This is a genomic window from Endozoicomonas sp. ALD068 (genome assembly GCF_049310145.1).
GTDB lineage: Bacteria > Pseudomonadota > Gammaproteobacteria > Pseudomonadales > Endozoicomonadaceae > Endozoicomonas_A.
Map to the genome: position 1 here is coordinate 6,713,946 of NZ_JBLYNU010000004.1, position 230,686 is coordinate 6,944,631.

Sequence of the window (230,686 nt, forward strand, 5' to 3'; positions counted from 1 at the left end):
GCGAAACATCTCCGGGTCAATCTGTTGATTTTTTGCCTGTTGTTTATTCTATTCGTAGAAGCTACTGCGACTAACTTTTAGTGCTTTGCATAGCGTTACGACAGGATAGGCCTTCCTCTCCCGCTGTATGAAGGCGTATCTTACAGCTGGTCTTTCGCAAAGAAGGCCATGGCTTTTTTTAAGATTTCCTGTTCCATTTTCAGCTGTTTGTTTTCAGCTTCAAGCCCTTTGATTCTCTGCTGTTCAGTCGTCAGGGCCTGATGGCCTTTGCCGGGGAAAGCCAGCTCTTTCTTCTCTTCACTGAGTCGAACCCAACGACGGAGGTTAGTCGCACAAATTCCTAGACTTCTGGCGACTGCTGTAGGCGACTGAGCTTGTTCAGTAACCAGTTTTACAGCTTTGAGTTTGAATTCCTGAGAATAATGTTTTCGCGTTGCCATTATGAACCTCGTTACTGGTTGCACTATTGTGCTTAACGAGGTGTCCGGTGTCATTAGACCACTTCACAACCACGCTAACACGTTAGCGAAAACATGCAGACCCGCCGCAATCGGTCGTTGAGCTGAGTCTGTGCATGTCAGGCTTTTTAAATTGTTACACTAACGTTGCAGGCGTATTAAACCAGTGTTTCAGACACTCGTCTACCAGGGAAATGGTTAATAAAAGGTAATGAAATTAGGCAATAAAGTAACCGGCAGAAAGCCCCTGCATCTGCCTCCGTCTTCGGACTTGGATAATGAGGTTCAGGGGGTTCGCAAGGAAGAGACAACCCGCAAACAGATCCTGTCTCGTTCAGAATATCAACCTTTCCGATCACTGGCTGAAAGGGGAATAGAGACAGTCCCGGTTAAACCCGGCCTGTTGACCCGTGCGCTCAGTTCACTGTCGTCCAGTTTTATCTCTTTTTTCAGCTCTGCCATTTCATCGGTTACCGGTGCCACTCAGAAAGAGTTTCGCAATTTAATCAATGATGAGCTTGAGAATCAGGAGTCATTCAAGCGGGATATCGAAGACTTGGAGCACAGTCTGCAGCTTGCTGAGGAGTCACTGCAAAGGCTACGCAAAAGTATCAAGGTCCTGACGCCTGAGCAGATGGATCACTACATTATTCTGGTTAAAAAGCAACTGAGCATAAAGGCACAGCTGGTTCTCAAAAAGGCTTATTTAACAAGATCCGCTGAACAGGTGCGTTCTTATGAGCAGTCGCTGCCAGTCAGTAAAAGAAAACTTGAGCAGAGTATGAAGGTACTGGAAGAGAATATTTCAACCGGTATCCAAGCCCTTGCACTAATGAAAGATGTTTTCAAAAGAAACAGGAAGGACAAGCACCGGGGCAAGGTGTTTGAAATGCGTCTGGGTGATGTGAAAGTGACCGATCCTGACCGTTATGACTTTCAGGTGAAAAATCTGGTCCTTAATACCAGTCGTTTCTGTTTTGAGAAGGGGCTGCTGGAGCTGGAAGTACCCGAAATCTCTGCCGATTGCTTTTCCCTGGAAGAAGATAAAGCGGTTGGCCCCATCAAAATGAAGGGGAGCTGTCGTGTTTGCATTGGCGAACCCCTTGCCGAGCCATTGAACCACTTGTTGACCTGTAGAAAGACAGAGACTTTCAGCGCCTACAAAAAATGCTCTGAGGCCTTTGGAGCTCTCTATGCAGAGACATCAGGATCGGATGCAAAAAGGCATCTGGGTGATGTTATTCAATGCTCGTTTGATGGCTTGGAAACGGAAGAGAGAGGGGTGAAGTCAGACCTGTTCATGCAAGCGATGGGAGAAGCGCTCATCCGATTATTTGCTCCGATGGTGACGACCTGGAAAAAAGAGCTGGGTGCTGACAGTCTTAAAAAGTCCAGAGAGCGGGAAGATGGCTTTGCCGTAAAAGCCAATGCTACGGTCGGTCTGTATCAGTCAAGAGAAAAGACGGTAAAGATGCTCGAAGAAGATCTTCCGGGGATGAAGGAAAGCAAGGAGAAAAAGGCTTGCCAGGTCATGTTGGCCTCTTGCCGGAAAGATCTGCAACGAGCCCGGGAATTGCTTAAGCAGAGGCAAGAAGAGTTGTCGAAGCAGAAACAGCGGACTGCGGCTATGATGTATCGCGAAGCCAATGCTGGCCAATCCATCCATTCTTACCAAAATGCCCTGAAGCTCTTTCATACCTTAAGAGGACTTGCCAAAAAGCAGGCATCAGACCCTTCTACCTCTGCATCCATGGGTTTTGGTGAGCAGCGCATCGACTTTACAGACACAGCCCATGGCGAGTTATCGTCCGCCTCTCTGAAGTTTTCCGGATTCCGTCTGGGTGAGGAGGGTGTGCTTGAAATCAAAATGCCCGATGTCGTCCTGAACCTGGGGCTGGTCAACGAAGTGTCAGGTACCCGTCAAGCGTTTCCCGTCAGCCTGAAAGATGTCTCTCTGAAAGTGAATCCGCCAATGGGAGAGATTGTTCACCAATTACTGCAACTGGACTTTCCTCTTGAGTTTCGGAAACTGGAACGGCTATGGAAACAGTATCAGGCTTGTACCTCTGAAAATTACAACTCCATTGGTACCCATAATCCTCTTGGTATCGGCAGTTACCTTTCTGTCGACCTGGGCAGCGTGGCCTGTCTGGCTGCCGGAGATGTTCGTGTCGAAGCCAGAGAGCGCCCGGTTGCAGATAAGGAGTGGGTGGCCCTTGCTATCTCTGATCTGATGGGGAAGCCGCATGAGGTCAGTAAATTGGATCAGCTGTTCCAGGAAAAAATGGGTATGAATCCTCAGTCGTCCAATCAGGTCATGAACCTGCTTTGCCTGGGCTTGCTGGGTGAACTGGAACCGCTTTCTGCTCCGGACGAACAGAAAGAACTGTCGACCCATGAGATACCGTCATCCTTTCCCAAAGAGATTGAAGCGACTCCTGTAATCAATGAAAAGGCTGACATCAGCACCGGGTTGCCTTCTCAAATACCCGAAGAGATACCGGCTCCTCTATCCGAAAGTTCCGTGAGTCATAGCAATATAAAGTCAGAACCTGAATCTGAACCTGAGCCCGAACGTAAGGAGCCAGCATTCAACACGCTTCAGGAAAACCCTGAAAAAGCAGCACTGCCAGGGACAGAAATTTATTTGGGTGATCTTAGCCATTGTCCAGAGGTCAGTCAGGTGAAATTAGCGGTCAAGGGGGATACACCGCAAGTGAGTTTTGCTCTGAAAGTACCTGCCCTCAAGGTGCTTGGGAAGCTGCCTTTGCTGTTTAGCTGGCTGGTGGGATCTGACCTGGCTCTGTCTGTTCAGGCTCCCCTGAAAGAGGATATTGTTCAGTTCAGGCAACCCTTCATTAAGGTTCGTGGTGCCAGAGTACCTCTACTGGGTCCCTGGCTGGCCAATTTCTGGTTAAAACGCGCAATGGCCAGAGGCCAGTTAGCAATTAACACCCATCAGGTTGAAGGGCAGGCGGGCCTGCAGTTGCTGAGAGTTGACTCAGCCTGACGTCAGGATTTGTACCTCGACAGTGAATTCTGTCCCGACCCGGTCTACCGTTGTAGAGGCGTTAACTATAAAAACTCTGACCGGAAGGATAACTGGCTATAATGCCCTCTTGTGTTTCGGCTATAGTATGTTGGCTGGGACGGTTTAGCGCGGTTCTTTCACTGATGTTAAAACTCGAAAAAAGACAGATCTTTTTGCAGCAGGAGGCTGATAGCAAGCAGGAGGCTTTGCAGTTAGCTGGCAAAAAAATGCTGGAAACCGGTTTGGTTTCAGCCGACTACCTTCCGGGTATCCACGCCCGGGAGAGCCTTGCTTCCACATTTCTGGATAACGGTATCGCTATACCTCACGGCATGCCAGAACTTCGCCGCGCCATTAAGAAGACGGGCGTGGTTGTCATTCAGTTTCCTGAAGGTGTTGAATGGGGAGTGAATCAACCTGTTTTTCTGGCCTTTGGCATAGCTGCCCACTGCCATGAACACCTCAGGATTCTGGGCGGTCTGACCAGGGTTCTGGACAATCGTCCTCTCTGTCATTATCTGGCCCGCACCCGTGAGCCTGAAATTATTGTCGATGCACTTGAGGGCAAACCATTACCGGGGCTGGGCAGTCTCAGTGAATGGCAAAAGGCTTACTTGAACCAGAGCCAGAAGGAAACCTGTGAGAGAGGCTGGGTCAGTCGTACATGCACGAAAAGCAATGAACTGACCAGAGAGTATCTTATCCACAACATTAATGGTTTACATGCCCGGTGCGGCAGTGCCTTTATTGCTGCCCTGACGCACTATGATGCCCGTGTTTATGTCCGCAATGTCAGTAAGAATGGTGACTATGTCAATGGAAGAAGCCTGGTCAAACTGTTGGGTCTTGAGCTGGTCTGTGGTGAGACTCTGGGTATCAGACTTTCTGGTCTTCACGCATTTGATGCGTTAAAGCGTCTTGATCAGTTGTTTCAGAAGAGTTTTTTTTGATCTGGGTCTGGCGCGCTTTTGAGTTCAGTCCGAAAGGCTCCCAAAGTAAAAAGCGCCCTTGAACGGGCGCTTTTGCAAATTCTATCTGGAACTCAGGCCTCCAGGAAGTTGTTAGTTTCATCTACCTCAGTGATGAACATAAAGTATCCGGTTAATGACGGGTTTCACTGGCGGGCATTATGTTCGGGTGATCGAGCCACTCTTCAGGGCTCTCATCAATAGAGTCCACTGCTTCGGCTTCGTTCAGCTCCCCACGGGTTGCCAGCACTGCCAGATCCTTGGCAAAGCTCTGCAATAGATCGATCACTTCCTCCCTGTCAGGATCGAGGCTTTCATCAAAAGTGATATTAAAGAGAGGATTATCATGTTCATACTCCTCTCCCTTGCGCATAAGTGTCATTTGAAGTCCGGGGTTCTCATAGTCCGCGACTTCGGCCAACTTGAAGGTAACAGATTGAGCTTCCCTGAGAACAGACAGCAACTTCAGGGCTTCTGCAGCGCTGATATCGCCTGCATCCACACAGGCTTCAACATACTCTCTGGCTGATAACCCCGAGTCCAGGTAGTTGTCTACCAGATCCTGCAGTTCTTTGTACTTGTTATGGTTCATGGACCCTCCTTAACTGCGCTTTCAGTAATGCCTGTAAACGAGTGCACAATTCCAGTGTACCTGATTGCGGATCAAATGAAAGGTTAAATAAGTATTTGTACTTTTACGAATTTCGGGTGTTACCTAAAGGCATCAAGTAGATCTTCTAACAGTTGATTTAAGGTGATACATTTGGCCACCATAGCTTTCATGAAAGGTTTTCTGAAAGGTTTTTTTTATTCGTAATGTAGGGCTGTTTGGCCATACTTTTATTTTCTATCAATCCTTCTGCTGTATTTATGAACCTTTCCAGACTGAACCTGAACCTGCTGCCCGGCCTGAAAGCCCTGCTGGACACCCAGAGTGTTTCCAAAGCAGCGCAGATGATGTGTGTTACCCAGTCTGCCATGAGTCGAACTCTGGCCCAGTTGCGGGAAGCATTGAATGATCCGATTCTGGTGAGAAAAGGCAATCGGATTTTTTTGTCCGAGAAAGCTACGTCACTGCATGAAGATGTGAACAGAGTGGTCACGGAAGCGAGCAGTATTTTTGAAAACCAGCAATTTTATATTGCGACTACCCAGCGACATTTCCGGATTGCTTCGGGGCACACGGTGCTGGAGCGAATTCTGCCAGAAGTACTGCAAAAAATATGGGCGGTGGCACCCGGGCTGACCTTTGAATTGCAAGCCATCAATCCCGCTGTTGATGTTGCAGCCGGAAAGTTGGATCTGTCCATTGGTTATATGGGCGTTCGGGAAGAAGGATTATCCAGCTTTTCACTGATGAAAGATCGGATGTGCCTGATTCTCTGTGAAAACCATCCCTTGGCCCATGAGTCTTTTTCAGAAGAGGCTCTGAAGTCTTTTTCCTTTGTGGTACAACGGGACAATATCAATCTGCATCAACAGAGCGAGATCAACCATTTCCTGAGCAAGGTGCAGGTGAAAACCTGGTCACCCGGTCTTTCGATCAGTCTGGCGTTAATCAAGGGAACAGACTGTGTGCTCATGGCTCCGGCTTCACTGTCCATGTTCCTGGACGATCTGTCAGGCTATGTGATCCGTGATTGCCCAAAAATTATCCCGGAAGTCAGCTTCGATATTGTCTGGCCAGAGTATTGGGAGATGAACAGGGCGCATCGTTGGATGAGGGAGTTCATCAGTGATGCATTGCTGGAACATATCCGGAGCAAAGAGCTGTATATGTTTGCCAATGAGTCAGAAGAAAGTCGGAAAAGGCCAGGTGCACGCCTTTCCTGACCCTGTTCTCAAATGATACTTTCCCGGGCGATTGCTTCCGTTGTCGGGGGCTGGCACACCTGAAGAACATCATATAGCTTTTCTATCTGACGGGTGAGCATCTCAACAGGTCGCTCACCGGAGACATCAAGTGCAGCAGAAACCATTTTCCCACACTCGGAGCTGCTCATGGATAGGCTCTCGAGATCAAATCCCCGGTGTCTGATTACCCGCAGGAGTCTCTCCATCACCTCTGGTTTTTTATGACACTGGATGGTCAGAGAGTAGTGGGTTTTGGAATCGCTCATGCTCTTGCCTCCATCATTTCGTGGTTGGCGGCGCCGGGTGGCACCAGGGGCCAGGCGTTTTCTCGCTCATCAATACAGACATGAAGCATTCTTGGTCCCGGAGCCAGAAGCATTTCTTCCAGGGCCGGGAGCACTTCATGTCGTTCGGTAATCATTCTGCCTTCAATGCCAAATGCATTGGCCAGCGTAACAAAATCAGGATTGTCCGAAAGGTCAGTTTCACTGTAGCGCTGGTCAAAGAAGAGTTCCTGCCATTGCTTCACCATGCCCAGCCGCTGGTTGTCGAGTAAGACAATTTTGATGGGGAGCTGTTTTCTTTTGATCGAAGCCAGCTCCTGCACATTCATCATGAAAGAGCCATCTCCGGAAACCAGTATCACATCGTCTTCCGGTCTTGAAATGGCCGCGCCTATCGCTGCCGGCAGACCAAAGCCCATGGTGCCAAGCCCGGCACTGGAGAGATGGTTGTTAGGATGAGAGAAGCTCATGTGCTGGGCTACCCACATCTGGTGCTGACCCACATCACAACTGATGACAGAATTCTCGCGGGAGGCTTCAGATAACTGTTTCAGAAGCAGAGGCGCAAAGATATCCTTACCGGGTTTGTCATAAACCCACTGGCTGGCAGCGCGGCTGGCTATACAGTGCTGTAACCAGTCACCCTTTTCTAAGGCGATGGTCAGGCTTTTGAGATTCTTCTTTAAGCAACCACCGAGGCTGACATCAGCCAGGCGACGCTTACCAAATTCTGCCGGGTCAATATCGAGATGGATGACTTTCGCATCGGGTGCAAAGCTCTCAAGCCTGCCTGTGACCCGGTCATCAAAGCGGGCTCCGATGGCTATCAGCAAGTCGCATTCCTGCACTGCCAGATTGGCAGCCCGGGTCCCATGCATACCCAGCATACCAAGGTAGCCCTGATCCTCAGGACAAACCGCTCCGATACCTTTCAAAGTACAAACACTGGGAAGACAGGTTTCTGTCAGGAATGTTCTGAGTTCGTTTACCGCATCAGCCATGCCTGCTCCACCACCGATATAAGCAAGAGGCTTGTTGCTCTTGCGGAGCAATGAGAGGGCTGTATCAATCTTGTCATAACTTTCGGCAGCTCTCTCTTCTATCACGTTGAGCGGTGGTGCATAGTGAGCTTCTGCTTGCTGAATATCTTTTGGCAGGTCAACCAGAACAGGACCCGGGCGGCCAGATTGAGCCAGATCGAAAGCTTTGTTCAGGGTTTCGCAGATATCATTCGGGTCCGTCACCAGAAAGCTGTGCTTGGTGCAACCCAGTGTCATACCCAGAATATCGATTTCCTGGAAGGCATCCGTTCCCATCATGGCAACAGGCACCTGACCTGTAATGGCTACCAGAGGGATGGAGTCCAGCATGGCGTCAGATAAAGCGGTGATCAGGTTGGTTGCGCCAGGACCGGAAGTAGCAATACAGACTCCGGTTTTGCCACTGGCTCTGGCATAGCCAATAGCAGCGAAAGCGGCTCCCTGTTCATGTCTGCAAAGAAGGTGCTCAATATTGGAATCCAGAAGGGCGTCATACACTGGCATAATTGTGCCACCGGGATAACCGAAAACATGCCGGACTCCGCGTTGGGTAAGATTTCTTACCAGTACATTAGCGCCGTTCATGGGGTTGACCTCGCCCGGGATGAACTTCAGACTTGATGCGAACAGGCTTGCCAGTGTTCAACTCAAACCATTGCTGCGCAAAGAAAAATACGGCAACAGGGAGGATAATCAGCAGCAGTTCAGGAAGGCTGATGACTGCCGCAGTGGCCAGACTCAGAATAGCAAGAATCAGTTTGTTGTTTACGTTTAGCATGGTTCTATCCTCTCTGTTTGGAGTTTTTATCTTGTTTATACTTGCCGGGTTTTTAGGCCCCAAATACGAAAAAACCCCCCGAACCTTTCGGTGCGGGGGGTTCCTCGAAACTCTGATCTGTCAGCCAACAGACCCCCGCGCAGAGACGATAATCACCACGACTGGTAGCAGAATGATGTTGCTTATGGGGTTGGTTTTCATGGCTGACAAATACATATCAAGTTATTTAACGTGTTGTCAGGTATAACACACGCAGTCAGCATCTACCAGAAAAAAATAAAATCTCGGAAAGGTGGCAGAGCCAGTGAGGCAGAGTGTCCTCACTGGTAAATCCTCAGAAAGGCTGGTTAATAAATATGCGAAGCCGGTTGTCTTCTTTGCTGCTGGCGATTTCAGTTCTTACAGTGACACCTTCCACCTTAAAGCGGATACCACCGCCCACGCTGTATTTCATATCGGTGTGAAGTTCTCTCAGGTCGAAGTCGTCAGCAACGCGGCCAGCATCAACAAACAGGGTCCATTGCCACCAGGGAATATCGTACAGAGGTCCGATGACAGCTAGATTCTCAAGTGGCTGCCAGAGAGGAACTGCCCGGTACTCCAGACTATAAGACACTGCTGATCGGCCATGAAAACGCTCAGTGTTGTAACCTCTCAGCTTATCCCAGCCGCCCAGAGAGACTCCGGCAAAAGAAGGGGGGCGCTTGTACTCCTCTACGCCGTTGACATCGGTAGTGTCGTTCCAGGTAGGCGTATCAGCCAGCCAGGCGTTCAAGGCGATGACCTGCTGGTCAAGATAGTCATTGCTACCCAGGTTAAAGAACTTGCTGAACTCAAATTGCCAGGTTGTCCAGTCGGCACGGCTTTCGCTACCCCAGTCCCTGGTGTAGGTGAAGGTTGTCTGACTGCCCCGGGTCGGCAATTGACTGGCGTTACGATTGTCATAATCCAGAGTAAGCCTGATACCGGCAGCTTCGTCTGCAGAATCTGTCGAGTGGTCTTCAAGTTTCACACTTTCGTAAAAAGGCTGAATGTCGAAAGAGCTGATACCGGATATCAGAGGGTTCCAGACTTTACCCGCAGCGGCATTGCCCAGTGCATCCTGTTTCAGGCTGGACAGTGCACCGTTTCGACCTTCTGCAATAGGAAAAATGTATTTGAAACGGACTGAATAGCTTTGTTCAATACTGCCAGGGGTTATGAAGTTTTCCTTACTCGACTCATTGCTGCCGGGTTGCTCTCCGGAAAAGTCAGGGTTGCCGGGCAAATAATATCTGGACTGTGTGTAATCACCATAAAGCCCATTGACACTCACCAGCATCTGATCAAAACCGGGAATGATGAGATTATAAAGACCGGCATAGGCCATCGCGGAACCATTGCTGGAGGCAATGGCGGTTCCGAACAGAGAGGCCTGTGGTTGTCCAATGCCTTTGATAAGTCCGGCACCACCCAAGGCGGTGCCCCAGTCTTCAGAACTGAACAGGAAGGGGATTCCGGCAAAATCGAATTCTTCACTTGCAGGCGTCGCAGCAAACGCGCTTTGAAGCCCGGCAGTCAAGAGTAAAGAAGCTCCAACAAGCTTTGTTTTTTGTCCGCGTTGGGTATTGTTGCGCATTGTGTGTGCAGCAGATCCTTAAGGTAATGCGCTATTTTCTAATTGGTTCCAACGTTCTGGAATAAGAGGTTGTGCCTATTGACCTGCTGAACTTTGGATTATGCAGTCGACCCTCTCTCAGTATGATAAAAAAATCTGAGTTGACAGTTAGTTACCCTGATAATGTTCTGGCCAGCTCGTAGTTTGTTTCACACTGAAGTGTTCTGATTTACCTGAGTTCTTGTTGAGGCCGACCACCATAGCTAGCCGTGACCTTGATACGATAGACATCGCCAGCATCAACCGTTAATAAATGATCAGGGTCATAGATTTCGACCAAAGTCGGGTCTTCATCCGCATCTTTCAACCACTTAAATTGGGCAAGCTTGTCAGAGTGTTGATTACTTTTTACCTCGAAAAGCAGGATGGACGGATCTATGTCACAGTAGGGCGCCTCCTGACGGTAATAAATATTCATGATTTTTTCGTTTCCTGCAGTGGTTTGCACAGACCACGGCGAGACATGGTCAATGCATTCTCTTGGAACTCCCGTAGTCACTGTGAAAGTATCCTCGCCGCCTCCCTGTATGAATTCTATCTGTGCCTGACCAACGGAGAAGGCATTCATGGAGCAGAGCGATAACAAAACCATGATAAATGCTATCGTAACGGTTTGGTTTGCATTTTGCCTCGACATAATTAAATCTCCGGTTGCATTGCTGCAGCCTGTATTCTAGAACACCCTGACGTTTGTGCGAGCATAAATGGTTAATGTTGGAAACAGTCAAGCATAAGGTGGATAGCATCTTGTTTCTTCATAATTTACAGACTGAGCATCGTCACAAATCCTGACTTTAATATTGTCGCTAACATATTGTCGCTACCGTCAATTGATAATAATCCGTATTCATCAATACAATGCCTGAATCGAATCAGGAAAGGCTCATATGAACCTGAAAAAGCAGTTTCCCATTCTGGAACAGCATGCCCATGGCCATCCGTTGGTTTATTTGGATAATGCTGCCACTACCCAGAAACCTTTCCCGGTCATTGAAGCCATAGATCGCTTTTATCGGGAAGCCAATGCCAATGTACATCGTGCGTCACACTACCTGAGTGCTCGCTCAACCCATGCCTTTGAGGAAGCAAGGGAGGAGGTCAAGCATTTCCTGAATGCCGCCAGTTCTGACGAAATTATCTGGACGCGGGGCGCGACAGAAGCTCTCAATCTGGTCGCTCAAAGTTGGGGAAGAAGTCAGTTGCAGCCGGGCGATGAAATTCTGCTTTCGGCCATGGAGCATCATGCCAATATTGTGCCCTGGCAGCTGGTGGCCGAACAAACAGGCGCTGTGATCAAAGTCATCAGTGTCACCAGGCAGGGAGAACTTGATAGCAAGAGTTTTCGCGAACAGTTGACGGACAGAACCAGGATTCTTGTTATTACCCATGTCTCCAACGCGATTGGAACAGTGAACCCGCTTCAAACGCTTATTCCTGAAGCCAAAGCCAGGGGCGCATTGGTGTTGGTGGATGGCGCCCAGGCAGTGGCGCATTCTGCTATTGACGTACAGAAACTTAACTGTGACTTCTATGTTTTTTCCGGCCATAAAGTATTTGGCCCAACCGGTATCGGTGTTTTATACGGTCGTAAAGCCTTACTGGAAGACATGCCACCCTGGCAGGCCGGGGGAGAAATGATTCGGCGGGTCAGTTTCAGCGGCACTTCGTTCAACGACTTACCCTTCAAATTCGAAGCGGGTACTCCCAATGTGTCGGGCGTGATCGGACTCGGGGAAGCCATCCGTTTTTTGAGGTCACTGGATATGGGACAGATTGCTGAGCATGAAGACAGGCTGAGAAGAAAAACGGAAGCTGGTTTGAGAAAAATTCCCGGAGTCACTTTGGTGGGGGAAGCCAGAGAGAAAGTGTCTGTCGTCTCTTTTGTAGTCGAAGGGTTTCACAATCAGGATATTGGTCTATTGCTGGATCAACAGGGTATTGCCGTAAGGACTGGCCATCATTGCACCATGCCGTTGATGGAGCATCTGGGATTGTCAGGAACCGTCAGAGCTTCTTTTTCTCTCTATAACACACTTGCTGATGTGGATGCCTTCCTGTTAGCGCTGACCCGTATTGTGAACGGCGAGTTTGATGCTTCTCCCCTGAGCAAAGAGATTAAAGCCGATTCAGCCTTCTTCAACCAGCTTGAAGGTGAGCATGTTGCCGAGTTTACGAAAAATCAGATTTTCCAGACAATCACCAATGCCCGAAGCTGGCAGGAAAAGTACCTTCATATTATGCTGCTTGGCAAGAAACTGCCTTCTCTGCCAGAAACGATGAGAACCGAAGAGTCACGACTTCATGGCTGTGAAAGTACCGTCTGGTTGCATCATTTTTATGACGAGCAGTCCATGAAGCTGTTCTTCGCTGCGGATTCTGATGCCCGAGTGATCAGGGGGCTCATCGCTATCGTGATTTCCGTCTTTAATGGTTGTACACCAAAAGACATCAGTCGTTTTGATATCGATGGATGGTTTGCCAGTCTGGACCTGTACAACCATCTGAGCCCATCACGGGGCAATGGGCTGAGGGCGATTATAGAAGAGATCAGATCTATTGCTCACCGGTTTGAATAACGGTATCTGTCTTTGCCCACCAGGCTGCAAGAACAGAGCCTGTGATGTTATGCCAGATGCTGAAGAATGTAGCCGGCAGAGCAGCGGTAGGCATAAAGAATTTGGTAGCCAGTACAACAGCCAGACCGGAGTTCTGCATCCCGACTTCAATGGCGACGGTCTTGCAGGTTTTCCGGTCAAAGCCTGACAGGTACGCTGCCAGATAACCCAGACTCAGTCCTGTGCCATTGTGCAAAGCCACTGCCAGAATAGTAATGAGTCCAATTTCTGGCAGCTCCTGAGCATTAGACGCCACGACCACGGCAATGACCAGAAGGATGCTAGCCATGGAACAGAGTGGAAACAGAGGGCTCAGTTTTTGCACGAAACCATCGCAGAAATGGTTGATCAGAACCCCCAGAGCCACCGGTAAAACAACTATCCTGGCCAGGCTCCACATCATTGCCAGTGGTTCCACTTCAATATACTGGTGAGCAAGAAGACTGATTAACAGGGGAGTAACGAAAGCGCCTATCAGAGTTGATGCAGCGGTCATTGAAATGGACAGTGCAACATCTCCCCTGGCCAGATAACACAGCACGTTAGAAGCGGTCCCCCCGGCAACACTGCCAGCCAGAATCATGCCTATTGTCAAATCCACGGGAAGACTCAGAAGTTGTGCAATCAATAACCCGGCAAAAGGCATGATACCGAATTGCAGAATCACTCCAGCAGAGAGCGCGGGTAAACGATTTTTGATTCGGGCGAAGTCGGTCACTGATAAGGTCAGTCCCATAAACAACATGATCAGGCTGAGTCCCGGAGTAATCAGGTAACCAAGGTGGTCAAAGCCCTCTGGGAAGGAATAAGCGAGGGCCGAAAAGATAACCGCCCATAAAGGAAAAAGTCGTGTCATCGTATTCAAAAGCATGAAGGATTTTTCCACGCCAACCGTTAATCATTGGCAGCTAAAGATTTTCTTGAGTCGCTAGATAAATCTTAAACCAATGTGAACCCGGGTGACAGACCACTCAGAGCAAGTTGAGTAACAGAGGGAGCATTGAAACCGACAATCTGTTTTTGCTGCAAGCTGCTTAGTCTGGCAATGAGTAAAAACCGGATTGTCGTTGATCAGGAGTAAATCAATAACGATAAAGCAGGAGCTTAACTCCTATGGCCATCAGTTTTGAAGCTGCGTTGGGTGTTCATCCCCGGGCTCTGGCGTTTCGGGGAGTCCGTGCTGAAGTGATTGCCGGAAACCTGGCAAACATTGATACACCGGGATTTAAAGCCCGGGATGTAGAGTTTAAAACCATCTTGAATGGGCAGCTTTCCGGAGATGCCACCACCGACGGCAGGCATCTGGACATGCCACCCACTGGGCAAAACAATTCAATGTTGTATCGCATTCCATTCCATCAAACTACTGATGGCAACTCGGTAGAATTGGGCGTTGAGCAGGCATACTTCTCTCAGAATGCCATGGACTTTCAAACCAGTCTTATTTTTCTCCGTAAAAAGCTTGGCTCCCTTGAGCAGGCTATTAAGGGGGGTCGATAAATGAAACTGGACAACCTCTATGAAATATCCGGTTCGGCATTGAATGCCCAGATGGTTCGTCTGAATACCATTGCCAGTAATCTGGCTAATATCTCCAGTGCAGGCAGCACTGCTGAAGAAGCTTACCGCCCTGTTAAACCCGTTTTTTCTGCCATTTACAAGCAGGCTGTTGGAGAAAATAGAGGAGCTGCCCTGGTGCAGGTTGATGATGTTTTGGAAATGCCACCCAGTGCCAAAAATAAACGATACGAACCTGATAACCCTCTGGCTGACAAGGAGGGTTACGTTTTCTATCCCGACATCAATGTGATGCAGGAAATGGCTGACATGCTGTCGGCCACTCGCAGCTACCAGAGCAGTATGGAAGTTATGGTCAGCGCCAAGAAATTACAGCAACGACTGCTGTCGCTTGGTGAGTAAAAAGGAGAACTATGACAGGCATTAATTCGGTCTCATCAGGCAGCAGCGTTAACGCTGTGAACAATGACAGCAGAACGCTACAGGTCAACCAGGATCAGTTTATCGAACTGTTCATCGCACAATTGAACAACCAGGACCCGTTGGCGCCGATGGACACCAACCAGATGCTGACACAGCTTTCGCAAATATCCTCTGTTGAAAGTCTCAACTCTATTGATGATCGAATTGGTGGTCTGACCAGTTCACTTCAGCAGTCCCAGTCTCTGGGGGCAGCCGGACTGGTAGGGAAAGAAGTCTGGGTTGACTCCAATAGCCTGTCGATAGAAGAGGAAGGTCAATACAGCGGGAAAACCGAGTTGCAGGTTAATGCTTCGGACGTTCTTATTCGGGTTTATACGCCGGATGGTAGTCTGGTTCAGTCCAAATCACTGGGACAACAGTCGGCAGGCATTATTCCATTCACTCTGGATGATCTTGCTCCCGGGCAATACACGGTCACTGCGACCGGAGTCAATGGTAATGAAGCCTATAGCGGTAAGTTGTCTATGAAATCTACGGTCACCGGTATCAATATGACCAGTTCCGGAAGTGAATTAAGGCTTGAAGGCATGGGATCTGTACCACTGTCTTCTATCTCAACAATTGGCAAATAAGACTGTCAGGGAGGGTGGAGAATGTCGTTTAGAATCGGGTTGACCGGATTAAATGCTGCACAGCAGGATCTGGAAATAGTCAGTAATAATATTGCCAACAGTAATACCATTGGCTTTAAAGGGTCCCGTGCAGAATTTTCTGATGTTTATGCCTCTTCGATAGGTAGTGGTAATGGTCAGGTGGCAGGTGTTGAGGTGGCATCTATCAGTCAGCAGTTCTCACAGGGCAGTATCACTTCAACAGATAATGCGCTTGATATGGCGGTTAATGGTCAGGGTTTTTTTGTCGTGAATGACAATGGCCAAATGAATTACACAAGAGCCGGTTTCTTTCAGTTAGATGCCAATAATAATGTGGTCAATAATAAGGGCCTGAGGCTTCAGGGGTATTCAGCGGATGCATCAGGCAACGTACTGGCCGGTACCCAGACTGACCTGAAAATCAACCAGACCTCTATACCCGCTCAGGCAACTACCGATGTGGTGACGCTTGCCAATCTGGATGCCAGAACGGATGCCATTACGCCTGCTGTGGCAATAGACCCAACCAACCGGTCTACCTTTAATTCCACCATGGCATTTAATGTTAATGACAGTCTGGGTGGATCGCACACCGTCAGTATGTATTTTGCAAAAACTGCAGATAACGCCTGGAACATTGAATATTATTTTGATGGGCAGGGGCCGGACCTGACTCAGCCGGTCACATTTAATAACGATGGAACCCTGGCAACCCCTGTTGGCGGCGCGGTCACTCTGGGTATTCCAGCCGGGGATGCCCGGCTGTCCGGTGCTGACGCGATGAGCTTCAACATCGATTTTTCAGATTTCACTCAGTTGGGCACTGACTCATCGGTAAACCGGGTCACCCAGAATGGTTTTCCTCCGGGCTCACTCAACGGTATTCAGATTACTGCTGACGGTATTCTTCAGGCGCTTTACTCCAACGGACAAACCCAGGTTCAGGGGCAGATCGTTCTGGCCGATTTTGCTAACGACAGTGGTTTGATTCCAATAGGGGACAGCCTCTGGCAGTCAAGCTTTGCTTCAGGTAATGCTGCTTTGGGTATTCCGGGAGCGGGTGTTATGGGTTCCCTGGAGTCAGGAGCACTGGAACAATCCAATGTCGACATCTCTTTGCAACTGGTGCGTTTGATTGAGGCCCAGAGTAACTATCAGGCCAATGCCAAAACCATTGAAACCAGTAACAACCTTACTCAGGCACTGATGAATATTATCTGATGGATAAAGTTCTATATATCAGCACAGCCGGAGCCAATCTGGCCATGCAAGCCCAGCAGGTACATGCCAATAATCTGGCTAATGTCTCTACCCCCGGATTCCGCCGGGACTTTGTTAGCAGTATGGCCGTGGAAATGAAGGGTGATGGCCTTGAAGCCCGGGTGATGCCGAAAATGCGAGGACTCGGTAGTCGTTTTGCCAGCGGTGCAATGGAGACTACCGGTCGTGCAATGGATGTTGCGATCAGTGGCAGTGGCTGGTTTGCAGTCCAGGGCAGTGATGGCAATGAAGCTTATACCCGAGCCGGACAGTTAAAAATAGATGACGAAGGTAACGTACTGACCGCCCAGGGGTATGCCGTTATCGGAGATGGCGGGCCTCTTCAGTTACCGGATAATCAGTCTGTCTCCTTTGGTGTAGACGGCACGATAAGTATTGTACCTGCTGAGGGCGGCAATCCTGTTCAGGTGGGCCAGTTAAAGCTGGTGAACCCGACTATTACAGAAATTACCAAAGGCGCAGACGGGCTTTTTCGTTCGATTGAGGGTGGAGAGCTGGAGGCGGATCCGGAAGTCAGGTTACGAAGCGGTTTTCTTGAAGGCAGTAATGTTAATGCTCTGGAAGAAATGGTGTCGTTTTTAAGCCTCAGCCGACAGTTTGAGGCCCAGATGAAGCTGATGAAAACCGCTGGCGACATGGCTTCTGCAGGTGACCGTTTAGTCAGAGATCAGTAACTGACAGCAGATAACAACTTATAGCTCAGAGGATGAGTCTATGAATCCCTCATTATGGGTCAGTAAAACTGGGCTGGCTGCTCAGGAAAAGCAGATGGCCATCATTTCCAACAACCTGGCCAACGTCAATACCATCGGTTTTAAACGGGATCGGGCCAGCTTTGAAGATCTCTTTTATCACATTGGAAAACAGCCGGGGGCGCTGTCAGACCAGGACAACGAATTGCCTTCCGGCCTGCAGATAGGAACCGGCGTAAAAATTACCGGAACCCAGAAAGTGTTTACTCCCGGTAGTTATGAAACCACGAAACAGGCACTGGATGTGGCGATCATCGGGAATGGTTTTTTTCAGTTTACTCAACCTGATGGAACCGCTGCATTCTCCAGAAATGGTCAGTTTCATCTGAATGGAGATGGTCAAATAGTGAACGCCAGTGGTTTGCCCCTGGAGCCTGGCATTACCCTGCCCGCTGACGCTACCGGAATCAGTATCAGTGAAGATGGCATTGTTATGGCAACCATTCAGGGGCAGGTTGAACCGACAGAAATAGGCCAGATCACCGTTGTTAATTTTGTTAATCCGGCTGGCCTGGTGGCTCTGGGGGGGAATCTGTACCTGCAATCCAACGCCAGTGGTGATCCGGTAGAAGGCACTGCGGGTGAGGGAGGTCTGGGCTCGCTGAAACAGTTTACTCTGGAAACATCCAATGTCAGCTCAGTGGAAGAGTTGGTCAATATGATATCAGCACAACGGGCCTATGAAATGAATTCCAAGGTCATCGCAGCGGCTGATGAAATGATGCAGTTTGTTAACCAGACTCTTTAACAGGGCTGGATAGAGGGCAGGGAATGAGACTTCTGTGTTTTATAGCTATTTTTATGTTGTTGGGTTGTTCGACTGCACCCCGTCAGGGGGACACCCGATCTGCTGGTAATCAACAGCAAGTGACAGAGCGTCCTGAACCTGAAGCGGAAAAAATGGCTCTCGAAAAAGTGGCCTTTCAAAAGGGGAACTCTTACAACGAAGCTGTTTATCCCAACGGCAGTCTGTTTAATGCCAACTACGGGTATTTTATGTTCTCCGACCGTCGTGCCTATCGGTTGGGCGATATTCTTACCATCGAGCTGGAAGGTACCACGAATATCAGCATGAGTGGTTTAAGTAATGTCAACAAAAATAATGCCATCAGCATTCCTGATCCCACTCTGCTTGGTAAAAGCAGTGCATCGATTCTTGGCGGGGGCAGATCTCTGGCCTTTGAAATTCAGCCTTCCAGAACTTACGGAGGCAATACTTCCGCCAGTCGTGGTAATAGCCTGAAAGGTAATATTGCCGTGAAGGTGGTCGAGGTTTTCAACAATGGCACCCTCAGGGTCGAGGGAGAAAAATGGCTGACCATCAATTCGGGTAAAGAGCTGATCAAGATCAGCGGGCTGGTCCGGCCGGAAGATATCAAAACGGATAACAAGGTTTCGTCTGAGCGACTGGCGGAAGCAAAAATTGATTACGTGGCATTAGGCATTAACTCAGATGCCCATGAACCAGGCTGGGTGAGCAAGATGCTTAACAGTCCATGGTTTCCATTTTGACAGGGGTCATTATGTCTTCAACGCGATGGGGAATCATTTTTCTTATGCTCGTTGTGGCAGGTAATGCCAGTGCCCGTCGTTTATTGGATATGGTGGATGTTGAAGGTGTCAGAAATAATCAGCTGATTGGTTACGGTCTGGTGGTGGGGCTTGATGGCACCGGAGATAAATCAGCGTTTACCAAACAATCACTGGTGAACATGCTGAGAGAGTTTGGATTAACCATCAGCAGTTCTGATGTGAATTCAAAAAATATTGCAGCAGTCACCGTCCATGCCAGCTTGCCTCCGTTTGCCCGTCCGGGTCAGAAAATCGATGTAACCGTTTCTTCTATTGGTGATGCCAAGAGCCTCAGAGGTGGAACTCTGCTGCTGACACCGATGAAAGGTATTAATGGCGAGGTGTTTGCAGTGGCCCAGGGCAGTCTGATTGTGGGCGGAGTTTCTGCTCAGGGTTTGGCAGGAACGGCGGATGCTCCGGTCGCTGGTAGCCTTATACAGATTAACAGTACTAACGCCGGTCGCATTCCCGGAGGTGCATTGGTTGAACGTTCAGTAAAGAGCGCCTTCAACTTTGGGGAACAGCTGGTACTGAATTTAAAAGAACCCAGTTATACCAATGCTCGCAGGGTAGTGACGGCCATTAATAATCACTTTGGCCCCAAAGTCGCCAACGCCAGTAATGGTGTCTCTATTCTGGTTTCGGCTCCCAAAGACAGTAGCCAGCGGGTGGCCTTTATGTCCATGCTCGAAGGGCTGAATGTTGAAACGGCAGATCCTGCGGCACGTATTATTTTCAATTCCAGAACAGGCACTGTGGTTATGGGCGAGCATGTTCGTGTTCGTCCGGCTGCAGTCAGTCATGGCAACCTGGTCGTCAAAGTCCGGCAGGCAACTTCGGTATCACAGCCTGGTGCATTCTCTCAGGGAGGAGGCACAGAAGTCATATTAAACAGTGATGTGACAATAGAAGAGCAGAATGCCGCTATCTATATGGTTAAGGAAGGAGTCACTTTGCAGGAAGTGGTCATGGCTATTAACGGTGTCGGGGCGACACCCACAGATTTGATGTCAATTCTTGAGGCGCTCAAAGCAGCCGGGGCGTTGGAAGCCGAATTAATTGTGATTTAAATAGAATTTACGATAAGGGCGTTCGATATGGATATTGGCAGCACTCTGTCGGCTAAACATCTGGCCGGTATTTATCAGCCGGACTCCGGTCAGGGGAAAGCTCCCGAGGATTTGAAAGAAGCAGCAGAAGCCTTTGAAGCCATATTTGTTAACGAATTACTCAAGAGTATGCGCAGGGCCAATGAAGCGATGATGAGCAGCTCAGACTTGCCGACGTCGGGCAAGGATGTGCAGTTTTTTCAGTCAATGTTTGACAGCCAGATTGCCGGACATCTGGGTAAAGAAGGCGGGCTGGGTATCGCTGAGGCTTTAATAAGGCAGTTGGGTGATAAAGACGACTGGCTTGATGCTGAACCTTAATCGGGGTAGATGACATGAGTCTGACGCAGATAGGTATTTCTGGATTACAGGCCAGCCAGGCGTCGCTTAATGTCGCCAGCAATAATATTGCCAATGCCGAAACAGAAGGCTATAGCCGTCAAAGGGTTTACTGGTACCCGACTTACACTTTGCATCCGGGAATCGGTACCAAGGGAACCGGTGTTAATGCATCCAGTGTCGAGCGAATAGCCAATAGTTTTCTTACTGCCCAGATGTGGGAGAGCCAATCTCTGGCAGAAAAAACAGCCACTTTTTCAGAATACATCAATTCGCTGGACCAGTGGTTGGGCGATGACAGCACCTCTCTTACCTCAGGCCTTGAGAGTTTCTTTACGACGCTCAATGGCGCAACGGTTGATCCTTATTCCAGTGCTGCCAGGCAGGTCATACTCAGCGAAAGTAATAAACTGGCTCAGCAGTTTACGACACTGAATAACCAAATTGCGGGTCATCAGGGGCTGGTCGGGCGGCAGCTGGAGGCTGCGGTGGCAGAAGCGAATGGTTTGCTGGCAAATATTGTCGGCTTTAATGACCAGCTGAAGAAGATCAGTGCCAGTGGTGAGGCTGCTAACGAGATGTTTGACCAGCGGGATCTGGCCGTCAAAGAATTATCAAAGCTGATGGGCATCAATGTTCTGGAGCAGTCAGATGGCAGTATTAATATTTATCTGAAATCAGGGCAGCCACTGCTGGTTGGTGATCAGAGAAACAACCTGAATGTGAGCGGATCAGCCAGCAACCCTGATGGCTTTTCATTGGAGTTTGAAAGTGATTCTGCCTCTCTAAAGGTACACGGTGATCCGGGAGGCAGCATTGGTGGCATGCTGAATTACCAGAATGGCACTTTAACACAGGCTCAAAATGAGATTGGGCGCCTGGCAGTAGTCATATCATCGACGATCAATGCCCAGCTTCGACTTGGGGAAGATGTTAATGGCAACGCCGGTGTCGACCTTTTTTCTGATCTGACAAATCCTGCCAGTGGTATATTTTCCCTGGACGTTGTCTCTACCGCAGTGTCTGATATGAGAATTACGGATAGTTCCCAAGTCAAAGCCAGCGACTATGATCTGCGGGTAGATAACACCGGCAACTATGTTATTACCCGTTTGAACGACGGGGTTCAATTCAGTGGCAGCTTATCCGGTGCCGGTACCGATACCCTGAACTTTGATGGTGTTGAAATTGATATCGACGGCACCGCTACTGACCAGGCTTACCGGTTGTCACCGGTGCGTTATGGTGCCAGAGATCTTGATGCGGTTCTGACGGAACCTTTTGCTCTGGCTCTGGCAGCACCAGGTGGCGGCGTGGCCGATAATTCAAACTTGCAGACAATTATTCAGCTTCAGAATGATGCTCTGATAGAAGGGCAAAGTAGTCTGACTGAAAGCTATACCCGGTTTATTGGCGATATTGCGGTACAGACTTCTCAGGCGAAAACAGAAGCCGATGGGGGTAAAAAGCTGTTTGAGCAGGCTGAAGCGAGCCGAAATGCTTATAGCGGTGTCAATCTGGATGAAGAAGCCGCCAACCTTCTGCGCTTTCAGCAACTTTACAGTGCCAATGCTCAGGTAATTTCAGTGGCCCGGCAGACATTTGATTCATTGCTGAGAATGTTCTGATTAAAACAGGAAGCCGAAAACATGCGTATCAGCAGCATCAATTTCAATAATATTATGCTCAGGGCTATGCAGGACGGTATGGCCAGACTGGCTGTAACCACTGACCAGATGGCAAGCGGAAAGCGTATCTTGCAACCATCAGATGACTCCGTTGACACAGTAAAAATTCTTCAGATCAATAATGAATTAACGGCAATAGGACAGTATGAAGATAATATTGATTCGGCGAGGAGAATGCTGCAACAGCAAGATGTTTTGTACAGTGGAATGACTGAGCAACTGCGGCGTGCCAGAGACATTATTTTGCAGTCCAGCAACGGAACCCTGACTGATCAGGACTATGTGCCACTGGCAGAGGAGCTGGATACGGTCAGTAAGTCTCTGTTAAGCCTGGCCAATTATCAGCAGGCAGACGGGCAATATATTTTCTCCGGAACCCTGAGCACCCAGAAGCCTGTTGATGAAGTCGCTGGTGATTATTCATACTATGGCAATAATAACCTTCGCCAGGTCAATATCAGCGGCTCTGCCCAGATACCGGTTAATGAGCCGGGAGAAAATCTGTTTTTTGACCCAACCGCTACACCACCAACGGACAGTGTCTTTGATGCTCTGTCTGATGCAGTGGATGAACTGAGAAGCCCTGTGAGTTTAAACACCGTTCTTTCTGACGCATTGACATGGATTGACGACACTCTGGACAGGATAGGGATCGCCCAGACCAAGGCTGGCAGTAATCAGAGTGTGCTTGACCGGGTGGGTGAAAGCCATGCCGATATCAAACTCATGCTGGAAAAACTTCATTCATCCCTTGAAGATATTGATATGACAAAGGCTGCTACCGATCTGGCTCAGCAGCAGACCCTGCTCAATGCCAGTCAGCAGGTTTATGCCAACATCAAGCAGTTGTCTCTGTTCAATTATTTCTGACGGGCCATGGGCAAAAAAAAATCCTCATTTCAGGGGATTTTAATATTTTTTGACACCTTGCCGATTGGAGTTCTGTACCCATCACATACGAGTGGTGAAAAGGATGCCAGGAATAAATCGCACCGGGCCAAAAAAAGCGGCTAGTCCAATAGCAAGTCAGCGTGCAGTTAAGAATGATGCGAAAGCTGTCGAGCCCCCTAAAGTCAATAATGATCGTTTGCAGTTGAGCGGTGAAGCCCAGAATATTGAAGAACTGTTCCAGTCTCTGTCAGCCATAGATGAAATTGACAGTAAAAAAGTGGAAAGCATTCGGCGCGCCATTAAAAAAGGTGAGATGCCGGTCGATTATCAAGTGCTTGCCAATAAAATTCTGGAGCTTTCCGATGACTTTGATGACCACAGAAAAGAATGACAATAAAAGTGGTACCTACAACGTCTCTGCTGAAAAAAAACTGCTGGATAATATTCGAGATGCACTGGCTTTAACCCGCAAACTTGAAGCTGTTCTGAGCAAGGCCCATAACCTGATGCTGGAAAGGGATATTGCAGCTCTGGAAACTCATCTGGAAACTCAGGTCAAACTGTTGGACATGCTGCATCTGAATGCTTCCCTGCGAGAGCATTATTTGAAAGAAGCGGGGTTGTCACCGGACCCGGCAGGTATACGAACTTTTCTGCAGATTATAGCTTCTACTCCCAAGTCTGAAATCACACTGAAACAATGGCATCAACTGGAAATCACAGCAGGTCGCTGCCGCAGTTTGAATCAGGCAAACGGCAAACTGCTGAGTCGTTTGGCTGCCAGTACTAACCAGATTATTGATGTGGTTTTTTCCAGTCAGGAACCTGTGCCCTATAACCAACAGGGCATCTGCGAAAGAAAGCTGGGCTGATCAGCATGTGGTTTTCTGATGATTTGCGGCGATTTCAGAAACTGTTGATTTTTGGCCTCACGATTTTTGGCTTCTCCTTGCTGCTGCTTTCCCGATCATCAGCCAACTCAGTCAGAGAATTCCCTCAGGAACTCAGTCTCCATAAATGGGAGTTGACCACTTCCCGTTTCGAGTGTCGCATGAACAGCAAAGTGACGGGGCTGGGTAGTATCGTTTTGAATGCGGCTGCCGGAGGCATTCATTATATAACCCTGGAACCGGATTTTTTCATTAAAGAAGCCCGACATATTCGTGTTGGGGTTCAGCAATCACCCTGGCGTCATAGCCATTATCTGAACGCTCTGGGAGGTGTTGAAGCAGAGCCGGATAAACAGTTTGAAATGAGAATCAATGTTGCCCGTGTTGTGGAAGATATGCAACAGGGTCATCAGCTGGTTATTGAGATTGAGAGGGAGGCAGTTAACCCTGTTCATATTAAAATACCCGCTATGAATTTCCAAAAAACAGCAGCAACATTTTATAAATGTTATGGAGAATTGCTGGCTCTGAACTACGAACAGGCAAAAGAAACACTGTTCTATTACTCCTCTTCAGGCTCTCGTATAAGCTCTGAGCAGTTATCACATCTTGATGATCTGGCCACTTATATTCTGGTGGATAAAAGTGTAACCAATGTCGCCATTGACGCTCACACAGATTCTCGGGGTGACAGGCTGGAAAACCTTCAGCTGTCAAAAGTGCGTGCAAGCCGGATTTATAGATATTTACGATCAAAAGGTATTCCCGAACAGCGTCTTACCATGCGCTTTCATGGTGACCGCTATCCTGTCGCCACCAATGCAACTGTTGAAGGAAGAAATAAAAACCGACGGGTAAAGATTACCCTGAGCCGCCGATAAATAATTCTGACAATAAATCGTCAACTACGAAAGAGCCTGTTCTCACCAGGCACTTTTACAGAACAATATTTCACAGAACAATAGTGGATGGCGGCTCAATGGACATCAAAGGTCTTAACCCGGATTCCCTCAGTGTACTCCTGAAAAACCGACCTGCTCCGATTTTACCTTCCGCAATTGAATCTGAAGCTGTGACTACCACCGGCTTTGGCAATCTGCTGCAACAGGCCATCGAAAAGGTTAATGATCTGCAACAACATTCCAGCAGCATGATGCACAACATTGAAACCGGGGAGAGTGATGACCTCATGGGCACCATGATTGCCATGCAGAAATCCAGTATTTCCTTTCAGGCATTGATGCAGGTCCGTAATAAGGCAGTGACTGCTTACGAAGACATCATGCGTATGCAGATTTAAGGTAGAAAAATACCATGGCAGAATCAGATAAAAAGGCTGCCCCGGAGCCGACACCAGAAGAAAAAGAAGTGAAGCCTGTGTGGCGCGAAGCAGTGGACAGAGTCACCGGAGTTCTGAAAAACAATCGCAGCTATCAAGTGGTGCTGATGGTGTTGTTTGCAGTTTCTGTTGCCCTGATGTCGGTTTTCTGGCTCTGGTCACAATCTCCCGATTATCAGCCACTGTATGGCAATCAGGAACTCTATGATGTGGCCAGTGTCGTCAATGTGCTGGATCAAAACAATATTGCTTATAAGATTCACCCTGCTTCGGGTCAGGTAATGGTGGATGCCGGAAGACTCTCTGATGCCCGTATGCAGCTGGCTGTATCCGGAGTTCAGGCGAGAATGCCGGAAGGGCTGGAAACTCTGGATGGGCAGGAGATCGGTACCAGCCAGTTTGTGGAAAATGTCCGCTACCGGCGCGGTCTCGAAGGCGAGCTGGCTCAGACCATTATCAGCCTGAAACCCGTCCGCAATGCCCGAATCCATCTGGCTCTGCCCAAGCAGAGCAGCTTTATTCGCAAACAGGGAAAACCATCGGCCTCGGTGTTTGTCGATCTGTTTCCGGGGTACAGGTTGAGCAATGAGCAGATTGAAGGCATCGTGAATCTGGTGGCCGCCAGTGTCGCCAATATGAATCGCAGCGATGTTTCTGTCATTGACCAGTCCGGCAAACTGCTCTCTTCCGATATTTTACTGGGCAACAGTGCGCTCAGTGAAGCCAGTAAACAGTTGGACTTTAAGCGCCAGGTTGAGGCTCATTTTCAACAGCGCATTAGTGCCCTGCTGGAGCCACTGGTGGGTGCTGTCAACTTCAGAGCTCAAGTGAGCGCCAATGTGGATTTTGAACAGGTAGTACAGACGGTTGAGCAATATGAGCCTGGTGCTCCGGTGCTGAGAAGCGAGCAGGGAAGGGAAGTGGCAACCAGTGGGCAGGGAGCCAGAGGCATACCTGGAGCTCTCAGCAATCAGCCTCCGGAAGAAGAAGGTCAGGCTGAAGCAGAGCAAAACAATAATGTCCAGTCAGAGTTTGTCCGCAATTATGAAGTAGATAAAGTTATCAGGCAGGTGGCCAATCAGCAGGGCAGAGTACAAAAACTGAGCGTTGCAGTCGTTCTCAATGAGCAGCCTGATGAAGCTCTGGGTATTGGTAACTGGGACCAGGCAAGAATTGCCACGATTCAACAAATGATCATTGATGCAACAGGTATTGATCAGGCCCGTGGTGATCAGATCAGTATTCACACCGCACCCTTTGTGCCAGTCACTCATGTTGAACCTGTCGGGCTGGCCTGGTGGCAACAGCCGCAGGTTCTCTACTTCGTCAAATATGGTTGCGGCACTTTGTTGGGTATTTTGGTGATTATGTTTCTTTTAAGACCCATGATGAAACAGATCACCGTCAAGATGGAGGAGCCCGAAGCATTACCTCCTCCAACGCCCGAGGAAAGTGGTGCCCAGTTTGACCAGAAAGGCAGGAAAGTGATCTTTGACGACACCTTTGATCTGTTGCCACCTGAGTTAGCCGATTTTGAAACTCAGGTGACTCAGATGCGAGAGCTGTCCTCGAAGGCTCCTGCCAGGGTTGCACAGGTGATCAAGCTATGGATGAACAGTCATGAGTGATAATCCGAGAGTCTTGCCATCAAGGCAGCCGACGCCCAAAGACATAGCCATTCTGCTGCTCAGTCTTGGGGAAAAAGGTGCGGCGCAGGTATTCAAACACCTTAGCCAGCGGGAAGTTCGACAGATCAGCACGAACATGGCGACCATCTCACCATTGAAAAGAGATCAGGTTCAGGAAGTGCTGGACCTGTTTTTCCACACCTATCGCTACGATAGTGCCTTGTCCGGCTCCTCAAAAAGCTATCTCAACAAGACCTTGAAGTTGGCTCTGGGTGATAAAGAAGCAAAAGGGGTCATGGACTCTATTTTTGGTGGTGAGAGCAATAGCCTGGAAGCGATGAAATGGATGGACTCGGGAACCATTACTGAACTGATTGTTGATGAGCACCCACAACTTCAGGCAGTGGTATTGACCTATCTGGGAGCCACGCAGGCTACCGATGTATTAATGCGCCTTCCAGCCAAGAGTCATCAGGATCTATTGTCACGAGTCGCCCGACTGCAGGAATTACATCCATCCATTATTGAAGAACTTAACATTATATTTGATGCCAATGTCGGCAAAATGAGCACCAGCCAGAATACCACCGTCAGTGGTCTTCGTCAGGTGGCAGATATAATGAACCGGATGAATGATACTTCGGTGCAGAGTCTGTTGAGTTACTTTAAGGAGCAGGACAAAAAACTGGCTGAGCAAATTGAACAACAGATGTTCCTCTTTGAACACCTTATGCGTCTGGATGAAGATGCGCTGCGTAAGGTCATGGCGGAGGTCAGCCAGGATATTCTGGCTCTGGCGCTCAAGGGGGCTGCTCAGGAGATGGTTGATTCTGTGGTAGGCACCATGACCAAACGAAGCGCCAAATTCCTGCTTGAAGATATTGAAAACCTCGGCCCGGTGCGTGCCAGCCAGGTTCAGTCTGCCCGAAATGATGTGCTTCGGGCAGCGCGACAGCTGGCGGCATCCGGTGAGATAGAGCTGAGCTTTAATGATGAGGACGAGATGATCGGGTAATGCAAACCAATATCCATCACGTTTTTCATAATACTAACAACAGGTTGGTTCATGACAAACAGACAAAAAATATGGCAGCCTGAAACAGCGGCCTTCAAACGGTTTCTCTTTCCGGTTCACCAGAAGCCCGGTGAATCTCAGAATTCAGAGCGTTCAGAGGTAGATCAACAACCTGACTATAGTGTTTCCCAGTCTGTCGATACGGCTGAGAATACAGTACCGAAACCTCAGGAATCCATTGAGCCCTCTCCTGAAGTATTACAGAGTATTCTGGAGCAGGGTATTGAGAAAGGCTATGCCAAAGGTGTGGAAGAAGGCCGCCGAATGGGCTTTGAAGAAGGCAGAGAACTGGGCGTCAAAGAAGGTGGGCGTATTGCCACTGAAGAACAGAAAAAACTGGTATCCCTGCTGCGAAAAGAAATGTCTGAATTTCGCTCTGGTGGCAATTATGGTCGTGACGAAAAGATCAGCTGGCTAGGAAAAGTTATAGAAGAAACCTGTCGTCAGGTAGTGCGCCGGGAACTGATGACTTCTCCGGAACAGATAGTCTCTGTTGTCAGGGAAACTCTGAGTATCATGCCCGAGGATACTCAGTACACCATTCATGTGAATCCGGTCAATGCGGAGTTGCTCAAGACACTCAAACCTGACTTTGGTGCAGCCTGGCAGGTTGTCGAAGATCACGAATTACAAATAAACGACTGCCGTATTATGTCCAGCCAGACAGAAGCGGAAGCGCGCATGGAATCCCGGTTGGTGGAGTGTCTCGATATCATTCGTGAAAACTTGCCTGCCGCAATGGAGGATGCAGGTTAATGTCTCTTTCTGATGATCTGATTGAAAAACTGAAGACAGTACCTGTTGCCAAATTATCCGGGAAAGTATCAGCCATAAAAGGTCTTCTTCTGGAAGCCCAAGGGTTGCGATTGCCCATTGGCCAACTTTGTCATATCAATATGCGCAGTGGTCGTCAGGTAGAAGCAGAAGTGGTTGGCTTTGACGGGGCCAGTCAGTTTCTGATGCCCCTGTCAACGACAATGGAAGGCCTGGCAGCGGGAGACAAAATTATTCCCGTTTCTCACAATCACACCATGCCTGTGGGGGAAGAACTGTTAGGGCGGGTAGTGGATGCTATGGGTAAGCCGCTTGATTCCTCTGCCTTGAGCCTGTCTGACAGAATTTCAATTCATTCCTCCCCTCTTAATCCCATGACCAGAAAGCCGGTCGATGAGCCACTGGAAGTGGGAGTGAGAGTTATCGACAGTCTGCTGACCCTGGGAAAAGGACAAAGAGTAGGGTTGTTTGCCGGCAGTGGCGTTGGCAAAAGCACGCTTATGGGTATGATGACCCGAAATACCCGGGCTGATGTTACAGTTGTTGGTCTGATCGGTGAACGCAGTCGGGAAGTAAAGGAATTTGTGGACCAGATTCTGGGTATGGACGGTCGGGAAAAAGCGGTTGTGGTGGCCTCCCCCGGGGATGAGTCGCCCGTCCGAAGAATTCGTGCTGCACTCTATTGTCATCAAATTGCCGAATATTTCAGAGACCAGGGCAAAACGGTTCTGCTGCTGATGGACTCCCTCACCCGCTATGCCCAGGCTCACCGTGAAATTGCCCTGGCTGTGGGTGAAGCTCCGGCAGCGAAAGGTTTTCCTCCTTCAGTATTCAGTAAGATTCCAATACTGCTGGAGCGGGCTGGAACGGGAACCGGCGAAGGTTCGGTAACGGCCATCTATACCGTACTGGCAGAAGGTGATGATATGCAGGAGCCGGTAGTAGACACTGCCCGCTCCATCCTGGATGGGCATATTGTGCTCAGTCGTGAGTTGGCGGAAAGAGGGCATTTCCCGGCCATTGATCTGGAAGCCTCCATCAGCAGAACAATGTCTCAGTTGATAACAGAAGAACATGAAAAGTGCGCCCAGGCGTTCCGACGCTTCCATGCCCGGTATAATGAGTTCAGAGAACTTATGGCGATAGGTGCTTATAAACCCGGTGCTGATCCTGAGCTTGATAAAGCGATTGAATACCGTCCGCAGATGGAGCGTTTTCTGCAGCAGAGCCGTTATGAACAGGTTGATCTCACCGGCAGTATTGAACAGCTGATACATATCTGGCGATCTGATCAGGTTGTTACATCATGAACAAAGTCCGGCGTCTGGAAAAAGCACAGTCCGCACTGGAGAAAAAGAGCCAGCTAACTAAAAGAGAGAAACAGCATGCTGAGCAGAGTCTGGCTTCACTCAACGCCCAGAAAGAGTTGTTGAATGATGCCCGGAAATCCTGCGATAGTCGTCCTGGAGAAAAACTTTCATCACTATCCTGCTGGGGTCGCAATCAGTTTGTTGAATTGCTTGAAGATGTTTCTGTATTACTGGAAGAGAAGATAAAAGCAGAGTCTGGAAATCTCGAGCAAATTAATCAGCGGCTGGAAGAAGAACGCAGAATGACCAGCGGTGTTGAACATATAAAAAATAAAGAAACCGAACAACAGCAGCAAAAACAGCTTCGGGATGAACTTCAGGAGACAGATCGACTGCTGCAGCGCTCCCCTCGATAATTCTGGCTTGCCTGTGTTAACCTGACATTTCGTCAGGTACTTTATGCAGGGAAGCATCCATGCCGCTTTTGATACCGCATTTCAGACCGCTTTTCAGATCATCCATACTCATCGCCTCGCTATTTTCTCCTCACACCTCTTCTGATACAGACCTCGCAAAAGAGATTGAACGCATTGTTTATCAATCCGTTGAAAAAGCAGTGGCCGGTTTTATTCAATCGATTCCCGGTGCCCGCTATGAACTGAAAGTCCGCCCTCTTTCTGCCAGTAAGTCCCGAAGAACCTGCAAAGGCAACCTGTCCGTCTCTGCAGTTTCCGGAACCCGTCCGCCTGTGGGAGTGGTCAAACGAACAGTAGAATGCCCTGGGGAATGGCGAATGACAGTGATGACTGAAAGTAAGATTTTGGTGCCTGTTATTCACAGTGCTCGTGCTTTGGCCAGAGGGCAGAGGCTGACCAGCGATGCTCTTGTGTTTCGGGAAGCCGATTACAGCAGGCTGAGAGGTCAGTTTTTTACTGAAATCAATGAAATCAGGGGGAGAGTTATCAAGCGCAGTATAGGAGCACAGAAACTGATTTCAGCCAATATGCTCGAAAAAGACTATGTGATTCGCAAGGGGGAAGTCGTCCAGATTATTGCCGGCGGGAATGGGCTGGAGGTTTCTATGTCCGGGATGTCTCTGGATGATGGCGAATTACAGGAAACCATTCGGGTAAGAAACCGGTCTTCTGGCAAAATTGTGCACGCAGAAGTTATCAGCACAGGAAAGGTTCGAATTCATCATTAATTTTTTGCTGAATACAGTAATCAGCGTCTGATTAGATGTTTTATCAAAAAATTAACTAATCAGCAGATGATTTAGTCAATAACGATTAAATTAACCCTGTCAGAGAATGATTTTATGAGCCGCGACATTGTTAATGCCCTTATTCCGGGTACGTTACAGAATAAAAACTGGTATCAGGCTTACCTGGTTCTGCTGGGGCAGCTCTTTGCTTGGGCAAGGTTGTGTGAAATGGAGTTTTTGCCGGAGCGAGAGTTACCAGACAATCATTCTGAACTTGAGCAGCTGTTCAGAGAAATCGGGCAGAAAAAAGTACCGGTGACATTTGCCAATACAGATCAACGTATCTGGCAAATAGCCTGGCAACAGAGCGATGAATTACCTGGACAGATTCCGACAGATGAAATCACCCGAGCCTGCCACTCAGTGATGACTGCAAAGAGGCATAAGCTACTGAAGTACAATGAGATTCCTCTGGCCCTGCATCGTCGCTTCAGACCTCTCTCCTCGGCATTGCCCGAAGCCATTGGTGGACTGCTGGAGGCACTGTCCGAATCAGTTGGCAGTTGCTACCTGCCCAATGCAGACAGTTTTATTCTGGGAGCGGATCTTGCGCTCACCGGCGAGATTTATTCTGAGCAGCCTTCTATCAATACTCTGGATGCTTTGAGTGTTTTGATTAATCCGGATATTCATATTGCCCAGGGGCATCCGGTACTTGAACCTGCTTTTTTTAAATCGGGCCAGCTACAAAAGTTTGATCATGGGGTGGGTCTTCTGACAGCGGATCACCGTTATAAAGTGAATGAAGTTCGAGATATTTTCCAACGGCTGGATACCCAGGTCCGTAATGAAGAAATGTTGTTTATCCGGCATATGTTCTGGCGCTGTTCCGAACAGGTTGTCATTGCTGTGCCGGGGGTATTTCTTCAGAAAAATACCGAGCATCATATTGCCTTTCGCCGCTGGTTATTAAAACAGAACAGGCTGCACGCTATTATTAAACTGCCTAAAGGACTGCTTCCCGGACGAGCCACGCCACTTTATGTGCTGGTGGCAAAACGACAAGTTACTGATAATGTGCATTTGATAGACGCCAGCAGCGACTACTTCAAAGTTACCCCTGTGCGCAAAAAGGGAGCAGCTAAAATTCAGCTGAATAATGTTGATGTCATTCTTGAACAAATGAATGAAGAAACAGTAAACCCTCGTTTCTCCAAAAAGCTGGACAAAAGGCAGCTGATTCAGGGGAGCGTCATTCTTGATCCTGGACATTATTGTGCTGACACCCGACGCATTGATTTACTCGGTAAGCCTTTAGCTGCCAGTCATTTAGAGTCACAGGTCGATATCATAAGAGCTCAAGCTCTGCGTGATAATAGTCTGGAAAAACAGGTATTTCTGGAAGTAACAGCCAATGACATTAATGAGGCTGGAGAGATTGAGCACCCTGAAAAAGAAATTCATGTTGATGAAAAAGGGCTGAAGCGGGCAAAACAACAGTTATTGCGACCAGGCGATGTTCTACTGGTTATCAAGGGACAGGCAGGGCGAATTGCCATTGTACCGGATGTTTGTGGGTTAAACTGGGTGGCCAATCAGTCCTTTGTCATTCTTCGACTGAAGAAAAATACTTATCTCAATAGCTCTATTGTTTTGTTTCGATTCCTGCGTTCGCAAACCGGAAAAATGTTGCTTGATAGTATTTGTACAGAAAGTCAGGTGCCGTTTATTCATGGCAATGATTTAAAACAACTTCCTGTTCCCGAGTGGTCTTCCATTGAACAAAGGCAGGCAGAACAGTCGCACAGAGAAATTCTCAAACTCTATGCCCAGGTTCGGTTTATTCGCGATAAAGCGCGAATGATAGAAAGTGAGTTGTTAAAAGAAGCTTGATGCCAGAGTACCCATAATCATGGCCCAGCCGTCTACCAGAACAAACAGCATCAATTTGAAAGGCAGCGAAATCATCTGGGGCGACAGCATAATCATACCCATGGCCATGAGAACACTGGCCACTACCAGATCAATCACCAGAAAGGGTATGTATATAACAAAGCCAATTTGAAAAGCAGTTTTTAATTCACTGGTAACAAAAGCAGGAATGGCGATGGAGAAAGGCGTTTCAGCAACATCGATCGGTGGCGTTATATCGGCAATTTGATAAAACAATTCCAGATCCGTATCTCTGGTCTGGCGCAGCATAAAATCTTTGACAGGAACTTCTGCCTTTTTTAAAGCCTCTATCATTGTCAACTGCTCATCCAGATAAGGTTCAACCGCCTGGCTGTAAACAAGCCCAAATAATGGTTGCATTATAATCAGGGTCAGTGCCAGCGATATGCCAAGCAAAACCTGAGTTGGGGGAGTCTGTTGTAAACCCAGAGCCTGACGCAGAATGGCCAGAACAATAATAATCCGGGTAAAGGACGTCATCATCAGCAGCGCAGCAGGAATAAAACTCAGTGCTGTCATCAGAATCAGAATCTGAAGACTGGCGCTGTATTCCTGAGAATCACCATTACTGGTGACAGTCATTAATGGAAAGCCTTCCTGCCCCCAGCTGAGTGACGGAGTCAGGAGAAATGTCAGGCCGACATAGATCAGCAACCTTATAGTCATGGGTCAGGCCAGATTTTTCAGACGTTCTGATTCGCTGATGACATCCAGCAGGCGAATGCCGTACTTATCGTTGATCACCACAACTTCGGCGTAGGCGACCAGAGTACCATTGACTTTCACTTCCAAAGGCTCGGAGGCTTCTTTCTCCAGCTCTACAATTGAGCCTTTATTAAGGTGCATTAGTTCACCAATGTTAATTTCGGTGCTGCCCAGTTCCAGAGACAGTGTCACCGGAATGTCAAGTATCATGCCCAGATCACTGACTGACTGCGGCGGGTTATTGGTATCTTCCAGTAGCTCTCTGGAGGTGGTTTCTGATTCCAGACTGTCCTGAAGACTGACACCATCACCTTCAGGTTGTGACGGAGCTATTTCCTGCTCGTTTTCATTTTCTTCATTACTCATGGATGATATTTCCTCGGGCTGGTGGATCTCTACTCTTTCTGGCCTGGATACAGAGAGTTAAGAATTTTCATGGCCAGCATATTATTCACAGTGCAGACGTCAGCACGGTAGGCTGGAATGCCTGCAAACTTGACAGTGACACTGCTGGGAATATCTGCCTGAATGATCTGTCCCGTTTTCAGTCTCAGCACATCGCGAAGGCTCAGCTTCAACTCGCACAATCGGGCAGAGACTTCCAGTGGAGCCTGCATAACCCCGGCCATCATGTTGCGTTGCCAGGTGGGATCCTGTTCTGTAAATTTAAAGGCCTGCAGCTTTTCTCTGACCGGTTCCAGAGCCTGATAAGGCATGATGATATGAAATGGACTTTCTGTGGAGCCAAGGGAAATAGTGAAGCGGCTGAGGAGAATAATCTCGGTATCTGAGCGAAAGACGGTGGATATGGGGCGGTTGTGATTTTCAGCAAGGCGTATCTTGAAAGAAAGAATACTGCTCCAGGCTTCGGTCTGGTCATCCGCTGCAGATTTTAGCAGGCGTTCCATGATACGAATTTCGGCGTTGGTGAGTTCCTCTTCATGGTTTTCGTTAAACTCACCGGTACCACTGAAAAAAATGTCTACAAGAGAATATAAAAGCGGTGTCTCCAGGGCCATGAAGCCAGCACACTTCAGTGTTGTAGAGCGGTAGATATACTGCACATCAGGTATATTTTCCTGATGCAGATAATCACCGATTGCCAGGGAATCGACCGATTCAAAATGAATATCTACCGGGCGACGAAAAACAGCAGTGAGACTGTGACGAAATAATTGGGAAAAACGCCGGTAGATCAATTCAAGTGTCGGCAAAAGGTCGTGAATCTTATAATCCGGGTTAGTCAGATCATAAGTCGTCAGATCCTTGAATTTTGAAGGCGGATGAACCCGGCGAGTCTTTGTTTCACCCGACAGGCTGGATTCGGTATTGTCTGATAAAGATTTCCGTTCCATGGAAAATTCCATATAACTGGCTTATCACCAGATAATTCTTGTTATTAAAAAACATACCGCTATTAGCTGATAAAGACAATCAGCCAATCTTGCCAACCACTATGACTTCTTTATTTTCAGGAATTTCATTAAACGACAATACATGCATACCCTCGGTGCATAGACGAGCATATCTGGCCATGGCCGGGCGCAATGATGCATTGACAAGCATGACAGGCACTTTTCCTTCAGCAGCAAGGTTGGCAGAGACTTCTGGCATTTGAACTTGAAGTTGCTCCGCAATTCGGGGTTCAAGTGGCAGTGTGTCAGGGGAGAAGTCGTTACTCTGACGAGCTTGTTGGTAACTTTGCATAATGACCTGCTCCAGCTCTGAGCTCATGGTGACAACCGGTATTTCAGAGGTGTTGCCTACCAGGTTCTGGATAATGCTGCGACGCAGGGCAATTCGAACTTCAGAGGTCAATAAGTGTGGTTCTGTAATCCGTTCAGACGACTCCAGCAGGGTGCTGGCAATGGTTTGAATATCACTGACAGAGACATCTTCGGTCAGCAAATCTCTGAGTATTCGGGAAAACACACTCATGGACAGCTTCTTGGGAATAAGATCTTCAGCCAGTTTGGGGGAATAGTGAGTCAGCTTATCCAGCAGTTGCACTACTTCATCATGCCCAAGCAGCTCACTGGCGTGTTCATCAATAATTTTATTAAGGTGTGTAGCGATAACCGTAGCAGCGTCGACTACCGTGTAGCCCAGTCCGACGGCATGTTCCCGCTCTGAGGTTTCAATCCAGAGTGCTTCCAGTCCGTAAGCAGGCTCTGAAGTTGCAATACCATTTATCTCACCAAATACTTCACCGGGATTGATCGCCAATAAACGCATGGGCTCAATCTGTCCTTCGGCAACAATGACACCCTTGAGCAGTATATTGTAACTATCAGGTTTCAGGTTCAGGTTATCTTTCACATGCACGCTGGGAATGAGAAAGCCCAGCTCCCGGGATTGGGTTTTGCGAATGCCTTTTAGCTGAGTGAGTAGTTGAGCGCCCTGATTTTCATCTGCCAGAGGAATGAGTTTATAACCCAGTTCAAGCCCCAGGGTATCCACTGGCGGAATATCTCCCCAGGACCAGGGTGATGACTCACTGACATCTTCTGTATTGGCTGCAGAGTGGCTGGATTCGGGTTCATCCTTCTGATGTTTGTTGGTGGTCCACCAGGCCAGAAACGCCACGATCAGGCCCAGACTGAGAAAGGGGACATGGGGCATACCGGGAACAATGCCTATCACCATTAAAATCATGGCTGTGAGGCCCAACGCTTTCGGAGAAGAGAACATCTGTTCGGAAACCTGATGCCCTACATCCGCAGATTCAGAAACACGGGTTACCATGATAGCCGCAGAGGTGGAGAGCAGCAGCGAAGGAATCTGGGCCACCAGACCATCACCAATCGTCAGAAGAGAATAAACAGCAAAGGCTTCCCCGGCAGATAACCCCTGGCCAATGGTGCCTATCAGCATTCCACCTATGATATTGATGGCAAGAATAAGCAGGCCGGCCACAGCATCACCCCGGACAAACTTACTGGCACCATCCATTGAGCCATAGAAGTCTGCCTCCCGGCGTACACTTTCCCGGCGGTCGTGCGCTTCCTGCTGATCAATAACGCCGGCATTGAGGTCTGCATCAATGGACATCTGCTTGCCTGGCAGGGCATCGAGAGTGAAGCGGGCGGTCACCTCAGAAATACGACCAGCACCCTTGGTGACCACGACAAAGTTGATAATCACCAGAATAAAGAACACCACCAGACCAACAACGTAACTGTTGCCAATAACAACCTCACCAAAGGATTGAATCACCTTTCCGGCAGCGCCATTGCCAGTATGTCCATTCAGAAGAACCACCCGGGTTGATGCCACGTTCAGGGCAAGGCGCAACAAAGTGGAAACCAGCAGGATGGTTGGAAACACCGCAAATTCAAGAGGTCGAAGTGTGTAAATGCTAACCAACAGGATGAGCAGAGACAGTGCGATGTTGAAGGTAAAGAATACATCCAGCATAAAAGGCGGCATCGGCAGTGTAACCATACCGAGCGTCATCAGAACGATCAGCGGAATCCCGATATTCAGGTTGCCGCTTTTGGGCGACATCATGTATAGCAGACGTTGAGCTTCCTTGATCATTGTCTCTTCTTATCCCATTTTTCCCGGAAGGCGCTGGGGACTTCCGGTGTTGGTAAATCGGGTGCCTTGCTTCTGCGTCCGGCCTGAAAGTCATTCAGATGATGGACGTAAGCCAAAACCTGGGCAACGGCCAAAAACAGGTCGTCGGCAATTTCCTGATTTAACTGTGTCGTATGATAAATCACCCGGGTTAACGTGGGTGACTGTACCACCGGCTTATTGTATTCCCGTGCCACAGCGCAGATACGCAGGGCTACTCTGTCAACGCCTTTTGCTACGACATAGGGCGCTCTGGCCTTGTCCAGATCATATTTCAGAGCCACTGCAAAGTGAGTTGGGTTGGTGATAATGACATCCGCCGAAGGAACGGCCTGCATCATTCTGCGACCCGCAATTTCCTGTTGCTTCTCCCGCAGTCTTGAACGAAGCTCTGGCTGACCTTCAGACTCTTTCATTTCATCACGCATTTCCTTGTGTGTCATGCGCAGTTTTTTCATGTGGTTCCATCTTTGGAAAGGTACATCAATAAAACAGATCAACAGCAGGGCACTGACTAGAATGGTGATGGCCATGGTAAGGTGGCTGAGGCCCTCTGAAACTGCTTGAAATATCGGCAGCCGGTTGAGCCAGAGCACATCCCGAAAGAACCATTGATTAATGAGCCAGAGGGAAAAAGCCAGCAGCGAGATTTTGGCAATGGACTTTAACAACTCAATCATGGAGTTGGCAGAAAACATGCGTTTAATGCCTTTGAGAAAACTGATGCGCTCAGCCTTGGGTCGTATCTGTTTATTTGAGAATATCCAGCCTCCTAAAGCCGCTGAAGCGGCTATTGAGGCCAGAATGACAATCAGCATAAAGGGCAGCAGGCCGGAGAACCCCTGAGTAATGCTGACGATCAGGTGATCCGTCAGCCAGCTTTCCTGACGCAATACGTCTTTTTCAAACCTGAAGCTTTTGTACATAACCTGAAACAGCTGGTCGCGAATTAATCCACCACTGAGCCATAAAGCAACCAGGGTTGAAGCCAGCAAAGCAAAGGTGACCAGTTCCCGGGATCGGGGAACCTGGCCTTCGTCACGGCTCTTCTGAAGTTTTCGTTCGGAGGGTTCTTCTGAGCGTTCGCCAGTCTGTGATTCTTCTGCCATCTGAAAACTCCTAAAGAACCAGCGATCGTAGAATGTCCAGAACAGTCCGGGTAAATCGTGTGAAGACACCGTTCAGGGTGGAACTGATCAGCATCAGAATAAAAATGCCTGCCAGCATGGTCAGAGGAAAGCCCAGACTGAAAATATTGAATTGCGGCGCCGAGCGGTTCATTACACCAAAGGTAAAAGTGACAATTAATAATGCAACAATGGCGGGAAGAACCATCAGCAGTGCGCTGGCAAACATCCAGCCGCCCATGGCGGGAAGCCGGTCAATATCCAGTTGGCGAATAGAAAAAGGCGCAATGGGAATGGTATTAAAGCTCTCCACAACAATAGAAATGACGACCAGATGCCCATCAAATGCCAGAAACATCAGAAAGCTCAGCAGTTGGAATACCTGGCTGATTACCGGAATCTGGGCGCCGTTCATCGGATCAAACATGACCGCCATACCCAGACCCATCTGCAGGGAGAGCATTTGTCCGGCGGAGGTGAAAATAGCGAAATAGATTTGCAGTACCATCGCCATTAAAAGCCCGACAGCCAGCTGTTGTGCAGTGATCAGAAGGGCTTCACCCGACAGTGGCTCTACTGCGGGTACCGCAGGCAGCATGGGGGCCACAATAATAGTGATGGCCATCGCCAGAATTACCCGGATTCTGGGTGCCACTACCTGACTGCTGATAATGGGCATTGCCAGAAAGAGGGCTCCGATACGAAAAAACGGCCAGAGGTACTGACCAATCCAGCCCACCACTTCAGAGAAGGTAAAGGTTCCCATCAGGCCAGCATCTCAGGAATAAATTCATACAGCCGGAGAAACAGATCCATAAATTCCTGAATCAGCCAGGGGCCCGTCATGCCTATAGTGACCAGTGTTGCCAGCAGACGGGGCAGGAAACTGAGGGTTTGCTCATTGATTTGAGTCGCTGCCTGCAGTGTGCTGACCACCAGACCCACCAGCAGTCCGGGCATCACAATCACCGATACCATCAGAACAATGAGGGTCAGCGCATCACGAAAAAGGTCTGCCACAACTTCCGGTGTCATGGGGTTTCCTCTGAATAGTTCAGGTTGTTTCGCAACTTTGCAAAACAGACTGCAACCCGAAGAAATTAACCAAGAGCATAGTTTTCTAAAATGAATTCGCAATAGATATATAAAAACATTTTTTTACTTTAAAAACGACTTAAAAGAATGGCAAGTCTATTTAATAAATCCAGAAGCCTTCCCGAGTGGTACTTATCAACAGGCAGTACGTTGAAGTTATTAAGCGAGTAAAACCATGAATAGGAATTAGTAAAATGGCAATGACCGTAAATACCAATATCTTCTCTCAGAATGCTCAGCGTAATCTGAGTAAGACCGAGGCAGGTCTTCAGACCGCCATGCAGCGTCTGTCTTCTGGTATGCGTATTAACAGTGCTAAGGATGATGCTGCCGGTTTGCAGATTGCGAATAAAATGGCTGCACAAATTGGTGGACTTGGTGTCGCTATCCGTAATGCCAACGATGGCATCTCCATGGCCCAGACTGCTGAAGGTGCTATGAGCGAGATCACTAACTCTTTGCTGCGTATGAGGGATCTGGCTTTGCAGGCGTCAAGTGGTACCTATGAGGCTGCTGATGTTACCGCCCTGCAAGCCGAATACGATGCTCAACTGGCTGAGATTGGCCGTATTGCCGCAACGACTGAGTTTAACGGGACAACCGTTCTTGGCGCAGGTACCGTCGAAATTGCAGTTGACTATACCGATGCTACCACCAATAACATAGACCTTAACTTTACTGCCGTTGCGCTGACCGCTGTTACCTTTACCGATGCCGCTACCGCTCAAACAGCAGTGGGTGCATTGGATGTGGATATTGCTGCTTATGACGCTGTTCGAGCCAGTCTGGGTGCATCCCAAAACCGACTGAGCACTACCGTCAATAACCTTTCAAATATCCGTGAAAATCTGAGTGCTTCCAGAAGCCGTATCGTGGATACTGATTTTGCTTCAGAAACAGCGAATCTGAGTAAGTATCAGGTTATGCAACAGGCCGGTACTGCTGTGTTGGCTCAGGCTAACGCGATCCCTCAGAACATTCTGTCTCTGCTGCGTTAATCGCTGGAGAGGTAACATTCAGTCAGCTTTAATGCTGATGGTCTTTGTGGGAGCCAGTGAGCTCCCATTTTTTATAGAGCTGTCTGTTATTCGGTTATGTTTCTCAAAGCGGTGCCGACTGAATAAAAGCAGGCATTAATCAGAGGCTGATTATGTTCAGTTTAAGTGGCATCTATTCAGGGCTGGATGTTAACTCCATTGTTGACACTTTGGTGGAGGCCGAGCGTGCTCCCAGTGAAAACCGTTATGCCCGCAGAGAGGAGGCCTTTAATGTAGAACTGTCTGCCGTCGGGACGCTAAAGTCTGCACTGAATGATTTTAATACTCAGGTAGAAAGCCTGAACAGCATCAGTAAATTCAGTCCCAGAGCCGTCAGTGTCAGTAATGAGTCCGTTCTGAGCGCAACCGCTTCCAGCAGCGCCGGGGAAGGCAGTTATCAGTTTTATGTGGATCAGCTGGCGACTCGCCACCAGACTGTATCCGCAGCTATCGCTACAGATGCCACTATTGGTTCCGGAACGGTCAATCTCTCGGTTAACGGTGAAAGCTTCTCCGTTACGGTCGAACCGGGTTCAGAAAGCCTGACTAATTTACGCGATGCTATAAACAGCGCAGCCGATAACACCGGGGTTCAGGCAGCGATTATTAATGAAAACGGTCAGCAACGTCTGATGCTGACTAGTGAGAAATCCGGAGCAGCAAACACCATAACGAGTGACTTCAGTGGCCTTTCCGGTGGCTCAGCAACCCTGGGTTCCTTTACCGATTTACAGGTGGCAGTGGATGCCAGTATCCGGTTTGGTGCAGGAGCCTCTGCAATCACTATTACTTCCGAAGATAACCAACTGGAAAACCTTATTGATGGCGTCACGCTCAATCTGAAAGCCGTCAGCACAGATCCGGTTACCGTGAATATCTCCGTAGACAAAGACAGCCTGAAAGAGTCCATGCAGGAGTTTGTGGATGCCTGGAACAATGTTAAGTCTACCCTTGATACTCTCACAGATTTCAACGGTGTTTCAGCGGGGCCTCTCAATGGTGATAGCCAGACCCGGGCTATTGAGGGTCAGTTGAGAAGTGTCATTAGTTCTTTATATGGTGAAGACGGTGACACATTCAGAACACTCGGGCAATTGGGTCTGACGACTACCGAAGACGGCTCAATAACCCTGGATAACGATAGTCTGGATGACGCCCTGATTAACAACTTTGATGAATTGGCGCAGGTACTGGCTGGTGAAGATGGCTTAATGAATCAAATGGCAGCCGTTCTCACTCCCCACCTTGAAAGTAGCGGAACGCTTGACAGTCGAGAGGACAGGATTGAAGAGGGCTTGAGTGATATTGAAGATGATCGTGCGGCACTGGAGCTGAGACTGGAGCGGACCCGCAGCTATTACCAGAATCAGTTCCTGGCGATGGAAAGTATTCTGGCCTCACTGAGTGGAACCAGTGACTGGATCACCAGCAGTCTGAATAGTCTGAATAACAATAATTCCTGATCATGGAGAGGGTCATGAAGAAAAAAGGTCTGGGTGCTTATCAGCAACAGGAAAAAGCGGGTGTAGAAGCGTCTGATTCTGTTCAGCTGGTGGGTGTGTTGTTTACCAAACTGATGGACAATCTGGCTAAAGCAAGCCACCACATTGAGCGAAAGGATCTGACCAACAAGTCTGATCGCCTCTCCCTGTCTATCGAAATTCTGCTGGTGCTGGAACAGTCTCTGGATTTTGAAAGAGGTGGTGACTTGGCCGGAAATCTCCAATCGTTATATCTCTATTGCATCAGACGTTTAACTGAGGCCAATGCAAAAAATGATTTGACTGCTATCAGTGAAGTTATGGGGCTGCTAAAAGAAATACAGGAAGCCTGGGCCCATATTTCCCTTCCTCAAGCTGCGATTGCCACTATTCAGTAACGGAGCGGTTTGAATGGAAAACCAGGCTCTGCCAGTTTTTTCGTTGTTATCTCTATCGAGTTCAGCGCCATCGGTTGATGGTGCTCAACCGCAGGTCATGGCGGCTGCTGAGACAGTTACTACTTCTTCTGAGTTGACATTTGAAACTGTTCTTCAACAGTTTTCCTCAATAGAATCTGCATCCACAGAGTTAGTCTCTCCGGAGCTTCTGGCTGCAGGGTTGATACCTGTTGATGGGCAGGCAAAAACAGATTTACCCTTGGCAAACCCTGACGTTTCAGAGCTGACAAAGCATATTCCCGTCACCAGCTTACCGATACTGACCAGAGAAGCAAAACCTGAACAGTCCGCCGTAGAAATAAAAAGTACCTCTTTAACAGTAGGGGTTACTGAACGGCCTGATTTAAATCTGTCAATGCCCGGAAAATCTGAAAAACTCCGCCTGCCTGTTCGACCACAGGAATCAGAGGTCTCTCTGACTCCGGTTAATACTCAGTGGGTGTCTCAGACTCAAAAACCATTAACGGATGTTAATCTGGTAGAGGAAGTCGATCACCAGACAGGAAAATTTAAGCCGGAAATCACTCTGAAACCGGATCAGATCCAGACAGAAGCCAAAGCGCCGGAGATAAAAAATCACCATGGATCAAAAGAAATTCCAGCTCCGCTGTCTCTGTTCAATTTCGAAGTGGAACGGAAGGTTACTTTAAAAACAGCGCCTGCGCTGGTACAGCAGACCGAGTCAATACAGGCCATCGTTAATCAGACGCCTCAAACCTCCCAACAGCCTGTTTCCATTCAGATGACTGAGCCATCATCAGCAGCCCAGTCAGCCACAGTTAAGCAACCTTTCCTGCAACCTGAAGTAGCTCAGCGACCCTTCGGGCAGACAGTGGTGCAAATGATTAAGCAGGGTGAGCAGAAAATGGAGTTTCGGTTAGACCCACCGGAATTGGGTCGTGTAACGCTGACGGTTAGCGTTGACAGAGACGCTGTCAGCCTTCAGGTGATAACAGCAACACCCGCTGCCAGAGACTTGCTGCTGCTTCACGGAGATCGCCTGCGGGAAGCTCTTAATAGTGAATCACTGACTCTGGGGCAAATGTCAGTGGATGTGGGTAGCCAGAAAGACGCTGATACGTCGGAACAATCTTCAGAATATCTGCCCACCGCCGATGGTTGTCTTGAATCAAATGGTTATCAGAGCGCCCAGGAACAATTCAGGCTTCATGGCGGCAGATTATTGGATCATTTCGTTTAACAGATCATCGGAAAAGGAGTTTCTGGACTCATGGCAGATGAAAAAGAAGGCAGTGACTCTGAAAACAAAAATTCAGGCCACGGCAAGTTATTAATCATCATCATTATTCTTCTGGTGCTGTTGCTGGCGGGTGGTGGCGCTTTTGTGGCAATGACAATGATGAATCCGCCGCAGCAACAGGAACAGCAACAGCAACAGCAGCCGCAACCGCAAGCTGCAGCATTGGGACCACCCAGTTTTATGGTGCTTGAGCCATTTATTATCACTCTCAAAAGTGATGCCCGACCTCGATATATGCAGATAAAACAGTCATTGATGGTACGGGATGAAACCGTGATCGCAACACTGGAAGCCTACCGGCCTCTTATTCGTAATGAAGTCATCAACTATCTGGGCTCACTCTCGTTTGAAGAGGTTAAAGCCGGGGGAGTTACAGAGATTATCCGTGCTGAAACGCTGGCAAGAGTCAATGCCCTGCTCGAGAAAGAGAGGGTGGGAGCAAGGGTGGATGACTGTCTGATTACGGATCTTGTGATCCAGTAGCAACTTAGTGGCTGAGATGCAGCAAAAAGGACTTGACGCTTATCGCCAACAGGCAGGAAATCAGCGGGATGTTCTGGTTAAACAGCACTTGTCTCTGGTCAAAAAGATTGTGCTGCATCTGGCCAGTAGTCTGGGTAGTAACATTTCCCGGGATGATCTCTTGCAAGCCGGGATGATGGGGCTTCTGGATGCTGCCAGTCGTTACGATCCGGGCCGCAAAGTCCCCTTTGAACAGTTTGCCAAAACCCGGATTCGAGGCGCAGTGATTGATGAGTTACGACAGTGGGACTGGCGCAGCAGAACAGATCGGGAACACGGACAGAAGATCAGGAAGGCAATTCAGACGCTTAATACAAAGCTGGGACGGGCTCCGTCCGAGTCAGAAATTGCAAAAGAGCTTGGTGTCAGCCTTGAGCGATACCACCGCATGTTGCAGAGCAGTAATTCCGACAATCTGCTGAGTCTGGATGGGCTGATGCAGGGTGAGGCTGACAGCAAAATCATAGAGGTTAATCAGGATGACTCTATAGAAGTGGTTGCCATGGGAGGGGAGCGCAGCAGGGCCCTGGCAAATGCTTTAAAGGAGTTACCGGAACGAGAGCAACATTTGATGAATCTCTATTATGTTCATGAACTGAATATGAAAGAAATTGGAGAAGCTCTGGATCTGACGGAGGCCCGTATTTGTCAGTTACACCGTCAGGCTGTTCTAAGACTGCGCTCGCTGCTGGAAGAATGGAACAGGGAATAGTGTTATGAAAATCTTGGGGCTGCTTATCCAGCTAGGCTGCATCTTTGGTGGCTTTATGGCTGCGGGTGGTGAAATGAGGGCTATCTGGCAGCCAGCAGAAATAGTGATGATTGGTGGTGGCGCCTTGGGGGCGTTTATGATTGCCAACCCAACGAATGTTGTCAAAGCGGCCGGGCGACATTTGGTTTATACCGTCAATAATTCAGGTTTTAATCGTGAATATTTTGATGAGCTGCTCTCTCTTTTGTATACGTTGTTCAATATGGCGAAAAAAAAGGGAGGGACCAAGGCGCTTGAAGAGCATATAGAAAACCCTGAAAACAGCGATGTTTTTTCCAAATACCCTCTGATAATGAAGACCCCTCATATCTATAACTTCATTACTGAAAACCTCAGGTTGTCACTGGTAGACGGCATTGAGCCCCACGAATACGAAACCATTATTGAGGAAGAAATTGAATCCATGGAGTCAGAAATGATGCGTCCGGCGGATGCTCTGCAGCTGATTTCTGATGCATTGCCGGGTTTCGGTATTCTCGCGGCAGTACTGGGTATCGTTATTACTATGGGTGCGATAGATGGCCCAATGGATCAACTGGGCCGATTGATTGCTGCGGCTCTGACAGGTACTTTTCTTGGCATATTTATGGCCTACGGATTAGTAGGACCCTGTGCAACGGCCATTGGTCACTCAATCGATCAGGAGATTAGAGCATTTCATTGCATCAGGGTGGGGCTGGGCAGTAACAAGTCCGGTTTTCCTCCTGTTGTTTCAGTGGATTCCGGCAGGAAAATGCTTTTTGCGGACAAACGCCCCACTTTTAGTGAACTGGAAGAGTTGCTGGACGGCTCATGAGTAAAGATCATGTCATTGTCATTAAAAAGAAACATGGCGGTCATGGTGATGGACATCATGGCGGTTCATGGAAAGTAGCCTTTGCTGATTTTGCCATTGCCATGATGGCTTTGTTTCTTTTGCTCTGGATCATGAGCGCCACGGACAAGGAACAGAAGAAAGCCATTGCCACCTATTTTGAAGATCCGGGCTCATTCCGCCATCCAAGCAGTTCCAAGCCCATTAATTTTGGGGGAATGAATACTTTGGTGAATATTCCCAGACCAGGGGCAAACAATCGAGGCAGGGAAGAGACTGAAGTTATTGCTGAGGATATGGACAAAACCCTGAATAACACGCTGATTTTCGACAAGCTGTCCGATGAATTACAAAAATTGGTAGGCGGCAGTAAATCAGCTGGAAGATATGAAGATTACATTGATCTGGAGAAAACACCGGAAGGCTTACGCATTGTCATTCTGGACAATAACAAGAAGAATATGTTTGAAAAGGGGAGCGCGAGACTGCAGCCATTTTTTCAGGATTTAATGCTTGAGATGGCCCCTATTTTGAACAAACTTTCTTTCAGTCTCATGATCAGCGGTCATACCGACAGCTCAGGCTTTCAGAGGAATAACTATTCAAACTGGGAACTGTCATCAGCCCGGGCTCAGGTTGCCAGAAGAACACTGGTTTTCGGAGGACTGGAGGAGTCCCGGATTATGATGGTGTTGGGTATGGCTGACCGGGTACTGCGCGACCCTGAAAACCCTGAATCCAGCTCCAATCGTAGAATTGAAATTCTGTTTTTGAACGAGGAAATGGAAAAGCGGATTGAAGATATGTTTGCACCGGTTGAAGAAGGTACCGAAGATGTAATTCAGGAAGGCACCGAAAAACTGAGTGATGAAGACTCGCAGAAAATGCGCACAGCTCTGGACAAAGCCCGGGACAATCAGCTTCCGGAAGAAATGAAAGATGATATAAACTGGGGAGACAATTAAGCATCTGACCAGTTTCTTAAGTTTTCTTATCGATGATTTTTTTAATGATTCGAGACACAGCCACAAAGCCAAACGTAGCCGTCACAACAGTGGTGGCGCCAAAACCACTGGCACAATCCATTTTTGTAGAACCCATATCAGCAGGCTTCTGCTGGCACACTGTGCCATCGGGCTGAGGATAAACGGCCTGTTCTGAAGAGAAGACACAATCGACACCAAACTTCCGCTTGCTGTTTTTAGTAAAGCCGTGGAAATCTCTCAGATGGTTTCTGACTTTTTTTGCCAGAGGGTCGTGCCAGGTTTTGGTAAGATCGGCAATCTGAATCTGGGTAGGATCGACCTGACCGCCCGCCCCACCGGTTGTGATGACAGGAATCTTGTTTCTTTTGCAGTGATGAATCAGGGCGGCCTTGATTCTGAAACTGTCTATGGCATCCAATACATAATCAAAGTCCGGACTGATCAGTTCAGACACATTTTCGGTCGTTACAAAGTTTTCAATAACATGGCACTGGCAGTCCGGATTAATGGACTGAATGCGGCTGGCCATCACTTCACATTTGGACTGGCCAATGGTTTCAGTGGTGGCATGAAGCTGACGATTGATGTTAGTGACACAGACATCATCCAGATCGATCAGAGTAATAGTCCCTACCCCGGTTCTGGCCAGAGCCTCTGCTGCCCATGAGCCGACTCCGCCAATGCCTGTGACGCAGACATGAGATTGTCTCAGTCGGTCTACAGCATCGTTGCCATAGAGCCTGCGGCTTCCTCCAAAACGGGCGTCATAGCCATTGGTTGAGTTTTCTGAAGCAACTGTCATAGAGAGTCCGGGAGCTTTTCAGGCATTTTCAGGTCAGGAGTTCGGGCGCAGGATTATAATACTGACATCCTCACTTGTCATGAAGCCTGTTGGCCTGGATGTATCCGATGACTGAAGTATTGCAATCTCTGGTGGGGGATATTGGTGGTACCAATGCCCGCTTTGCCCTGGTGAAACCTGACAGTCTGGTGTTGGAAGGCATTCAGACGATGTCGAGTATTGATTATTCCGATCTGGAAGATGCCGTTCGGCTCTATCTGAAAAATCAGCGGGTTGAAACCATTGCCAGGGCCTGTCTTGCTGTTGCAGGCCCGGTCGTGGGTGGAAGGGTAAATTTCACCAACAGCCACTGGAAAATTAATCAGCAAGAGTTCAAACAAGACTTTGAACTGGAAGTGATGGCACTGATCAATGATTTTGCCGCACAGGCTCTGGCGGTCCCTCACCTTCCTGTAAGCGAACTCATGCCTGTTGGGCCTGAGCTGGACTTTGATCCTGATGCCGTCAAGCTGGTAATTGGTCCCGGAACCGGTCTGGGGCTTTGTGGATTGATCGAAACGCCTGTGGGTTGGCAAGCTTTGCCCGGAGAAGGGGGCAATGCCGACTTTGCACCTTCTACTGAAAGAGATATCAGTGTCTGGAGATTTATCCGAAAAGAAGTTGGGGGGTTGCTGGGAGTTGAGAGAATACTTTCCGGCTCAGGTCTGGAATTACTTTATGAAGCGCACTCGAGCCTGGATGGTCGGATGGATAAACTGCAGGCGGCAGATATTACAGTTCAGGCTCTGGAAGAACAGGATTCTCTCGCTTACGAAGTGCTGGATCACTTTTTTGAGATTCTGGGTAATACCGCCGGGAATGCTGCACTGATTCTGGGAGCAAGGGGTGGTGTCTACATTGCGGGCGGCATTATCCCCAAAGTTAAAACGCTGTTTGCCAGAGGAACGTTCCGTAAGGCCTTTGAGAACAGAGACAAGATGAAAGACTACATGTCAGGCATACCAACATGGCTCATATTGTCTGAAAATCCCGGGTTAACCGGAGCGGCGGCCTATTTGAACCGTTCAGGTCATTATTAAAGTCAGCTGTCTTCTAAAAGTATCCCCAGAGGCTGTGGATAAGTCTGGGATTAACCTTTGGGTGGTTTCTCAAACTTCAGGGAAGTAACAAACTGCAAATAAGTGGTTAAAAAATGATCAGTGAACACGGCAGGATCATCGTCCAGATGGGCTTCGGCCAGGAATTCAGCAATTTCATTGTCCTGCAGCATTTCTAGAGGGTTTGTATTTGCCCCTGACGGGGCTACGGCTCATGAGTACTCAGCCATACGGAATCGAATATTTCTGGCTTATTGGGCAGGTGCTCTGCAAGGCGCAACGACGGGAACATAGCAAGCTATGTGACCAGAGTTGCAACGCATCACGACTGCATGGATGCAGGAGCTAGAGCAACGCAGGAGCAGTTGCCGCGAGTGCCTGAACAATCAGTCAGAAAATATGATTTCGTATGGTTGAGTAGTTATATGTCAGTTGATGTAACTATAGGGTTAGGCTATTCAGGAAACTAATAAGCATTCAAACAATCAAAAGTTATAACTTGAGAGTTTAAGAAGGAAGAATGCAGCATGTTTGGAACAATTGGTCAAAGTGTTGGGACGTATCAATATCCTGGTTGTGGGCTTGGAGGAGCAGACCTTATATCAATGAGTATAAAGCCTGATCGATACTCCTTAGAAGTATGGAAAGAAACTTTGAATAAAATAAATCCTAATATTTCTGATAATCTGGGAATCAGTCCACTGATGTATGTAATATGGGCGGCAGATGATGACTCTATGGATAAAGCTCGTTCTGAAAAGATAGCAACTATTATTGAACTTTTTATTAAGAACGGGGCTGATTGCAATCCACAAAATGGCGCTGGTGACACTCCGCTGCTACTACTTTGCAAAAAAAAATGGGGTGACTTTCCACAGCTCATAGAATTTGCCCTTGAACAAATAATAAATAATGGAACTGAACCTGACTCTATTATGGTTCGTGGCATACCTCTACTTTTGGCTATGTCAACATTTCCAGGAAATTATTCAACAATGGCATGGAAAATTTTGTTGAAAAAGGGGCTAAACCCTAATGTTTCTGATGCTGGAGAAAGCCCATTGACCAATGTAATAAAAAGCAAGTCTATGGATGACGTTATTAATCAAAAGCTAGCAACTATTATTGAACTGTTGATTAATAATGGGGCAGATTGCTATCAAGAAATTGGCTCTGGTGAAACTCCGTTACAACTACTTTGCTCAAAAAAATGGGATGACTTTCCAAAGCTCAGAGAGCTTGCAATTGAACAAACAATAAATAAAGGAATTGATCCTGACTCTATTATGGCTGTTGGCAAACCTCTACTTTTAGCTATGTCAAAATATCCAGATTATTATTCTTCAATGGCATGGAAAACTTTGTTGCACAAAGGGCTAGATCCTAATGTTTCTGACGATTCAGGAATGAGCCCATTGATTAATGTAATAAAAAGTAAATCTTTGGATAAGAATTCTTCTGAAAAGCTAGCAACTATTATTGAACTGTTGATTAAGAATGGGGCAGATTGCAATCAAGAAAGTGGCTCTGGTGAAACTCCGCTACAACTACTTTGCTCAAAAAAATGGGATTACTTTACAAAGCTTAGAGAATCTGCACTTGAACAAATAAGAAATAATGGAATTGAACTTGACTCTATTATGGTTGATCTCCAATCTCTACTTTTAGCGATGTCAAGATATCCAGAATTATATTCTTTAAAGGCATGGAAAACTTTGTTGCACAAAGGGCTGGACCCTAATGTTTCTGACGATGCAGGAATGAGCCCATTGATTAAAGTAATAAAAAGTAATTCTTCGGACAAAGTTATTTCTAAAAAGCTAGCAAATATTATTGAGCTTTTGATTAAGAATGGGGCAGATTGCTATCAAAAAGATAGGGTTCGTGACAATGCGCTAGAACTACTTTTTTTAAAAAAATGGGATAACTTTCCACAACTCAGAGAGCTTGCGTTAGAACAAATAAGAAATAATGGAATTGAACCAGAGTCTCTTAAGGTTAAAGGCAAACCTCTACTTTTAGCTATGTCAAAATCTCCAATAAAGTATTCTAAGTTAGCTCTTAGAAGCGTTTTCAGATATGGAGTTCTCCCTATTTTAGAAGAAAATGAATTAGAAGGGCCTACAGAAAAAAAACCAAAATTGAAGTGTTATTTTAACGATACGTTAGAAAAGCACAAAGCCCATTTTTGTTTTCGCCCTCTTGAGTATCGCTGCATTTGTGCTGTAGACAGACATTCAAGAGGACAGGAATTGACAATGCTTCCGAAAAGCATTCAGAAAGATATTAAACACTTGTTTTATTCATGAAAGAAAAAAGACACCCATAAATTAAAGAAAAAAGACACCCATAAATTTGCTTTACCATCCACTTGGTCTACTTTTTCATCCATCACTGATTTTTTACCCAGACAGGTGAGTCCATGGCTCAGGCCCGCAATACTCTGATTGACCCCAGCTCAACGCCTTATTATCACTGCACGGCAAGATGTGTTCGTCAGGCTTACCTCTGTGGAGAGAACCACCTGACTGGCAAGAACTACGAGCATCGCCGCCAATGGGTGGTGGATAAACTCCGGGAACTGGTTTCAGTCTTTGCTATCGAAGTCTGCGCTTACGCTGTCATGTCGAACCATTATCACGTGGTTTTGCACATCAATCAGTCATCTGCCAGAGGTTGGTCACGGAATGAGGTGCTTCATCGTTGGACGACCTTGTTCAGAGGTCCGCTCCTGGTGCAAAGGCATCTGGCCGCTGACAAACTGGGCAGCGCTGAATTGGCCCGTATTGATGAATATGCTGAGCAATACCGGCGTCGTTTAACGGATATCAGCTGGTTTATGCGCTGCCTGAATGAACATCTTGCTCGTGAGGCCAATAAAGAAGACGAGTGTAAAGGACGCTTCTGGGAAGGTCGTTTTAAAAGCCAGGCACTGCTGGACGAAGCAGCGTTACTGACCTGCATGACCTATGTTGACTTGAATCCGATTCGGGCTGGAAAGGTAGAAAGACCGGAAGCATCAGACTACACGTCGATTCAGGAACGCGTGGAGCAGGTTACACATTCTGAGACTAAAAAACAGCCGCTGACCCTGAAACCTTTTTGTTTGCAGGGCCAGAATACGGACATTGCCCTTCCCTACCTTCTTCACGACTATCTGGAACTGGTTGACTGGAGTGGCCGCATTGTCAGGACAGATAAGAAAGGTTCCATCCCGTCGTATACCCCTCCTATTCTTCAAAGACTGGAAATTGATCCGGATGAGTGGTTGAAAACCATGCAATGTAATAATCGTTTTTATCGGGCAGTTGGTCGTCTGGAGGCAATGAAGACTTATGCACTTGAAGCCGGACAGAAGTGGCTTCGAGGTTTAAACGCCTGTAGTCGTTTGTACTTGACAGGTTAGCGTAGAAGTCTGTCAAGGCGTCAAAGGTCCTCTCTTTATCTCTCTTCGATTTATCTCGGAATGAATTTGCATTGTCTGAATTATGGCTTGAACAGCTTCTGTTCGTTGGATGGCGCTGTGTGGCTCGTTGATACGCTGGTTGAAGATAGATTTTCTGATCCTTTTTGGGGATGCAGTTTTTGAATGTCTTATTTTTTATGGGTGTCTTATATTCTTGTTTTATAGGTGTCTTATATTCTTGTTACATTCTTGTGGGTGTCTTACATTCCCACAGATATCCCTGAAGAGCCATTTTTTATGGGTGTTTTATATTTTGTTTTATGGGTGTCTTATATTTTGATATTATGGGTGTCTTATATTCTTATATTTTTTCCCTGAAGAGCCATTTTTTATGGGTGTCTTATATTTTTTATATTTTATTATGGGTGTCTTATGTTTTGGGTGTCTTATATTTTTGTTTGTTGTTGCGGGTATAAGTTTATTGTTCAAGGCTGGAGATATGCGTTAAATACAAGAAAAAATAAGGCCACCTCAATGCAGCCTTATTTTGGTTATAAGAGTTACCGATTAAACCATTACCACCAAGCTTCAAAATGCACGCCGTATGTCCAGCCGTCGGTCTCAGCGCCAAAGGTTCTTATGATTTGAGTCGCAGAGGTGCCTGTATCGAAATATCCCAGACCAGCAGCGCTATAACACTGATCTGCAGAGTATTCACCAATGCACATGACGTCTTTGGAGTCTGGATCACTTTCATCCTTTGGAGTTAATATCCAGTCCTGTTCGATCCCATCCCATTTGGCATAGGTGGCAAACACTCTGATAACGGGTCTGACAAACGCTCCAAACTTTGGATGGAACTGCTGAGCTATAGTAAATTTGGTCACTTGACTATCAAAGCCCTGACCTTTACCACCGTTTAAAGAGCTATCATAAAAGGCATTTTCTACTTTGTCCCAACCCAGCTCAATTGCAGTACTGGTGATTTCAGTCCATTTCCAGATGGGTCTGATACCTGCAGTTATCCAAGTTCTTTTGTCAGGCAAGGAGAGGGGGTCATCGGGCAACCCACTCAGCCTTTGAGCTTCTTCGTCGTATTCGACCTGAGTCCATGCTGCAACGTACATGATGTCCATCTGGTCACTCAGAGAGAACGAGCCATGATCAAGTACCCTGAAGAGCTTGTTACCTTTGTACCATTCTGCTGAGACAATATCTCGTCCGGTTGAGCCAACACCTGGACCCGTCATGCCATCACTAGCGTATTGCACTGCAAACTTGTTAAAGCCATCCAGAACCTCCCAAGTCAACTCAGCTGTAAGCATCCATCCGTCCTTATCAAGGGCCTCCTTGTTTTCATGCTTGTCAGGAGGATTTCCCTTCCCGTAGTCAATTCCCAGTTCAAGGCTGAGATTATCCATTAGTCTCAAATCCTTTAGTCTGAGATCTATGACATCGGTTTCAACAGCTTGCTTTTCGTAAGACCCACTGCTGTCAAAATATTCAACGATGGGTGTATGTCTTAGCCAAGCAATATCAAACTTGCCTATGCCAATATCGATATCCTGAATACCGGCTCCGGGGCCAGAAACATCCCAGTAGTACCAGTCATTCATATGAACATCATGTCTCTGGTAGAAGCGTTTGCCCGCCCAGAGCATAGCCTCCGGCATACCCTCAATGATATTAGTGGCCTGTAAGTTGACTTCCCTCAGGGCAAACTCATTGTTGCCATAATAATCGTCACCCATTCCGGGCATTTCCCAGTCATTATTTTGGAAAACCTTATAGGCGATATTGGTATCCAGCCTGAACGAGGTATTATTATCATTAGACAACTCAGCACCAAACTTCAGCTCGGTATAGGTCTCACACTCATTACCCAAGCGGTACTTGGCGGGTGCCCCAGCCGCTTTAAAGCAGGCCTGATCTCCTCCTTCTGCTGAACGACCTACGCCAGAGCGGGCATAGCCGTGAAAATCAACGTTAACTTCTTCAAAGGCCCAGGAAAGTGCAGGGAGGGAAGCGAGAGAAATAACCCCAATACTGCGACCCAGAGCAGACAGAGTACTCTGTATCTGAATCATTGCTATTTACCTTGTGTGTGTACGACAGTTGACCAGAGCTAACCGTTGGCTAAGTTGCTCTGGCCTGTTGCCATGAAGATGCGGTTTCCCAAGATCCTGAAGCCATCACATATTCATGGCGGCTTGAGTAAATAAACCGAATGACTTTGAGAATTATGTTTTCGGCATACCCGTAAAAAATCTAGACCAGAGATTCGCAATCAGCAAAGTAAACAGGAAAAAATAGCAGATAATAGAGTTTTTTATCCTGTCTGACACAAATACGACTATGTTTGCAGACAGGCTCCCAGAGCCTGTGCGGCAATACTGTTACTGATAGTGAAAAAATGCTGCAATTTTTTGTTGATCGTGAATTCAGGTATACAGTTTATGAGTTTGTTGAGAGGTATCAGAACAGTTGGCACTCCAGGCGGCCAAATTAACGCAGCATTAAGAAGATCTTATAAACGACGGGATGTGTTTGGAATGCGGAAAAAACAGATTCTTTCGCTGTGTATTATTGTCCCTGTGATAACCCTGACGGGCTGTACTTTTTTCAATAGCCGCGAAGAGATAGTCAGGCAGCCAGACTCAGAAGGCAAAGTGTACAACTCGGTTAAACATATTACCTGTCAGCCAATCAGTTATCCCGGCGATAAAAAAAAGACTAACGTTGTCGTTAATGACTTTACTTCAAGGTTAAAACAATCCACCGGAGAGACTCCGGTACTGGCTTTCAGTCTGCCGCCAACGGGTATTCATAAAGTGAATATTAACAGCTACGTGGTCAAGGATGGCGACAAAGAACAGCTGTTCTATCCGGCTGTTGCACTTCTGGATCAGTCGCACAATATCATAGCCCATATACCTGAAAGTCAGATCAAGTACAAAAAGCCCGGGTTTACCAGCCCTGAAAGTATTGAAGCCCAATTCGTCATCGATAATGACAAACGCTCCAATGAGGAAGCTGTTTGTATGCTTATCTACACCACCGATGAACTGAGGAAAGGAAGAACTACTTTGATGAATGAGGCCAGGGCATATGCCAGAGCTTACGGCGTTGTAGCTCCGCCAGTTTCAGATCCTGTAGCCATTCATGGAAACAAAGGGTATCTGGCCATCAGTATAAAAAGTTCAGAGGTGGCTCATGCTTCAACGACCATTGCTCCTGTAGCTGTCTCTGCTACAGCACTTCCAAAAGCGGTACAGGACCCTTTTACAAAAGAAGTTCTGCAGTATTATGTTGATGCTGTTAATAAAGGCCTTAAGTCATGCGATATTGGATGGGCTCTTGTCTCAAGGGCTGAATTGGGCAGTATTGTCAGGGATACAGAGGAGTACTTTGTTGAACAGTATGGTAAGCCCGTTGATAAACTGAATGCCCCTAAAACTGATGTTAGAGTCGGTTATGGCGGGAAAGTCCTGTATCACTACCAATTGCAGATATACGAGCACCTGAAGGCCGGTCAGGGAGCTGCGGCATTGAAGGTCATTGATCAGATCAAGGCTGCCTTGGATGAAGTGGATAAGCTGTTTGATTATAGGCGACAGACGAACAGTTAACACTTGCAGCCTGTCGTTTCCTATTAAAGCGGCCGCATTCTGTTTTGCACTTTGATGGCGTTAAACTTAACCGCTCTTTCTAATCACCGTCATGTTGTTAAAAAACGACCGATTGGATTCATCAGCAAAAATATTTTCCAGAGTATCGGTCAACTTCCTGCGCCAGTTTAGATACTCTTCGCTGGTCCCGGGAATATTCACCGGGGAGTCAATTTGCAAAACCTCTTCCAGCTGAACCACGGTGATTTTTGAAGCTGTTTTAGTCAGGTAATAATGCACTTTTTCCATTAAGTCCCTTGAGTATCCCATGGTGGAAATATCGTGTGGGTTCATGCCTGCAGGAAACTCATGGATGCTCGAAAGTGTTTTCAGTAAAGCCAGCTTTTCCCTGTGTCTTGCCTCTTTCTCTTGCAGTGTCCGGTTGTGATCATAAATACCCAATTGCAGACGCAAATCCAGATCCAGACAATTCCACCAGGCCTTCAGAGGAGGGATGTCATGGTTGCTGATACAGGTCAAAGCCATCGGTTTATAGTCCAGAGGTGGCGTAAAATGATCACCCAGGCATTCGAAAAGAACCACTTCATTGGAATAGAACAGGGCCGGTGGCAAAGTGGCCTGAATTTCAGGCGGAACTGTCCCGAGGTCTTCTCCGAATACCAGACACTGACGACGATGGCTCTCCAGTTTGATGATGCCGAGTAAGTCCTCAAGGGGATAATAGACATAGGCACCATAGTCAGCGGTTTTGCCCTTGGGGCACCACCAGAGTCTCAGTAGTCCCATGACGTGATCAATTCTCAAAGCCCCGCAATGGCTCATATTAGCCTGAACCATTTCAATAAAGGGCTGGTACTGCTGAGCCCTTAGCACCTGCGGATTAAAGGGAGGCAAACCCCAGTTCTGTCCCTGGGGAGCGACACCGTCCGGGGGCGCACCAACGCCTGCATCCAGACAATACAGGCTGCGATGACTCCAGACATCAGAGCCGCCACTGTCCACACCTACGGCCAAATCACGATAGATGCCCACCAGCATACCGGCTTCAATGGCCGCTTCCTGGGCTTTGGCCAGCTGATCTTCAGCCAGCCACTGTAAGTACATATAGTATTGAATGCGTTTTCGGTTATCGCTAGCAAACGCTTTAACGGCACTGGATTCAGGGTTTTGGAACAAAGGCTCCCAGCATGGCCATCCCCAGTTATTGATGTTCAGCTTTTTGTAATGCTCATAAATAGCTTCATAGAGGGCATGTTGCTCCAGAGCCGGGCCACGGTTTCTGCAAAAATCCAGAAAAGCTTTTCCCCTTGAGCTTTCGGGGTTAAGGTGCTGTTGATAGAAGTGTTCAAACAGTGTGTTCAGAAAACCAAACTTCAGCCACGCTACCAGGCTGTAGTCTACGTATTCCTGATCTCTTGCCCGTTGCAGTTGTTCTTTGAGCTCTGGCTCTTCAAATCGCGTCCGGGCTTCGTCACATTCCCTGAAGTCCGGCACAGCTGTGATATCGATATACAAGGGATTAATAAAGGTTCGACTTGATGGGCTGTAGGGGCTGGCATGAAGAGGGTTGGCAGGGTAAAGGGCATGAATAGGATTCAGACCAATAACATCTGCGCCCTGCTCTGCCAGTTGAGTCGCCAACTGACTCAGGCTTGAAAAGTCACCCATACCCCAATCATGACGAGTTCGGAGTGTGTAAAGTTGGATTGCACTGCCCCATATCTTATTGCCACTGCCCAGTCCTTCAGGTTCGTAACAGGTTTCAGGAGCAATAATTATCAGTGCACAGTCTTGCGTATTGTTACTTTGCAGCGAGAGCCGATGGTAACCAAGGGGCAAAGTATCCGGTAATTTGAACGTCAGGTGATGATAGATTTTACCCCCAAAATTGCAACTTTCCTCTATGGGCATATCGTCAGTATTCAGATTCAGTGAGTGGTGGCCAGCGGTTTCCAGTATTATTTCGCCTTTGAACAGCTGACCCAGCTGTTGATCTTCAAGGTGCAGACTGACCTGATAGGCTTGTCCCTGTGTGAAGACAGAAACGGGATGCAACAGTTGCTGCCACCTCTGTTGTTCAAAGTCTGTGATCGCCTGTTTTATCGCATCGTCAGATTCAACGTTCAATCCCATGGCGGCGAGAATTGGCAATTTGTATTCGATGGGGACGCTGACAGGCTCACCCGCCCAGTCACTGTATTCTCCAGAAACGCGATAGTACCCGGCCAGCTGTTCAATCAGATCAGGATCAGACATAACGCTCTCTCTTATCAGTCGTGGGCTGGCGCCTGGGTACGAGGAAAAGCCTTGCCCTCAGCGTTGAAGAGGTGACAAAACTGAACCGGAAGCTCAATTTTCATCTTGCTGCCTGCATCACGTTTTTTTGAGTCTTCTACCCGGACAATAAAGTTTTCACGAATGGTATCGTGGCTCATGTATATGTAAGATTCGGCGCCCAGACGCTCCAACGTCTCAACCTTGCCTTCGACAGCGTTGCCATTATCCGTTTCTGCCAGAGCATCTTCGGGTCGAATGCCCAGCACGACCCTGTCACCCTTTTTGGCATCCTGGCAGTCAACATTTGTCCGGAGTACTTCACCGGTGGTTAATTTGACTCGGGTTTCGCTGTTGCCGGTCTCTTCAATAAAACCGTCAAAGAAATTCATTTTGGGTGAACCGATAAATCCGGCAACGAACAGGTTGGCGGGTTGGTGATAAAGCTCCAATGGCTTGCCAACCTGCTCCAGGTTAGTTTTTGCCCCCTGAGCCAGAGGGCTCAGGACAACAATCTGGTCTGCCAGAGTCATGGCTTCAATCTGGTCATGGGTGACGTAGATAGACGTTGTTTGCAGACGGTTGTGGAGTCGGGCTATTTCCTGCCGCATCTGAACCCGGAGCGCGACATCGAGATTGGACAGCGGCTCATCAAACAAAAAGACCCTTGGTTGCTGCACGATGGAGCGGCCGATAGCCACCCTTTGTCGTTGACCTCCGGACATGGCTTTTGGCTTTCGATCCAGCAGGGCTTCCAGTTGGAGAATTCGGGCGGCTTCTTCAACCCGGCTTTTGATTAACGATTTATCGGCTCTTGCCAGCTTCAGACCAAAGGCCATATTTTCGGCCACCGACATGTGTGGATAAAGAGCGTATGACTGGAAGACCATGCCTACCCTGCGCTCGTTCGGTGGCCAGTCATTCACCTGCTCTCCGGCAATGTACATTTCTCCTTCAGTGATATCTTCAAGACCACAGACCATTCGAAGCAGAGTGGACTTACCGCAGCCAGAAGGCCCGATAAACGCAATGAATTCACCCTCTGCAATGTTCAGGTTGATATTCTTGAGAACCCAGGTCTTGCCCTGGTCATAGCTTTTGGAAATATTGACAAGCTTAACTTCAGCCATAAGGTTTTCCGTTTTTTATACGCTGAACCCGGCAGGCTAGCCTTTGACACCACCTGAAGTCAGACCACCGACAATCCAGCGCTGGCACAACAGGAAAATAATAGAGATGGGCAGACCTGACAGAACGGCTGCCGCAGCAAAGTCGCCCCAGAGATAATTCTGTGGATTCAGATATTGTCTCGAGCCAACCGCCAGCGTCAGATTATCCATGCTCTGCAAAAGCACTGAAGCAACGGGATATTCAGCAATATTGGTAATGAAAGCCAGAATAAAAACCACCGCCAGAATGGGTGTTGATAGCGGTAGCAACACAAAACGAAATGCCTGCCAGGGCGTTGCTCCGTCAATCGCTGCAGCTTCTTCGAGGGATGAATCAATGGTTTCGAAGTAGCCCTTGATTAACCAGATGTGCAGAGCCAGACCACCCAGATAGGCGACAGTTACCGAACCCAGAGTGTCCAGACCTAACCAGGGAACATAGTTGCCGATCTGCTCAAACAGGGAGTATATGGCAACCAGTGCCAGTACAGCTGGAAACATTTGCAGAATCATCATGGCAGTAAGCATGGATTCCTTGAATCGGAATCTCAGTCTGGCGAATGCGTAGGCGCCCGTGGTTGATAGTAGCAGGATCAACAGCGTGGAAATAAACGCTACTTTGATAGAGTTCCATAACCAGAGGAGAACAGGGAAGGGAGACTGGGTGATGGAGCCGTCGGCATTTTCCCAGGGAATACCAAAAGCCAGATACCAGTGTTCCAGACTGGGATTACTGGGTATCAGGTCGCCGGTAGCAAAGTTACCGGAACGAAAAGACACCGAAATAATCATCAGGAAGGGAAACATGATCAGGCAGAGAAAGAGAATCATAAAGATTCTGGCAGACCACACCCGGCATTTAAGGTTTCTTGGCTGTACCATCATAGTCGTTCACTCCAGTACCTGTTTAGTCGCTTTCAGGTTCACCCAGGCTATGATACCCACCATGATGAAGATGAAGGTGGCTATGGCAGAAGCCAGGCCGTAATCCTGCCCGTACTGGCCAAATGCGATCCGGAAGGTATAGCTCACCAGAATGTCGGTGGCACCTGCCGGAGTGCTGGCACCAATGATATTGGGAGCACCGTCAGTCAGCAGTGCAATCAGAACCAGGTTGTTGAAGTTGAATGCAAAACTGGCAATCAACAGCGGTGTCAGAGGCTTTATGATCATGGGCAAAGTGATGTTAAAGAAGTTCTGGATGGGAGAGGCGCCGTCTATTGCTGAAGCTTCATAAAGAGTATCTGGAATAGACTTCAACAGGCCTATGGCGAGAATCATCATGTAAGGATAACCCAGCCAGGTATTAACGATCAGGACCATGGTTTTTGCCAGATACTCGTTGCTGAACCATTCGGGTTGAACCCCAAAGAGCAGGTTTAGCAGCATATTGATCTCACCAAAATTCTGATTAAACAGGCCCCTGAAGATCAAAATAGAAATGAAGGCTGGCACTGCATAAGGAAGAATTAACAGCAGCCGGTAAAAGTTATTACCTTTCAGGGGTTCCCACTGCACCAGACAGGCCATCAGCAACCCTACAGTCATGGTAAAGAGCACCGAGAGAGCTGCAAATACCAGGGTCCAGAGGAAAATTTTTAAGAAAGGACCCTGAATACCAGGATCTTTCAGCACCCGAACAAAATTATCCCAGCCGTTATAAACGACAAAGCCCGGTCTTACCTGCTTGCCCGCTGAATCAGGCTGCCCTTCAGGCACTTCGATATAATAGCCCGTTGTATGATCAGGCTTTAGCAGGTTGCCATTACGCGTGTCCTGCAGAGTGTCATTACCAATGTCACGGTAAATTTTTGACATGGGACCAAATTTTCTCAGGCTGGTCATTGTTAGCTCAGTCTTGTCAGGCAGTTCTACGTCCAGTTTTTTGAGGGTACTCCGTAGCTTTATGGTCTCCTTGAGGGGGAGCTCATTGCCTTCAGGAAGGTCCGGTGAAAAGTCAGCTTTCAATGGCACTGGAATGACGGTTTCGTTGAACGGCTGACTTATAAGGTACTTGTCTGTCTCCTTGTTACTGATAAACAGAACCCGGTAATCAGCCCCCTGCTGATAAACACTGAAATGATAGGACTCACCCTCTGTTTTATAGGTTTTGCCCAGATGCAGGATTTTTACGCGCTCCAAGGATAAAAGGTGACTGGAACTGTAATTTGTGAATGCGACATATACCGTATAGATCAGGGGGAAAACTATAAATATCGATACGCCCAGAATTGCAGGGAAAACATATCGGTAGTTGTAGCCATCAGCGCTTATGAACACCCAGGTGCCGACGCAGACAATCACCAGAATGATCAGGGCAAAAGCAAACTCTCCCTGAAAGTACATCAGGGCCACGCCATAGAGCAGCACAAGATCAATCATGCCAATTAATCCACATACCAACCAGGTCAATGGGCTCTTTGCTTTCTGATCAGCCTCCATAAAGTCGACTCCTGAAGCAGATTTAGCTCACATACTCTGATCCGGTGGGCTTGAAACTGCATAAATCGCTCTCGAAATCACTTGTCGTATTTCACTGCATTGAGATAAGTAGAAGGGGATCTAGACAGCCTAGTTGACAATTTGCCTGGCTGCTTCATTGAGCGCATTCTTGTAGTCCTGTCTTCCGGAGGTAATGTTCATCAGAGCAGACTCCATGGCTGACCAGAATTTGCCCATTTCCGGTACATTGGGCATGAGCAAACCGTTGACGGCATTTTCGTAGGTAACCTTGATGCGAGGATCTTTTTCCAGTTCCTTCATGTAGCTTTTATTGACCACAGCACCCAGCGGAACATCGCTGTTCATAGTACGAAGACCGTCGTCTGTTAGCAGGTAGTTTTCAAGAAACTCTTTAGACAGGGCTTTATTGGGACTGGCACTGTTCAAAGTGGCTCCCCAGACGCCAACAAATGCCTTGGAACGCTGGCCATTGACGCTGGGCAAAGCGGCCACACCATAATTCAGATCTTTGCCGTCGATTTTGGTTTTGTCCAGGTTTGACCAGGCCCAGGGGCCGGTAATCATCATGGCTGTCTGGCCCTTGTTGAAGCTGGACTCCATAACACCATAATCAACGCCTCTGGGCATAACGCCTTTATCAATCAGCTCGGTCAGCATTTTGGCACCGGCCATGGCTCCGGCGTTATTGACTCCGGTGTCTTTGATATCATAACCAGTCGGTGTTTTTTTGAAGACATAGCCGCCATCTGCAGCAAGCATCGGCATAGTGAAGTAAGGCTGGATCTGATCCCACATAATGGTAGTAACTTTGCGTTTGGCCAGTTTGTCTTTAAGAGGAAACATTTCCTCAAATGAGCCGGGAGGCTCTGGCAACAGATCCTTGTTGTAGATCAGGCTGATAGCCTCCATAGAGACAGGGTAACCATAGATCTTGCCGCTAACCGTCATCGCCTGCCAGCCCAGATCGTCAATCTTGCTTTTGAAATCCGCAGCTGGGTTTACAGGCGAAAGAAGGCCGCTCTGGGCCCATTCACCGTATCGGTCATGGGCCCAGAAGAGAATGTCTGGTCCACCACCGGACGCTGCCGACTGTTGAAAACGATCGGTAATATTTTCCGGAATCTCAACTTTAACCTTGATGCCGGTGTCTTCCTCAAACTCCTTGCCGATTTCCCGGATACCATTGTAGGCCTTGTCACCGCCTACCCAGATCACCAGTTCATCATCCTCAAAGGAGAAGGCCTGGAAAGGGCTGAGGGCAGTCCCGAGAGTGATTGCAGCTGCAGCTATGGTTTTGCCAAGTGGAGTACCCAGTAATCTGATCATCAGTCAACGGCTCCTGATCAATTTAGCTATTCAGTTAAAGCGCAGCGGCCACTCGCAGTGATAAACCGCAGGCGCGTTCTGTAGGACAAGCTTCATACGCACCCGGACGTGAACCTCTCCGGTCAGCCTAATGATGATTCCCCTACACGGCTTGAAAGTTCGCTCAAGAGTGAAGATTTGTTTTCACAGACAGACCCATTGGGTTGCTGTCTGAGATGAAAGAAAAACTTATTCAATAATAGCGGCAGAATCGGAAGGTAATGATGATGTGGAGAAGAATTTTTCATCAAGGCAAGGTTTTAAGTACCTAACCAGTTGGTTTCGCATATTCTGGCCAGGTACTTATTCATAATTTTCTAAAAAAGCAAGTTAATATTATTTTTGAGAATTAAATCAAAATATACGACGATAGCTAATTAATTGAGGCGAAAAAAGGAAGTCGTTTTCATCTCGTTCTGATTCTGGAGACAGGGAGCTGGGTTTAGTCCGGGTTCCCTCGCTGGGGCCCAAAGGGCACGACAGCTTGGGAACCTGAGTTTTGCGACAGCCGCTCCAGCATAGGAACCAGTTACATCATTGTCGACGGTTAAGGCGCTCTTTTACTCTGGCAACTAAGCTATCAAAATCCTCTGAAGGTTCTGGATCTTCTGAATCAACTTTTATTGTAATAATGCCTGTTGGAAGTATGTCATCAGCCGTCTTGTTTTGTGCAAGAAATGCTTCTAATTCATTTTCTGAAATCAGTGACTGTAACCACTCTACAGTTTCTATTTGACTACCTCCGGACCAAGGATCATGAATGACTAATTTATCACCCATAATGCCTATTAACAGGGCATAATGACCATAGAAGCAATTTTCTTGATATCTAAGAAGAATAGGTGTCTCGGCAATGAGTTCAGTTAAAGACTCAACTAATGCTTCTTTAGTGTATGAAGAATCAGGAAATTGCAACTCAGATAATTTGAAATTTGAACGAATAGACTCTTCGTAAAATTCTTCTAAGGGGAATCCTTTAAATATTCTTCTCGGGTTAGTAGAAAGTGATTCAACTTTTTCTGGATTTATACTGGTAACAAATAATGGATCGTCACCATAAAACCTTCTGAGCATTTCTACACAGGCATCACCACAGAGATTAACATGCCCTTGATGAATGTACTTAACAGGGTGAATGTGACTTTTGAGCTCTACACTCCTTCCTTTGAACTTTTTCTGTTCAGCTTCTAAATTTGTTGTGTCATTAGTAGCATTAAAACCCCAAATTGCTCTGAGCGGTCCTCTTAGTTTCATATTTTATCCATTTTTTAGTTATCGAATTTTCAGAGGGTGTCGTAAAACTCTGGTTGCCACGCTTTCAGGCCCTGTAAGTCGAAGCGTGGGAACGGGTTGTTCCTTTTTTCGCTTCTTCTTGTCAGGTGTTTCATTCAGTGACTGAAGTGAGGGAGGTAAATCTCTTTTGTTTTCAATACCGGGCATTGCGAATTCCTTTTCACGGGTTTTTTCTATTACTAGTTGTATAGCAAAAACCTATGCACGGGACAAATTGCAGAATGGAATGGATCGGGAAGCGATTCCCGCCATAATACTTAAGATGACTGCGAGGGAAGAATCTGGCTTTATGCCACAGAGCTGGTGTACCCCTGTTTACCGGAGCTATTCTCGTGGCTTTTTCAGTATCTTCTTTGGCACCAGCATTTCCTTTTCTCCCGGGAAGCCATTGTTGTTAAAGTAGCGCCGCTTCTCGCTGACCACAGCAATACCCCGCTTCTTCAGCACTTCCCGGGCGTCCTCCGAATGCAGTGTTTCCTGAATCAAGGTGCCCGGATTCATCCGAATACCTTCGTTCTTCAACCGCTGCACCTCTTGCTCTATTGCCTGTTGTGTGGCCGGGCTTAGCAGCGACGGGTCATGTTCGTACTGCATCTTTTCCAGCAGTGTCATTCCGGCCGGAATCGTCACCTGCCCCAGATCATACCCGCTGTTATGAATACCATAAGTGATCCCTTTGTTCTGATCGGCCCTGCAGGCTTTGTGGCTGGGGTCTGAACAGGTAATAATTCCGGCCTCCTGAGCGATTTTACGGCGGACATTGTCATCAATAAACTGGTTCATTCTCTGCACTGGCTCAGTAGTCCATTCAAAGTTTTCGGAGATCTTTGAGCCATTGTCGATCAGACCGTAGACTTGGGCGTAGTTTTTTCTGCGCCGATCCAGAAGTTGCCAGGTTACCCGCGCCAGATCAGCCGCTCCGTGCATGGCGGCTTCGAGATGACGTTGGAATTCAGTCTTTTTGTCAGGCTCGAAGGTAAACTCTCTGGTCAGCTGCAATGGCAAGTCAAGAAGACTGGCGTCAAAACCCAGAGATCGAGTCACTGTTAATCCTGGGAAATCAGCCCCAACCCCGCAACCACGGATAACATCCATTCGATCCGCAAAGCGTAATATGCGCAGATACCAGCGCACACGCTCACAAAGGCTCTGCTCGTCTTGACCCTTGACATCGTTTTCCTTGCTGACTATCGCCTTTGCCATATCAGCCAGCAGCTTTTCAGGATAGTGCCCGGCCAGATCCCGTTTGAAATATTCAGCTGAACTCGTTTCTTCTACTGATTTGTCGACATCTTCGGCAGCCGCGTCATGGTAGATGATCGCCAGAGAAAGGAGTTCTTTTTCTTGCGGGTGCAAGGAGCGTTGCTGAAATTTCTCCAGCAACTCCATATACCAGAGCCCATTATTCCTGGCCCGCAGAACATGACTGCAACTGTGCAGTGGTTTCCACACGGCTGGCATGGTCTGTCTGACAAGGCTCTCTATCACCCGCTCTGGTCCCGGACGGCGGTAATAATGCTGCAATACTTTCAGGATGGTTTTTTCATTATCGCCGACATTGTCAGGCAGGACCGGCGGTTTACTGAACGCTTCCACCACAAACTGTAATGCCGCCGGAACCTCGGTTACCAATGATGTTGCCGATGCGCCGGTATCGTTCAGGCCGAGCGATTGTTTCAGCTCCTCAACTTCCCGCTGAGCCTGCCGGACATGCTCTGGCCAATTCTGGTAGAAAGGATATTTTTCCCGTTGATCCCGAAGGTTTTCAAGCCATTCGATATAACCATTCAGAGATAGATCCTCAATAATCTTCTTACCATTACCATATCTGCCCTCATGATAGACTTTAACGCGATTCAGAACGTCATTGTCCAGAGAAGCTCCGTAATGGAACAGGGCCAGTAAGAGGGACTCGAGGGCGTTGAGAGTTGGAGGATTAAAGTCAACCACATGGTGTATTATTAATTGTTCCAAAAAGCTTTGCCGCTGCTGTTGGGTGGATTCCCGGCAGATTCGGTCAAATTCAATGACGTTTCCCGGGCAACCGGTTAAAGGTAGTCTCCGGAGATGGTCCAGAGTCAGAAAATCAAATGGAGCAAAGGCAGCCAAAACATAGTTCATAATGCTCAGTGGTATTAATGAGTTTAAGCTTTCATCCATATTGAAAATGGGTGGAAAATTCTTTTCCAGTCTTGCACCGCTTTGCAGAAGCAGCTGACATAAGCGGCAGGCTTCGTCCGCCTGTTTCTGGATTTGCTCGTGCTTTGGCCGGTCGTTTCTGATCAATTCGGAAACCAGTAACATTCCAAGTAAAGATTCAACACGTCCTTCATGAGGAAAAAACTGGTGAATTGGCAAGCCACTTTGTTCCAATTCCAGAAGCCTCTCACAACTGTAATGACGGGGATCACTTACCAGCTCGATGGCTTCTTGCAGTAGCTGCATGGTATCTGGATCAGCTGAGAGAGTTGATTCCGAACTCAGTGCTTTTGCCCGCAAAGGCATTGGCAGCAAATTCAGCATGGCTCTCAAATGCTCTGGGGCTAAGCCCTGTGAGAAGGCAAAATCATTCAGAGAATTCTCATTGCTGGCCAGGTGCGGACTTTCCAGCTCATCATCAAAATAGACCTCTACAGAACCTGTGCGGTGGCAGTAAACCACCAGAGGCAAGGGGCCAAGCTCCAGTAAAATTTCACACTGATTCTTACGTCTAAGGATATCGGAAATATTTATTTGTGCGTCCTTGTATACGCAAAAGCATTTGACGTCTCCCATGCGGTAGTTGGTGAGTATCAGTTCAGGGTAATGAAAAAGGTGGGATTTATTGCCGGATTTCAACTTTGGTAAACTGAATGTTCCGTCTTTTTGCAGATGTCCCGAGGTGAAACGAGGATAAACTCCCCAGAAAACTTTATTGCTGCGCTCAAGAAGTGCGTCGTGCAGTGATTGCAGATCAGGCAGGTGTTTTTCAATCCGTTTATTCTCATCAGCGCCCTGCGCCAGATGATTGGTGTAGGCATCACGTTTGTAGACATGCAGGCATTGGGGGTTAACAATGCCTACCATCCATTTACCTAAACCATCTGTTACGGGCCCGGTGGGCATCATCTTCCCCGGCAGAGCGAGAGTGAAGGGTCTTGGTGCTCCCTTACCCGAAAAGTAATCTTTTTCTTTGGTGTATTGAATTCGCCGAAACGCCAGGCGTCCACTGGCAGCAGCTTCCTTCAGCTTCTGTCGCTCAGGCTCTCTGGAATCATGGGATCGCAGCCTTCTGGTTGATTCGCAGACTGTCCATTGGCCAGAGGCCGTTAGCGACTCGGTGTCAAACTTTGTTGGAGGGCACAGGCTTTGAGAGGTTCCCGTTCCATGGGCAATATTCATGGCAATACTCCTTTAAGACTTATTACTTAACTATTTTCCTGAAGGTAAACTTTAGAGTCCTTAGAGTAACTGGCTGGCGAAAAGTTCCGCCAGGTTACTGCTGTCTGAAGTTGCATTTCATAGCCAGATCAAAGGATTTTGCAGGCCCACTCTGCCGACGCGCTCTGAGCATCAGGCTTCGCTATCTTCTTTGGCACCAGCATTTTCCGTTCTCTCGGGAGGTCATCGTTGGTGAAGTAGCGACGCCTCTCCCTGACCACGGCAATACCCTGCTGTTTCAGCACTTTTCGGGCTTCCTCCGAAGCCAGTGTTTCCTGCTTCAAGGTGCCCGTATTCATCCGTATACCTTTGCTCTTCAGACGCTGCACCTCTTGCTTCAGTGCCTGTTGTGTTGCCGGGCTCAGCAGCGATGGGTCGTATTCGTACTGCATCTTTTCCAGCAGTGTCATTCCGGTCGGAATCGCCACCTGCGCCAGATCGTACCAGCTGTTATGAATACCATAAGTGATCCCTTTGTTCTGATCAGCCTTGCAGGTTTTGTGACTGGGGTCTGAACAGACAATAATTCCGGCCTCCTGAGCCATTTTGCGGCGCACATTGTCGTCAATAAACTGGTTCATTCTCCGCACCGGCTCAGTTGTCCATTCAAAGTTTTCAGAGATCTTTGCGCCATTGTCGCGGAGACCGTAGATCAGGGCGTAGTTTTTTTTGCGCTGATCCTGAAGTTGCCCGGTTATCCGCGCCAGATCAGCTGCACCGTGCATGGCGGCTTCCAGATGACGTTGGAATTCAGTCTGGTTGCCAGAGCCTGAGCGAAAATCCCTGGGTAACTGCGTCGGCAGGTCAAGACGTGTAGCATCAAAACCCCAGGGTTGAGTCTCCATTATCCTGGGAAAATCAGCCCCAACCCCGCAACAACGGATAATATCCATTCGATCCGCAAAGCGTAATATGCGCAGATACCAGCGCACAGACTCAGACAGGTTCGGCTCATCGCTACCATCGACATCTTTTTCCTTGTTGATCATTGCCAGTGCCATATCTTCCAGCAGCTGTTCGGGGTAGTGCCCGGCCAGGTCCCTTTTGAAATAATCAGCCGATCTTGTTTCTTCCTCCGATTTGTCGACATCTTCGGCTGCAGCGTCATGGTAGATAATCGCCAGAGACAGGAGTTCTTTTTCTTTTTTGCTCAGGGAACACTGCTGAAATTTCTCCAGCAATTCCATATACCAGTGCCCGTTATTCCTGGCCCGCAGGACATGACTGCAGCTGTGCTGGAGTTTCCATTGTGTTGGCATGGTCTGTCTGCCAAGGCTCCTGATCACCCGTTCCGGCCCCGGACGGCGGTAATAATGCTGCAATACCTTCAGGATGGTTTTTTCATTATCGCCGGCATTATCAGGCAGGACCGGGGGTTTGCTGAAGGCGTCCACCAGAAACTGCAACGCCGTTGGTGTTGCAGCTGCCAGGGGTGTCGCCAATGTGGCAGAATCGTCCAGACCGAGAGATTGTTTCAGATCTGTTATTTCCTGCTGAGCCTGACGGACATGTTCTGGCCAATTCTGGTAGAAAGGATGCGTTTTTCGTTGCTTGTAAAGTTCTTCAAGCCAGTGGATATAATCATCTACGGAGAGATCATCAATGACCTTTTTGCCATTCGGGCAATAAAACCTCTTCAGGCTGAATTCAAGACTATCCAGAACGTCTTTTTCCAGGGAAACCTGGTAATGAAAAAGAGCCAATAAGTTGGACTGAATATGTTCGAGGGTTGGATTCGGCAAAGTGACCACATAACGTAATACCTCTTTCAGACATTCCTGCTGTTGCACTGGACTGTCGCTCCGGCAGATACGGTCAAATTCAATGACGCTTCCCGGGCAGCCGGTCAAAGGTAGTTGTCTGAGATGTTGCAGGTTCAGGAACTCAAATGGAGCAAAGGCAGCCACTAAACAATTGAACAGACCCACTGGCAATACATATTCCAAATACCGTTCCATACCGTCGATGCGGCTCAGGCCCCATTGAGTCAGCCTTGCCCCGCTTTGCAAAAGCAGCTGAAATAATCGGTAAGCTTCTTCCCCCTGCTGAACCCGAATTGGCTGTCCCTTAAGCACATCCTCTCTCGTTCTTCCGAAATCCAGGGCCCCATTGTGTCTGAATATTTCGGTATCCAGGAGAATATCAAGCAAAGATTTAACAGCCACGTCATGAAAAAAACGCTGGTCAATGGGCAATCCACCCTGTTTCAATTCCAGAAGCCTTTCATAGCTGTAACAACAGGGATCACTCACCAGCTCTATAGCCTGTTGCAATTTGTGCATAACCTCGGGTGGGACGGTTAATTTTGAACTCAGCGCCCGGGCCCGCTGAGGCATTGGCAACATATTTAACAGGGCTCTGAAATTGTCCAGGTCTATGCTCTGTGAGAACGCAAACTCATCCAGAGAACGCTCATTATCGGCCAGGTGCATACTGTCCAGCTCATCATCAAAACAGACCTGCACAGAGCCTGTGCGATGGCAATAAACAACCAAAGGTAAGGATTCACGATTTAATACCTCTTCACAACGGTGCTTATACTGCAGGATATCGGAAATATTGGTCTCTTTATCCTTGTATACACAGAAACACAGGATGTCTTTCTTGCTGTAGTTAATGAGCACCAGTTCCGGGAAATCATATATGGGATTATATTCGCCGTTTTTCAATTTAGGTAAACTGAACGTCCCATCTTCTCGAAGGTGTCCAGAGGTGAAGCAAGCAGGATAGAGTCTCCAGTTGACTCGATTGGCATTCTCGCGACGTTTGTCGTGCAATGACTGCAGATCTGATAGTAGTTTTTTTGGCAGTGTATCCGGAGTCATATCCGGCTCCTCCAGCAAACGCTCAGTCCGTGGATCACGTTTGTAGACGAACAGGCATTGCGGATCGCTGATACCTACTATGTACCTGCCTAACGCTTCTGGCACTGGCTCGACGGGTATCATCTCCCCCGGCAGAGCCAGAGTGAAAGGTCTTGGTGCACGTTTGGTAGTGAAGTAATCTTCTTCTACATGCACTTCAATTCGCCGAAACGCCAGACGCCCACTCTCAGCGACCCGAAGTAGCTCTTGTCGCTCAGACTCTCTGGGGTGAGGAGACAGCAGCTTGCTGGTCGATTCGCAGACTGTCCGATGGCCAAAAGTCGTTACCGGCTGGGTGTCAAATTGTGTTTGAGGGCACAGGCTCTGAGGCGTTTCCGTTCCGAGGTCAACATTCATGGCAATACTCTCGTGGACTCATTGCTTACCCATTTTCCTATGGGTAAACCTTAGGGGCTTTGGAGTAACTATCTGGCAAAAAGTTCCATCAGGGTCCCAAAAAAGTCCGCAGCTGCATTTTCATAGCCAGATCAAAGGATTTTACAGGCATACTCTGCCGACGCGCTCTGGGCATCAGGCTTTGCTATCTTCTTTGGCACCAGCATTTCCCGTTCTCTCGGAAGGTCATCGTTGGTGAAGTAGCGACGCTTCTCGCTGACCACGGCAATACCCCGTTGTTCCAGCACCTTTTGGGCTTGCTCCGAAGTCAGCGTTTTTTGCGTCAAGGTGCCGAGATTCATCTGAATACCTTCGCTCTTAAGCCGCTGCACCTCTTGCTCTATTGCCTGAAGTGTTGCCGGGCTCAGCAGCGACGGATCATGTTCGTACTGCATCTTTTCCAGCAGCGTCATTCCGGCCGGAATCGTCACCTGCCCCAGATCATACCCGCTGTTATGAATACCGTAAGTGATCCCTTTGTGCTGATCAGCCCTGCAGGCTTTGTGGTTCCGGTCTGAACAGACAATAATTCCGGCCTCCTGAGCTATTTTTCGTCGAACATTGTCGTCAATTAACTGGTCCATTCTTCGCATTGGCTCAATTGTCCATTCAAAGTTTTCAGAGATCTTTGCGCCATTGTCTTTGAGACCGTAGGCTTGGGTGTAGTTTTTTTTGCGCTGATCCAGAAGTGACCCGGTTACCCGCGCCAGATCAGCCGCACCGTGCATGGCGGCTTCCAGATGGCGTTGGAATTCACTCTTGTTGAAAGACCAGGAGCTAAACTCACCGGTCAGCTGCGATGGTAAGTCAAGACGTGTAGCGTCAAAACCCAGAGTTCGAGTCACTGTTAATCCCGGAAAATCAGCCCCGACCCCGCAACCACGGATAACATCCATGCGATCTGCAAAGCGTAATATGCGCAGATACCAGCGCACAGAGTCAGGCAGGTTCTGCTCCTCTTTACCCTTAACATCGTTTTCTTTGCTGACTATCGCTATTGCCATATCAGCCAGCAGCTTTTCAGGGTAGTGTCCGGCCAGGTCCCGTTTGAAATATTCAGCTGAACTTGTTTCTTCAACTGATTTGTCGACATCTTCGGCAGCCGCATCAAGGTAGATAATCGCCAGCGACAGAAGTTCTTTTTCTTGTTCTTTCAGGGAACACTGCTGAAATTTCTCCAGCAATTCCATATACCAGTGCCCATTATTCCTGGCCCGCAGGACATGACTGCAGCTGTGCAGGGGTTTCCACACGGTTGGTATGGTTTGCATGCCAAGTCTCTGGATCACCCGTTCCGGTCCCGGACGGCGGTAATAATGTTGCAATACCTTCAGAATGGTTTTTTCATTATCGCCGACATTATCGGGCAGGACTGGCGCTGTGCTGAAGGCGTCCACCACAAACTTTAATGCCGCTGGTGTTTCGGTTGCCAATGGTGTTGCCAGATTGTGAGAATCGTCCAGACCGAGAGATTGTCTCAGATCTTTGATGTCCTGCTGAGCCTGCCGGACACGCCTTGGCCAATTCTGGTAGAAAGGATATGTTTCCCGTTGCTCCCATAGTTTTTTGACCCATTTGACATAATCAGCCACGGAAAAATCATCAATGATATTTTCATCTTCTCGGCGATACATATCCAGATGGGATTCAAGACTATCCAGAACGTTTTTGTCCACGGCAACCTGGTAATGAAACAGGGCCAATAAGCTGAGCTGAATATGTTTGAGGGTTCTATTCTTCAGAGTTACCACATAATTTAATACCCTTGTCAGGCATTCCTGCCGTTGCAGTTTATTCTGACCACGGCAGATACGGTCAAATTCAACGACGCTACCCGGGCAGCCGGTCAAAGGGTACCATTTGAGATGTTCCAGAGTCAGGAACTCAAATGGAGCAGAGGCAGCTACCAAACAATTGAATATCCCAGCCGGGATTGCCGGTCCAAAGATACCCTCCATGCGCTCAATGAGATATACATACCCATCCAGCCTCGCACCGCTGCGCAGAAGCAACTGACATAAGCGCCGGGCTTCGTCCTCCTGTTTCCGGGTCTGATCGTGTTCTGGCCGCTCGTTTCTGCGTATTTCGGAGTCCAGCAGCATGCCAAGTAAAGATCGAACTCTTCCTTCATGAAAAAAACGCTGGTGAATTGGCAGGCCACTTTGTTTTAACTCCAGAAGCTCTTCATAACTGTAAAGAAAGGGATCACTGACCAGCTCGATGGCCTGTTGCTGTTTGTGTATGACATCCGGATCAACTGAGACGGTTGACTCCGAACTCAGTGCCTTTGCTCGCAAAGACATGGGCAGAAGATTCAGGATGTCTCTGAAATGATCTGGAGCCAGGCCCTGTGAAAACGCAAAATCATCCAGAGAACGCTCATTCCTGGTCAGATACAGACTGTCCAGCTCATCAGCAAAATAGACCTGTACAGAACCTGTGCGATGGCAATAAACAACCAGAGGCAGGGGGTCAATCTGCAATAAAAATTCACAGAGATACTTATCCCGCAGGATGTCGGAAATATTTGTTTTTGAATCGTTGTAAACGCAAAAGCATTGGATGTCTTTCTTGCGGTAATTAGTCAGCACCAGTTCAGGGTAATATTCCAGGTGGGAATAATTGCCAGTTTTCAATTTTGGTAAACTGAAGGTTCCGTCCGCTTGCAGATGTCCCGAGGTGAAACGCGGATAAACTCCCCAGGTAACCTTATTGGCATGCTCAATGAGTCCGTCGAACAATGATTGCCGATCAGAGAGTAGTTTTACATCCAGTTTATCCGCATCTGCGCCCAACTCCAGATACCGGGTGGTGGCATCACGTTTGTAAACGAACAGGCATTGGGGGTTAGTAATGCCCACCATCCATTCACCGCAATCATCTGGCAGGGGCATAGAGGGCATCATCTCTCCCGGCAGGGCGAGTGTGAAGGGTCTTGGTGCTCCCTTACCCGAGAAGTAATCGTTTTCTTCAGTCAATCTGATGCGCCGAAACGCCAGGCGTCCACTCTCAGCTGCCCGAAGTAGCTGTTGTCGTTCGGACTCCCTGGGATGAGGGGGTAGCAGCTTGCTGGTCGATTCACAGACTGACCATTGGCCAGAAGCCGTTACCGATTGGGTGTCAAAATTTATTGTAGGGCACAGGCTCTGAGAGGTTCCCGTTCCATGGGTAATATTCATGGCAATACTCCTGTAAGACTTATTACTTAACCATTTCCTGAAGGTAAACCTAAGAGTCTTTGGAGTAACTATCTGGCAAAAAGTTCCATTAGGGTCCCATTGAAGTTCGCAGCTGCATTTTTATAGCGAGATCAAAGGATTTTATCGGCCATCCTCTGCTGGCGAAGTCTGAGCATCAGGCTTCTCCATCTTCTTTGGCACCAGCATTTTTCGTTCCTTCGGGAAGCCATCTGCACCAAAGTAGCGACGCTGCTCGCTGACCACGGCAATACCCCGATCCTCCAGCACTTCCTGGGCCTTCTCCGAATCCAGCGTTTCCTGGGTCAGGGTGCCCGTATTCATCCGAATACCTTCGCTCTTCAGTCGCTGCACCTCTTCCTCTATTGCCTGAAGTGTTGCCGGGCTCAGCAGTGACGGGTCATGTTCGAACTGCATCTTTTCCAGCAATGTCATTGCGGCCGGAACCCTCACCTGCCTCAGATCGTACCAGCTGTTATGAATACCATAAGTGATTCCTTTGTTCTGATCCGCCTTGCAGGTTTGGTGGCTGGGGTCTGAACAGGTAATAATTCCGGCCTGTTTGGCAATTTTGCGGCGAACATTATCATCAATAAACCGCTCCATTCCTTGCACGGGCTCCGCTGTCCGGTCAAATTGCAGGGTGATTTTTTTGCCATCAGGCACCAGTCCGTAGACTTCGGTGTAGGGATTTTTGCGCTGGTCCTCAGGGTCCGTGGTTGTTACCTGCACCAGGTCAGCCGCACCGTGCATGGCGGCTTCCAGATGCCGTTGGAATTCAGTTTTGTGGTCAGGCTCGATGGTAAAATCCCTGGCCCACGGGTCCGGCAGGTCAAGATAGGAAGCGTTGAAAAACAGAGGCTGAGTCGCCAACCCGGGAAATTCAGGCTCAACGATATTGCGAGTAAATTCCATACAAACGGCAAAGCGTAATATACGCAGATACCAGCGCACGGTTTCAGACTGCTTCTGATCCGCTGCACCATCAATATCGTTTTTCATATTGACCATCGCCAGGGCGACCTCATCCAGTAGCTTTTCAGGGAAATGCCCGGCCAGGTCCTGTTTGAAGTAAACAGCTGACCTGGTTTTTACCGCCGATTTGTCGACATCTTCAGCTGCGGCATTCTGATAAATAATGGCCAGTGGCAAGAGACTTTTTTCGACTGGATTAAAAGAGTGAACCTGACATCGCTCCAGCAATTCCATATACCAGAGCCCATTATTCCTGGCCCGCAGAGCATGACTGCAAGGGTGTTCCTCTTTCCACGTTTTTTGAAAGAGTTTGTCCAGGCTGGCCATCACCCGCTCCGGTCCCGGGCGACGGTAATAATGCTGTAAAACCTTGAGGATTGTGTCTTCATTATCGCCAACATTATCTGGCAAGACCGGCGGTTTGCTGAATGCATCCACCATAAACTGTAACGCCGGTTTCACCGATGCGAAGCGATCGACCGGCAGATCGAGGGATTGTTTCAGTTCCTTGAGTTGCTGATTGGCCTTCTCGACATGTGCTGGCCAATTCCGGAAGAGGGGATGAGTATTCCGTTCATGCCAGAGTGTTTTAATCCATTCGATGTAACCAGCCACGGATAAATTACAAATAAGCGTTTCACCGCCATACAGCTTCAGATCGCTTCCAATAGAATCCAAAACGTCTTCGTCCAGGACAGCGCCGAAATGAAACAAGACTATCAGGAAGGGCTCCAGGGTATCCAGGGTTGTTTTCTTCTGATAAAGCCGGAGAAAAGATAATCCCTCTTTCAGGCAGTTCTGCCGTTGCTGATCATTGAACTTCTGGCAGATTCGGTCAAATTCGACAATGCCTCCGGGACAACTGGTCAATGGTATATTCCAAAGGTTTCGCAAGGTAAGGAACTTGAGTGGACCAAAGGCAGCCACCATATAATTGAACATGTCCGGTGGCACATAAAGTTGATCACAATCTCCCATCTGTTTGAAAAGGTGCCAGCCCCATGCAGTCATTATGGCCCCGCTCTTCAAAAGCAGCCTGAGTAATGGGGCAACTTCATCAACCCGGAATTCCGATGCCCGGTCATGCACATTGTATTTGACTACTACAGAGGTCAGGAAAATATCAAGCAGAGAAGTCATTTTTCCATCATGAAAAAAACAGCGGTGAATGGGCAAGCCTCTCTCTTTTAATGCCAGAAGTTTCTGGGCACTGTGAGGACAGGGATTACTCACCAGCTCGATGGCCTGTTGCCATTTATGTTGATCATCAGGCGGGATGGAAAATCCTGACTTCAGTGCCTCTGCTTGCAAATGCATTGGCAATAAATTCATTACCTTCATGATTTTGGATAAAGATTCGCCGGAAGGATCAAAACAATCCAGAGAACGCTCAATCAGGGCCAGATGTTCAGAGTCAAGTTCATCGTCATAACAGACCTCTGCAGACCCGGTTTCGCAGCAAAAAACAACCAGTGGCAGGGGCGGCAGGCTCAATGCCTGTTCACACTCACGCTTTTTCTGCAGAATATCTGAAATATTTCCAGGGACATCACTCACAACAAAAAAGCATTTGATGTCTGCTTTTCCACCGTTGGTGACCACGAGTTGCGGAGGGGGTACGGAGCCTCCGAAATATGCTGAAGCAGATTTGTGGCTATCGTATTTGAAGGGCTTCAGTTTTGGTAAACTGAACTTTCCGTCCGCCCCCAGATGTCCTGAGGTTAAACGTTTATAAACCTCCCAACCGGCTTGTTCTTGTATCTCTCTATCTTTTTCAGCCAAAGATTGCAGATCAGACAGAAGTTTTACCTTCAGTTTATCCGCCTCTGCGCCTTGTTTCAGCGGCCAGGTACCCGGATTTTGTTTGTAGACATACAGGCAATCCGGGTCGACGATGCCTACCGTCCATCGACCTGTCAGGTTCCCGTGTTGCAACCCCCGCAAGACAAGGTTAAAGGATTTTGGTGTGCCATTGCCGTTAAGGTAACTGGTTACTTCGGCTGGTTTAATTTTCCGAATCGCCAGACGCCCGCTCTCCGCCGCCTGGCGTAGTGCCTGACGCTCAATTTCTCTGGAAGGCCCCGGTAACTGTTTGGTCGGCTCGGTCGCTGTCCATTGGCCAGAGGCTGTTACCGACTGGGTGTTAGGGTTTGGTTGATGACAGAACCAGGAGGGGAGTTTTATGCCTCTGAAAATATTCATGATGATGCTCCAATAATCGTTATTATTTCCCCCTTCCCTGAGGAGGCTGTCGCAAAACTCTGGTTCCCGCCTTCACCCCCGTCATTCCCGATTTCATTCTCGTCATTCCCGATTTCATTCTCGTCATTCCCGATTTCATTCTCGTCATTCCCGATTTCATTCTCGTCATTCCCGCGAAGGCGGGAATCCACACTGACTCTCCACCAGAACCATACTGCCCGGTGTCCCCCTGGCCTTGTCATCCCCGAGAAGGCAGAGATCCACCGTTGGCGCTGGATTCCCGCCTTCGCGGGAATGACGACTTCAGAGCGTGAGAACGAGCTGTTGAAGTTTTGCGACACCCTCAGAGCGTGGGAACGAGTTCTTAGAGTTTTACGACAGCCTCTGAGAGCCGATACTCTTATTATTAGAGTGACTGATTGGTAAAAAAGTTCCGTCAGGATCTTATTGCCCGAAGCGGTATTCACCCATAGCGAGGTCAAAGGATTGTCCAAGGATTGTCCATGCCAACCTGTCGGCATGCTCTCAATCAGGCTTTACTATCTTCTTTGGCACCAGCATTTTTCGTTCCTTCGGGAAGCCATCTGCGCCAAAGTAGCGACGCTGCTCGCTGACCACGGCAATACCCCGATCCTCCAGCACTTCCTGGGCCTTCTCCGAATCCAGCGTTTCCCGGGTCAAGGTGCCCGTATTCATCCGAATACCTTCGCTCTTCAGCCGCTGCACCTCTTCCTCTATTGCCTGAAGTGTTGACGGGCTCAGCAGCGACGGGTCATGTTCGAACTGCATCTTTTCCAGCAGCGTCATTGCGGCCGGAACCCTCACCTGCCTCAGATCGTACCAGCTGTTATGAATACCATAAGTGATTCCTTTGTTCTGATCCGCCTTGCAGGTTTGGTGACTGGGGTCTGAACAGGTAATAATTCCGGCCTTTTTGGCAATTTTGCGGCGAACATTATCATCAATAAACCGCTCCATTCCTTGCACGGGCTCCGCTGTCCGGTCAAATTGCAGGGTGATTTTTTTGCCATCAGGCACCAGTCCGTAGACTTCGGTGTAGGGATTTTTGCGCCTGTCCCCAGGGTATGTGGTTGTTAACTGCACCAGGTCAGCCGCACCGTGCATGGCGGCTTCCAGATGCCGTTGGAATTCAGTTTTGTGGTCAGGCTTGCTGGTAAAATCCCTGGCCCACAGGTGCGGCAGGTCAAGGTCGGAAGTGTTGAAAAACTGAGGCTGAGTCGCCAACCCGGGAAATTCAGGCTCAACGATATGGCGAATAAAGTCCATATGAACGGCAAAGCGTAATATGCGCAGATACCAGCGCACGGTTTCAGACAGCTTCTGATCCGCTGTACCACCGATATCGTTTTCCATATTGACTATCGCCAGAGCGACCTCATCCAGTAGCTTTTCAGGGAAATGCCCCGCCAGGTCCTGTTTGAAGTAAACAGCTGACCTGGTTTTTTCTGCCGATTTGTCGACATCTTCAGCTGCGGCACCCTGATAAATAATGGCCAGTGGCAGGAGACTTTTTTCGACTGGATTAAAAGAGTGAACCTGACATCTTTCCAGCAATTCCATGTACCAGAGCCCATTATTCCTGACCCGCAGAGCATGACTGCAAGGGTGTTCCTCTTTCCACGTTTTTTGAAAGAGTTTGTCCAGATTGGCCAACATCCGCTCCGGTCCAGGGCGACGGTAATAATGCTGTAACACCTTCAGGATGGTGTCTTCATTATCGCCGACATTATCTGGCAAGACCGGCGGTTTGCTGAATGCATCCACCATAAACTGTAACGCTGGTTTCACCGATGCGAAGCGATCGACCGGCAGATCAAGGGATTGTTTCAGTTTCGCGATTTGCTGATTGGCCTCCTCGACATGTGCTGGCCAATTCTGGTAAAGAGTGCAGGTTTCCCGTTTCTTCCAGAGTTCTTCAACCCATTCGATGTAACCAGCCACGGATAAATTATCAATAAGCTTTGCATTGTCATGGTGATAGGTCTTCAGATCGCGTTTAAACGAATCCATAACATCTTTGTCCGGGATAGCCTCGTAACGAAACAAGGCCAGTAGCTGGGACTCCAGGGTATCGAGGGCTAGATTCGGATAAAACCGCTTACGAGATAATATCTCTATCAGGCAGATCTGCCGTTGCTGATCATTGTAGTTCTTGCAAATTCGGTCAAATTCAACGACGCCTCCCGAACAACGGGTCAATGGTATATTCCAGAGGTTTTGTAAGGTAAGGAACTTAAATGGACCAAAGGCAGCCACCATATAATTGAACAGGTACGGTGGCAAAGATGGTGAAGTACAACCTCCCATCTGTCTGATATGGTCCTGGCCCCATGCAGTCAGTCTGGCCCCGCTCTTCAAAAGCAGCCGCAGTAATGGGTCAACTTCATCAACCTGGAATTCCGTTGCATGGTCATGGGCATTGTATCTTTCTATTTCAGAAAACAGGAACAGATCAAGCAAAGAAGTCATTTTTCCATCATGAAAAAAACAGCGGTGAATGGGCAAGCCTCTCTCCTTTAATGCCAGAAGTTTCTGGGCACTGTAAGGACAGGGATTACTCACCAGCTCGATGGCCTGTTGCCATTTATGTTGATCATCCGGCGGGATGGAAAATCCTGACCTCAGTGCCTCTGCTTGCAAATGCATTGGCAATAATTTCATTCTGTCCATGATTTTTTCTATAGATATATTCCCGGAAGGATCAAAACAATCCAGAGAATGCTCAATCTGGGCCAGATGTTCAGAGTCAAGTTCATCGTCATAACAGACCTCTGCAGACCCGGTTTCGCAGCAAAAAACAACCAGTGGCAGGGGCGGCAGGCTCAATGCCTGTTCACACTCACGCTTTTTCTGCAGAATATCCGAAATATTTCCAGGGACATCACTCACAACAAAAAAGCATTTGATGTCTGCTTTTCCATCGTTGGTGACCAGCAGTTGCGGAGGGGGTACGGAGCCACCGCGACATAATGTACTAGGTTTGTGGCTATCGTATTTGCCGGGCTTCAGTTTTGGCAAACTGAACCTGCCGTCCGCCCCCAGATGTCCTGAGGTAAAACGTTTATATACCTCCCAACCGGCTTGTTCTTGTATCTCTTTATCTTTTTCAGCCAATGATTGCAGATCAGACAGAAGTTTTACGTTCAGTTTATCCGCCTCTGCGCCTTGTTTCAGCGGCCAGGTATCTGGATTTTGTTTGTAGACATACAGGCAATCCGGGTCGACGATGCCTACCATCCATCGACCTCTCAGGTCCCCGTGGGGCATCCCCTGCAAGGCAAGGGTATAGGATCTTGGTGTGCCATTGTCATTAAAGTAACTGGCTACTTCGGCGGGTTCAATTTGCCGAATCGCCAGACGCCCACTCTCCGCCGCCAGGCGCAGTGCCTGACGCTCAAGTTCTCTGGAAGGCCCCGGTAGTCGTTTGGCCGGTTCGGTCGCTGTCCATTGGCCAGAGGCTGTTACCGACTGGGTGTTAAGGTTTGGCTGATGACAGAGCCAGGATGGGAGTTTTATGCCTCTGAAAATATTCATGATGATGCTCCAATAATCGTTATTATTTCCCTCTTCCCTGAGGAGGCTGTCGTAAAACTCTGGTTCCCGCCTTCACCCCCGTCATTCCCGATTTCATTCTCGTCATTCCCGATTTCATTCTCGTCATTCCCGGCTTCATTCTCGTCATTCCCGCGAAGGCGGGAATCCACACTGACTCTCCACCAGAACCCTACTGCCCGGTGTCCCCCTGGCCTTGTCATCCCCGAGAAGGCAGAGATCCACCGTTGGCGCTGGATTCCCGCCTTCGCGGGAATGACGACTTCAGAGCGCGGGAATGACGACTTCAGAGCGCGAGAACGAGCTGTTGAAGTTTTGCGACACCCTCAGAGCGTTGGAACGAGTTCTTAGAGTTTTGCGACAGCCTCTAAGAGCCCATACTCTTATTATTAGAGTGACTGATTGGTAAAAAAGTTCCGTCAGGATCTTATTGCCCGAAGCGGTATTCACTCATAGTGTGGTCAACGGATTGTCCATGCCAACCTGCCGACATGCTCTCAATCAGGCTTTGCTATCTTCTTTGGCACCAGTATTTCCGGTTCTTGCGTAAAGCCAACGTCGCTACTAAAGTGGGGACGCTTCTCGCTGATCACGGCAATACCCCGATCCTTCAGCACTTTTTGGGCCTCCTCCGAATTCAGTGTTTCCCGGGTCAAGCTGCCGTGATTCATCCGAATACCTTCGCTCTTCAGCCGCTGCACCTCTTCCTCTATTGCCTGAAGTGTTGCCGGGCTCAGCAGCGACGGGTCATGTTCGAACTGCATCTTTTCCAGCAGCGTCATTGCGGCCGGAACCCTCACCTGACTGAGATCGTACCAGCTGTTATGAATACCATAAGTGATCCCTTTGTTCTGATCCGCCTTGCAGGTTTTGTGACTGGGGTCTGAACAGGTAATAATTCCGGCCTGTTTGGCAATTTTGCGGCGAACATTATCATCAATAAACCGGTTCATTCTCTGCACGGGCTCCGCTGTCAGATCAAATTGCATAGTGATTTTTTTGCCATCAGGAACCAGGCCGTAGACTTGGATGTAAGGATTTTCACGCTTGTCTAAAGTCGGCTTCCATGGGTGCTTGGTTTGCACCTGCACCAGGTCAGCCGCACCGTGCATAGCGGCTTCAAGATGCTGTTGGAATTCAGTTTTGAAGTCTTGCTCGCTGGCAGAATCGGTAGCCAAATGCGGTGGCAGGTCAAGGTCTGAAGCATCAGGAATCCGACGTTGAGCCATCGTCAATCCCGGAAAATTAGGGCTAACCCCTTTAGAGCGAATTTTGTCCATAAGAACAGCAAAGCGTAATACGTGTAGATAACAGCTTACGGATTCAGACAGGTTCTGCTCAGCTTTATCACCGGCCTTGTTTTTCATGTTGACTATCGCCAGTGCCATGTCATTCAACAGCGATTCAGGGTAGTGCCCGGTCAGGTCCCGTTTGAAGTAATCAGCTGACTTTGTTTTTTCCGCCGATCTTTCGACATCTTCACAAGCGGCCCCTTGATAAATAATGGCCAGCGGCAGAAGACTTTTTTCTTGTGGAGTAAAAGAATATGCCTGATATTTCTCCAGCAATTCCATATACCAGAGCCCATTATTCCTGGCCCGAAGCGCATGACTGCAGGAGTCATGTTTCCACGTATCCGGGAAGAAGTAGCCCAGGCTGGCAATCACCCGCTCCGGTCCCGGGCGACGGTAATAATGCTGTAACACCTTCAGGATGGTGTCTTCATTATCGCCGACATTATCCGGCAAGACCGGGGGTTTGCTAAAGGCATCTACCAAAAACTGTAACATCGGTTTTAACGATGCGTGGCGATAGTTCGGCAGATCCAGGGATTGTTTCAGTTTCGCAAGTTGCTCACGGGCCTCGGTGACATGTGTTTCCCAATTCCGGTATAGACTGTGGGTGTTGCGTTCCCACCAAAGACCTTGAACCCATTCGATGAAACCAGCCACGGATAAATTATCAATAACCCTCATGTTGTCATCGCAATGCGCCAGATCGCGTTTAACCCTATCCAGAACCTTATCGTCCAGGACAGCCCCGAAATGAAACAGGGCCAGTAAGTGGGACTCCAGGGTATCAAGGGTTGGTTTCTGAAAAAGTCGCTCACGAGATAACCCCTCTCTCAGGCAACTTTGCAATTGCTGATGATCGTATTCCTTGCAGATTCGGTTAAATTCAACGATGCCTCCCCAACAACTGGTCAATGGTATATTCCAAAGGTTTTGCAAGGTAAGGAACCTGAATGGAGCAAAGGCAGCCGCCATACAATCGAATAGGGCCGGTGGCATGAAAAGTTGACCATTTGATCCCATCGTTTTGATAATGGACAAGCCTCGTGCAGTCGGTATTGCCCCGCTCTTCAAAAGCAGCTTAAGTACTTGCAGAGCTTCGTCCTCCTGATCCGGAACGCTCTGTTCCCGGGGCTCGTTATTGAATCTTTTCAGCTCTGAAATCAGAAGCATATCAAGCAAAGAAGTAACCGTTCCTTCATGACAGAAACAGCGGTGAATGGGTAAGCCGCTCTCTTTTAATGCCGAAAGTCTCTGGCAACTGAAAGAACAGGGATCACTCACCAGCTCGATGGCCTGTTGCCATTTATGTTGATCATCCGGCGGGATGGTAAATCCTGACCTCAGTGCTTCTGTTTGCGTACGCATTGGCAACAAATTCATCATGCTCTTGAGAGTGTTAAAGCGTATATTCCAGAAAGACTTGAAAATATCCAGAGAATGCTCAACCAGGGCCAGATGTTCAAAGTCAAGTTCATCATCAAAACAGACCTCTGCAGACCCGGTGTGGTGGTCAAAAACAACCAGTGGCAGTGGTTCAATTTTCAGTGCCTGTTCACACTGCTTTTTTTCCTGCAGGATATCCGAAATATTTTTAAAGGTATCACCGACAACAAAAAAGCATTTGATGTCTGCTTTTCCATAGTGGGTGACTACGATTTCTGAACGCGCGGGGTGATAAAAATAAAGTGAAGTAGGCATAGATGCATCATATTTGTACTCATTCAGTTTTGGTAAACTGAACATCCCGTCCGGCTCCAGATGTCCTGAGGTAAAAGGAGGATAAATATCCCACCAGGTTCGTTCCCTTATCTCATCAGATTTTTCAGCCAATGATTGCAGATCAGGCAGTAGTTTTTCGTCCGGTTTATCCGCAGCTGGGCCATATTCCAGCCACTTGCTGGCGGCATTTTTTTTGTAGACGTACAGGCAGTTTGGATCGACGATGCCTACCGTCCATTTCTGCTCAGCTGTCCGGCTCGAGCAGGGCATCCCCTGTTGGGCAAGGGTAAAGGTTCTTGGTGTGCTATTGCTATCCAGGTAACTGGCTTCTTCAGCTAATTCAATTTGCCGAACCGCCAGGCGACCACTCTTTGCAGCCTCCAGCAGTGCTTGTCGCTGATCTTCTCTGGAAGGCGGGGGTAGGCGTTTGGTCGGTTCGGTGGTTGTCCATTGGCCAGACGCCGCTACTGACTGTGTGTGAGGGTTTGGCTGCGGGCGCAGGCAGGAAAAACAATTTATACCACTTAAAGTATTCATGATGTCACTCCAATAATAGTTGTTATTCTCCAATTCCCTGAGGGTGGATACGTTCATCATTAGAGTGATTAACCTGGAAAAAGTTCCGGTCTTATTTCTTCTCTGGCACCAGCATTTTCCGTTCTTTCGGGAAGCCATCGTTGGTAAAGTAGGGGCGCTGCTCGCTGAGCACGGCAATACCACGCTTGCTCAGCACTTCCCGGGCTTCCTCCGAATCCAGCGTTTGCTGGGTCAAGGTGCCTGTATTCATCCGTATACCTTCGCTCTTCAGCCGCTGCACCTCTTGCGCTATTGCCTGTTGTGTTGCCGGGCTCAACAGTGACGGGTCATGTTCGTACTGCATTTTTTCCAGCAGTGTCATTCCGGCCGGAATCGTCACCTGCCCAAGATCATACCAGCTGTTATGAATACCATAAGTGATCCCTTTGTTCTGATCCGCCTTGCAGGCCTGGTGGCTGGGGTCTGAACAGACAATAATACCGGCCAGCTGAGCTATTTTGCGCCGGACATTGTCGTCAATAAACTGGTTCATTCTCTGCACTGGCTCAGTTGTCCATTCAAAGTTTTCAGAGATCTTTGAGCCATTGTCGTTCAGACCGTAGACTTGGGTGTAGTTTTTTTTGCGCTCATCCAGAAGTTGTCCTGTTATTCGCGCCAGATCAGCCGCACCGTGCATGGCGGCTTCCAGGTGACGTTGGAATTCAGTTTTGTTACCAGACTCGGAGGTAAACTGACTGGTCAGCTGCAATGGTATGTCAAGACGTCTGGCGTCAAATCCCGGAGGTTGAGTCACCGTTAATCCGGGAAAATCAGCCCCAACCCCGCAACCACGAATAACGTCCATTCGATCCGCAAAGCGTAATATGCGCAGGTACCAGCGTAAAGGGTCAGGCAGGTTCTGCTGGTCTTTACCCTCAACATCGTTTTCCTTGCTGGTCATCACCTGTTCCATATCATCCAGCAACTGCACAGAATAGCGTCCGGTCAGGTCCCGCCTGAAATACTCAGCTGACTTTGATTCCTCAGCTGATTTGTCGACATCTTCGGCAGCCGCATCATGGTAGATAATCGCCAGAGACAAGAGTTCTTTTTCATCCGGGCTCAGGGAGCACAGCTGAAATTTCTCCAGCAATTCCATATACCAGTGCCCATTATTCCTGGCCCGCAGGACATGGCTGCAGCTGTGCTGCGGCTTCCATACTGCTGGCATTGTTGGTCTGACCAGGCACTGGATCACCCGTTCCGGTCCAGGACGGCGGTAATAGTGCTGCAATATCTTCAGGATGGTTTTTTCATTATCGCCGACATTATCTGGCAGGACCGGTGGTGTGCTGAAGGCGTCCACCACAAACTTTAATGCCGCTGGTGTCTGAGCTGCCAATGCTGTTGCCGATGCGCCAGAATCGTCCAGACCGAGCGATTGTCTGAGGTCCCTGATCTCCCGCTGAGCCTGCCGGACATGCTCTGGCCAATTCTGGTAGAAAGTATGTGTTTCCCGTTGCAGCCACAGGTTTTTGATCCATTGGATATAATCAGTCATGGAAAAGTTACCAATAACTTTCCTGTCGTCCGGGTAATACCATTTCAGAATGTCTTTAAGATCAAGCAGAATCTCTTCGTCCGGGCAAACGTCATAATGAAAAAGGGCCAGCAAGCGTGACTTGATCATGTCGAGCGATATAGAGTCGACAAACACATCAGATAATACCTCTTTCATACACTGCTTTAGTTGCCCTAGACTGTAACCCCGACAGATTCGGTCAAATTCAACGACGATTCCCGGGCAACCGGTTAAAGGTATTCTGCTGAGATGTTCCAGGGTCAGAAAATCAAATGGAGCAAAAGCAGCCACCAGATAATTCATTACGCCCACTGGCATTACCGGTTCTGAGCTATTGTTCATGTTGTCAATTTCGGAAGCAGCAGTTCCCAGCTTTGCCCCGCTCTGCAGAAGCAGGTGAAGTAAGCGACAAGCTTCTTCCTCCTGTTTCCGGGTTTGCTCATGCTCTGGCTCACGGTTTCTGTCTATTTCGGAAAACAGCAACAGGTCAAGCAAAGAATCAACAAATCCTTCATGGAAAAAACGCTGGTGAATCGGCAAGCCACTTTGTTTTAATTCCAGAAGCTTTTCATAACTGTAATGACAGGGATCACTGACTAATTTGATGGCCTGTTGCAGTTTATGCCTTACATCCGATGAGACGGTTAACTCCGAACTCAGTGCTTTTGCTCGCAGCGACATTGGCAGCAGATTCAACATGTCTCTGAAATGGTCTGGGGCTAAGCCCTGTGAAAACGCAAAATCATTCAGAGCACGCTCATTCGTGTTCAGGTTTACACTGTTCAGCTCGTCATCAAAATAGACCTGTACAGAGCCTGTGCGGTGGCAATAAACGACCAGAGGCAAGTTTTTAATCTTCAATACCTTTTCACACTGAGACCTGTCCCTCAGGATGTCGGAAATATTTATCTGTGCATCGTTGTAAGCAAAGAAGCATTTGATGTCTTCTTTACCATATTTGCCAAGCACCAGTTCCGGGAAATCATCTGAGCGGGTAGTATCGTCGGGCTTCAATTTAGGTAAACTGAACGTCCCGTCCGCTCGCAGACACCCCGAGGTGAAACGAAGAGGATAAACTCTCCAGAAGATTTGATTGCCACGTTCAAGACACCTGTTAAGCAATGATTGCAGATGAGGCAGCAATTTCACTGACAGTGTTTCCGGAGTTAAGTCAGGCTCTAGCAGCAGTTTTCTGGTCCCTGCGTCACGTTTATAAACGTACAGGCATTGTGGATCAACAATGCCCACCATCCATTCACCATAATCTTCTGGCACGCGCCCGGTGGGCATCATCTCTCCCGGCAGGGCGAGGGTGAAGGGTCTTGGTGCCCCCTTACCCGAAAAGTAATCGTTTTCTTTGGTCAACTCAATTCGCCGGAACGCCAGACGCCCAGTCTCAGCGGCCTGCAGTAGCTTCTGTCGCTCAGACTCTCCGGGGTGAAGCAGCCTGCTGGTCGATTCGCAGACAGTCCATTGACCAGAGGCTGTTACCGACCGGGTGTCAAGCTTTGGTTGAGGGGGAGGGTAGAAGCTCGCAGAGGTTCCCGTTCCCTGGGCAACGTTCATGGTAATACTCCTGTATAACTTACTACCTGCTCACTTCCATATGGATCTACTTCCTCTGCTGGCGTACTCTGAGCATCAGGTACCGCCATCTTCTTTGGCACCAGCATTTCCCGTTTTCCCGGCAGGCCATCCCTGGTAAAGTAGGGATGCTGCTCGCTGACCACCGCAATACCTCGCTCCTTCAGCACTTTTCGGGCTTCCTCCGAAGTCAGCGTTTCCTGGGTCAAGGTGCCCGGATTCATCCGTATACCTTCGCTCTTCAGCCGCTGCACCTCTCGCTCTATTGCCTGTTGTGTTGCCGGGCTCAGCAGCGACGGGTCATGTTCGTACTGCATCTTTTCCAACAGCGTCATTTCGGCCGGAATCTTCACCTGCGCCAGATCATACCCGCTGTTATGAATGCCATAGGTGATCCCTTTATTCTGATCAGCCTTGCAGGCTTGGTGGCTGGGATCTGAACAGACGACAATTCCCGCCTCCTTAGCTATTTTGCGGCGAACGTTGTCGTCAATAAACTGGTCCATTCTCTGCACTGGCTCGGTTGTCCACTCAAAGTTTTCAGAGATCTTGGAGCCATTGCCAATCAGACCGTAGACTTTGGTGTAATCTTTGTTGCGCTGATCGTGAAGTCGCCCGGTTACCCGCGCCAGATCAGCCGCACCATGCATGGCGGCTTCCAGATGACGTTGGAATTCACTCTTGTTGTCAGGCCCGGAGGTAAAGTCTTCAGTCAGCTGCGTTGGTAAGTCAAGAAGTCCAGCGTTAAAACCCCGGGTTCGAGTCGCCGTTAATCCGGGAAAATCAGCCCCAACCCCGCAACCACGGATAACGTCCGTGCGATCCGCAAAGCGTAATATGCGCAGATACCAACGCACTGACACAGACAGGTTCTGCTGGTCTTTACCCTTAACATCGTTTTCCTTGTTGATCATTGCCTCTGCCATATCAGCCAGCAGGGGGGCAGGGTAGCGTCCGGTCAGGTCCCGTTTGAAATATTCTGCTGAACTTGTTTCCTCTTCTGTTTTGTCGACATCTTCGGCAGCCGCATCGTGGTAGATAATCGCCAGCGACAGGAGTTCTTTTTCTTCTTCGCTAAAGTAACGCTGCTGAAATTTGTTCAGCAATTCCATATACCAGTGCCCATTATTTCTGGCCCGCAGGACATGACTGCAGCTGTGCAGCGGTTTCCACACTGTTGGCATGGTTTTTCTGTGAAGGCTCTGGATTACCCGCTCCGGTCCCGGACGGCGGTAATAATGCTGCAATACCTTCAGGATGGTTTTTTCATTATCGCCGGTATGATCTGGCATGACCGGCGGCCTGTTGAAGGCGTCCACCATAAACCGCAATGCTTTTGATGTTATGGCTGCTGATGGGGTAGCCAGATTGTGAGAATTGCCCGGATCCAGAGATCGTTTCAGTTCCCGGATGTCCTGCTTAGCCTGCTGGACATGCTTTGACCAATTCTGGTAGAAAGGATGTGTTTCCCGATGCTTCCATAGTTCATCAACCCATTGGATATAATCAGCCACAGAAAAATCATCAATAACCTTCTTACCCTCTGGGTGAGACCATTCCAGACTTCCTTTGAGCCTGAGCAGAATTTTTTTGTCGGGGCAATCACCGTAACGAAAGAGGGCCAGTAAGCGTTGCCTGTGCATGTCGAGGTTTGAGTATGAAGGCGCATCAGATATAACCTCTTTCATATATTGCTTAAGTTGCTCTTGACCGAGACCCTTACAGATTCGGTCAAATTCAACAACACTCCCCGGGCAACCGGTTAAAGGTATTCTGCTGAGATGCTTCAGGGTCAGAAAATCAAATGGAGCAAAGGCAGCCACCAAATAATTTATGACACCCGTCGGCATTACCGGTTGTAAGGCACTTCCCATAGAGGCAATGTGTTGAATAACAGTTCTTTCCAGCCCTGCACCACTTTGCAGAAGCAGCTTGAGTAAGCGACAAGCTTCTTTTTCCTGCTCCCCGGTTTGCTCATGCTCTGGCTCAGAGTTTCTGCACGCTTCGGAAAGCAGCAACATGTCCAGCAAAGATCGAACACTTCCGTGATGAATAAAACTCTGGTGAATTGGCAAGCCACTTTGTTTTAATTTCAGAAGTTTCTCGTAACTGTAAAAACGGGGATTCCTCACCAGCTTGATGGCCTGTTGCAATTTACCCATAACCTTCGTTGAGTCGGTTAATTTTGAACTCAGCGCCACTGCACGCGAAGACATTGGCAGCAGGTTTAACAGGGCTCTGAAATGTTCTGGGGCCAGGCACAGTGAAAACGCAAAATCATTCAGAGAGTGCTCATTTCTGGCCAGGCGTTTACTGTCCAGCTCATCATCAAAATAGACCTGTACAGAACCAGTGCGGTGGCAATAAACAACCAGGGGCAGGGGGTCAAGCTGAAATTCCTTTTCACATTGATGCTTGTCCAGCAGGATATCGGCAATATTTATCTGAGCATCGTTGTATACACAAAAGCATTTGATGTCTTCTTTGCCATATTTGGTGAGCACCAGTTCCGGGTAATCAGCTGAGAAGGTGCCATCGCCGAGTTTCAATTTTGGTAAACTGAACGTTCCGTCCGCTTGCAGATGTCCCGAGGTGAAACGAGGATAAACTCCCCAGACAATCTTATCAGCACGCTCAAGAAGTCTATCGTGCAATGATTGCAGATCAGGCAGTTGCTTTACACCCAGTTGATTTGGGCCAGTGCCCCACGCCAGTTGCTGGGTGTTAGCATCACGTTTGTAGATATGCAGGCATTGAGGATTAACAACGCCTACCATCCATCTACCGCATCTTTCTGATACGGTCCCAGTGGGCGCCATCTTCCCCGGCAGGGCGAGGGTGAAGGGCCTTGGTGCCCCCTTACCTGAAAAGTTATTTTTTTCTTCAGTCAATTCAATTCGGCGAAACGCCAGGCGTCCACTCTCAGCAGCGTGAAGTAGCTCTTGTCGAGCAGACTCCCGGCGATCATTGGGTAGCAGCTTGCTGGTCGATTTGCGCAATGCCCATCGGCCTGAGGCTTTTACCGACGGGGTGTCAAACTTTGATTGAGAGGGAGGGTATGGGCTCGCAGAGGTCCCCGTTCCCTGGGCAACATCCATGGTAATACTCCTGCAAAAACAAATTACCTACCCACTTCCATATGGGGGTTTACAGTAATTTAGAGTCACTGGCTGGCGAAAAGTTCCATGTTCATAGTGGCATTATCACAGAAAGATCAAAGGATTTTATCGTTCTTTTCCTGCTGAGGATCAAGCTTCACTATTTTCTTTGGCACCAGCATTTCCCATTCTTTCCGGAAGCCATCGTTGTTAAGGTAGGGACGCTTCTCGCTGATCACGGCAATACCTCGCTGTTTCAGTACTCCTCGGGCTCCCTCCGAATGTAGTGTTTTCTGCGTCAAGGTGCCCGTATTCATCCGTATACCTTCGCTCTTCAGTCGCTGCACTTCTTGCTCTATTGCCTGTTGTGTGGCCGGACTCAGCAGCGACGGGTCATGTTCGTACTGCATCTTTTCCAGCAGTGTCATTTCGGCCGGAATCGCTACCTGCTGGAGATCATACCAGCTGTTATGAATACCATAAGTGATCCCATTGTTTTGATCCGCCTTGCAGGTTCGGTGTTTGCCGTCTGAACAGACAATAATTCCGGCCTCCTGAGCGATTTTGCGCCGAACATTGTCGTCAATATACCGGTTCATTCTCTGCACTGGCTCAGTTGTCCATTCAAAGTTTTCAGAGATCTCTGAACCATTGCCAATCAGACCGTAGACGTGGGAGTAGTTTTTTTTGCGCTGATCTCGCAGTGGTCCGGTTACCTGCGCCAGATCAGCCGCACCGTGCATGGCGGCTTCCAGATGCCGTTGGAATTCAGTTTTGTTGTCAGTGTCGGAGGTAAACTGTTCGGTCAGCTGCGATGGTATGTCAAGACGTCTGGCGTCAAATCCCAAAGGTCGAGCCACCGTTAATCCGGGAAAATCAGTCCCAACCCCGCAACCACGGATAACGTCCATTCGATCCGCAAAGCGTAATATGCGCAGATACCAGCGCACGGACTCAGACAGGTTTTGCTGATCGCCGCCCATGACATCGTTTTCCTTGCTGGTCATCGCCAGTGCCATATCCTTCAGTAGCTGTTCAGGGTAGTGCCCTGTCAGGTCCCGTTTGAAGTAATCAGCTGACGCTGATTCTTCCATTGATTTGTCAACATCTTCGGCAGCCGCGTCATGGTAGATAATGGCCAGAGACAGGAGTTCTTTTTCATCCGGTTTCAGGGAACACTGCTGAAATTTCTCCAGCAATTCCATATACCAGTGCCCATTATTCCTGGCTCTCAGGACATGACTGCAACTGTGCAGTGGTTTCCACACTGCTGGCATGAACTTTGTGAGGCTCTTGATGACTCGTTCCGGTCCTGGTCGGCGGTAATAATGCTGCAATACTTTCACGATGGTTGCTTCATTATCGCCGACATTTTCAGGCAGGACCGGCGCTTTGCTGAAGGCGTCCACCACAAACTGTAATGCCTTGCTTCTCTCGGTTGCCAATACTGTTGCCTGGTTGTGAGAAGCGTCCGGAGCGAGTGATTGCTTCAGATTCCTGATCTCCTCCTGAGCCTGCCGGACACGCTTTGGCCAATTCCGGTAGAGAGGATAGGTTTCCCGTTGCTCCCACAGATTTTCAATCCATTCGATGTAATCAGCCATGGAAAAATCACCAATAACCTTCTTGTCTTTAGGGTAAAGCCACTCCATATCGTCTTTAAGATCATTCAGAAAGTCTTGGTCCGGGATAGCCTTATAATGAAACAAGGCCAATAAGTGGGACTGAATATCTTCGAGGGTTGGAGCCAGCCTGGTTGTCACATAAAGTGATGCCCTGTTCAAACAGGCCTGATTTTGCAGTTGACTGTTGCCCCGACAGATTCGGTCAAATTCAACGATGCTCCCCGAGCAACTGATTAAAGGTAATCGACAGAGATGTTGCAGGTTCAGGAAGTCAAATGGAGCATAACCAGCCACCAGACAATTGAATATGCCCACTGGCATTGCAGATTCATTCCTGGATGCCATATCGCTGATGAGTTCCAGACCAAATTCAGTCAGCCTTGTCCCGCTCTGCAAGAGCAGCTGAAAACATCGGTAAGCTTCTTCCTCCTGCTGCTTCCTGATTTGCTGTTCCTGAACATCATTGTGTCTGAATATTTCGCTGTGCATGAGAAAATCAAGCAAAGATCTAATACCCGCGATGTGAAAAAAAGGCTGCTCAACCGGCAATCCATTACGTTTTAATTCCAGAAGCCGCTCGTAACTGTAACAATAGGGATTACTCAGCAGCTTGATGGCTTCTTGCAGATTGTGGACAAGATCCGGTGGGATGTTTAATTCTGAACTCAGTGCCTCCGCCCGCAAAGACATTGGCAGCAGATTTAACACGGCTCTGAAATTTTCTGAGGCTACGCCCCTTAAAAACGCAAAATCATTCAGAGAATGCTCATTTCTGGCCAGGTGTTTACTGTCCAGCTCATCGTCAAAATAGACCTCAACAGAACCTGTTTCGTGGCAATAAACGACCAGTGGCAAGGGTTTAAGCTGCAATTCCTTTTCACACTCACGCTTTTCCAGAAGGATATCGGATATATTCATCTCTGCATCCTTGTAAACACACAAGCATTTGATGTCTTCTTTAGCGTATTTGGCGAGCACCAGTTCTGGGTAATCCAGTGAGAAAATCTTTTCGCGGGGTTTCAATTTTGGCAAACTGAACGTCCCATCCGCTTGCAGGTGCCCCGAGGTGAAACGAGGATAAACTCTCCAGATGACTTGATCGCTAAACTCAAGACGTCTACTAAGCACAGATTGCAGGTTAGGCAGCAGTTTTACTTGCAGTGAATCCGGACTGAAACCATGCTTCTCCTTCAGCCTTTCAGTCCCTGCATCACGTTTATAGACGTACAGGCATTTTGGATCAACAATGCCCACCATCCAGTGACTAAAGCCTCTCGATATGCGCCTGGTAGGCATCATCCGCCCCGGCAGGGCGAGGGTGAAGGGTCTTGGTACTCCCTTACCCGAAAAGTAATCTATTTCATCCGTCAATTTAATGCGCCGTAATGCCAGGCACCCACTCTCAGCAGCTCGCAGTAGCTTTTGTCGTTCGCACTCCCTGGGATGATGCGGTAGCCGTTTGCCAGTCGCTTCGCAGACTGTCCATTGGCGAGAGGTTGTTACCGACCGGGTGTCAAAGTTTGATTCGGGTTGAGGTGCTGGGCACGGGGTCGCTGAGGTTTGGGCGACATCCATGGTAGTACTCCTTTAAAACTTATTATTTACCTGCTTTCGATTGGGGATTCTGTCGTCGTTAGAGTAACTGGCCGGTAAAAAGTTCCATTTCATACCAGTCGTGCTTTCTAACTCCCTATTGCGCTGAAGATTTGGGCCTTAATCCTGCCTTGGCGATCCTGCATTTTCATAGCGAGAACAAGGGAAATCTACTTTCAGGTGTCCGCCCTGTGCCCGGGCACTGATAGTTAAGCACTGCTGCAAACCGTGGACTATCTTATCTGGGCATTCATAAACCGGAGAAGGTGGGTATTTATGAATCACTCCATTTCCCGATTCCCTGAGACAGCAAAGCGAATGACATTTTTTTATCGTGGCAAGGTTAAACACTGGATTGTCACAGCCCTTAACCTCACCGCTATAGCTTGCCCCTGTTCTAAACTGCTGGCAAAAAACCCTTTACCAACGCCAGTTGTGGAGGTGCTTGCCGGAGATAAAACAACAAAAGAGACTAACTTCCTGGACGACTTGATTAACCATAATGCTTTCATGGGGTTAACTGCTCCTTTTGCTCTCGACCCAAATGCAACCCATCTTATTTTCGCCATGAACCATAACAATGAGCAGGGCGAAAAAAAGAGTGAGCATTCAGAAGAACCAGAGGGAGCCGGGGCACAACAGCTGCAGCCTTTAATGACCATTCCGCTCCCGCCAATGTCCCATGCACAAATTACTGCCATTATCCAGGGGCTGGATACCGGCCTTTACCAAGACACCCTGAACACTCTGTTGGCCTGGCTCCCGGAAGCCTCCGACAGTGGCAACCTGACCATTGCAGACATGATTGAGCAAGTGAAGCAAACACTCAACATTGAGCCTGACCCAGACCAGGAAAAGATGATGGAAGTTCTGTCTTCTATCCAGGGTACTGAATCGCCTGTCGATTTGACCAAACCAGAAGATCGGGAGAGCCTGGCAAGGTTACTGGTGAGTTACTATGCGGCCATCCATTCAAGAGGAGCATCCCAGGAGGCTTATGATTTTTTTGACTCATTCCTGCTGTATGCCACTGGCTTGTCGGGTATCGAGAGGCTCGAGGCCAGAAAAGGAGAGCTGTTAGGTACAAAAGAACCCATAGAAAGTCACTTAATAATGGGAAATGTTAAAGAATCTGCATCCGTCTTCTCTGGACTGAAGTTGTTGCAAAAAATGCGCCTCAGGCTTTTGCGACGACTGTGGGCCCCCTCAGAATCCATAAATCTCTTTAGATATTTGCAACGTCTGGAGATCCCCATGGAAACTGAAGAGCTCCTTGAGCATTTGCAACGAATCGCAACCCCCTCAGAAAGAACACTCAGTCTTTTCCGGCGAATATTGAACCCCTCAGGAATTCTAAAATTCGAGAAATTCGAGGAACCCCCAGATCCAACGCTAGAATACGCATCCTCTCTGCTCAACCGTTGCCTTGATATGTACGAAATACCGTTTTACGAGCGTACTATAAGTTCAACTGAACGAACGTTAGAAGTGATAAAAGAACAGGCTGAAAACAGACCTGTAATCATTGCCTCGAATAATCAGTTTACCACTTTGATGAATGCCATAAGCCTTATTCTTGACCGATTCAAGATACAAGACGCTGACGAACTTATAGACAACATGTCGAGCTATTTCAGCCAATCAAATTGGGATCAGACCATTACTGACTCTGAAGGGAAAGAACAGAAATTATTTGATGTATTCAAAAAGGTAATCACTGATGCAAAAGAAAACCCGGGAAATGAAAACCCTCAATTATTTCAAGAATTGCTTCTCGCCATAGAAAAATACCTATCGCAACATTTAGAAAAAATGTTTATGCATGAAGTTGATCGCCAAGTCATATTTTCAAACCTTGTCCATGGATTTTCTGACCTGCGCAGACAATCAAGGGCTCAGTTGGAAATGCTTGAGCCAGCTACAGACACTCATACCAGTGATCAGGCTGATGAAGCCCAACATGACGAGGCAGCAAAGGCGCAAAAAGGAAAGGAACTCAGCAACGAAGCGAAGAAGAGAAAATACTTGAAAGAACGGATAAAATACCTGGACGATTTCAACTTTCGGTTCGGCAGTAAATATGGTAACTGGGCGTGACCCTTAACCTTCTTCCAGACCGGCTGCCAGCAGCAGACTTCCCGGCATGCTGCTGGCACTTAAGACTGTCCTGCACGGCAACTGCGCATCCATGCAGTCGTACTCTCAATCAAGCTTTGCCTTCTTCTCTGGCACCAGCATTTCCCATTCTTTCGGGAGTTCGTCATAGGTAAAGTAGGGGCGTTTCTCGCTGACCACGGCAATACCTCGCTGTTTCAGTACTCCCCGGGCTTCCTCCGAAAGCAGTGTTGCCTGCGTCAAGGTGCCCAGGTTCATCTGTATACCTTCGCCACTCAGCCGTTGTACCTCTTGCTCTATTGCCTGTTGTGTTGCCGGGCTCAGCAGCGACGGGTCATGTTCGTACTGCATCTTTTCCAGCAGCGTCATTCCGGCCGGAATCGCCACCTGCCTCAGGTCATACCAGCTGTTATGAATGCCATAAGTGATCCCTTTACTTTGATCAGCCTTGCAGGCCTGGTGGCCTGGGTCTGAACAGACAATGATTCCGGCCTCCTGAGCGATTTTGCGCCGGACATTGTCATCAATAAACTGGTTCATTCTCTGCACTGGCTCAGTGGTCCATTCAAAGTTTTCAGAGATCTTTGAACCATTGCCAATCAGACCGTAAACTTCGGTGTAGTTTTTTTTGCGCCAATCCCGGAGTAGTCCGGTTACCCGGGCCAGATCGGCTGCACCGTGCATAGCGGCTTCCAGATGCCGTTGGAATTCAGTTTTGTTGTCAGTATCGGAGGCAAACTGTTCGGTCAGCTGCGATGGTATGTCAAGGAGTCTGGCGTCAAATCCCGAAGGTCGAGCCACTGTTAATCCGGGAAAATCAGCCCCAACCCGGCAACCACGGATAACGTCCATTCGATCCGCAAAACGTAGTATGCGCAGATACCAGCGCACGGACTCAGACAGGTTCTGCTGATCGCCGCCCATGACATCGTTTTCCTTGCTGGTCATCGCCAGTGCCATATCCTTCAGTAGCTGTTCAGGGTAGTGTCCTGTCAGGTCCCGTTTGAAATACTCAGCTGACGTTGATTCTTCCACTGATTTGTCAACATCTTCGGCAGCCGCGTCATGGTAGATAATGGCCAGAGACAGGAGTTCTTTTTCATCCGGTTTCAGGGAACATTGCTGAAATTTCTCCAGCAGTTCCATATACCAGTGCCCATTATTTCTGGCCCGCAGGACATGACTGCAACTGTGCTCTGGTTTCCACATGGTTGGCATGGTCTGACTGCCAAGGCTCTTGATGACTCGTTGTGGTCCGGGACGGCGGTAATAATGTTGCAATACTTTCAGGATGGTTGTTTCATTATCGCCGACATTGTCAGGCAGGACTGGTGGTTTGCTGAAGGCGTCCACCACAAACTGTAATGCCTTTGGTGTTTCGGTTGTCAATGGTGTTGCCTGGTTGTGAGAAGCGTCCAGGCTCAGTGATTGTTTCAGATTGCTGATGTCCTCCTGAGCTTGCAGGACATGCTTTGGCCAATTCTGATACAAAGGATAGGTTTCCCGTTGCTTCCACAGACTTTCAAGCCATTTGATGTAATCAGCCACGGACAAATCAGCAATAGTCTCATTGCCGTCGTAGCAGTAATACTCCAGATCCTCTGCAAGATCATTCAGAAAGTCTTCGTCCGGGATAGCCTCATAACGAAACAAAGCCAATAAGTGGGACTGAATATGTTCGAGGGGCAGACCCAGCCTGGTTTTTGTACAAAGTGATACCTCTTTCAAACAGGCCTGATTTTGCAGTTGACTGTTGCCCCGACAGATTCGGTCAAATTCAACGATGCTCCCCGGGCAACCGATTAAAGGTAACTGACTGAGATGTTCCAGGTTCAGGAAGTCAAATGGAGCATAAGCAGCCACCAGACAATTGAATAGGCCCGCTGGCATTGCAGATTCATCCTCATATTCCATGCGGCTGATGAGCTTCACACCAAATTCAGTCAGCCTTGTCCCGCTCTGCAAAAGCAGCTGAAATAACCGGCAAGCTTCTTTCTCCTGCTGCTCCCTGATTTGCTGTTCCTGAAGCTCATTGTGTCTGAATATTTCACTATGCAGGAGAAGATCAAGCAAAGATCTGATTCCCGCCGTACGGAAAAAAAAGGGGGACTTAAGAGGCAGACCACTGAGTTTCAATGCCAGAAGCTGCTGGTAACTGTAACAAGAGGGATTAATCAACAGCTTGATGGCTTCTTCCAGTTTATGCACAAGATTCGGAGGAATGGTTAATTCTGATGAACTCAGTGCTTTCGCTCGCAAAGGCATTGGCAGCAGATTTAACAGGGCTCTGAAATGTTTAAAGGCTATGCCTTGTGAAAACGCAAAATCATTCAGAGAATGCTCATTGCTGGCCAAGTGTTCACTGTGCAGCTCATCGTCAAAATAGACCTGAACAGAGCCTGTGCGGTGGCAATAAACGACCAGTGGCAAGGATCCAAGCTGCAACTCCTTCTCGCACTCACGCTTGTCCAGCAGGATATCGGATATATTCATCTTTGCATCCTTGTAAACGCAAATGCATTGGATGTCTTCCTTCCTGTAGTGGGCGAGTAACAGTTCCGGGAAATCATCTGTACGGGCACATGGACCAGATTTCAACTTTGGCAAACTGAACGTCCCATTCGCTTGCAGATGCCCCGAGGTGAAACGAGGATAAACTCTCCAGATGACCTGATCGCCACGCTCAAGACGTCTATCGAGCAAAGATTGTAGATGAGGCAGTAGTTTTACTCCCAGTTTATCCGGAGTTAAGTCAGGCTCTACCATCAGCTTCCTGGTAATCGCGTTACGTTTATAAGCATACAGGCATTGTGGATCAACAATGCCTACCATCCATTTCCCAAACCCTTTCCCAATGCGCGCGTTAGGCATCATCCTCCCCGGAAGGGCGAGGGTGAAGGGTCTTGGTGCTCCCTTGCCAGAAAAGTATTTTCTCTCTCTGGACAAATCAATGCGCCTGAGCGCCAGACGTCCACTCTTGGCAGCCTGCAGTAGCTTGTGCCGTTCACACTCTCTGGGATGATGCAGCAGCCGTTTGCCAGTCGGTTCGCAGACTGTCCATTGGCCAGAGGCTGTTACCGACCGGGTGTCAAAGTTTGATTCGGGTTGAGATGGTGGGCACGGGCTCGCAGCGGTCTGGGCAACATCCATGCTAATACTCCTGTATAACTTATTGTTTACCTGCTCTCGTTTGCAGAGATTCTGAAGTCCTTAGAGTAACTGGCTGCTGTAAAGTTCCATCTCAGCTAATTTTTAAGGCAAGATCAAAGGATTTTGTCAGTCTTTTCCTGCTGGTTTGTCCTGAGCATCAAGCTTGGTTATTTTCTTTGGCACCAGCATTTCCCGTTCTTTCGGGAAGCCATCGTTGGTAAAGTAGGGACGCTTCTCGCTGACCACGACAATACCTCGCTGTTTCAGTACTGTCTGGGCTTCCTCCGAAAACAGCGTTTCCTGCGTCAAGGTGCCCGTATTCATCCGTATACCTTCGCTCTTCAGCCGTTTTCTGGTAGAAAGGATGCGTTTCCCTTTGCTTCCATAGTTTTTCAACCCATTGGATATAATCCGCCACGGAAAAATCATCAATAACTTTCTTGCCGTCGGGGTAATAGCAGTCCAGCGTTCGTTTAACTCTATACAGAGTCTCCAAGTCCAGGTCAGTATAATGAAAGAGGGCTAGTAAGCGGGTCCTGATAATTTTGAGGGGGCGAGAGTGTAAACAGACATCATAGAGTACCTCTTTCATGCATTTCTGAAGTTGCTTTTGAGTTTGAGCCCGACAGATTCGGTGAAATTCAACGACGCTGCCCGGGCAATGGATTAAAGATATTCTGCGCAGATGTTTCAGGGTCAGACAATCAAATGGAGCAAAGGCAGCCACCATATAATTCATTGTGCTCGCTGGTATGACCGTTTGCATGTCATCCGCCATGGCGTGAATGCTTGAAATAGCAGTCCCCAGCCTTGCCCCGCTCTGCAGAAGCAGCTGAAGTAAGCGACAAGCTTCTCTCTCCTGCCGGGTTTGCTCCTCCCCAGACCCTTCGTTTCTGGACCTTTCGGAAACCAGCAAGATGTCGAGTAAAGATCGAACCTTTCCTTTGTAAAAAAAATCCAGGTGAATTGGCAAGCCACTTTCTTTTAATTTCAAAAGCCCCTCATAATTGTAAGAACGAGGATGACTCACCAGCTTGATGGCTTGTTGCATTTTGTGCACCAGGTTAGGTGGGACGCTTAATTCCGAACTCAGTGCCTCTGCCCGCAAAGATATTGGCAGCAGATTTAACAGGGCCCTGAAATGCTCCGGGGCTATGCCCTGTGAAAACGCAAAATCATTAAGAGACTGCTCATTTCTGGCCAATTGTTTACTGTCCAGCTCATCTTCAAAACAGACCTCGACAGAACCTGTGCGCTGGCAATAAACAGTCAGAGGCAAGGATTTAAGCTTTAATTCCTTTTCACACTGACGCTTGTCCTGCAGGATATCAGCAATATTTATCCCTGCATCCTTGTAAACACAGAAGCATTTGATGTCTTCTTTGCCGTAGCTGCTGAGCACCAGTTCCGGGTAATCAATTGAGTGGGCGACATCGTCAGGCTTCAATTTGGGTAAACTGAACGTCCCGTCGGCTAGCAGATGCCCCGAGGTGAAACGGTGAGGATAAGTTCTCCAGAAGACCTGATCACCATGCTCAACAAGTCTAGCGAGCAACGATTGCAGATCAGGCAGTAATTTCACTCTCAGAGTATCCGGAGTTACGTCAGACTCCGCCAGCAGCCGTCTCGTGGATGCGTTACGTTTATAGAGATACAGGCATTGCGGATCAACAATGCCTACCATCCATTTACCATACCTTTGTGGTACGGGCCCGGTGGGCATGATCCCCTCAGGCAGGGCGAGGGTAAAGGGTCTTGGTACTCCTATACCCGAAAAGTAATTGTCTTCTTTAGTTAATTCAATTCGCCGGAACGCCAGAAGCCCACTCTCAGCGGCCCACAGTAGCTCTTGTCGCTCTGATTCCCTGGGGTGGCAGGGTAGCCGCTTGCGGGTTGATTCGCAGACTGTCCACTGGCCGGAGGCAGTTACCGACCGGGTGTCATAATTTGCTTGAGAAGGAGTGCATTGGCTGGCAAAGACACCCGTTCCCTGGGCAACATTCATTGAAATACTCCAAACTTGCCATTCACTCTTTAAACCAGTGGTTGTCAAAAGGCAATCCACTGGATTTTGTTGTTGGGTGGCGTAGTTATTTCTGAACGTGGTTTACGATGATGGCGAGAGTTTTTTCTATTTTGTCAAAACGTTCGTCGTGCTGGTCAAAACGTTTGTCGTGCTGGTCAAGACGTTTGTCGAGCTGGTCAAAACGTTCGTCGTGCTGGTCAAGACGTTTGTCGAGCTGGTCAAAACGTTTGTCATGCTGGTCAAAACGTTTGTCATGCTGGTCAAAACGTTTGTCGTGCTGATCAAAACGTTTGCGGTTCTCAGACTGGTAAGCCTCGATCTTTCGGTCTTGCCGCTCAAACATGAGCCGGGTCTCTCGCTGGTTTTCGAGCACAATCTTCTGTGTTTCCCCAGTAATCTCGATGAGCCGATGTACAGCGTTATCCAGCGATTCAAAATGGGATTCAAGTCTCTCTACACGAAGTTCCAGTGACATACTGCGTACCATTATCATTTGTTGAAGGAGCAGTCAGCATAGCAGACATTGAGAGGGGGGGGCCGGACAGATATGAAAACACTCAGCGGGCTGCTGCTGATCCTGTCAGCCTTATACATGGTGCTTATGGGGATAGATTATTTCTATCCCCAGTTTTTGCTGTCAGTGTTAGCCGATGCCTGTGAACAGGCGGTCTATGGCAGAAATAATATCACTACGCTGCTCCTGCATACTGGCCACTTTTTTGCCGATGAAGTGATTGGGAATAGATGCCAGCTGCGGAATAACCAGCATCCATTCTTCATCGTCCACAACAGTTTGGGGGCATACCTGCAATGCTTTTTTGTAACGGTGACTGCGGCTTAGAGGAGCAACAACCGATTGGTCGTCGAACTGAATTAAACTCGACTGAAGCACTACAACATAAGGATACTTGTCTGCATTATCGGCGGTGTTCAAACACACATCGAACTGTGTCATTTAGAATGTCCTCATGCCATCACTGAACAAACCATCTTCTTTAATGACTTGTTCAATTTCTTCCATGGCTTCCTTGTAAAGTTTCTTCAAACGCTCTTCCTCCAAACTTCTGACTTCAGCCTTAACGCCTTGTTCGGCGGCAGAAGAAATATTAATGTTCAACTCACGAGCCTTCTCTAACACCTCGTCATCAATGGTCACTGTGGTTTTACTTTTGCTCATGCTAATACCTACTTATTCAGTGTTTTGGTTAGTATAACAGGTGCATATCAGAACTGTTTCCCATACTTCCCAACCGCTTCAGCAGACAGCTTGCTCATTGGAGTAACTGTCTGGTAAAAAGTTTCACCAGGGGGCCACCGCCCGAAGATGAATTTCAATAGAGGGATCAAAGGATTGCACATGCACGCCCCGCTGGCGCATTCTGCTGAGCATTAAGCTTTGGCACCAGTATTTCCGGTTCTCTCGGGAAGCCCTCGTTGCTGAAGTAGGGACGCTTCTCGCTGACCACGGTAATACCACGCTTTTTCAGCACTTTTCGGGCTTTCTCGGAAGCCAGTGTTTTTTGAGTCAAGGTGCCCAGATTCATTCGTATCCCTTCGCTCTTGAGCCGCTGTATCTCTTTCTTCAACGCCTGTTGTGTTGCCGGACTCAGCAGCGACGGGTCATGTTCGTACTGCATCTTTTCCAGTAGCGTCATTCCGGCTGGAATCTCAACCTGTCCCAGATCATGCCAGCTGTTGTGAATACCACGAATGATCCCTTTTTTCTGATTAGCTTTGCAGGCTTTGTGGCCGGGATCTGAACAGACAATAATGCCAGCTTCCTGTGCCATTTTGCGTCGGACATTGTCGTCAATAAACTGGTTCATTCTCTGCAAAGGCTCGGTTGTCCATTCAAAGTTTTCAGAGATATTGGAGCCACTGTCGTTCAGGCCATAGACTTTGGTGTAGTTTTTTCTGCGATAATCCTGAAGATGCCCGGTTACCCGCGCCAGATCAGCCGCACCGTGCATGGCAGCTTCCAGATGACGTTGGAATTCACTCTTGTTGCCAGGCTCGGAGCTGAACTCTTTAGTCAGCTGCGCTGGTAAGTCAAGACGTGTAGCGTCAAAACCCGGAGGTCGAGTCACTGTTAAACCGGGAAAATAGGGCGCAACCCCAAAACAACGGATAACGTCCATTCGATCCGCAAAGCGCAATATGCGCAGATACCAGCGCACAGGGTCAGGCAGGTTCTGTTCATCTTTACCATTGACATCGTTTTCTTTGCTGATCATCGCCATTGCCATATCAGCCAGCAGCTGTTCAGGGTAATGCCCGGTCAGATCCCGTTTGAAGTACTCGGCTGACCTTGTTTCTTCCGCTGATTTGTCAACATCTTCGGCAGCTGCATCATGGTAGATAATTGCTAGAGACAGGAGTTCTTTTTCTTCTTTGCTCAGGGAACACTGCTGAAATTTCTTCAGCAATTCCATATACCAGTGCCCATTATTTCTGGCTCGCAGGACATGACTGCAACTGTGCAGGGGTTTCCACACTGCTGGCATGGTCTGTCTGCCCAGACTCTGGATCACCCGCTCCGGTCCCGGACGGCGGTAATAATGCTGCAATACCTTCAGGATGGTTTTTTCATTGTCGCCGACATTATCTGGCAGGACCGGCGGCTTGCTGAAGGCTTCTACCACAAACTGTAATGCCGCTGGTGCCGTGGCCGCCATGGGTGTTGTCGATGTACCAGAATCGCCCAGACCGAGCGATTGTTTCAGATTCTCTATGTCCCGATGAGCCTGTTGAACATGCTCTGGCCAATTCTGGTACAAAGCATGTGTTTCTCGCTGATCCCATAGTTTTTCAAGCCAGTTGATATAATCATCCTGAGAAATACCCGCAATGACTCTATTACCTTTGGGATATTCCTTCTGCACATAGGATTCAAAAGATTTCAGAACGTTTTTGTCCAGAGAAGCTCCGAAGTGAAACAGGGCCAGCAAGAAAGACTGGATGGTGTCGAGAGAAGGGAGAATACGATCATTCAGATATTGCCGTAATAACTGTTCCAGAGTGTCCTGGCGTTGCGGTTGGCTTAGCCCCCGGCAAATACGGTCAAATTCAATAACGGCTCCCGGACAGGCGGTCAAGGAGACCCTCCTGAGATGAAGCAGAGTCAGGAATTGAAATGGTCTAAAGGCAACCAGCATACAATTCATTATGCCCGGTGGCATTGTAAAAGAGAGAGAGTCGTCCATCCGGTAAATGAAGCTCAAGCACCACTTTTTCGGCAGACTTGCCCCACTTTGCAAAATCAGCCGAAACATTCGATAGGCTGTTTCCTCCTGTTTCTGAGTTTGCTCCTGATCAGTCTTTTCGTTTCTGAACATTTCCTGAGTCAGGAGCATTTCAAGCAAAGATTGAAAACGTCCTTTATGAAAAAAAGGCTGGTGAATGGGTAAGCCACCCTGTTTTAATTTCAGAAGCCCCTCGTAACTATAACAACGAGGATTTTGCACCAGCGTGATCGCCTGTTGCAATTTGTGCTCGGCATCTGGTGAGACGGTTAATTCCAGACTCAGTGCCTTTGTCCGCAAAGACATTGGCAGCAGATTCAACATGTCTCTGAAATTTTCCGGCGCTATGCCCTGTGAAATCGCAAAATAATCCAGAAAATCCTCATTCCTGGCCAGGTGTTTATTATCCAGCTCATCATCAAAATAGACCTGAACAGAGCCTGTGCGGCAGCAGTAAACAACCAGAGGCAGGGGGTCAAGTTCCAATTCCTTTTCACACAGACGCTTGTCACGCAGAATCTCGGCAATACTTGTCTGTGCTTCGTTGTATGCACAGAAGCATTTTATGTCTTCTTTGCCATATTGGGTGAGCACCAGTTCCGGGTAGTCGAGTAAAGGGGTGACATTGCCGATTTTCAATTTTGGTAAACTGAACGTTCCATCCTCTTGCAGATGTCCCGAGGTGAAACGATGAGGATAAGCTCTCCAGAGGACTTGATGGCCATGCTCAAGACGTCTAAGAAGTGATGATTGCAGATCAGGCAGTAGTTTTGCTCGCAGCGTTTCCGGAGTGGCGCTTGAATCTATCAGCAAACGTGAAGTAGCTGCATCATATTTATAGGCATACAGGCATTTTGGATCAACAATGCCTACCATCGATTCACCAAAATCCGTTTTTTGCATGGGCCTGGTGGGCATCATTCCCCCCGGCAGGGCGAGAGTGAAAGGCCTTGGTGCCCCCTTACCCGAAAAGTATTCTTTTTCTTCATACAAATCAATTCGCCGGAGCGCCAGGCGTCCAGTCTCTGCGGCCCGCAGTAGCTCTTGTCGCTCAGACTCCCTGGAAGGAGCGGGTAGCAGCCTTCTGGTCGATTCGCAGACTGTCCATTGGCCAGAGGCCGTTACCGACTGGGTGTCAGACTTTGATTGTGTGGGAGGGTAAAGGTTTGCAGTGGTTCCCGTTCCCTGGGCAACATTCATGGTAATACTCCTGTAAAACTTATTACTTACCTGCTTTCCTGTGGGGCTACCTTTTTTTGGAGTCACTGGCTGGCAAAAAGTTCCAACTGGCTGGCAAAAAGTTCCACTTTGACTTCATAGCGAGATCAAAGGACTGAGCACGTCCACCCTTCTGGCGCATTTTGCTGGGCATCAAGCTTTGCTATCTTCTCAGGCACCAGCATTTCCCGTTCTTTCGGGAAACCTTGGTTGGTAAAGTAGGGACGCTTCTCGCTGACCACTGCAATACCTCGCTGTTCCAGCACCTTTCGGGCTTCCTCCGAAGCCAGCGTGGTTTGCGTCAAGGTGCCAGGATTCATCCGAATACCTTCGCTCCTCAGCCGTTGCACCTCTTTCGCTAATGCTTTTTGTGTTGCCGGGCTCAGCAGTGACGGGTCATGTTCGTACTGCATCTTTTCCAGCAGCGTCATTCCGGCAGGAATCGTCACCTGCCTGAGATCATACCAGCTGTTATGAATACCACGAGTGATCCCTTTTTTCTGATCCGCCTTGCAGGCTTTGTGGCTGGGGTCTGAGCAGACAATAATGCCGGCCTGCTGAGCCATTTTGCGGCGGACATTGTCGTCAATAAACTGATTCATTCTCTGCACTGGTTCAGTTGTCCATTCAAAGTTTTCAGAGATCTTTGAACCATCGCTATTCAGACCGTAGACCCGGGTGTAGCTTTTTTTGCGCCGATCTTGAAGCTGCCCGGTTACTCGCGCCAGATCAGCCGCACCGTGCATGGCGGCTTCGAGATGACGCTGGAATTCAGTCTTGTTGTCAGGCTCGGCGGTAAAATCTCGAGTCAGCTGCGCTGGCAGGTCAAGACGTGTAGCGTCAAAACCCAGGGTTCGAGTCACCGTTAATCCGGGAAAATCAGCCCCAATCCCACGGCAACGGATAAAGTCCATTCGATCTGCAAAGCGTAATATGCGCAGATACCAGCGCACAGAGTCAGGCAGGTTCTGTTCATCCTTACCCTCGACATCGTTTTCCTTGCTGACCATTGCCAGCACTATATTCTCCAGCAGCTGTTTGGGGTAGTGCCCGGTCAGGTCCCGTTTGAAGTACTCGGCTGACTTTGTTTCTTCCACTGATTTGTCAACATCTTCGGCAGCAGCGTCATGGTAGATAATCGCCAGAGACAGGAGTTCTTTTTCTTCTTTGCCCAGAGAACACTGCTGAAATTTCTTCAGCAATTCCATATACCAGTGCCCATTATTCCTGGCTCGCAGGACATGACTGCAACTGTGCAGGGGTTTCCACACTGCTGGCATGGTCTGTCTGCCAAGGCTCCGGACCACCCGTTCCGGTCCCGGACGGCGGTAATAATGCAGCAATACCTTCAGAATGGTTTTTTCATTATCGCCGACAGTATCTGGCAGGACCGGCGGCTTGCTGAAGGCGTCCACCACAAACTTTAATGCCGCCGGTGCCTGAGCTGACAATGCTGTTGCCGATGGGCCTGAATCGACCTGATCGAGAGATTGTTGCAGGTCCCTGATGTCCCGTTCAGCCTGCCGGACATGCTCCGGCCAATTCTGGTACAAAGAATGTGTTGCTCGTTGATCCCACAGTTTTTTAAGCCATGTGATGTAATCATCCGCAGAAAAATCAGCAATAACTTTCTTACCTTCAGGATATTCCTTACGCAAATAGGATTGAAAAGATTTCAGAAAGTTTTTGTTCAGGGAAGCTCCGAAGGAAAACAGGGCTAGCAACTGAGACTCGACGGTGTCGAGAGTGGGACGGTAACAATCGTTCAAATGTTGCCGCAATATCTGTTCCAGAGCGTCCTGCCGTTGCTGTTGACTAAGCCCCTGGCAAATGCGGTCAAATTCAACAAGGGCTCCCGGACAGGTGGACAAAGCGATCTTCCTGAGATGGAGCAGAGTCAGGAATTGAATGGGTCTAAAGGCAACCAGCATACAATTCATTATGCCCGGTGGCATTATGTAAGAGAGAAAGCTGTCCATTCGGTAAATGAAATACAGGCACCACTTTTTCGGCAAACTTGCCCCACTTTGCAAAATCAGCCGAAACATTCGGTAGGCTGTTTCTTCCTGTTGCTGAGATTGCTCCTGAGCAGAGTTTTCGTTTCTGATCATTTCCAGAACAGTGTTTTCGTTTCTGATCATTTCCTGAGTCAGGAGCATTTCAAGCAAAGATTCAAAATCTCCTTCCTGAAAAAAAGGCTGGTGAATTGCCAAGCCACTCTGTTTTAATTTCAGAAGCTCCTCGTAACTGTAAAAACGAGGATTACTGACCAGTTTGATGGCCTGTTGTAACTTTTGCCTGGCATCTGCAGAGACGGTTAATTCCGAACTCAGTGCCTCTGTCCGCAAAGACATTGGCAGAAGATTCAACATGGCTCTGAAATTTTCCGGGGCTATGCCCTGTGAAATCGCAAAATAATCCAGAGAATCTTCATTCCTGGCCAGGTGTTTATTGTTCAGCTCATCATCAAAATAAACCTCAACAGAACCTGTGCGATAGCAATATATAACCAGAGGCAGGGGGGATTTAATCTTCAATACCTTTTCACACTGACGCTTGTCCCCCAGGATCTCGGCAATATTTATCTGTGCATCTTTGTATGCACAGAAGCATTTGATGTCTTTTTTGTCATATTGGGTGAGCACCAGTTCCGGGTAGTCGAGTAAAGGGGTGTCATTGTCGGATTTCAATTTTGGTAAACTGAACGTTCCATCCTCTTGCAGATGTCCTGAGGTAAAACGATGAGGATAAACTCTCCAGATGACCTGATTGCCATGCTCAAGACGTCTATTGAGCGATGATTGCAGATCAGGCAATAGTTTTGCACGCAGTGTTTCCGGAGTGACGCCGGGCTCTATCAGCACACGTCCAGTAGATGCATCATATTTATAGACATACAGGCATTGTGGATCAACAATGCCTACCATCCATTTACCAAAATCTGCTTTTGGCATGGGCCTAGTGGGCATCATTCCCCCCGGCAGGGCGATTGTGAAGGGCCTTGGTGCCCTCTGACCCGAGAAGTAATCGTTTTCTATATTCAATCTGATTCGCCGAAACGCCAGGCGTCCAGTCTCTGCGGCTCGCAGTAGGTCTTGTCGCTCAGACTCCCTGGAAGGAGCGGGCAGCAGCCTGCTGGTGGATTCGCAGACTGTCCATTGGCCAGAGGTCGTTACCGACTGGGTGTCAGACTTTGATTGCGTGGGAGGGTAAAGGTTTGCAGAGGTTCTCGTTTCGTGAGTAACATTCATTGGAAATCTCCAAAATTAATATTTACCACTTTCGTAAAGGTGATTTCTGCGCTTTTAGAGTGACTGGCTGGAAAAAAGTTCCATGATCGAGGGGGGAGAGTATGAATTCACATAGTACCTCTTTAATGAATTGTTGTTGCTCTTGACTGGGTTTCCGGGTGGATGGTCAATCAAATTTATGGTTGTCCTTGTTTCTTCTTCTTTTGCTTTTCTGAAGTAATTGTTTGGTATCAGGTTATTTTAATTTTTTCATAATTTCTTCACAAATAGGAAAAATTGTTTTAAATAATTCCTCGTTATCCTTCCCTGCTTTGTCTGGGTGTATTCTTAATAACAGCTTTTTATATTTTTTCCTGAACTCATCTCTGCTTGGTATTCCTTGTATTTTAAAATCGGATAAGTTGGGGTCAATTAATAGACGATTGTACCTCTCAAGTAACTGAGCTCTGTCACTCATTTCAACAGATTCATAAGTTTTGTATGAGTTATCTGACCTTGACGAACGGCTATCAGATTCAGTGTCCGAGTAAGACTCTGAGTAATAACTGTGATGGGATTCGGGACGAGTTTCTCTTGATGAACGACTATCAGTCTCAGAAGAGTAAGACTCTGAGTAATGACTGTGATCGGATCCGGGACGAGTTTCTCTTGATGAACGACTATCAGTCTCAGAAGAGTAAGACTCTGAGTAATGACTGTGATCGGATCCATAAAGAGTTTTTCTTGACGAATGGCTATCAGCCTCAGAAGAGTAAGACTCTGAGTAATGACTGTGATCGGATCCGGGACGAGTTTCTCTTGATGAACGACTATCAGCCTCAGAAGAGTAAGACTCTGAGTAATGACTGTGATCGGATCCATAAAGAGTTTTTCTTGACGAATGGCTATCAGCCTCAGAGTCCGACTCTGAGCAATGACTGTGATCAGATCCGTAAGGAGTTTTTCCAGACGAATGGCTTTCAGCCTCAGAATCCGACTCTGACCAGTGAGTGTGTTTAGATCCGTAACGAGTTTTTTTTGACGGAGGGCTATCAGCCTCAGAGTCAGACTCTGAGCAATAACTGCGATCAGATCCATAACGAGTTTTTGATGACGAAGAGCTTTCAGTCTCAGAGTGAGACGCTGACCAATGACTGCTATCAGATCCGTAACGAGTTTTTGTTGACGAAAGACTATCAGTTTCGGAACTCGATGAGATTATTCTTTCAGAAACTTTTGTCTGTTTTTGATGTCTTCCATACTTTTTTGGTATTTCCTTTTTTTTCTCCCTATTGTTAGATTCATCTTCACTTAACCGGAATGAGCGGCGTATACCGGCTTTGCTGCCAACACTATTCAAGTTGAACTCCTGTTTATTAAATCAACCGGGACAGGCTCATTGCGAATGGCCTCAATAGTTAGAGTGATTATCTGGGAAAAAGTTCCGGCAAGGTCCTATTGCCTGGTCATGGACTTCATAGCGAGATCAAAGGATTGTTCATGCCAACCTGCTGGCGTGTTCTCAATCAAGCTTGGCTATCTTTTTTGGCACCAGCATTTTCCGTTTTCTCGGGAAGCCATCGTTGTTAAAGTAGGGACGCTTCTCGCTGACCACGACAATACCGCGCTCCCTCAGCACTTTTTGGGCTTCCTCCGAATACAGCGTTTCCTGGGTCAAGGTGCCCGGGTTCATCCGTATACCTTCGCTCTTCAGTCGCTGCACCTCTTGTGCCATGGCCTGTTGTGTTGTCTGGCTGAGCAGCGAAGGGTCATGTTCGTACTGCATCTTTTCCAGCAGCGTCATTCCGGCCGGAAGCTTTACCTGCCCCAGATCATACCAGCTGTTATGAATACCATAAGTGATCCCTTTGTTCTGATCCGCCTTGCAGGCTTGGTGGTTGGGGTCTGAACAGACAATAATCCCGGCCGCCTGAGCGATTTTGCGCCGGACATTGTCGTCAATAAACTGGTCCATTCTCTTTACTGGCTCAGTTGTCCATTCAAAGTTTTCAGAGATCTTTGCGCCATTGTCGTCCAGACCGTAGACTTGGGTGTAGTTTTTTTTGCGCTGATCCAGAAGTTGCCCGGTTATCCGCGCCAGATCAGCCGCACCATGCATGGCGGCTTCCAGATGTCGTTGGAATTCACTCTTGTTGCAAGACCAGGAGCTAAACTCACTGGTTAGATGTGATGGTAAGTCAAGACGTGTAGCGTTAAAACCCAGAGGTCGAGTCACCGTTAATCTGGGAAAATCAGCACCAACCCCGCAACCACGGATAACATCCATTCGATCTGCAAAACGCAATATTCGCAGATACCAGCGCACAGCGTCAGGCAGGTTCTGCTCCTCTTTACCCTTAACATCGTTTTCTTTGCTGACTATCGCCTTTGCCATATCAGCCAGCAGCTTTTCAGGGTAGTGTCCGGCCAGGTCCCGTTTGAAATAATCAGCTGAGCTTGATTCTTCCACTGATTTGTCGACATCTTCGGCAGCCGCATCATGGTAGATAATCGCCAGCGACAGGAGTTCTTTTTCGTCCGGGCGCAAGGAGCACTGCTGAAATTTCTCCAGCAATTCCATATACCAGAGCCCATTATTCCTGGCCCGCAGGACATGACTGCAACTATGCAGAGGTTTCCACACGGTTGGCATGGTTTGCATGCCAAGGCTCTGGATCACCCGTTCCGGTCCCGGACGGCGGTAATAATGTTGCAATACCTTCAGGATGGTTTTTTCATTATCGCCGACAAGATCAGGCAGGACTGGCGCTGTGCTGAAGGCGTCCACCACAAACTTTAATGCTGCTGGTGTTTCGGTTGCCAATGGTGTTGCCAGATTGTGAGAATCGTCCAGACCGAGAGATTGTCTCAGATCTTTGATGTCCTGCTGAGCCTGCCGGACATGCTTTGGCCAATTCTGGTAGAAAGGATATGTTTCCCGTTGCTCCCATAGTTTTTTGACCCATTTGACATAATCAGCCACGGAAAAATCATCAATGATATTTTCATCTTCTTCGCAATACCTATCGAGATAGGATTCAAGACTATCCAGAACGTTTTTGTCTACGGAAATCTGGTAATGAAACAGGGCCAATAAGCTGAGCTGAATATGTTTGAGGGTTATATTCCAGAGAGTTACAACATATTTTAATACCCTTCTCAGGCAATCCTGCTGCTGCCGTTTACTGAGACCGCGACAGATACGGTCAAATTCAACGACGCTTCCCGGACAGCCGGTCAAAGGGTACCACTTGAGATGTTCCAGAGTCAGGAACTCAAATGGAGCAGAGGTAGCCACAAAACAATCGAATATTCCAGCCGGGATTACAGGTACGCGGGGACCATCCATGTTCTTAATGCGATAAAAATACTCCTCCAGCCTCGCACCGCTGCGCAGAAGCAACTGACATAAGCGCCGGGCTTCGTCCTCCTGTTTCAGGGTCTGCTCGTGTTCTGGCTGGTCGTTTCTGAACACTTCGGAATCCAGCAGCATGCCAAGTAAAGATTGAACTTTTCCTTTATGAAAAAAACACTGGTGAATTGGCAAGCCACTTTGTTTTAACTCCAGAAGCTTCTCATAACTGTAAACAAAGGGATCACTTACCAGCTCGATGGCCTGTTGTTGTTTGTGTATGACATCCGGATCAACTGAGACGGTTGATTCCGAACTCAGTGCCTTTGCCCGCAAAGACATTGGCAGCAGATTCAAGATGTCTCTGAAATGATCTGGAGCCAAGCCCTGTGAAAACGCTAAATCATCCAGAGATCGCTCATTCCTGGTCAGATATGGACTGTCCAGCTCATCAGCAAAATAGACCTGTACAGAACCTGTGCGGTGGCAATAAACAACCAGAGGCAAAGGTCCGATCTTCAATACCTTTTCAAACTGGTGCTTGTCCTTCAGGATGTCGGAAATATTTATCTGTGCATCCTTGTATACGCAAAAGCATTTGATGTCTTTTTTACTGTATTTGTTGAGCAACAGTTCCGGGAAGTCAAATAAGCGGGTGCCATCGTCGAGTTTCAATTTTGGTAAACTGAATGTCCCATCCGCTTGCAGATGGCCTGAGGTGAAACGATGAGGGTAAATTTTCCAAATGACCTGATTGCAACGCTCAAGACGTACATCGAGCAATGATTGCAGGTGAGGTAGTAGTTTTATTAACAGTTGTTCCGGAGATTTGCCGAACTGGAGGTATCTGGTCTCTGCATCACGTTTATAGACATACAGGCATTCTGGATCAACAATGCCTACCATACATTGACCGAACCCTTCTGGCATGGCCTCATTGGGCATCATTTCCCCCGGCAGGGCGAGGGTGAAGGGTCTTGGTGCCCCCTGAACTGAAAAGTAATTGTCTTCTTCAGTCAATTTAATCCGCCGAAACGCCAGGCGTCCACTTTCAGCGGCCAGCAGTAGCTTATGTCGCTCAGACTCCCCGGAAGGATCGGGCAGCAGCCTGCTGGTGGATTCGCAGACTGTCCATTGGCCAGAGGCCGTTACCGACTGGGTGTCAGACTTTGATTGAGGGGGAGGATACAGGCTTGCAAAGATCCCTGTTCCCTGGGCAACATCCATGGTAATACTCCTGTAAAATAAATTACTTAACCATTTCCATGATGGTGTCGTAAAACTCTCTCCAGCGTGGGAACGAGTTGACTCCTGTCATTCCCGGCTTCATTCTCGTCATTCCCGGCTTCATTCTCGTCATTCCCGGCTTCATTCTCGTCATTCCCGGCTTCATTCTCGTCATTCCCGGCTTCATTCTCGTCATTCCCGCGAAGGCGGGAATCCAAACTGAATCACCACCGGAATCATACTGCCTGCTGCCCCCCTGGCCTTGTCATCCCCGAGAAGGCAGAGATTCACCGTTGGCGCTGGATTCCCGCCTTCGCGGGAATGACGACTTCAGAGCATGGGAACGAGCTGTTGGAGTTTTGCGGTAGCCTCCCATACGGGGGTCTCCCTTTTGTTAGAGTCACCGGTTGGCGAAAAGTTCCATCAGGTTCTTATACCATTCGTGCTATCGGCCCACCCCTGCTGGTTTGCTCCGGGCATCAGGCTTTGGCATCTTCTTTGGCACCAGCATTTCCGGTTCTCTAAGGTCGCCTTTGTTGGTAAAAAAGTAGGGACGCTTCTCGCCGATCACGGCAATACCCCGATCCTTCAGCACTTTTCGGGCTTCCTCCGAAGCCAGTGTTTTCTGCTTTAAGGTGCCCGGATTCATCCGTATACCTTCGCTCCTCAGACGCTCTACTTCTTTTTCCAATGCCTGTCGTGTTGTCAGGCTCAGCAGTGACGGGTCATGTTCGTATTGCATCTTTTCCAGCAGCGTCATTCCGGCTGGAAGCTTTACCTGCCCCAGGTCATACCCGCTGTTATGGATACCATAAGTAATCCCTTTGTTCTGATCAGCCTTGCAGGCTTTGTGGTCAGGATCTGAACAGACAATGATTCCGGCCTCCCGGGCTATTTTGCGGCGGACATTGTCGTCAATAAACTGGTTCATTCTCTGCACTGGCTCAGTGGTCCATTCAAAGTTTTCAGAGATCTTTGAGCCATTGTTGCTCAGACCGTAGACTTGGGTGTAGTTTTTTTTGCGCCAATCCTGAAGTTGCCCGGTTACCCGCGCCAGATCAGCCGCACCGTGCATGGCGGCTTCCAGATGGCGTTGGAATTCACTCTTGTTGTCAGGCTCGGAGCTAAACTCCCTGGTCAGCTGCAATGGTAAGTCAAGACGTCTGGCATCAAAACCCCAGATTCGAGTCACCGTTAATCCGGGAAAATCAGCCCCAACCCCGCAACCACGGATAACGTCCATTCGATCCGCAAAGCGTAAGATGCGCAGATACCAACGCACTGACACAGAAAGGTTTTGCTCGTCTTTACCCTTGACATCATTTTCCTTGCTCACCATTGCCTCTTCCATATCATCCAGAAGCTGCTCAGGGAAGCGTCCGGCCAGGTCCCGTTTGAAATAGTTAGCTGAACGTATTTCTTCCACTGATTTGTCGACATCTTCGGCAGCCGCATCATGGTAGATAATCGCCAGCGACAGAAGTTCTTTTTCTTGTTCTTTCAGGGAACACTGCTGAAATTTCTCCAGCAATTCCATATACCAGTGACCATTATTTCTGGCCCGCAGCACATGACTGCAGCTGTGCTGAGGTTTCCATACGGTTGGCATGTTTTGCATGGCAAGGCTCTGGATCACCCGTTCCGGTCCTGGACGGCGGTAATAATGCTGCAATACCTTCAGGATGGTTTTTTCATTATCGCCGACATTGTCAGGCAGGACTGGCGGTCTGCTGAACGCCTCCACCACAAACTTTAATGCCGTTGGTGTTTCGGCTGCCAATGGTGTTGCCAGGTTGTGAGAATCGTCCAGACCGAGAGATTGTTTCAGATTATCGATGTCCTGCTGAGCCTGTCGGACATGCTTTGGCCAATTCTGGTAGAAAGGATATGTTTCCCGTTGTTCCCATAGTTTTTCAACCCATTCGATATAATCATCCAGAAAAAAATCATCAATAACTTTCTGACCTTCGTCGTAAAAGATCTTCAGGTCGCATTTAAGACTACGCAGAATGTTTTCATCCACTGAAACCTCGTAATGAAACAGGGCCAGTAGGTTGGACTGAATATGTTCGAGGTTTTTAGTCGGTAAGGTGATCAAATAACGCAATACTGCTTTCAGGGATTCCCGCAGGTTCAGTTTGTTTCTTCGGCAGATACGGTCAAATTCAACGACGCTTCCCGGGCAATCGGTCAAGGGTAAACGCTTGAGATGTTGAACGGTCAGGAACTCAAGTGGAGTAGAGGCAGCCACCAGGCAATTGAATATTCTTGCTGGCATTGCTGGTCCCAGGAAAGCTGCCATGACGTCAATATAAAAAGTATACTTCTTCAGCCTCGCTCCGCTCTGCAGAAGCAGCTGAAGTAACCGTAAAGCTTCTTCTTCCTGTTTCCGGGTTTGCTCATGTTCTGGCACATCTTGCCTTTTCATTTCCGAATGCAGCAACATTTCAAGCAACGAATTACCAGAAGATCCGTTATAAATAAAACGCTGGTGAATAGGCAATCCAGCCTGTTTTAATTCCAGAAGCTTCTCATAGCTGTAGCGACGAGGATCTGTTACCAACTCGATGGCCTGTTGCAATTTTTGTCTGACATCTGGTGTGATGGTTAATTTCGAACCCAGTGCCTCTGCCCGCAAAGACATTGGCAGCAGATTCAACATGGCCCTGAAATGTTCCGGAGTTATGCCCTGCGAGAAGGCAAAATCATTAAGAGAAAGCTCATTCATGTACATCCGTGAACTCTCCAGCTCATCACCAAAATAGACCTGTACAGAACCTGTGCGGTGGCAATAAACCACCAGAGGCAAGGGTCCAATCTTCAATTCCTCTTCACACCGACGCTTGTCACATAGGATATTGTAAATATTTTTCTGGGCATCGTTGTAAACACAAAAGCATTTGATGTCTTCTTTGCTGTAGTGAGTGAGCAGCAGCTCCGGGAAATCATCATGGGTGTTATAAGGGCCAGATTTCAATTTTGGCAAACTGAACGTCCCGTCTGGCAGCAGATGTCCCGAAGTGAAATAAGGAGGATAAATTTTCCAGAAGACTTGATTGCCACGCTCGAAACGTTTATCGAGCAGTGATTGCAGATCAGGCAGTAGTTTTGCCAGCATTTTATCCGAAGTGACGCCAGGCACTTTCATCATCAGCGACCTGGTCCCTGCATTACGTTTGTAGACATAAAGGCATTGTGGATCAACAATGCCTACCATCCATTTGCCATAACCTTCTGGCACAGGCTGGGTGGGCATCATTCTCCCTGGCAGGGCGAGGGTGAAAGGTCTTGGTGTTCTCTTGCCTGAAAAATATTGTGCTTCTTCAAACAAATTAATTCGCCGAAACGCCAGGCGTCCACTCTCAGCGGCCAGCAGTAGCTGTTGTCGCTCAGACTCCCTGGAAGGACCGGGCAGCAGCCTGCTGGTGGATTCGCAGACTGTCCATTGGCCAGAGGCCGTTACCGACTGGGTGTCAGATTTTGATTGCGGGGGAGGATACAGGCTTGCAAAGATCCCTGCTCCCTGAGCAACATCCATGGTAATACTCCTGTAAAATAAATTACTTAGCCATTTTCATGAGGGTGTCGTAAAACTCTCTCCAGCGTGGGAACGAGTTGACTCCTGTCATTTCCGGCTTCATTCTCGTCATTCCCGGCTTCATTCTCGTCATTCCCGGCTTCATTCTCGTCATTCCCGGCTTCATTCTCGTCATTCCCGGCTTCATTCTCGTCATTCCCGCGAAGGCGGGAATCCAAACTGAATCACCACCGGAACCATACTGCCTGCTGCCCCCCTGGCCTTGTCATCCCCGAGAAGGCAGAGATTCACCGTTGGCGCTGGATTCCCGCCTTCGCGGGAATGACGACCTCAGAGCATGGGAACGAGCTGTTGGAGTTTTGCGGTAGCCTCCCATACGGGGTGCTTACGATATTTGGAGTCACTGGCTGGCGAAAAGTTCCATCAGGTTCTTATACTATTCGTGCTATCGGCATCCCCTACTGGTTTGCTCCGGGCATCAGGCTTTGGCATCTTCTTCGGCACCGGCATTTCCCATTCTTCCGGCTTGCCCTCGTTGTTGAAGTAGGGACGCTTATCGCTGACCACGGTAATACCCCGGTCTTCCAGCACTGACTGGGCCTTCGGCGAAAGCAGTGTTTCCCGCCTCATGGTGCCCGGATTCATCCGTATCCCTTCCCTTCTGAGCCGTTGCACCTCTTGTTCCAATGCTTGCTGAGTTGCCGGGCTCAGCAGCGACGGGTCATGTTCGTATTGCATCTTTTCCAGCAGCGTCATGCCGGCCGGAAGCTCTACCTGCCTCAGGTCATACCAGCTGTTATGGATACCATAAGTAATCCCTTTGTCCTGATCAGCCTTGCAGGCCCGGTGTTCAGCATCTGAACAGACAATGATTCCGGCCTCCCGAGCTATTTTGCGGCGGACATTGTCGTCAATAAACTGGTTCATTCTTTTGACTGGCTCAGTGGTCCACTCGAAGTTTTCAGAGATTTTTGAGCCATTGCCAATCAGACCGTAGACTTTGGTGTAATCTTTGTTGCGCTGATCGTTAAGTCGCCCGGTGACCCGCGCCAGATCAGCCGCACCATGCATGGCGGCTTCCAGATGACGTTGGAATTCACTCTTGTTGTCAGGCTCGGAGGTAAACTCTTCAGTCAGCTGCGTTGGTAAGTCAAGAAGTCCAGCGTTAAAACCCCGGGTTGGAGTCACCGTTAATCCGGGAAAATCAGCCCCAACCCCGCAACCACGGATAACGTCCGTGCGATCTGCAAAGCGTAATATGCGCAGATACCAACGCACTGACACAGACAGGTTCTGCTCGTCTTTACCCTGAACATCGTTTTCCTTGCTGATCATTGCCTCGGCCATATCAGCCAGCAGCGCTTCAGGGTAGTATCCGGCCAGGTCCCGTTTGAAATATTCAGCTGAACGTGTTTCTTCAGCTGATTTGTCGACATCTTCGGCAGCCGCATCATGGTAGATAATCGCCAGCGACAGGAGTTCTTTTTCGTCCTGGCGCAAGGAGCATTGCTGAAATTTCTCCAGCAATTCCATATACCAGTGCCCATTATTCCTGGCCCGCAGGACATGACTGCAACTGTGCAGTGGTTTCCACAGGGTTGGCAAGGTTGGTTTGCGCAGGCTCTTGATCACCCGTTCTGGTCCCGGACGGCGGTAGTAATGCTGCAATACCTTCAGGATGGTTTTTTCATTATCGCCGACAAGATCAGGCAAGACCGGCGCTGTGCTGAACGCATCCTCGATAAACTTTAATGCCGATGGTGGTTCGTCTGCCAATGGCCCGGATGGGCCAGAGTCGTTCAGGTTGAGAGATTTTTTCAGATCCTTGATCTCCTTCTCAGCCTGCTCCAGATGTTCTGGCCAATTCCGGAATAAAGGATAGGTGTTCCTTTCGTCCCAGAGTTTTTTAACCCACGGGATAAAATCAGCCACAGTAAAATTATCAGCAATCTTCTTAGTGCGATGGCAATAATAGTCCAGAAATACTACAAGAGAATCCAGATTCACTTCGTCCAGGCAAGCGCCGTAATGAAAGAGGGCCAGCAAGTGGGATTTGATCATGTCGAGGGGTGGAGGTTCAAAACTCACATCCAATACCTTTATCATACGTTGCTGTATTTGTTCTTGACTGAGCCCCTGACAAATTCGGTTAAATTCAACGACGTTCCCTGGGCAACCGATTAAAGGTATTCTCTCGAGATGTTTCAGGGTCAGAAAATCAAATGGGTCAAAGGCAGCCACGATATAATTCATTGCACTCGCTGGTATTACCTGAGATGTGCAATCTTTCATGCTTTTAATGTAGGGGATGGCGCTCTCCAGCCTTGCTCCACTTTGCAGAAGCAGTTGCAGTAAGCGACAGGCTTCTTTTTCATGTTCCCGGGTTTGCTCATGCTCTGGCTCACCGTTTCTGCCCATTTCGGTAAGCAGCAACAGGTCAAGCAAAGATACATACCCGCCTCCATAAATAAAATGCTTGTGAATGGGTAAGCCACTTTGTTTTAGTTCCAGAAGCTTCTCATAACTGTATGAACAGGGATCAGTCAGTAATTCGATGGCCTGTTCCAATTTGTCCTTAAGACCAGGTGAAAAGGTTAATTTCGAACCCAATGTCTTTGCCCGCAAAGACATTGGCAGCAGATTCAACAGGGCTCTGAAAGTGTCTGGGAATAACTTGTGAAAGATCGCAAAATCTTTCAGTGAGCGCTCATTCTCGGCCAGGAGCATATTGTCCAGCTCATCTTCAAAATAGACCTGAACAGAACCTGTGCGGTGGCAATAAACAACCAGAGGCAAGGGGTCAAGCTCCAATTCCTCTTCACACTCGCGCTTGTCCCGGAGGATATCGGAAATATTTTTCTGTGCATCGTTATAAACACAGAAGCATTTGATGTCTTCTCTTCTGTAGTGGGTGAGCACCAGTTCCGGGAAATCCTTTGAGCGGGTACATTGGCCCGGTTTGAATTTTGGCAAAGTGAACGTTCCATCTGCTTGCAGATGTCCCGAGGTGAAACGGGGATAAACTCTCCAGATGACTTGTTCGCCACGCTCAAAACGTCTATCAAGGGCAGATTGTAGATCAGGCAGTAGTTTTACCTGCAGTCCTTCCGGAGTAAAGCCAGGCTCCAGCAGCCTGCTGGTCCATGCGTTACGTTTATAGACATACAGGCATTGTGGATCAACAATGCCAACCATCCATTCGCCATGATTTTCTGACACGCGCTGGGTGGGCATCATTGCCCCCGGCAGGGCGAGGGTGCAGGGCCTTGGTGCTCTCTTGCCAGAAAGGTATTCTTCTTCTTTAAATATATCAATTCGCCGAAGTCCCAGACGTCCGCTCTCAGCGGCCAGCAGTAGCTCTTGTCGCTCAGACTCCCTGGCAGGACTGGGCAGCAGCTTGCTGGTTGACTTGCAGACTTTCCACTGGCCAGAGGCTGTTGCTGACTGGGTGTCAAAATCTGATTCAAAATCTGATTCAAAATCTGATTCAAAATCTGATTCTGACTGGGTGTCAAAATCGGGTTGATGTTGATAGCTTAGGTGCGAACAGCTTCTCACTCCCTGAGTTACATTCATGGTTATAGCCCTTTAAAAGTTATTATTTACCCACTTCCCTGTAGGTGAGTCCTGAGTCTTAGAGTCACTAGCTGGTAATAAAGTTCCGTTCCCACTGTCTGAGGATGTCAATTATTTAATTTAAAGCCAGGCAGCGCCCCTGACACCCGATGAATCACCGTGTTTGGCGGGTGCGATCCGGGTATTCAGCTGATCGGAGAAAACATACTTTGCGACAGCTCCCGGAAGTTCGGTATACAGCGCCTCGATATTCGACATGCCGCCACCGAGGACAATGACCTCCGGATCAAAAATGTTGATGACGCCGGCAAGCGCACGGGCCAATGCATCCACATAATGATTGAAATGCTCAATAGCCGGTTGATCAGCATTTTGAACTCTTGCCATCACTGATTTTGCATCAGGAATTTCACGGGCGCTGAAGCCATGGGCTTCACGGAAACGTTTGGCCATTCCTGTGCCGGATACAAAGGTTTCAATACAGTTCTTGCGGCCGCAGTAGCAGTTCTGGTCCGGACCGTCGGTGTGGTTATGGTAATAGGGCAGAGGATTGTGGCCCCACTCTCCGGCAATGGCGTTGGGTCCCTGAACAAGCTGGCCGTTATACACCAGTCCGCCACCACAGCCTGTCCCGATAATGACGCCAAAACAGCTTCTGGCCCCCGCTGCCGCCCCATCGGTTGCTTCTGACAGGGCAAAGGAGTCGGCATCGTTGGCCAGCTTCACGGCTCTACCCAATCGCTGCTCAAGGTCTTCCGCAACAGTCTGATCGATCAGGTAGAGGGTGTTGGCATTTTTCATGCGACCTGTATCAGGACTGACAGCGCCCGGCAGGCAGAGACCGATATGGCTGGCAGGTCCATACTGTCTTTCAGTGACGCGGATTAATACCTGAATGCTATCGAGAAAGTCAGGGTAATTATTTGGGGTAGCTTGTCGCTCCCGATGAATCATTTCCCCGCTATCGGAAAGCACCACAATCTCTGTTTTGGTGCCACCCACATCAATGCCAAATCGCACAGAATTACCTCGTTTATGGATCGGTTGGCTTGGCATCTGAGTTTAAACGAATAACTGAAGGTATCATTATTAAAAAATCTTTGTCGTATAAATGTTGAAATCGTACACAGGGCGTAATGTCTTTTCATCGTCCGACTGAGCAGGAATTAATGACAACTAAACCGAAATGACCTGAAATCAGAATTATAATTATCCACAGGTCATGCCATCACGTTTGGTTAAGTAAACAGCCCTGATTGTAGGCAACGATTGAATGCCTCTCATGGCCAAAAGTTTTTCATGGTTGATAGTGCAGGTGGAAAAACATGAGTGCAAACAAGGCTGGGCAAAATGATGCAATGCCCGTTTTGGGCAGTGAAGAGATTGCCCGGCGGGTGGTCGAACATCTTCAACAATCACTGGGTGTTGAGTCTGAAGAGTCCGGGCCCGCAGAGTATTGGGAAGCCCTGAGCCTGGTGGTTCGTGAGATGGGTCTGCAACGTATCCGCGCAACACGCAAGAGAGAGCGTGAAGGCAAAGCCCGGCGCATTTATTACCTGTCGCTGGAATTCCTGATTGGCCGCCTTTTGGGTAACAATCTTCACAATCTGGGAATCTTCAGGCAGACAGAACAAGCCATGGCCAGCCTGGGAATATCTCTGGTTGATATTCTTGAGTATGAGTCTGATCCGTCACTGGGCAATGGCGGTCTGGGAAGACTGGCTGCCTGCTTTCTGGATTCCATGACCACCCTTGATATGCCTGCCATGGGTTACGGCATTAACTATCGATTTGGTCTCTTTCGTCAGAGCTTTGCCGGAGGCAAACAGGTGGAAACGCCTGACGCCTGGCGTGAGGAGAGTTTCCCATGGGGTATTGAGAGAGCCAAGCGCAAGCAGCGCGTCAAACTCTATGGCACCGTGAGAGAACATGCTGGTAAAGCGGTCTGGGAAGATACTCAGGAAATTTTAGGTATGCCCTGGGATGTGCCTGTCACCGGTTATGGCACAGAGACTGTTAACACTCTGCGTCTTTGGGAAAGTCGTGCCGCTCAGGGTTTTGATCTGAACAGCTTTGATGCTGGCCGCTATGAGGATTCCCGTTCACAGGAAATCAGCGCCGAAAACATCAGTCAGGTGCTCTATCCCAACGATAATCATCCTGCGGGAAAAGAGCTGCGCTTCATTCAGCAGTACTTCTTCGTCGCCTGTTCACTGGCTGATCTGATCCAACGTTACAAGCGTGAAAACAGTGAAAGCCTGGAACTTATTGCCGACAAGGTCGCCATTCAGCTGAACGATACCCATCCTGCCATCGCTGTGGCTGAATTCATGCGCTTCCTCATGGATGAGGAAGGTTTTGCATTCAACAGGGCGCTGGAAATCACTCGTGAGGTGTTTACCTACACTAACCACACTTTGTTGCCAGAAGCGCTGGAAAAGTGGCCTCAGAGTTTGATTATCAGAGTACTGCCCCGCCATATGCAGATCATTCATATGATTAACTACCACTTTCTGCATTCTGAAGTAGAGGCAGTCTGGCCGGGCGATGACGCTATGAAACGTCGCCTGTCCATTATCGAAGAGCCGGATCGTCCGGGGGATGATCAGATGGTTCGTATGGCATTCCTGTCGGTTGTTGGTAGCCACAAAGTCAACGGAGTGGCTGCCCTGCACTCAAGACTGGTTCAGGAAAAACTGTTCCCCGAATTTCATAAAATGTGGCCTGATAAAATTGTCAATGTGACCAATGGTGTTACTCCAAGGCGCTGGCTGGACTATTGCAATCCGGCATTGGCAGTCCTGATCGACGAGACTGTTGGAAGCGACTGGCGAAAAGACCTTTACAAACTTGATGCTTTGAAGGCTCATGCCGATGATCCGGCATTCCAGAAACGCTTTGCGGCTATCAAACATGACAATAAAAAGCATCTGGCAGCAGTTATCAGGGAACTCTGTGATGTTGATGTAAGCCCTGATGCCATTTTTGACGTCCAGATCAAACGTCTCCACGAATACAAGCGTCAGCAAATGAACCTGCTTCACATCATGGCGCTGTATCGTCGACTTCTGGATAACCCGGATCTGGATGTACCCCGGCGGGTCTTTATTTTTGGTGCCAAGGCAGCGCCTGGCTACAAAGTGGCCAAAACCATTGTTCATGCCATCAACCGGGTGGCTGAACGAGTGAATAATGATCGTCGTATCAAAGATAAGCTGAAGGTGGCTTTCCTGCCTAATTATCGAGTCAGTCTGGCGGAAAAAATTATCCCTGCTGCGGATGTTTCCGAGCAGATCTCTACGGCCGGATTTGAAGCGTCCGGTACGGGCAACATGAAGTTTGCTCTCAACGGTGCCTTGACCGTGGGTACTCTTGATGGCGCCAACGTCGAGATTGCCGAAGAGGTAGGCGACGATAATATCTTTATTTTTGGTCTGACGGTTGAACAGGTGTCAGAGCTTCGTCACCGTGGCTATAACCCCCGGGATGTCTACAACCGTTGTGAAGAGCTGCGCAGTGTCATTGACTGGCTGGATTCCGGAGATCTTTCTCCCGAAGAGCCGGATGCCTTCCGGCCTCTGGTTGAAGCCCTGCTGAACAAGGGAGACTACTTCCTGACACTGGCGGATTATCAGGCCTACAGTGATGCCCATGATCGCATTGTTGAAACCTGGAAAAAGCCGGAACTCTGGTGGCGAATGGCGATCATCAACTCGGCCTCAATGGGCAAGTTTTCATCCGACCGGTCTATTCAGGATTACAGCAAGATCATCTGGAATATGGCCTGAGCTGAAAGCAGCGAGTCACTCCTGAATGAGCCACTTCTTATAGTGATTCGCTGCTTTAGAGCATTTTTTTCAGGAGCCTGTCGATTTTTGAGTGGGCTCCTATAATACCTCAGACTGAATAAACAGAAGCCGTTCCCTGTATGCCTGATTCTGTCGAAGCGCTGGTCGGTCAACTGCTGAATTGTCACTGTGCCGAGCCGTTTAATATTCTGGGGTTTCATGAGCGTCCTGAAGGCGGCGGCCTGTTGCTTAGGGTCTGGAGGCCAGATGCCAGTGCTGTCAGTGTCATCGCCTTTACTTCCGGTGAAGCCATAGGTGAAATGGTTCAGATCGCTCCGGGATTGTTCGAGCTGGTACCGCCAGAATGCTGTTCTGTTTTTCTGTATCAACTGGTGATCACAAATAAAGATCATCAGTCGTATACATTAATGGACCCCTACCAGTTTCAGTCTTACACCCTGAGTCATGTTCACCGTGAGCCTTATCGAAACTATCGTTATATGGGCGCGCACCTGGTTTCGTTGCACCCTGAGGAGAAAGTTTCCATAGAAGGGGTGATCTTCAGGGTCTACGCACCCCATGCGAGAAGCGTCAGTCTGGTGGGCAGTTTTAATGGCTGGGACGGCAGAGTTCACCCCATGGCCAGCTCGGACGACGGGGTCTGGTGTCTCTTTCTCCCGAATGTGAAGGCGGGTGATCTCTACAAATATGAAATTCGCAGCCAGCAGGGGGATTTACTGCCTCACAAGGCCGATCCCTATGGCTACTATGCCGAGCAGCCACCCGGTAATGCTTCCATTGTTTACGATCACCTGAACTATGAGTGGGAAGACTGTCACTGGAAGCATCACTCCTGTCTGGACAGGCCGGTCAGTATCTATGAAGTACACCTGGGGTCCTGGCGCCAGGAACAGGGTAAAAGCCTCACTTACAAGGCGCTGGCCGAACAGTTAATCCCTTATGTTGTCGAGATGGGGTTTACTCATATTGAACTGATGCCCCTTATGGAACATCCATTTACAGGCTCCTGGGGCTATCAACCGGTGGGACTGTTCGCTCCTACCAGCCGCTTTGGCAATCCGGATGATTTTAAAGCCTTTATTGATGCCTGCCATCAGTCTGGTATTGGTGTCATTCTGGACTGGGTACCTGCTCATTTTCCCTCCGACCCCCACGGTCTGGGTCATTTTGATGGAACAGCCCTGTATGAATATGCTGATCCCAAAAGAGGTTGGCATCCCGACTGGCAATCTCATATCTACGACTATGGAAAACCGGAGGTAAAGGATTTTTTGATCAGCAATGCCATGTACTGGCTGGATCGTTTTCATCTGGATGGTGTGCGGGTGGATGCGGTGGCTTCTATGCTCTACCTCGACTATTCCAGAAGCGAAGGGGAGTGGGAGCCTAATTGCATGGGTGGAAACGAGCATATTGAAGCGGTGCAGTTCCTGAAGGAATTGAACGAAACACTCTATCTGCACTACCCGGATCAGATATCGATTGCCGAAGAATCTACCAGTTGGCCCAAGGTTTCCATGCCTACCTACGACGGGGGGCTGGGCTTTGGCTACAAATGGAATATGGGGTGGATGCACGACACCCTCGGCTATATGGCCCGTGACCCCATTTATCGATACCATCATCATTGGGAAATGATGCAGAGCATGACCTACCACTACAGCGAACATTTTATTCTGGCGCTGTCTCATGATGAAGTGGTGCATGGTAAGGGCAGTCTGCTGGGAAAAATGCCGGGAGATGAGTGGCAAAAATACGCTAACTTACGTGCCTGTCTGGGCTTTATGTTCGGGCATCCCGGTAAGAAGTTGCTGTTTATGGGTTCTGAGATCGGCAGTACCCGGGAGTGGGATCATGATGGCCAGCTGGATTGGGCATTGCTCAATAAAAACCATTACAGTCAGGGGCTCAGTCTTCTGGTTAAAACATTAAATCACCTGTATAAGTCTTATCCTGTGCTGTATAAGTCCGATTATGACCAGAATGGGTTTGCCTGGGTGGTGGCTGACGATCAGCAGCAGAGTGTATTTGTATTTATTCGAAAAAGCTTTTCAGGTTCTCCGGTTATAGTCGTGGCCAATATGACACCGGAAGTAAGGAAAGATTACAGGATTGGAGTACCCATCGAGGGTGTCTGGAAAGAAATATTGAATTCCGATGCACAGAGCTTTGGTGGCAGTGGCGTTGCTAACAGCAAGGTACTTTATACCGAGCATTTTCACACCCACAGTTATGATCACTCTCTTTTGGTCACACTACCTCCTTTGTCGACCCTGTTTCTTGCTCCGGATTCTCGCGCTCTTCCCATTTCACAGGACCATAACTTTTAACGACAACAGCCGTGAGTGAAAAAAACGATTGTGATGACAGATATTTCTGTTTCTGCGGGGTGTCCCGAGCTGCAAGGGGCAACAAGGGTTAATGATGATTTCCTGCCAACAGCTGATCATGAAGCAACAGGTGTTAACTTTGCCGTCTATGCCCCTGATGCCAGTCAACTCTACCTTTGCCTGTTCAGCCAGAATGATGAGGAAGAAAGGCTGGCAATGATGCCTTCTGATCAGGGGGTGTGGCATCTTTTGGTAAAAGGTATTGAGGTCGGTCAGCGTTATGGCTTTCGTGCCGAAGGAGCCTGGTCGCCTTCTATTTCTCCCCGGTTTAACAGTCACAAACTATTGATGGACCCTTATAGCCGCGAAGTGCGGGGAAAGGTCCAGTGGTCAGAAGCGTTATTTGACTACCAGTGGCATACCCCCTCTGAAGACAATACTTACAGGGTAAAGCGTTTTTCATCGGCAAACAGTGCTGAACAGTGGCTCAAGAGTGAGCTGGACAGTGCCGCCTTGATGCCACGAAGTGTTGTGAGAGAACAGACTTTCGACTGGCAGTCCGTTCAGAAGCCAGCTATTTCCAGAGCCGACAGTATCGTTTATGAACTGCATGTAAAAGGGTTTACACAGCAGCATCCGGACCTACCGGAAGCATTGAGAGGCACTTATCTGGGGCTATGCCATCCCAGTGTGATTGACTACCTCAAAAGGTTGGGAGTCAACGCAATTGAGTTGCTTCCGGTGACCTCTATGGTCAATGAAGAACGCCTTGAAAATATGGGACTCAGGAATTACTGGGGATATAACCCTCTCTGTATGATGGCTCCGGAACCTTCACTGGCGATCAAGGACCCGGTCACTGAAATGAAGACTATGATTCGTGAGCTGCACAGGGCGGGTATCGAGGTTATTATGGATGTGGTTTACAACCACACCTGTGAATCAGGTTATGGGGGGCCCAGCTTGAGTATGCGTGGCCTGGCAGAACGTGATTACTATCTGATGGACAATCATAATGGTCGTCTGTCTGCCGTCAACTATACGGGTTGTGGCAACACTCTGAATTTTGACAGTCCCCAGACCCTGAAGCTGACCATGGATGCGTTGCGTCTTTGGGCAGAAGAATATCAGGTTGATGGTTTCCGCTTTGACCTTGCTCCTGCACTTGCCAGACAGCATCGAGCGTTCCGCTTTGACAGCGCCTTTTTCCGCGCTGTACATCAAGACCCGGTTATTTCCCGCACTAAATTAATTGCAGAACCCTGGGATATTGGCCCCGAAGGTTATCGACTGTCCGGATTCCCACAGGCGTGGCAGGAGTGGAGTGATCGTTTCAGGGACAGTACACGAGCTTATTGGCGTGGCGATGGGGGAAGGCTGGCAGAGATGGGCTGGCGGATAACCGGTTCTGAAGATGTATTTGGTAAACGTCGTCCATTAGCCAGTATCAACTACATTTGCAGCCACGATGGCTTTACCCTCAACGACCTCTGTTCCTTCGAGGAGCGTCATAACCATGCCAATGGCGAGGAGAACAGGGATGGTGACCAGCACAACTTTTCGCGGAATTATGGCGTAGAGGGAGAAACGGAAGATCACTATATCAAAGCGAGAAGGTTGAGGGCTCGAAAAAACATGCTGGCAACACTGATGCTTTCCCGGGGAACGCCAATGTTGATGGCCGGAGATGAGTTCGGTAACAGCCAGCAGGGTAATAATAATGCCTACTGTCAGGACTCACCCTTATCCTGGCTGGACTGGAGCTGGATGCAGGACAGTGAAGATGATGGTGCTGTTTTACAGTCATTTGTCCGGCAGCTGATATCCTTTCGTAAGACTCACTTCCTGCTGGGTGGTGCCGGTGGTCGTAAAGCTACGGCCTGGTATTCGCCGGATGGCAGTAAGCTGACGGAAGCACAACTGGGAGAACTGGGTGGGGGTTGTCTCTGTATCAAGCTGAGTTCAGTGATCAACTCTGAGGATGAAAAAAACCTCTACATTTTGATCAATAATGAAGCGCAGTCCAGAAAAGTGACTTTGCCTCAGGTCGAACCCCATAAGTACTGGACCCGCCTTTTGGATACTGGTTCGGAATCACCTTTTTCCAGGGAAGCCTTGCTTACCCGGGGCTGGGTTGAGATGGAAGCAAATTCACTGGTGGTTATTGAAGAGCGACGGTGACTTTTGATAGAGGCAGGGATGGCTCCTGTATTCTCGTTTTGCTCACATGATTATGATCCTCTTTTTGTTGTTTTAATCTTCTTTGAATTTGAGACATTGATAAGAAAAACACTCCATATCTGCGGGCCACTCATGAGGCTGAAGTCCGGCTTTGTGTTTGAGGTGAAGGAGAAACCGGTCAGGTTCGGTCAGTTGTTCCCATACCTGGGGAAGGAACGTGGCCTTGTGATGATCCCCTTGGATCAACAGGCCATCAATTCCCGGGCGTAACTGCGCCAGAAGATCTTCTTCAGTTTCAATCTTCATAGCCGTCATGGGCGTCAGGATAGATATTTCAATACGCAGATCGGCCAGCTCATTTTCGGTGACAGGAAAAAAACGCTGGTCTCTGAACGCACTGGCAAAAGCATTGTATGCGATATCTTCTATCAGGGGTTTTTGAGGAATCAGTGTGCCGATACAGCCTCTGAGTTCGCCAAACTTTTGAAGCGTCACAAATGAAGCAAGATGGACCTGCAATGTTGTTGGAAACTGAGTTAAATCAAGTTTGGGTGGTTCACCGTCAATGCAGATTTTGGCAATAGTGTGTCTGGCCAGACGTAACAGGTTTTTTTTATCCAGTTCTGTGAGATTCAGATCCATCTGACTCGATCCTTTCATGTTATGGCCAGTCTCTTGAACAGTAAATAAGTGCACATCTGGTAATATCGACTCGAGCAATTTTTACTGGATAACATAGGCTCCATATCCGACGACCCGTTTTTTATCACCGGCCGTATCGCCGGAGTTTCGGACATCCAGAGTCACGACTTCCATGCCTCTGCGCTGGGCTATTTTCAGCATACCGTTGAGAGGATAGCTGCCGCAGGCCTGTCCTCCGGTCAGACACCCGCTCATTTGTTCTATTGCTTTGGTCGTCAGACTGTCACGCTGGTTGGCTTCTTCGTAGCTGAGATAGTGACTGAGGTCTGAGCTGATGACAATCAGGGTTTCATCGCCGCCCCAGAGAAAGTCTATAACCTCGGCAACGGCGAAGGGTGAGGCATCACCCACAACCAGGGGAATAAGCTTGAAATTGTCCAGGGTGCTCTGCAGAAAGGGGCACTGGACTTCCAGACTGTGCTCATTGGCATGAGCTGCATCCAGAGTATGTACCTGATTGAACCGACTCAGACTTTTGATTGTATCGGTATCCAGCGGAATATCTCCCATGGGGGTTGAGTAGGCTTCACAGTCCGGAAGGGCTATCCCTTCAAACGCAACCTGATGAGAAGGACCCAGCAATACCACTCTTTTAATCTTGCTGCGGTAGGTCTTCAACTGTTTGTAGCCGGATGCGGCAACAGCTCCGGAGTAGACGTATCCGGCATGAGGTACGATCAGGACTTTAGGCGACAGTTCTCTCTCAGTGGCTTCGGACATCAGATTATTGACAACGGTTTTCAGCAGTTCTGGCTGGTCGGGATAGAAAACACCAGACACAGCGGGTTGTCGAATATTCATTGAGCTTACCCCCCGGATGAACGGCCCTATAATTATAGTCAGCGAACCGAGCGAGGCACTGTGATGATGAATGGAATTCGTCAATCTCCACCTGACTATTTTCCCACTGGGTACTGGCACAGTCTCGAAGATGGTCGAATTCAGTGTGATGTCTGCCCCAGAGCCTGCAAGTTAAGAGAAGGCCAGCAGGGGCTTTGCTTTGTCAGAGCCCGGCATCAGGATCAGATTGTGTTGACCAGTTACGGGCGCTCCAGCGGTTTTTGCATTGACCCCATAGAAAAGAAGCCACTGAACCACTTTTTACCCGGCACTCCGGTGTTGTCATTTGGCACGGCAGGTTGCAATCTTGCCTGCAAGTTTTGCCAGAACTGGGATATGAGCAAGTCCAGGGAAATGGATACTCTGGCCGATCAGGCCATGCCCGGACAGCTGGCTCAGGCTGCGTTGGCAACGGGCTGCAGAAGTCTGGCTTTTACCTACAACGACCCGGTTATTTTTCTGGAGTATGCCAGAGATGTTGCGCTTGCCGCTCATGAGCAGGGTATCCGCTCTGTCGCCGTCAGTGCCGGTTATATCTGTGAAGCCCCCAGAGAAGCCTTCTTTGAATGTATGGATGCAGCCAATATTGACCTGAAAGCATTCACTGAGTCTTTCTATAAAAAGATTTGTGGCGGGTCTTTGCAGCCCGTGCTGGAGACTCTGAAGTATCTAAAGCATGAGACAAAGGTATGGTTTGAAATAACCACTCTGCTGATTCCCGGAGAGAATGATTCTGATCATGAGCTTAACAGTATGTGTGAATGGATCGTTGAACATCTGGGTGTTGATGTGCCTGTACATTTCACCGCATTTCATCCTGACTGGAAAATGATGGAGCACACTCACACACCCGCTGATACCCTTACCAGGGCAAGAAATATCGCGATCAAAAAAGGCATTCGTTATGCCTACACCGGCAATGTACACGACAGTCAGGGGGGGAGTACCTGGTGTCATAACTGCGGGCAATTGTTGATTGAGCGAGATTGGTATCAGATGGGTGTCTGGAACCTGAAGTCGGGTTGCTGCCATCAATGCGGTGAAAAGGTGGCCGGTGTTTTTGAAGAGCTGCCCGGTGACTGGGGGAGCAAAAGAATTCCTGTGAGAATGAAGTCCTGAACTCTTTATAAGACAGTGGTTTGTGATCCTCCTTTAGCAGTCATACCTTGCGGGCGGGCTTCTCAGAAATAGCCGCTAAAAGAAATGACGTTGGTTGATTTTTTTTAACACTTCGCTATATGAGAGATCTAAGAAATTGACCATGGTAATGGCTGGGGGGGGTAACAGTGATGGAAACAGCCTTCTAATAATTGGTATGACTGCTTTTACGGTCAGGTTAAATAGGGAGGTTTTTGCGTCAGTCAGCTCTTGGTAGTTACGTTCCGAGAGTACATTGGCAGCAAATCCTTCAGGCTGTCGGTCATCGTTAAACTTTTGAAATGTTTGATCGAGGTTATTGCTGTATTTTTTCAGAGTATCAAATAAGAATTGGCAATCTTCAAAGCCAAGATTGACTCCTTGCCCCATAAAAGGAACGATGGCATGTGCAGCATCACCGATCAATAAAATGTTATTTCTAAAAACATAACGGTCACACTCTGCTTTAAACACATATCCTTGCTGTTTCTCCAATATCTCACTCCCGGATTCTTTGATGAATGGGTAAATGTCAGGAAACTGTGCTTTTAAAAAATCTTCAATCTTTTTGGGTGAATCGAGGGATGAAAAACTGATTTTCCCCATTGAGGGTAGAAATAAATTAGCTCTGAAGGAGTGGTTTAAATTGGGAAGCGCAATCATAAAAAAGTCCTTGCGAGGCCAAATGTGGATGGCACCTGGATCAATGGCCCAGGAATCGTTTTTTTCTTTGATGGTAATTTCTTTATAAGTAGAATCTATTAATGAAAATTGGTGTTTAAAAGAGTTTCTTTTTGCCATCAAACTACGAGTTATGGATTTTGCACCATCTGCACCGATGACGGCATCAGCTTCAAGGGTATTTTTCTTGCCAGCCTGAATATAAGTCACATTATTCTTTTTTTGTGAATTATCAATATTGATGCACTCACTATTTAAACATATTGATACATTGCGAGTCTCTTTCGCTGATTTTAATAATAATTTATGCAATTGACTTCTTTCTACTGAATAGTTGAACCAGGAATTTTTTCCGTATTTTGTCAAACTTATGGGTCTGCCTTTCCGATGAGTGGCTCGACTGTCCATCGGTAACGCAATATCTTTGAATTCCGTTTCCAGCCCTGCTGCTCTCAGTGCTTTGAGACCTCTTGGTGAAATTGACAAATTGATGGTTCTGCAATTATTAGTAGTTTCGGTGTTGATATTCTTTTCCAGTACATGTACAAAAAATCCCAACTCAGCCAAAAATTTTGCTGCCAATAGTCCAACGGGGCCAGCACCGACTATGACAACATCCTGTTTGTCAGGAGCATGTAGCGTGCGACAGGTAAGCATGGGGTCAGGCTCAAAGGTTAACGCTGTTACACCAGGTCTCTGCTGGTTCTTCAAGGTTATTTAGCTGGCCGTATTGTTGACCGGCAAACGTTAACATGAAATGAGCATCACTGCCCATGCCCAGAAATGTCAACCCATCCTGCATCCTTTCTTTGACCTGGGATGCTTCACGGCATAACGTTCCCACCGGGATATTGCGTTTCTTACAACCCTTGATGACTTTCTCGGTAGCACTGACAAAAGTGGGCTCATCACTCCAGAACCTGGCGGGTAATCCAAGGGACATGTGTAAGTCATTTGGACCGATGAAAAAAAGATCTACACCAGGCACATCTAATATTTCGTCGAGGTTATCAATGGATTCTTTCGTTTCTATCTGGATTCCGACAAGAATCTCCTGGTTGGCTGCACTCAGATATTGTGGGCGATTGACGCCAAAACCCAGGTGTGGGGCCAAGCCACCTCCACCTCTTTTGCCATCAGGAGGAAAGCGGGCATAGGCGACTGCTCGTTTAACGTCATCAGCGGTATTTATCATTGGCACGATAATGCCCTGTGCACCACAATCCAGAGCGCTTTTAATATGTTCAATGGAGCCAACCGGTACTCTGACAAGAGGGGTAATACGCCCGTCACTGATATCAGATATGGTCGACATGATGATGGCGGCAGTGGGATAGTCGTAAGGCGTGTGTTCCAGGTCAAGCAGTAGCCAGTGGAAGAAGCCTTGGCCAGCGAGCAACCGGGCTGCATGAAAACTGTTCATTTGTAGCCAGGTTCCGATGGCAAACTTACCCTGTCTTAAGCTCAATAACGTTAGATTTTTGCGCATCAGAGAGTCCTGTATTCAGACATCCTGAAATTCTAGGCAGCATTGACAGAATTTTCCAAATTCGCGATTTCAGGTCCTGAATCCCGATTCCTGATTCCGTCTTCATTCGTTGTTGGCAGGGATGCGTCAATCACTGTCCTGTCACGAAACCATGAGCCAAAATGACCTGTAAGTACTTAAGCAACCGGTTGTACTCCTTCTGGATTTTTAATTCCTGTTAAAACGTATTGCATGGTCAATATTCTTGAATTTCTAATAAAAATCATTCGGAAAATGAAGGAACTTACCTGTAGTTTCTTGGTCAAATAATTAAGGAGTCCTGATTAAATGGATTTTTTTATTAAAACGAAATGGAGAAACTTATTATGAAGTCTTATTGGAGAAAAATGATTAACTGTTCAGTGCTGGCTGGACTGTCCTGCGTCGCTATTACAGGACTTAATGCTGACACGTCTGCGCAGGAGCCACCAAAAAAAGTGGATATTGAATTGGCCCTTGAAATGAACGCGAATCCTCCCGCTGAGTTCGTGAATCCCTATGATGGTCAGAGCTCTAAGTGTAACGTGCACTCAACTTCATGGAATCATGACGCTTCCTGGCTGGCAGCTGGAGTATCGTGCAAACATAAGCATATTTCGAATACCGCTCATGTACAACTATTACAAAAGGATACATTGATTCGTTTATATATTCGTATTCCATCTGGTGAAAATTTTGATAAAGTCAATGCCGTATTTAGCCCCGATGGTTCATTGTTGGCGGTATCTACGAACGAGAAGGTCATCAGATTTTATGATGCCCATAAAGGTTTTATACTCAAGCATGTGCATGAGCTTGATGATAATTTTCGCCCGAATCCACCTTTTTCTTTCAACTCCGATGGTTCATTATTTGCGGTTGCACGCAGTCATGATGTAAAAGTGTACAGTTTGAAGGGTGATTTTCTGCACACTGGTACGATTAATAATATTGAGCCAGTTGAAATGACTTTTACTTCCGATAAAAACATACTGGCTGTCAAGACTTTCTCTCAGATAAAAACTTTTCATTCAAACGATGAATTTGCAACCAGTGAAGTTGTGAAAACTTCCAAAATGAAAAAACGAAGGTTTTATCGAGGTTTCGCTTCGAGTCCAGATGGTTATTTATTGGCAGCCCCAACTGCTTTCGGTGGAATCAGGTTTATAGATAATAGAACTTGTCAACCAGGAGATCCGTATCAAACGTCTTTCACTCCTATGATATCTGAAGAATACTCACCCTGTTCCGGCAACAGTATGTTCAATCAGGATATTGTCTACCTGGATACTAGTTTCACAACCAGTATGGCATTCAATAATGATGGGTCTCTTTTGGTCGTAGGTGGAAGCGACATTAATGATGGCTCCGGATATGTTAGTGTTTTATCGAAACAGGGATATGGGTGGTCCATAGAACATTCTATCAAAGATCCAAAATCAACAGTTAATAGCGTCAGCTTCAGTCCTGACGGTGAGTTGATGGCGGTGGCCGGGGTTGAGGGAAAAATCTGGTTATACGAAATTAATCCGGTCGAAGACAATTCTGACGAAGTTAACCAAGAAGAAGTTAACCTGGTCAATAAATCCACAACACCTGAACCATCCAACTTGACTACTGAGTACTCAATGTGCACTATTTTCGGCCACTGTAAGTAACGACGGCTCGATCGTAAAAATGATATGAGAGCCAGCTGGTGGCTGAGTTGTATTTCATTAACAACTGTCAAAATCAGTGGCTCTCATTTATCAGATTAACCTATTCAGTAACATGATGGTTTTTTCTTCTCTCTTGAATCCGCCCTAGGAGCCTGACCGAGAATAGCGCCCGTAGCGAGGACGGCAGAAAATTGAGGATGAAAATTCGGTTTTGTGAGGAGAATAGCGAGCTATTTGACGAACAAAAGCGGATTTTCAGACCAATTTGCTGCCGCCGCAGTAGGGCAGTCTATTCTCGGTCAGGCTCCTAGAGGTGATACTTATATTTTGTTGAATTTTAAATGTTAATGTAATGCTGTGCTTATTAATTCAATAGTTGTTTTATACTCACTTTCTAAGTCAAAATTAGTGCATGTTGTTAAAAAAAACTGATCATTTTTTAATGATTCGTAAATTTTTGATAAGTGTTCTTTTGTTTTTTCGGAGATTTCTTCGTCATTGAAGCTGTCTATTTCAAAAAAAAGTTCAGATTGTGGAATACCATATTTTTCTTTATGCCCATGAAATGTAAAGTAACTCCCCCCTTCACCAGACGACATTAGCCCAGTTAAAACTTGCATGATAAATTGAGCATAAGCATCAGGGAGGGGACGAAAAATTTGTTTTTTTGTTTCTTCTATAAAGATGTCTTTTGAAGACGCTGTGCCTGGTTTCTGTCTGGCAAGTAATGATGCGTGATATATCCTCATTAATGCAATATTGTTATTTAACTCTAAATCAGAAGAAATAGGTGTGTCTGATTGATTTAATTGATGTTGTTTTAATCTTATCTCGTCAATAAGGGAGATTAAGCTATTGACCGCACTGTTGAGTGATGCATTGGCATTATATGAATAAAAAACAGAAATAATAAAAATAATTCGACATATTAAAGTTGCTCTGTGATTTTTCATGTGATTCAGGTTTAGTGACTTCGAAAACTACCCCCGAAACGTAGCACTTTTTTATTATTTTTGCAGACTGTTGGAAAACATAGCGCTTGCAGCAAGGGTGGTGAGCGCAGTTAAACTTTCCCTGATTAATTCAAATTCTGTCTTTAACTAAGCCTCTGCCTGGTATTTCAGGAGGCTGACCGGGAATAGACTGTCCTACGCGGCAACTGCTCCTGCGTTGCTCTAGCTCCTGCATCCATGCAGTCGTCGGCAACTGCTCCTGCGTTGCTCTAGCTCCTGCATCCATGCAGTCGTCGGCAACTGCTCCTGCGTTGCTCTAGCTCCTGCATCCATGCAGTCGTCGGCAACTGCTCCTGCGTTGCTCTAGCTCCTGCATCCATGCAGTCGTGCGGCGCCGCCTCTGAAAAGTGAAAGCGTTTTGACTTTACGAATTGTTCTGGTTGACTCACTATAAAGCTTTCCATCAAAGGGAGGTGCATACAGTGAAGGATGCGAACGGCTGGATTGAAACGCTGTCGCTTGAGCCTCATCCGGAAGGCGGCTTTTTTCGGGAAACTTATCGCTCTGATGAAGTATTAGCCCATGGTAGTCTGCCGGATCGGTTTTCAGGAGAACGAAACTTTTCGACGGCTATTTATTATTTGTTGGAGGGTAAGGATTTTTCCGCGTTTCATCGAATTCAGCAAGATGAAGTCTGGCATTTCTATGACGGTGCATCATTGATTATCCATATTATTGATCCGGAAGGAAGCTATTCCACTGCAAGGCTCGGACGCACCATTCTGGATGGCGAAGTTCCACAGTTTATAGTACCTGCAGGCTGTTTTTTTGCGGTAGAGGTAAGTGATCCTTCTTCGTACGTTCTTTCTGGTTGTACCGTTGCTCCGGGCTTTGACTTTGCGGACTTTGAAATGCCTTCAGCTGAGCAGCTGTTGCATATTCTGGTCAGCTTGAACACCCATTCTGGTTCATTTGAACACCCTGGATCTCCTACGCATCACCCAGTCTGATTTTTAGTCCAAGTGTTCAAGTGTTTCCAGTTTTCCCAGCTTCTTGCGCATGGATTCTCCTTTCAGCGTAATCCTGTGGGCGTTGTGCATCAGGCGATCCAGAATGGCATCTGCCAGAGTCTCATCACCGATGCTGCCATGCCATTGCCGGGTCGGTAGCTGGCTGGTAACCAACGTTGAACTTTGTTCGTGACGGTCATCCATCACTTCCAGTAAATCGTTGCGTTGCTGCTGGGTCAGAGGTTCCAGCCCCCAGTCATCCAGTATCAACAAATCCACCTTCGCCAGTTGCTTGAGTTGCCTGCTGTAGCTGCCATCACCATGGGCAAGGCTCAGCTCTTCCAGTAAGCGCGAGAGTCGGTAATAGCGGACACTGTAACCCTGTATGCAGGCCCAGTGTCCCAGTGCGCAAGCCAGGTAACTTTTACCACTGCCACAAGGTCCGGTAATCAGCAGGTTCCTGTGCCTGTTTAACCAGTCCTCGCTGGACAGTGTGGCTATTTGGACTTTCTTCAACCCCCGGGGATGTTCGTAGTCAATGTCGTCTACCCGTGCAGCCAGCTTAAACCTGGCCGCCCTCAGTAACCGGGCAAGACGTTTGTTATTGCGCTCGGTCTCTTCCTGTTCTGTCAGGAGGGCCAGCCGCTCCACAAAGCTCAGGCTGTCGTAGGTGCCGGGCTGCTCCAGTTGCTGAGCCAGGGCATCGGCCATGCCTGTCAGGCGCAGTGACCGCAGACGGGTCAGAGTTTGATTCATCATGATACGTCTCCGGTTACTGATAGCTGGCTGCACCACGAATATTTTCGTGGCTGTCATGAAGAGGTAGTGTCGTTTGTTTCACCTCAGGTTGAAGAGCCTGTTTGTCTTTACCTGATTGCAGGATCGCCCGGATATTCTTGAGTCGGTAACCTTTGATTTTCCGGGCATGGGCGCAAGCATTGTTTAACCGGTCAGCTCCGTAATCCCGTTTGAGGTTCAATAACCCCAGGCAAGACCGATAAGCCTGCTCCGGATGCTCACGACTGTTCAACAGATACTGAGTTATCCAGTGAACATCGGGGCCCAGCTGTTTTGCCCACTCCAGCAGTCGTTCCGGTGTCCACTCCTGGTGCTTGCTATGTCGTTCAGGCATATGGCCTGATTGAGTGGTAAAACCGGTTGTGAACTTACGGGGGTGACAGGCCACAACTTCACCTTTGCAGAAGACAGTGACCGTATGTTCTGTTGCCTGAACTTCCACCTCTTTCTTGACCAGCTGATGAGGCACTGAGTAGTAATGGCCTTTACAGTGAATGTGATAGTCAATGTTCACCCTGGCTTTGCTGAACTCAGCGTACTCAAAGGCCTGTTTGGGCAAAGGTCGCAAAGCGGGTTCATCCAGTTGCTCAAAGGTACTTCGTCGTGTACCTGGCAGTTTTTGAAAGGGCTTAAGGTTGAGTTCAGTCAATAGCTCCCGTATACGACTGTTCAGTTCTGCCAGGGTAAAGAAGGTCTCATGACGAAGTCTGGCCAGTATCCAGCGTTCAACCAACTGCACACCCACTTCGGCTTTCGCCTTGTCCTTGGGCTTGTAGGGCCGAGCTGGAATGACCGCCACCTGGTAGTGGTTGGCCAGGTGTTGGTAAGCCGGGTTCAGGTCCGGTTCATAACGGCAAGCCTTACTGACACCGCTCCTGAGGTTGTCTGGTACCACGACAGCTGGAATACCTCCAAAGAACTCAAAGGCCCGAACATGAGACCCCAGCCAGTCTTCGGACTTCTGGGACAGGGTGGCTTCTGCGTAGGTGTAGTTAGAGGCTCCCATCACCGCTACGAAAATCTGGGCGTTATGGGCGATCTCACCGGTCTTTGGATTAACGACAGGGACCGTAAGACCGGCGTAGTCTACAAACAGTTTTTCACCCGCCTTGTGATGCTGTCGCATGGAACGTTTCTGGCAGCCCAGCCACTGGTTGTAGCGGTGACAAAACTGCGAATAGCTGTAGGCATTGAGAGTGCTCTCTTGGCAGTACTCCTCCCAGAGTGTTTGCTTGGTCACCTCCTTGCGCTTGAGTGACTGGTGAATAACGCCCCAGTCCGGGTCGACCAGACCCTGGCGGCTCGACAGTGGGGTCTCAGGGAACAGTGTCTGCACCAAAGTAGCCTCAGAGCAGTCCGAGGGCAGAGGCCAGCTCAGTGGCGACCGTTCAAAGGCCTGAACGTAGTTGGACACAGTGCCAACACTGACCCGCGTGCTGCGAGCTATTTGCCGGATACTGAGTCGGTACTCAAAGCGCATCCGGAGTATTTCTTGAAGTTTTCGCATGGAAATCCTGTTATCTGGCATGGCTGCTGTCCTTTCTGTTTAGAAAGGTCAGCGGCTAAAGTTCATGGAAATCAATGCGTAAGAGATAATCTACCGAAAGAAGAGTTTTCAGATTCTGGAGGCTTGAACACGGATTCTGGGCAGTTGAACAGCGATTCTGGAAATCGCCAAAAAGTGTTCAAGAGTTAACAGAATGGGTGTTCAAGCGCCGCCAGAATCGGTGTTCAAGAGTTAGCAGAATGAGTGTTCAAGCGATGCCAGAATATGCAGCTGTTGAATAGCTTCCCTGAGCATGCTGTTCTGATTGAGCGATTGACACGGTAAAAGCTATGAAAAAATTTATCGAATGAGCGTAAAACCCCGTACTTTGAGAGGGTGTCGCAAAAGGTCAATTAAAACGCTTCAAGCTTCAAACCGTCATCTCCGCGAAGGCGGAGATCCACTGTTCGTGGTGGGTTCCCGCCTGCGCGGGAACGACGATCTTGATATATCCTGCTGACCATACCCTTTTGCGACACCCTCTTCACGGCGGGGAGGATGTCAATGTAACTGTCCCCTCGAATATCAATATCAATTCATACAATACTGTTGTCGTTTGGTGTGAGACCTTTGGCGAGTTTATCACTGCGGCCAGGTATCGATAGAATGTAGCCGGACTTGTTGAAGTCCGGCAAAATTCATGGCTTAACTCTCGTTAAACGCCTCGTCCCATTCATCGGCAAAAAGATAACCCAGGGTGTGGGCATTTTTTTCTTCTTTATTGACCGCAAGGAAGATGGTTGCGTTGTATGTAGACTTGTCGTGTATGTCCATGACCACGAGATCATCGTTCTGGGCTTCACCTAACTTGTCGATACAGGTGCTATGGGTCACCAGAATCAGGTTTTTGCCTTCTTCCTTGTATTTGAAAATATCGCTATAAAGGTTCTCTTTACAGCCTTCACGAAGCCAGTTTTGAGTGATGGTTGCTTCCTCACCAAACATCAGGTCAGCAGTCTGGTGGGTTCGTTTGACAGGGCTGTTGTAGACGATGGTTGTTTGCTCGGGTAAGTGATTAAATTTCTGGCCGACGGCAATAGCCTCTGCCTTGCCGGGAACGGTGATACCGGTTTCCCCATCAAGACACAGGTTGTCGGAGCGATCACAGCGTTCAGCGTGTCTGACCATTGCTACGACATTACCTTGATCCCAGTGAGCCTTTAGATCAAACAGTCTTTTATCATTTTCAGCCAGGCTCACAGTGGGCTCAGGCTGCAGAAAGGACCAGGCTGCTGACGCTGAAACGGTCAGACCAGCCAGGGCAATCAATGTCTTTTTAAGCATATAAGGTGTTGTGCGACAATTCTTTGAGAGAGGTAATGTATCGAATCACCGCCTCTCCAAAACAGTGTTAATCAACGCAGAGTAAGCCACATATATTACGGTTTTATGACGGAAGCGCACATGGATAGAGAAATGCCACTTGTAGGGTTTGGGCGTGGTGCACTAAAGAATAGGTATAAGTAGCTTGCTGTTTTCTATACTGACGCAGTTCAGACTCCATCGCCCCTGCTCTGAAATCGCAGAGACGATTGAATTCAGGTTACAGAGCCAAGATTGCGGTCAGACAGACCGCGAAATCCAAAGTAACGATAATAACAGCATTCAAAACAAAGGTAGCAGTAGCATTCAAAGCAAAGATAACAGCAGTGGCTCTCGCAGATGAACTATTGAGTGCGCTTTTATCCTGGGCTATTTTTGTACCGGGGTTTGAGCTTGCTCCGGAATCATAGGGTGGGGCGACTGGCTGGCAGATTTCTGTGTCAAAGAATAGCTTGCCTTCAAGGTTGAACAGTCCTCTGCAGGCAGAAAGAGTGGAACCGTTGATAGCAGACCATGTATTCACCATCGGGTTGCGTGTGGGGGTTGACATGACAATGCTGGAACTCACAGGTCTTTCGCACAGTTCTCGTACTTTATGTTCTGACAGTTTTTGTTCGCCAAGATCTTCCAGTGATTTGTGAACTGCTTTCAGGCTGAATGGTTTCAGGGGTTGCCACCATGGATTGACTGCTTGCAGATGGTTACAAACCAGGTTCAGTTCAAGCCCTCCCCAAATGGTTATAGCTGTCCATGTTACACCGATATGATTTGCAATCATGTAAAAACGTGGAAGTCCTGCTTTGATTATTTCGGAACCTTCGATATCTCCGGTAAGAACAAAACCACCTTTGCGAGCAGGGTCGTGACGACTGAAGCCGACATTGGAAATGTCGACTTCGTTGCTGATAATATCCATGCTGCTTCCAGATGCTATTCTAAACTCACCCGCTTCTGCCATATTGCCGATGAAACTGTTCGACTTGACAACTAATGGCTCTGACTGGTTGCTGATCTCGGGAAGATTAATAAATATCCCATGATCCGGAATTAAATGTGGGAAATAGTGGTTGTTAATCGTGCTGTATTTTTCACCTGTGATCAGGTTGACAGAGAACTGCAAGCCCGGACCCCGGATCTCACCATTGGCAGACGCATCCAGAGATTTTCTGCAGTCAAGGACAACTGCGGCACGGATGGGAAGATGAAAAATGTTCCCTTCTAAAATCAGTTTCCGGTTGTAGCACTCTGCAAAAACAATGGAGTCAATTGAGGGGTGGTTATTCTCTCGGTCTGGCTGAAAATTAACGTGTTTTATATTGCTGTTTTTTGTTTCACCAGGCTGGAAATTGTCAGTGGTTCCGATCCTGACCATATATTTGTCTTTATATCCCGGTCGATCCCTGATGATGATATCAAAACCATTTTCGGCTGCTCCAATAATGTCCTGACCGTTTTTCAAACGTATTGCACTGCTAATAAAGTATTCAACCGGAGTTACAACAGGTGCTGTCGTATGTAAAGAGCTATCCGATGGAGAGGGTGTCATTGGCATGACCATTTCAGAGGAGAGCAGTATAACAGTGTTCTCAGGTATCCGTTCTATCAACTCATTTAAATTCTCGGTCGGTTTGGCACTGAGAATAGTACACTGTCGTTTGTTAACAAGTGCTGAATCCATTTTTAGCCGTTGCTGAAGCACCGTCGAATGCTCTGAGAGGAGGGGCTTGGGGTCAAGCAGAGAGTCGCAGTCGACTATCGTAAGGGGTGTAGAAGAGGAGACCGTTGGAGATTGAGTCGACGCTTCGAGCTGTTGAATCAGAGTTTGTAACAGGAATACTGGGGCGATGAATCGGGTCAACAAACACTGCTGATTAATCATGTTCTGAACTTCCAAAGAAATTTAGAAGGGAAGCCTAGACGCCGTAGCTATATCTATCCATCCAAATTATGCGCAAGTTTTCGAGGATAAGGCACGATGATTCTCGCGCTTGACCAGCTAAAGTCGGTCAAGCGCGATTGGTGTCAGCTGCCTTCCTTGGAGAGTTCAGAAATTTCTTTCAGGCGCTCCAGAACTTTGTAATTGATGGAGTCTTTTGTGTACTGACCACGACTGTTCAGTGTGCCAGGCTTGCAACCGGTCAGAAGCTCCATGGCTTCGTCAGCATGGTTGACTGCATAAACACTGAAATTGCCTGCTTTTACAGCATCGACCACTTTCTGGTGGAGCATCAGGTTTCGGAGGTTGGTGGCAGGGATAATGACGCCCTGCTCACCTGTCAGGCCACGGGCGTTACAAAGATCAAAGAAGCCCTCAATCTTTTCATTAACACCGCCAATTGCCTGAACTTCCCCATGCTGGTTCATGGAGCCGGTGACGGCAAAACCCTGTTTGATAGGCGTATTGGTCAGAGCGGACACCAGGCAGCAAAGTTCAGCCAGAGTGGCGCTGTCACCATCAATATAACCGTAGGATTGCTCCATGGTCAGGCTGGCCGAGATAGCCAGAGGGAATTTCTGGGCGTATTTGCTGCCCAGATAGCCAGTCAGGATCATAACCCCCTTTGAATGAATGGCCTGACCCAGAGAGACTTCCCGTTCAATATCGACAATCCCCTGGGATCCCGGGTAGACGGCTGCAGTAATTCTGGCTGCAGAACCAAAGCTGGTATCCCCGATAGACATGACAGTGAGCCCGTTGATCTTGCCGATCTTTTCTCCTTCGGTATCGATCAGGATGCTGCCTTCAATCATCTCGTCGAGAATCTGCTGGCTGACACGTCCGGTGCGCTCAGATTTGGCGGCCAGGGCCCGGTCAATATGTTCGTTGTTGATCTTACGGCCACGGCTCATACGACGAATGAAGTCTGCTTCTGCCAGCAGGTCGAACAGATCGCCTATCCTGGCAGACATCTCACCCTGGTGTTCAGCCATTCTCGAACTGTGTTCGACGAGGCGGGCAACGGCCGCAGCCGTCAGGGCCGGGTAGTTTTCATCATCTGCACGGTTTTTTAACAGTTGGGCAAAAGCATGTACCGATTCCCTGTCTCGTGTAATCCGGTCATCAAAATCGACCAGAACTCTGAATATTTCGTGGAAATCCGGATCAAGCTGTTGCAAGAGGTAATAAATATCTCTGGAACCGACAAGGATGATCTTGATGTTGAGAGGGATGGACTCCGGGTTCAGGGTAATGGTGTTGAGCAGCCCCATCTCTGAGTACGGAGATTCAATAGTCAGCTCTTTCTGTTTCAGGGCTCTTTTTAGTGCTTCCCAGACAAAAGGTTCTTCCAGCAACTTGTTAGCGTCCAGCAACAAGTAGCCACCATTGGCTTTATGCAGAGAACCAGGGCAAATCTGTCGGTAATTGGTCACCAGGGCACCCATCTCGCTGGCGTATTCAATACGACCAAACAGGTTCTTGTAGTTAGGGTGAGACTCATACACGACGGGTGCAGCACCGCTGGCAGAATGGCCAATCAGCAGGTTGGGTGCATAGAGTTCAACCAGTGACTGTCGTTTGCTTGAGTCATCCTTGGACTCCATGTTGCGGTCATCAGCAAGAATATCAATAACGGTGCGGTGCAGGTGATTTTTAACGGCCTCAAGATACCCCAGCACCGACTTCTGATTGTTGTACTTTTTATTCAGGGGTTTGAGCAGAGGTTCCAGGGCCTGGTCAATGGTTTCCTGATTGAGCTTTTGTAGTTTCTCGTTGGATTCCCTTTTCCATTGCGGAAGTTCAACCAGTGAGTCGTTCAGTATTGATTCCAGTTCACTGATGTCTTTATTGAATTTGGACCGTTTTTTATCCGGGAGCTGGGCAAATTCGGTTTCGTCCATCGCCTTACCCTCATGCATAGGGGTAAAGCTGAGGGAACCCGCTTCGCGAAACAAGGCAATGTTCCGTTTCAGGGCTTCCTGTTCAATCTGATCAATGGCGTGGTCATAGCTTCGGTTGAAATCACGCTCAATAACGCTTTTCTTTTGCTGATAGGTCGGGTTTTCAAACGCTGCCGGAAAGGTCAGCATGAGACTGTCAACAAACTGATCAAAATCTTTCTGCAAAGGCTCGCCCGCTCCTGCGGGAAGCGTCAAAATCTTTGGTTCACGAGGAGTGTCGAAGTTATTGATATAAATCCAGTCGTCAGGTGGCGTCTGGAGCTTGGCTTCAGATTCCAGATATTTTCTCAGGTAGGACATCCTGCCTGTACCGGACTCCCCCATCACATAGATGTTGTAGCCCGTTCGGTGCATTGCTACGCCGAATTGAATGGCACTGGTTGCTCTTTCCTGGCCGAGGATACCCGCATATTTCTCAAGATCGTCGGTGGACTTGAACCCAAGTTCTTTGACCGGCTGTTTCGCAATGAGTTGACTGGTTGAAAGTTTAAGCTTTTTCACTAAGGCCTGCCGTTAACTAATGAGTTCTCTGGGTCATTTCTACGTCGCAGAGCACCATAGGATCAATCATAAGCCGCTCTGCTTTGATGGATTCTTAACCTGCCGGAAAAACCATTAGCCGGTAGGCTGCCAGGTCATCAGTCTCTTTGGATAACCCGTACGGATAGCATAATGCTTTTTTTATCTAACTGTCATGAATTCTGTTGCCAATTGAGGTTGGAGGATAAAAGCGGCTTTTTTAGCGGTTATTTGTTACAAGAACTTGCTTCTAATTTTCTGAGTAATAGCGTTAACTTAAATGATGAGATGTTCAGTGTCGATCGTTGAAGTGACATTGAGTAAAAGTGTGGGATTGCTTCAGAACAAAATGTAGTACGTAAGTTTTATATCGTTTGTGTATGCATCTTTGCGAAGGTCCTCTGAGGTTGCCAGGAAATTGAGGTCATCATGTTGAGATTTCTGTCATGCCTGCTAACAGTTTTTTTTATTTTTTCATTTCACAGTGCTCAGGCTTCACCGCAGCTGGTTAAAGAGTTGCAGAAACTGGTAGGGGGGTTACCACCGGGTAGTGTTCACTCCATTCAGGTCAAAGACCCTGCCAGTGGCCGGGTTGTTTTTGAACAGGGGGCTCATCACAATCTGGTGCCTGCCAGCGTTCTGAAAGTAGTGACGGCCACACTGGCTTATGAGGTTCTGGGCGATAAATTTCAATACACTACCCAGCTCGTAACCCGCGACCGACCTATCCGAAAAGGTATTGTTAATGGGCCCGTAGCTCTTGTGTTCAGTGGTGATCCCTCTTTGAGACGGAAACATCTGGATGAGCTTGTTGGCCAGCTGAAAAAGCGGGGGGTCAAATCTATTCATGGAGACCTCTGGCTGGATGGAGCTGTCTTTACAGGCTATGACCGCGCTGGTGGCGTCAGCTGGGATGATCTGAACATCTGTTTTGCAGCACCGGCAGCCGCCATGATTCTGGACCGGAACTGTTTCTACGGCTGGCTGAAACCAGGCAAAAAAGAAGGTTCCAGAACGTCCATCCAATACGATCAGCCAGACTGGTTTCTGGCCATTGATAATCAGGTACGCACCCATTCTGAAGAAAATTGCCGTCTTGAAGTTCGCCCCTCAAGGGATAAGGAGTACCGTCTACAGGGCTGTATCAGCCCCAAATCATCGCCTGTTCGCCTCGCTTTTTCTGTGAACAATGTAGAGAGAACGGTTAAGCGGTATGTGAAAGATCGGCTGCAAAAAAAGGGTGTCGAATTAAAAGGCAGAGTCATTGTGGGTCGTCCCGGGATGGATTTGCCTTTTGTTCTGGCAGAACATAGATCCGAGTTTTTACCGCAGCTACTCAAACCGGTGTTAAAGAATTCTGACAACCTGTACTCTGACAGCATTCTGAAAACAGTAGGTTACGAAACCTCTGGCAAGCCGGGATCTTATGCCTCAGGTATTGAAACAGCGCGGGAAGTTCTGGGAGGCAAAGGTGTTGGTTTTCGAACCAGCAGGTTGGTAGACGGTTCCGGGCTTTCCCGATACAACTTTATCAGTGCGTCGACCCTGGTTGATGTGCTGATGTTTGGTTGGTCACGATGGGGGGAAAAAAGTCCTTGGCTGAGCGCTCGTGATCGTAAGGAAATGTGGTTCAAAACCGGTTATATGAGTGGCGTCAGCAGTGTGGCTGGTTATGTATTCCAGCCTGATGGAAAGCCCTTGGTGTTTGCTGTGATCCTTAATGGTCTGATGCCTCCTCTACCAGCCAGTCGTGAACAAATGAAAGCTTTTCGCAAAGACATCAGAGTTTTCCGTCGTTCATTTCTAAAAGCTTTGTCCAAGGAAGGAAAGGTCTGAATCATGCTTTCCCCCCCCCTTTCGAAGTGGCTTCCATTATCCATGAGTGAGTCATTGTTGTCTGCGGTAGGTGTTTGCCGTTGTTGCTATCTTTGATCCCGCAATTATAATGCGCCTCCACTGAATGGTGCATGGCTCTTAACGGGCACGCAACGATCCATTGCAACAACGTTTAAAACGGTGATTGACAATCGGATCGAACAGCGTAGAATGCACCGCCGCTGAGACAGAAACGCAACGCTCACTGAGTGAACGAATGCGGTCCCGGCAAGTTGAAAAGTGGCTTGAAAAACAGGTGCTTGACAACAACCAGCGCCAAGGTAAGATGAGCGCCTCGCTGAACAGCGCTGACCGCTGGTTCAGCCGGTTAAAACCTTCTTGTTTTAATCCAGTTCTTTAACAAATTATCAGACAATTCGTGTGGGCGCTTGTGTGAATAGCATCGGTCAACAGAGCTTTGCTCTGAAATGATTTAAATGCTGATCAAGCAAGCGAACATACCCTTAAATTCTATGAGAATTTATCTTCTCATAAAGAGTTTCATGTACGTTTAATTGCAAATGATTGAGCAGCGGACTGTTTTCGGACAGGAAGCAAAACGATTTAAACTGAAGAGTTTGATCATGGCTCAGATTGAACGCTGGCGGCAGGCCTAACACATGCAAGTCGAGCGGTAACAGAACTAGCTTGCTAGTTGCTGACGAGCGGCGGACGGGTGCGTAACACGTAGGAATCTGCCCGGTAGTGGGGGATAGCCCGGAGAAATCCGGATTAATACCGCATACGTCCTACTCTTTTTCGGAAGAGGGGGGAAAGCAGGGGACTCTTCGGAACCTTGCGCTATCGGATGAGCCTGCGTCGGATTAGCTGGTTGGTGGGGTAAAGGCCTACCAAGGCGACGATCCGTAGCTGGTCTGAGAGGATGATCAGCCACACTGGGACTGAGACACGGCCCAGACTCCTACGGGAGGCAGCAGTGGGGAATATTGCACAATGGGCGCAAGCCTGATGCAGCCATGCCGCGTGTGTGAAGAAGGCCCTAGGGTTGTAAAGCACTTTCAGCGAGGAGGAAAGGTTCAAGGTTAATACCCTTGAGCTGTGACGTTACTCGCAGAAGAAGCACCGGCTAACTCCGTGCCAGCAGCCGCGGTAATACGGAGGGTGCGAGCGTTAATCGGAATTACTGGGCGTAAAGCGTGCGTAGGCGGCTTGTTAAGTTGGATGTGAAAGCCCCGGGCTTAACCTGGGAACTGCACCCAAAACTGGCAAGCTAGAGTGCGGAAGAGGAGTGTGGAATTTCCTGTGTAGCGGTGAAATGCGTAGATATAGGAAGGAACACCAGTGGCGAAGGCGACACTCTGGTCTGACACTGACGCTGAGGTACGAAAGCGTGGGGAGCAAACAGGATTAGATACCCTGGTAGTCCACGCCGTAAACGATGTCTACTAGTCGTCGGGGATCTTGCATTTCTGGTGACGCAGCTAACGCGATAAGTAGACCGCCTGGGGAGTACGGCCGCAAGGTTAAAACTCAAATGAATTGACGGGGGCCCGCACAAGCGGTGGAGCATGTGGTTTAATTCGAAGCAACGCGAAGAACCTTACCTGGCCTTGACATCCTGCGAATCCTTTAGAGATAGAGGAGTGCCTTCGGGAACGCAGTGACAGGTGCTGCATGGCTGTCGTCAGCTCGTGTCGTGAGATGTTGGGTTAAGTCCCGCAACGAGCGCAACCCTTATCCTCAGTTACCAGCACTTCGGGTGGGCACTCTGGGGAGACTGCCGGTGACAAACCGGAGGAAGGTGGGGACGACGTCAAGTCATCATGGCCCTTACGGCCAGGGCTACACACGTGCTACAATGGTGCATACAGACGGTTGCCAAGCCGCGAGGTGGAGCTAATCTGAGAAAGTGCATCGTAGTCCGGATTGGAGTCTGCAACTCGACTCCATGAAGTCGGAATCGCTAGTAATCGTGAATCAGAATGTCACGGTGAATACGTTCCCGGGCCTTGTACACACCGCCCGTCACACCATGGGAGTGGGTTGCTCCAGAAGTAGCTAGCTTAACCTTCGGGAGAGCGGTTACCACGGAGTGATTCATGACTGGGGTGAAGTCGTAACAAGGTAGCCCTAGGGGAACCTGGGGCTGGATCACCTCCTTAAACGAAGATCGACCTTCCATAAGCGTTCACACGAATTGTTTGATTATCAGTTGTCAGTTGACGGTGGTCAGTTGGCAGTTGTTAGTTTTGTTCTTTAACAATGTGGAATCCAAACTTAAATAAGCTGAGTTGATTTAAAAGACTTTGGTCTTTTAATGAAATTCTTGCTGAGACACTCTCAAGTGTAGGGCGTATCAGTGGCCGGTTGTCAGTTGACAGTTGCCGGTTACTGAAGATCGTTAAAGGTAGTTATTGCCTATAACCATCAGTTGCCACGAATCGACTGACCACTGGTCACCGACAACTGACAACTGAGATCTCGAAGAGATCGTTTTGGGTTATATGGTCAAGTGACTAAGCGTACACGGTGGATGCCTTGGCAGTCAGAGGCGATGAAGGACGTGGTAATCTGCGAAAAGTCTTGGGGAGCCGATAAACAGGCGTTGATCCAGGAATGTCCGAATGGGGAAACCCACTCACACAAGTGAGTATCCTTAACCTGAATACATAGGGTTTAGGAGGCGAACCCGGGGAACTGAAACATCTAAGTACCCGGAGGAAAAGAAATCAACCGAGATTCCCCCAGTAGCGGCGAGCGAACGGGGAGTAGCCCTTAAGCAATTTTTGGTTTAGCGGAACACTCTGGAAAGTGTGGCCATAGTGGGTGATAGCCCCGTACGCGAAAAGCCATTGATTGTGAAATCGAGTAGGACGGCACACGTGAAATGTTGTCTGAACCGTCTTTTCGGAGACAAGGGGGGACCATCCTCCAAGGCTAAATACTCCTGACTGACCGATAGTGAACCAGTACCGTGAGGGAAAGGCGAAAAGAACCCCGTTGAGGGGAGTGAAATAGAACCTGAAACCGTGTACGTACAAGCAGTGGGAGTCAGTGGTCAGTTGTCAGTTGTCAGTTGCCAGTAGGCAAGCGACAGCAGATGACTGATTACCAGGTCGTCAAGTTGGAAAATACGGGCAGATTTGCAGAGGTGTTGAAATTGACGCTGAACAAAACTGACCACCGACAACTGACAACTGGCCACTGATGACTGCGTACCTTTTGTATAATGGGTCAGCGACTTATTTTCTGTGGCAAGGTTAACCGTATAGGGAAGCCGTAGCGAAAGCGAGTCTTAACAGGGCGTCCAGTCGCAGTGAATAGACCCGAAACCGGGCGATCTATCCATGAGCAGGTTGAAGATCAGGTAACACTGATTGGAGGACCGAACCCACTGTCGTTGAAAAGCCAGGGGATGACTTGTGGATAGGAGTGAAAGGCTAATCAAGCCCGGAGATAGCTGGTTCTCCTCGAAAGCTATTTAGGTAGCGCCTCGTGTCTCACCATCGGGGGTAGAGCACTGTTTGGGCTAGGGGGCCATCCCGGCTTACCAACCCCATGCAAACTCCGAATACCGATGAGTGCAATCACGGGAGACACACGGCGGGTGCTAACGTCCGTCGTGGAAAGGGAAACAACCCAGACCGTCAGCTAAGGTCCCAAAGTAATAGTTAAGTGGGAAACGATGTGAGAAGGCCCAGACAGCCAGGAGGTTGGCTTAGAAGCAGCCACCCTTTAAAGAAAGCGTAATAGCTCACTGGTCGAGTCGGCTCGCGCGGAAGATGTAACGGGGCTCAAACTATTCACCGAAGCTACGGGGTTCAGTTGTCAGTTTACAGTTGTCAGTTGGCAGTATGAGAAGTAAGTATGCAGCGATTTGAAGATTTAGAAGTATTTCAACGGGCCTATAAGCTTTCTTTGAAAGTTCACAAGCTCTCGCTGGAATTTCCGAGAATTGAACAAATGCATGGACTTGCTGATCAGATGCGCAGAGCCAGTAAAGGAATCTGTGCAAATATTGCTGAAGGACATGGGAAACTGATCATCTCAAAAGCAGAGTTTCGAAGGTTCATATTGATGGCTATCGGATCATCTGACGAAATGAGAGTTTGGTTAAGGTACTGCCTTGATCTCAATTACATTGACGATCAGCAATGGCAAGACCTCAAAACCGAATACAACCAAGTCAGTAAGATGTTGGTTAGTTTGCACAAGAGTTTTAAATAACTCAGTTCAAACTGACAACCGACAACTGCAAACTGACAACTGAACCGGTAGAGGAGCGTTCTGTAAGCGGTTGAAGGTTCACCGGGAGGTGGGCTGGACGTATCAGAAGTGCGAATGCTGACATGAGTAACGATAAAGGGAGTGAGAGGCTCCCTCGCCGGAAGACCAAGGGTTCCTGCGCAACGCTAATCGGCGCAGGGTGAGTCGGCCCCTAAGGTGAGGTCGAAAGACGTAATCGATGGGAAACAGGTTAATATTCCTGTACCCCTTTTGACTGCGATGGAGTGACGGAGAAGGCTAGGCCAGCAGGGCGATGGTTGTCCCTGTTTAAGGTCGTAGGCTGTGGACTCAGGCAAATCCGGGTTCACAAAGCCGAGAACTGATGACGAACCCACCAAGGTGGGGAAGTGGTTGATGCCAGGCTTCCAGGAAAAACTTCTAAGCTTCAGGTCAAGAGGGACCGTACCCGAAACCGACACAGGTGGTCAGGTAGAGAATACCAAGGCGCTTGAGAGAACCTGGGTGAAGGAACTAGGCAAAATGGCACCGTAACTTCGGGAGAAGGTGCGCCGGCTTTGGTGATCGGGCTTGCCCCGTAAGCTGAGGCTGGTCGAAGATACCAGGTGGCTGCGACTGTTTATTAAAAACACAGCACTGTGCTAACACGTAAGTGGACGTATACGGTGTGACGCCTGCCCGGTGCTCGAAGGTTAATTGATGGGGTTATCTTCGGAGAAGCTCTTGATCGAAGCCCGAGTAAACGGCGGCCGTAACTATAACGGTCCTAAGGTAGCGAAATTCCTTGTCGGGTAAGTTCCGACCTGCACGAATGGCGTAACGATGGCCACGCTGTCTCCACCCAGGACTCAGTGAAATTGAAATCGCTGTTAAGATGCAGTGTATCCGCGGCTAGACGGAAAGACCCCGTGAACCTTTACTACAGCTTCACAGTGGATCTTGATGTTGCTTGTGTAGGATAGGTGGGAGGCTTTGAAGTGTGGACGCCAGTCTGCATGGAGCCAACCTTGAAATACCACCCTGGCAATATTGAGGTTCTAACCCAGGTCCTTTAGCAGGATCGGGGACATTGTGTGGTGGGTAGTTTGACTGGGGCGGTCTCCTCCCAAAGAGTAACGGAGGAGCACGAAGGTTGGCTAAGCACGGTCGGACATCGTGCGGTTAGTGTAATGGTACAAGCCAGCTTGACTGCGAGAGGTACATCTCGAGCAGGTACGAAAGTAGGTCATAGTGATCCGGTGGTTCTGAATGGAAGGGCCATCGCTCAACGGATAAAAGGTACTCCGGGGATAACAGGCTGATACCGCCCAAGAGTTCACATCGACGGCGGTGTTTGGCACCTCGATGTCGGCTCATCACATCCTGGGGCTGAAGCCGGTCCCAAGGGTATGGCTGTTCGCCATTTAAAGTGGTACGCGAGCTGGGTTTAGAACGTCGTGAGACAGTTCGGTCCCTATCTGCCGTGGACGTTGGAAGTTTGAGGAGAGCTGCTCCTAGTACGAGAGGACCGGAGTGGACGAACCACTGGTGTTCGGGTTGTGTCGCCAGACGCATTGCCCGGTAGCTAAGTTCGGACGGGATAACCGCTGAAAGCATCTAAGCGGGAAGCCCCCTTCAAGATGAGACTTCCCTGGCCGCAAGGCCCATAAGAGACGTTAAAGACTATGACGTTGATAGGCGGGGTGTGTAAGCGTTGTGAGGCGTTGAGCTAACCCGTACTAATGACTCGAGAGGCTTGACCATATAACGCCAAAGCGATTTGCGCAGCGAAGCTGCCAGCAAAAGCTGGAAGCTGGAAGCTGGAAGCTGGAAGCTGGAAGCTGGAAGCTTGAAGCCGTACACAGTGAACGAGAGTGTTGAGCAAGAATAGACGACACAGCTTAAAAGAGATTTGGATTCCAGAGCCTTAGTTTTCGAGAAACAGCTTCAAGCCTCCAGCTTAAAGCTTCCAGCTCGAGAGCCAACGGCTCGACCAGTTTTGCCTGGTGACCATAGAGTGTTGGAACCACCCGATCCCATCCCGAACTCGGAAGTGAAACGACACATCGCCGATGGTAGTGTGGGGCTTCCCCATGTGAGAGTAGGTCATCGCCAGGCATTGAATAAAGCAAAACCCCGGTTGAGAGATTGACCGGGGTTTTTGTTTTGTGGGCAAAGGAATGTGGCAGAACAGAAGTGAAACGACACATGCCTGGGCGGCCCCACCTCGGCGGCCCCACCGATGGTAGTGTGGGGCTTCCTCATGTGAGAGTAAGTCACTGTCAGGCATTGAATAAAAAAAGGCCCAAGATCGAATTCGTTGGGCTTTTTTTATTCAGTGATTTGCGACCTTATACCCATCACAGAGAAAAGTCGCACTGGCATCGGCGATAAATAAGCGCTAAATCCCCCTAATCGACATCGTCAAAAACTCCGGTTAATGTTTTGCTTTTAACTGGGGTTTGATTATGACGGTAGAAAAAAGCGCCTGAATGAAAGGTCTCTCGTAGCGGTGCTTACAAGGGCAACATGTATCCGGAATATTTCAAGCCGACAGAACAAAAAGATTTCGGTTTTTACCAGAAGTGCTATTTTTTGCTTGCAAGGAACTCGGCTTTCCTTATAATCAGCCGCGTCTTCAGGGATGGCATTTCTTCCTCGAAGCAACGAAGTGGTGGGCGTAGCTCAGTTGGTAGAGCCCCGGATTGTGATTCCGGTGGTCGTGGGTTCGAACCCCATCGTCCACCCCACTTTTAAAAAAGGCCTGACTATCAAGTCAGGCCTTTTTTTTGAACTTAGCACTCATTATTTTCTAATACTTCTGCTGATCTTCACTCAGCTCAAGATAAATCCTGTATTTTCTGTCATAGTCTTCTGCAAGCGATGTGTCAGGAGATAGCGTTTCTTTTCGCTTCATTCAAGCCTTCAGCATAGGAAAGATGACTGCTTGGCAGGTGGTCAATCAATGCTCCCGACACTGATCGAACAACAACGTTGTGTTAAAAGCCTTCAAGGGCTGAAGGCATAAGATGTCATCAGAGGGCTGCATTATTGTGTCAGAAGTCTGCCAGAGCTTTAGTGTCTGGGGTTTTTTTGCCGCAAAAACAAGCATAATAGTAGACGAGTAATTCAGCGGGCTTTGAAGAGATAAGCAGATGATTATGGACTCAGTGATCGGGCATCGAGGTGCAGCTGCTCTGGCTCCGGAGAATACTCTGGCTGGTATTCGGAAGGCGGCCGATTTGAGGCTGAAATGGATAGAGCTCGATGTGACACTGCTGGGAGATGGCTCAGCAGTGATGTTTCATGACCCAACAATGAGCAGGACTTCTTCAGGAAATGGGCATTTGAGGGGAAAGAATCTGGCTCAGGTCGCTACTCTGGATGCCGGACGCTGGTTCTCGGAGGCGTTCGCCGGTGAAAAGGTGCCAACACTTCTTGAAACACTGGCTTTGATCAAGAAACTGAAGCTGAGCCTGAATCTTGAGTTGAAGCCCAATCGCTGCGATTTAAAGCTTTTGGTTGAGGAGGTGGTTGCAGCCATAGAAGCAGCTGATTTCCCCGAGGATCAACTGTTGGTATCGAGCTTTAATCATAAACTGCTGGTTCTGTATCGGGCAAAAGCTGGCAGCAGGATTGGTTGTCTTTTCGAGTCGCTGCCTCGAAACTGGAAATACAAAGCCAGACAGGTTGGTGCCAGAACGATTCATCTGAATGGCAAAAAACTCAAAGAGAAAAACGCGCATGACATCAAAGCGGCAGGTTATGAGCTGTATTGCTATACCGTTAACGACAAGGATATGGCTGATCGACTAAGAGCCTGGGGTGTTGATGGCGTCTTTTCGGATAATCCTGCTTTAATCGCTTGACAGAGTGCCGGGCAGGCACTCGGTTGCGAATGAAGATTAGTGCTCTTCGTCTACTTCTCTCAAGTATTTGAATAGTTTTCTGAAAGCTGCGGGAGGTTTGTCCTGTAAAGCTTCCTTTTGAGCGTTACGTACCAGTTGTCGTATGTGTTGATGATCGGCTTCAGGGTATTTGTCGAGGTATTCGGTGAGCACCTCATGCCCCTCGTTTATCAACCGGTCACGCCAGCGCTCCAATTGATGAAAGCGACGGCTGTATTCCTCACTGGTGGAATCCAGGCTGTCGAGATATTTCTGGATGGGTTCCAGCTCCTGGTCTCGCATTAATTTGCCTATGAAGCCCAAGTGCCGTTTGCGGGCATTATTGCTTTTAATTCGCTTGCTCTCATCCAGCGCTTCCCTGAGGCGTTCATTCAGGGGCAGCTTGTCCAACATGGCTGGCTTCATATCCATCAGGCGGGCACCCATGGCCTTGAGCTCGTCCATATCGCGTTTGAGCTCGGATTTGCTGACGTAAATGATTTCTTCAGCGTCGTCTTCAAATGGGGAGAGGTCTTGATCTGACATGGTTCAGGTCTACTTAGAGAGATGCAGGCATTTTACTCCAGTTACGGATATTCAGCTATGAGTGTAGAAGGAAGGCTGCCAGACTTGTTTTGGGCCAATGGTGATAGTGCTTATGGTGAATGGTTTGTTTTTCTTTCGCTATGGGCATTTGTGGCTGGGCACGGCACAATAGGACTTACACGTATAATTCTGAAAGGCAGGAATTTCATGGGTGATAAAACCAACGCTGTACTGGATCCCCGCTCTGAAGAGGATCGCCTGAAGACCCTGGTCAGGGATATTCTGGCTGAAGCCCGACGTCAGGGCACAGATGCCTGTGAAGTCGGTGTCAGTCTCGATGCAGGTCTTTCGGTGGGCGTCAGAATGGGTGATGTTGAAACAGTGGAGTTTAACCGTGATCAGGGTTTCGGTATCACCGTTTATCAGGGGAAGAAAAAAGGATCAGCCAGTACTTCAGACAGTACACCTGAAGCCATCAGGGAGACGGTGAAGGCAGCTTGTGATATTGCTGGATATGCTTCGGAAGATCCCTGTGCCGGTCTTGCCGATGCAGAGTTAATGGCGACTGAACTGCCAGAGCTGGACCTTTATCACCCTTGGGGTGTTGGTGCAGAAGAGGCTATAGAGCTGGCTTTGAAGTGTGAGGAAGCTGGCAGATCGTTTAGTAGTAAAATCAAGAATTCTGACGGTGCCAATGTCGGTACTCATCAAGGCTGTCGTGTATATGGGAACAGTCACGGCTTTGTAGGCAGCTATATTTCCAGTCGTCATAGTCTGAGTTGTATATTGATTGGTGAAAAAGCCGGTGAAATGCAGAGAGATTATTGGTACACCGTCGCCCGTGATGGTAATGATCTTGAGTCTGCTGCGGATGTCGGTCGCAAGGCAGCGGAAAGAACGGTGGCCCGGCTGGGTGCCAGTAAAGTCCCTACGGGTCAGGTGCCCGTGCTGTTTGCAGCAGAAGTGGCTTCAGGCCTTGTGTCACACTTGTTGGAGAGTATCAGTGGTGGCAGCCTTTATCGTCGGGCTTCATTTCTGCTGGATCATCTGGGTAAGCAGATATTTCCTGACTGGGTGCGCATCCATGAGCAGCCATACCTGAAAAAAGCACTGGGTTCGGCCAGTTTTGATAATGACGGTTTGGCTACCCGGGCCAAGGATTTTATCTCTGATGGCGTTCTGGCCAGCTATCTCCTGAGTACTTATTCTGCCCGTAAGCTGGGCATGAAGAGTACGGCTAATGCCGGGGGTGTCAATAACCTGTTCCTTGACTGCAATGCAGGCGGCAGGGAAGAGTTATTGAAACAGATGGGAACGGGCTTGCTGGTGACCGAGTTGATGGGGCAGGGTGTGAATATTGTCACAGGTGATTACTCAAGAGGTGCGGGTGGCTATTGGGTTGAAAATGGCGAAATACAGCATCCTGTCTCTGAAGTGACTATCGCTGGAAACCTGAAAGATATGTTTATGAATATGGTGGCTGCAGGGAGTGATTATGATCGCAGAGGGAGTATTCAGACCGGTTCGATTCTGATCAGTGAGATGACTCTGGCGGGTGAGTGATAAGGGTTCAGCCTGTTATCTATTTGGCTGAGTATAAAAGCAGGTTAAATGAATGATAATCACATTTTTAAAGGTTTGAGATATATCCGGAACGAAAGAGGTCAACCTCATCTGGAAGCACAATATGAACATTATCGTCCAAATGCAGGGTGGCAATCAGAAGAGCACTTTTCTGATGGAACGTTGAGATTGTTGGGTATTCTTTGGAGTTTGATGGAAGGTATGGGGGTTCTGCTATTGGAAGAGCCAGAATTATCACTCCATAGTGCAGCAAACTCCCCTGATGATTGATCGAATTCAAAGAAAGACAAAAACAAGGAGAAGGCAAATCATCATAAGTACCCACAGTGAAGCAATACTGAATAATGAGGGTATTGATCCAAATAGTGTGATCATTTTGGAGCCCGGCAGAGAGGGTAGCCAGATCCGAACAGTCAGCAAAGCTGAAAATAAAGCACTGGAAGCGGGTTTGATAGTGAGTCAAGTGATACTGCCAAAAAACCGACCTGCAAATGTCCAGCAGCCAGGGTTTTGGGGATGACACCGCTGTATGTCGCTACTGAGGATCAGTTAAAGCTGTTTCAATGATAAAGAGTTAGCAGACAGACTGCAGTGTCAGCCATAAAACAAGGCCGCCAGTCCCAGAAAGGATAGGAATCCAACAACATCGGACACTGTCGTTAGTATTATGGTGCCAGCTAATGCGGGATCTATGTTCATGGATTTGAGAACAACGGGCAGGCTGGCACCGACAATAACGGCAGTGCTGAGATTGATGATCATAGCACAGGCGATCACCAGAGAAATGACCGGGTCATGAAACCATAAGTAGGCAATCAGGGAAACCAGAGCAGCCCAGAGTATGCCATTGAGAAACCCTGCCATTAATTCACGACTGAGCAGCCATCGAAGGTTGGTCCGACTGATCTGGCCCAGTGCCATGCCCCGAATCACCAGGGTCAGAGCCTGTCCGCCAGCATTGCCGCCCATTCCTGCAACAATGGGCATCAGGACAGCCAGGGCAACGACCTTGTCTATGGTAGCCTGAAACATACCTATGACAGAAGCGGCAATAAAGGCTGTTATCAGGTTGATACCCAGCCAGACTGCACGCCGACGGGCTGTCTTCAGTGCGGGAGCAAAGGTGTCTTCATCGTCATCCAGGCCTGCCATGCTCATCATGGAGTGTTCGGCTTCTTCCCGGATAACATCTACCACGTCGTCAATCGTAATGCGGCCTAGAAGCTGACCATGCTCCGAAACTACTGGTGCTGATACCAGATCCTGCCGTTCAAACAATTGCGCAACCTGGCTGTCTTCCATATCGGCAGCGATAGGTTTCAGATCGGTCTGCATTACTTCAAAAACTGTGGCTGAAGGGGATGTGGTCAGGAGAACGGATAAAGGCAATGCCCCAATGTATTCGTCTCTGCGGTTGACGACAAACAGACTGTCTGTCATCTCCGGAATATCCTTGTGACGCCTGAGGTAACGAAGCACAACATCAAGCGTACTGCTGGGTCGGATGGTGATGACATCAGTATTCATCAGTCCACCGGCTGTGTCTTCCGGATAAGAGAGAACGGCTTCTACCCGTTGCCGGTCCTGGCTGTCCATAGAATCCAGCACTTTTCGGGTGATGGCGTCGGGTAGCTGCTGTAGCAAGTCAGCTATGTCATCAACGTCCTGACCTTCGGTAATGACTTTGAGTTCTGCCACATTCATCCTGTCCAGGAAAAACTGCCGGACTTCGTCGCTCAGCTCCTGCAATACGTCGCCTTCCATCTCTCGATCGATCAGGCGCCAGAGAAGGCTGCGAAGTTTGGGAGGGGAAGATTCAAGCAGGTGTGCCGCATCCGGAGCCGGAAGACCATTCAGCATACGCCTGAGTTCAGGAGAAACACCGTGCTCAAGGGCTTCGTTGAGCTCCTGAAATGCCTTGTCTCCGATACTCAGTTGTAGCTGTTGAACCATAGATGCGTATCCGGTTTTTTTGGTAGAAGTGTCTGAGTATCGAACTTCTGTTCTTTTAACCATCAAGTCTGATAGTCAGACTCAGTCATTTCACATGTCATTCTTTGTTAGCTTTGCCGGGCTTTCAATCTCTGGCAAAGCTTTTCGAGAGACCAGTATAAACAGGGATTTAATGATGAAAAGGGTGACTACTCACCCTCTTCAAAAAAATCATTGATCAGATTGCACAGAGCCGAACAGGCCTCTTCTTCATCATGGCCTTCAAATGTCAAATCAAGGACAGAGCCTTTTCCAGCAGCCAGCATCATGACGGCCATGATACTTTTCCCATCCACTTCACGGCCGTTAAAGCTCACCTTCACCTGGCTGGCAAAAGCCGTCGTTGTAGAAACAAATTTGGATGCTGCCCGAGCATGTAAACCAAGTTTATTAATAATGGTGATCTGCTTCTGGATCATTATTTGGAAAGCTCCCGATGTCTGACCTGAACACAGTCAAAACGTTCTTTGAGCCACTCGCCCAGTTTTTCACTAATAAATACGGAACGGTGCTGCCCCCCGGTACATCCGATCGCAATCGTCATATAACTGCGCTGTCCGGATTCGAACCTTGGTAACCATTTTTCCACGAATGTGCTGAGATCTTCAAACATCTCATTCACCATGGGTTCTGATGCCAGAAAATCTTTAACTGGCTGATCCTGACCAGTGAAGGATCTTAAGGCTTCAACCCAGAAAGGATTAGGCAGACAGCGAACATCAAAGACGTAGTCGGCATCAACTGGCATACCGTGCTTGAAGCCAAAGGACTGAATCATCAGGGTCATACTTTTGCTGGTGGAGCCGCAGAGTCGTTGTCTTATCTGTTCTCTGATTTCATGGACAGACAGTGGCGAAGTGTCCAGCCTAATATCAGCTTCTTCAGCCAGTGGGGCCAGCAGTTTCTTTTCCAGATTAATGGCTTCTGTCAGGGAAACCTTGTCATTGCTCAGAGGATGGCGACGGCGTGTCGAACTATAGCGCTTCATCAGGGTGTTGCTGTCTGCGTCGAGAAAGATTACTTGACACTCAACCCCCTGTTTTTTCAACTTTTCCAACAATGTCGGGAAGCGTTCCAGAGAGCCGGGCACATTACGAACATCGAGGCTGACAGCCATACGGTGCGGTTCGACCAGGTTGCTTTTAAGATTGGTTGGCAGATCATTCAGCATGCTGGCAGGAAGGTTGTCTACACAGTAAAAACCCTCATCTTCAAGGGCGTGAAGGGCGGAGCTTTTGCCGGAGCCTGAACGTCCACTGATGATGACCAGCTTCATGGTGTGTCCTTCCCGATTGTTTGACTGTGTAAACAGGTCTCTCACCTGGTTCCGAGTGAGGCAAGTCTATCAAAACCTAATGAGATTAGAACCAGTCGCTTTCTTTTATTTCTAGCATAGTCCGGATATTTCTATTCCATGCAGTTTTGAAGGATAAATAGGCTTTGTAGTGACAAAAGTGAAGAAGAAAGGATTTCTGAGCAAGAAACATTTTGCCTGCTTCTGTTATCAGATCAGCAAGCAAAATATTTTTTATCTACAGTCGTTAAACGGGGGAACAGATGATGCTGTAAAGTGCCTCGGAATTTTCTGCCGCTCGCATCTGACTTAACAATACTTCTGATTGAAAGCGCTCAGCGACAGCCTGCAATATATTGAGATGTTCCTGAGTATTTTCTTCCGGAACAATAAGTGCGAACACCAGATCGACCGGCTGCTTGTCCACAGAGTCAAAATCTATGGGTTCAGACAGTTTGATCAGAAGTCCGGTAGGATGCTGACAAGCACTGGAGCGACAGTGAGGCAGGGCTATGCCTTTGCCCAAACCGGTGGTACCGAGTCGCTCTCTGTTAATCAGCTTGTTAAACAGATCCTTGGTTTTGATAGCGGGAACATGCTCATTGATGATTTCCGCAACAATTTCCAGGATTTTCTTTTTGCTGGCCCCCTGCACATCGCAGAGGGTGCGCCCGGGGGTTAGAATGTTTTCAATAATCATACAACGATCGATGCTTACAGGCGGCCGTTGGCACCCTGTAGCCGGTCAAGCGTTTTCTCTTTGTGTTTTACCAGTTGTCGATCCAGTTTGTCCGACATGTCATCAATGGCAGCGTACATATCTTCAGCCTCAGCGGTTGCATTAATATCCGCCCTACGAACATGTAGAGTCGCTTCCACTTTGTGCTTCAGTTTCTCAACACTCAGAGTGACCTGAACGTTTGTAATCTGATCAAAGTGGGCGGCAAGGCGGTCGAGTTTCTTGGTGACATAATCTTTCAGAGCCTCAGTCACCTCTACATGATGTCCACTGATGTTGACTTGCATGTAACGCTCTCCTGCTGATCCCGATTCTCGACATTGGACTGCCCCCGGGATTGTACGGGCAACCCTGATTGAAAGTCTATCACTGTCAATGACAGTTAGCGCTGTTCTGAGACAAAAAATCTATGGGGCGATTTGTGGTATAAGGGCTTGTTACCTCAATCGCTGAAGGCTCAGATAAGCTGCTTGCGTTCATTCGATGGCGGTATATTCATTGATTCACGATATTTGGCGATGGTTCTCCTGGCCACTTTGATCCCCTGGTCCCCCAGCAAGCCGGCGATTTTGTTATCACTCAGTGGTTTTTTAGGGTTTTCATCGGATACCAGTTTTTTAATCAAGGCTCTGATGGCTGTTGATGAGCACTCTCCACCAGTGGCTGTGCTGACATGGCTGGAGAAAAAGTATTTCAGCTCAAACACGCCTCTTGGAGTGTGCATGTATTTCTGTGTAGTGACCCTGGAAATAGTGGACTCGTGCATATCCACCGCCTGAGCAATGTCTGCCAACACCAGGGGCTTCATGGCCTGCTCACCCTGCTCCAGAAAATCTTTCTGAAATTCAACAATCTTGCCCGCTACTTTCAGTAAGGTTTCGTTACGACTTTGCAGGTTTTTCAGAAACCAGCGGGCTTCCTGCAGCTGGTTCTTCATAAAGACATTGTCACGACTGTTGTTGGCACGTTGCACCATTGAGGCGTAATTGTTGTTGATGCGAAGTCTGGGCAGGGATTCTGAGTTCAGTTCAACCGCCCAGCGGTCCCTGACTTTGGTGACCGAAATATCGGGGGTGACGTATTCCGTGTCCGCCTGGCCGATTTCTGATCCGGGCCTCGGGTTGAGGCTTTGAACAAGGCTAAGGGCTTCCCTCAGTTGATGTTCTTTGAGACGGGTACGCCGCATGATTTGGGCATAGTCACGACTACCCAGAGCCTGTAGATGATTCTGGATCAGCAGACGTGCTTCTTTCAGGAAGTGGGTTTCTTGTGGCAGTTGATTGAGTTGAACTTCGAGACATTCTTTCAGGTTGGCGCTGGCACAACCCACCGGATCAAAGTGAAGAATCCGTCGTTGCATGACCTGAAGTTCTTCAAACGCCAGTTCCTCTACCTGTTCCTGTAGCGAGAGATAAATTTCTTCCAGGGAGTGAGTGAGGTACCCGTCATTATTGATGGCTTCGATCACAGCCAGGCCCATCAGCCTGTCTCTGTCAGTCATGGGAGTCAGGTTTAACTGCCATTCCAGATAGTCCTGGAGGGACTCATTGGCCCGGGAGCGGGCAAAAGGATCATGTTCTTCATCGGTTGCAGCGGGCAGGCTGGAATAGACATCATCCCATCCGGAGTCAACGGGCAGGTCATTGGGTATGCTGTCAGCCCACTGGGGCTCTTCTGGTTCCGGGGGCTGTTCTGCTTTTTCATTGAAGTCAACAGGCTGTTCCCCTTCATCACCAGATGCAGGTGGTTCTTCAACGGACTCTTCAGACTCCAGCATCGGATTGGATTCAAGAACTTCCTGGATTTCCTGCTGAAGGTCCAGAGTGGAAAGTTGCAGAAGCCTTATGGCCTGCTGCAGCTGAGGTGTCATGGTCAGCTGCTGGCCCATTTTTAGCTGTAAGGATGGCTTCATAGGCAACTGTATACCTTTACTTCGGTGTCTGCACTGAGGGTGCCAGATTTGATGCCATCAGCGCCTGACAGTTATATCTCAGTGTCTGCTCATTATTTTGATTGGGCTACTCTCCATGTCACTGGGATTATAATCACATCTGAAGCTTCGGGAAAGTGATTCATCAAGTCAGCCATGCAACATTCAGAACAAGAGTATGAAAATAAATCAGCTCAACATCTTTGCCCGCTTCTTTCGCGAGACCAGTCAAGAGATGATCAGAGACTGAACTGATGCCCGAGATAAACGTCACGAACCTTTTGATTAGCCAGGACAGTCTGACTATCACCCTCGGCAATAATAGTGCCTTCGCTGACAATGTAGGCCTTCTCGCAGATATCCAGTGTCTCCCGGACATTGTGGTCGGTAATCAGGACTCCGATGTCCCGGGCTTTCAGGTGCGTGATAATGGCCTTGATGTCACCAACAGAAATGGGGTCAACACCGGCAAAAGGTTCATCGAGCAGAATAAATTTTGGGTCAGTGCAAAGAGCTCGGGCAATTTCTACCCTGCGCTTTTCACCACCGGAAAGGCTCATACCCGGATTGTCCCTGATATGATTGATATTAAACTCTTCCAGCAATGACTCCATTTTTGCGATGCGATCTTTCCGGGAAAGGTCGGAACGGGTTTCCAATATCGAGAGCAGGTTATCGGTGACCGTCAATTTCCTGAAAATAGAAACTTCCTGTGGCAGATAACCTACGCCAGCTCTGGCCCGGCCATGCATAGGTTCGTGAGTTAAACTCTGGCCACTAAGGTCAACCTGTCCACCGTCTGCTTTTACGAGACCTACAATCATGTAGAAGCAGGTAGTTTTACCTGCCCCGTTGGGGCCAAGAAGTCCGACAATTTGACCACTGTCGACAGCCAGAGATACATCTTTGACGACCTGTCTGCCTTTGTAGCTTTTACTGAGATGTTCTGCCTTAAGCGTTGCCATCCGGAGTTTGTCTTCCTGTTTAAAAGTTAGCTGTCGTTTTTCTGGCAGCCCTTTCAAGCCTGTTCAGTCGTTGAGCAGTGAGTGTAATGGGATATGAGTACTACTGCTTGCTCTCAGGTTTGGGTTGGTAAATCATTTTGACCCGACCATCCGGGTTGCTTTTGTTCTCACTGCCCTTGGCATTCACGGTCTGCTTGGTCAGGTCATAATCAATGCGTTCACCTGTGAAGGTATCACCCTTCTGGGTCAACTGCGCCTGCTTGATCAGTTGGATCTTATCGCCAGCCACCTGATAATCGATAGTATGACCCCAGGCTTTCAGAATGCCCTGATCATCAGGTTGCTGTTCTTCGTAGTAAGCTCTTTCCTTGTCGCCTTCTGCCACAATTTTTTTAACTTCCTGCTGGACGGAATAGATGGTCACCTTGTCTCCGGTAATTCGGGTGGTGCCCTGAATCATCACAACATTGCCTTTATAGATGGATACACCTTTCTTGTTATCGATATCGGCGGTGTTGGACTCGATCTCAATAGGCTTCTGCCGGTCAGATGGCAATGCTTGTGCCATGACTGGAAGCAGAACCGTGGCCCCCAGCATCAGGTAATATTCGACCCCTCTGCGACGACTCTTTCTGTCTGGCCGCTCATTTGGATCAAGGCGCTTGGCCTGTTCATGGCTTTGGCTCATGAAATCCTCTTACCCTAGACTTGAGTTTAACCAGACTCTCCTTGAAGAAAGCCTCCATACCAATGGCGCGCGTACGTCCAGTGTCGTTGGTGATCAGTACCGGTCGATCAGTGACTGCCAGATCCTTTTCAGAGTATATGGTCATGAAATCAGTGTCTATTCGAACCTTACTACCATTGCCGAGGTTCGTCTGGGTCATCACCACATCATCCCAGAGCTCTATATCCTCGCTGCCGGGCAACAGTTTGCCATAGAGGGCGTCGGCCACCATGGGTTTTCCGGGGGTATTGAAATTCTCCAGATGAGGGGTTTGCAGCAACGTTGTGTCATTGTGCGGGTAATGGGTGATACTGTCTGAGACCAGTATGTAATCCAGTTCGCCCTCTTTGTTGTACTGGGTGACCCTGGTGTCAATGAAATAGTAGTCAGCGTTCTCACGAACCAGAGGCTGTTTTTTCTGAACCCCAACATGGAGTTTGCTGTCATAAGCCCAATAGCCAACGCCGACCATTATCAGCATCAGAAAAGCAATCATTATCAGGTTCCGATTGGGCATCAGATCATTGGCTCCGGGTCACAATCTGGTCAGAGTCTGCAAAGGCAGATACCGACAAAAGAAGGCCATTCAGGAAAATGATGCCCGGTTTGTGCAGTCGGCAGCATTTTCGCAGCAAATGAATTCAGTTTACCATGATTTTATTTGATCATCAGGGGCTGCAGACGAATGTTTTCAAATACTAGACACTCGCTGTCGGCCTTACGTAAGAAGAGTTGAACGGTAGTGCTTTCTTGTCGTCAAAGAAACGCTTGAATGGAAAGGTATCGCTGTAATGGTGGAAAACTATCACAGCGATATTTTGGGTATTTTAACTCTCTATTTCAGGTAACTGGCCAGCATGTCATCCAGCTTGCCTTTGGCTTTAAGAATGAAATCACAAAATTCTCTGGCTGCACCTTCGCCGCCACGATTAGTAGTGATAGCAGGTGAGTGTTCACGAACGTAGTAGTGCCCGTTAGGAACGCTGCAGCCAAAACCAACCTGTCGAATGGCTGGAAGATCTGGCAGATCGTCTCCGATGTAGGCCACTTCATCCAGGCTAAGACCTTGCCCTTCTTCCTGAAGCAATTCTTTCAGAGCGACAAACTTGTCTTCGCGGCCCTGATAGAGAAAATCTACGCCCAGGTCGGAGGCTCGTTTTTCAACAAATACGGATCGACGGCCGGTGATGATGGCCGTTTTTACACCCGACTGCTTGAGCATTTTCAGGCCATGACCGTCGAGAGTATTGAATATTTTCATTGATTCGCCATGCTCACCAAACAACAGTTTGCCGTCAGTGAGAACACCATCGACATCAAAAACAGCCAAACGAACCCTGGCGGCGGCAGATTGTAGTGAAGAACTGATCATACAACGCCCGCCTTCAGTAGGTCGTGCATATTAATGGCACCGATCAGTTCATTGTCATCATCAACACAGATCAGAGCATTGATTTTCCGGTCATCCATAATCTTCAGGGCTTCAGCCGCAAGAATCTCGGGGTGGATGGTTTTGCAGTGGCTGGTCATCACTTCATCAATCAGTGTGGATTTGGGGTCGACGCCCTTGTCCAGAGCCCGACGCAGGTCACCATCGGTGAAAATGCCAATGACATGGCGTTTGTTATCGACAATGGCGGTCATGCCCAGGCCTTTGCGAGTAACTTCCAGCAGGGCTTCGCTCATTGGTGTGCCCAGGGGAACTTCTGGTACCCGTCTGCCAATGTGCATGATGTCTTTTACTTTCAGAAGCAGTCGTTTACCTAAAGAGCCACCAGGGTGAGAGAAAGCAAAGTCTTCTGCAGTAAACCCGCGGGCTTCCAGCAGGGCAATGGCCAGTGCGTCGCCCATTACCAGGGCTGTGGTCGTGCTCGAGGTAGGCGCGAGATCCAGAGGACATGCTTCTTTTTCCACCCCGGTGTTGAGATGGGCTTCAGCATCTTTCGCCAGTGTTGAATTCGGGTTGCCGGTCATGCTGATCAGGGGGGTGCCCAGTCTTTTCAGCAGGGGCAATAGAGTAATGACTTCGCTGGTTTCGCCAGAATTGGAAAGAGCCAGAACCACGTCTTCATGGGTGACCATTCCCATATCACCATGGCTGGCTTCCCCGGGGTGTACAAAGTAGGCAGGGGTGCCGGTGCTGGCGAGGGTTGCAGCAAGCTTGCGGGCAATATGTCCCGACTTGCCCATGCCAACGACAATAATCCGGCCACGGCATTCAAGCATAACACGGCAGGCATTGGCAAAACTGCTGTCGATCCTGTCTATCAGGCTCTGAACAGCTTCCAGTTCCATGGTAACGGTGCGGCGACCAATTGAGATGAACGGCTCGTCAGTAGTCATATTACGTACAGATTAGTTGTGACACGGCTATTCTATAGTGCCTTTCGCCACAGTAACAGTTCGGGATTTCTGCATTAAAACCTGTGCACTATGATCAGTTCCTCCTGATTCCGATACTATAGACCTTATCGCAACCGCACGACCGCATGGATGCAGGAGCAGTTGCCGTGCAGGATAGTCTTAACACGGGCTAAAATGGAGAAGCCCGGGAGGCAGAGCTGACCGGTCAGCCCTGCCTGAAAAAGTCAGTGCTGAATGAATAACCAGGCACCATAGAGAAAGTATATTGAGAGCAGCGCAATGCCTGTCATTCTGCCCAAATGTCGAGGTTTCCTGCCAATCACGCAGACCAGGGTCAACAATATTGTCATGCCCAGCATAACAGGATAATCCCGCAGGATAACTGCCTGATCCAGTGCTCCGGGAGCTACCAGTCCGGGCATGGAGAGAACCGCCAGAAGGTTAAACGTGTTTGAGCCGATCACATTACCCAGGGCAATATCATGATGGCCTTTCAGAGCGCTGGTGATGGATGCGGCCAGCTCTGGCAGACTGGTGCCAATGGCAACAATCGTCAACCCGATCACAAGGTCGCTGATGCCCATGGCCTTAGCAATCTCGGTGGCCCCCCATACCAGTAGCTGTGAGCTGCCCAGCAACAGTAAAAGACCAGAACCCAGCATAAACCAGGCTTTTGCTGAGGACAGCTCTGGAATGTCTTCATCTTCCACCACTGCCTCATCCGGGTGTTGTTTCTGCCAGTGGATCATCAGGTAAAGGGTAATGACGAGGCCTGCCAGCAGAATCAAACCATCTATTCGACCCAGATAACCATTGGCAATGCAGAGACCGGAAATAATAGTTATCACCAACAGAAGGGGAATTTCTCTCTTGGTCAGAGCCGCTTTAACAGGCAGGGGGGCTATCAGGGCAGTAACACCCAGAACCAGGCCGATGTTGGCGATGTTTGAACCCATGGCATTGCCCACGGCCAGTCCCGGGAATCCTTGCAGTGCAGCCGATAGAGAGACCAGAATTTCAGGTGCAGAGGTGCCTATGGAGACCACTGTCAGGCCGATTAACATTCTTGAGACGTTCAGATTGCTGGCCGTAGCAGCGGCACCGGCAACAAAACGGTCTGCACTCCAGGTCAGGATAATGAAACCCACCAGGATGGCAGCAAGGGCAATGAGCATAGGATAAATTCTCTTCTCTAATTCAGGATGATTGGCTGAGATACTTTTTTTTTTACCTTGGAAGCGGCAAGATGATTTTATTCAGTCATTATTGTGTGAAAAAACCATTATCAGAAAGGGAGCAGTCATTCTCGGAACGGATCGGTTCATATAGCATTGTTCTGCCAGTACGGACTCTAGATAAAAAAGCCCAGTCTAAGTCTGTTGATAGTGAAAAGATAGTAAAAAGCCGGTAAAGAAGCTGTTTGGATGCAGTGATACTGATAAGGATACGTTCCCACAGTTCAAAAGGTAGCTGAAAGTCGCCATAATTAGATGCGGGTTGGTGGTAAGCTACCAGGGGACGGCGGTTGCTACTGAGTGCAGTCCACACATAGACAAGGAATAGCCTTCCAATGACAAAGGCAAGTGATAACTTTATTGAGATCCGTGGTTTGACGTTTCATCGAGGCGATCGAACGATTTTCAAGAATGTTGATATCGCCATTCCCAGAGGAAAGGTGGTGGGTATTATGGGGCCATCGGGTACTGGTAAAACGACGTTATTACGTTTGATCGGACGTCAGCTTCGCCCTGACTCCGGACAGATCTTTGTGGATGGCCAGAATCTCGATCTGCTCTCCCGTGAAGAGTTGTTTCGTACCCGTCGTAAGATGGGCATGCTTTTTCAGAGTGGTGCGCTTTTTACCGATTTGTCGGTGTTTGAAAATGTTGCCTTTCCTCTGCGCATTCATACCAGACTGGCTGAGCCGATGATTCGGGATATTGTCTTTATGAAGCTGGAGGCGGTAGGGCTAAGGGGGGCCTGGTCGTTGATGCCGGCAGAACTGTCAGGTGGAATGAACCGTCGTGTGGCACTGGCCAGAGCCATTGCACTGGATCCGGCTATGGTGATGTACGACGAGCCTTTTGTAGGGCAGGATCCTATAGCCATGGGTGTGCTGGTAAAATTGATCAGAATGTTGAACGAAGCACTGAATATTACCAGTATTGTGGTATCACACGATCTTCATGAAACAGCGTCAATCTCCGACTACCTCTACCTGATAGCCGATGGTGAAGTTATTGGCCAGGGTGAGCCGAAGCGTCTTATGAATTCCAATGATTCCCGGGTTAAACAGTTTATGAACGGACTATCTGATGGTCCTGTGCCATTCCATTATCCGGCACCGGATTATAAAGAAGTATTGCTGGGTGGGGAGACCGGATGAGCACAGGTATTCTTGACAGATTATCGCAGCTCGGCCGTTTTGGGTTGGATCAGATTCAATCCATGGGCCGGGCAGGCATTTTTCTGGTACTGGCTATTTTCTCCCGAGCCGGTTTCAGTAACCGATTCTCCTTGTTGATTCAGCAGTTATACAGTGTCGGTGTCATGTCGCTGATTATTGTTACCGTGTCAGGGCTGTTTATTGGTATGGTGCTGGCCTTGCAGGGCTACAACATACTGATACGATACGGCTCAGAAGATGCCGTGGGGCAGATGGTGGCTCTCAGCCTTTTGAGAGAACTCGGGCCGGTAGTTACAGCTTTGTTGTTTGCTGGACGAGCAGGTTCGGCTCTGACGGCTGAAATAGGGTTGATGAAAACCACAGAACAACTGTCCAGTATGGAAATGATCGGGGTTGATCCACTCAAGCGCGTCATTGCGCCTCGTTTCTGGGCAGGGGTGATCTCCATGCCATTGCTGGCCGCCATTTTCAGTCTGGTCGGTATACTGGGAGCTGTGATGGTTGGCGTGGATTGGCTGGGTATTTATGAAGGTTCTTTCTGGGCCACTATGCAGGCTTCGGTCAGTCTGGCGGCGGATATAGGGAATGGGCTGATCAAAAGTCTTGTATTTGGTTTTGTCGTGACCTGGATAGCGGTATTCCAAGGATATGATGCCATCCCCACTTCAGAGGGGGTCAGCAGGGCCACAACAAGGACTGTTGTTTATTCTTCGCTGGCCATTCTGGGGCTGGATTTCATTTTGACCGCTGTCATGTTTGGAGAACTCTAAGATGCGGATGAGAACGGTAGAGATAAGTGTCGGCGGTTTCATGTTGGCCGGGATGCTGGCATTGGTTGTACTGGCGCTAAAAGTCAGTGGTCTTTCATTGGAAAGCGGCAAGCAAACCTATACCGTGACTGCCATGTTTGATAACACTGGAGCCCTCAAGCCGAGAGCTAAAGTAGCCCTGGCCGGTGTCATCATTGGCAGGGTCACCAAGGTTGAGCTCGACAAGCAGACCTATATGGCAAAGGTCGATATGGAAATCGATTCCCATATAAATAACATTCCTGTCGACAGCACTGCCTCTATCGTGACGGCAGGGCTGCTGGGAGAGAAATACATTGGTATCAGCATTGGTGGAGATACTGACTACATCAAGCCCGGTGGTCGCTTCGAGGATACCCAGTCAGCTGTTATCCTGGAGGAGTTGATTGGCAAATTCCTTCTGGGTTCAGTCGATAAGGACTAAAGGCTATTAACTCCAATATATAAAGCCTGTAGAGGATGATGGAATCAATGATGAAAATGGTAAAGTCTGTTCAACAATTCATGACGACCCTGGTCTGTCTGATGGTGATGGGTGTATCTTATGCTGCGCCCGCTTTGCAGCCCCCGGAAGTGGAAGTCAGGAAGATTACCTCCGAGTTGCTGGATACTTTCAATAAGAACAAGAAGCAGTACCAGAAAGATCCTGAAGGTTTTTTCAAGGAAGTCGATCGTCTTTTATCTCCGGTGGTGGCTTTTGACCAGGTAGCCCGCTATGTCATGGGCAAGTACGCTCATCGCAATCCTGAACAGGTTGAGAAGTTTGAGTCGGTATTTAAGGATAGTTTAATCCGTTTCTATGGCAAGGCACTGTTGTCTCTGGACGACACTAGTCTGGTTATCGAGAGTGTGGATAAAACCTCACCTGAGTTGCTGAAAAAATATCAGGAAGGTCAAATCAGCCGTATACCCGTCAGGATGAAGGTTCGTACCAGCACCAACACGGTCGAGATCTTTTACTCAATGGTGCATGTTGATGGTCGCTGGAAGCTGCGTAACGTGACAATCGAAGGAATCAATATTGCCAAGCAATTCCAGAGCCAGTTTGCAGACGCTATGAAAAAGCACAAGAAAGTATCCTACGTGATAGATAACTGGGCTGCTATCATGTCGGCTTCAGCAGACGGCAGCAGCAAGAAGTAGTTTTGTCCATTTTTTGCTATGAGCATTCAGGAATCAAAATCATGCAGCTTGAACGATTGGCACCGGGACAGTTTTCTCTTAACGGGATTGTTAATTTTGATAATGCTGTCGAGGTGGAGAGTGAGGGGCGTAAGCTGTTGGAAGAGGACGTAGCTCCCGGAGGCGTCCTGAGAGTCAGCCTTGGGCAACTGCATAAAGGGGATAGCTCAACCCTGTCTGTTTGCCTGTCCTGGATCAGGCTGGCTCAGAGTAGAGGTGGTCATCTCTGCCTTTCTGACATACCGGAGGAGCTTGCTGCCCTGGCCAAGGTCTGTGGAATAGCGTCGATTCTGCAGGAAAGCACTTGCCCTTCTGCTTCCTGATTAAATGCAAGTGAGTGACGCCCTTTTGCCTGTTTATTCGCTACCAGTCTCCTTTCGGGACTGGTCAGTACAGTCAATGTCCGATATGATCCATCGATTTGCCCGCGAGTACGTACAAAGAGTACGGGCTTGTTGAGTGGTTGTTATTTTTTCATGAAAATACCGCTGTTGGGTGGTGTTTTTGTGTTTATGCTTTTAAGGCGTGAGGCGGTCTTTCCGGCTCATGACTGTTTTGAGAGGTGAATGCATGCAAGCCACCGAAGTGAAGGCGCTGCTGGAAGAGAGTTTCCCGGGTTCAGAGGTTCTGGTAGAAGGAGAAGGGTGTGACCTTCGGCTGACCATTATCAGTGACCAGTTTGAAGGGGCCCTGCCTATCAAACGTCAGCAGATGGTGTACAAACACCTCAATGAACTGATCGCCAGTGGTGCCATTCATGCGGTGACCATGATCACCCAGACACCTTCAGAAGCGCAGCGTCAGGCCTAACCAGCGAATCACAGGTGAAACTATGATGGATAAACTGATTATCACTGGTGGTACGCGTCTGGATGGCGAAATCCGTATCTCCGGTGCCAAGAACTCTGCACTGCCTATTCTGGCAGCAACCCTGCTGGCGGATGATCCTGTTACTGTCTGCAACCTTCCCCATTTACACGACATCACTACCATGTTTGAGCTGTTTGGCTGCATGGGTATCGATCTGATGGTCGATGAGCGTATGAACGTTGAAGTTCATGCCAGCACCATCAAGCAGCTGAAAGCGCCCTATGAGCTGGTAAAAACCATGCGGGCTTCCATTCTGGTTCTGGGGCCTTTGCTGGCCCGGTTCGGTCGTGCTGAAGTCTCTTTGCCCGGCGGTTGTGCCATCGGCAGTCGACCTGTGGATCTGCATATTCGTGGCCTGCAGGCTATGGGTGCTGATATTTTGGTTGAAGATGGTTATATCAAGGCCAGTATCAGGGATCGTCTGAAAGGTGCCCGTATTTTCATGGATACCGTGACCGTAACCGGAACTGAAAACATTCTTATGGCAGCCTGTCTGGCCGATGGTGAAACCATTATCGAGAATGCTGCCCGTGAGCCGGAAGTGGTTGATTTGGCAGAATGTCTGAAAACCATGGGGGCCAAAATTGAGGGTGCTGGTACCGATGTTATACGTGTTCAGGGGGTTGAGCGTCTTAAAGGGTGCACCTATTCCGTTCTACCTGATCGAATTGAAACCGGTACTTATCTGATCGCCGCAGCTGCAACCGGAGGCCGCGTTCGTCTCAAGGACACTCAACCTGATCTGCTGGATGCGATTCTGATTAAATTGCGCGAAGCTGGTGCTACCGTAGAATGGGGTGAGGATTGGATTGAGCTGGACATGAAAGGTAAGCGTCCGGAAGCGATTGATCTTAGGACAGCTCCCTACCCTGCCATGCCAACCGATATCCAGGCCCAGTTTACGGCGTTGAACCTGATTTCTGATGGCGTAGGCAGCATCACAGAAACCGTCTTCGAAAACCGCTTTATGCACATTCAGGAAATGAAGCGGATGGGAGCTGACGTCAAAGTAGAAGGCAATACCGTTGTGATTAAGGGGGTTGACTCACTGAAGGCAGCTCCGGTTATGGCGACTGATCTGAGAGCATCAGCCAGTCTGGTGATTGCGGGCCTGATTGCTGAAGGTGACACGGTTGTGGAACGTATTTACCACATTGATCGTGGTTATGAGTGTATTGAAGAGAAACTTCAGCAGCTCGGTGCGAAAATTCAGCGTGTACCTGCCTGATAGCATTCTGTTCATTGCAGCTATGTAGCAGGGGCAAGCTTCAAGCTTGTCCCTGCTGAGCCTCTTAGATCAGTTCTGAATCTTTCTCTCTCATAAAAGTATAAAAATCCTCAGTCGGCACGGGTGTATGACACCCACGTTATCTTCTGTTTGGTGTAAACTACGCCACTTAAAGCAAAGGAAGCCTGTCCCGGATGTCCAGTCAGATCACAATAGCGCTTTCCAAAGGGCGCATACTCAAAGATACACTGCCTCTTCTCAAGGCGGCGGGTATTGAACTAGCTGAAGACCCTGCCAAGAGCAGGAAGCTGATTATTTCTACTACTCATCCAGACGTCAATCTGTTGATTGTCAGAGCCAGTGACGTACCCACCTATGTTGAGTACGGCGCTGCGGACGTCGGTGTGGCTGGAAAAGATGTGTTGCTGGAGCATGGATCGACCGAGCTTTATGAGCCTTTGGACCTGCAAATTGCTCAATGCAAACTCATGACTGCTGGTAAAACCGGGCATGAAGAGCCAACAACCGGTCGGGTCAAAGTAGCGACCAAGTTTGTGAATGTTGCCAGACGCTACTATGCATCCCAGGGGCGTCAGGCCGATGTTATCAAACTCTACGGTTCTATGGAGCTGGCGCCACTGGTGGGCCTGGCAGATATCATTGTTGATGTCGTGGATACCGGTAATACCTTGAGGGCCAATGGGCTGGAGCCAAGAGAATTGATCACTCAGGTATCCTCCAGGCTAGTGGTGAACAAGGCTTCCATGAAAGTAAAGTTTGAAGCCATTAATGCACTGATTCAGCAGTTGAGAGCTGCAGTAGACGCCCAAACCCATTAACTGCCATGACGGAAGAGCATTTTTGTTCCAATCCGGGATGAAAAGTTTTTATGATAAAAAGTGCGACGGAGTAATACGATGACGGTGAATCCTGTACAACTGAGCTACGGAAACCGGGATTTTAATGAGCAGCTGGGTCGTCTACTGGCCTGGGATAGTGTCTCTGACGAAGAGGTTCAGCATCGTGTTAAGCATATCATCGCCGAAGTGCGCTCCCGTGGTGACGAGGCTCTGGTAGAGTTCACCCATCGTTTTGATCGCGTTTCTGTTTCCGGTATGGCAGATCTTACTCTGGGAGAAGAGCAACTTCAGAAAGCGCTGGAAACCATCCCGCAGGAGCAGAGGCAGGCTCTGCAAACAGCGGCCAGCAGAATCAGAAGCTATCACGAGCGACAGGTGCAATCTTCCTGGACTTACCAGGAAGAGGACGGAACCGTGCTTGGACAACAAGTGTTGCCTATGGATCGCGTTGGTCTCTATGTGCCCGGAGGGAAGGCTGCCTACCCTTCATCCGTAATGATGAATGCCATTCCGGCTCATGTTGCTGGCGTAAAAGAAATTATTATGGTGGTGCCCACACCGGATGGTGTAGTCAATGACATGGTGCTTGCCGCTGCCGCTGTTGCTGGCGTCAAAAAAGTGTTCACCATTGGTGGAGCTCAGGCCGTGGCTGCTCTAGCCTACGGTACAGAAACCGTTCCCGGCGTCGACAAGATCGTTGGCCCTGGCAATATCTATGTCGCCACCGCCAAGCGTGAGGTGTTTGGTCAGGTGGGCATTGATATGATCGCAGGTCCATCGGAAATCCTGATCCTATGCGATGGTCACACGGATCCGGACTGGATAGCCATGGATCTGTTTTCACAAGCTGAGCACGATGAAGACGCTCAGTCAATTCTGGTGTCTCCGGATCAGGCTTTTCTTGATCAGGTTGTAGCAAGTATGCGCCGCTTGTTGCCTGACATGGAGCGCAGGAAGATCATTGCAGAATCGGTGAATAACCGAGGCATTATGATCCATGTTCCGGATATGAAAGCCGCCTGTGAGGTCAGCAACCGAATTGCTCCCGAACATCTGGAGTTGTCTGTAGAAGATCCTCAGGCTTTGTTGTCTGATATTCGTCATGCCGGTGCTATTTTTATGGGTCGTTATACGGCCGAAGCCTTGGGTGACTATTGTGCCGGTCCTAATCATGTATTGCCCACATCCGGCACGGCCCGGTTTTCCTCCCCGCTGGGGGTGTATGATTTTCAGAAGCGCTCTTCACTGATTCACTTTTCACCCGAAGGGGCTTCAGAAATAGGTAAAGTGGCTTCTGTAATGGCAAGAGGAGAATCCCTGACAGCTCATGCCCGTTCAGCAGAATACCGCATCAAGAAATGAAGCATCGACTTCTGGTGTGTCGTTGTTATCACTCTTCAGGAAAAACAGAAAGCCTGTTATAGCTGCGCTTATGCTCAGCTGTACACCACTACTATTCAGTTCCTGGGCGGCTTCACTATTAATCCGGTATCAGGCTGACCTTTCAGCCCTCAGTGTTGGGCAGTGGTTACCTTTCTTTCTATTGAGTGCTGTGACCATGGCTCTGGCTCTGACGCCCAGCACTTTTGTGGCACTGGTAGCCGGTTTTTTTCTTGGCTGGGATGCTATTCCCTATGTGTTGTCAGCTTATCTGATGGCTTCAGTAATGGGCTATTGTGCGGGAGCACTTCTGGATGGTGGACACCTGATGCATACCTTTCGAAACAGCCCGCGTGTCAAAAAAACACTGAAAACCCTCAATGCCAGCGGCTGGAGTCTTATGTTTCTGGTCAGGCTTTCGCCCGTTTTGCCTTTTGCATTAATGAACCTGTTGATGCCCGCATTGAAAGTCCCGTTTTCGGTTTTCCTGCTGGGTGGGTTCCTTGGCATGTTGCCCAGAACGCTTTTCTCCATCTGGCTGGGTCTCGGAACCTACGACATTGTTTCCCTGATGAATAGTGAAGCAATAGCGTCTCAGTCAAGCTGGTTGGTCATGCTGCTGGTCGTCCTGTCTGTTGCAGGGTTGTTCTTTCTGTTGAGTCGTGCGGTAAAACAGGCAAAGACGATATAACAGGAAGAGTATCAGATGAGCTTTCTCACTAACTGCTATGTTTGTCACTCTCAGTCGAATAAAGAGGGGCAATTATGTGTAGGACTGTTCTGCGGCCACTGCTTGGAAGTGTATGTCTGATTTTAATGTGTCTCAATAGTTGGGCTCTGGGCTATTCTGAAACAGAAGCCGTTTGTCACGTTTCTGGAAAAAAGGTGTGTGTGACTGTTGAAAAGACCACTTCTTATGAAAAGTGGCTTTGGTTTTCCACATCATGCGATTTGAGGTGCGAGTATTATCATGATGCTTTTGTGGAACAGTTTTTTCCGCTGGAACATCTGAGCGAGTTTGATGGTTTCGGAATAAATCTCCGAAAAAAATCAGATGACAGGCTGGTTTGGAGTCATTACATGCTCGGCAGAGGGTATAAAAAGCAGGCTTTGATCGTCGAGATAGAAGTGACGAAGGAGGATCGCTTTGAGAGTCCTGAAGGCAAACTGTTTAACCAGCTGTTATTAGAAGATCTGTCGAGACTCCAGCCTGTAACCCCGGAATTATTGAAACGTCACAGCACCAATTACAGGGGATGGCTTTGGTGGGGGCTGGGTCATACTGTGAGTTTATTTTCTGGTTTTTTTGGTTCCTTTTTATTTCTGGCTTTAATGTCATAAACCTGAATCAGTTGACCATATTGGGTCGGGTCGCGACAACCGCCTTCATTTCAAGAGGGTGGTTGTTGCGCAGAATTTGTAGGGTGACTTCACTCCCGGGTGCTTCCTGAGCAACCATATTCATGACCTTCCTGCCATCATTGGTGCTTATGTTGTTGATGGCCATCAGAATGTCTCCACGTTTCAGGCCGGCCAAATCTGCTGGACCATTGTCGTAGACACCTGAAATCAAAATGCCAACATTGCTTTCAACACCGTACGCTTGCGCCAGTCGACTGGTGAGTGGCTGTGATTCTATGCCCAGCCAGCCTCGCACAACACGACCGTATTTGATGATGGACTGAGTGACAAATCGTGCCATGCTGGAGGGAATCGCAAAGCCAACGCCTTCATTACCTCCTCCCCTGGAAAACAGCAGCGTGTTAATGCCCACTAATTCACCACGGGCGTTGATCAGGGCGCCCCCTGAGTTACCCACGTTGATGGCGGCGTCGGTTTGAATAAAATCTTCATAAGTATTGAGACTGAGGTCATTCCTGCCAGTAGCGCTGATAATCCCCATGGTGACTGTTTGACCCAGTCCGAAGGGGTTACCTATAGCCAGAACCACGTCCCCCACCTCGGCCTGGCCAGAATCGGCCAGATCCAGGCTGGGTAAATTGTTTAAATCAATTTTCAGTACCGCCAGATCCGTCTCTGGGTCCCTGCCGACAATGGTTGCGGATTCTTCTCTGCCATCTTTCAGCACAGCCACAATACGGTCAGCGCCTTCAATAACGTGATTATTAGTCAGCAGGTAGCCGTCAGGGCTGATAATGACTCCGGAGCCGAGGCTGGTTTCTACCTTGGCTCTGCCAAGGTTGTTTTCTGTGAAGGGACTTTTCGGCATTCTGGAGGGGCTGGATTCATTGATCAGTGTGGCGGTAGCAATGTTAACCACGGCAGGCGCTGCTTCCTTGACTGCCGAGCTGTAGGAAACCTCGCCAATGCCCAATAGTTGTTCGCCCCTGCTGAGTACATTACTGAGACTCAAATGAGGCAGGCCCAGCCATTTCGGAGCAAGCAACATCACCAGCAAGGCAACAATCAGGCCTGACAGGGCGGGATAGATGAGCTGGTTGAGGAGTCTTTTCATGCTGTGCTTGTCAATGATTGTGGGTCAATGATTGTGGGCCGAGATTTCTGCTGCTGGAAATAAAAATTCTTGAAACCCGAAAGCCAGCAGTATAATCCTCTAATATACCTGTATTTTGTGGCTGATAGATAGCCCCCGAACTTATGGGAAGCTGGTCATGACCATGATGTGACAGCTTCCCGAATCCAATAAACAGTGGAGTGAAAAATGAGCATCACGCTGAAGCAGCTGGTGAAGATTCTCGAAGATGAACTACAACCGGGGCTGTTCAAAGATTACTGCCCCAACGGTCTACAGGTCGAAGGAAGTGAACAGATTAAACGTCTTGTGACCGGTGTGACGGCTTGTCAGGCCCTGATTGATAAGGCCGTTGAGCTCAGAGCCGACGCTATTCTGGTTCACCACGGCTACTTCTGGAAGGGTGAAGATTCTGCTATTGTCGGCATGAAGAAGCGCCGGATTGAAACACTTCTCAAGCACAACATCAGTTTGATCGGCTATCACCTGCCGTTGGATGGGCATCAGGAGTTGGGTAACAATGCTCAGCTAGCCAGACTCCTCGGCTGGAAGACAGAAGGTGGCATGGAGCCGGGAAAAGCTCGCTCGGTAGGCAGCTGGGGAAGGCCTGAGACACCTGTTTCTCTGGACGTTCTGGGCAGGCAGATTGAAGAAAAACTGGGTCGTAAACCCCTGCTGATTGCGGGCGGTGACCATGAGATTAAAACTCTGGCCTGGTGTACTGGTGCGGCCCAGCGCATGATTGATCTGGCCCTGGATCTGAAGGTAGATGCTTTTGTGAGTGGTGAAATCTCCGAGTCCACAGTCCACTTTGCTCGCGAAAATGGCATTCACTACATCAGCGCCGGACACCACGCTACTGAGCGCTACGGTGTCAGGGCTTTAGGTGAATGGCTGGAAGAACAGCAAGGTGTTGAACATACCTTTGTCGATATTGACTCTCCTGTCTGAGCTTTTGATCAAACAGGCAGACCGATAGTTTATGGCGTTTCAGGGTTAATATAATGTTATGAATTATTGGTATAATTTTTTTGTTTTATATTCCATTGATGCTGCTAGTATTCGAACTAAGAACAACTCTTAGCCAGCTTCGGGTTTAGCATTCATGTCTGACACAGCCACTCAGGAGAGCACTAAAGAACGTGCTATCGAGCTTTCTGGAGAGCGCCTCAACCATTTGAAGCAGCTCGAAGCAGAAAGCATTCAGATTATCAGGGAAGTTGCTGCCGAGTTTGATAACCCGGTTATGCTCTATTCCATTGGCAAGGATTCAGCGGTAATGCTGCATCTTGCCATGAAAGCCTTTTATCCGGGTAAACCGCCTTTTCCGCTCATGCATGTTGATACCACATGGAAATTCAAGGAAATGATTCAGTTCCGTGACCAGTTGGTCGATGACCTGGGTCTTGAGTTGATTGTGCATATCAATCAGGACGGCGTAGAACAGGGCGTTGGCCCTTTTTCCCACGGCAGCGCGAAACATACTGATATCATGAAAACCCAGGCCTTGAAACAGGCTCTGGACAAACACGGTTTTGATGCTGCATTCGGTGGCGCTCGTCGTGATGAAGAAAAGTCACGGGCGAAAGAGCGGGTTTACTCTTTCCGTGACAGGCACCACCGCTGGGATCCCAAGAACCAGCGGCCGGAACTCTGGAATATCTACAACAGTGAAGTAGAAAAGGGCGAAAGCATTCGGGTCTTCCCTCTGTCCAACTGGACTGAGCTGGATATCTGGCAGTATATCTATCGCGAAAATATTCCTATTGTTCCTCTCTATCTTTCTAAAGAACGCCCGGTGGTAGAACGTGATGGCAACCTGATTATGGTTGACGATGAACGTATGCCTCTGGAACCCGGCGAGAAACCAGTGATGAGGAAAGTCCGCTTTCGTACTCTGGGCTGCTACCCATTGACGGGAGCCGTTGAGTCAGAAGCTGACACTCTGCCTGATGTTATTCAGGAAATGCTGCTCACCAAAACATCTGAACGTCAGGGGCGGGTCATTGATCACGACAGTGCCGGATCAATGGAGAAGAAAAAACAAGAGGGGTATTTCTAATGTCTCATCAGTCTGATCTGATTGCTTCGGATATTCAGGAATATCTCCGCAGGCACGAGCAGAAAGAGATTCTGCGTTTCCTGACCTGTGGCAGTGTCGACGACGGTAAAAGCACCCTGATTGGCCGACTTTTACATGACACCAGCATGATCTACGAAGATCAGCTGGCCTCTGTTGAGAACGACAGCAAACGTGTAGGAACCCAGGGCGAAAAAGTTGATCTGGCTTTGCTGGTGGACGGTTTGCAGGCTGAGCGGGAGCAGGGCATTACTATTGATGTGGCCTATCGCTACTTCTCTACAGAAAACCGGAAGTACATCATTGCTGATACTCCGGGTCACGAACAATACACCCGAAATATGGCTACCGGAGCTTCCACCTGTGATCTGGCCATTATTCTGGTAGATGCCCGCCAGGGGGTGCTGACACAAACCCGTCGTCATACCTACATTGCCAGCCTGCTGGGTATCAAACACCTGGTAGTAGCGATCAACAAGATGGATCTGGTGGGTTTCAGTCAGGCACGTTTTGAGGAAATTCGTAATCAGTACCTGGACTTCTCTGAATCACTGAACCTGGGGGACGTTCGTTTTGTTCCTGTATCGGCTCTGGACGGAGACAACGTTGTTCATCGCAGTGACAAGGCTGACTGGTATACCGGGCAGACTCTGATGGAAGTGATGGAAAGCGTTGAGGTGGCGAATGACCGTAACCTCGATGACTTCCGTCTTCCGGTTCAATATGTGAGCCGACCCGACCTCGATTTCCGGGGGTATGCAGGCACTATCGCTTCCGGTGTGGTTAAGCCCGGCGACAGAGTAAAGGTATTACCCTCCGGACTGGAAAGTTCTGTCGCACGAGTGGTGACCTACGACGGCGATCTGGAAAAGGGTTTTGCGGGTCAGGCTATAACCCTGACGCTGGATGACGAGATCGATATCAGTCGCGGTGATATGCTGGTGCATGCCCGGGATGATATTTCGGTCTCTTCGCACCTGAATGCCAGTGTTGTCTGGATGGCAGAGCAGGCCATGAAGCCCGGGCGCCAGTACCTGATCAAATTTGCCACCACCAAAGTAGCGGGAAGTTTCACAGCCATTAATCACAGGGTGGATATCAATACCCTGGAACAACAGGAGGCCGATCAACTGGCTCTGAATGAGATAGGCTCCTGCCAGCTGGTGCTGACACAACCTGTTGTTTTTGATCGTTATGAGGATAACCGTCAAACCGGTGCTTTTATTGTTATTGATCGCTTGAGCAATGCGACCATTGCCGCAGGCATGGTTGAATCTGCTGCGAACGAGGGTGCTACCGCAGAGACGGTTCTGGCCAGCGACAGGGCGAATCGACTGGGTCAGGGCGCCGCTCTGGTTATGGTTGATGGCTCTGAAGGTTATCTGCAGAAAGTAGAGCGTCATTTGTTTGATGGTGGGCTTTTACCGGTCGTCGTTGATCATCAGGACCAACACTGGGTTCAGAAAACAGAAGCCCTGCTTCAGGCGGGACTGGTTGTTCTGGTGGCCAGGACTGAACTGAAAGACCTGCAGGTTGAAGTTTTACACAGCATTAATGAGTCAGATAGTCTGTCGGCTCTTGTTAATTCTCTGTCTTTGTAGCTGAAACGGGCTGTCGCAGTTGTCCGGTTGCGATAGCCCTTTTTCCTTCCCTCCGGGACACTGTCTGATCATTTATCATTCTTTATATAGGCACGCCAAGTAAGGTTGAGAGCTGAAATACGTACAAATGCTGGTACAGAGTCTCGACACCCTGATTCAATATTGCAACTCTTCTACAATGGGGAATTGGCACCTTATTCAGCCTGAGGTATGTTTGGAGGTTGAATCGGGACTGCTTCCCTCAGAGTCTGACTGTGAAGAGAGCAGCAACTGCCTGTTCCGGCCAGCCCCTCATATTCTTAGTTTTCTGGAGCCGAAATGAAAGCCAACTTTTATGCTGGACTGCGTGAGCAGCTGGAAGACCTTAAAAAAGAAGGTTTGTACAAAAGCGAGCGAGTGATTACCTCGCAGCAGCAGGCTGATATTACTGTTGATACTGGCGAAGAAGTGATTAATTTTTGTGCTAACAATTATCTCGGGTTGGCCAATTCCCCTGAGCTGATAGACGCAGGCAGGCAGGCGCTGGATAAATATGGCTACGGTATGGCTTCCGTACGTTTTATCTGTGGAACCCAGGATGTTCACAAAGAGCTGGAAAAGCGTATTTCCGAGTTCCTGGGCATGAATGACACTATCCTGTATTCCTCCTGTTTTGACGCTAATGCCGGTTTGTTTGAAACCCTGTTGGGCCCTGAAGACGCTATCATCAGTGACTCTCTGAATCATGCCAGCATCATTGATGGTATACGTTTGTGCAAGGCGAAGCGCTTCCGCTATGCCAACAACGACATGGCAGACCTGGAAGCCAAACTGAAAGAAGCTGCAGAAGCAGGTGCGCGTTATAAGCTGATCGCAACGGACGGTGTATTCTCCATGGATGGGGTGATTGCCAACCTCAAAGGTGTCTGCGATCTGGCGGATAAGTACGATGCCATGGTCATGGTAGATGACTGTCATGCCGCAGGTTTTGTCGGTGAGAATGGCCGTGGTACCCACGAACACTGCGGTGTAATGGGTCGTGTTGACATTATTACCGGTACTCTTGGCAAAGCTTTAGGTGGTGCTTCCGGTGGTTATACCTCTGCCCGCAGCCCGGAAGTCATCGACTGGCTGCGCAACCGCTCCCGTCCTTACCTGTTCTCCAACACCCTGAGTCCAACCATTGCCAGCGCTTCTATCAAGGTGCTGGATATGCTGGAATCGGGCGGTGAGCTGCGTGAGAAGCTGCGCCACAACTCGAATTACTTCCGCACCGAGATGGAAAAGCTGGGCTTTACCCTGGCGGGTAATGGCCATGCGATCATTCCCGTCATGCTCGGCGATGCTTCTTTGGCGGCCGAGTTTGCGGAACGAATGCTGAACGAGGGAATCTATGTAGTAGGATTCTCTTTCCCTGTTGTTCCAAGGGGCGCAGCCCGAATTCGTACCCAGATGTCAGCTGCTCATAACCAGGAACATATGGATAAAGTTATTGCAGCCTTTGCTAAAGTGGGCCGTGAGCTGGGCGTTATCTCCTGAAGGACCTGCGGAGCTGAGTGAATAGGAAGCTGACATGAAAACCCTGGCAAAACTGAAAGCGGAAAAAGGCATCTGGCTGGCCGACAAGCCCAGGCCGGAACCTGGCTACAACGATGTTCTGATCAAGATTCGCAAAACAGCGATCTGTGGAACCGACATGCACATCTATAACTGGGATGAGTGGTCACAAAAAACCATTCCTGTTGGAATGCATGTAGGACACGAGTTTATTGGTGATATTGTGGAAATGGGCGAAGGCGTGCGCGGCTTTGAAATAGGTCAGCGTGTGTCCGGTGAAGGTCATATTACCTGTGGCCACTGCCGTAATTGCCGTGCCGGCCGTCGCCACCTTTGTAATTTCACGGTTGGTGTGGGTGTCAATCGGGAAGGAGCTTTCGCAGAGTACCTCTGTATACCAGCGACCAATGCTTTCCCGATTCCCGATGACATCAGTGATGATCTGGCCTCCATCTTCGATCCCTTTGGCAATGCTGTACACACTGCTCTGTCGTTTGATCTGGTGGGTGAAGATGTATTGATCACCGGTGCCGGTCCTATCGGCATTATGGCGGTTGCAATCTGCAGGCATGTCGGTGCTCGTAATGTTGTCATTACTGACGTCAACGAATACCGTCTGGATCTGGCCCGTAAAATGGGAGCTACCTGTGCTGTTAACGTTGCCACTGAAGATCTGCAAGAGGTCATGGCAAAACTGGGGATGGTAGAAGGCTTTGACGTAGGCCTGGAGATGTCTGGTAATGGTCGTGCTTTCCAACAGATGCTGGAAAACATGAACTACGGTGGCAAGGTATCCCTGCTGGGTATTCCTTCCAGCGATACCACTATTGATTGGAATCAGGTGATCTTCAAGGGTCTGGTCATCAAGGGTATTTATGGCCGTGAGATGTACGAAACCTGGTATAAAATGACCAGTATGCTCCAGTCCGGTCTGGATATTTCCCCGGTGATTACTCACCGGATGCCGGTGGATGATTTCCAGAAAGGTTTTGAAATCATGGGGTCCGGCCAGTCTGGCAAAGTGATTCTTGATTGGAGTTGACCATCTCTAACATCGACCTGTCCACGCCATAATACGACTTAGCTCTGGTTCCCATGCTTCGGTGGGTGTCTTAAAACCTCTGGTTCTGTAAAAGAAAATGTGGAGCCGAAAGGCTCCACGATCAGAAGTTAATGCTTAACCAAAGTCACCCGCGATATAGTCACGGGTCTTCTGATTTTCAGCTTTGTTGAAGATCTTGCCGGTTTTATCAAACTCAACCAGCTCACCCAGATACATAAAGCCGGTGTAATCAGAGATACGCATGGCCTGTTGCATGTTGTGAGTCACGATCACAATGGTGTACTTCTGACGCAGTTCAGTAATCAGCTCTTCAATGGCGCTGGTGGCCAGTGGATCGAGAGCCGACGTGGGTTCGTCCATCAGGATGACTTCCGGCTCCAGGGCAATGGTGCGGGCGATGCACAGACGCTGCTGCTGACCACCGGACAGGCTGCTGGCATCGGCATTCAGCTTGTCCTTCACTTCTTTCCACAGATGGGCTCGCTTCAGGGCCTTTCTGGCACGAATAGCCATTTCCGGCTTGCTCAGTCCACCTTTCATCTTCAGACCGAAGGTGATGTTGTCGTAAATGGACATAGGGAAAGGCGTAGGCTTCTGGAAAACCATACCGACTTTGGAGCGCAATTCATTCAGATCCACACCACGTTGCAGGATATTTTCGTTATCCAGCAGAATCTCACCTTCAGCCGACTGACTGCCATACAGGTCGAAGATGCGATTCATGGTGCGCAGCAGGGTGGATTTACCACAGCCGGAAGGACCAATCAGAGCCGTTACCTTGTTGTTGTAAATCGGCATGTTGATGTTCTTCAGGGCTGGTTCAGAACCTTTGCTGTAAAAGAAACTGAGGTCTTTTACTTCCATTCTGGGTTGCAGAATATCATCGGCCAGACCGGATTCTGTCTTGATTTGACTCAGGCTTTCTGTAGCCGCAGGAGCAGTAGCAATGTTCATGTTCATTTGGCTGCCTTTCGAGCTTTGATCCAACGCGGTAAAGCAGTGGACAGAATATTGATAATCAGAATAAATACGGTTATCAGCAGTGCGCCGGCCCAGGCCAGTTGATTCCAGGATTCAAAAGGGCTCATAGCATACTGATAAATGGTCACCGGCAGGTTAGCCATAGGCTTGTCCAGATCGGTGCTCATGAAGTTACTGTTGAGGGCGGTAAACAACAGGGGGGCTGTTTCACCGGTAATCCGCGCTACAGACAACAGAATACCGGTCATAATACCGGGGCCGGCTGCCCGATAGCACAGCTGGGTAATGACTCGCCAGCGCGGAGCGCCCAGTCCGCTACCTGCTTCTTTCAAGGTGGTGGGAACCAGGCGCAGCATTTCTTCTGTGGTGCTGACGATAATGGGCAGTGCCAGAATAGCCAGTGCAATGGCACCTGCCCAACCAGAAAAGGAGCCGGTGGTGACCACCACAACCTTGTAGACAAACAGGCCGACCAGAATAGAAGGTGCGCTCATCAACATACCGTTGAGAAAGCGCAGTGCTTCAGCAATTTTTGAACTCTTGTCGGATTCAGACAGCCAGGTACCAGCCAATACACCCAGAGGTGCGGCGATCAGAATACCAAGAGCGGTCAGAATCAAACTGCCAACAATGGCGTTTTTCAGGCCACCGTGGCTACCGGGTCCGGGAGTGAGTTCGGTGAAGACATGCAGACCCATGCCGGAAATACCTTTTCCGACCAGGCTGTATAGTACGCTGGCCAGAACCACCAGGCCAAACAGTGCACAGAAGGTACAGAAGCCGATGAAAGCGTAGTTCTTGAGTTTCCTGACTGGCATTATCGCTTCCTCAACAGCAGACGGGCAGTACCCATCACAATAAAGGTGAGTACAAACAGTACCAGGCCCAGACTGATCAGAGCCGAGATGTGCATCTCATTAGTCGCTTCGTTGAACTGCTGCGCAATCGTAGAAGAAATAGAGCTCGCAGGCATGAACAGTGAAGTCTCTATACGGTTGGCGCCGCCTATTACAAAGGCAACTGCCATGGTTTCTCCCAGGGCACGACCCAGGCCGAGGATTCCGGCACCCACTGCGGCATTCTTGATACTTGGCAGCAGCACTCGGGTAATGACTTCATAGGGCGTAGCGCCAACACCGTATGCTGCTTCTCTGACCACATTGGGAATGGTTTTCAGGGCGTCACGAGTTAAAGCCGTAATAATGGGCAAAATCATGAACGACAGAATGATGCCCGCCGTTAGTAGACCTATACCGATGGGGGGACCGTCAAACCAGTGGCCAATCAGAGGCAGGCCAACCAGGTTTTCCAGTGCCCAGAATTGGAAGCCTTCTGAGAACCAGGGTGCGAAGACAAAAAGACCCCACATACCGTAAATAATACTGGGTACAGCGGCCAGCAGCTCAATGGCCATGCTCACGGGGCGACTGATCCAGTCGGGGGCCAGCTCGGCCAGGAAGATCGCTGTGCCCAGACCGACAGGAATGGCAATAATAATGGCGATAAGCGAAGAAACCAGGGTGCCGTAAATAGCAGAAGCGGCACCAAACTCACTGTTTACCGGGTCCCAGACATTACGAAATACAAAGCCGGGGCCAAACTCGGAGAGAGCCAGCCAACCGCCGTCGATCAGGGAAAGGATAATCCCGATCAACACCAGAAAAATCAGAATGGCGCTGGTGAAGCTCAGTCTGTAGAAGATTGAGTCACCCTTTATAGCGCTGGGCATCGCAGTTAAAAGCATAAGCTACAACAAGACAGCTGACCAGCGCTATGCTGATCAGCTGTCGTTCGTTTCCTGTTTAAGAAAGGCTAGAATAACCGGTTACTTGATAATGGTTTGTCCGTTGCTAGTCAAGTCTTCTTTCCAGACATTCTCTACCATGTTAACTACGCTTTCCGGCATTGGGATGTAGTCCAGACCTTCTGCAAGTTCGCCGCCTTTCTCGTAGCTCCACTCGAAGAAGTCGATGATTTGCTCAGCTTTCTCGGCGTCAGCCTGATCTTTATGCATCAGGATGAAGGTCGCTGCTGTCATAGGCCAGGAGTCAGCACCAGGCTGGTTGTTCAGCAGCAATTCGAAGCCCGGAGCATTCTCCCAGTCGGCATTGGCAGCGGCAGCCTGGAAGGTTTCCATGCTTGGCTTCAGGAACTTGCCATCAGCACTGGCCAGCTGGGTGTAGGTCAGGTCGTTTTGTTTTGCAAAGGCATATTCTACATAACCGATAGCACCACGGGTACGGCCCACGAAGTTGGCGACACCAGCGTTACCGTTACCACCGATAGTGGTAGCTGCTTTTGGCCAGGTGATGTCGGTGTTTCTGCCGATATTCTCACTCCACTCCGAGCTGATCTGGCTCAGGTAATCGGTGAAGTTGTAGGTGGTACCGGAACCATCGGAACGATGGACGACATAGATAGCCTGGGCAGGAATCTCAAGATCCGGGTTCAGAGCAGTGATGCGCTCGTCATTCCACTTCTTGATTTTACCCAGGTAGATGTCTGCCAGAACTTCACCGGTCAGCTTCAGAGCACCGGACTCAATGCCAGGTACGTTGATCACTGGAACAATAGCGCCCATCACCATTGGGAACTGGATCATCTCTTCTTTATCCAGTCGCTCTTCATTCAGAGGTGCGTCGCTGGCGCCAAAGTCGACGGTTTTGGCAGTGATCTGACGGATACCACCGCCGGAACCGATGGCCTGGTAGTTGATGCGAATACCGGTTTCTTTCTGGTATTCCTCAGCCCATTTGGCATAGATCGGATGTGGGAAACTGGCTCCCGCACCGTTGATAACTTCTGTCTTGGCAGATGCAGAGAAGGACGCTGCAGCCAACATGGAGGACATTACAATAGACTTCAGAAACTTCACTTCTATTCTCCCCGAGAAACTCGCTTGGAGTGTACTTGCGTTTACAAAGAAAAATCTTTTGCCGTGCCTTAATCTGTCAGTGGGTTGTGCAAAATATTTTTCTGTTACCTCAAAATTTGATGGGTGCAAGGATAGGGGGTGAATATTTCAGTAATGTTACAGGTTTGTTTGGATTTTATGAAAATGACAGTTTTTGACTCCAGGGTGTCTCTCCTGTCTTTTTGGCAGAAAAAAAAGACACCCATAAATTAGAAAAAAAAGACACCCATAAATTTGCTTCCCCATCCACCTGGTCTACTTTTTCACCCATCACTGATTTTTTACCCAGACAGGTGAGTTCATGGCTCAGGCCCGCAATACTCTGATTGACCCCGGCTCAACGCCTTATTACCACTGCATGGCAAGATGTGTTCGTCAGGCTTACCTCTGTGGAGAGAACCACCTGACTGGCAAGAATTACGAGCATCGCCGCCAATGGGTGGTGGATAAACTTCAGGAACTGGTTTCAGTCTTTGCTATCGAAGTTTGCGCTTACGCTGTCATGTCGAATCATTATCATGTGGTTTTGCACATCAATCAGTCATCTGCCAGGAGCTGGTCACGGAATGAAGTGCTGCATCGTTGGACGACCTTGTTCAGAGGTCCACTTCTGGTGCAAAGGCATCTGGCCGCTGACAAACTGGGCAGCGCTGAATTGGCCCGTATTGATGAATATGCTGAGGAATACCGGCGTCGTTTAGCGGATATCAGCTGGTTTATGCGCTGCCTGAATGAACATCTTGCTCGTGAGGCTAATAAAGAAGACGAGTGTAAAGGACGCTTCTGGGAAGGTCGCTTTAAAAGCCAGGCATTGCTGGACGAAGCAGCGTTACTGACCTGCATGACCTACGTTGACTTGAATCCGATTCGGGCTGGAAAGGCAGAAATACCGGAAGAGTCGAACTACACGTCGATTCAGGAACGGGTGGAGCAGGTTACACATTCTGAGACTAAAAAACAGCCGCTGACCCTGAAACCTTTCTGTTTGCAGGGACAGGAAACGGACGTTGCCCTTCCCTACCTTCTTCACGACTATCTGGAACTGGTTGACTGGAGTGGCCGCATTGTCAGGACAGATAAGAAAGGTTCCATCCCGTCGCATATCCCTCGTATTCTTGAAAGACTGGAAATTGATCCGGATGAGTGGCTGAAAACCATGCAATGGAATAATCGTTTTTATCGGGCAGTTGGCCGTCTGGAGGCGATGAAGGCTTATGCACTTGAAGCCGGACAGAAGTGGCTTCGAGGTTTAAATGTCTGTAGTCGTTTGTATATGATAGGTTAGCGTAGAAGTCAGTTAAGACGTCAAAGACCCTCTCTTTATCTCTCTTCGACTCATGTCGGAATGAATTTGCATTGTCTGAATTATGGCTTGAACAGCCTCTGTTCGTTGGATGGCGATGTGTGGCTCAATGATACGCTACTTGAAGATAGATTTTCTGATCCTTTTTGGGAATACAGTTTTTGAAGGTCTTGTTTTTATTTTTATGGGTGTCTTATTTTTTTCTGTGGCTGGCCTCAATGGCAACATCCAGACCTGCTTTTTCTATGGGTCTTCATAGCCTATAAATATATGTGCTAAGGAAGCTCACATAAGGCTCACTGATAGCAATGTAGCTTTTTTAACGAATACAGGTGAAAGTATGGCTATAACATGTGTCTTAAAGACACTTTTGTTTTCAATGTTTTTGTTTTTTTATCAGCAGGGGCTTGCAAACGACACCTATCGTCTTGAAAAATTTCGTAACTATCAAATGAAAAACTGGAAACCCCTTTCAAAAGAGCAACAAAACTGCAGAGATCAACCCGACATAAGCCCACTTGAAAATATTCGTATTGGCTTTGTCAGGCTTAACTTAGAATCTGATGACCTATCCGGAGATGAGCGACTGGAAACCTGTGAAACTTACGAAGTTGATGAGCAAGACTTTAATCGTATGACCAACTTTTATTTTAATTATGTGAACACGGGTAATCCTGAATTTCGAAAAAATCGCATTCAAAGAGTATTGAGACTCATACATCGTATATTCGCTATTAATATAAACAGGTTCAATAGTCAAAGCCGCTTAGAGAAAGGGGTGGTCTATACAACGGCAAGAAGCCTTTTTGATCAACTGTTTTTGTCTGTCAACATAAATGGCAGAAGTAATCCCTATTTCAATTATTTTCATTTAGTTCAGGGGGAAAAACAGTGCAATTATGTTGGGGTTAATAACGGTCTGGTCCTGATGTTTCTTGCTTTTCTTGCACCCAACTTTCTTTCCAGGGATCGACTTTATACCTACTTTTGTATCTTGGCTGACATATACACCGGAGAAAGCTGCGATCAAGCATTCGACCGTGCATTGCTTTGTGAAAATATCAATGCATATGATTGTCCGCAGTCCCTTTCAAGTCAGTTGAAAGCAGCCGAATTGGACGCAGGAATAGCGCTTCTGATCGGTTTAACTGCAATGGCATCAGCGGCTTTCCAGCGCATTGATTCAGGACTGGAGTCAGAGGAGACACTGGAAAACTTGTTGATAAGATGCTTGCCCTACGAGCTTCTGCCGATTATCTACAGTAATGCAGCCAGGCATTGTCGCCCGGGACGCTCATGCCCTGTACCTGCGTTTATGCATACCGTGAATGGCATGCAAGAATTTATATCCAGTATTATGGGTATTAACCTCACACCTTTAACGGAGGCATCATCGTTCGAAAGTCTGAAATTTCTAATGGATTATATTGAGCTTTCAGATAGTGAAGGCTCAGATAGTTTAGGTTCAAACAATGAGTTTGCTCTTGAGGAGTCGGATTCTGAGGATCAGGATCAGTCAGTAGTCGTTCGGCAACAAAATGAACTGATAGGTCAATTACGACAGGAATTGGCAAACCAATCAGCAACGGAAGAAGTGGGTGCTGTCGGAGGCGCTTTAGCAGGAACTAAAAAATGTCCAATTTGTACCGACCCATTAACAGACATTACAGTGTTAAATCGTTGTGGACATGCCGGTTTTTGCAAGACTTGTGCTGAGCGGTTTATAAATGAGCAGAGAGAATGTCCCTATTGTCGGGAAATACCCTTGTCATACATGAAGTTTATCGATATGTCTTTGCCCTGAATGTGTGCCAAGGATGCTGATACATAGCCCATTAACAACAGGAAGCTTTTTTAACGAGTGCAGGTTAAAGTATGATCCCACAATATGCCTTAAAGACGCTTTTGTTTTCAGTAATTTTGTTTTTTTATCAGCAGGGGCTGGCAAATGACACCTATGATCTTGAAGAGTTTCGCAAGTATCAAATGAAAAACTGGAAACCGCTTTCAAAAGAACAACAAAGTTGCACAGGTCAACCCGCCATGAGTCCACTTGAAAACATCTGTATTGGTTTTGTCAGACTTAATATGGAATCTGACGATGTATCTGGAGATGGCCGACTGGAAATCTGTGAAAATTACGAGGTTACTGAGCAAGACTTTAGGCTTCTGGTCAACTTTTATTTTAACTATGTGAACAGTACTGATACTCAAAATGATCGAAAAATGCGCACTCAAAGAGTACTGAGACTGATACATCATATATTCGCTATAAATATAAACCAGATCAATGGAGCAAGCCCTGACAAAAAAGAGCTAATCAGAGTTGCAGCACAAAGCCTCTTCGAATGTTTTTTTTCTTCTGAAATGAGAAATGGCGGGAAAAATCCTTATTTCCATTATTTCTCTTTAGATTCGCTAGCAAGTCAGTCCGATTATGTCGGTTTAAATAATGGTTTAGTCCTGATGCTTCTGACTTTTCTTGGTCCTCATTTTCTTTTCAGCAATGATTTTGATAACTACTTTACCGTGCTGCGTAATAGTTATACTGAAAAAAGCTACGATCGGGCATTATCCCGTGGATCGCTTTATGAAAATATCAATGAAAATTCTCCACATAGCATTGCCAGTTATTTCACTGCAGCCGGATTGGACACAGAAACAGCACTTCTAATTGGTTTAACTGCAATGGCATCTGCAGCTTTCCAGAGCCTCAACTCAGGGCAGGAATGGCCAGAGACACTGGAAACTTTGTTGCAAAGATACTTACCCTGCGAGATTCTGGGCACTGTCTACTGGAGTTTGGTTGGCCTTTTTCCTGCAGGACGTTCATGGCCTGTACCTGAGGTCATGTTTACCGTAGAGGGTATGCAAGAGTTTACACAGGTTATTTTGGGTATTGACGACACGGCTGAGTCTGCATTATTGCAAGCAGAATCTTCTCAAAGTCCGGACTGTCAATCGGATTATTCTCAGGGTTCAGACAATCAGGCTGAGGACCCTGACGGGGAGCCGCATTCTGAGCATCAGGATCAGCTAATAGTCATAAAGCAACAAAATGAACTGATAACCGAACTACGGGAGGAATCAGCAGACCAACCTGCTACGGAGGAAACGGGTGCTGTCGGAGGAACCACGGCAGGAACCAAAAAATGTCCACTTTGTGCCGACCCACTGACAGATATTATCGTGTTAGATTGTTGTGAAGACTCCGGCTTTTGCAATACTTGTGCTGATCGACTTATATATGAGCAGAGCGAATGTCTCTTTTGTCGGAACGTACCTTTGTCATACATGAAGGCTCCTGAGATGTCTTTACCTTGAATGTACGCGCAGTGCCAGTCTGATGCTTCTCCTTCCTGTTCAGTGCGGTCAGCACTTTTCCCCGGCATATACACCTGAGACCAGGCTGCAGGTGACTGGTATCAATGGCAACATCCGGATCAGCTTTTTCTATTGCTTTCCATGTCCTATAAAAGTATGTGCTAAGGAAGATCACAGAAAGATCATTAATAGTAGTGCAGCTGTTTTGACGAATGCAGGTGAAAGTATGGCCATATCATTTGCCTTAAAAACGCTTTTGTTTTCAGTGTTTTTTTTTATCAGCAGGGGCTGGCAAACGACACCTATCGCCTTGAAAAATTTCGCGATCATCAAATAAAAAACTGGAAAGAGCTTTCAAAAGAGCAACAAAAATGCACGGGTCAGCTCGGCATGAGCCCTATTGAAAATATCCGCATAGGCTTTGTCAAGCTTAATTTAGTCTCTGAAGATGTGTCTGGAGATGAGCGAGTGCAAATTTGTGAAAATTACGAGGTTGCTGAGCAAGACTTTAAACGTCTGCACAACTTTTATTTCGATTATGTGGAAATGGGTGATCCTCAATATCGAAAAGTTCGCATTCAAAGAATGCTGAGACTATTACATCGTATATTCGCTATGAATATAAATATGACCAATGAACAAAGCCGGGAAGAGAAAAAGATAATCATTACAACGGCACAAAGCCTTTTTGAACAGTTTTTTTCGACTGTCAACATAAATGGCAAAAGCAATCCTTATTTCAATTATTTCTATTCAATTCCGGAGGCCCCTCTCTCTGATTATGCTGATGTTAATAACGATCTGGTTCTGATAGTTCTTGCTTTTCTTGGTCCTCACTTTCTTTACAAGGAACAACTTTTTACCAGCTTTATTATGTTGGCTGGCATATATACCGGGCAAAGCTTCGATCAAGCATTCGACAGTGCGCTGCTCTGTGAAAATATCAATGAATATAATTCTCCGCAAAGCCTTGCCAATCAATTAAATGCAGCTGGGCTGGACGCAGGAACAGCGCTTCTAATCGGTTTAACTGCAATGGCATCAGCTGCTTTTCAGCGCATGAATTCAGAACTGGAATCGCAGGAGACACTGGAAAACTTGTTGATAAGATGCTCGCCATTCGAGCTTCTGCCCATTATCTACAGCAATATAGCCTGCCATTGCCGCCCTGGACGCTCGTGCCCTGTACCTGGGGTTATGTATACCTTATATAGCATGCAAGAGTTTACAAACAGTATTTTGGGTTTTGACCCTACATCTACATTATCATTGGCATCATCGGCAGAAAGTCTGAACTTTCTCGTGGATTATATTGTGCTTTCAGATAATGAAGGTTCAGACAGCGAGGGTTCTGTTGATGATTCGGATTCAGGGGATCAGGATCTGTCAATAGTCGTTCAACAACAAAATGAACTGATAGCCGAGCTGAGGCAAGAATTAGCAAACCAAACTGAAAAGGAGGAAGCGTGTGCTGTTGGAGGTGCCTCAGCAGAAACCAAAAAATGTCCACTTTGTACCGACCGCTTGACAAACGTTATAGCGTTACAAAGCTGTGGACACGCTGGTTTTTGCAAGAATTGTGTTGAGCGACTCATACGTGAGGAGAGGGAATGTCCCTTTTGTCGGAGCGTGCCCTTGTCATACATGAAGATTCTCGACATGTCTTTACGCTGAATCTCTGCACAGCACCAGTCTATTGCCTGATGTTTTGAAACACATCGACGAAGTACTTATAAGAATCAATGCCTGAAAGAAGACAACTGTCAAGTAACGTCTGGAACAGGGCAGGGTTATCTGAACGTTCTTTTTGTTCAGCTAAAAAGGCCAGTTTTTTCTCCCCATCGGGATACATTGGGGACTAGACTGCATGTGATTGTTGTCAATGGCAACATCCGGATCCGCTTTTTCAATTGCTCTTCATAGCCTGTGTAAATATGTGCCTGGGAACTCACAAAAAGAACGTTAACAGTAGTACAGCTTCAACGAGTGAAGGTGAAAATATGACCATGCTATGCGCCTTAAGGATACTTTTGTTTTTAGTATTTTTGTTTTTTTTTCAGCAGAGCCTGGCAAACGATACTTACAACCTTGAAGAATATCGCCATCATAAAAAGACAAACGGGAAACAGCCTTCGGAAAAACAACAAAACAGTACAGGTCAACCGGCCATGAAACCACTTGAAAACATGCGTCTTGGCTTTGTAGGGCTTAATTTAGCTTCTGACGATGTATCTGGAGATGAGCGACTGGAAATTTTTGAAAATTACGAGGTTGCTGAGCAAGACTTTAAACGTCTGGAGAGCTTTTATTTTGATTATGTGAATATGGGTGAACCTCAACGTCGAAAAGTTCGCATTCAAAGTGTATTGAGACTCATACATCGTATATTCGCTATTAATATAAATAGATTTACTGTTCAAAGTCGAGCAGAGCAAATGTCAATCAATGCAATGGCAAAAAGCCTTTTTGACCAACTGTTTATGTCTGTCAACATAAATGGCAGAAGCAATCCATATTTGAATTATTTCTATATATTTCTTGACGAACATTCATCCAGTTATGCTGATGTTGACAACGGTCTGGCCCTGATGTTTTTTGCTTTTCTTGGTCCTCAATTTCTTTCCAAGAATGACTTGTATACCGGCATTAGGATAATGCAAAACATATATACCGGAGTAAGCTGCAATCAAGCATTTGATTGTGCATTGCTTTCAGAAAATATCGATGAGTATCATTCTCCAGAAAGCCTTGCCAGTCAATTAAATGCAGCCGGATTGGACGCAGGCACAGCGCTTCTAATCGGTTTAACTACAATGGCATCAGCCGCTTTCCAGCGCATGAATTCAGGACTGGAATTGCTGCAAACACTGGAAACCGTATTGATAAGATGCTTGCCGTTCGAGCTTCTGTCGATTGTCTACAGCAATATAGCCAGGCATTGCCGCTCTGGAAACTCACGCCCTGAACCTGCGCTTATGTACTCCGTGTATGGTATGCAAATATTTACACACAGCATTGTGGGTATTAACCCCGTGCCTTTATCGGAGGCAGCATCGTTAGAAAGTCTGGAATTTTTAGTGGATTATCATGAGCTTTCAGACAGTGATTCTTCTCTTGAGGAATCGGATTTCGAGGATCAGTCAATCGTCGTTCAGCAACAAAATGAACTGATAGGCCAACTTCGACAGGAATTGGCAAGCCAATCCGCAACGGAGGAAGCGGGTGCTGTCGGGGGAGCCTCAGCAGAAACCAAAAAATGCCCACTTTGTACCGACCGCCTGACAGACCTTGTAGCGTTACATAGTTGTGGACACGCTGGTTTTTGCAGGAATTGTGCTGAGCGACTCATACGTGAGGAGAGGGAATGTCCTTTTTGTCGGAACGTACCCTTGTCATGCATGAAGATTCTCGACATGTCTTTACCCTGAATGTGTGAACAGTACCGGTCTATTGCCTGGCGCTTTGAAGCACATCGACGAAGTATTTGTAAGGATTAATGCCTTAAAGAAGACAGCTGACAAATAATGTCTGGAACAGGGCAGGGTTATCTGAACGTTCTTTTTGTTCAGCCAAAAAAGTCAGTTCTTTCTCCCCATCGGGATACATCAGAGGCTAGACTACATATGATTAGCGTCAATGGTCACATCCGGATCAGCTTTTTCTATTGCTCTCCGTAGCCAGTATAAATATGTGCCGAGGACGCTCACACAAGGCTCATTATTGGTAGTGGTACATCTGTTTCAATCAGTGAAGGAGAAAGTATGGCCATGCTATGCGCCTTAAAGACGCTTTTGTTTTTAGTGTTTTTGTTTTTTTATCAGCAGGGGGTGGCAAATGATACCTATAACCTTGAAGAATTTCGCCAGCATCATATGACAAACTGCCAGCCGCCTTCAAAAAAACAACAAAGGCTTACAGGTCAACCCGCAGTGAGCACACTTGAAAACATCCGTATTGGTTATGTAAGACTCGATCTGGAATCTGACGATGTATCTGGAGATAGACGGCTGGAAATCTGTGAAGATTACGAAGTTGATGAGCAAGACTTTAATCGGCTGAACAACTTTTATTTTGATTATGTGAATATGGGTGAGCTTCAGCATCGAAAAGATCGCATTCAAAGAGTACTTAGACTGTTGAATCGTATATTCGCTATGAACATAAATATGATCAATAAACAAAGCCCGGAAAAGAAACCGTTGGCAAATGCAAAAGCAACAAGACTTTTTGAAAAAAAGTTTTTGTCTGTCAGGGTAAACGACAGAATCAATCCTTATTTCCATTATTTCTATCCGGATTCGATAGAAAATCAGTCGAATTTTCTCGGTGTTAATAATGATTTAGTCCTGATGTATCTTGCTTTTCTTGGGCCCCACGTTCTTTTTCAGAATGACTTATATGCCTACTTTGACGTACTTCATAATAGCTATACCGATAAAAGCTGCGAGCAAGCATTCGACCGTGAATTGCTTTCTGAAAATATCAATGAATATGACTCTCCGCAAAGTCTTGCCAATCAATTAAAAGCAGCTGAATTGGACGCAGGTATAGCACTTTTAATCGGTTTGACTGTAATGGCAGCATCAGCTTTTCGGCACATGCATTTAGGACTGGAATGGCATGAGACACTGGAAGCTTTGTTACGAAGACACTTGCCAGACGAACTTTTGGCCGTTATCTACAGCAATATAGACGACCATTGTCATCCTGTGTCATCGTACACTATACCTATGGTTATGTTTACAGCGGGCGGTATGCAAGAGTTTACACACAGTATTATAGGTATTGACCCCCACGCATTATCGTCAGAAAGCCCGGACAATCGATCGGATTATTCTGAGAGTTCAGAGACTGAGTTTTTTCTTGAGGTATCGGATCCTGAGCATCAGGATCAATCAATAGTCATTCAACAACAAAATGAACTGATAGCCCAGTTACGAAGTGAGTTGTCAAGCCAAACTGCAACGGAGGAAGCGGGTGCAATTGGAGGAGCAGCAGGAGTCACCAAAAAATGTGGAGTTTGTCACGAGCCACTGCAAGAAGTAATGGGTTTTAAAAGTTGTGAACACGCTGGTTTGTGCCAGATTTGTATTGAGCGAATTATACGGGAGCAGACCGGCTGTCCCTTTTGTCGGGTAAAATCGGAATCATACAAGAGGGTTTTAGATATGTCTTCTCATTGAAAATGGGTTGTCATCTCTCCGGCTGCATCAGAATAAGCTTTCTTTATTGGTCATTATGACCATAAGTAGTTGCCAGGGACGCTCATACAAAACTCATTAATAGCAGTGCAGCTGTTATAACGAATACAGGTGAAAGTATGGTAAGACCATGTTCCTTAAAGACACTTTTGTTTTCAATGTTGTTGTTTTTTTCTCACCAGGGGCTGGCAAACGATAGTTATGATCTTGAAAGATTTCGCGAGTATCAAAAAATAAACTGGAAACCGCCTTCAAAGAAAAAACAGAGGCAATCAGGCCGACCTGTCATGGGCCCACTTGAAAACATACGCATTGGCTTTGTCAGGCTTAATTTAGAATCTGACGATTTGTTTGGAGATGTGCGACTGGAAATCTGTGAAAATTACGAGGTTTCTGAACAGGACTTTCAACGACTGCTAAACTTTTTTTTTAACTATATGAACATAGGTGATCCTAACTATCGAAAAACACATATTCTAACGGCACTGAGACTCATACACCGTATGTTCGATATCAATATGAATACGTTCATGGGAGAAAGCCCGGCAGAGAAAGAATTAATAAATACAATGGCAAAAAGCCTCTTTGTGCAAATGTTTTTATCTGACAATGTAAACGGGCGAAGCAATCCTTATTTCCTTTATTTTCATTCAGTTTCAGCAGACGATAGGTCTTATAATGCAGGTGTTAATAACGGTTTAATCTTGATGTTTCTTGCTTTTCTTGGTCCCCATTATCTTTCCCGGTTTGACTTGTCTAAATGGTTTAGCGTGCTTCAAAGACGCTATACCAAAAAAAGCTACGGTCGAGCATTCTCCTGTGAGCTGCTTGCTGGAGATGTCAATGAATATAATTCTCCGCAAAGCATTGCCAATCAATTGACTGCAGCCGCACTGGACACAGAAACAGCACTTCTAATTGGCTTAACCGCAATGGCACCAGCCGCTTCCCGGTGCTTAAATTCAGAACAGTTATGGCCAGAGACACTGGAAACCTTGTTGATGAGTCACTTGCCAGACGAACTTCTGGCCATTATCTACAACAATTTAGCCAGCCTTTGCCACAACGGACGCATCTTCCCTGTCCCTACGGTTATGTACACCTTGAGTGGCAGGCAAGATTTTACGCATAGTATTTTGGCTATTAACCCTGAACCTGCAATATCATCGGCATCATCGTCAGAAAGCCTGGACTATCAATCGGATTATTCACTGGGTTCAGACAATGAGGTTGAGGAGCCTGGTGAGGAGCTGGATTCCGGGCATCAGGATCAGTCAATAGTCATTCAGCAACAAAATGAACTGATAGCCCAATTACGACAGGAAATAGCAAGCCAACACAGAGCGGAGGAAGCCGGTGCAGTGGGAGGAGCCCCAGAAAAAGTCATAGAATGTCCGGTTTGTTTCGAACCACTGCAAGAAATAACGTTATTAGAAACTTGTGGACACGCGGGTTTATGCAGGGTTTGTGCTGAGCGATTTGTTCGGGAGCAGAGGGGATGTCCTGTTTGTCGGAAAGAACCTGAATCATTTAGAAAGATATTCTTAATGCCCCCTCATTGAATGTGTATGCAGTGCAAGTTTATTGCCTGATACTCTGACTCCATGGGAACGATAGAGTCAGTTTGTACCCATTATCAAGAGAAAGCGTTCGAGCGGGGTTCAGACCCCGCTATTTGTCGAGATCGGATGGCAGCTGTTTCAAGGAATTCAGGTGGAAGTATGACGATAGAATGTGCCTTAAAGATGCTTGTGTTTTCAGTATTTTTGTTTTTTTATCAGCAGGGGCTGGCAAACGACACCTATGACCTTGAAGAATTCCGCCAGCATCAAAAGAAAAACTGGAAACCGCCTTCAGAAAAACAACAAAGTTGCACAGGTCAGCCCGCCATACCCCCTCTTGAAAACATTCGTATTGGTTTTGTCAGGCTTAATTTAGCTTCTGACACTGTATCGGGAGATGAGCGACTGGAAATCTGTGATGATTACGAGATTTCTGAGCAAGACTTTAATCGTTTGAATAACTTTTATTTTGATTATGTGAACGTGACTGAACAATCTCGAAAACTTCGCATTCAAAGAATGCTGAGACTAATGAATTTTATATTCACTATAAATATAAATAGGACTAATGGGAAAAACCCCGAAGATAAACGAAGAATAAATGCAATAGCAGAAAGCCTCTTTGAGAAAAACTTTTTGTCTGAAAGTATAAATGGCGGGAGTGAACATTATTTCCATTATTATGATTTTGAATTTACAGCGAGTCATTACAGTTATGACGATGTTAATAAAGATTTATTTCTGATGACTTTTCTTGGTCCCCATTTTCTTTTACAGAATGAATTATATGACCACTTTAAAGTGCTGCATAACAGTTACACCAGAACAAGCTACTATCATGCATTTGAACGTGAATTACTTTCTGTAAATATTAATGAATATCATTCTCCGCAAAGTCTTGCCAATCAATTAGATACAGCTGAATTGGACGCAGGAACAGCACTTTTAATCGGATTAACTGCAATGGCATCAGCGGCTATCCAGCGCATTAATTCAGGACGGGAATGGCAAGAGACTCTGGAAACCTTGTTGATAAATTACTTGCCATACGATCTTCTGGATGTTGTCTACAGAAATATAGTCATTCATTGCCACGCTGGACGATCGTATCCAGTACCTATCGTTATGTTTACCGTGAATGGTATGCATGAGTTTACACACAGTATTTTGGGTATTGACCCCACACCTGTATCACCGCCAGAAAGGCGGGGCCACTCAGTGGATTCTTCTGAGAGCTCGGACAGTGATGGTCATATTGAGGAAACAGATACGGAGCATGAGGATGCGTCAAAAGTCATTCAACAACAAAATGAACTGATAGCCGAACTGCGACGGGAATTAGCAATCCAGTCCGAGAGGGGGGAAGCTGGTGCAGTTGGAGGAGCCTCAGGAGCAGTCAAAAAATGCCCACTATGTCGCACACCACTGGAAGACATTATGCTGTTACAAAGTTGCGGGCATGCTGGTTTCTGCAAGAATTGTGCTGAGCGAATTATAAACGAGCAGAGGGACTGTCCCTTTTGTCGGGAAGCTAGCTTATCAGTCATTAGAGTTATCGACATGTCTCTTCCTTGAATGTGTGCACAGTGCCAGATTGCCTGATGCGCTGGAGCAAATCTACGAAGTAGTTGTATGGATCAATGCCTGCAAGAAGACAACTGACGATCAATGTCTGGAGCAGACTAATGCTGTTTGCCCCATCTTCTGTCCGGCTAAAAAGTCACTGCTTTCTCTCCATCGGGATACACCCGAGAGCAGGCTTGAGGCGATTGCTGTAATGGCAACATCCGGGTCAGCTTTTTCTATGGGTCTCCATGGCCTATATAAATAGGCACTGAGGGGGGGCTCACGTAAAGCTCATTAATAGTTGTGCAGCTGTTTTAACGAATGCAGGTGAGAGTATGACCATAGGATGTGCCTTAAAGACACTTTTGTTTTCAGTATTTTTGTTTTTTTATCAGCAGGTGCTGGCAAACGACACCTATGGCCTTGAAGAATTTCGCAGGTATCGTAAGGCAAACACAAATCCACCTTTAAACGAACAACAAAGGCACGCTGATCAAAGCCCATTTGAAAACATCCGCATTGGTTTTGTCGGACTTAATTTAACCTCTGACGACCTGTCTGGAGATGAGCGATTTGAAATCAGCGGAAATTACGAGGTTGATGAGCAAGATTTTGGACGTCTGATCAGATTTTATTTTCATTATGTGAACAGGACTCACGATGGATATGATCAAAAAACTCGCATTCAAAGAGTGCTGAGACTAATACATTATATGTTCGCTATAAATATAAATCAGACCAATGTACAAAGTCCTGACAAGAAAGCGCTAATTAAAGCAATAGCACAAAGCCTCTTTGAACATTTTTTTTCGTCTGTAATGAGAGGTGGCTGGAGAAATCCTTATTTTCATTATTTCTCTTCAGATTGGGGAGCAAGTCAGTCCAATCATGTTGGACTTAATAACAATTTAGTCCTGATGCTTCTGGCTTTTCTTGGTCCTCATTTTCTTTCTGGCAATGACTTTACTAACTATTTTACCGTGCTGCGTAAGAGATATACCGGAATAACCTACAATCGGGCATTTTTCCTTGGTTGGCTTTCTGAAAATATTAATGAATACAGTTCACCGAGCAGCATTGCCGGTCAATTTATGGCAGCCGGATTCGACACGGAAATAGCACTTCTAATTGGTCTGACTGCAATGGCATCAGCAGCTTTCCACAGCATCAACTCAGGGCGGGAATGGCCGGGGACACTGGAAGCATTGCTGCGAGGGTACTTACCCTACGAGATTATGGCTACTATCTACTGGAACTTGGCTGGTTTTTGCCCCACTGGGCATTTACGCCCTGTACCTCAGGTCATGTTTACCATGGAGGGTATGCAAGAGTTTACAGAGGCTATTATGGGTATTTGCACCACACCCTCTGTGCCAGTGCAGGCAGAATCGTCAGAAAATCTGGACTATCTATCGAATTATTTTCGAGGTTCAGACGACAGCAGGGAGTTTGAAGTTGAGTTTGAGGCTTCTGGTGAGGATCCAGATTCTGCGCAGCAAAACCCGGCTGTAGTCATTCAACAACAAAATGAACTGATAGCCCAGCTGAGACAGGAATTAGCAAGCCAAACTCTAACTGAGGAAGCTGGAGCCGTTGGGGGCACTCCAGGTGAAACCGCTAAATGTCCAGTTTGTTTCGAACCACCGCATGAAATGACGGCACTAGAGCCTTGTGGACACGCTGGTTTGTGCAAGAATTGTGCTGAGCGATTTATACGGGAGCAGCGGGGGTGTCCCATTTGTCGGAAAATAACGCAATCTTACAGGAATATATACCTCGTGCCACGGCCCTGAAAAGGGGAGCCGTTAAGGCTCCCTTATACGACAGCGGATTATTTGTTACGGATAAACTGCAGGAATTCCTGACGGGAAGGCTGGTTTTCACGCATCAGGCCCAGCATGACAGAGGAGGTCATGGAAGAGTTCTGCTTTTCGACACCACGCATCATCATACACATGTGTTTGGCTTCAATGACAACACCCACCCCTTTTGCACCCGTAGCTTCAACAATTGCGTCGGCAATCTGCCTGGTCATGTTTTCCTGAATCTGTAGACGACGGGCAAACATATCCACGATGCGGGCGAACTTGGACAAGCCCAGCACTTTGCCATCAGGGATGTAACCAATGTGGCACTTGCCAATAAAGGGCAGCATGTGGTGTTCGCACATGGAGTAGAGTTCAATATCCCTGACGACCACCATTTCGCTGATATCGGACTCGAACACCGCGTTATTGACAATATCCTCAAGACTTTGCTCATAACCGCGTGTCAGGAACTGCATGGCCTTGGCGGCACGTTTCGGGGTTTCTCTCAGGCCATCACGGTGAATATCTTCTCCCAGGGATTCGAGAATGGCTTTGTAATGTTCGCTCAGATGTTCGGTCATGGATCGCTCAATAGTGACATGAAAAGTAGTGGCATGAAGAGGGCAGGGGGCGGATACTGTCTGTCCTTCATGGGTAGTTCATGTAAAAAATTGGCCAGAGTTTAACATAAAGGGGGCCATGTGGAACGGTTTGAGTCTCTGAGAGATTTATTTGTTGGCGGACTTGTCAGCTCTGCTCAATCTAGGTAAGTTACAGCGAGTATCAGATGCCTACTGTAAAGTAGTAAAAAAATAACAAACGGGATCGATTATGATAAGAAAACTCAAAAAATGGGTTGCACCTGTTCTTATGCTGGCAGCTACCGGTGCTCAGGCTGAGACCGATAGCGGTACCCTGGAAACCGTGTTAAGCAAAGGTTACCTGAGTTGTGGTGTAAACACCGGTCTGCCGGGTTTTGCGACACCTGATGAGAAAGGCAAGTGGTCCGGCATTGATGTCGATGTCTGTCGTGGCGTAGCCGCTGCGGTACTGGGTGACGCCTCCAAGGTTAAATTCATTCCCCTGACCGCCAAAGAGCGTTTTACCGCTCTGCAGTCTGGTGAAATTGACATGCTTTCCCGTAATACCACCTGGACACTCACCCGTGACGCGTCGCTGGGTCTCAACTTTGCCGGTGTCAGTTATTACGATGGTCAGGGTTTTCTGGTGAAAAAAGAGCTGGGTGTGACCAGTGCCAAACAACTGGATGGTGCTGCGATCTGCATTCAGTCCGGTACGACTACCGAGCTGAACCTGGCCGATTATTTCCGCACCAATGGCATGAAATACCAGCCTGTTGTCTTTGATACCTCCGACGGTACGGCCAAAGGTTTTGATTCAGGTCGTTGTGATGTCCTGACTTCTGACCAATCCCAGCTTTATGCCCTGAGACTGCGTCTGTCCAAGCCGGATCAGGCTGTCGTTCTTCCCGAAGTGATTTCGAAAGAGCCTCTGGGGCCACTGGTTCGTCAGGGTGATGATCAATGGTTTAACATTGTGAAGTGGTCTCTGTTCGCTATGATCAATGCCGAAGAACTGGGTCTGACTTCAGCCAATATCGATAAGAGCAAGTCCTCAACCGATCCTTCCGTTCGCCGTTTGTTGGGCATTGAAGGTCCAAAAGGCAAAGGCATGGGTCTCAAGGACGACTGGGCTTACCAGGTAGTGAAGCAAGTGGGTAACTACGGTGAAGTCTTTGAGCGTAATATCGGTGCATCCTCTCCTCTGAAGATTGAGCGTGGCCTCAATGCCCAGTGGAACCAGGGCGGTATTCTCTACGCACCTCCTTTCCGCTAAGAGTTCTGAAAGGCCGACAGCCCCAATAAAGAGGGTTGTCAGCCTTCTGCTATCAGATGCCTATAGTAAAATACCTCTGGCAAAATACCTTTAGCAAAATAAAAGTAAAGCCATGAAAGGATTCTTCATGGCTAATAAAAAAGGCACCCTATGTTAGTAAGACTCTGGCGAGACCCGGTCTGGCGGGCTGTTCTTTTTCAGGTTCTGTTGATCCTTGCCGTCGTGGCAATGGTCGCCTGGGTAGTGAACAATACCCTGTCGAATTTAGAGCATCGCGGTATCAGTACCGGCTTTGATTTTTTATCCCAATCCGCAGGTTTTGGCATTATCCAAACTCTGGTGGAGTACGACGAAAGCCACACTTTTGGCAGAACCTTTCTGGTGGGTTTGCTCAATACTCTGCTGGTCTCATTACTGGGCGTTATCTTTGCCACCGTTCTTGGATTCCTGATCGGTGTAGCCCGCCTCTCCTCTAACTGGCTGCTGTCAAAAATGGCCAGTATTTATATTGAGGTTTTCCGGAATATTCCCCTGCTGCTGCAGATTTTCTTCTGGTACTTTGCGGTTCTGGGCATTCTGCCCAACCCCCGTCAAAGCATCAGCCTGTTTGATGCCGTCTTTCTTAATGTCCGTGGTATCTCTCTTCCCTGGCCCGAATTCAATGCTGGCATGGTGACGGTTGTCTGGGTGTTCGTCGCTTGTCTGGCTGTTGTTCTGACGTTGAGATTCTTTATGCGCCCATGGTTGTCTAACCGTCAACATGGCGAAAACAACGGGCGAACGATTCTTTTTATCAAGCTGGCAATGGCTTCATTCGTTGTGCTGATTCCACTGGTGACCAGCTTTCTGGTAGATGCACAGTTGCAATGGGAGATACCGGAATTAAAAGGTTTTAATTTCTCTGGTGGTCTGGTTTTAATCCCCGAACTGGCTGCGCTCTGGTTTGCTCTGAGTATTTATACTGCGGCTTTTATTGCTGAAGTCGTTCGTTCTGGTATTGAGTCCGTCAGCAAAGGTCAGAAGGAAGCCGCTGCGGCTCTGGGTCTCAAGCCCCGCAGAGTTTTGAGTCTGGTGGTGATTCCCCAGGCCATGCGGGTGATTATTCCGCCCCTGACCAATCAGTATCTGAACCTGATCAAGAACTCTTCACTGGCGACGGCTATAGGTTATCCGGATCTGGTTAGTGTATTTGCGGGAACCACACTGAACCAGACCGGTCAGGCCGTTGAGGTGATTGCTATGACCATGGCCGTTTATCTCACGATCAGTCTGACCGTCTCCGTCTTGATGAACTTGTATAACCGCTGGGTATCGCTGATAGAGCGATAAGGACTCTCTTTATGAAGAGCACGAAGATGGAAGAAAAAATGATTCCTGCAAGAGAGCCCCCGGTCAACTCGAGGGGTGTTTTAGGCTGGATGCGGGAGAAGCTGTTTGCGACACCCTTACAGTCACTGATGACACTGACCATTATTTACGGGCTCTATCTGATCCTTCCTCCCTTTTGGCAGTGGGCGGTCATGGACGCCACCTGGACGGGCGAAAGTCGCTCGGCCTGTAATGTCGACGGTGCCTGCTGGGCTTTTGTTACTGCACGACTGGATCAGTTTATTTACGGCTTCTATCCCGAGAGTGAAATCTGGCGGGTGAATCTGTTTTTTGCGCAGTTGGCACTGATTCTGGGTTGGCTGATGATTCCGGCCATACCCGGCAAGAAGCTGGCATTGGGCGTGGGGCTGCTGGTGTTGCCTGTGACCTCCTGGCTGGTGCTGTCCGGAGGCTACTTCGGTCTGCCCGAGGTTGAAACCCACAAGTGGGGTGGCTTGATGGTGACACTGGTGCTGGCGCTTTATGGCATGTTGGCATCACTACCGGTAGGCGTTTTGCTGGCCCTTGGCAGACGATCTTCCATGCCGGTTATCAGAACTTTCTGTACCGCCTATATTGAACTTTGGCGTGGCGTTCCGCTGATTACTGTCCTGTTTATGGCGTCGGTTATGCTGCCTCTGTTTGTTCCGGAAGAAATTGTTTTCGACAAACTGGTTCGGGCCCTGATTGGCATCGTCATGTTCCAGTCAGCTTATATGGCAGAAGTGGTCCGGGGTGGATTGCAGGCGATTCCAAGAGGCCAGGTAGAAGCCTGTCAGAGTCTCGGAATGGGCTACTGGCAGAGTATGTTGCTGGTGGTGCTGCCCCAGGCTGTTCGTCTGGTCATTCCCGGCATTGTGAATACCTTTATTGCCCTGTTCAAAGACACCAGTCTGGTATTGGTGATTGGTCTGTTTGATCTGCTTTCGATTGTTCAGGCGGCCCTGAATGACCCCGAGTGGCTGGGCAGTGCCGTAGAAGGTTATCTGTTTGCCGGATTTGTGTTCTGGTTGTTCTGTTTTGGTATGTCCAAATACAGCCAGCGCCTGGAAAAGAATTGAATTCAAGAATAATGAAAATGAGAGGTCTTCATGGATAAGATGGTCCGGGAAGTTAAAGACCCTGCAAGTCCTGTCATCAGGTTGAATGGGGTTAATAAATGGTACGACAGCTTTCATGTCCTCAGAGATATTAATCTGGATGTGGTGCGTGGCGAAAAGATCGTGATCTGCGGGCCTTCCGGCTCGGGTAAGTCGACGTTGATTCGCTGCATCAATGCGCTGGAAGAGCATCAGGAAGGCCAGATTATTGTTGATGGCACAGAGCTGACCCGGGACCTGAAAAATATAGAGAAGGTCCGTCGTGAAGTCGGTATGGTGTTTCAGCAGTTTAATCTGTTCCCTCATCTGACGGTACTTGAAAACTGCACGCTGGCGCCGCTCTGGGTCAGAAAAACCGCTAAAAAAGAAGCGGAAAAAACGGCGATGGAATACCTGGAGCGCGTCCGTATTCCCGATCAGGCAGATAAATATCCCGGACAACTCTCGGGAGGTCAGCAGCAGCGTGTGGCAATTGCCCGAAGCCTGTGCATGAACCCGGAAATCATGTTGTTTGATGAGCCGACTTCGGCATTGGACCCGGAAATGATCAAGGAAGTACTGGACGTCATGATCGAGCTGGCCAATGAAGGCATGACCATGCTCTGCGTGACCCATGAAATGGGCTTTGCCAAAACGGTAGCGGACCGCATGATCTTTATGGATCAGGGGCAAATCGTGGAAGAGGCGACACCGGACGTCTTCTTTAATAATCCGAAGTCCGAGCGTAGCAGGGAGTTTTTGGGGCAGATTCTTAATCACTAATTGCCTGTTTGACTTCAGTATGAATTCCAAACAACAAGGCCGCTGATCGAAAGATCAGCGGCCTTGTTATGTTTCTACTGAAAAACCGGCTTAGAAACGGTAAGTTGCAGATGCATGGAGGGAGTATGAGCTGGATTCATACTTGCCACTGTAAGATGTAGTGTCCTCAGTTAGTTGACCACCACCTTTTACATCGTCATTCTCAACGGTGTCGTAGACAGCCGCAAAGTCCAGATCCACCTGTCCATCAAGAATGCTGGTTCCGGCACCCAGAGTGAAGCTGTGGGCATTGGCTGGAGTAGAGAAGGTAGGCGCAGCATATTCTTCGGGTACAACAGCTGTTGTATAAATATAACCGGCTCTCAGGGCCCAGTTTTCAATGCCTGTATACTCGGCTGCAATGCGGTAGTTGTATTGGTCTTCCCAGTTGGTGTTGATTGCTGGTACAAGCAGGCTGTCGTCGGAGGTAAACTCGATCTGCTCGTTGTTGCTGTACTCGGTGTATGTGACTTCACCAAACAGGGTCCAGTTTGGAGCTACCTGGTAATCGATACCACTAGAGATCTGCATAGGCAGTGCTGTTTTTGCAGTCGCGTCTGCTGACCTACTTGGAGTGAGGCCGGTTCGCTCGTTGTAATCACCATCCGCTTCAATATCTACTTCAGAACGGTAGTTGATACCCCAGCCCCAACGGTTGTCGTCTGAGCGGTACATTGCACCCAGACGGACACCGAAGGTATTGAAGCCGCTCATGTCGTTGTAACCCACGGCAGCTCCAACCTCTCCAAAAGGTGGTTTTTGAGCTGCTGACACCATGTTGATATCGGCCGTGGCATAAGTCAGGCGATAAGTGCCCCCAACGGACCAGTTGTTATTGATGCGATAAGATAACCCCAGACCCGCTTCAATAATCTTTATGTCAGTAGAGTATTCATCTGTGATGGAGTGATCGTTGCCAACCGTTACATCTTCATACTTGGCAGCAGCACCACCAGAAGCATAAACACCATAACCCATAGTGAACTTGTCGTTCAGTTTGTACAGACCTGTCAGGCCGCCCGCAGGGGAAAAGTTGGTTTCACCTTCAATAAAAGTATTTCCATCCGCAGGACCATTTACCTGAGTAAAGGTAGGAGACACATGCAGAGCAATATCATTGGACTCCGCAAAAGCCATACCGGCCGGGTTGAAGAAGATGGCACTGGAATCATCGACAGAAGAAACGGCTGCACCTGCCAGTGCACTGTATTCGGCATCCCAGAGCGTCGCTTTCTCAAAACCACCGGCTACCGCGTGACCTGAAGAAACAGCAACAGCGAGAGTTGAAACGAGGAAAAAAGGCGAGGAACGTGTAGGGCTTTTCATTATTACTCCTTAATGGTGGCAAGACCTCAGGCAGCTCCCTGTTTTAAAAAAGGATTTCTTTTTATTAACAAGTGACATCAATCTGCCTGATTGCGAACCTTGTGAGCTCTTGTGGATTTTTGCTGGTTCGCTGGTCGAACGAGGGCTATTTTATTTATTCTTAATCGAAATTAATGTTATTTTTTTGTAAATAATTAACTATTAAAAAAACTTTTAAAAGTGCTTCAAAACAAGCTTTGAAATTATTGTGAGCAGTAACTCTATTTCTAACTTTCTAATTCAAGGTGAATTTTTTTGTTAATAATAATTCGAATATTATTCGAGTTATTGTTGCAATTAATTCCATGCACCTTGATTAAGATGCGTTACTGGAATTCTCCTCCGGAAGACCCGGGGCGACCCCGTCTGGGCGACCCCGTCTGGGCGACCCCGTCTGGGCGACCCCGTCTAGGCGACCCCGTCAAGAAACACGGGCAGAAAGCGGAGGGTATTTTACTTTTCCTGTCAGGTAGCGTAATCGCTAGAAACGCCTGACGGATGGCAAAATAGCACAAGAGGCTTGCTCTGCAAGCCGAGCTTTCATCCCCGTCCTCAAGAGGGTGTCGTAAAACTCTGGTTCCCATGCTCCAGAGGGTGTCGCAAAACTCTCTCCAACGTGCGAACGAGTTGACTCTCGTCATTCCCGACTTCATTCTCGTCATTCCCGCGAATGCGGGAATCCACACTGACTCACCACCAGAACCATACTACCCGGTGCCCCCCTGGCCTTGTCATCCCCGAGAAGGCAGAGATCCACCGTTGGCGCTGGATTCCCGCCTTCGCGGGAATGACGACCTCAGAGCATGGGAACGAGCTATTGGAGTTTTGCGACATCCTCTCAAAGTACGGGGTTTTACGCTCATTCGATAATGAGGTCGGACCGGGTGGTTAATACATTAACTGTATTTATGAGAGGTTAAACATCTATTGGACGGAAGGGGGTTAAATAATGATCTCAGAAAAAAACAAGGCCGCAGACTTTAGATCAGCGGCCTTGTCTATTATGCGTCTAACAAACCGACTTAGAAGCGGTAAGTTGCAGAAGCATGGAGGGAGTAGGAGCTGGATTCATACTTACCAGCATAAGATTTAGTAGTGCTGGTCAGGTCACCACCCCCTTTTACATCATCATTCTTAACTGTGTCGTATACAGCAGCAAAGTCCAGATCCACTTGTCCATCAAGAATGCTGGTACCTGCACCCAGAGTGAAGCTGTGCGCATCGGCTGGGCTTGAGAAGGTGGGCGCAGCATATTCTTCGGGTACAACAGCTGTTGTATAAATGTAACCGGCTCTGAGAGCCCAGTTTTCGATTCCGGTGTACTCGGCAGCAACGCGGTAGTTGTATTGGTCTTCCCAGTTGGTGTTGATTGCAGGTACGGCGACAGTGGTATCGTCAGAGCTAAAGTCAATCTTTTCAATGTCGCTGTACTTAGAATAAGTGATCTCACCGAACAGGGTCCAGTGTGGGGCTACCTTGTAGTCGACACCGGTAGATATCAACATTGGCAATGCTGTTTCTGCAGTGGCATCACCTGTATCGCTGCCGCCAGCTCCGTCACGGTAGTTGTAATCACCATCCGCTTCAATATCGACTTCAGAACGGTAGTTGATACCCCAGCCCCAGCGGTCGTCATCAGAGCGGTACATGGCACCCAGACGAACACCGAAGGTATTGAAGCCGCTCAGGTCGTTATAGCCCACCGCAGCACCAACAGCACCACCAAACGCATCAGGGGCAGACGCCAAGTTGATATCGGCAGTAGCATAGGTCAGGCGATATGTACCCCCAACGGACCAGTTATTGTTAATGCGGTATGATAACCCCAGACCCGCTTCAATAATTTTGATGTCAGTAGAGTAGTCGGCTGTGACGGGTAGAGCGCTGCCAACCTTAACATCCTCATAACTGGCAGCCGCACCTCCAGAGGCATAAATACCGTAACCCATGGTGAACTTGTTATCCAGTTTGAACAAACCTGTAAAGCCGCCAACAGGGGAAAAGTTTTTTTCACCATCAGTAAAGTTTGTACCATCCGCAGGACTGCTTGTCTGGGTAATGGTTGGAGATAAGTGCAGAGCAATATCATTAGACTCCGCAAAAGCCAGACCGGCCGGGTTGTAGAAGATGGCACTGGAATCACTGACAGAAGAAACCGCTGCACCTGCCAGTGCAGTGTATTCAGCATCCCAGAGCGTCGCTTTTTCAAATCCACCGGCTACCGCCTGACCTGCTGAAAGTGCAACAGCCAAGGAGGAGGCTACAGCTAATGGAGAGAGAGAAAAATGCGAGGAACGAGTGTGGCTTTTCATTATAACTCCTGGCGGTGGCATGACCTGAGGCGGCTGCTTGTTGCAAAGAATGCCACTAAGAAATGGCTTCTTTTTTTATTAACAAGTGATGTGAGGCTGCCTGATTACGAACGTTGTTTGCTCTTTTGTGAGTCTTTTCCGGTTCGCTGGTCGAAAGACCGCTGGTCTATTTATGCTTATTATTAGTTTTTGTTGTCGTTTTTAACGTGCTCTGCAATGGATGTTTGAAACGACAGTACGAAATATCTCTGTTTAGAGGTGTCGAGTCAAGACAGGGGTCGGTTTTAATTGTAATTCGAATAGTATTCGATTTTTATTTTAATGAATTTAAGGTATTTTGATGCCGCTTTTTATAACTAACTCAATGATATTTAATGGTTTTTCTGGAAGGTTGAGATCCGGAACAGTATCGAGAAAAGAAGAAAAAAAATTTTAAAAAAATATACAATCGAGTCTCTGATTGCTGTGTAGGCGTCAGTAATCGGGCCATGTTGAATACTTAAGATGTTTTTTATATAAACTGAAAGACAGGCACTCATGGTGTCATCTGAACCTGCATAAGGCTTCGGAGTTTGACGAAAGTTCCTGTTGAATTAAGTAAGCGCCCTGATGTGGCCTATGCGATTTGGAACGTATACTTTGGGTATTCATTCATCGGATTCATTCTCTCTTTCATGCTGCTCTATATTCTGGATTTATTTGGTACTGCAGTGTTTGCCATCAGCGGTGCCTGGCTGGCCTGTCGCAAGGATATGGATATCTTTGGGGCAATGGTTCTGGCGTTTGCCACTGCCGTGGGGGGTGGAACGATTCGTGATGTTCTTCTGGGAGCAACCCCGGTTTTCTGGGTACAGAATCATGATTATGTTCTGGTCACTCTTGCCTCAACGTTGCTGGCGATTCTGGTAAGGCGCTGGCATCAGAAAACCCATCATATGATGTTGCTTTCTGATGCGCTGGGTCTGGCTGTATTTACTGTGATTGGTGTCACCAAAGCTCTGGATTTCGGTGCTTCGGCTATTGTCTCTGTCATGATGGGGGTGCTTACCGGTTGTGGTGGAGGGGCTATCCGTGATCTGCTTTCTGGTGAAGTGCCGCTGGTGCTAAAAAAAGAGGTCTACGCCTTTGCCGCTATGGCGGGTGGTGCTCTTTTTGTTGTATTGGAATCTTATATTGGAGTCAATATGGCAACACTGCTGTCTGCAGGTCTGGTTCTGTTACTCAGACTTTTGGCTCTTTACAAGAAATTATCTCTCCCCCGTTTTGACCTGCCTCCCACCGCCCGCTGACTTGAAAGGAGCTTTGAGATATAGCTATTTGCTCAGAGCTCTCGTGTTTTTAATATCTCTTGATTACTAATCGTCGTTAATGCCTCTAAAAAAAAAGCATGGAAGCGTTTCTGCGTCTATACCTTTCAGAACAACACACACAATGAGGTTTGAAGATGACTTTGTGTTTACGACAGAGGTTGGCTGTTCTGTCACCTCTTCTTGCCGCCATGGCAGTTTCCTTTCATTCCAGTAATGCTTTCTCTGCAGGTTACGGTATTAATGAAAACTCAGCCAGCTACATGGGTACAGCCTATGCGGGCAGAGCGTCCAACCCTCAGGATGCTTCCATTGCAGCCAACAACCCGGCGGGAATAGCTTATGTTGAGGGTACTCAGGTTTCAGTGGGCTCCGCTATCATTCTTGAGGGAGGTGAGTTTGAGGGGCAGCATACTATTGGTTCAACGCCGATTGCTCAGGGCAAGACGGAAGATTTCGTGTCAACAAGCGGAGTACCTTTTGGGCATTTTGTTATGCCATTGAATGAGCAAATCAGCTTCGGGCTAAGTGGATATGCTCCAAATGGCATTGAGCTGGACTATGACAAGGATTGGGCAGGTCGTTACTTTGGTATTAAAACCAGCGTTAAAACCGTTAACCTGCAAGGTACCGTTTCTTATAAATTCCAGGAAGACTTTTCTATTGGTTTTGGATTGATAGGTTCCTATGTGGAAGGGGAATTAACACAAAATTCGAGTCCCAGTTCTCCTGCCTTAGAATCAAAGATTGAAGGTGATGCTAAAACATTGGGTTGGACTCTGGGAGCACTGTGGAATGTTTATGATAAAACCTATGTGGGGCTTTCTTTCTTCTCAGAGCTGGATTTTGAACTCGAGGGAGATGTGAAAGTGGCTCCGGTTGGTTTGAAATCAGATGCAAAGCTTGATATCACAATGCCCGAGAAAGCAGCTCTTAGCCTGACTCATCAGCTCAACGATGAATGGACTCTGATGGCTGAGGCCACATGGACTCGTTGGAGCCGTTTTGAGGAATTTTATGTCAGAGTGGAAGACCCGACTATACCCAGCAGCTATGTCCCAATCAACTGGAAAGATGTCTGGTCATGGAGTTTTGGAGCTACATGGCAAGTACTGCCAGAATGGAAGCTAAGGGCAGGCTATATGTTTGATGAGTCTCCCGTCGATGATGACAATCGTACTGTGCGTACACCGGATTCCGATCGTAACTGGTTTACCGTGGGAGCAAACTGGAGGCCAGATACTAATATCTCCATAGACATATCCTATGCGTACGTCAGCTTGAAAGAAGGGAAAATCAATGAAGCCAAGTACAATACACCGCCAATGCAAGACACTACTATACCCGAATTCGGCACAATAACAGGAGATTATAAAAACAGCTCCAATATTGTGGCTGCACAATTGAATTATATTTTCTAGACTTGTTGAGTCTGAGACCTTGCCTGCTTTCACAGGCAAGGTCTTGGTTGAGGTTTTTCAGAACCAGGGAATAAGTCGATGAAATCAGTCTTTCACAAAAAAACGATTAAAATTAGTCTCGTCATGGCCGCGTCAGCGGCGACAGCAGGTGCTCTGGTTTCGGGGTATGCAGACCAGCCCGCCAGCAACAAAGATGAAGTGATTACCGAAAAGCGCAATGTTGATCAGGACAAGTTCTGTCAGGATCTCGGTCAGCTTTTTACCAAAAGCCAGAATGGTTTTTCGGACATACGTAAACAACCTTCTTTTTACAACAAGATCACCATATGGCAGACAGACTATCAACCACTGAACGGTGGCTGCGAGGTCTGGCAGTGGTCGAATCGTTACAGCTATGTATGCAGTCGTGTTCTGCCTGATGAACAGACTGCGGCTCAGGCTTTTGACGAAGCCAACCGCGTCATTGGTCAATGTCTGCCGAAGAGTTGGGCGCAAAAGCAGGTGGCATTGCCTGACAACAAGGGCGAAAAAATTCAGTATTCCTTCAATGGGCAGGTCAGGGGCTCTCTGGAAAAAGTCAGCACCGGCGGCCTGTTTACCCATGACTGGACAGTTTACCTGTTGATTTCATCACCGGAAAATACTCAGTAGTAGTACTGATATGAGTAAAAGAAAGGCATTTTGTCCGGTAGTACTCACGGACACTGTGGCGTGGGCAAAATGTTTTTTGAAAGACCGTGGTCGTTTAACTTCCATCCTGAAAAAGCTTCCGTTATTAGTGCTTCTTCTCTATCAGGGCACTCTGTGGGCTTATGGCTTTCCTATTAAGGACCCATTCCTGGCGACCGTCGTTGGCACCCCGCCCGGGCAACAGGTGAAGCTTCGGCAAGGTATTGTCCGCGAGGCGATTTTAGGATTGGCTGACGAAACCGTTAAGGGTGCACCGGGTATATTCTGGGATGTGATCAAACCCCGTTTCAAGTTGGCCTGGCAGGAGAAACCTGCTCCACTGATTTTTATTATTGCCGGCACCGGTGGTCGTTTCGATACCAGCAAGGTCGAGTTCCTGAAAAAGGTTTACTATCAAGCGGGCTTTCATGTTATTCAGATCTCATCTCCCACCAGCTACGACTTTGTTGTTTCCGGCTCCCGATCCCATCGACCCGGTCTGACTCAGCAGGATTCAGAAGATCTCTATCGTCTGATGAAAGCGTCTGTCAGGCGGGTTCGCTCCTTTAAAAAAATTCAGATTAAAGGCTGGTATCTGACAGGTTACAGCCTTGGTGCGCTCAACGCTGCTTATATCGCCAGAATAGACAGCGAACATAATGCCTTTGGCTTTAATCGTGTGCTGTTAGTGAATCCTCCTGTTGACCTGCGGCGCACCGTCAATAGTCTTGATCGCTTACTGCTGGTCGACGTGCGGGGCGTTGATAATGCAAAAACGCTTTTTAAACATTTCTTTGACAAGCTGGCTGCTTATTTTCGGACGCATAAAAGTATTGATATCGATGAATCCATGTTGGTTCAGGTGGCAAAAAGCGCTTATGCCCTGAGCAGGGAAGAGCTGGCACTGCTGATAGGCGTCAATTTCAGGTTGGTAGTAGCGTCCCTCTATTTCACTTCTGCTGTCATGACCTGGAACATCAGCCTGATTCCCAGGTTTTTTAAATTCACCCTGAGTGATAGCCGAACTCCTTATTTTAAGCGGGCTATGTTTTGCAGCTTTGAATGCTATATAGATAAGGTACTGATTCCTTATGAAGAGAAGCAGAAGGGAATCTACTTTGATCAGAAAAAATCCCTCGCTGCGCAGCGTGCTCTTATATTTGAGCAGAACGGTTTGCCTCGCCTTAAGTTGTGGTTGAAGAAAGCCCGGCATATAGGTGTGATGCACAATGTGGATGACTTTATTATTGACAAGAAAGGGCTCGACTTTCTTTATGATACCTTCGATGGGCGAATAAAAATTTACCCTCGGGGTGGGCATATGGGCAATCTGAAGTATCCACAAAACGTGGAGGATATGCTCAGCTTTATCAAAGGTAAGGGCTTTCCCGATGCTTAGAGCCGGATGCCTGCTCTTGTTGTTTTCTCTAACAGTCTGCAATCTCCCGGCTGATCATAGTATCCCTTATTCAGATCCTATGGATACTTTGAAGTACCGAGACCCTGATGATGAGTTATTGGAAGACTGGCATCACAATATGAATTCAATGTCGTTTATGGATGTTTATGACCCACTGGAGCCCTTTAATCGCGAGGTGTTTGCTTTTAACCGGCAGTTGGATCGCTATTTTCTTGAGCCCGTCATGCAGCTTTATGAAACGGTGACTCCATTTTTTGTTCGGATCGGAATAGCCCATTTTTTTCAGAATCTGAAAGAAGTTTCCACCCTTATGAACAACCTGCTTCAGTTTGAAGGTGAGCGAGCCGTTAAGTCAGTCGGTCGGTTATTCATCAACACTACTCTGGGTATTTTTGGCTTTTTTGATCCTGCCGAGAGTATGGGGTTGCCCCATCAACGCAATGTATTTGGCAATACACTGGCAAAATATGGGGTGGCGCCCGGACCCTATCTGGTGGTTCCGGTCGTTGGTCCATTCAGTTTGAGGGATGTGAGTGGTCTGGTCGTTGATCTGGCCGCAGAAGATTATATTGATTTTCTCGGGGTGCCTTCACAGGTGTTTTCCGAGCCTGACCTGTTTGCCATCTATGGAATTAACTATCGCTATACCGTCCCCATGAGCTACGATGACTTCAGTTCGCCCTTTAGCTACGACATCATTCGCTTTTTGTATACCAAAAGGCGGGAGTTGGAAGTGGGCGTTAACAAGTAAAGCTCCAATGTGTCTGCAATAGAAGGGAGGTGTCTTCCAGCTCGCAGGCAATGTCGGAGCTGGAAGAAAATAACTCAGGCTTCTTTGCGAATAAACACCCATTCCTTGTCATTCGACATGGCTTCGTTGTAGCTGTAGCCCTCGTAATCAAAACCTTTCAGGTCATCGACTTTTTTCAGGTTGTTATCAATGGCGTAACGACACATCAGGCCCCTGGCTTTTTTAGCGTAGAAGCTGATGATTTTGTATTTGTCACCTTTCCAATCCTTGAAGACCGGGGTGATGATCTGACCTTTCAAAAGTTTGGGCTTAACGGCCTTGAAGTATTCATTGGAGGCCAGGTTAACCAGAATATCATTTTTTTGAGCGGCCATTTCTTCGTTCAGTTTGTCGGTGATCTGTTCGCCCCAGAATGCATAAAGGTCTTTTCCGGCATTATTGGCAAATTTGGTGCCCATCTCCAGACGGTATGCCTGCATCAGGTCGAGAGGTTTCAACAGACCGTAGAGTCCTGAGAGAATGCGCAGGTGTTTCTGGGCATAATCAAACTGTTTGGCATTCATGGTCTCAGCATCAAGCCCCGTGTAAACATCGCCTTTAAAGGCCAGGACTGCCTGTTTGGCATTTTCCTGGGTAAAAGGCTGTTGCCAGGCCTGGTAACGGGCAGCATTCAGCTGTGACAGTTTATCGCTGATGCTCATCAGGCTGCTGATATCCGCCGGACTCAGCTCACGCAGTTGATCAATCAGGTTCTGGGATTGGTCCAGAAATTCTGGCTGACTGAACTTTTTCGTCACCACAGCGGTGTCATAGTCCAGGGTTTTGGCAGGTGACACGACAAAAAGCATGGTTTTTTCTTCCTTCTGAATTCCGGTTCTACCCCTAACAAGCTGAAGTGTTCAGCTTTAGCACTATGGAACACATCCTAGTAGAGGGAGGAGGTGTTTGGTAGTGAATTATCTCTATTATGTTGATAGACCGGTCAGGCTCCTAGTCGGACTTAAGACTGTCCTACACGGCAACTGCTCCTGCGTTGCTCTAGCTCCTGCATCCATGCAGTCGTGCGGTTGCAATAAATTGGTCTAAAAATCCCTGTTTCTTCGTCAAATAGCTCGCTATTCTCCTCAGAAACAGAGATTTTTATCCTCAATTTCTTGCAATCCTCGCTACGGACGCTTAAGTCCGACAGGCTGCCAGGGTGTTTAGTTGTGCGGTTGAGGTAAGTCGTTAATCAGGAGGATAGGGCTTCAGGGAGAGGTTGGTGATCCATGGTTGTCAATTTTTGATAGCCAGACGATCAAGTCTGGCTATCTCTCTGAGGTCAGTGAAAATTAAAGGTTTTCTTCAGCGTATGCGGCCAGCGGCGAGCGTGGGACCCCCTGTAACTGGACTGCGCCACCGTGTGGAAAGTTTTTAAATCGTTCAGTCATGTAAGTCAGTCCGGAACTGGTCGGTGCCAGGTAAGGGGTATCAATCTGGGCCAGGTTGCCCAGGCAGATGACCTTACTGCCTGAACCCGCACGGGTGATAATGGTTTTTATCTGGTGCGGTGTCAGGTTCTGACATTCATCAATGATGATCAGGCTCTGTTGAAAGCTTCGTCCCCTGATATAGTTCAGGGATTTGAAATGGAGTGGGACCTGCTTAAGAATGTAGTCCACACTGCTGTTGGTGGATTCATCGTCATAGTGCAGGGCTTCTAGGTTGTCAGTAATGGCACCCAGCCAGGGCTCCATTTTCTCAGCTTCCGTGCCCGGCAGGAAGCCAATGTCTTCATCCAGCCCCCGGGTTGAGCGGGTCGCTATGATTCGACGGAACTGTTTGGTGGCGACTGTCATCTCTATTGCGGCGGCCAGAGCCAGAATGGTTTTACCTGAGCCCGCAGCACCGGTCAGGTTGACCAGGTGAATATCGGGGTCCATTAAAAGATTCAGGGCTATGGCCTGATGAATATCGAGAGGCTGAAGCCCCCAGGCTTCCTGACTCATTAGTGCTTCACGACAGAAGTGTTGCAACTGGACTTCGTCATGAGTGATGGCGTTCACCCGGGCTACAAATCCAGTGTCGTCCAGGAAAAACTGGTTCAGATAGATATCCTCACCGAGTTCTTCTTTCAACAGTCGATGATAGGTAATACCCTCCAGCTGCTCTGTCTGAACCTGGGAAACGCGGTCCCAGAAGTTACCTTCGAACAGTCGGTAACCTTTACTGAGCAAACCAATATCTGAAACCAGTTGATCGCTGTGGTAATCCTCCGTTGGAATTCCGCATCCCCTGGCTTTCAAACGCATATTGATATCTTTAGTCACCAGAACAACCGGTGCACCCGGGTGGGTTTCCTGAAAATGACAGATATCGTTGATGATGCGGTTATCGTTATTGCTGGTGGGCAGTGTGGTAATGTTTTCTACATAATGAGAGCTCAGGATTGAGAGAGTACCCTGAGGCTCTGATTTATTACCACGTCTGATAGGAACGCCTGCTTCGATCTCCGAGGGTGAGGCGGTACCCAATATCTGGTCAATCAGTCTGATGGCCTGTCGGCAGTCAGCAGCGATGGTTTGCTTTCCGTTCTTAAGCTTGTCCAGTTCCTCCAGAACGGTCATGGGGATGAGCACTTGATGCTCTTCAAAGTTGAGGATTGAGTTAGGGTCGTGTATCAGAACATTGCTGTCGAGAATGTAGGTGGTTGTTTGGGTTGAGATGATCGGCCTGGCTTCCAAGGCGTTTCCCATAGGCGGCTTCCTCGTCCTTTTTTTGGGTCTCTCATAGTTGATTTTTATCGAAAAGAAGCAAGTCGGCAAGTTTAAATTTCAGATAGGACTAAAAAAATTTAAATACTGATTTTATTGTTTTATTAAGTGAAGTTTGATTCTAATATTAGAGGATTGCATTCTTATTTCTGCCAAATACTTCGTCCAGAAACTGTCCTGAACTTTTCCGTTTACATCGCTTTTTAGAGGCTTTCGCCAGCGAACCTTCTATCGAACACTCGCTGGTGGTGAGTAGCACGTTAATGATTATTTCAACAGATCTGCGGGTGGGTATTCCAGGTTGAGCTTTGCACCCAGCATTTCTTCCAGGTCGGGGATCAGGAAAGAGTCTTCTTCACAGGCAAAGCTGATGCTGGTACCACTGGCTCCAGCCCGGCCTGTCCGGCCAATGCGGTGGACATAATCTTCCGGGTCTTCAGGCAAGTTGTAGTTGATCACATGACTTATTCCGTCAATGTGAATGCCACGGCCCGCAACATCGGTAGCTACCAGAACCGTCAGCCTGCCATTCTTGAAGTTATCCATCGTCTTGAGGCGCTTCTTCTGAGGTACTTCACCGGAAATTTGATCAGCTTTTAGGCCTTTCTTTTGTAGCTTCTCGGTCAGTCGACGGGTTTCATCCCGACGATTGGTGAACACAATCACCCGCTCCAGGTTGTTTTGATTGATCAGGTTGATCAAAAGAGGAACTTTCTGTTCATTGGTGACAATGTAAACCTTCTGATCGACGGTCTCTGTGGCAACGCTTTCTGGTTCGATTTCAACTTTCACAGGCTTCCAGGTCCACTGTGCACCGAGTCTTAGTACCTCATCCGTGAAGGTGGCTGAAAACAGCAGGGTCTGGCGATCGCCAGGACGGGGTGTCATTCGGATAATGCGTCGAACCTGGGGAATGAAGCCCATATCCAGCATTCGGTCGGCTTCGTCAATGACCAGTGTTTCGGTCAGGTCCAGATGCAGGTCTTTACGTTCGCAGTAATCCAGAAGTCGGCCAGGCGTAGCCACCAATATATCGATGAAGCCATTACTCATGCGGCTGCGCTGCTTCTCATAATCCATTCCACCAACAACCGTCAGCACATTCAGGGGCAGGTATTTGGTCAGGGCTTCAGCATCCTGACCAATCTGTAATGCCAGTTCCCGTGTAGGGGCAATGATGACGGCACGGGGTTCGCCGAGGTAGCGTTGATCCGGTGGTGGGATATCGATCAGTTGTTTGATGGTGCTGACAAGAAAGGCGGCCGTTTTACCCGTGCCGGTTTGAGCTTTACCAATAGCGTCTCTACCTGCCAGCGTGCTGCCCAGTACTTCTGCCTGAATGGGGGTGCAGTACTTGTAGCCCAGTTCCTGAATGGCTCGCATCAGTTGATCAGGCAGATCAAAGTCATGAAAGCGGGTTTTACCCTGCTCTGGCTCTACCTGGAACTGGCTGATATGCCAGGAAGGCTCGGAACTCTTGTTGGCTGAGCGATGAGAGCTGTGAGAGTGGCTACGTCGAGCAGTGTTCTGAGTCTTGGGGTTTCTGGATTGGGCTCCGACAGCTTTGCTGTTTTTCTTCCCGCCCCGGGGCTTGGAAGAAGGGTTTTTTGGTGCCGGTGAAGGCTTTTGTCCACCGGATGAAGGTGCTTTTTTCTTTCTGAAAAGACCTAGTAAACCGCTCAATGCTTTAATCTCGTTCCAATACGATATCGGTATCCCGGTCTGCAGCGTTGGGCTGCCGTGTCCTGAGAGTGTCTCGGAACCGGGGATTGAATCTGCTGACGACGGGTATCTCCGCCCTGGTGTTAAAGAGTCGGGCAAACAGAAAGAGAAAGAGGCCTTCAGGTAACTGGCTGTTAATTGTCAGTTACCTACTCAGCAGCAACGCGCCGCAGGAAACTGGATTTGCAAGGCTGCGGCATTCCAGAGGGATTCTAAGGTATCTGGCGGGTGATTGCTAAAATGTTTGCTCATCCACGTCGCTATTATCCGGGTTGTCCTGTTCTTCGTGTTTTCTTTTACGCATGAAGAGTCTGTCCAGTCTGCCTTTTTTGCTGATTTTTCTCTTTTTTCTGCGGAGCTTCGATTTGTACAGTATCAACATCAGAGGTTGATCAGGCATAGGTTTTAGGGGACGTCCCTTGAAAAAAAAGCTCACTTCTTCGGCAAACTTCTGGATTTTGGCAGCCAGCGTTTCGGTTTCGGTCTCCGGGCCTTTCTCATGACCCTGATTCAGTATGTTCATGATGTATCGCACTGGCGCTATTTCCATAGGACACCTCAATGTTAGGAACTGTATGCTCTGTTACCCGGGAAAATCCACTAATGGTGACCGGGTAACCTCTTTTTCATGAAGAACAATTCTAAAGATACGCAATTTTCTCTCATACAACCATTAGACATAGGTCTTGGGTAAATGGTTCCCTGTGAGCAGTTGTATGCAGGTCACAAGTAGTGAAATGAATTGTAGGTATTAAGTATCTGCGAAGTGTGCCGCAAGGAGGGGGCTTTTCACTTTGCTGTAATCTCCGGTTACCATACTCATAACTTATTACTTACTGAGCAAGCGGCAAGTGGAGTTATCCGAAGGAGAAAAGGTAATACAAAAGCGGGCTATCGAGTGGGCCAAAAAAGTCAAGAATGATATTGGCAAAAAGCTCACGGATCGATCGGTTTACCAGGTTGAAGATTCTCCAGTCTCAGTGTTTATGGCAGGATCGCCTGGAGCGGGCAAAACAGAAGCTGCAAAGTCATTATTAGCTGTCCATGATTCAATTATCAGGCTGGATATAGATGATATGCGGCAATACTTCGATGATTACAACGGAGGCAATGCGTACTTATTTCAGGGCGCTGCGTCTATACTCCTTGATCGTGCTCATGATTTGGCTCTAAAGCAAAAACAGAGCTTTCTTCTTGATGGAACAATGGCTGATTTTAATATCGCAAAAAAGAATATTGAGCGCTCTCTCAAGAGGGGGCGAACTGTTCAGATTCTGTTTGTATATCAGCAGCCTCAACAAGCATGGAGGTTCGTTCAGGCAAGGGAAAAAGTTGAGGGAAGAAGGGTTTTTCCTGAAAAATTTGTTGATCAGTATTTCCTGTCAAGAGAGAGCGCAAACCTTCTAAAACGGGTGTTCGGTGACAAAATTATACTAGACCTGCTGATCAAAAATATTGACGGTACTAACCAGAAATACCATAGGAATATTACCCAGCTTGACGGTAATATTAAAGATAAGTACAGTCGCGGCGACCTTCTGGGTGTAGTGGGTTTATCTCATTAGTCACAGGCTTCAATCAGTCCAGGTGGTCTATTATATCGACTAAAGGCTGTGGTATAAAAAAGCCAGCTGCCATCAGTAGCCCACAGATCAGGATTCCAGTATGTCTTCCAAGCATCCAAAAGATACCCCCAAAAACTCCTCATTTTCGGAGTTCATCAGAAACGCCAAGCCCAGCGAGAAAAAGAAAGTTTTCATGCGTGTTCTGGACGAAGCTACCAAGAAGCAGCAAGCTATCATCAAAGCTGCTGGTATGTGATTGGCTTAGAGGTATTCTTCCAAAGCTTTCTGTTTGGCGAGTATTTTCGTGCTGCGCCTCTCTATTACCTTTAAGGTTCTGGCCCGAACTGACCAGAACCTCTGTCAATAGTCAGAGCTCGGAAACAATATCCTTGCTGAATGACTTCTCGCAATAATGACACTTCAGTCGAATATCGTCGTCTTTTTCCCGCAGGTAGAAATAGCTGCTCACAGGCTCATTGTGAGTGATGCAATTTGAGTTAGGGCAGGGAAAAGCGCCTCTGAGCGTCTCGGGAACCGTCATTTTGAATTTATCAACGACCTGGTATTCGTCGATGACATTAATGGTGGCTCCCTGTGCGAACAGGGCCAGCTGACTGGCTTCTTGTTCAGTGAACTTCAGGCCGGTCACTTTAATAATATCTTTGCGACCCTGAGCCTTGCTGGGCAGGTTAAAGCCCACGGTAATGCTGACATTGGAGTCCAGCAATTGCAGGCGATCCAGGATTTTAACACCCTGACCTGCGGGGATATGGTCAATGACGGTGCCTTTGCGAATGGCTTCAACCTGAAGCTTGTTGGTCATTGTTGTGTCTCCCTTCAGATACTTTCGTTCAAAACCAGAGCCAGGAGCGCCTGACGGGCATAGACCCCATTCTCGGCCTGCTGAAAATAATAGGCATGAGGTGTGTTATCGACAGCCACTTCTATCTCGTCGACCCTGGGCAGGGGGTGAAGAATTTTCAGGTTCTCTCTGGCCCCATTCAGACTTTCGACACCCAGAATATATTTAGAGGCCATGTGCATGTATTCAGTTTCATCAAAGCGCTCTTTTTGAACCCGTGTCATATAGATAATGTCAGACTCTGGTACCACTTCTTCAATAGTCTCGGCTTGGCGGTACTGAATACCTTTTTCGTCCAGTTCTTCCAGCAGGTAATCGGGCATTGAAAGGGCTTCGGGTGCGATAAAGTTAAATTTGGCACCGAACAGTGACATAGCCTGAACCAGCGAATGAACGGTTCTGCCGTATTTAAGGTCGCCGACAAAGGTAATGGTCAGATCGTCCAGCGTCCCCTGACATTCTTTGATGCTGAACAGGTCCAGCAATGTCTGTGTCGGGTGCTGGTTGGCACCGTCACCGCCATTGATGATGGGGACATTAGCGAATTCAGAGGCCAGTCGTGCCGCACCTTCCTGAGGGTGACGCATGATGCAGGCATCGGTATAGGAGCTGATGATTTTGACTGAGTCGGCCAGTGTTTCGCCTTTCCTGGCCGAAGTGTTACTGCTGTCAGAGAAACCAATCAGGGTTCCTCCCAGCCTTTGAACAGCGGTTTCGAATGAGAGACGGGTACGGGTGGAAGCCTCGAAGAAGCAACTGGCAATCACCTTGCCCTTGAGCAGATCAGGACGTGGCTTTGTCTTAAGCTGGGCGGCAGTCTCCAGAATCTGTTCAAGGTCCGAACGATTCAGATCTGCTATGGAAATGATGTCCCTCAGATAGAGCTGGTTTTCCATCAAGAGTTACCTGTTCCTGAGTAAGGGGGTAGAGTTGGGCGCTGGTGGCAAATAGCCTTTGGAGCTATACGGAAAGCACAAGCCAAAAAAAAGCCCCTGATAAAGGGGCTTTTTTTCTGAAATACGCATCACTGCCGATGCCGCTTGGCATCCTGCTCAGACGTGAGTTTGAACCATAACAGCCAGTTTCGGATGTCATTCGCGCGTGTCCGTTGCAGTAAGCGTTTCAGCTTTAACAGCCTCTATGCATTAAATCGCCATTAAACCTAAGTTAAAGAAGCCTGTGCCTTCAGACAAGCCTTCTTAAGCAAATTGCTACGCATTCTACCGATGCCAATCCCCAAATCAAGAACTTGTTGGCAGTGTTTTTCTGTTTGGCTAAAGGCTCTGGTTTTGTCTGTACCACCAGTTATTCAGGTCGAGCCAGTAAAGATGGTCTTGTGGTGGATGATCAAGATAATGCCAGTAGGCCAGATGAGTCTTTTGAGTATGCCATTTGGGAATGACATAGTGGCCCCACATCAGCACCCGGTCCATAGCCCTGACAATGGGTGTCAGTTTTTCGTAGCTGTCTGCTTTTGTTGCTGCGGCCAGCAAGTGGTCAATGACCGGGTTGGTGATACCGACAATGTTACCACTGTGTTTTTCCATTACGACTCTGCTGCTCCACATGTTATAAAGCTCGTTGCCCGGATAGGTGGATTGCCAGAAATACCAGTCCACCAATTCGAAATCGAATGCCTTGACTCTTTTTCGGAACAGGCTTTTGTCGAGAGTATTTATATTCAGTGTTATGCCAAGATCAGCAAGACTTTTGCGGTAAGAAAGTAACAGGCGCTCCTGTTTAGGGTCCTCGGTCAGGAGCTTGAGAGTGAGAGGCTTGCCTGATTCTGTTTCTATCATTCGACCGTTTTCCAGCCGGTACCCTGCTTTTTTAAAGAGAGCCAGAGCTTTCCTGACATTCTCCCTGTTATTACCGCTTCCGTCTGAAACAGGGACACTGATAGTTTGCTTGAAAAGTTCATCGGGTAACTGCTCCTGAAATGGTTCCAGCAGTTTGAGTTCTTCTCCCGTAGGCAAGCCTGTGGCTGCAAGAGGCGAGTTGGTGAAAAAACTCGTAGTACGCTGAAAATCACAATTCAGCAGAGTTCTGTTAATCCATTCGAAATCGAAGACCATGATTAAAGCCTGACGAAGAGCCGGATTTTTGAACTTATCCCTGCGAAGGTTAAAGGCCAGGGCACTCATGCCAGATGGATAGAGTGTTGCAATGTCTTGCTTCAGCACTCGACCTTCTTTTACCGCCGGGAAACTGAATAAGCGATGCCACTTTTGAGTGTCTGTCTCCTGATGAACATCGTAAAGCCCCGCTCTGAAACCTTCGGTTACAGCCTGATGGTCACGATAATAGTCCACCCTGATTTCATCAAAATTGTATCTCCCCTTCTGGCTCGGAAGATTGACTGCCCAGTAATTCCGGACTCGCTCAAAAGTGATGTTTTGACCTAATCTGACCTGCTTGATCTTCAGGGGGCCACTGGTCACCGGGCTGTCCAGGTGTTTGTCCTGAAAGTTTCTGGTGTGCCAGTAATGATGCGGAAGTACGCGCAGATAAGCCAGCAGGGCAAGCTGTTTTCTGCCGGGTTTGTCCAGATAAAAAACGACTCGGTAGGGTGACGTTTTTTCAACTCTGACTACGTCTTTATAAAGGTTCTTCAAAAAGGGTGAGCCTTCCTTTTTGAATAATTCAAAGGTAAATACAACATCTTTTGAAGTGAGAGGGTGGTTGTCGCTGAACTTTGCTGCCGGGTTGATATGAAAGGCGACCCAGCTGAAGTCGTCAGGGTATTCGATGGCTTCGGCCAGAAAGGGATAAAGCGAGTGGGGTTCGTCGGCTGACCGGGTCATTAATGAGCCGTAGGTGTGGTAAACGTAATCGGGAACGGTTCCTTTGCCGTTAAACGGGTTCAGGGTATCGAATGATCCTGTCCTGGCCAGTCTCAGGACACCACCTTTAGGTGCATTGGGGTTTGTGTAAGCAAAATGAGTAAAGCTGTCCGGATATTTGTGGGTACCGATCAGGGTAAAGGACTTTTGAATATGTACCTGACATTGGGCCGCCAGAGGGTTTGTCAGGCAAAGACTGAGGAGAAGGCTTTTTATTATTCTGATTCTGGTGCCATTAATCTTGCATAGATGGCTGCTGGCAACAACTCTGCACACAATATCTTCAGCCTTTTCTGTGTCGAGGTGGATTGACGGGGAAAGAACGGTTGGGAGAAATATAGCTCAGCCGCTCTGCTCTTTGCTCAGGCCTATGACTGTCCGGGCTGCAGTGGTGGAAGGTTAAGCTGGATGTTGGCCTCAAGTGCTCTGAGCAGTCCACTGGCAAGGTGTCGAGACCAGAACTGAGCTAATCCATGCAGCGACTTCTCAGAAGCGGGTACGGGGATCTCCAGCCCTTCAACAGGAAGGCTGCCCTGGGCATAGATTGCGTGAGCCGGACCCTGGATAAAATGTCCCTGAAGGGTATCGTTCAAGAGCTCTCCGTCCAGATAAGCATGAGTGATCAGAGCTTCGGGTCTCAGGTCAGGTTCTTCGTTTTGAACTTGCCAGTAGATGGCTGAGTTCAGGGCAAGACTGTTAAATACCACTGCCTTGAATCGAGTTTTAAACGAAACATATTGGGCGATTGCGCCACCCAGAGAAGAACCCGTCAGCTCAAACTCATGGTCAGGGTAGTGCTCATAAAGATCGACAGTGAGTTCCAGGGCTCTTCTCAGCATGGGGACTTCCAATGGAAAATAACCGCTGCCAGTGATGAAGCGGTATAAGCTGGAGGTGATCTGAGCCAGATAGCCATATCCGTAGCCACCCTGTGTCCAGACTGCGTTAGCCAGAGAGTTAAGGCTGTCAAATTCTGTCCCGGTGAAAGCTATGAGAATCTTCTTTTGTGAGGTGTGGAGTAGAACTCTGGCTTTCAGCCCGGAATCCTTGTGGTCATGGATTCGGTTTGTTTCGCGTCGGGTGTCAAATACTCCCTGTGTCAGCCATTTTTCAGGGACATCTGTCTTGACTGCGTTGCGATACTGAATGTAAGTCAGGCGATCTTCAAGAGCCTCTTTGGTACCCGCTTTGTCACTGCTAACTTTGTAGCGATAAGACAGGTAACTGGCAAATGCATAGGGATAGAGTGCTTTCAGGCGCTGCCTGAACTCAGCCATCCTGGCCACTTCTTCATCCATAAACTGAACATTGTCGCGATACCAGCGCTCAACGTTTTCTCTTTCGGCAGGAGAATGGATGTAACGTCGAATGGGGTCGGATTCCGGGATCTTGTTGAAATTGAGCTTTTCAGGATCAAAAGACCCAACGTAAGGAATGCTGTCTGCCGGGCGAGGATATTTCAGGTTGAGAACAGACAAAGGGGCGTCTGTTTTGAGAACTCCTGCCTGATAATCCTCAGGACTGTCGCCCACAGCGAATGCGTTATGGCTTAATCCAGGCGTTGGCAATACGCTGACCAGAAGAATCAGCAGCATAAAACGAGGGTGCAGTGATGCCAATTTTCCTGTCATAGTTACGATTCCTCCCTGAAAACTCTGCCGCTTATAAAGTATTAGACAGAGCAAGAGTGCTTTAGTTCAGGGAGGCGACTGGTTGATTGGGGTAAGGCAAAACGTTTTTTATTTTTAATAGTTATATAAAATTAAGTTTAAATTCTTTTTATTAAAAAGAGGTCCGCTTTTTTCCGGTCATTACTCTTTTTTTATATGACAGCCACCGGGGATCTCAATAGTGAGGTCGCTTTTGGCATGGCAGCAACAGGGCAGGATTTTTCCATCGGGGACAAAAGCGACGGGCTCAGCAAAGTATTCCACTTCACCAGCCACCAGTTCAACCTGACAACTACCACAGAATCCCTCACGACATTGGTATTCAATATCCACCTTCTGTGATTCAAGCGCTTCCAGCAAGTTGAGATCACTTCTGGAAATAAAGCTGAAGCCATCCAGTATCTTGACGATGTTGGCCATGAGGGTCTCCCGGTGAAAGGTGGCCAGTCTTCCGGCCACCTTGTTATCTCTCTTACAGTGAGAAGTTGCTGAAGTCATCGGTCTGGACTTCGTTATCAATCTGGCCCACCAGGTAAGAGCTGACTTCCACTTCCTGAGGTGCTACCTGAACAGCGTCGCTATTGAGCCAGCTATTCATCCAGGGCAGGGGGTTTTGACGGGATGGGAAAGCGGGTTCAAAGCCCAGGGCTACCATTCTCTGATTGGTGATGTATTCCACGTACTGACTGAGAATGTCTTTGTTCAGACCAATCATTGAGCCATTCTGGAACAGGTATTCAGCCCATTCTTTTTCCTGTTCAGCAGCAGCAATAAAGATTTGTCTGGCTTCTGCCTGAAGCTCAATAGCAATCTCAGCCATTTCCGGATCGTCTTTACCTTCGGCCATGATTTGCAGGATGTGCTGGGTGCCGGTCAGGTGCAGGGCTTCGTCACGGGCGATCAGTTTGATGATTTTTGCATTGCCTTCCATAGTGGAGCGCTCAGCAAAAGCAAAGCTGCAGGCAAAGCTGACGTAGAAACGAATGGCTTCGAGAACGTTGACTGATACCAGGGTCA

Annotated in this window: 179 protein-coding genes, 1 tRNA gene, 3 rRNA genes and 1 pseudogene (2 of these 184 only partly in view); 94 read left to right on the forward strand and 90 right to left on the reverse strand. The window is 48.1% G+C overall.

Going from position 1 to position 230,686, the window contains the following annotated elements; translation table 11 throughout:
* Nucleotides 1–440, reverse strand: a pseudogene (locus tag ACO6V5_RS24225) (IS3 family transposase); it reaches 729 nt to the left of the window's first position.
* Nucleotides 441–669: 229 nt separating this feature from the next.
* Between ACO6V5_RS24225 and ACO6V5_RS24230 the strand changes: the two are divergent.
* Nucleotides 670–3,468, forward strand: a complete 2,799-nt coding sequence (locus tag ACO6V5_RS24230) for a hypothetical protein (RefSeq protein WP_422413426.1) — start codon at nucleotides 670–672, stop codon at nucleotides 3,466–3,468.
* Nucleotides 3,469–3,632: 164 nt separating this feature from the next.
* The gene (locus ACO6V5_RS24235; protein ID WP_422135181.1) at nucleotides 3,633–4,439 is read left to right on the forward strand and encodes a PTS sugar transporter subunit IIA; all 807 of its coding nucleotides are present in this window, start codon (nucleotides 3,633–3,635) and stop codon (nucleotides 4,437–4,439) included.
* A gap of 151 nt (nucleotides 4,440–4,590) precedes the next feature.
* On the opposite strand, the gene ACO6V5_RS24240 is transcribed toward ACO6V5_RS24235, so the two are convergent.
* On the reverse strand, nucleotides 4,591–5,049 hold the full coding sequence (locus ACO6V5_RS24240; RefSeq protein ID WP_317145220.1) for a hypothetical protein: 459 nt from the start codon (nucleotides 5,047–5,049) through the stop codon (nucleotides 4,591–4,593).
* Between the two features lie 278 nt (nucleotides 5,050–5,327).
* Between ACO6V5_RS24240 and ACO6V5_RS24245 the strand changes: the two genes are divergently transcribed.
* A complete protein-coding gene (locus ACO6V5_RS24245; protein ID WP_422135180.1) occupies nucleotides 5,328–6,290 on the forward strand; it encodes a LysR family transcriptional regulator in 963 nt (320 codons plus the stop codon).
* An 8-nt stretch (nucleotides 6,291–6,298) separates the two neighbouring features.
* Here the strand turns inward: ACO6V5_RS24245 and ilvM are convergent, their stop codons facing one another.
* The 5 genes from ilvM to ACO6V5_RS24270 all read right to left on the reverse strand — a co-directional run bounded on the left by ilvM (nucleotide 6,299) and on the right by ACO6V5_RS24270 (nucleotide 10,707).
* Complete coding sequence (gene ilvM / locus ACO6V5_RS24250) at nucleotides 6,299–6,577, reverse strand: acetolactate synthase 2 small subunit (protein ID WP_422135179.1); 279 nt, start codon at nucleotides 6,575–6,577, stop codon at nucleotides 6,299–6,301.
* A complete protein-coding gene (gene ilvG, locus ACO6V5_RS24255) occupies nucleotides 6,574–8,220 on the reverse strand; it encodes an acetolactate synthase 2 catalytic subunit (protein ID WP_422413423.1) in 1,647 nt (548 codons plus the stop codon). Before ilvG ends, ilvM begins: the two co-directional genes overlap by 4 nt.
* The gene (locus ACO6V5_RS24260) at nucleotides 8,207–8,413 is read right to left on the reverse strand and encodes a hypothetical protein (RefSeq protein WP_422135177.1); all 207 of its coding nucleotides are present in this window, start codon (nucleotides 8,411–8,413) and stop codon (nucleotides 8,207–8,209) included. Before ACO6V5_RS24260 ends, ilvG begins: the two co-directional genes overlap by 14 nt.
* A 334-nt stretch (nucleotides 8,414–8,747) precedes the next feature.
* Complete coding sequence (locus ACO6V5_RS24265) at nucleotides 8,748–9,974, reverse strand: BamA/TamA family outer membrane protein (protein WP_422135176.1); 1,227 nt, start codon at nucleotides 9,972–9,974, stop codon at nucleotides 8,748–8,750.
* Nucleotides 9,975–10,239: 265 nt separating this feature from the next.
* Complete coding sequence (locus tag ACO6V5_RS24270) at nucleotides 10,240–10,707, reverse strand: hypothetical protein (protein ID WP_422135175.1); 468 nt, start codon at nucleotides 10,705–10,707, stop codon at nucleotides 10,240–10,242.
* Between the two features lie 250 nt (nucleotides 10,708–10,957).
* On the opposite strand from ACO6V5_RS24270, the gene ACO6V5_RS24275 reads away from it, so the two are divergent.
* The gene (locus ACO6V5_RS24275; RefSeq protein WP_422138817.1) at nucleotides 10,958–12,646 is read left to right on the forward strand and encodes a SufS family cysteine desulfurase; all 1,689 of its coding nucleotides are present in this window, start codon (nucleotides 10,958–10,960) and stop codon (nucleotides 12,644–12,646) included.
* Here the strand turns inward: ACO6V5_RS24275 and ACO6V5_RS24280 are convergent.
* Nucleotides 12,624–13,556: a bile acid:sodium symporter family protein gene (locus tag ACO6V5_RS24280; protein ID WP_422414089.1), complete on the reverse strand. Its 933-nt coding sequence runs from the start codon at nucleotides 13,554–13,556 to the stop codon at nucleotides 12,624–12,626. The genes ACO6V5_RS24275 and ACO6V5_RS24280 overlap by 23 nt on opposite strands.
* A 242-nt stretch (nucleotides 13,557–13,798) precedes the next feature.
* Between ACO6V5_RS24280 and flgB the strand changes: the two genes are divergently transcribed.
* From flgB to ACO6V5_RS24390, 22 genes are all read left to right on the forward strand, one after another.
* On the forward strand, nucleotides 13,799–14,185 hold the full coding sequence (gene flgB / locus ACO6V5_RS24285; RefSeq protein WP_422135172.1) for a flagellar basal body rod protein FlgB: 387 nt from the start codon (nucleotides 13,799–13,801) through the stop codon (nucleotides 14,183–14,185).
* Nucleotides 14,186–14,605: a flagellar basal body rod protein FlgC gene (gene flgC / locus ACO6V5_RS24290; RefSeq protein WP_422135171.1), complete on the forward strand. Its 420-nt coding sequence runs from the start codon at nucleotides 14,186–14,188 to the stop codon at nucleotides 14,603–14,605. It abuts the gene before it with no gap.
* Between the two features lie 11 nt (nucleotides 14,606–14,616).
* The gene (locus ACO6V5_RS24295; protein ID WP_422413737.1) at nucleotides 14,617–15,258 is read left to right on the forward strand and encodes a flagellar hook assembly protein FlgD; all 642 of its coding nucleotides are present in this window, start codon (nucleotides 14,617–14,619) and stop codon (nucleotides 15,256–15,258) included.
* Nucleotides 15,259–15,279: 21 nt separating this feature from the next.
* Nucleotides 15,280–16,500, forward strand: coding sequence for a flagellar hook protein FlgE (flgE, locus tag ACO6V5_RS24300; RefSeq protein WP_422135169.1), 1,221 nt, complete (start codon nucleotides 15,280–15,282; stop codon nucleotides 16,498–16,500).
* A complete protein-coding gene (flgF, locus tag ACO6V5_RS24305; protein WP_422135168.1) occupies nucleotides 16,500–17,234 on the forward strand; it encodes a flagellar basal-body rod protein FlgF in 735 nt (244 codons plus the stop codon). The genes flgE and flgF overlap by 1 nt, the downstream gene beginning before the upstream one ends.
* 40 nt (nucleotides 17,235–17,274) lie before the next feature.
* On the forward strand, nucleotides 17,275–18,060 hold the full coding sequence (gene flgG / locus ACO6V5_RS24310) for a flagellar basal-body rod protein FlgG (RefSeq protein WP_422135167.1): 786 nt from the start codon (nucleotides 17,275–17,277) through the stop codon (nucleotides 18,058–18,060).
* 23 nt (nucleotides 18,061–18,083) lie between these two features.
* Nucleotides 18,084–18,824 (forward strand): flagellar basal body L-ring protein FlgH, encoded by a 741-nt coding sequence (locus tag ACO6V5_RS24315; RefSeq protein ID WP_422413740.1) that lies wholly within the window; start codon nucleotides 18,084–18,086, stop codon nucleotides 18,822–18,824.
* A gap of 11 nt (nucleotides 18,825–18,835) precedes the next feature.
* Nucleotides 18,836–19,954, forward strand: a complete 1,119-nt coding sequence (locus ACO6V5_RS24320) for a flagellar basal body P-ring protein FlgI (protein WP_422413742.1) — start codon at nucleotides 18,836–18,838, stop codon at nucleotides 19,952–19,954.
* A gap of 27 nt (nucleotides 19,955–19,981) precedes the next feature.
* Nucleotides 19,982–20,314: a rod-binding protein gene (locus ACO6V5_RS24325; protein ID WP_422413744.1), complete on the forward strand. Its 333-nt coding sequence runs from the start codon at nucleotides 19,982–19,984 to the stop codon at nucleotides 20,312–20,314.
* A 14-nt stretch (nucleotides 20,315–20,328) separates the two neighbouring features.
* Nucleotides 20,329–21,960, forward strand: a complete 1,632-nt coding sequence (flgK, locus tag ACO6V5_RS24330) for a flagellar hook-associated protein FlgK (RefSeq protein ID WP_422442509.1) — start codon at nucleotides 20,329–20,331, stop codon at nucleotides 21,958–21,960.
* Between the two features lie 21 nt (nucleotides 21,961–21,981).
* Nucleotides 21,982–22,890, forward strand: coding sequence for a flagellar hook-associated protein FlgL (flgL, locus tag ACO6V5_RS24335; RefSeq protein WP_422412720.1), 909 nt, complete (start codon nucleotides 21,982–21,984; stop codon nucleotides 22,888–22,890).
* A gap of 103 nt (nucleotides 22,891–22,993) precedes the next feature.
* A complete protein-coding gene (gene flgM, locus ACO6V5_RS24340; protein WP_422135161.1) occupies nucleotides 22,994–23,302 on the forward strand; it encodes a flagellar biosynthesis anti-sigma factor FlgM in 309 nt (102 codons plus the stop codon).
* Nucleotides 23,274–23,783, forward strand: a complete 510-nt coding sequence (gene flgN / locus ACO6V5_RS24345; protein WP_422135160.1) for a flagellar export chaperone FlgN — start codon at nucleotides 23,274–23,276, stop codon at nucleotides 23,781–23,783. Before flgM ends, flgN begins: the two co-directional genes overlap by 29 nt.
* 5 nt (nucleotides 23,784–23,788) lie before the next feature.
* Nucleotides 23,789–24,682, forward strand: coding sequence for an OmpA family protein (locus tag ACO6V5_RS24350; RefSeq protein WP_422135159.1), 894 nt, complete (start codon nucleotides 23,789–23,791; stop codon nucleotides 24,680–24,682).
* Between the two features lie 98 nt (nucleotides 24,683–24,780).
* Nucleotides 24,781–25,101, forward strand: coding sequence for a flagellar hook-basal body complex protein FliE (gene fliE, locus ACO6V5_RS24355; protein ID WP_422135158.1), 321 nt, complete (start codon nucleotides 24,781–24,783; stop codon nucleotides 25,099–25,101).
* A 14-nt stretch (nucleotides 25,102–25,115) separates the two neighbouring features.
* Entirely contained in the window at nucleotides 25,116–26,768 is a 1,653-nt protein-coding gene (gene fliF, locus ACO6V5_RS24360) for a flagellar basal-body MS-ring/collar protein FliF (RefSeq protein WP_422138811.1), read from the forward strand.
* Entirely contained in the window at nucleotides 26,761–27,783 is a 1,023-nt protein-coding gene (gene fliG, locus ACO6V5_RS24365) for a flagellar motor switch protein FliG (protein WP_422135156.1), read from the forward strand. The genes fliF and fliG overlap by 8 nt, the downstream gene beginning before the upstream one ends.
* 51 nt (nucleotides 27,784–27,834) lie before the next feature.
* Nucleotides 27,835–28,599 (forward strand): FliH/SctL family protein, encoded by a 765-nt coding sequence (locus tag ACO6V5_RS24370; protein WP_422138810.1) that lies wholly within the window; start codon nucleotides 27,835–27,837, stop codon nucleotides 28,597–28,599.
* Nucleotides 28,599–29,927 carry a FliI/YscN family ATPase gene (locus ACO6V5_RS24375; protein ID WP_422135154.1) on the forward strand — a complete coding sequence of 443 codons (1,329 nt, stop codon included), beginning with the start codon at nucleotides 28,599–28,601 and terminating at the stop codon, nucleotides 29,925–29,927. The genes ACO6V5_RS24370 and ACO6V5_RS24375 overlap by 1 nt, the downstream gene beginning before the upstream one ends.
* On the forward strand, nucleotides 29,924–30,343 hold the full coding sequence (locus tag ACO6V5_RS24380) for a hypothetical protein (protein WP_422135153.1): 420 nt from the start codon (nucleotides 29,924–29,926) through the stop codon (nucleotides 30,341–30,343). Before ACO6V5_RS24375 ends, ACO6V5_RS24380 begins: the two co-directional genes overlap by 4 nt.
* A gap of 59 nt (nucleotides 30,344–30,402) precedes the next feature.
* Entirely contained in the window at nucleotides 30,403–31,131 is a 729-nt protein-coding gene (gene flgA, locus ACO6V5_RS24385; RefSeq protein WP_422135152.1) for a flagellar basal body P-ring formation chaperone FlgA, read from the forward strand.
* Between the two features lie 114 nt (nucleotides 31,132–31,245).
* On the forward strand, nucleotides 31,246–33,024 hold the full coding sequence (locus ACO6V5_RS24390) for an N-6 DNA methylase (RefSeq protein ID WP_422135151.1): 1,779 nt from the start codon (nucleotides 31,246–31,248) through the stop codon (nucleotides 33,022–33,024).
* Here the strand turns inward: ACO6V5_RS24390 and fliP are convergent.
* From fliP to ACO6V5_RS24425, 7 genes are all read right to left on the reverse strand, one after another.
* Nucleotides 33,010–33,750, reverse strand: a complete 741-nt coding sequence (fliP, locus tag ACO6V5_RS24395; RefSeq protein WP_422135150.1) for a flagellar type III secretion system pore protein FliP — start codon at nucleotides 33,748–33,750, stop codon at nucleotides 33,010–33,012. The genes ACO6V5_RS24390 and fliP overlap by 15 nt on opposite strands.
* Nucleotides 33,751–33,753: 3 nt before the next feature.
* Nucleotides 33,754–34,155, reverse strand: a complete 402-nt coding sequence (gene fliN, locus ACO6V5_RS24400) for a flagellar motor switch protein FliN (RefSeq protein WP_422412725.1) — start codon at nucleotides 34,153–34,155, stop codon at nucleotides 33,754–33,756.
* 29 nt (nucleotides 34,156–34,184) lie between these two features.
* On the reverse strand, nucleotides 34,185–35,144 hold the full coding sequence (locus tag ACO6V5_RS24405) for a flagellar motor switch protein FliM (protein ID WP_422412727.1): 960 nt from the start codon (nucleotides 35,142–35,144) through the stop codon (nucleotides 34,185–34,187).
* Between the two features lie 79 nt (nucleotides 35,145–35,223).
* Nucleotides 35,224–37,329 (reverse strand): flagellar biosynthesis protein FlhA, encoded by a 2,106-nt coding sequence (flhA, locus tag ACO6V5_RS24410; protein ID WP_422135147.1) that lies wholly within the window; start codon nucleotides 37,327–37,329, stop codon nucleotides 35,224–35,226.
* On the reverse strand, nucleotides 37,326–38,477 hold the full coding sequence (gene flhB, locus ACO6V5_RS24415) for a flagellar biosynthesis protein FlhB (RefSeq protein WP_422412729.1): 1,152 nt from the start codon (nucleotides 38,475–38,477) through the stop codon (nucleotides 37,326–37,328). Before flhB ends, flhA begins: the two co-directional genes overlap by 4 nt.
* A 10-nt stretch (nucleotides 38,478–38,487) precedes the next feature.
* Nucleotides 38,488–39,261, reverse strand: coding sequence for a flagellar biosynthetic protein FliR (gene fliR / locus ACO6V5_RS24420; RefSeq protein ID WP_422135145.1), 774 nt, complete (start codon nucleotides 39,259–39,261; stop codon nucleotides 38,488–38,490).
* Nucleotides 39,261–39,530, reverse strand: coding sequence for a flagellar biosynthetic protein FliQ (locus ACO6V5_RS24425; RefSeq protein WP_422135144.1), 270 nt, complete (start codon nucleotides 39,528–39,530; stop codon nucleotides 39,261–39,263). The genes fliR and ACO6V5_RS24425 overlap by 1 nt, the downstream gene beginning before the upstream one ends.
* A gap of 254 nt (nucleotides 39,531–39,784) precedes the next feature.
* Between ACO6V5_RS24425 and ACO6V5_RS24430 the strand changes: the two genes are divergently transcribed.
* The 8 genes from ACO6V5_RS24430 to ACO6V5_RS24465 all read left to right on the forward strand — a co-directional run bounded on the left by ACO6V5_RS24430 (nucleotide 39,785) and on the right by ACO6V5_RS24465 (nucleotide 46,900).
* Nucleotides 39,785–40,588 carry a flagellin gene (locus ACO6V5_RS24430; RefSeq protein ID WP_422135143.1) on the forward strand — a complete coding sequence of 268 codons (804 nt, stop codon included), beginning with the start codon at nucleotides 39,785–39,787 and terminating at the stop codon, nucleotides 40,586–40,588.
* A 152-nt stretch (nucleotides 40,589–40,740) separates the two neighbouring features.
* A complete protein-coding gene (gene fliD, locus ACO6V5_RS24435) occupies nucleotides 40,741–42,090 on the forward strand; it encodes a flagellar filament capping protein FliD (protein WP_422135142.1) in 1,350 nt (449 codons plus the stop codon).
* A gap of 14 nt (nucleotides 42,091–42,104) precedes the next feature.
* Nucleotides 42,105–42,506, forward strand: coding sequence for a flagellar export chaperone FliS (gene fliS / locus ACO6V5_RS24440; protein ID WP_422135141.1), 402 nt, complete (start codon nucleotides 42,105–42,107; stop codon nucleotides 42,504–42,506).
* A 13-nt stretch (nucleotides 42,507–42,519) separates the two neighbouring features.
* Nucleotides 42,520–43,767 (forward strand): flagellar hook-length control protein FliK, encoded by a 1,248-nt coding sequence (locus ACO6V5_RS24445; RefSeq protein ID WP_422410318.1) that lies wholly within the window; start codon nucleotides 42,520–42,522, stop codon nucleotides 43,765–43,767.
* A gap of 30 nt (nucleotides 43,768–43,797) precedes the next feature.
* On the forward strand, nucleotides 43,798–44,310 hold the full coding sequence (locus ACO6V5_RS24450) for a flagellar basal body-associated FliL family protein (protein ID WP_422135139.1): 513 nt from the start codon (nucleotides 43,798–43,800) through the stop codon (nucleotides 44,308–44,310).
* Nucleotides 44,311–44,326: 16 nt separating this feature from the next.
* Nucleotides 44,327–45,061: a sigma-70 family RNA polymerase sigma factor gene (locus ACO6V5_RS24455; protein WP_422135138.1), complete on the forward strand. Its 735-nt coding sequence runs from the start codon at nucleotides 44,327–44,329 to the stop codon at nucleotides 45,059–45,061.
* A gap of 4 nt (nucleotides 45,062–45,065) precedes the next feature.
* Nucleotides 45,066–45,917, forward strand: a complete 852-nt coding sequence (motA, locus tag ACO6V5_RS24460; protein WP_317145266.1) for a flagellar motor stator protein MotA — start codon at nucleotides 45,066–45,068, stop codon at nucleotides 45,915–45,917.
* Nucleotides 45,914–46,900 carry a flagellar motor protein MotB gene (locus ACO6V5_RS24465; RefSeq protein WP_422135137.1) on the forward strand — a complete coding sequence of 329 codons (987 nt, stop codon included), beginning with the start codon at nucleotides 45,914–45,916 and terminating at the stop codon, nucleotides 46,898–46,900. Before motA ends, ACO6V5_RS24465 begins: the two co-directional genes overlap by 4 nt.
* 16 nt (nucleotides 46,901–46,916) lie before the next feature.
* Here the strand turns inward: ACO6V5_RS24465 and tcdA are convergent, their stop codons facing one another.
* Entirely contained in the window at nucleotides 46,917–47,723 is an 807-nt protein-coding gene (gene tcdA, locus ACO6V5_RS24470; protein WP_422135136.1) for a tRNA cyclic N6-threonylcarbamoyladenosine(37) synthase TcdA, read from the reverse strand.
* 107 nt (nucleotides 47,724–47,830) lie between these two features.
* On the opposite strand from tcdA, the gene glk reads away from it, so the two are divergent.
* Complete coding sequence (glk, locus tag ACO6V5_RS24475) at nucleotides 47,831–48,802, forward strand: glucokinase (RefSeq protein WP_422410322.1); 972 nt, start codon at nucleotides 47,831–47,833, stop codon at nucleotides 48,800–48,802.
* Nucleotides 48,803–48,852: 50 nt separating this feature from the next.
* Here glk and ACO6V5_RS24480 read toward each other — a convergent pair whose 3' ends face one another.
* Nucleotides 48,853–48,993, reverse strand: a complete 141-nt coding sequence (locus tag ACO6V5_RS24480; RefSeq protein WP_422135134.1) for a hypothetical protein — start codon at nucleotides 48,991–48,993, stop codon at nucleotides 48,853–48,855.
* Nucleotides 48,994–49,347: 354 nt separating this feature from the next.
* Here ACO6V5_RS24480 and ACO6V5_RS24485 point away from each other — a divergent pair, with 354 nt between their 5' ends.
* Both ACO6V5_RS24485 and ACO6V5_RS24490 read left to right on the forward strand, forming a co-directional pair.
* Nucleotides 49,348–51,129, forward strand: a complete 1,782-nt coding sequence (locus ACO6V5_RS24485) for a hypothetical protein (RefSeq protein ID WP_422410324.1) — start codon at nucleotides 49,348–49,350, stop codon at nucleotides 51,127–51,129.
* A 113-nt stretch (nucleotides 51,130–51,242) separates the two neighbouring features.
* Complete coding sequence (locus ACO6V5_RS24490) at nucleotides 51,243–52,226, forward strand: transposase (RefSeq protein WP_422410326.1); 984 nt, start codon at nucleotides 51,243–51,245, stop codon at nucleotides 52,224–52,226.
* 575 nt (nucleotides 52,227–52,801) lie between these two features.
* On the opposite strand, the gene lamB is transcribed toward ACO6V5_RS24490, so the two are convergent.
* Nucleotides 52,802–54,313: a maltoporin LamB gene (gene lamB / locus ACO6V5_RS24495; RefSeq protein ID WP_422410328.1), complete on the reverse strand. Its 1,512-nt coding sequence runs from the start codon at nucleotides 54,311–54,313 to the stop codon at nucleotides 52,802–52,804.
* A gap of 465 nt (nucleotides 54,314–54,778) precedes the next feature.
* On the opposite strand from lamB, the gene ACO6V5_RS24500 reads away from it, so the two are divergent.
* Nucleotides 54,779–55,855 carry a MalM family protein gene (locus tag ACO6V5_RS24500; protein WP_422135130.1) on the forward strand — a complete coding sequence of 359 codons (1,077 nt, stop codon included), beginning with the start codon at nucleotides 54,779–54,781 and terminating at the stop codon, nucleotides 55,853–55,855.
* 66 nt (nucleotides 55,856–55,921) lie between these two features.
* Here ACO6V5_RS24500 and malQ read toward each other — a convergent pair whose 3' ends face one another.
* From malQ to ACO6V5_RS24585, 17 genes are all read right to left on the reverse strand, one after another.
* The gene (malQ, locus tag ACO6V5_RS24505; RefSeq protein WP_422135129.1) at nucleotides 55,922–58,111 is read right to left on the reverse strand and encodes a 4-alpha-glucanotransferase; all 2,190 of its coding nucleotides are present in this window, start codon (nucleotides 58,109–58,111) and stop codon (nucleotides 55,922–55,924) included.
* A gap of 14 nt (nucleotides 58,112–58,125) precedes the next feature.
* Nucleotides 58,126–59,259: an ABC transporter ATP-binding protein gene (locus ACO6V5_RS24510; RefSeq protein ID WP_422135128.1), complete on the reverse strand. Its 1,134-nt coding sequence runs from the start codon at nucleotides 59,257–59,259 to the stop codon at nucleotides 58,126–58,128.
* A gap of 36 nt (nucleotides 59,260–59,295) precedes the next feature.
* A complete protein-coding gene (gene malG / locus ACO6V5_RS24515) occupies nucleotides 59,296–60,183 on the reverse strand; it encodes a maltose ABC transporter permease MalG (protein WP_422135127.1) in 888 nt (295 codons plus the stop codon).
* A 6-nt stretch (nucleotides 60,184–60,189) separates the two neighbouring features.
* Complete coding sequence (gene malF, locus ACO6V5_RS24520) at nucleotides 60,190–61,740, reverse strand: maltose ABC transporter permease MalF (RefSeq protein WP_422135126.1); 1,551 nt, start codon at nucleotides 61,738–61,740, stop codon at nucleotides 60,190–60,192.
* Between the two features lie 129 nt (nucleotides 61,741–61,869).
* Complete coding sequence (gene malE, locus ACO6V5_RS24525) at nucleotides 61,870–63,087, reverse strand: maltose/maltodextrin ABC transporter substrate-binding protein MalE (RefSeq protein WP_422135125.1); 1,218 nt, start codon at nucleotides 63,085–63,087, stop codon at nucleotides 61,870–61,872.
* 573 nt (nucleotides 63,088–63,660) lie between these two features.
* Nucleotides 63,661–64,380 carry a papain-like cysteine protease family protein gene (locus ACO6V5_RS24530; RefSeq protein ID WP_422138796.1) on the reverse strand — a complete coding sequence of 240 codons (720 nt, stop codon included), beginning with the start codon at nucleotides 64,378–64,380 and terminating at the stop codon, nucleotides 63,661–63,663.
* Between the two features lie 363 nt (nucleotides 64,381–64,743).
* Nucleotides 64,744–67,800 (reverse strand): hypothetical protein, encoded by a 3,057-nt coding sequence (locus tag ACO6V5_RS24535; protein ID WP_422410332.1) that lies wholly within the window; start codon nucleotides 67,798–67,800, stop codon nucleotides 64,744–64,746.
* Between the two features lie 128 nt (nucleotides 67,801–67,928).
* Nucleotides 67,929–71,060 (reverse strand): hypothetical protein, encoded by a 3,132-nt coding sequence (locus ACO6V5_RS24540; protein WP_422410334.1) that lies wholly within the window; start codon nucleotides 71,058–71,060, stop codon nucleotides 67,929–67,931.
* A gap of 131 nt (nucleotides 71,061–71,191) precedes the next feature.
* Complete coding sequence (locus ACO6V5_RS24545) at nucleotides 71,192–74,278, reverse strand: hypothetical protein (RefSeq protein ID WP_422410336.1); 3,087 nt, start codon at nucleotides 74,276–74,278, stop codon at nucleotides 71,192–71,194.
* 141 nt (nucleotides 74,279–74,419) lie between these two features.
* Nucleotides 74,420–77,473, reverse strand: a complete 3,054-nt coding sequence (locus ACO6V5_RS24550) for a hypothetical protein (protein WP_422410338.1) — start codon at nucleotides 77,471–77,473, stop codon at nucleotides 74,420–74,422.
* On the reverse strand, nucleotides 77,470–77,967 hold the full coding sequence (locus tag ACO6V5_RS24555) for a hypothetical protein (protein ID WP_422442510.1): 498 nt from the start codon (nucleotides 77,965–77,967) through the stop codon (nucleotides 77,470–77,472). Before ACO6V5_RS24555 ends, ACO6V5_RS24550 begins: the two co-directional genes overlap by 4 nt.
* 31 nt (nucleotides 77,968–77,998) lie before the next feature.
* Entirely contained in the window at nucleotides 77,999–81,028 is a 3,030-nt protein-coding gene (locus tag ACO6V5_RS24560; RefSeq protein WP_422410342.1) for a hypothetical protein, read from the reverse strand.
* On the reverse strand, nucleotides 81,025–81,198 hold the full coding sequence (locus ACO6V5_RS24565; RefSeq protein ID WP_422410344.1) for a hypothetical protein: 174 nt from the start codon (nucleotides 81,196–81,198) through the stop codon (nucleotides 81,025–81,027). Before ACO6V5_RS24565 ends, ACO6V5_RS24560 begins: the two co-directional genes overlap by 4 nt.
* Before the next feature lie 345 nt (nucleotides 81,199–81,543).
* Nucleotides 81,544–84,597, reverse strand: a complete 3,054-nt coding sequence (locus ACO6V5_RS24570) for a hypothetical protein (RefSeq protein WP_422410346.1) — start codon at nucleotides 84,595–84,597, stop codon at nucleotides 81,544–81,546.
* 91 nt (nucleotides 84,598–84,688) lie between these two features.
* On the reverse strand, nucleotides 84,689–87,724 hold the full coding sequence (locus ACO6V5_RS24575) for a hypothetical protein (protein ID WP_422410348.1): 3,036 nt from the start codon (nucleotides 87,722–87,724) through the stop codon (nucleotides 84,689–84,691).
* Complete coding sequence (locus ACO6V5_RS24580; RefSeq protein WP_422410350.1) at nucleotides 87,721–90,840, reverse strand: hypothetical protein; 3,120 nt, start codon at nucleotides 90,838–90,840, stop codon at nucleotides 87,721–87,723. Before ACO6V5_RS24580 ends, ACO6V5_RS24575 begins: the two co-directional genes overlap by 4 nt.
* 116 nt (nucleotides 90,841–90,956) lie before the next feature.
* A complete protein-coding gene (locus ACO6V5_RS24585) occupies nucleotides 90,957–94,040 on the reverse strand; it encodes a hypothetical protein (RefSeq protein ID WP_422442511.1) in 3,084 nt (1,027 codons plus the stop codon).
* A gap of 294 nt (nucleotides 94,041–94,334) precedes the next feature.
* On the opposite strand from ACO6V5_RS24585, the gene ACO6V5_RS24590 reads away from it, so the two are divergent.
* Complete coding sequence (locus ACO6V5_RS24590; RefSeq protein WP_422413273.1) at nucleotides 94,335–96,155, forward strand: hypothetical protein; 1,821 nt, start codon at nucleotides 94,335–94,337, stop codon at nucleotides 96,153–96,155.
* Nucleotides 96,156–96,260: 105 nt separating this feature from the next.
* Here the strand turns inward: ACO6V5_RS24590 and ACO6V5_RS24595 are convergent, their stop codons facing one another.
* From ACO6V5_RS24595 to ACO6V5_RS24640, 10 genes are all read right to left on the reverse strand, one after another.
* Nucleotides 96,261–99,323, reverse strand: a complete 3,063-nt coding sequence (locus tag ACO6V5_RS24595; protein WP_422413275.1) for a hypothetical protein — start codon at nucleotides 99,321–99,323, stop codon at nucleotides 96,261–96,263.
* Nucleotides 99,324–99,480: 157 nt separating this feature from the next.
* Nucleotides 99,481–101,328, reverse strand: coding sequence for a hypothetical protein (locus ACO6V5_RS24600; RefSeq protein ID WP_422135109.1), 1,848 nt, complete (start codon nucleotides 101,326–101,328; stop codon nucleotides 99,481–99,483).
* A gap of 85 nt (nucleotides 101,329–101,413) precedes the next feature.
* On the reverse strand, nucleotides 101,414–101,824 hold the full coding sequence (locus ACO6V5_RS24605) for a hypothetical protein (protein WP_422413277.1): 411 nt from the start codon (nucleotides 101,822–101,824) through the stop codon (nucleotides 101,414–101,416).
* Nucleotides 101,825–101,992: 168 nt separating this feature from the next.
* On the reverse strand, nucleotides 101,993–102,304 hold the full coding sequence (locus tag ACO6V5_RS24610) for a CcdB family protein (RefSeq protein WP_422413279.1): 312 nt from the start codon (nucleotides 102,302–102,304) through the stop codon (nucleotides 101,993–101,995).
* Nucleotides 102,305–102,526: a type II toxin-antitoxin system CcdA family antitoxin gene (locus ACO6V5_RS24615; protein WP_422135106.1), complete on the reverse strand. Its 222-nt coding sequence runs from the start codon at nucleotides 102,524–102,526 to the stop codon at nucleotides 102,305–102,307. It abuts the gene before it with no gap.
* A 166-nt stretch (nucleotides 102,527–102,692) separates the two neighbouring features.
* Entirely contained in the window at nucleotides 102,693–105,791 is a 3,099-nt protein-coding gene (locus ACO6V5_RS24620) for a hypothetical protein (RefSeq protein WP_422135105.1), read from the reverse strand.
* Nucleotides 105,792–105,916: 125 nt separating this feature from the next.
* A complete protein-coding gene (locus ACO6V5_RS24625) occupies nucleotides 105,917–109,060 on the reverse strand; it encodes a hypothetical protein (protein WP_422135104.1) in 3,144 nt (1,047 codons plus the stop codon).
* 235 nt (nucleotides 109,061–109,295) lie between these two features.
* Nucleotides 109,296–109,517: a hypothetical protein gene (locus ACO6V5_RS24630; RefSeq protein ID WP_422135103.1), complete on the reverse strand. Its 222-nt coding sequence runs from the start codon at nucleotides 109,515–109,517 to the stop codon at nucleotides 109,296–109,298.
* Nucleotides 109,514–110,137: a hypothetical protein gene (locus ACO6V5_RS24635; RefSeq protein WP_422442514.1), complete on the reverse strand. Its 624-nt coding sequence runs from the start codon at nucleotides 110,135–110,137 to the stop codon at nucleotides 109,514–109,516. The genes ACO6V5_RS24630 and ACO6V5_RS24635 overlap by 4 nt, the downstream gene beginning before the upstream one ends.
* A gap of 424 nt (nucleotides 110,138–110,561) precedes the next feature.
* Entirely contained in the window at nucleotides 110,562–113,618 is a 3,057-nt protein-coding gene (locus ACO6V5_RS24640; RefSeq protein WP_422442516.1) for a hypothetical protein, read from the reverse strand.
* A gap of 77 nt (nucleotides 113,619–113,695) precedes the next feature.
* Between ACO6V5_RS24640 and ACO6V5_RS24645 the strand changes: the two genes are divergently transcribed.
* The gene (locus ACO6V5_RS24645) at nucleotides 113,696–113,986 is read left to right on the forward strand and encodes a hypothetical protein (protein WP_422442518.1); all 291 of its coding nucleotides are present in this window, start codon (nucleotides 113,696–113,698) and stop codon (nucleotides 113,984–113,986) included.
* Between the two features lie 77 nt (nucleotides 113,987–114,063).
* Here ACO6V5_RS24645 and ACO6V5_RS24650 read toward each other — a convergent pair whose 3' ends face one another.
* Nucleotides 114,064–117,156, reverse strand: coding sequence for a hypothetical protein (locus tag ACO6V5_RS24650; protein WP_422492181.1), 3,093 nt, complete (start codon nucleotides 117,154–117,156; stop codon nucleotides 114,064–114,066).
* A 77-nt stretch (nucleotides 117,157–117,233) separates the two neighbouring features.
* On the opposite strand from ACO6V5_RS24650, the gene ACO6V5_RS24655 reads away from it, so the two are divergent.
* Nucleotides 117,234–117,524 (forward strand): hypothetical protein, encoded by a 291-nt coding sequence (locus ACO6V5_RS24655; protein ID WP_422442521.1) that lies wholly within the window; start codon nucleotides 117,234–117,236, stop codon nucleotides 117,522–117,524.
* A gap of 55 nt (nucleotides 117,525–117,579) precedes the next feature.
* On the opposite strand, the gene ACO6V5_RS24660 is transcribed toward ACO6V5_RS24655, so the two are convergent.
* The gene (locus ACO6V5_RS24660; protein WP_422412687.1) at nucleotides 117,580–120,732 is read right to left on the reverse strand and encodes a hypothetical protein; all 3,153 of its coding nucleotides are present in this window, start codon (nucleotides 120,730–120,732) and stop codon (nucleotides 117,580–117,582) included.
* 120 nt (nucleotides 120,733–120,852) lie between these two features.
* Entirely contained in the window at nucleotides 120,853–121,752 is a 900-nt protein-coding gene (locus ACO6V5_RS24665; RefSeq protein ID WP_422135094.1) for an ROK family protein, read from the reverse strand.
* Nucleotides 121,753–122,057: 305 nt separating this feature from the next.
* Here ACO6V5_RS24665 and ACO6V5_RS24670 point away from each other — a divergent pair, with 305 nt between their 5' ends.
* From ACO6V5_RS24670 to glgX, 3 genes are all read left to right on the forward strand, one after another.
* Nucleotides 122,058–124,520, forward strand: a complete 2,463-nt coding sequence (locus ACO6V5_RS24670; RefSeq protein WP_422412685.1) for a glycogen/starch/alpha-glucan phosphorylase — start codon at nucleotides 122,058–122,060, stop codon at nucleotides 124,518–124,520.
* Between the two features lie 140 nt (nucleotides 124,521–124,660).
* The gene (gene glgB, locus ACO6V5_RS24675; protein WP_422138772.1) at nucleotides 124,661–126,871 is read left to right on the forward strand and encodes a 1,4-alpha-glucan branching protein GlgB; all 2,211 of its coding nucleotides are present in this window, start codon (nucleotides 124,661–124,663) and stop codon (nucleotides 126,869–126,871) included.
* A 15-nt stretch (nucleotides 126,872–126,886) separates the two neighbouring features.
* The gene (glgX, locus tag ACO6V5_RS24680) at nucleotides 126,887–129,052 is read left to right on the forward strand and encodes a glycogen debranching protein GlgX (RefSeq protein ID WP_422412682.1); all 2,166 of its coding nucleotides are present in this window, start codon (nucleotides 126,887–126,889) and stop codon (nucleotides 129,050–129,052) included.
* Between the two features lie 72 nt (nucleotides 129,053–129,124).
* On the opposite strand, the gene amrA is transcribed toward glgX, so the two are convergent.
* Together amrA and amrB are read right to left on the reverse strand one after the other, a co-directional pair.
* The gene (gene amrA, locus ACO6V5_RS24685) at nucleotides 129,125–129,694 is read right to left on the reverse strand and encodes an AmmeMemoRadiSam system protein A (protein WP_422412680.1); all 570 of its coding nucleotides are present in this window, start codon (nucleotides 129,692–129,694) and stop codon (nucleotides 129,125–129,127) included.
* 81 nt (nucleotides 129,695–129,775) lie between these two features.
* Nucleotides 129,776–130,555 (reverse strand): AmmeMemoRadiSam system protein B, encoded by a 780-nt coding sequence (gene amrB, locus ACO6V5_RS24690; protein WP_422138769.1) that lies wholly within the window; start codon nucleotides 130,553–130,555, stop codon nucleotides 129,776–129,778.
* A gap of 63 nt (nucleotides 130,556–130,618) precedes the next feature.
* Here amrB and amrS point away from each other — a divergent pair, with 63 nt between their 5' ends.
* Nucleotides 130,619–131,713: an AmmeMemoRadiSam system radical SAM enzyme gene (gene amrS / locus ACO6V5_RS24695; protein WP_422135088.1), complete on the forward strand. Its 1,095-nt coding sequence runs from the start codon at nucleotides 130,619–130,621 to the stop codon at nucleotides 131,711–131,713.
* 75 nt (nucleotides 131,714–131,788) lie between these two features.
* On the opposite strand, the gene ACO6V5_RS24700 is transcribed toward amrS, so the two are convergent.
* Complete coding sequence (locus tag ACO6V5_RS24700) at nucleotides 131,789–133,123, reverse strand: FAD-dependent oxidoreductase (protein ID WP_422412678.1); 1,335 nt, start codon at nucleotides 133,121–133,123, stop codon at nucleotides 131,789–131,791.
* Nucleotides 133,080–133,901 carry an HpcH/HpaI aldolase family protein gene (locus ACO6V5_RS24705; RefSeq protein ID WP_422135086.1) on the reverse strand — a complete coding sequence of 274 codons (822 nt, stop codon included), beginning with the start codon at nucleotides 133,899–133,901 and terminating at the stop codon, nucleotides 133,080–133,082. The genes ACO6V5_RS24700 and ACO6V5_RS24705 overlap by 44 nt, the downstream gene beginning before the upstream one ends.
* A 365-nt stretch (nucleotides 133,902–134,266) precedes the next feature.
* Here ACO6V5_RS24705 and ACO6V5_RS24710 point away from each other — a divergent pair, with 365 nt between their 5' ends.
* Nucleotides 134,267–135,577 (forward strand): WD40 repeat domain-containing protein, encoded by a 1,311-nt coding sequence (locus ACO6V5_RS24710; protein ID WP_422412675.1) that lies wholly within the window; start codon nucleotides 134,267–134,269, stop codon nucleotides 135,575–135,577.
* Nucleotides 135,578–135,921: 344 nt separating this feature from the next.
* Here ACO6V5_RS24710 and ACO6V5_RS24715 read toward each other — a convergent pair whose 3' ends face one another.
* Nucleotides 135,922–136,530: a hypothetical protein gene (locus ACO6V5_RS24715; RefSeq protein WP_422135084.1), complete on the reverse strand. Its 609-nt coding sequence runs from the start codon at nucleotides 136,528–136,530 to the stop codon at nucleotides 135,922–135,924.
* A gap of 482 nt (nucleotides 136,531–137,012) precedes the next feature.
* On the opposite strand from ACO6V5_RS24715, the gene ACO6V5_RS24720 reads away from it, so the two are divergent.
* Nucleotides 137,013–137,540: a cupin domain-containing protein gene (locus ACO6V5_RS24720; protein WP_422414218.1), complete on the forward strand. Its 528-nt coding sequence runs from the start codon at nucleotides 137,013–137,015 to the stop codon at nucleotides 137,538–137,540.
* 3 nt (nucleotides 137,541–137,543) lie between these two features.
* Here the strand turns inward: ACO6V5_RS24720 and istB are convergent, their stop codons facing one another.
* Nucleotides 137,544–138,302: an IS21-like element helper ATPase IstB gene (gene istB / locus ACO6V5_RS24725; protein ID WP_422414320.1), complete on the reverse strand. Its 759-nt coding sequence runs from the start codon at nucleotides 138,300–138,302 to the stop codon at nucleotides 137,544–137,546.
* Between the two features lie 10 nt (nucleotides 138,303–138,312).
* Nucleotides 138,313–139,866: an IS21 family transposase gene (gene istA, locus ACO6V5_RS24730; RefSeq protein WP_422441836.1), complete on the reverse strand. Its 1,554-nt coding sequence runs from the start codon at nucleotides 139,864–139,866 to the stop codon at nucleotides 138,313–138,315.
* Nucleotides 139,867–140,354: 488 nt separating this feature from the next.
* Here istA and ACO6V5_RS24735 point away from each other — a divergent pair, with 488 nt between their 5' ends.
* Nucleotides 140,355–140,489, forward strand: coding sequence for a DM13 domain-containing protein (locus tag ACO6V5_RS24735; RefSeq protein ID WP_422413694.1), 135 nt, complete (start codon nucleotides 140,355–140,357; stop codon nucleotides 140,487–140,489).
* Nucleotides 140,490–140,529: 40 nt separating this feature from the next.
* Here the strand turns inward: ACO6V5_RS24735 and ACO6V5_RS24740 are convergent, their stop codons facing one another.
* From ACO6V5_RS24740 to ACO6V5_RS24750, 3 genes are all read right to left on the reverse strand, one after another.
* A complete protein-coding gene (locus ACO6V5_RS24740; protein ID WP_422413690.1) occupies nucleotides 140,530–141,168 on the reverse strand; it encodes a histidine phosphatase family protein in 639 nt (212 codons plus the stop codon).
* 259 nt (nucleotides 141,169–141,427) lie between these two features.
* Nucleotides 141,428–143,086, reverse strand: a complete 1,659-nt coding sequence (locus ACO6V5_RS24745) for a hypothetical protein (protein WP_422135080.1) — start codon at nucleotides 143,084–143,086, stop codon at nucleotides 141,428–141,430.
* 143 nt (nucleotides 143,087–143,229) lie between these two features.
* Nucleotides 143,230–145,608 carry a Lon protease family protein gene (locus tag ACO6V5_RS24750; RefSeq protein ID WP_422413692.1) on the reverse strand — a complete coding sequence of 793 codons (2,379 nt, stop codon included), beginning with the start codon at nucleotides 145,606–145,608 and terminating at the stop codon, nucleotides 143,230–143,232.
* A gap of 447 nt (nucleotides 145,609–146,055) precedes the next feature.
* Between ACO6V5_RS24750 and dacB the strand changes: the two genes are divergently transcribed.
* The 6 genes from dacB (at nucleotide 146,056) to ACO6V5_RS24780 (ending at nucleotide 155,555) form a co-directional block, all read left to right on the forward strand.
* The gene (gene dacB, locus ACO6V5_RS24755; protein ID WP_422135078.1) at nucleotides 146,056–147,462 is read left to right on the forward strand and encodes a D-alanyl-D-alanine carboxypeptidase/D-alanyl-D-alanine endopeptidase; all 1,407 of its coding nucleotides are present in this window, start codon (nucleotides 146,056–146,058) and stop codon (nucleotides 147,460–147,462) included.
* A 605-nt stretch (nucleotides 147,463–148,067) separates the two neighbouring features.
* Nucleotides 148,068–149,624 (forward strand): 16S ribosomal RNA (locus ACO6V5_RS24760).
* Nucleotides 149,625–149,968: 344 nt separating this feature from the next.
* A 23S ribosomal RNA gene (locus ACO6V5_RS24765) occupies nucleotides 149,969–153,450 on the forward strand.
* A gap of 238 nt (nucleotides 153,451–153,688) precedes the next feature.
* Nucleotides 153,689–153,804: ribosomal RNA gene (rrf, locus tag ACO6V5_RS24770) — 5S ribosomal RNA — on the forward strand.
* Together the 16S, 23S and 5S rRNA genes form the textbook arrangement of a ribosomal RNA operon.
* Nucleotides 153,805–154,360: 556 nt before the next feature.
* Nucleotides 154,361–154,436, forward strand: a tRNA-His gene (locus ACO6V5_RS24775).
* A gap of 405 nt (nucleotides 154,437–154,841) precedes the next feature.
* Nucleotides 154,842–155,555 (forward strand): glycerophosphoryl diester phosphodiesterase, encoded by a 714-nt coding sequence (locus ACO6V5_RS24780; protein ID WP_422412994.1) that lies wholly within the window; start codon nucleotides 154,842–154,844, stop codon nucleotides 155,553–155,555.
* 36 nt (nucleotides 155,556–155,591) lie between these two features.
* Here the strand turns inward: ACO6V5_RS24780 and yjgA are convergent, their stop codons facing one another.
* On the reverse strand, nucleotides 155,592–156,119 hold the full coding sequence (yjgA, locus tag ACO6V5_RS24785; RefSeq protein ID WP_422412992.1) for a ribosome biogenesis factor YjgA: 528 nt from the start codon (nucleotides 156,117–156,119) through the stop codon (nucleotides 155,592–155,594).
* A 207-nt stretch (nucleotides 156,120–156,326) separates the two neighbouring features.
* Here yjgA and pmbA point away from each other — a divergent pair, with 207 nt between their 5' ends.
* Genes pmbA through ACO6V5_RS24800 form a run of 3 tightly spaced genes read left to right on the forward strand, consistent with a single transcriptional unit; the run spans nucleotide 156,327 to nucleotide 158,223 of the window.
* Nucleotides 156,327–157,682 carry a metalloprotease PmbA gene (gene pmbA / locus ACO6V5_RS24790; RefSeq protein ID WP_422137142.1) on the forward strand — a complete coding sequence of 452 codons (1,356 nt, stop codon included), beginning with the start codon at nucleotides 156,327–156,329 and terminating at the stop codon, nucleotides 157,680–157,682.
* 48 nt (nucleotides 157,683–157,730) lie between these two features.
* On the forward strand, nucleotides 157,731–157,973 hold the full coding sequence (locus ACO6V5_RS24795; RefSeq protein WP_422412990.1) for an AAA family ATPase: 243 nt from the start codon (nucleotides 157,731–157,733) through the stop codon (nucleotides 157,971–157,973).
* A complete protein-coding gene (locus ACO6V5_RS24800) occupies nucleotides 157,966–158,223 on the forward strand; it encodes a hypothetical protein (protein WP_422138760.1) in 258 nt (85 codons plus the stop codon). Before ACO6V5_RS24795 ends, ACO6V5_RS24800 begins: the two co-directional genes overlap by 8 nt.
* A 74-nt stretch (nucleotides 158,224–158,297) precedes the next feature.
* On the opposite strand, the gene mgtE is transcribed toward ACO6V5_RS24800, so the two are convergent.
* From mgtE to ACO6V5_RS24860, 12 genes are all read right to left on the reverse strand, one after another.
* The gene (gene mgtE / locus ACO6V5_RS24805; protein ID WP_422137141.1) at nucleotides 158,298–159,656 is read right to left on the reverse strand and encodes a magnesium transporter; all 1,359 of its coding nucleotides are present in this window, start codon (nucleotides 159,654–159,656) and stop codon (nucleotides 158,298–158,300) included.
* A 188-nt stretch (nucleotides 159,657–159,844) separates the two neighbouring features.
* Nucleotides 159,845–160,114, reverse strand: coding sequence for an HPr family phosphocarrier protein (locus ACO6V5_RS24810; RefSeq protein WP_422135073.1), 270 nt, complete (start codon nucleotides 160,112–160,114; stop codon nucleotides 159,845–159,847).
* Complete coding sequence (gene rapZ, locus ACO6V5_RS24815; RefSeq protein WP_422135072.1) at nucleotides 160,114–160,971, reverse strand: RNase adapter RapZ; 858 nt, start codon at nucleotides 160,969–160,971, stop codon at nucleotides 160,114–160,116. Before rapZ ends, ACO6V5_RS24810 begins: the two co-directional genes overlap by 1 nt.
* A gap of 265 nt (nucleotides 160,972–161,236) precedes the next feature.
* Nucleotides 161,237–161,689 carry a PTS sugar transporter subunit IIA gene (locus tag ACO6V5_RS24820; RefSeq protein ID WP_422412987.1) on the reverse strand — a complete coding sequence of 151 codons (453 nt, stop codon included), beginning with the start codon at nucleotides 161,687–161,689 and terminating at the stop codon, nucleotides 161,237–161,239.
* A gap of 14 nt (nucleotides 161,690–161,703) precedes the next feature.
* Nucleotides 161,704–162,015, reverse strand: a complete 312-nt coding sequence (gene hpf / locus ACO6V5_RS24825) for a ribosome hibernation-promoting factor, HPF/YfiA family (protein ID WP_422135070.1) — start codon at nucleotides 162,013–162,015, stop codon at nucleotides 161,704–161,706.
* A 170-nt stretch (nucleotides 162,016–162,185) separates the two neighbouring features.
* A complete protein-coding gene (locus tag ACO6V5_RS24830) occupies nucleotides 162,186–163,640 on the reverse strand; it encodes an RNA polymerase factor sigma-54 (protein ID WP_422135069.1) in 1,455 nt (484 codons plus the stop codon).
* Nucleotides 163,641–163,897: 257 nt separating this feature from the next.
* The gene (gene lptB / locus ACO6V5_RS24835; RefSeq protein ID WP_422135068.1) at nucleotides 163,898–164,623 is read right to left on the reverse strand and encodes an LPS export ABC transporter ATP-binding protein; all 726 of its coding nucleotides are present in this window, start codon (nucleotides 164,621–164,623) and stop codon (nucleotides 163,898–163,900) included.
* 100 nt (nucleotides 164,624–164,723) lie between these two features.
* On the reverse strand, nucleotides 164,724–165,311 hold the full coding sequence (lptA, locus tag ACO6V5_RS24840; protein WP_422412984.1) for a lipopolysaccharide transport periplasmic protein LptA: 588 nt from the start codon (nucleotides 165,309–165,311) through the stop codon (nucleotides 164,724–164,726).
* On the reverse strand, nucleotides 165,295–165,867 hold the full coding sequence (gene lptC / locus ACO6V5_RS24845; protein WP_422135066.1) for an LPS export ABC transporter periplasmic protein LptC: 573 nt from the start codon (nucleotides 165,865–165,867) through the stop codon (nucleotides 165,295–165,297). Before lptC ends, lptA begins: the two co-directional genes overlap by 17 nt.
* Before the next feature lie 318 nt (nucleotides 165,868–166,185).
* Nucleotides 166,186–166,719: a KdsC family phosphatase gene (locus ACO6V5_RS24850; protein ID WP_422137140.1), complete on the reverse strand. Its 534-nt coding sequence runs from the start codon at nucleotides 166,717–166,719 to the stop codon at nucleotides 166,186–166,188.
* Complete coding sequence (locus tag ACO6V5_RS24855) at nucleotides 166,719–167,693, reverse strand: KpsF/GutQ family sugar-phosphate isomerase (protein WP_422412982.1); 975 nt, start codon at nucleotides 167,691–167,693, stop codon at nucleotides 166,719–166,721. Before ACO6V5_RS24855 ends, ACO6V5_RS24850 begins: the two co-directional genes overlap by 1 nt.
* 245 nt (nucleotides 167,694–167,938) lie before the next feature.
* Nucleotides 167,939–168,889, reverse strand: coding sequence for a calcium/sodium antiporter (locus ACO6V5_RS24860; protein ID WP_422135064.1), 951 nt, complete (start codon nucleotides 168,887–168,889; stop codon nucleotides 167,939–167,941).
* Nucleotides 168,890–169,284: 395 nt separating this feature from the next.
* Here ACO6V5_RS24860 and ACO6V5_RS24865 point away from each other — a divergent pair, with 395 nt between their 5' ends.
* The 11 genes from ACO6V5_RS24865 to ACO6V5_RS24915 all read left to right on the forward strand — a co-directional run bounded on the left by ACO6V5_RS24865 (nucleotide 169,285) and on the right by ACO6V5_RS24915 (nucleotide 177,791).
* Nucleotides 169,285–170,100: an ATP-binding cassette domain-containing protein gene (locus tag ACO6V5_RS24865; protein WP_422135063.1), complete on the forward strand. Its 816-nt coding sequence runs from the start codon at nucleotides 169,285–169,287 to the stop codon at nucleotides 170,098–170,100.
* On the forward strand, nucleotides 170,097–170,891 hold the full coding sequence (gene mlaE / locus ACO6V5_RS24870) for a lipid asymmetry maintenance ABC transporter permease subunit MlaE (RefSeq protein ID WP_422135062.1): 795 nt from the start codon (nucleotides 170,097–170,099) through the stop codon (nucleotides 170,889–170,891). Before ACO6V5_RS24865 ends, mlaE begins: the two co-directional genes overlap by 4 nt.
* A gap of 1 nt (nucleotide 170,892) precedes the next feature.
* Nucleotides 170,893–171,354: an outer membrane lipid asymmetry maintenance protein MlaD gene (gene mlaD, locus ACO6V5_RS24875; protein WP_422135061.1), complete on the forward strand. Its 462-nt coding sequence runs from the start codon at nucleotides 170,893–170,895 to the stop codon at nucleotides 171,352–171,354.
* Nucleotides 171,355–171,401: 47 nt separating this feature from the next.
* Complete coding sequence (locus tag ACO6V5_RS24880; protein ID WP_422135060.1) at nucleotides 171,402–172,073, forward strand: MlaC/ttg2D family ABC transporter substrate-binding protein; 672 nt, start codon at nucleotides 171,402–171,404, stop codon at nucleotides 172,071–172,073.
* A gap of 41 nt (nucleotides 172,074–172,114) precedes the next feature.
* A complete protein-coding gene (locus ACO6V5_RS24885; protein ID WP_422135059.1) occupies nucleotides 172,115–172,435 on the forward strand; it encodes an STAS domain-containing protein in 321 nt (106 codons plus the stop codon).
* Nucleotides 172,436–172,682: 247 nt separating this feature from the next.
* Nucleotides 172,683–172,922 carry a BolA family protein gene (locus tag ACO6V5_RS24890; protein ID WP_317145347.1) on the forward strand — a complete coding sequence of 80 codons (240 nt, stop codon included), beginning with the start codon at nucleotides 172,683–172,685 and terminating at the stop codon, nucleotides 172,920–172,922.
* 25 nt (nucleotides 172,923–172,947) lie between these two features.
* Nucleotides 172,948–174,210 (forward strand): UDP-N-acetylglucosamine 1-carboxyvinyltransferase, encoded by a 1,263-nt coding sequence (gene murA / locus ACO6V5_RS24895; protein WP_422137139.1) that lies wholly within the window; start codon nucleotides 172,948–172,950, stop codon nucleotides 174,208–174,210.
* A 194-nt stretch (nucleotides 174,211–174,404) separates the two neighbouring features.
* Nucleotides 174,405–175,049: an ATP phosphoribosyltransferase gene (gene hisG / locus ACO6V5_RS24900; protein ID WP_422138759.1), complete on the forward strand. Its 645-nt coding sequence runs from the start codon at nucleotides 174,405–174,407 to the stop codon at nucleotides 175,047–175,049.
* 78 nt (nucleotides 175,050–175,127) lie between these two features.
* Nucleotides 175,128–176,432 carry a histidinol dehydrogenase gene (gene hisD / locus ACO6V5_RS24905; protein ID WP_422409503.1) on the forward strand — a complete coding sequence of 435 codons (1,305 nt, stop codon included), beginning with the start codon at nucleotides 175,128–175,130 and terminating at the stop codon, nucleotides 176,430–176,432.
* A gap of 70 nt (nucleotides 176,433–176,502) precedes the next feature.
* A complete protein-coding gene (locus tag ACO6V5_RS24910) occupies nucleotides 176,503–177,141 on the forward strand; it encodes a TVP38/TMEM64 family protein (RefSeq protein WP_422442529.1) in 639 nt (212 codons plus the stop codon).
* A gap of 74 nt (nucleotides 177,142–177,215) precedes the next feature.
* Nucleotides 177,216–177,791, forward strand: a complete 576-nt coding sequence (locus tag ACO6V5_RS24915; RefSeq protein ID WP_422135055.1) for a hypothetical protein — start codon at nucleotides 177,216–177,218, stop codon at nucleotides 177,789–177,791.
* A 7-nt stretch (nucleotides 177,792–177,798) separates the two neighbouring features.
* On the opposite strand, the gene ACO6V5_RS24920 is transcribed toward ACO6V5_RS24915, so the two are convergent.
* Nucleotides 177,799–178,926: a S1C family serine protease gene (locus ACO6V5_RS24920; protein WP_422135054.1), complete on the reverse strand. Its 1,128-nt coding sequence runs from the start codon at nucleotides 178,924–178,926 to the stop codon at nucleotides 177,799–177,801.
* A 207-nt stretch (nucleotides 178,927–179,133) separates the two neighbouring features.
* Here ACO6V5_RS24920 and ACO6V5_RS24925 point away from each other — a divergent pair, with 207 nt between their 5' ends.
* From ACO6V5_RS24925 to tdh, 5 genes are all read left to right on the forward strand, one after another.
* Entirely contained in the window at nucleotides 179,134–179,895 is a 762-nt protein-coding gene (locus ACO6V5_RS24925) for a Nif3-like dinuclear metal center hexameric protein (protein ID WP_422135053.1), read from the forward strand.
* 154 nt (nucleotides 179,896–180,049) lie between these two features.
* Nucleotides 180,050–181,006, forward strand: coding sequence for a sulfate adenylyltransferase subunit CysD (cysD, locus tag ACO6V5_RS24930; RefSeq protein ID WP_422135052.1), 957 nt, complete (start codon nucleotides 180,050–180,052; stop codon nucleotides 181,004–181,006).
* Entirely contained in the window at nucleotides 181,006–182,625 is a 1,620-nt protein-coding gene (gene cysN, locus ACO6V5_RS24935; protein ID WP_422135051.1) for a sulfate adenylyltransferase subunit CysN, read from the forward strand. Before cysD ends, cysN begins: the two co-directional genes overlap by 1 nt.
* A gap of 318 nt (nucleotides 182,626–182,943) precedes the next feature.
* Complete coding sequence (locus ACO6V5_RS24940; RefSeq protein ID WP_422409499.1) at nucleotides 182,944–184,143, forward strand: glycine C-acetyltransferase; 1,200 nt, start codon at nucleotides 182,944–182,946, stop codon at nucleotides 184,141–184,143.
* 34 nt (nucleotides 184,144–184,177) lie between these two features.
* Nucleotides 184,178–185,203, forward strand: coding sequence for an L-threonine 3-dehydrogenase (gene tdh / locus ACO6V5_RS24945; RefSeq protein WP_422135049.1), 1,026 nt, complete (start codon nucleotides 184,178–184,180; stop codon nucleotides 185,201–185,203).
* Between the two features lie 135 nt (nucleotides 185,204–185,338).
* On the opposite strand, the gene pstB is transcribed toward tdh, so the two are convergent.
* The 4 genes from pstB to pstS all read right to left on the reverse strand — a co-directional run bounded on the left by pstB (nucleotide 185,339) and on the right by pstS (nucleotide 189,080).
* Complete coding sequence (gene pstB / locus ACO6V5_RS24950; protein WP_422137138.1) at nucleotides 185,339–186,088, reverse strand: phosphate ABC transporter ATP-binding protein PstB; 750 nt, start codon at nucleotides 186,086–186,088, stop codon at nucleotides 185,339–185,341.
* Nucleotides 186,089–186,180: 92 nt separating this feature from the next.
* Nucleotides 186,181–187,023: a phosphate ABC transporter permease PstA gene (gene pstA / locus ACO6V5_RS24955; protein WP_422135048.1), complete on the reverse strand. Its 843-nt coding sequence runs from the start codon at nucleotides 187,021–187,023 to the stop codon at nucleotides 186,181–186,183.
* Complete coding sequence (pstC, locus tag ACO6V5_RS24960; protein ID WP_422492182.1) at nucleotides 187,023–187,934, reverse strand: phosphate ABC transporter permease subunit PstC; 912 nt, start codon at nucleotides 187,932–187,934, stop codon at nucleotides 187,023–187,025. Before pstC ends, pstA begins: the two co-directional genes overlap by 1 nt.
* A 96-nt stretch (nucleotides 187,935–188,030) precedes the next feature.
* Nucleotides 188,031–189,080 carry a phosphate ABC transporter substrate-binding protein PstS gene (gene pstS, locus ACO6V5_RS24965; RefSeq protein WP_422135046.1) on the reverse strand — a complete coding sequence of 350 codons (1,050 nt, stop codon included), beginning with the start codon at nucleotides 189,078–189,080 and terminating at the stop codon, nucleotides 188,031–188,033.
* 340 nt (nucleotides 189,081–189,420) lie between these two features.
* Here pstS and ACO6V5_RS24970 point away from each other — a divergent pair, with 340 nt between their 5' ends.
* The 8 genes from ACO6V5_RS24970 (at nucleotide 189,421) to ACO6V5_RS25005 (ending at nucleotide 202,084) form a co-directional block, all read left to right on the forward strand.
* Nucleotides 189,421–190,404 carry a transposase gene (locus tag ACO6V5_RS24970; protein WP_422135045.1) on the forward strand — a complete coding sequence of 328 codons (984 nt, stop codon included), beginning with the start codon at nucleotides 189,421–189,423 and terminating at the stop codon, nucleotides 190,402–190,404.
* A gap of 358 nt (nucleotides 190,405–190,762) precedes the next feature.
* Entirely contained in the window at nucleotides 190,763–192,226 is a 1,464-nt protein-coding gene (locus tag ACO6V5_RS24975) for an RING finger protein (protein WP_422135044.1), read from the forward strand.
* A 71-nt stretch (nucleotides 192,227–192,297) separates the two neighbouring features.
* Nucleotides 192,298–193,746, forward strand: coding sequence for a hypothetical protein (locus ACO6V5_RS24980; protein WP_422135043.1), 1,449 nt, complete (start codon nucleotides 192,298–192,300; stop codon nucleotides 193,744–193,746).
* Between the two features lie 390 nt (nucleotides 193,747–194,136).
* The gene (locus ACO6V5_RS24985) at nucleotides 194,137–195,420 is read left to right on the forward strand and encodes an RING finger protein (RefSeq protein ID WP_422409495.1); all 1,284 of its coding nucleotides are present in this window, start codon (nucleotides 194,137–194,139) and stop codon (nucleotides 195,418–195,420) included.
* A gap of 326 nt (nucleotides 195,421–195,746) precedes the next feature.
* On the forward strand, nucleotides 195,747–197,174 hold the full coding sequence (locus ACO6V5_RS24990) for an RING finger protein (RefSeq protein ID WP_422409493.1): 1,428 nt from the start codon (nucleotides 195,747–195,749) through the stop codon (nucleotides 197,172–197,174).
* A gap of 333 nt (nucleotides 197,175–197,507) precedes the next feature.
* Nucleotides 197,508–198,929 (forward strand): RING finger protein, encoded by a 1,422-nt coding sequence (locus ACO6V5_RS24995; RefSeq protein WP_422409491.1) that lies wholly within the window; start codon nucleotides 197,508–197,510, stop codon nucleotides 198,927–198,929.
* A 305-nt stretch (nucleotides 198,930–199,234) separates the two neighbouring features.
* On the forward strand, nucleotides 199,235–200,509 hold the full coding sequence (locus ACO6V5_RS25000) for an RING finger protein (RefSeq protein WP_422409489.1): 1,275 nt from the start codon (nucleotides 199,235–199,237) through the stop codon (nucleotides 200,507–200,509).
* Between the two features lie 159 nt (nucleotides 200,510–200,668).
* Complete coding sequence (locus tag ACO6V5_RS25005) at nucleotides 200,669–202,084, forward strand: RING finger protein (protein ID WP_422135038.1); 1,416 nt, start codon at nucleotides 200,669–200,671, stop codon at nucleotides 202,082–202,084.
* On the opposite strand, the gene ACO6V5_RS25010 is transcribed toward ACO6V5_RS25005, so the two are convergent.
* Nucleotides 202,062–202,178, reverse strand: a complete 117-nt coding sequence (locus tag ACO6V5_RS25010) for a hypothetical protein (RefSeq protein ID WP_422135037.1) — start codon at nucleotides 202,176–202,178, stop codon at nucleotides 202,062–202,064. The two genes, ACO6V5_RS25005 and ACO6V5_RS25010, sit on opposite strands and share 23 nt — an antisense overlap.
* Before the next feature lie 262 nt (nucleotides 202,179–202,440).
* Here ACO6V5_RS25010 and ACO6V5_RS25015 point away from each other — a divergent pair, with 262 nt between their 5' ends.
* On the forward strand, nucleotides 202,441–203,868 hold the full coding sequence (locus ACO6V5_RS25015; RefSeq protein WP_422442531.1) for an RING finger protein: 1,428 nt from the start codon (nucleotides 202,441–202,443) through the stop codon (nucleotides 203,866–203,868).
* Between the two features lie 38 nt (nucleotides 203,869–203,906).
* Here ACO6V5_RS25015 and folE read toward each other — a convergent pair whose 3' ends face one another.
* Complete coding sequence (gene folE / locus ACO6V5_RS25020; protein WP_317145386.1) at nucleotides 203,907–204,464, reverse strand: GTP cyclohydrolase I FolE; 558 nt, start codon at nucleotides 204,462–204,464, stop codon at nucleotides 203,907–203,909.
* Between the two features lie 250 nt (nucleotides 204,465–204,714).
* Between folE and ACO6V5_RS25025 the strand changes: the two genes are divergently transcribed.
* The 4 genes from ACO6V5_RS25025 (at nucleotide 204,715) to ACO6V5_RS25040 (ending at nucleotide 208,970) form a co-directional block, all read left to right on the forward strand.
* Nucleotides 204,715–205,740, forward strand: coding sequence for an amino acid ABC transporter substrate-binding protein (locus ACO6V5_RS25025; protein WP_422135035.1), 1,026 nt, complete (start codon nucleotides 204,715–204,717; stop codon nucleotides 205,738–205,740).
* A 150-nt stretch (nucleotides 205,741–205,890) separates the two neighbouring features.
* Nucleotides 205,891–207,069: an amino acid ABC transporter permease gene (locus tag ACO6V5_RS25030; protein ID WP_422138747.1), complete on the forward strand. Its 1,179-nt coding sequence runs from the start codon at nucleotides 205,891–205,893 to the stop codon at nucleotides 207,067–207,069.
* A gap of 11 nt (nucleotides 207,070–207,080) precedes the next feature.
* Nucleotides 207,081–208,169 (forward strand): amino acid ABC transporter permease, encoded by a 1,089-nt coding sequence (locus tag ACO6V5_RS25035; RefSeq protein ID WP_422138746.1) that lies wholly within the window; start codon nucleotides 207,081–207,083, stop codon nucleotides 208,167–208,169.
* A 39-nt stretch (nucleotides 208,170–208,208) separates the two neighbouring features.
* Nucleotides 208,209–208,970, forward strand: a complete 762-nt coding sequence (locus tag ACO6V5_RS25040; RefSeq protein ID WP_422409508.1) for an amino acid ABC transporter ATP-binding protein — start codon at nucleotides 208,209–208,211, stop codon at nucleotides 208,968–208,970.
* 90 nt (nucleotides 208,971–209,060) lie between these two features.
* On the opposite strand, the gene ACO6V5_RS25045 is transcribed toward ACO6V5_RS25040, so the two are convergent.
* Nucleotides 209,061–210,335: an OmpP1/FadL family transporter gene (locus ACO6V5_RS25045; protein ID WP_422135032.1), complete on the reverse strand. Its 1,275-nt coding sequence runs from the start codon at nucleotides 210,333–210,335 to the stop codon at nucleotides 209,061–209,063.
* Between the two features lie 666 nt (nucleotides 210,336–211,001).
* On the opposite strand from ACO6V5_RS25045, the gene ACO6V5_RS25050 reads away from it, so the two are divergent.
* Nucleotides 211,002–211,244 carry a hypothetical protein gene (locus ACO6V5_RS25050; RefSeq protein ID WP_422492183.1) on the forward strand — a complete coding sequence of 81 codons (243 nt, stop codon included), beginning with the start codon at nucleotides 211,002–211,004 and terminating at the stop codon, nucleotides 211,242–211,244.
* 152 nt (nucleotides 211,245–211,396) lie between these two features.
* On the opposite strand, the gene ACO6V5_RS25055 is transcribed toward ACO6V5_RS25050, so the two are convergent.
* Nucleotides 211,397–212,686: an OmpP1/FadL family transporter gene (locus ACO6V5_RS25055; RefSeq protein WP_422409483.1), complete on the reverse strand. Its 1,290-nt coding sequence runs from the start codon at nucleotides 212,684–212,686 to the stop codon at nucleotides 211,397–211,399.
* A gap of 572 nt (nucleotides 212,687–213,258) precedes the next feature.
* On the opposite strand from ACO6V5_RS25055, the gene ACO6V5_RS25060 reads away from it, so the two are divergent.
* From ACO6V5_RS25060 to ACO6V5_RS25080, 5 genes are all read left to right on the forward strand, one after another.
* Entirely contained in the window at nucleotides 213,259–213,975 is a 717-nt protein-coding gene (locus ACO6V5_RS25060) for a trimeric intracellular cation channel family protein (RefSeq protein WP_422135028.1), read from the forward strand.
* Nucleotides 213,976–214,154: 179 nt separating this feature from the next.
* A complete protein-coding gene (locus ACO6V5_RS25065) occupies nucleotides 214,155–215,414 on the forward strand; it encodes an OmpP1/FadL family transporter (protein WP_422409479.1) in 1,260 nt (419 codons plus the stop codon).
* 78 nt (nucleotides 215,415–215,492) lie between these two features.
* Complete coding sequence (locus ACO6V5_RS25070; protein WP_422409477.1) at nucleotides 215,493–216,065, forward strand: hypothetical protein; 573 nt, start codon at nucleotides 215,493–215,495, stop codon at nucleotides 216,063–216,065.
* Nucleotides 216,066–216,075: 10 nt separating this feature from the next.
* Nucleotides 216,076–217,482 carry a hypothetical protein gene (locus ACO6V5_RS25075; protein ID WP_422409476.1) on the forward strand — a complete coding sequence of 469 codons (1,407 nt, stop codon included), beginning with the start codon at nucleotides 216,076–216,078 and terminating at the stop codon, nucleotides 217,480–217,482.
* A gap of 79 nt (nucleotides 217,483–217,561) precedes the next feature.
* Complete coding sequence (locus tag ACO6V5_RS25080) at nucleotides 217,562–218,254, forward strand: MlaA family lipoprotein (RefSeq protein WP_422409474.1); 693 nt, start codon at nucleotides 217,562–217,564, stop codon at nucleotides 218,252–218,254.
* 74 nt (nucleotides 218,255–218,328) lie between these two features.
* On the opposite strand, the gene yaaA is transcribed toward ACO6V5_RS25080, so the two are convergent.
* The 4 genes from yaaA to ACO6V5_RS25100 all read right to left on the reverse strand — a co-directional run bounded on the left by yaaA (nucleotide 218,329) and on the right by ACO6V5_RS25100 (nucleotide 223,279).
* On the reverse strand, nucleotides 218,329–219,102 hold the full coding sequence (gene yaaA / locus ACO6V5_RS25085; protein WP_422409472.1) for a peroxide stress protein YaaA: 774 nt from the start codon (nucleotides 219,100–219,102) through the stop codon (nucleotides 218,329–218,331).
* A gap of 483 nt (nucleotides 219,103–219,585) precedes the next feature.
* Nucleotides 219,586–220,989 (reverse strand): PhoH family protein, encoded by a 1,404-nt coding sequence (locus ACO6V5_RS25090; protein ID WP_422409470.1) that lies wholly within the window; start codon nucleotides 220,987–220,989, stop codon nucleotides 219,586–219,588.
* A 285-nt stretch (nucleotides 220,990–221,274) separates the two neighbouring features.
* The gene (gene rhlB, locus ACO6V5_RS25095; RefSeq protein ID WP_422137137.1) at nucleotides 221,275–222,462 is read right to left on the reverse strand and encodes an ATP-dependent RNA helicase RhlB; all 1,188 of its coding nucleotides are present in this window, start codon (nucleotides 222,460–222,462) and stop codon (nucleotides 221,275–221,277) included.
* 502 nt (nucleotides 222,463–222,964) lie between these two features.
* A complete protein-coding gene (locus ACO6V5_RS25100; protein ID WP_422442536.1) occupies nucleotides 222,965–223,279 on the reverse strand; it encodes a hypothetical protein in 315 nt (104 codons plus the stop codon).
* A gap of 301 nt (nucleotides 223,280–223,580) precedes the next feature.
* On the opposite strand from ACO6V5_RS25100, the gene ACO6V5_RS25105 reads away from it, so the two are divergent.
* On the forward strand, nucleotides 223,581–224,294 hold the full coding sequence (locus tag ACO6V5_RS25105) for a zeta toxin family protein (protein WP_422409466.1): 714 nt from the start codon (nucleotides 223,581–223,583) through the stop codon (nucleotides 224,292–224,294).
* 100 nt (nucleotides 224,295–224,394) lie between these two features.
* Entirely contained in the window at nucleotides 224,395–224,550 is a 156-nt protein-coding gene (locus ACO6V5_RS25110) for a hypothetical protein (RefSeq protein ID WP_422138738.1), read from the forward strand.
* Nucleotides 224,551–224,661: 111 nt separating this feature from the next.
* Here ACO6V5_RS25110 and pyrI read toward each other — a convergent pair whose 3' ends face one another.
* The 6 genes from pyrI to nrdB all read right to left on the reverse strand — a co-directional run.
* Nucleotides 224,662–225,117 carry an aspartate carbamoyltransferase regulatory subunit gene (gene pyrI, locus ACO6V5_RS25115; RefSeq protein WP_422135020.1) on the reverse strand — a complete coding sequence of 152 codons (456 nt, stop codon included), beginning with the start codon at nucleotides 225,115–225,117 and terminating at the stop codon, nucleotides 224,662–224,664.
* Between the two features lie 14 nt (nucleotides 225,118–225,131).
* Nucleotides 225,132–226,052 carry an aspartate carbamoyltransferase gene (gene pyrB, locus ACO6V5_RS25120; protein ID WP_422409464.1) on the reverse strand — a complete coding sequence of 307 codons (921 nt, stop codon included), beginning with the start codon at nucleotides 226,050–226,052 and terminating at the stop codon, nucleotides 225,132–225,134.
* Between the two features lie 378 nt (nucleotides 226,053–226,430).
* On the reverse strand, nucleotides 226,431–228,275 hold the full coding sequence (locus tag ACO6V5_RS25125; RefSeq protein WP_422409462.1) for an extracellular solute-binding protein: 1,845 nt from the start codon (nucleotides 228,273–228,275) through the stop codon (nucleotides 226,431–226,433).
* Nucleotides 228,276–228,367: 92 nt separating this feature from the next.
* Nucleotides 228,368–229,630, reverse strand: a complete 1,263-nt coding sequence (locus ACO6V5_RS25130; protein WP_422409460.1) for a hypothetical protein — start codon at nucleotides 229,628–229,630, stop codon at nucleotides 228,368–228,370.
* Nucleotides 229,631–229,810: 180 nt separating this feature from the next.
* Nucleotides 229,811–230,167, reverse strand: a complete 357-nt coding sequence (gene yfaE / locus ACO6V5_RS25135; RefSeq protein ID WP_422135016.1) for a class I ribonucleotide reductase maintenance protein YfaE — start codon at nucleotides 230,165–230,167, stop codon at nucleotides 229,811–229,813.
* Nucleotides 230,142–230,686: the 3' portion of a class Ia ribonucleoside-diphosphate reductase subunit beta gene (nrdB, locus tag ACO6V5_RS25140; protein ID WP_422135015.1), read on the reverse strand. The gene runs 586 nt beyond the window's last position; only the last 545 of its 1,131 coding nucleotides appear in the window; the start codon falls outside the window, past its right edge; the stop codon is at nucleotides 230,142–230,144. The genes yfaE and nrdB overlap by 26 nt, the downstream gene beginning before the upstream one ends.

What these genes read in the sequence shown, in the direction of transcription:
- ACO6V5_RS24230 (WP_422413426.1), top strand. Translation starts at nt 670, where the DNA reads ATGAAATTAGGCAATAAAGTAACCGGCAGAAAGCCCCTGCATCTGCCT.
- ACO6V5_RS24235 (WP_422135181.1), top strand. Translation starts at nt 3,633, where the DNA reads ATGTTAAAACTCGAAAAAAGACAGATCTTTTTGCAGCAGGAGGCTGAT.
- ACO6V5_RS24240 (WP_317145220.1), bottom strand. Translation starts at nt 5,049, where the DNA reads ATGAACCATAACAAGTACAAAGAACTGCAGGATCTGGTAGACAACTAC.
- ACO6V5_RS24245 (WP_422135180.1), top strand. Translation starts at nt 5,328, where the DNA reads ATGAACCTTTCCAGACTGAACCTGAACCTGCTGCCCGGCCTGAAAGCC.
- ilvM (WP_422135179.1), bottom strand. Translation starts at nt 6,577, where the DNA reads ATGAGCGATTCCAAAACCCACTACTCTCTGACCATCCAGTGTCATAAA.
- ilvG (WP_422413423.1), bottom strand. Translation starts at nt 8,220, where the DNA reads ATGAACGGCGCTAATGTACTGGTAAGAAATCTTACCCAACGCGGAGTC.
- ACO6V5_RS24260 (WP_422135177.1), bottom strand. Translation starts at nt 8,413, where the DNA reads ATGCTAAACGTAAACAACAAACTGATTCTTGCTATTCTGAGTCTGGCC.
- ACO6V5_RS24270 (WP_422135175.1), bottom strand. Translation starts at nt 10,707, where the DNA reads ATGTCGAGGCAAAATGCAAACCAAACCGTTACGATAGCATTTATCATG.
- ACO6V5_RS24275 (WP_422138817.1), top strand. Translation starts at nt 10,958, where the DNA reads ATGAACCTGAAAAAGCAGTTTCCCATTCTGGAACAGCATGCCCATGGC.
- ACO6V5_RS24280 (WP_422414089.1), bottom strand. Translation starts at nt 13,556, where the DNA reads ATGCTTTTGAATACGATGACACGACTTTTTCCTTTATGGGCGGTTATC.
- flgB (WP_422135172.1), top strand. Translation starts at nt 13,799, where the DNA reads ATGGCCATCAGTTTTGAAGCTGCGTTGGGTGTTCATCCCCGGGCTCTG.
- flgC (WP_422135171.1), top strand. Translation starts at nt 14,186, where the DNA reads ATGAAACTGGACAACCTCTATGAAATATCCGGTTCGGCATTGAATGCC.
- ACO6V5_RS24295 (WP_422413737.1), top strand. Translation starts at nt 14,617, where the DNA reads ATGACAGGCATTAATTCGGTCTCATCAGGCAGCAGCGTTAACGCTGTG.
- flgE (WP_422135169.1), top strand. Translation starts at nt 15,280, where the DNA reads ATGTCGTTTAGAATCGGGTTGACCGGATTAAATGCTGCACAGCAGGAT.
- flgF (WP_422135168.1), top strand. Translation starts at nt 16,500, where the DNA reads ATGGATAAAGTTCTATATATCAGCACAGCCGGAGCCAATCTGGCCATG.
- flgG (WP_422135167.1), top strand. Translation starts at nt 17,275, where the DNA reads ATGAATCCCTCATTATGGGTCAGTAAAACTGGGCTGGCTGCTCAGGAA.
- ACO6V5_RS24315 (WP_422413740.1), top strand. Translation starts at nt 18,084, where the DNA reads ATGAGACTTCTGTGTTTTATAGCTATTTTTATGTTGTTGGGTTGTTCG.
- ACO6V5_RS24320 (WP_422413742.1), top strand. Translation starts at nt 18,836, where the DNA reads ATGTCTTCAACGCGATGGGGAATCATTTTTCTTATGCTCGTTGTGGCA.
- ACO6V5_RS24325 (WP_422413744.1), top strand. Translation starts at nt 19,982, where the DNA reads ATGGATATTGGCAGCACTCTGTCGGCTAAACATCTGGCCGGTATTTAT.
- flgK (WP_422442509.1), top strand. Translation starts at nt 20,329, where the DNA reads ATGAGTCTGACGCAGATAGGTATTTCTGGATTACAGGCCAGCCAGGCG.
- flgL (WP_422412720.1), top strand. Translation starts at nt 21,982, where the DNA reads ATGCGTATCAGCAGCATCAATTTCAATAATATTATGCTCAGGGCTATG.
- flgM (WP_422135161.1), top strand. Translation starts at nt 22,994, where the DNA reads ATGCCAGGAATAAATCGCACCGGGCCAAAAAAAGCGGCTAGTCCAATA.
- flgN (WP_422135160.1), top strand. Translation starts at nt 23,274, where the DNA reads ATGACTTTGATGACCACAGAAAAGAATGACAATAAAAGTGGTACCTAC.
- ACO6V5_RS24350 (WP_422135159.1), top strand. Translation starts at nt 23,789, where the DNA reads ATGTGGTTTTCTGATGATTTGCGGCGATTTCAGAAACTGTTGATTTTT.
- fliE (WP_422135158.1), top strand. Translation starts at nt 24,781, where the DNA reads ATGGACATCAAAGGTCTTAACCCGGATTCCCTCAGTGTACTCCTGAAA.
- fliF (WP_422138811.1), top strand. Translation starts at nt 25,116, where the DNA reads ATGGCAGAATCAGATAAAAAGGCTGCCCCGGAGCCGACACCAGAAGAA.
- fliG (WP_422135156.1), top strand. Translation starts at nt 26,761, where the DNA reads ATGAGTGATAATCCGAGAGTCTTGCCATCAAGGCAGCCGACGCCCAAA.
- ACO6V5_RS24370 (WP_422138810.1), top strand. Translation starts at nt 27,835, where the DNA reads ATGACAAACAGACAAAAAATATGGCAGCCTGAAACAGCGGCCTTCAAA.
- ACO6V5_RS24375 (WP_422135154.1), top strand. Translation starts at nt 28,599, where the DNA reads ATGTCTCTTTCTGATGATCTGATTGAAAAACTGAAGACAGTACCTGTT.
- ACO6V5_RS24380 (WP_422135153.1), top strand. Translation starts at nt 29,924, where the DNA reads ATGAACAAAGTCCGGCGTCTGGAAAAAGCACAGTCCGCACTGGAGAAA.
- flgA (WP_422135152.1), top strand. Translation starts at nt 30,403, where the DNA reads ATGCCGCTTTTGATACCGCATTTCAGACCGCTTTTCAGATCATCCATA.
- ACO6V5_RS24390 (WP_422135151.1), top strand. Translation starts at nt 31,246, where the DNA reads ATGAGCCGCGACATTGTTAATGCCCTTATTCCGGGTACGTTACAGAAT.
- fliP (WP_422135150.1), bottom strand. Translation starts at nt 33,750, where the DNA reads ATGACTATAAGGTTGCTGATCTATGTCGGCCTGACATTTCTCCTGACT.
- fliN (WP_422412725.1), bottom strand. Translation starts at nt 34,155, where the DNA reads ATGAGTAATGAAGAAAATGAAAACGAGCAGGAAATAGCTCCGTCACAA.
- ACO6V5_RS24405 (WP_422412727.1), bottom strand. Translation starts at nt 35,144, where the DNA reads ATGGAACGGAAATCTTTATCAGACAATACCGAATCCAGCCTGTCGGGT.
- flhA (WP_422135147.1), bottom strand. Translation starts at nt 37,329, where the DNA reads ATGATCAAGGAAGCTCAACGTCTGCTATACATGATGTCGCCCAAAAGC.
- flhB (WP_422412729.1), bottom strand. Translation starts at nt 38,477, where the DNA reads ATGGCAGAAGAATCACAGACTGGCGAACGCTCAGAAGAACCCTCCGAA.
- fliR (WP_422135145.1), bottom strand. Translation starts at nt 39,261, where the DNA reads ATGGGAACCTTTACCTTCTCTGAAGTGGTGGGCTGGATTGGTCAGTAC.
- ACO6V5_RS24425 (WP_422135144.1), bottom strand. Translation starts at nt 39,530, where the DNA reads ATGACACCGGAAGTTGTGGCAGACCTTTTTCGTGATGCGCTGACCCTC.
- ACO6V5_RS24430 (WP_422135143.1), top strand. Translation starts at nt 39,785, where the DNA reads ATGGCAATGACCGTAAATACCAATATCTTCTCTCAGAATGCTCAGCGT.
- fliD (WP_422135142.1), top strand. Translation starts at nt 40,741, where the DNA reads ATGTTCAGTTTAAGTGGCATCTATTCAGGGCTGGATGTTAACTCCATT.
- fliS (WP_422135141.1), top strand. Translation starts at nt 42,105, where the DNA reads ATGAAGAAAAAAGGTCTGGGTGCTTATCAGCAACAGGAAAAAGCGGGT.
- ACO6V5_RS24445 (WP_422410318.1), top strand. Translation starts at nt 42,520, where the DNA reads ATGGAAAACCAGGCTCTGCCAGTTTTTTCGTTGTTATCTCTATCGAGT.
- ACO6V5_RS24450 (WP_422135139.1), top strand. Translation starts at nt 43,798, where the DNA reads ATGGCAGATGAAAAAGAAGGCAGTGACTCTGAAAACAAAAATTCAGGC.
- ACO6V5_RS24455 (WP_422135138.1), top strand. Translation starts at nt 44,327, where the DNA reads ATGCAGCAAAAAGGACTTGACGCTTATCGCCAACAGGCAGGAAATCAG.
- motA (WP_317145266.1), top strand. Translation starts at nt 45,066, where the DNA reads ATGAAAATCTTGGGGCTGCTTATCCAGCTAGGCTGCATCTTTGGTGGC.
- ACO6V5_RS24465 (WP_422135137.1), top strand. Translation starts at nt 45,914, where the DNA reads ATGAGTAAAGATCATGTCATTGTCATTAAAAAGAAACATGGCGGTCAT.
- tcdA (WP_422135136.1), bottom strand. Translation starts at nt 47,723, where the DNA reads ATGACAGTTGCTTCAGAAAACTCAACCAATGGCTATGACGCCCGTTTT.
- glk (WP_422410322.1), top strand. Translation starts at nt 47,831, where the DNA reads ATGACTGAAGTATTGCAATCTCTGGTGGGGGATATTGGTGGTACCAAT.
- ACO6V5_RS24480 (WP_422135134.1), bottom strand. Translation starts at nt 48,993, where the DNA reads ATGCTGCAGGACAATGAAATTGCTGAATTCCTGGCCGAAGCCCATCTG.
- ACO6V5_RS24485 (WP_422410324.1), top strand. Translation starts at nt 49,348, where the DNA reads ATGTTTGGAACAATTGGTCAAAGTGTTGGGACGTATCAATATCCTGGT.
- ACO6V5_RS24490 (WP_422410326.1), top strand. Translation starts at nt 51,243, where the DNA reads ATGGCTCAGGCCCGCAATACTCTGATTGACCCCAGCTCAACGCCTTAT.
- lamB (WP_422410328.1), bottom strand. Translation starts at nt 54,313, where the DNA reads ATGATTCAGATACAGAGTACTCTGTCTGCTCTGGGTCGCAGTATTGGG.
- ACO6V5_RS24500 (WP_422135130.1), top strand. Translation starts at nt 54,779, where the DNA reads ATGCGGAAAAAACAGATTCTTTCGCTGTGTATTATTGTCCCTGTGATA.
- malQ (WP_422135129.1), bottom strand. Translation starts at nt 58,111, where the DNA reads ATGTCTGATCCTGATCTGATTGAACAGCTGGCCGGGTACTATCGCGTT.
- ACO6V5_RS24510 (WP_422135128.1), bottom strand. Translation starts at nt 59,259, where the DNA reads ATGGCTGAAGTTAAGCTTGTCAATATTTCCAAAAGCTATGACCAGGGC.
- malG (WP_422135127.1), bottom strand. Translation starts at nt 60,183, where the DNA reads ATGATGGTACAGCCAAGAAACCTTAAATGCCGGGTGTGGTCTGCCAGA.
- malF (WP_422135126.1), bottom strand. Translation starts at nt 61,740, where the DNA reads ATGGAGGCTGATCAGAAAGCAAAGAGCCCATTGACCTGGTTGGTATGT.
- malE (WP_422135125.1), bottom strand. Translation starts at nt 63,087, where the DNA reads ATGATCAGATTACTGGGTACTCCACTTGGCAAAACCATAGCTGCAGCT.
- ACO6V5_RS24530 (WP_422138796.1), bottom strand. Translation starts at nt 64,380, where the DNA reads ATGAAACTAAGAGGACCGCTCAGAGCAATTTGGGGTTTTAATGCTACT.
- ACO6V5_RS24535 (WP_422410332.1), bottom strand. Translation starts at nt 67,800, where the DNA reads ATGAATATTGCCCATGGAACGGGAACCTCTCAAAGCCTGTGCCCTCCA.
- ACO6V5_RS24540 (WP_422410334.1), bottom strand. Translation starts at nt 71,060, where the DNA reads ATGAATGTTGACCTCGGAACGGAAACGCCTCAGAGCCTGTGCCCTCAA.
- ACO6V5_RS24545 (WP_422410336.1), bottom strand. Translation starts at nt 74,278, where the DNA reads ATGAATATTACCCATGGAACGGGAACCTCTCAGAGCCTGTGCCCTACA.
- ACO6V5_RS24550 (WP_422410338.1), bottom strand. Translation starts at nt 77,473, where the DNA reads ATGAATATTTTCAGAGGCATAAAACTCCCCTCCTGGTTCTGTCATCAA.
- ACO6V5_RS24560 (WP_422410342.1), bottom strand. Translation starts at nt 81,028, where the DNA reads ATGAATATTTTCAGAGGCATAAAACTCCCATCCTGGCTCTGTCATCAG.
- ACO6V5_RS24570 (WP_422410346.1), bottom strand. Translation starts at nt 84,597, where the DNA reads ATGAATACTTTAAGTGGTATAAATTGTTTTTCCTGCCTGCGCCCGCAG.
- ACO6V5_RS24575 (WP_422410348.1), bottom strand. Translation starts at nt 87,724, where the DNA reads ATGAACGTTGCCCAGGGAACGGGAACCTCTGCGAGCTTCTACCCTCCC.
- ACO6V5_RS24580 (WP_422410350.1), bottom strand. Translation starts at nt 90,840, where the DNA reads ATGGATGTTGCCCAGGGAACGGGGACCTCTGCGAGCCCATACCCTCCC.
- ACO6V5_RS24585 (WP_422442511.1), bottom strand. Translation starts at nt 94,040, where the DNA reads ATGGATGTCGCCCAAACCTCAGCGACCCCGTGCCCAGCACCTCAACCC.
- ACO6V5_RS24590 (WP_422413273.1), top strand. Translation starts at nt 94,335, where the DNA reads ATGAATCACTCCATTTCCCGATTCCCTGAGACAGCAAAGCGAATGACA.
- ACO6V5_RS24595 (WP_422413275.1), bottom strand. Translation starts at nt 99,323, where the DNA reads ATGGATGTTGCCCAGACCGCTGCGAGCCCGTGCCCACCATCTCAACCC.
- ACO6V5_RS24600 (WP_422135109.1), bottom strand. Translation starts at nt 101,328, where the DNA reads ATGAATGTTGCCCAGGGAACGGGTGTCTTTGCCAGCCAATGCACTCCT.
- ACO6V5_RS24605 (WP_422413277.1), bottom strand. Translation starts at nt 101,824, where the DNA reads ATGTCACTGGAACTTCGTGTAGAGAGACTTGAATCCCATTTTGAATCG.
- ACO6V5_RS24610 (WP_422413279.1), bottom strand. Translation starts at nt 102,304, where the DNA reads ATGACACAGTTCGATGTGTGTTTGAACACCGCCGATAATGCAGACAAG.
- ACO6V5_RS24615 (WP_422135106.1), bottom strand. Translation starts at nt 102,526, where the DNA reads ATGAGCAAAAGTAAAACCACAGTGACCATTGATGACGAGGTGTTAGAG.
- ACO6V5_RS24620 (WP_422135105.1), bottom strand. Translation starts at nt 105,791, where the DNA reads ATGAATGTTGCCCAGGGAACGGGAACCACTGCAAACCTTTACCCTCCC.
- ACO6V5_RS24625 (WP_422135104.1), bottom strand. Translation starts at nt 109,060, where the DNA reads ATGAATGTTACTCACGAAACGAGAACCTCTGCAAACCTTTACCCTCCC.
- ACO6V5_RS24630 (WP_422135103.1), bottom strand. Translation starts at nt 109,517, where the DNA reads ATGAGTGACAGAGCTCAGTTACTTGAGAGGTACAATCGTCTATTAATT.
- ACO6V5_RS24635 (WP_422442514.1), bottom strand. Translation starts at nt 110,137, where the DNA reads ATGGATCTGATCGCAGTTATTGCTCAGAGTCTGACTCTGAGGCTGATA.
- ACO6V5_RS24640 (WP_422442516.1), bottom strand. Translation starts at nt 113,618, where the DNA reads ATGGATGTTGCCCAGGGAACAGGGATCTTTGCAAGCCTGTATCCTCCC.
- ACO6V5_RS24650 (WP_422492181.1), bottom strand. Translation starts at nt 117,156, where the DNA reads ATGGATGTTGCTCAGGGAGCAGGGATCTTTGCAAGCCTGTATCCTCCC.
- ACO6V5_RS24660 (WP_422412687.1), bottom strand. Translation starts at nt 120,732, where the DNA reads ATGAATGTAACTCAGGGAGTGAGAAGCTGTTCGCACCTAAGCTATCAA.
- ACO6V5_RS24670 (WP_422412685.1), top strand. Translation starts at nt 122,058, where the DNA reads ATGAGTGCAAACAAGGCTGGGCAAAATGATGCAATGCCCGTTTTGGGC.
- glgB (WP_422138772.1), top strand. Translation starts at nt 124,661, where the DNA reads ATGCCTGATTCTGTCGAAGCGCTGGTCGGTCAACTGCTGAATTGTCAC.
- amrA (WP_422412680.1), bottom strand. Translation starts at nt 129,694, where the DNA reads ATGGATCTGAATCTCACAGAACTGGATAAAAAAAACCTGTTACGTCTG.
- amrB (WP_422138769.1), bottom strand. Translation starts at nt 130,555, where the DNA reads ATGAATATTCGACAACCCGCTGTGTCTGGTGTTTTCTATCCCGACCAG.
- amrS (WP_422135088.1), top strand. Translation starts at nt 130,619, where the DNA reads ATGATGAATGGAATTCGTCAATCTCCACCTGACTATTTTCCCACTGGG.
- ACO6V5_RS24705 (WP_422135086.1), bottom strand. Translation starts at nt 133,901, where the DNA reads ATGCGCAAAAATCTAACGTTATTGAGCTTAAGACAGGGTAAGTTTGCC.
- ACO6V5_RS24710 (WP_422412675.1), top strand. Translation starts at nt 134,267, where the DNA reads ATGAAGTCTTATTGGAGAAAAATGATTAACTGTTCAGTGCTGGCTGGA.
- ACO6V5_RS24715 (WP_422135084.1), bottom strand. Translation starts at nt 136,530, where the DNA reads ATGAAAAATCACAGAGCAACTTTAATATGTCGAATTATTTTTATTATT.
- istA (WP_422441836.1), bottom strand. Translation starts at nt 139,866, where the DNA reads ATGCCAGATAACAGGATTTCCATGCGAAAACTTCAAGAAATACTCCGG.
- ACO6V5_RS24740 (WP_422413690.1), bottom strand. Translation starts at nt 141,168, where the DNA reads ATGCTTAAAAAGACATTGATTGCCCTGGCTGGTCTGACCGTTTCAGCG.
- ACO6V5_RS24745 (WP_422135080.1), bottom strand. Translation starts at nt 143,086, where the DNA reads ATGATTAATCAGCAGTGTTTGTTGACCCGATTCATCGCCCCAGTATTC.
- dacB (WP_422135078.1), top strand. Translation starts at nt 146,056, where the DNA reads ATGTTGAGATTTCTGTCATGCCTGCTAACAGTTTTTTTTATTTTTTCA.
- ACO6V5_RS24780 (WP_422412994.1), top strand. Translation starts at nt 154,842, where the DNA reads ATGATTATGGACTCAGTGATCGGGCATCGAGGTGCAGCTGCTCTGGCT.
- yjgA (WP_422412992.1), bottom strand. Translation starts at nt 156,119, where the DNA reads ATGTCAGATCAAGACCTCTCCCCATTTGAAGACGACGCTGAAGAAATC.
- pmbA (WP_422137142.1), top strand. Translation starts at nt 156,327, where the DNA reads ATGGGTGATAAAACCAACGCTGTACTGGATCCCCGCTCTGAAGAGGAT.
- ACO6V5_RS24795 (WP_422412990.1), top strand. Translation starts at nt 157,731, where the DNA reads ATGAATGATAATCACATTTTTAAAGGTTTGAGATATATCCGGAACGAA.
- ACO6V5_RS24800 (WP_422138760.1), top strand. Translation starts at nt 157,966, where the DNA reads ATGATTGATCGAATTCAAAGAAAGACAAAAACAAGGAGAAGGCAAATC.
- mgtE (WP_422137141.1), bottom strand. Translation starts at nt 159,656, where the DNA reads ATGGTTCAACAGCTACAACTGAGTATCGGAGACAAGGCATTTCAGGAG.
- ACO6V5_RS24810 (WP_422135073.1), bottom strand. Translation starts at nt 160,114, where the DNA reads ATGATCCAGAAGCAGATCACCATTATTAATAAACTTGGTTTACATGCT.
- rapZ (WP_422135072.1), bottom strand. Translation starts at nt 160,971, where the DNA reads ATGAAGCTGGTCATCATCAGTGGACGTTCAGGCTCCGGCAAAAGCTCC.
- ACO6V5_RS24820 (WP_422412987.1), bottom strand. Translation starts at nt 161,689, where the DNA reads ATGATTATTGAAAACATTCTAACCCCCGGGCGCACCCTCTGCGATGTG.
- hpf (WP_422135070.1), bottom strand. Translation starts at nt 162,015, where the DNA reads ATGCAAGTCAACATCAGTGGACATCATGTAGAGGTGACTGAGGCTCTG.
- ACO6V5_RS24830 (WP_422135069.1), bottom strand. Translation starts at nt 163,640, where the DNA reads ATGAAGCCATCCTTACAGCTAAAAATGGGCCAGCAGCTGACCATGACA.
- lptB (WP_422135068.1), bottom strand. Translation starts at nt 164,623, where the DNA reads ATGGCAACGCTTAAGGCAGAACATCTCAGTAAAAGCTACAAAGGCAGA.
- lptA (WP_422412984.1), bottom strand. Translation starts at nt 165,311, where the DNA reads ATGAGCCAAAGCCATGAACAGGCCAAGCGCCTTGATCCAAATGAGCGG.
- lptC (WP_422135066.1), bottom strand. Translation starts at nt 165,867, where the DNA reads ATGCCCAATCGGAACCTGATAATGATTGCTTTTCTGATGCTGATAATG.
- ACO6V5_RS24855 (WP_422412982.1), bottom strand. Translation starts at nt 167,693, where the DNA reads ATGACTACTGACGAGCCGTTCATCTCAATTGGTCGCCGCACCGTTACC.
- ACO6V5_RS24860 (WP_422135064.1), bottom strand. Translation starts at nt 168,889, where the DNA reads ATGCTCATTGCCCTTGCTGCCATCCTGGTGGGTTTCATTATCCTGACC.
- ACO6V5_RS24865 (WP_422135063.1), top strand. Translation starts at nt 169,285, where the DNA reads ATGACAAAGGCAAGTGATAACTTTATTGAGATCCGTGGTTTGACGTTT.
- mlaE (WP_422135062.1), top strand. Translation starts at nt 170,097, where the DNA reads ATGAGCACAGGTATTCTTGACAGATTATCGCAGCTCGGCCGTTTTGGG.
- mlaD (WP_422135061.1), top strand. Translation starts at nt 170,893, where the DNA reads ATGCGGATGAGAACGGTAGAGATAAGTGTCGGCGGTTTCATGTTGGCC.
- ACO6V5_RS24880 (WP_422135060.1), top strand. Translation starts at nt 171,402, where the DNA reads ATGATGAAAATGGTAAAGTCTGTTCAACAATTCATGACGACCCTGGTC.
- ACO6V5_RS24885 (WP_422135059.1), top strand. Translation starts at nt 172,115, where the DNA reads ATGCAGCTTGAACGATTGGCACCGGGACAGTTTTCTCTTAACGGGATT.
- ACO6V5_RS24890 (WP_317145347.1), top strand. Translation starts at nt 172,683, where the DNA reads ATGCAAGCCACCGAAGTGAAGGCGCTGCTGGAAGAGAGTTTCCCGGGT.
- murA (WP_422137139.1), top strand. Translation starts at nt 172,948, where the DNA reads ATGGATAAACTGATTATCACTGGTGGTACGCGTCTGGATGGCGAAATC.
- hisG (WP_422138759.1), top strand. Translation starts at nt 174,405, where the DNA reads ATGTCCAGTCAGATCACAATAGCGCTTTCCAAAGGGCGCATACTCAAA.
- hisD (WP_422409503.1), top strand. Translation starts at nt 175,128, where the DNA reads ATGACGGTGAATCCTGTACAACTGAGCTACGGAAACCGGGATTTTAAT.
- ACO6V5_RS24910 (WP_422442529.1), top strand. Translation starts at nt 176,503, where the DNA reads ATGCTCAGCTGTACACCACTACTATTCAGTTCCTGGGCGGCTTCACTA.
- ACO6V5_RS24915 (WP_422135055.1), top strand. Translation starts at nt 177,216, where the DNA reads ATGTGTAGGACTGTTCTGCGGCCACTGCTTGGAAGTGTATGTCTGATT.
- ACO6V5_RS24920 (WP_422135054.1), bottom strand. Translation starts at nt 178,926, where the DNA reads ATGAAAAGACTCCTCAACCAGCTCATCTATCCCGCCCTGTCAGGCCTG.
- ACO6V5_RS24925 (WP_422135053.1), top strand. Translation starts at nt 179,134, where the DNA reads ATGAGCATCACGCTGAAGCAGCTGGTGAAGATTCTCGAAGATGAACTA.
- cysD (WP_422135052.1), top strand. Translation starts at nt 180,050, where the DNA reads ATGTCTGACACAGCCACTCAGGAGAGCACTAAAGAACGTGCTATCGAG.
- cysN (WP_422135051.1), top strand. Translation starts at nt 181,006, where the DNA reads ATGTCTCATCAGTCTGATCTGATTGCTTCGGATATTCAGGAATATCTC.
- ACO6V5_RS24940 (WP_422409499.1), top strand. Translation starts at nt 182,944, where the DNA reads ATGAAAGCCAACTTTTATGCTGGACTGCGTGAGCAGCTGGAAGACCTT.
- tdh (WP_422135049.1), top strand. Translation starts at nt 184,178, where the DNA reads ATGAAAACCCTGGCAAAACTGAAAGCGGAAAAAGGCATCTGGCTGGCC.
- pstB (WP_422137138.1), bottom strand. Translation starts at nt 186,088, where the DNA reads ATGGAAGTAAAAGACCTCAGTTTCTTTTACAGCAAAGGTTCTGAACCA.
- pstA (WP_422135048.1), bottom strand. Translation starts at nt 187,023, where the DNA reads ATGCCAGTCAGGAAACTCAAGAACTACGCTTTCATCGGCTTCTGTACC.
- pstC (WP_422492182.1), bottom strand. Translation starts at nt 187,934, where the DNA reads ATGCCCAGCGCTATAAAGGGTGACTCAATCTTCTACAGACTGAGCTTC.
- ACO6V5_RS24970 (WP_422135045.1), top strand. Translation starts at nt 189,421, where the DNA reads ATGGCTCAGGCCCGCAATACTCTGATTGACCCCGGCTCAACGCCTTAT.
- ACO6V5_RS24975 (WP_422135044.1), top strand. Translation starts at nt 190,763, where the DNA reads ATGGCTATAACATGTGTCTTAAAGACACTTTTGTTTTCAATGTTTTTG.
- ACO6V5_RS24980 (WP_422135043.1), top strand. Translation starts at nt 192,298, where the DNA reads ATGATCCCACAATATGCCTTAAAGACGCTTTTGTTTTCAGTAATTTTG.
- ACO6V5_RS24985 (WP_422409495.1), top strand. Translation starts at nt 194,137, where the DNA reads ATGAGCCCTATTGAAAATATCCGCATAGGCTTTGTCAAGCTTAATTTA.
- ACO6V5_RS24990 (WP_422409493.1), top strand. Translation starts at nt 195,747, where the DNA reads ATGACCATGCTATGCGCCTTAAGGATACTTTTGTTTTTAGTATTTTTG.
- ACO6V5_RS24995 (WP_422409491.1), top strand. Translation starts at nt 197,508, where the DNA reads ATGGCCATGCTATGCGCCTTAAAGACGCTTTTGTTTTTAGTGTTTTTG.
- ACO6V5_RS25000 (WP_422409489.1), top strand. Translation starts at nt 199,235, where the DNA reads ATGGGCCCACTTGAAAACATACGCATTGGCTTTGTCAGGCTTAATTTA.
- ACO6V5_RS25005 (WP_422135038.1), top strand. Translation starts at nt 200,669, where the DNA reads ATGACGATAGAATGTGCCTTAAAGATGCTTGTGTTTTCAGTATTTTTG.
- folE (WP_317145386.1), bottom strand. Translation starts at nt 204,464, where the DNA reads ATGACCGAACATCTGAGCGAACATTACAAAGCCATTCTCGAATCCCTG.
- ACO6V5_RS25025 (WP_422135035.1), top strand. Translation starts at nt 204,715, where the DNA reads ATGATAAGAAAACTCAAAAAATGGGTTGCACCTGTTCTTATGCTGGCA.
- ACO6V5_RS25030 (WP_422138747.1), top strand. Translation starts at nt 205,891, where the DNA reads ATGTTAGTAAGACTCTGGCGAGACCCGGTCTGGCGGGCTGTTCTTTTT.
- ACO6V5_RS25035 (WP_422138746.1), top strand. Translation starts at nt 207,081, where the DNA reads ATGAAGAGCACGAAGATGGAAGAAAAAATGATTCCTGCAAGAGAGCCC.
- ACO6V5_RS25040 (WP_422409508.1), top strand. Translation starts at nt 208,209, where the DNA reads ATGGTCCGGGAAGTTAAAGACCCTGCAAGTCCTGTCATCAGGTTGAAT.
- ACO6V5_RS25045 (WP_422135032.1), bottom strand. Translation starts at nt 210,335, where the DNA reads ATGAAAAGCCCTACACGTTCCTCGCCTTTTTTCCTCGTTTCAACTCTC.
- ACO6V5_RS25055 (WP_422409483.1), bottom strand. Translation starts at nt 212,686, where the DNA reads ATGAAAAGCCACACTCGTTCCTCGCATTTTTCTCTCTCTCCATTAGCT.
- ACO6V5_RS25070 (WP_422409477.1), top strand. Translation starts at nt 215,493, where the DNA reads ATGAAATCAGTCTTTCACAAAAAAACGATTAAAATTAGTCTCGTCATG.
- ACO6V5_RS25075 (WP_422409476.1), top strand. Translation starts at nt 216,076, where the DNA reads ATGAGTAAAAGAAAGGCATTTTGTCCGGTAGTACTCACGGACACTGTG.
- ACO6V5_RS25080 (WP_422409474.1), top strand. Translation starts at nt 217,562, where the DNA reads ATGGATACTTTGAAGTACCGAGACCCTGATGATGAGTTATTGGAAGAC.
- yaaA (WP_422409472.1), bottom strand. Translation starts at nt 219,102, where the DNA reads ATGCTTTTTGTCGTGTCACCTGCCAAAACCCTGGACTATGACACCGCT.
- ACO6V5_RS25090 (WP_422409470.1), bottom strand. Translation starts at nt 220,989, where the DNA reads ATGGGAAACGCCTTGGAAGCCAGGCCGATCATCTCAACCCAAACAACC.
- ACO6V5_RS25100 (WP_422442536.1), bottom strand. Translation starts at nt 223,279, where the DNA reads ATGGAAATAGCGCCAGTGCGATACATCATGAACATACTGAATCAGGGT.
- ACO6V5_RS25110 (WP_422138738.1), top strand. Translation starts at nt 224,395, where the DNA reads ATGTCTTCCAAGCATCCAAAAGATACCCCCAAAAACTCCTCATTTTCG.
- pyrI (WP_422135020.1), bottom strand. Translation starts at nt 225,117, where the DNA reads ATGACCAACAAGCTTCAGGTTGAAGCCATTCGCAAAGGCACCGTCATT.
- pyrB (WP_422409464.1), bottom strand. Translation starts at nt 226,052, where the DNA reads ATGGAAAACCAGCTCTATCTGAGGGACATCATTTCCATAGCAGATCTG.
- ACO6V5_RS25130 (WP_422409460.1), bottom strand. Translation starts at nt 229,630, where the DNA reads ATGACAGGAAAATTGGCATCACTGCACCCTCGTTTTATGCTGCTGATT.
- yfaE (WP_422135016.1), bottom strand. Translation starts at nt 230,167, where the DNA reads ATGACTTCAGCAACTTCTCACTGTAAGAGAGATAACAAGGTGGCCGGA.